The organism is Paenibacillus marinisediminis, from assembly GCF_054343325.1.
On the sequence record NZ_JBTGUH010000001.1, the window covers coordinates 920,704 to 1,151,389 of the forward strand.

A 230,686-nucleotide genomic window follows, 5' to 3' on the forward strand; every position below is an offset into this window, starting at 1 on the left:
TTGTTCATAGTTTGTAATGCCTTTGAAAATATCCGAATAAGGTATTTCATTTACACGACTACGAGTAGTAACTATCTTATATTCAGATTCAAGTATAATCTTATTCCCATCTTCGTCCTGATCTTCATTTAACTCCACATATCTGTCCTCATCCAGTTGAAACCCAGATAATATCTCATAAATATAGTTTGGGGTTGTGTTCCCAAACATAGGATCAACATCAATATTTGCATCTTTAATATACAAATAAATATCTTCGTCTTGTGAAAACACTGACTCAAATATTGAATTTACTCTATTGTTTACTTGGTTTATTCTCTCATCTGTACCATTCTCAAAAGGTTCACCTAGTTCAAAACGAACATTAATATCCATCCAAAATTCATTGAAATTATCAGCCATGAATTGAGATAGTTCATCCTTCATAGATAATCCCCTCACAATATATTTCATGATCTTTCATCTAACGTTTTGATACATATTTTCTGATATGGTATTATATATGTAATAAATACCAAGTGCAGCGAACACTTGGTCAATACAATTGGCTTGGATGGTTATTCCCTTCTTAGTCAGTTAAGAACGAAAACCCACCTTTGGCTCGAAACCTTGGGGTGGGTTTTTACTTTCTCTTGAAGGGAAACCATGCCCACCTAAGATTCAATTAACATGATAAGAAAACAAAAAAATTTTTGAAGTCATTTTACGATTTTCTTAAAATAGGTTTTAAGTATAATCTCGGCACATTCTTCTGGTGTATTCACACTGGTATTGACTGAGCAACTATAGTGAATGTTTTCCGCCATTATTTCATTTTGCCAATCTGACTGATCTTCTGTTCTGTCACCACGCTCTATATTACGTTTGCGGCATATTTCTAAAGGACAATATACCTCAACTATTTCCAATGGATATCCCTTAAAAATTCCTTTAACTTTATCATAATGCGGCTTTAGTTCAGGCCTTTCAACAACTATCCCATCAATCAAGATATTCTTTCCGCTATCTGAAAATAATCTTGCCGTATGATACATCTTAATAATTACTTCACTTAAATACTTCCAATAGTCTTCCTCCAGATGTTTATCCCCTATCATTTGTTCAAAAAGATCATTGGCAACAACATAAAAAAATGGTTCCGAATAAGATTGTATGGCATCTACTATGGAGGTTTTACCTGAGCTTGTCACTCCATTCAAAAAAATAATCTTCCCCTTATCCATGCTTCTCATCCTTTGTATAGGTCTATTCTATAATGGGTATATATACATCTACTTTCCTTGGCCATTCTGGATCTTCGAATTGATAGACTTCTAGAGCAATAGCCCTTGAATTGTTTTCAAGACCATTGTTTTTAAGGTAAGTATGTAGCACTTCATACGGGTCGTTTTCAGATCTAATCTTCGCATATGTATGCGCTGGAACCACAAAACCAATCATTCCCTCAGGTATATCCACAAGATCACTGACTTCCATGCAGAACAAATAAGTAAACAGTACTTCCGATGCGAAGTGTGGACACACATATTCATTTGGATTTATTACATTCTTGATTTCGTTTTTACGACTTAAGAACAATTCTTTTGTTTCTTCTATTCTCTTTGGACTATGAGCTTGGAAACTAGATGTTACTGGAATTCCGATAAACTTCTTTTCTTGGAAATGAATAATCTCAACTTGATCGTGGCTCATATTCACTTCTCCTTCAGGCAAAGTTCTATCACTTCTTTCTAGCAACTACAGTTAATACTTCTGTGTCTTCCTCATATTCTCTTCCAGTAACATCTGAATAATATTCGACATCTTCAAAGCCAATACTGCTTAGTATTGAAGAAATCTCATCAATTGTGTATGTCTTATCCCAAATATTATATATCTGCATGTCTTCAGGATCTTCTAACACGATTGTCTGTTGTAAATGTACTCTTTCCTCTGGGTACCAGTAATTTGCGTCTAAACACAAATGGGGCGTCGGTCTCCAAAATCCACTATTGTATGAACACCATGTTTTTGTATCGACATGATTTCTATATTTATGAGGTGTAAACACATCAAATACAAACGTTCCTCCTGCATTTAAATTCTTGTATATTTTATGTAGTAATGTATCCCGCTCATATTCGTTCAACACTCCAAAATCACAGTAAATAAGCAAAGCAACATCAAAATGATTCGTAAAATGATAAGTCAAATAATCATGATTTACATAATTCACTTCTACATCCAGCTCAGCGGCTTGATTTCTAGCATATTCGATCGATCTACTTGAAAAATCAACTCCTGTCACTTTATTAAAACCTTGTTTAGCCAACCGATTCGTATATAGTCCTGGCCCACAACCTAAATCTAGTATTTTATGTTCAACCTTATTACCACAGATATAATCCTTAATCCACTCCACAGAAGCATTGATTGTAGATGGTTTCCTACTTGCCGCATCTATATTAGGATCTAAGTGAGCTATAAGCATTTGTTGTGATATATACTCATCAACCCACATCTGTGAACTGCCCTTCTCAAATAATTCTGGTCTTTTTGTTTTCTCAATAATTTTTAGAATATTCATGTAAGACATCCTTTCACAGTGTTGTTCGCTAAGTCAGCTTCCCGTTTTTTTAGTAATTCTTTGATCAGAAATTATAAAGTCCTCTTTGCAATAATTCCGCCTAACTCCTTTGTATAGCAAGAAACCGCCCTTTTAAATGAGCGGTTCTATTTGAGTCATATTATTGCGCTGCTTCTCGCATTGCACCGAGAACAATATTATATTTATCTGGATCTTGAATATAGATATTTTTAAAATCCCAAATTCCGTGTGAGTCAATTACCGGTTCATATGGAATAAATCCACCCCTGCTCCGAATTTCTTCAACAATTCCGTCTATATCATCCCAACCTACATGAATAAATGTATCCCAACCATAGTCAGGCCCCTCCCAATCAGTCGGATAGTCGGATCGTTTCTTTGAAGGGGCATTTGGTCTAACATCTTCAGGAGACATCGCTTGTTGAAGAATAACAATCATTCCATCTCGTTCTGCATGGCCCCAGTCATCTACTTTGCATCCAAGAACATCACGGTAATATTCCTGCGATTTCTTTAAATCTGAAACTAATCGAACTTGAATTGTGGTTCCTAATTTAATCATTCAACATTCTCCTCTCTGAAATTAAAGGTTGAGTTTATATGTAATGAACTCTTTTTGTTTCTTTTATTTGTTCGATGTGGTGATAGGAATGATTGATATCGTGATTTAGTGCATCTCTTACCGTCGCCCTTCCATCTTGATGAACTAAGGTACGATCCAATGAGTCGGGGATGATCTCACATAAATATGAAATGTATTCCCGAATCGCGCTAAACAGCTGCACCTCAATTTTTATATCTCTCTGATTATGATTCATGGATTGATTCCATACATGTGCGTCGAATTCATTAAAGATATATTTCTCGCCTGTATTAGCAAGCGCATATCGATTGATTTGAAAATAATTTAGGTCGCATTCAACAATATGATGCACTATTTCTCTGATCGTCCACTTACCATCTCCTCTAGATAAATCCAGTTCTCTATCACTTAAACCGTTCAATACTTCCATGAGTATCTTTGGTGCATCTTTATATTTTTGAATTACTTTAAAGTCTTCTTCTTTCATAAAGTAGACTCCTTTTTTAAGTGAGGTGTTATAGGTTCTTATATCATTGTCCTTCAAGTGGATATTTCTTAAACAAATCCTTAATATATTCATAGTCTATCTTATTTTCATTTGCTGTATAGAAAAACCCATTATATCTTATTGTATCTGGAGAATTAATCGTTAATTTCTTAATTGGTTTTCCTTTTTGATTGTAAATAGTTGTTTTAAAACTATATCCCATATATCCAAACGACAATTTGCCTTTTTGAAATTTTACTTCTCTTAGATTATTAATCATATGTTGAATATCTATTGGATCTGTTATTTCAATTTGATAACCTGTATTACCATCAAAAACAGAGATTCTCGATACTTCAGTTGGCTTAAACTTTATTAATTCATGAGGTATGTAAGTTAGACCATAGAATAAAACTAGAAATAACGGAGCTAGTAAAAGAAACATTCTAATCCGTTTCTTATTTCTGTTCAATCGAATCATCCTAACAAATTAATGATCTCTTAGGTTTTATTGAGTTCACACTGATTTCACATAACGTTTCCGTGCTATATCTTCTTTACTGGACAATAAATCATAACTTCATTCTTCTCGTTATCATCATCTATGATTGTTTTCTCATCGTATCTCTCGAAGTAATAAGCTGTATCATCATAGGTATACCCGTTCTCGTTCATCCAATGTGAAGTATAATCATAGGCTGTTCCTGTCTGACTGGCTGGACCAACATAGTGTGTTAATGTATACGTTTGAGGTAATAAGTGAATGTGTACCATCCCATGCGGTAAATTGGAGATCGGCTCTACTTCATAGCAGCAATAGAAGTCCACAAGTCCTGTGTTTCCTTTGTAGTTCGGCGGGGTAATTCCATAAGTGACATTCGGGTTTTTAAGGTTAAGAATTTCGTCTTTTCTTCTCGTCAGTTCAATAAATGCATGATTAACACTCTCTCCAAGATTCGAAAAATGTGCTGTTGCTCTAATACCAACATAGGTCGTGATGTTTTGTGTTTCTGCGATTTCTACCTTCATAGACATCACCTCATCAATAATCTCAACCGATAGTTGTTAATTCAATATACATTCTTTTTATAATTTCATATGCTTTGTCCTCTAGGAGCATTAATTCTTTAATCGACTCTATGCTTTCATTCCGATCTGGATCTGGGATCAATTCACGCGGCTGCTCGTATGGGTATTTTTGTACTAAGGCTTTATAGATCTCAGCAATTTTGTTGTAAACTACAACGGCCTCATCTATAAGTGATGAAAGTTGTCCGCTTACTAGATCTTTTATCTCACTGAGGAAGGTACGGGCATAGCTTCTAGCATCTGCGATCGGTTCTAATGTGAGACTGAAACGGTACTTATCTACATTGTTTCGTTCTAAAGCACTTATCCATTCTACGTAGGCTTGCCTACCTACGAAATACTTATCATTGTTCCAATGAATAACTCCTTGATCATTTAAATCAATCACAAACTTTAGTGCATCTTTAAGTGCTGACAAATGATTTACACTAGGGATAGGTGCAGCCCAATGTAATGATATTAGTCCCTCTGTTTTCTCTTCATGGTTAAACATTTCCCTATTTCTCTTGCAATACGCACATGGACACAGAGACTGGCCTAGTTTGTCCCATGGGATTACATCATCTGCATGATCATGCCCATTTCCACCATGCCATGAATGCGTGTAGTAACCTACAGAGTCATATCCATATATGACTGACGTTTGGTTCTCGATATCGATATTCTTAGCAAATACAGGATACCCATTGTTAATGGCTTCTCTTGCATGAATCCACAGTTTTTCCTGCAGGTCTTTAAACATTCCATTCTCTGCATAGGTATGTACTCCTTCGATATTCAAACCGAAGTTGCGAGCTAGTTTGAACAATTGGGGTTCTGGCGGTCCTGCATTTGGTTTCTTGAAGTCTTTATCATGCACAATCAAAAAAGCCATTCCTGTCATTCCATATATCCATGATGAGGATACAGGTTTCTTATAGTAGTCTACAACTGATTTAAGGGCTCCAATCTGGGATGCTTCAATACCACTAAAATAATAATTAGTTAATTCTACTTTGTTTCTAGTGATTGGTTCCATCGTTACATCCTCCCCAATCATTTCATTTGTATGTACATATCGAATTCGCTATCCTCATCTTCTCCTTTAAATCTATCATCATACACTTCAAAACATACGATGTCATACTGCTCATGGTTCATCACAGATAGCCAACTAATGATCGTTTCAAATGTCTCATTAATCTTACTTAAAGGACCTTTGTGTGTCATGCTTGCATATCGACCTGCTGGAATAATATACGAAGACATTCCTTCTGGAACAGCGTTCAATTCTTCTACCTGCACTCCTGCCAAATAACCGTGCTCATTCCTCTTAATAACTCCAAGTGTTTCATGACTATTCTTCCGATCAGGTACTTCTTCAATTCTAGTAAACAAAACAGGCCACACATCAGCAGGATTTACCGGTTCTCCGATATTTCCGATTCCAATTATTTTAATCTCTTGGAATTCATAAATTATTGGTTCCATCTGAATTCCTCCACCATTTTAATTTACTTGCATATCATGATTACGTTTCCATCAGGATCTTTGATATTGAACCAGTGTCCGTTTTCAATACCCGTTACCAATTCTACATTCATTGATTTCATGTATTCATAAGATTCTTCAATATGATCTGTAGACAACTGAACAGCTGGAACTTTAAATACATGATCTGGAGAATATATCTTGCTGTCTAACACTATATTCGCTTCCCCCTGCATTGGAAGCACGTATATATGTCCAAAGAATATTTCTCCATCAGTCGGCAAACCAAGTAAATTACAATACCAATCCCTTGCATTCTCAATATTACTTACAGGAATAAAGAAGCCTTTAATTTGATTCTTAATTGGGTTTGTCATTAGCCTTGGTCCCCATTCTTGTTTAATTTGAACGTTAAGCACTTACAAATACTCACTTATCTAGGCTCTTCATGTACTACGATCATATTTCCAGTTGGATCAAAGAATCGAAAAAACTTTCGTCCTTCTTCATCGAGAGTTGGTGATCCATCCCCTTCATAATCTGTTCCTGACTCTATTATCGATTTAATTATATTATCGATGTTCTCCACTTCTACCCCTATTGTTGGGAATGGGTGTCCTTCCACCGTAAATGTGCTTGAAGTGCGATCATCTGTCTTCCATAGGTTGATATTTGGGCCTTCACTTAATTCAATAATGGCAAACTCTCCAAAATTGGCCGCAAGAGTGCCACCTAAGAACGTAACATACCAATCAATCGAATCCTCCAGATTGTTCGCTGGTACTTGAACATGACTAATATATTTCCGCATCGAAAGTCCCTCCTAAAGGTATTAATACCCTTTCACTGGTTTCCTTTCTATCCACCAAATGCAATCCGATATCCATCAGGATCTTGGATTGTAAATTCACTAAAAAAGTCATTTAGATCGGGACCTCTGACTATTTCTATCCCCTTTTCAGTAAATTCCTCTAATAACACTCGTACATCACAATAACAGAATGCATCAAAATACAATCCGCCTTTAACCGTTGAAGATGGTCTTACATCATCTGGATCTGAAGCAGGATGTAATATAAAGACAACAGAATCTCGTGTCATATGTACATGTTGAACCGTAGGTCCACCAACAAGTTCATAATGAAAACCAAGGTGTTTATAGTAATCAATTGACTGTTGTAAATCTCTTACCAGCAATACCATTGTCGGTCCCAACAATTTAATGTTCGACATATACTTTACCTCTCCTTTTTAAAATTCAATACTGCTCTAGATTCATATAACGTTGTTGTATGTCCGCGATTTTATTTATTCATAGTACCAATCATGTGCTTTGGTATATCCGCTCCAAGCAACTAACTTGTTGCCATTTATATCCCAGAATTCAAAAGTCCATCCGCATCCTTCTCCACCTTCTATTTCTCCAACAATTACTCCTGATTCTTTTAAATTTCTATGTAACTGGTAGATATCAGAAACCCTCAAACATACACGAACACGGTAATTTTCCTTTTCTTGAACATACCAATAACTATTTACGTCATCATAATCTGGTCTAAATAAACAAATCCTCAATCCCACGGGCGATATCAAATCAGCAATTCCCTTTATTGGAGGTACGACTTCAAAGCCCAAATGATTACTATACCATTCAGCTGATTGGTGAATATCTTTTACTGGTATTTCAAGTGTCATATCCTTTACAATCACGTTATTTGTATTCATTCACATCTTCCTTTCTTAATGATTTGGGTGAATGACTGTCTTATTCTTTGTCACAACAGTACGTATATCTATAGTCTTTCTTCCCCATCGCTGTACTCATGTAATTTTACATAATCAAAATTCGATGAACTTAGAAAATCAGTAAGGTAATTTTCTTGTTCCTCGATAGGAACATGATATGGTGGTGCTACATCTTTTAGATTCGCAAACAATACCCACCCAACGTTCTCATTTGAAAACTTACATTTCCCTTCTAAATCTTTATTTGGATAAACTTCAACATATACTTGCTTTTCTTTATTCAAATTCCAATAAAAATATTTATATACATATGGCAGCCTTGCGTCTAACATCCCTTTATTTTTTGATTTCGAGAAAGTTCTATTAAGCGGTTCTAAAAATTTGTAAAAAGCATTCATTAGTTCCTTTTCATCCTTACTTGTACATAGAAAACCATACTCAGTCATTTTATTCATTATTGATCCTCCACAAATTATCTGCCCCAGGGGTAAAGCCCGCAGCGTATATACAGTGTTATCAGATGTCATGCGTCTTCTTGGAACTACCCTATAAATGCTTCCACCAAATCCCTGCACACTCTGGAACAGTCGACCATTGATTATCTACGATTTTCTTCGTTAACTCTTCTCCAAAGAAAAACTCAGTGCATTTTTTTGCTTCTTCAACATCCGTGAATCTATAATCCAACCGTATCCATTTTTGATGGAAATCATAATCCTCTTCAAGTGCTTTATAATACTTGGTTAGAAATTCAGGAGGATTGGGGGTTTCTGTACCAGTTCCCATTGTCTCAAAAATGATTATCGTACCATTTGGTCTCAATACCCGATAAAGTTCTGAAATAATAAGCTTAAGATTATCCTCCCAATTCTCATTACCTGTATTAGCTAAATAACTGATACTCCAACCAGATACCACTAGATCAACTGATCCATCAGCAATAGGTAGTTTTCTGTGGTCTGCCACAACTGTTGTCCAATTACGAACATTTCTTTGTTCTATTAATTTATGTTCTAATAGTTCCAACATTGATGAAGAAATATCTGTGCATATAAGCGACTTTGCATCCTCAGCCAAAACACTTGATAATCTACCCGATCCTGCCCCTAAATCAAGAATATCCAATCCCTGAAAAGGACATATATCCTTAATTACCCCAGATAATTCAGGTTGTTTACTTATCATAAATTCATAGGTATCCGTTTGATTTTGATAGATCTGTTCATGCGTAGCCATTGATAATCACTCTTTTCTATCAATTATTATTCTGACCCTAATATACTTTTCACAAAATCAGTTTTCGCCTCTGTATAGGCTTCTCTATCATCTTTGTTCTCGTTAGCTAATTTCCTTTTAAGTTCAGCATATTGTCTTGCCAACAATGGACGTTCACGAAGTTTATCTCGGAATAATAGTTGTTTTTCCCACCGATCCCCATCCTCCAACATAAGATGAAGATGACATTCTCTTTTATCATCTTTAACTTTAACAAAGAATCTTCTCCATCCCTTTCCATCCAATTCTGGCGGAACGTAATTCCAATTATGAAAGCTTAATTTATCTACGATCTTATCCAGATCATCAAACGAATTAATCTTTGCCATCATATCAATAATTGGTTTTGCGGGTAAATTAGGAATTGACGTGCTGCCAATATGCTCGACCTCACTAATTCCGAAGGGAGAAAGAAGTTCTCTTAAAGTATCCACTTCGTGAGCACCTTTCTCTATCCATGAAGAATCAGGCATCTTTATCTCAACCGGTTCTGTAGCCCAAACAGGCCAGTTATTAGTATTGTTTTCCTTCATGAATAACTCTCCTCAACTTTAATTGCCATTCTTTTAAATAACGTTTTTGTGTTTACGAACCCAAGAGTCTTAAAGGATCTTGAGCGACTGGGGAAACTTACTTCGAAAGCATTTGCTTGAAGGGAAACCATGCCCACCCAAGATTCAATTGCAGTTATATTTTACCTTTATTCACATCTGCGCACAAGTGTTCTTATATTAAGAAATTCCTACCTTAATATTGATTTACACTGATTTCCGATAACGTTCCTGTATTCTCGAACCATCCTCACCTTAAGGTGAGGAATGAAAACAAATCATTTTCTTGCTAAATACAAATCGATCGTATCATAAACATATAACACATCACCAAAACGTAGAATCGCTTCCTTAATCTCATTTTCAAATAATACTCTTGTGTTTGATGGCATTGTTCTATGATCTGAATATGTATTTAATAAGGCAATATAGTCAGACGAAGAAAATGTTCTTGTCAAATGATATAATTTGAACACAATATCTCTAAATCCATATGCCTGAATTGTTTTCTTTCGACATTCATATTTTTCAGTATCATGCTCCACAATTTTGGTACTGGAAGGTCTATATTTTTGATAGATGCTTTGAATATTCTGATGTAACTCATCATTTCCTCGTGATACAAATGGACGGTTCCATAATAATGCTAGTGTTCCATTCGCTTTTAATAACTTAGAGACTTTCGGATAACCAATCTCATCTGGAATCCAATGAAATGCAGTAGCTGAATAAATTAAGTCAATACTGCTATCGGGACATTCATATTCTTCAAATGCTGTATTGCATACCGTGAAATTTTTATAGTCTATAAACTTCAATTTTGAATATTCCGCAAGGTCTTTTCCTAATTCAATGGCCGTTAAGTCACAGCCAGTTTCCAAAAAGGGTCTTGTTGCCTGACCTGTTCCAATACCTATTTCAACTGCTTTTTTGCCTTGCTCAATTTGAGAATACTCTATAATATCTTTGAATAATTCATCACAATAAGTCGGTCTCCATTTATCGTAGTTCTCTACATCCTCATTAAATGTTAGTCGTTTATCCATAATAATTTTCATCCTTTAGATAAGAGTGGTTACTGCGTGTCCACAATTACTTTCGTGTGAGGTAGATAATCTACAGTAATGATTTGATCCTCAAAAGAATCGAGTGGTACTAGAGAATTATAGAATTCTCCATCAATATAAGCATAATATGGGTAACCCCATGACTTACCTGACAAATCAACAGTTGTACTATTTGTTAAATAACCTGTCATCTCGGCATAGTTACCTGTAAGCACAACAGGTAGGTCTAACCAAGTCGGAACTGCAACGTAGAAACAGAAGACAGGTAGGCCAATAAATAAAACTAAAGCGAAAATAAAAGATAATCCAAGTCCGAGAACATGTTTCATTTTGCCGAAAAACGTCCTCTTGACAACCTTTTTGTTTCTCTTTCTTCGTTTTCTTATTTCTCGAGTTTTCCAAGATTCCCATACAATTTTGTAGAGGAAAATCCAGAGAATAAAACTTCCGAGTGAGGAGAATAACAATAAACTAAACCAGTACACAAACACTTAATTTCCAACCTTTCTAAGGTGTAAGTTTAACCACCAGTATCCATCTTACTTTTTCGAATTACCGTCAACTATCTTTCACAATCTATTTATTGAACTGGCAAAACATTAATTGATTTCCATCACAATCTCTAAAAGTAAAGCCTGCGTGGTCACTATATTCATTTAATGGAGATACTTCGACTCCTCTACCTCTTAACAACTTGTAGGTGTTTTGAATATCATTCGTTGAAAAGCTAAAAGTAGCACGTGCTACCCGGTCATTATCATCGGACTTAAACAAGTGCATTACATACTGCCCATCGATTGTCAGTTCAACAAAATCTTTGAAGTCATGATCACCCAGACTAAGACCAAGATTATCACAATACCACTTACTTGCTGCCTCTAAGTCTTGAGCATAATACATCGCACCTGAAATTTTTTTACTAATCAAAGGACTCATCTGGATCTTCTCCCTTTTAAGGTTTTGTGAAATAGACATCTTATAAAAATACCGCTTCACTCTGCTTAACTTCAGCAAACCATCTTAACAAATTATTATGATGATCAATGATTTGCGATGCTGTAAGATTACTAGAATCCCAAGTACTATGTGCATCACTAACAAGTTGAACCTTGTATCCCAAACTAAATGCTCTGCGACAAGTCGTATCTACACAGATTTCTGATTGAATTCCAGTAACTATTAATTCATTAATTGATCTTGTCTCGAGTTCTTGTTGAAGCCTTGTTTTATGGAATGAATCCGGGGTATTCTTCTGAATTATTACATCATGAGTATGTGGTGCGATATTAGGGTGAATGCCCCATCCAGGTGTTCCAGGTTCTAATGGCTGCCCTGCTCTTTCATTATGCTGAATATAGAAAATCGGAATATCTGCCGACCGAGCTCTACCTATTAAGTGATTGATCTTCTTAAGTAATATCTCTCCCTGAAAGACAGGATCTGATTCGTCAAACATACCAAGTTGAACGTCAATTATTAGTAACCCCTTTTTCATTTCCATAGTGCTTCTCCTCCAAAATGAGTTCCATTAGGTTCTAAAAATAATACGTCACTTTCAATTAACGTCTTCGTATCTACGAATCCGAGAGGCTTACGATGCTCCGCGCCGGGTCCGAAGGACTTAGCCTCGCAGGGTTGTACGATTCCTTCTAAAGCTTATGCAAATGCTTTTCATAAAAGACAATCGACATCTTATCGTTAATTGTTTTAGTAGTTCCAACTCTCTTATAACCTAACTTTTCATAGAGGTAACAATTACCCTGCTCTTGTAGAATTGTGTCTAGTTCCCACATTCTCGCGTCATCATGCATCTCCTCAATCTTAGCAAATACTTGCTGAGCAATTCCTCTTCCTTGGTGTTCAGGTAAAATAAATATTGGACTAACACGATAAATATCGTTTTCTTTCCTTACAATTCGAATTGCACCAACAATAATATCTGAACATCTTATAGTGAAATAATCGGAATATGGTTGATTCATTCTAGTCATTATTCGCTCAACTGACTCGTTTGCTGGACTTGTTTCATAGTCCTGATATTTCTCTAATAAAGGCATAAACGCTTTGATCTGCATTTCATGAATGATGGATGCTTCATCTAAACCTGATTTGATTAAAGATATCTCCATATCGTAGATCCTCCAGATCTTATTGTTCCCCAGCAATTTCGTATAATGTTAATTACCATGAACGTACATGCAAATGATTCATTTCAACTAGTTCTTTATATTTATCGTCCTGATAATACATCGGGAAACTCAAATCATAGTTCCCACTAATAATGACATTTTCATTATCAAAAATATAATCACAAAAATGTATCTCTTGGGTTGATAATTTCATAAAGAAATCTAGTTCATTTTCATTATCCGCAATAAGCAACTTCACTTTTTGACTTTGAACCATGTTATAAATTTCAATTTCATGTTCATTCAAACGATCTTGTTGGTGTTTATTTAATTTGCGCAATGGTTCTCTTAAATTTATTGTGCATTTATAATCAACGTTAAACAAGGATCTAAACAAATGAATAAACTTGATTTCATGCTCCCTATGATATTGATATGGTTTTATGATTTTTTTAGCCTCAACTTCTGAAAGACAGTAATCGAACACATCTAATATCCCTGAATATGCAAATCTGATTTCTATCGATTCTTCTTGAAGAAACTCTTCAAAATAAGTGACTAATTCATTATTGCTAATTAACTTCATAGTTTGCACCCACACTTCTTGATCGCAATCCAAACGGACATGAATAACTATTCGTATAACATTCTGTATCCGACTTTATATGGTAGTTGCCTGCTAGGAATTATCTCTCAAAAGTCTTTGATTTAATTCCCATAGCGCCGTTTTATTACTATCCCATTTGAGCATTTCTCTAGCCTCTTCATATGTAACCCACATAAATTCCTTATGTTCGTTTGATAAGAATATATCCTGAACTTCTAATTCAACCCCAAAGCAGTATTCTGGAATCACATAAATATCTGGTCCCCACAAAAAACTACCAACAACATCTATCACTGAATGCATTGAGCTCGAATTTAATTCGATATATTTGTTTATGTTTAATATTCCTGCCTCTTCATAGGCTTCTCGTTTTGCTGCTTCTAATATTGATTCTCCCTCTTCTCCTCCTCCGGCAATCCCTTGCCAATATCCTTCTCTTGATCTTCTGAAGATTGCGAATAAATATTCATCTGAGTCATTCTTCTTGATATATGGAAATACTAGTATTTGAAATGGAGAGCGCGCCATATTATAACTCCTTGTTTAGGTGTAATTATATTGATATTTATTGTTTATTATATGGTCCAGTTATCTCAAGCATATTTCCATCCGGATCTTCAAGCATGAAGCAATAATAGGGTTGAACTATATTTATGTACAAGATTTCTGTTACTTTACCTATATTCATGGACTTAATGCGTTCATATTCTACCTGAAGATCTGCTACATTTAAATTCAATATGACATTATTTCCGTAGTTAACTTTGTGACTATGCTTATATAATAGATACTCATTGTTAAAATGCTCATCTATATTATCATTGTTTCTTATTAGTTCAAGATCATATTCAGGATTCCATAGTGCTAAGGTATTCCCACAATCAAATTGAGCCCATCTCTTTATATTCATTGATTGTGCTTTAACACCCAAGACGGTTTCATAAAAGGATATTGATTTCTCCATATCTTTCACAATTATATAAGTACAAGTCAAATGTAGCATGATTCAACTCCTTCTCTAACTAGTCCTCCTTGATGATAGGAATGTCCTCTTTGAAATACTTTCAATATGCGTTAATATGTTTTCCCACAATGTTTTTATGTTCATTTATTTCTTTGATGCATCTTTTCAAATATGATAATATATATTTAATAAAGACCAAGTGCGCTAACACTTGGTCCATACAATTGGCTTGGATGGTTTATTCCCTTCAAGTCATTCAGGAACCAAACCCACCTTCCGCTTCTACTCTAGGGTGGGTTTTTACTTTCTCTTGTTGTTATGATTAATGTATGTTAAAAGAGCAAGAATGAATGTTCCAAAAAGGAGCATGATCGTTATTGCATCTTTTACTTCCATGGTCTCACCTCCTCCAAAGTTTCCGAAGGAAACTTACTTCGAAAGCATTTGCTTGAAGGGAAACCATGCCCACCCAGGATTCAATTGTAGTTATATTTTACCTTTATTTTCATTTGCGTACAAGTGTTCTTATCAGGGTTTAATTTATATTTTAAATGGAGTTTTAAATGCAGCTTGTATCCCTTTCACTTATTTAGTCTCTTCTTTAAATTCTCTTCGTCTTCGATTGATAATTGCTCTTCCAATATTGGTTTTGTTTCCGCGATTTTTTTAACTTTCAAAGGTCTTGAAATTAGCCATTCTTCTCCTGGGTTCATAGAAGTCTTTGGGTGAGGATAAACATCATTAGGTGTGATAGTATCGTCAATCACATATAAATAGCCATTAGCTTTGCCATTATGATATCTAGTCCCACTATCATCCACGACAACTAATGAAGGCTTATGCGAAAATATTCTAGCCAGATCTCTATCCTGAGATATCGTACTGCCTTCTAAGAGTTCGTTTAAAATTGATGGTGAACCGTGGAACCAAGGTTTGTTATAGTCCCAATTCTCCATGTAGCTTCCCACCTTATTTTTTTAGTTTATAATATTCTTTACAGTCTTTAAGGTGTTGAACATAACGTTCTTGCATTCACGAAACTTTCATTACCTTAAGGTCCATCGGGCCTGGCACGATCGAGCTTAGATGATGCAGAGTTGACTGCCTGATTTTCAAATTAATCTATACCTTTGTCGCTATTACCATCATTTCAATTTCATCTATTACTAGTATCTGCTCACGAAAGTTACCTGGCGAGCAACCATAAATTATTACATCTTTAAATCCTGCAAACTCAAATAGCATTTTGAGTTCCGATGGAATATACAGTCTTTGTTTTTCTTGTAAAATTTCATTCTCTTCTATGCTGCAGCTCCAATGAATGATGCCATTGATATAATCAAATTTTGGGTTGTTATCGCGTGAGTGAAGATATCTTCTAAGTCCATTGAAGTCTGTTAAGATAAATTTGCACCTAGGCTGTAATAATCGATAAACCGATCTTAAAAAATTGATATCTTCAGCAACTCCTCCAAGTACACCCAGGCCGGATTCACAAAGACATATCGCTCCATTAAAAATACTCTCTTCTGGAAATAACATGTGTAAATCCTTCAAATCCTGATTATAGAAATTTATATTTACATTAGCCTCAGCTGCGCGTTGGTGAGCTGCGGATAACATTGTTTCTGATATGTCCACCCCGTCCATAAGATAGCCCCTCGAAGCCATCTCAATCGAATGTCTCCCTGCACCACAGCCTAAATCTAACACCCTATCACCATTAATTATTCCTAACTTTCTTTCAATAAAATCCACTTCTTGTTTTGTTCCCGTTAAAAATTTATTATCTACACGCAGTAGACTCTCAGTAGCGAACTTGTTGTTCTTCCATGGATTATTCAAACTTCTCCACCTCCTGAGAATACTAAAGATAAACTTACATCATTTCAGCTAACGTTCCTATATTAACGTAACCAGAGAGGCTTAAGACACGCAGAGCCTTCTTGAATCACCAACAACTCACTACTTTGATTTATTATCTTTCTCATTGCCACGTTTAAAATTTCCTGTTATTTTAGCCATTACTAATTGGGTTTCCTTATGATCCTTACCTTCTATTGCTTTTAAAAACTTATCACTCGCCTTACCGGACAGAATAGTAACTTGCTTTCCCTTCCAGTAAATAAAGACTTTATTGTCTTTAGTTGTTTTATAACTAAAAACTTCTTCACTGAGTCTATCTCGCTTGTCAATGTTACTAATATGATCACCTCCATTCTCAAGCCGGATGTCTGTCCATCCTGATTCTCTAACATTTATTTTTTTCACTTTAATTTTAATCCTCTTAAAAATTTTTCCGTTATCTCAATGGTTATACTAATTGCTTCTATTCTACTACTGGCTGGAGCTGTTATCATTTGACCACTCTCAGAATTCCATCCATTACCGCTACTATCCTTTAATTGATTTTGATCTGAAACTAATATTGTTACCTTAGTGAAATCGTCATTTATCACTAGAGATCCATATTGATAATTATGAGAACTTTCTGTTGCATTATCCTCTTTTCTATATTTAAAATACGGATAGTTAATAGCACCCCAACCTTCATCTGTAATTAGTATATTTAGTTTTCTCTGATCTAATGGAACAGGTATTTCTTCACCCGCTATGTCAATAGTACCTTCAAATCTTCTTTCCCCGAAGATACTTTTGTATAGCTTTCCTTCAATATTTACATTTACAAGTTTTTCTGACCCTAAAAGCTCAGTTCCTAATCTATATTTTATGCCTTGAGCATTAATATTGACTTCCTTGGGATAAAAATTAATAAAAATATTGCTAAGGTTGTTGAAATTATTGCAATAACAAAGAAAATAAGTTTCTTCACTGTGTACTCCTTATTTTTGCAGTTTTCGATAACGTTTGTGTATCTACGAACCCGAGAAGCTTAAGTGCGAACGAACGCACCAGGTCCGACGAACTTAGTCTCGCAAGGTTGTTCGCTGATTCAATATCTTTATATTCCGCTTCATGCTAATCAAGGACGTAGCCCGCAGCGTAGATACGGTGTTATAAGAAGTTGCTGCCTTCATTGAATCAATTTGCGAGTTCATACCTATCTCTTATTTAACTTTGTAATAGTATGGGCCATACATCGATTCATGTGTATGCACATACGTCCAAGTAAAGTCTTTGTCAAAAATATATACATCTTGCTGAGAATCAAAATCTTTCGCGACTACTTCCTTTGCATTTTTGTATAGAAAGATATAAGGTGAGCTTTGATACATCACATATAATTCATCTTTCACTTCAGCATCAAATGCTGTTCTGGCCGCTTTTTTTTCTGAGCAGAGTTGCTTCCAATTACTAAAAATGTGCCATTTAAACTGGTCATAATATATTTTCTCTTTTACTTCTTCACTGATATCATGTGCAAACGTTTTATCCCATAAGGCTATTATATTTTCCGATTCCTCAAAGATAGTTTCTATAACTACGCCTTTGTCATTTAAACTACTCTTAAATCGATACTCCTTTTGTAGGTGCTCAGCATAAAAATATACTCTTATTAATTCTTCTTCTGGTAAGTTTTTTAATATTCTATCGATTTTTGATCTAATCATTCTTTCCTCCATATATAAAAGCATCTTTTTCGTATACTTTTATGGATTTTGAATAACTTCCACAATTTCCCATAACGTTCTTGCATCAACAAACCGAGGGGCTAAATGAGCTCAGTGCCGGGTCCAACGGACTCAGCCTCACAAGGTTGTTCGATGAATCTACTTCTCTACTTACATTATCTTGCCAACCAAGGGCAACGCCCCGCAGCGTAGTTATGGTGTTATCTGATGGGGATGTCTCTTCAAGACACTTTCATTTAGTATCGCTATGCCTTTTTATATATATTTAGTTCTTTGATGCATCTTTTCTAATATGATGAGATATATTTAACAACGACCAAGTGCGCTAACACTTGGTCCATACAATTGGCTTGGATGGTTTATTCCCTTCTAAGTCGTAGGAACAAAACCCACCTTCGGCAGCTAACCTTTGGGTGGGTTTTTACTTTCTCTTGTTGTTATGATTAATGTATGTTAAAAGAGCAAGAATGAATGTTCCAAAAAGGAGCATGATCGTTATTGCATCTTTTACTTCCATGGTCTCACCTCCTTCAAAGTTTCCGAAGGAAACTTACTTCGAAAGTATTTGCTTGAAGGGAAACCATGCCCACCCAAGATTCAATTGTAGTAATATTAATGTTATCGGATGTCTGTGCCTTCTTTGATTTGTTTAAGAAAAGCTTTACATTTCTTTATACATTCCATGTACTCCTTGGAGTTATATGTGTTGTAATAAGGATTCATAAATCCATGTTCGGCTTCTATAATTTCTACAGATGTGTTCTGCTTAGTTCTTAATTTTTCTTCTAATTCCAATACACAAAATGATTTCTCATGCCTTGCAAAAAATAATAAAGTAGCGCAACTTGGTTCTATCTCTACATGATTTCTAATTCTCGATCCATAAAATCCAACAATTCCATCAACCCCATACTCGCTACTCATCCACGCAATTGTCGCACCTATACTAAATCCAATAATAAAGATATGATCATACTTCTCCCTGTTTAGATTTACTATATTTAATACCTCATTTAAGGCTCTAGTAAATCCAATTTCATTCATAAAATAATGATATGCTTTATCTTCTTGATAATAAGAAAATGATTCTCGATTTATTAGATTTGGACAAAGTACATCAAAACCTTCCTTGATCATCTCATCACCAAAAAAGTTTATATGATCATTTAATCCATAGATTTCGTGAAGGATAATCACTAAAGATTTTCTAGAATTACCTTTATTCATAGGAATTCCTTCTTTCTTAATGTACTTTGCGCTTAATTACTTACTCTTAATCACGTGGGTTTCCCATCCATCATAATCCCCACCAACCTCAAGTGACTTCTGAATTAGCTCTGTTGTATATTGATAAATTGTTTCAAGTTCAGTAGTACTCTCGTGTGAAATTAAAAGTTGATATGGATTATCCGTTTCTTCTTCAAGTGCTCTTTCTTCAATAATCTTATAGACATCACGATCCAGTTTGTTTTTGAAGCTCTCCCTACTTGCAACATCACTAAAATAAAGCCAATGATTGATCTCCCGAGGGACTTGCTGATCATCGTTATTTGCCTTCAATTGTTCAACAACATGTCTATCTTGCATCCATTGGTATTCATAAATATCTGGATAGAGGGTTTCTAAATAAAAACTCCATTCAGGGTCATCTACAATTGTAATGTTACTAGTTTGTTTTTTATGTTTTGAAAGAATTCTTTCGACCGTATTGAATAAGTTCTTTTCTTGATTGGTATACATATAAAATGTTCTTGTCTCTGCTACTGTGATAACACCAATTAAAAAATCACTTTCTGTCAATGCACTATCAATTTCATCCTCAATTTTACTAAGTAGTTCAAAATCCAATTTCTTTGAAAATAAACTCTTGGTTTGTATACTAACTTGTACTAGCTTGTCCGCGCCGGAAATTGGCACACTATCCTTGATCCCTAAATCTAGTCTGACAAATACGTTGTTATTGTCTGATTGAGTTAAATAAATATCCCACTGGTCTGACATATTAACACTCCCTCATCTGTGTTTAGTATTTTATTATTTCAGTCATTTCTGATAACTTTCTTGTATATATAAATCCGAGAGGCCTAAGACGCGTACGCGCCGCCGGGTCCGACGGACTTATCTTCGCAGGGGTGTGAGCTGAATCCGCTTCTATGCTAACCTCTTCTTGCGAACCAAGGGCGTAGCCCGCAGCTTAAATATGATGTTATCTAATGCTGACGACTTCTTGAAATAACCAAAGCTTCTCTTGTTCAATAGTTATTAACTCTCTTAATTAAGAAAATAAAGACTTATTGATACAATTACAAAAGGAACTGAAATTAGTAATAATTTATCAGTCCATTTATTTTTTTGAATATTGTCTTCTTTCGAACTTGAATTATAATTTGCCCTCATTCGATCGCCACTTACAAATGAACCAGAAAAAATCATTGCTAGTATTAAAAGACCAGCACATATTCCAGAATTTATTTTTAAGGTAAGACCCAAACCACCAGTTAGAAATGTAATTAAACTGATAACCAAACAACTTACAACACTTGTTATAAATACCTTCATTGATTATCCCCCTTTTTTATAGATTGGAGTAAATCTTTGATATTGATACGCTTTGCATTACTTCCAGGTTTCCACAGTTTCAAATATCGTTCCTTGTATCTACGAACCCGAGAGGCTTAAAGCGCTCAGCGCTGGGTCCAACGAACTTAGTCTCGCAGGGTTGTTCGCTTAATCCACTTCTTGCGAACCTAGGGCAACGCCTGCAGCGAAGATACGGTGGTCTCTGATCGGGATGGCTGCTCTGAATCACTTACATTAGCTTTTTATATCTTTTAACGCTTTTAACATTACTTTGATACATGTTTTTACATGTGGTATTATATATGTAATAAAGACCAAGTGCTGTGAACACTTGGTCAATACAATTGGCTTGGATGGTTTTCCCCTTCTAAGTCATTTAGAGCGAAAGCCCACCTTAGGCGCTAATCTATGGGTGGGTTTTACTTTTTCTTGTTGTTATTATCAATGTAAGTTAAGAGTGCAAGAATGAACATTCCGAAAAGGAACATAATCGTTATTGCATCTTTTACTTCCATGGTTCACCTCCTTTCGAAGGGAACCATGCCCACCCAAGATTCAATTGTAGTTATATTTTACCTTTATTCACACCTGCGTACAAGCGTTCCTATATTGATTCTTGAATATGGTGTTATTAGGTTTTACCTCGCGGGATTGTGAGTAGAATACGCTTCTCTACCCATCTCTTCTTCCTTTAAGCCTACAAAACTATTTAAATTTCATTTCTAAAATCACTTTGTATTCCCCATATTTCCTTAATAGAAATTGCTTTTCTGTGGCTATTTTCAACATCATTGCCCTGTTCCGTCCACAAATATGGAAATATCGATATTCCTTGATCTCTAGTTAATACACTTACATCTTCTATCCAGTTACTCCATCTAAATGATTCGTAATATTTATTCAGATCACCATATAATACCCAATAAATAAAGTCAGTATATCCTTTACCAGTGTCTTCCCACTCCAATGTATCCGGCGCAAAATAATAAATATTACGAGTGCTATTATCAAATCCTCCAGTATTAATAGCAAAGATCCCTCCTACTACATCATGGGCCACAACAAACCCTTCTTCGAGGAGTGATTGATGTTTGTTATTAAGCAGTGAGCCAAATATTTCTGGGTTCCCTGAACCAAGTAAGTACAACCAACCGTGATCTACAACAATACCACCACACTCCAGTGCAATCGCTCCCATAGTAGATTTATTGGTTATTTGTAAATTAAAGAGCGCTTCCTCACCTTCAGCTTTTGTATTCTCAAGTATACGAATATTTACTTGTGAATCACGAATCCAATCTTGAATCATCGTCCATGCGTTATCTTCGAAAATAAGTTCTGATATATTTTTCACATTTACCACCCCTTAATTACTTTTCCATGTTCAAATCGATCAAATAAAAACATTAGAATTCTATCCGCTGCATAACTTGGATTGGCCAATTTCACTTTATTTGCATATTCATCTGTTATAATTGATTCTTCATACATTTGAGTATCTACTGCTCCTGGTCTTACCGCCATTATTTGCACTTCATTTTGTTCAATCCCTATTAACTTAGTAAATGTTTCGAGTCCTGCTTTAGAAGTAGAATAACAACTCATTCTTGGTTTTAAATTAAATGATAGACCTGAAGAGATATTCAAGATTCTCTTATCCACTTTAAAATGCTTCGAATACTTAATAAAGGACGAAGAAAGTATCATTGGAGCAGTCAAATTAATATTTATATGACTAATAATGTTATCCGGATCACTTTGATCTATGTATTCAACCGGCATAACAATCGCAGCATTATTAATCAAATATATTGACTCTACTATTGATTCATCAATCCTCCCAATAATTTCTTTCATTAGATCATCAATTTTTTGAACATGATTTAAATCGAATTCAAAATAATCTAAGGGAACATTTTCTGTATTTGCAATTGAAGTAAGATCGGTATTAAGTTGTCTTGAAACGCAGATCAAATGATGATCTTTGACCATTAATTTTTTTGTTATTGCTTCTCCAATCCCACGAGATGAACCTGTGATAATAAAATATTTCATTATTGTACCCTCCGTTTTTAACGGTCTAATGTGATTTCAGATTACGTTCTTCCATCTACGAATCCGAGAGGCCGCACTATTCATTATTTATTGTAATCTCACTATCAATATCAAGGTTAATTGTCTCAGAATGGAGTTCCCCATTATTATCATTCCATGTAATTGTTATAGTAGTACTTTCATAGTTTTGTTTATCTTTCTTTAGTTCGTCATAAGTATAATCGCCTGTAATAGAACCTAAATCATTAAGATTGATTAGAATGGCTACTGGTCCAGCTTCTGAACTTGCTTCATGAATATAAACTAAGTCATGATCACCATTGGGATCTATTTCCTTGATTTCATATTTATAATAAGTACTATCCTCGATATTTTTCGGATCACCTTTGTATGCTAATTTTCCATGACCTCGAAAAATCTTGCTGGGGGAGACTATTATTTTATAATCAGTAATACTCCACATTTCCCCTGTACCATTAAGATTGTAATATTGAACAACGGCTTTTGACGCTTTTTCAATGTTTTCAATATACAGATAACTCCAAATGACATTAGAAACAATAAGAATGCCTAATAATAGAAAGATTATTTTTTTCATATTTCGCTCCCTTTAACTATCACTCATTTATTGCAAGATTTTTAGCTAACGTTCTTTTATCTACGAATCCGAGAGGCTTAAGGCGGTCAGCGCCGAATTCAACGGACTTAGCACCACATTTACCTTAATAACCCTCCCCCTCATTATACCAGCATTTACCTACCCCACATATCAAAAAAGCCCGCATAACCACTTTCATTGAAAGTTCAATGACACCGTAGTAACATGAAGGTATCCACGACATAGACTCTCTATTCAAGATTACGAGGAAATCTTATCTGCAAGGTGGTTTAGCATGGAATACAAGACCAATGTCATGAGAATATTAGATAAAATGAAAATAACATACAAAAGTTATAGTTACGCCGATACAGACGCCATTAGTGGCGTTGAGGTGGCAGAGGTTTTAAAGCAGGATCCTGATCAAGTGTTTAAGACACTTGTAACGATAGGCAAGTCCAAGAAATATTATGTCTTTCTAATTCCTGTTGCACATGAACTGGATCTGAAGAAAGCGGCTCATAGCGTAAACGAAAAATCGATTGAAATGCTAAAAACGAAGGATTTGTTGGCTGTCACGGGGTATGTACACGGAGGATGTTCACCCATTGGTATGAAAAAGAGCTTCATGACTACCATTGATGATTCAGCGTCTAAGTTTGAAACAATCATATTCAGTGCGGGCAAGATTGGGTACCAGGTCGAGTTCAATCTTGAAGATTTGAAACAGGCGATTCCATTTAACTTGGCAAACATTGTCGTATAAGATACTTCATATATAACGGAACTGAACCCCTTATGAAGTTTTGATTCAGTAGGTGACGTTCCTCTCCTGATTCTCCAGTTCCTTTTCTCGCGATTGCTGTTCGAGCTGACGCACTTATCCGATGTGACTAAAGACACCAATTGAATCTCATAGCGGTATTGGGCTTTCCAACTCTGCAGAATTATCTATTTTCACTTAAAGGGTGTCCACTTTTTACCCCAGTTGCAGCTTTTCGTAAAGCGGTCTTGAGATGAGTGTGTGTTATACTTCATTTATGATTGCTTATGAAATATTGTACTATATGGGTAAAATGGTAGGGGGAGCATCATGAAGAATAAAGATCTAAGTCTGATTATAATTTTCACAACAATAATACTAAGGTATACTATTGGTCTGCCTGACTTCATTTACGGTTTGGGTCTTGGTTCTGGCGGTGCACTTACATTCGTTAAATTATATGAATTTAGAAATCATAAGAAGCAAGGGCATGAAAAAAGAGCTTAATGACTGCCATTGATGATTCTGCAGCTAATTGGGAGACGATCATATTCAGTGCAGGCAAGATTGGATACCAGGTCGAGATGAATCTTCAGGAAATGAAATAGGCGATTTCATTCAACTTAGCAAACATTGTCGTATAAGAGACTTCATATATAACGAACTGAACCCCTCAGAATGATCAATGAGACTAGACATCTCAGTACTGATCTATTCTAGGGGTGTTTTGATATGAACCTTTCATTGATTCCGCATATATGCAGTAACATTGCCTAAACAGCGGGATCCCTGCGGGTTATTGACCTCACATCTATATCCCTCGAATAACAAAGAACTCCCGCAGACCATTCCAGCCCGCAGGAGTTTGAAACTTCCATATTAGCACGACAGCATCATTAGAACCACATCATACCTGGTAAAATGAACATTACTCAAACTTGCCCTTGATAGCCTTCGCTATTTCAGCCATACAATCTTCTGCCTGCGGATAGAATCCGATCTTATCCATAAATGCATGATCCACGCCGTTATATCGAATCATCTGCGTCATAACACCCTCACGCTGCAGCTTTCTAGCATACGCTTCACATTCCAGCCGCAAGTAATCATACTCTGCCGTAATAATTAGCGCTTCGGGCATGCCGCTTAGATCTTCGGCTAATAGAGGTGAAGTATAGGCACTTGTCGCAGCTTCTCTACCTTGTAAATAAATGTTGTCTAACAAATTCGTCAAGCCGCTCATCCCTGTCAAGCTAGCTGTAATCAGCTCACGATGGTTGTTGATCGAATATTCATCGATATTCCATTCGAAATCATCCGTCATGACCCCTGCCATGTTCACCGTCGGATAGATCAGCGCTTGGAACTTAATCATTCCCGTTCCTAGATCTCGATCCTTCATCGCGCATACAGTCGCGAGATTGCCTCCTGCACTATCACCACACACAACGATCTGCTGCGAATTGACGTTCCATGCTTCCGCATTCTGATATACCCAGCGAACAGCATCGAAGCAGTCATTCAATCCAGCAGGATAAGCATGCTCAGGCGCAAGGCGATAGTCCACAGAGACCACGACAGCATTGGCTTTCTCCGCGATCGCTTTACAAGGATTCTCTACAACATCAACCGTGCCTCCAAAGAACCCCCCTCCGTGGAAAAATACGACCGCCGGCAGATTCGAGCCTTGAGCTGGCGAGTAGATACGTACTGGAATAGCGCCTTCCGAGCCCTCGATGGTGATTGCATCCGTACGAATAGCGGTTGTCGTCACATCGGTATTCGGCCACCCCATACTGGCTCGCAAGCCTTGCACCATGTTCATCAGATCGAATTCACCTTCAGCCGGTTTCTCCATCGCCGCCATCTTCTCAGCCATTTCGAGCGTCGTCTGAAGTACACGTGCATCCAACTCTCCCTCAGCATCCGAGTCCGGGAGCTTCTTGATCGTCATATCCATCCCTTTAACGTTCTGTACAACTGTACGTTGCTCAAGTGCTTCGAGCATGCTGCTATACGATTCCTTATTCATCCTTCCATTCATCTCCTCATCAATTATTCAATAGGCCTTGCTTATATGTGAGCTAACAGATCATCAAGCGACTCCAAAACGATGTGCGCTTTACCATAATGGCGTGCAGCGCCGATCGCAGCCACCGTCACTCCTGCGCGTAACGCCGCGTCTACTCCCGCTTCGGCATCCTCTACTACGACGCAGGAAGCAGCGTCAGCCCCTGCTTGCTCTGCAGCGCGTAGAAATACTTCGGGATGCGGCTTACTATTCGCTATCTGATTGCCATCTACAACGGCATCGAACATGTCATGGAGTCCTACTTGCCGCAGTATAATTGGCGTATTCTTGCTGGAAGAGCCCACCGCAATCTTGATATCCCGCTTCTTTAACTCTTGCAGCGTCTGCAGCACGCCTGGAAGCAGATCCTGCTCCGTTAATTGGTTCAAGTATTCGCGGTAGTACTCATTTTTGCGTTCCGCTAACTCTTGCTTCTCTTGCGCTGTGTACAGCTTCTTGGCTTGTTCGAGAATAATCTCCAAGCTCTCCATTCGGCTCACACCGCGAAGCCGATCATTGATCGTACGATCGAATGGAATGCCTTCTTGCTCCGCAATTCGCTTCCATGCAAGATAATGATACTCATCCGTAGATACTAATACCCCATCAAGATCAAATATAACCGCTTGAATTGAACTCATCCTCTTCCCCCGTCGATCTGGTTCTGGTTGCTCATTGGATATTTATGTTTATGGCTCTGGTTTCGATGCAAAAAATTATAGATGAGGAACATGAGGCTGATCGAAATCATAAATCCAACCGTAACATCGGATGCATAGTGCGCCGAATAATAGACTCGGCTAGTAGCGGTAGTAAACCACCATATAAATCCACCGATAAATACTAGCTGCTTCAGCTTCTTATACTGGGGCAATACAAATAATGAGATGGCTACAGCCATAAACGAATTAGCGCTGTGTCCTGAAGGGAACGAGGACCCTCCTTCACCTTGTATCTGATACCATGGTGAGAAGTTCGAGTAGTCCGGCATTAAATCACGGAATCTCACGCGCCCCCAGCCCATCTTAATTCCTTCAATGAGAAGCGCGATAACGAACAGATAGATGATCGATGTATAGGCAATCTTCAGCAAATACGAGCGATCCTCATCTGAGAACCGTACATACGCATATCTCTGCAGAACAAGAGTAATGACTAGCATAACGATAAGACTTACAACAGCAAAGACTGTAGTAGAAGCCTCTAGTTCAAGGCGATATGCAAGCATTGCTACATGCATGAAGATTGAGAATACAATCATAATGACTCCCAATCCGTAATGCAGCAGCTTTTTCCCCCGTGTCACTCCCTTCAGAGCGGACGCAAGAAACACATTTCCAGCCAAGAACATCAGGATCACTGTTGACATCTCTCCATAAATGAAGAAAAATTCACCAAACGACGTTTTGATCGTCGCGATTGCTTTCGATATCTCTAAGTCTGTAAATGAAAATAGGAGGAGCAATACTGCCGCGATAGCCATAATCATGCCATATGATTTCTTATTTAATAGCACATGATTCACTCCTTATAGATTTACAGTCTCGCTTCCCAATACCCGCAGAATGGGTCAACAGGGTTAGTTCCTGTAAATGATGATTTACCTTGCATCTTCTCAACGATTGCATCTAATGAATATTCATTGCCCGAATACGCATTGATAAATGTCTGGATGCGAGGCACATCTTGCAGATGAAATGGATTCGCTACCGAAATAAACATAGTCGGCACTTCCTTCATAAACCAAGGGATGTCTGCACCAAACGGCGGCGTATAGTTAATTCTCAGATCTGTCTTGTTGCTGGCTGTCGCATAGTTCGCGAAGTATATCGCAAGATCATATTGGCTCACAAATTCACGAACGGACATGAACATGGCTCGGAGATCCGACGGATCGTTCACCGTAACCTCAAAGCCTGCGGTTCGCAATTTATCCACGAACGGTTTATGACATCCTCCTACCGAGAAGCTGCCTTCTTCGTCACCTAGTACATAGACAATGACGCGTTTATGAGATTCCGGCGTAATCGGCAGCAGGTTCTGTGTGTCCTTCACCAACGTGACGGATTGATCCGCGCACTCTCTGGCCCATGATTGATGCTCTTCGGATCCAATGACGCAGAGCGCAGATTCGTCTGGTACCAACGTCCCCTTCTGCTTGTGTTCATGCAAGCGCAAGGATGCCTTCAAGCCAAGAATGCGTGTTACGGCTTGATTGACGCGTTCTTCATTCAACAGCCCGTTCCGAATTCCTTGAAGCATGTATTCGCGATCCTCTTCAATATTGCGGTTAAAGAGGAATATATCGCAGCCTGCCGCAATTGCCTTCGGCACTGCCAACTCACGTCGTTCCGCGATCGTAAATCCCGCCATGAGCGTGGCATCGCTTACGATAACACCGTTGAAGCTAAGCTTCTCACGCAGCAGATTATTCAAGATCTCAGGCGATAATGAACTCGGCAGCAGATCTACATCCTTCAAGCTGGGATTGAAGTGGCGTTGGTAGGCAGGCTGCATAATATGTCCGACCATTACGGTATTCGCACCTTCATCGATTAATGTCTGGTACACCTTGCCGAAGGTCGCATCCCATTCTTCAATAGAAAGAGAGTTAATACTCGTTAGCAGATGCTGATCCCGATCATCGACGCCGTCTCCAGGGAAATGCTTGATAGAAACCGCCATTTCATTCTCATGTGCTGCCCGCATATATGCGCGCCCCATGTCGAGGACAGTGTCAGGACGGTCGCCGAACGTACGCACATTTGTAATCGGATTGCGATAGTTCATGTTGATATCTACGATTGGACCAAAGGACCAATTCAGACCGACTGCCTTCCCCTCGCGGCAAGCTACAGTGCCTAACTTATAAGCCATCTCCGCATTATTAGTCGCTGCTACTTGAAGCTGTTTCCCGAAGTAGGTGCCTTCGGCAGCAATACCGTCACCGCCGTTTTCTAAGTTCGCGGCCAATAGCATTGGAATCTTACTGCTGTTCTGCATCGCCTCATGCGCAAGCCGAATCTCCTTAGCAGGACCAGGACGGTACATCAATCCACCAGGCTGATATTTCTTAACCATCTCCACCAGCATCGAACTGTCACCTATGCCTACAAGGCAGAACAACTGACCTACTTTCTCCTCTAATGTCATGCCATCCAATGTGCTCTTGACCCATGTAATATCCTGCTCACTAAGATGAAATGGTTTCTTCGATAAATCTACTTGATGCAACATACCAATACTCGCTCCTTCCAAAGCTTGATTTATTATCGTTTACATACGATGACGCTCTTCTAGATCGGCAAGCATTTGTGCTTCTTGTTTGTCTAATTTGTAGAACAACATCGCAATGCCCGCTAAGATGTAGCAAATAATCGGAATCCATATATAGTTCATTTCAATTGCAAACAATGCGGAACTAGATTGTACGGCTCCAGCTTGAGCCCTACGGAATCCGTATAGTAGAATAGCAGGTAGGTCGTAACTACTTGAAACACGAGGTTTGAAGCAGTATCTGTTAGCGAATAACTGATGCGCTCTTTCCAAGGCACTTGCTTCACTGACATCCTGGTTCCTCCTCTATAAAGGTATGATTCCATTATAGTAAGCGCAATCATTTACAACTTTCCGATATTTATCTCATCACTCGAATACATTTGCCCACTTCGAAAGTGCTTTCGCCTCGATACGAGCACAATTCAGGTCAACATTAAGCCCTCAAAAAGGCAAAAAAAGACCACTGATTCCACAATCAGCGGTCTAACTGGTCAAATATGATATACTTAGCAGCGCTCAAGATGATAAGAAGAGCGGCTTGATCTGGTATAGCTGCACTTCATGAGATGCAAGTTCAGCTTTCACATGAAACCGCGAATCAATGTACTGCTCGAATACTTCACGCTTAGGCTGGCTTATCGCCTGTAAATACGCTAGATCCTCAGGATACAGCTGCTCCGGATGCCCCATCGCTACCCAACTGTCAAATGAACTTCCCCACTGGCGATTCAGCGTTGTCTTCCGAATCTGATACTTGCCGGTGGGTACAGAGGTCAATTCCAATGTGAGCTGCAGCGGGTCCTGATGCTCAAATATTCCATAACGATCAACCATACTTATATGCGATACATCGTTCCGCCGATACAGCTGATCCGTATGTACATAATGATGCACGAGTATCTGAATCTCATGTCCCCGCTTCGTTATGCAGTAATTATCCCCTTTTCTAATCAAAACATCACCTAATTGACTGAGCAACTGGTAAGCATAATAAGCTGCTTTGGGGATACCGGTATTGGTTATGAGACCAAGCCCTCCGTGAAACAGATGATCCGACACTACGAATTCCTCAATGATATCCGTGCACGTCCAGTAGCACAGACTGTCTACAGCGTCCAAATTATCGATAATATTCTTGACAATATAAGCTGACTGATAGCACGTATCATGTATAAGATCACGATGATTGCCGCTCGAATTCCACTCGGTTACATGCACCTCGGTGCCCGTTAACTCTGCATCAGCCATGATCTGACGTGTCTTGGCAATGACTTGTCCTAGATAATCAGCCGCTTCGGACAACACCCAATACTTAGACATCTCTTCCGAAGTCCACTTAAAATTCTCATGGTGGTTAATATCCTGTTCCAGTACATCATAGAATATCTGATCAAAAGGATAACTATGAAGGGAAACGAAATCCGGTATACAGTTCTTCTCCCTGCAATATTGCAAAAAATCTTGCAGCCAATGATCAGCCATAATCGTCGGAGACAGCAGGCCTGGACCGCCAACCCGAAGCTTCGGATACTGTCTAATCGCTTGATACGTTGCTTCATAGAACGCAAAATACTGCTCCTTGGTTCCGCTCCAGAATGAGATAACGTCAGGTTCATTCCATACTTCAAAGTACCAACCAGCTACCTCTTCATGTCCATACCTCGTTATACAGTGCTCAACCAAAGCCTTCACCAAGCCCGTCCATCGCTCTAAAGAGCGAGGATAGCTGACATTGCTTTTCTTCACGAATATAGTTGTATCTTTAGACGCAAGCTTAGACGGCATAAACCCAAGCTCAAGAAACGGCTTCAGCCCGATACTTAGTAAAAAGTCAATTAACTGATCGACATACGAAAATTGATAATATGGATTTCCAGCCCCATCTTCATGGTAGACCATCATCTCATCGTCAAATATACCGTGAAATCGAATATGCGAATAGCCGATATCCCGTTGAATCTGGGTTAACTGCTTTTGCACGCTACCGAATAGCCCTTCTTTGGCTTTGCCAATCGATGTTAGCCTTCTCCACGTGTGGGTTAGCTTAGAGGTGGCGCTGCCTTTCATCGAGACTACCTCTTTTTTCTGAATCATGATGGCTTGTGATGAATAAGTGATATCCTTGTTTTCTTGCGGTATGTATTTGAATAGCTCCTTGAATGCTTCTTGTTGGTTCATTTCAAAGTAATTGGGTGCCATAGATGATCGTTGAACAGGTTGAATAAGCGCTGGCCCTTTGTGGTTTAAGCGATACTGCTTGGGAGATTGCGCATATGCTTCATTAAACACTTTATTGAACGCTTTGAGACTCGGAAAGCCATTGTTTAAAGCAATCTCTGTAATGCTAAGCTGACTGTACAGCAGATCAAACATGGCATGCTCCAGCCTAACTCCGTTCAAGTAGCTCGAGAATGTAGTTCCTAACTCTTTTTGAAAGAACCGAGAAAGATAGTGAACAGACAAAAATTCCTTCTCCGCAATCTTCGTTAGTGATATCTGCTCCGCATAGTTTTGCTGGATATATTCCGTAATCGCCATCAATCGATTCGTGTACTTCGCATCCGGCATATGATCCTTTGGAGACAGTTCCTTAGCAAAATGTTTAATTAGATAGGCGATTAACCGAAAGAGCAGCCCTTTGAGCTCTAACTCGTATCCTCTTTCTTGCTTCGTATAGATGAGCATCATGAAGGCAAGCACCTCGCGGATCGTATCGAACTCTGCCTGATGCTGCTTGTCATAAAGATAGGAATTGCACACGAATTGAATATCCTTCATGGAGGCATACTGCTGCTCTAAAAAAGAATGGGATACTTGCAATACGAGCAATAAGCTGTGATCATCGCCGCTTATGGAATGCACTTCCTTAGAGTTGATAACGGTTACATCTGATTCGTTGAGTACGAATCTTTCCTGCTTGCGAAACAACTCAACGCTCCCGCTCAGCACAAATATGATCTCCATGTCTTCATGCCAATGCATCAGGACATGATTCGGACTGTGCAGCAGAAGACGAAAAGGGATATAATCACTTGTCGCAATAACTTCAAAATTATATTTCATCATAATCTCCTTTAAGAAATTATTTCAGAAAACAGCAGCGATGTCGTTAGTATCACACATTTTAGCACACCTGAACGAGCGAAGCCAGAAATGCCGCCGTACCTGGCAGCCTTCGTATGACGAGAAGAACAGCAGCCAATGGACGTGCAGCCCTTAACTACTGTTCGCTCGACAACTATTTAATTTTAGCCCAAGAAGGCTATGGAATCTTTCGTTTTTCGCGCAAAAACAATAGGATTATCGATGGTATTACATATCATTTTTTTAAATAATATGATCTTGAAGAATTTAGATATTAAACATCGACCAAGCATATGTCTATATGTTAATATGGGGTAGTAGGTGAATAGCAATAACGCAGCTTACTCCGAATCTTTCTTGGAATGGAGCTTGTTCTGCTGCATACGTGCGAATATGAATTCATAGCTGTGATTCCCATGATTCAGGGAGCGCTTCACTCGAGAGATCGTAGCTGTACTTGCGCCTGCTTCGGCTTCAATCTTACTGTACGTATCGTGGTTGTGAAGCATCTTGGCAACTTGAAAGCGTTGAAGCAAAGTTTTGATCTCATTCACCGTACACAAATCATCAAAGAATGCGTAACACTCCTCAACCGATTCCAGTGATAATATACCTTCAAAAAATTCGTCCAAAGCTTTCCCTTTCAGCTCATCTATAAGCATAAGTTGTCCTCCTTGAGTCATAGCTGTATTCCGTATGAATTATGTATAACACACTATAACAATATTTTTTACATGAAATTAATTGAACAGATTACATAAAATAGTAATTTGCCTTTACAGAAAAAAAAGCTGGCACAAACCAACTTTTTTTCATTTTATCATAAAATTGTTCATCGTGCTGTTTTAGAGGCTGATGTCGACTTCCTACTCATAAATCCATACAAAATGTTCAATATCGGCGCTACGATACAGAATATGGCAAACGGCAGATAGTCTAATGTAGATACACCAAGTGTACCCGTAATAAACACACCACTTACGCCCCATGGTATCAAAGCGTTGAGCGCAGCTCCTGCATTGGCCAATATTCTTGACATTTCTTTGCGTTCCACGTTAATCGCATCATACTGCGACTTGAACGCTTCACCCGGTAAAATTATCGACAAATATTGCTCTCCGAGCAGCAGATTGATTCCGATCGAACTGAGTCCTGTCATCAAGATAAGTTTTCCTTTTGTACTTACAAGAGACGTAATGCGTGAAATAATGATTTTGATAACATTGGTTTCAACGAGCAATCCGCCTAGCGCCAGTGCCAACAAAATTAATGACACCGACCACATCATACTCTGAATTCCGCCGCGCGACAGCAGCTTGTCCACGCTGTCAACTCCTGTATGAGACACATAACCATTTTGCATCAGGCTCGAAATATCGATCAAGCTTGTATCTGGATGATAAATATACAATACACCGATGGAAAATACAATGCTTAGCAACAGGGTCGGAATAGCCGGTACTTTCTTCCATGCACATATAAAGAGTACCAATACCGGAATTAAGGTAACTGCAGAGATAGGAAAAGAGGCGTTCAAGGTATTAACAAGTTCATTAATTTGCTCCCCTGTCGTGAGAACTTCACCATGTCCCATAACTGCAAAGAACACGAGAGAGATTACAAATGCCGGAATGACAACGCGCATCATATACCGGATATGTTCAAACAAATCAATCTCAGCGATAGCGGAAGCCAGGTTTGTTGTATCTGACAGCGGGGAGACATTGTTCCCTAAGAAAGCGCCAGATATGATTGCACCTGTCGTAATGGCAGGAGGATAGCCCATAATCTGCCCCATACCGAAGAAGGCAATGCCGACGGTTGATATCGTCGTAAAGGAGCTGCCCACTGTAATCCCTACCAGTGCACAAATGACAAATACTGAAGGTAAAAAATATTTAGCGGAAAGTATACTGAAGCCATAATCCATTATCGTTGGGATCGTTCCTGCAGCAATCCAAACACTGATCAAAGCTCCAATAAGCATAAAGATAAGAATAGGTATTAACCCTGGAATAATTCCGTTCGAGATTCCCTTATGAATTCGATCCCAGGAGATACCTTTTGCTTTAGCGAAGACGATAATAACTCCCAAGGAAATTAATATCGGAATTTGCGGGTCCATGCCTACACCAATAATACACGCCCCAATAATCGCCAATAAAACGACTAAAAGAAACAGACTTTCTTTGAATGTCACCTCTTTATTCATTCACTGAACTCCTTATCATGTATTGACCATCTATTTGCAAGGAAGTTATTTGTACTTATCTTGAACATGTCAGGCACTCTTTATGAAAATATATAGAGGAATGCGTAACAGCCATTAAGCGTTACGCATTCCAGCTTATACAATTATTAATTCATTTCATACAGGTAGATTTTCTCAAGCTTGCTTTGGATCGCTTTTTCAATCTTCTCTGCGTACTCTTCGAATGTTGCTGCATCATGCGCATATGGAGACAGTGCGCAAGCGCGAAGGATTGTAACTTTTTCTGCACGGTTCCATTCTTCATCTGTAAAGCCTAGGCTCTTAACGAATTCCAGCGGGCTGTTGCCGTAATCCGGAATTGCAAAGTCCGTATGAGAAGTGATGAACTCGTTGCTGTACAATCCGCCCTTCACGTAGGAAGCATAATCGAAGAAGTCGTGGTTCAGCTTATTCATTTTCACCAAGTCTGTGTTGCCTTCTTCGTTGAATACATAGTCGACCATGTTGAAGTCAGGCTTTGTCAACGGATGAAGCTTGATGACTTTACCATTAACATTGAAAGTCTTTTCCTTCAAGAAGTTGTAGAAGCGATAAGCACCCTCGATGCTTGCACCCATCAGCTTACCGTAACCTGTTACGTTCAATGGCAATACTTTGTGCGCTGTCCATACAGCAGCAGCAGTTGCGCCTGCTTTGGAGCCTTCGAGAATGTATGCGCCGAGCAATGCTGGAATATCTGCACCTTTTTCAAATACATAAGTTGCAAAATAGGAGATCGCATCGCGCATTCTGCTGTCACGGATTGCAATTGCACCTGCAGAGTATGGAATGTAGCCCATCTTGTGCGGGTCAATCGTAACGGATTCTGCTTTGCTGATTGCTTTGAAAGCATTGTAAATATCTTCAGTCATCCACTCATCAAAGAGATTCATATCTGAGAAGATGTTGTGTTTTTTGTACACTTCACCAAGCTTGTTGTATTCGATAAATTCGTCATTTTCATCAAGGAAAATGGCACGAGCGTAACCGCCGTATGCAGCATCCACGTGAACGTAGTAGTAGATACCTTCTGCAGCCAATTTCTCGCGAAGTTCAATGATCTTGTCGATGTGGTCAACTTGACCTTCTTCTGTACTTCCCACTACACCGACAACGCCGAGTACTGGAGTACCTTCAGCAGCCAGTTCACGAATTCTTGCTTCGAGCTTCGTGATATCCATGCGATATTCGCTGTCTACATCGATAGCTTCAACTGCATCCAGACCAACGCCGATGATGTCAGCTGCTTTCAGCCAGGAATAGTGCTTCGTTTGCGGAATGAGCCATTTACCCAATTTGTCGAGATGACGGCCGCTGCGTGCGGAGTGTGCTTTCACTTCATCCATCTTGTCTGGAATTTGATCCATAATATCCAAGATTTCATCAGTGGACATATTCAGCAATTCCCATTCGGATTTGCCTTCCACATATTTAGGCGCAACTTCTTTAATTGCAAGCGGAAGCGACTTCATGTTACGCGCATACCAGAGGCCTTCCAAGTTCGCGATGGAACCATCGGCACAGATGTGACCCCAGCTTGCACCCTCTTTGTAGCTCATCATTTTCGCCAATTGATGACCTACTTCTTCTTCCATTTGAGATGTACCTGGAGAAGATTCGTATGCAACGTTGTTACCGTTCCAGAGCATAGCTGCGGAATAAGCAATGATAGAAGGCATCAGAGTTTCGGAGTTCATATGTCCCCAGAAACGTCCAGCTGTATGCCAAGGCAACGATTGTGAACGAAGCTTGGAGGACAACTCATTGAATACGCTGCGCATGTGGTCAGCTGTATTCTGGAAGCTTTGCGAGCTTTTATCGAAAGGAGTAATAACCGGCAAATCTTGTGGTTGATAGTTTTGACGCCAGCCGACATGCTCATCAACGACTTTCAATAGAACTTCCTTGAACAAGTCGACGTTTTCGCCTTTGCTGCCAAGGAACAATGCTTTGAGGTTAATATCAGGAATTGGATAGTTCATGTTGTGTACCTCCGTTATAGAAAAGTTTTATGATAAAAAGTGTGATTTGTGAAATTATTCACTCTTTTTCCAGCTTGGTTTCTTAAATTTATGAATAACAAGGGCAATACCTACCATGACAACAGTCGCTACTACTTGATAAATGATATAGCCTGTTGATTGGCTTGGATCCAGAATGGACGGTGGAATCAGGCTGACTACCAACGTAATAAATACGCTAAACAATGCTAGTAGTGCAACGAACCACATTAATCCATTCCCTTTGCTTCCGAGTCGGAACGGTCTTTCCATATTCGGATTTTTATAGCGCAAACGAATAGCTGAGATTGCAATCAATGCGTAAACGATACAGTACAGAATCGTCGTTGTAATCGTAATGATTAGGAATGCACTGTTAACATCAGGAACAACGAGATACAATAACGATACTAAAGAGATAACAATCGCTTGAATCAAGACAAACGTAATCGGAATACCTTTGCTGTTTCTCTTTTGGAAGAATGGAGGCAAGTTGCCATCGTCAGCTACTTTGATCATCGACTTACTTGGTCCAAGTACCCACGCACTAAGCTGTACCAAGACACCGATCAAGATCATTGCAGAAATAATGTTGACGAAAATAGTCGGGATGCCTAAATCCTGACAGAAAATCATATATGGCTGCGTAATATTAGCGAGTTGAAGCTGGCCTTCAGGAACTGCGTTGGATACAGTCAAACCTGCGATCAGGTTAAAGATAACGAGCAATATTACAGAAGCGATAACTGCAATCGGATAGTTGCGTTTTGGATTTTCAATGTTATTTGCATGTACGGAAGAGATCTCAACACCTGCAAAGATAAAGATGATACCAGACAAGTAAGCTATACTTCCCAAATCGCTTAGATCTGGCAGCAAGTCGCTTGCTTGGAAGTTCCCCAAGTAGCTTTCTGGCTGGATGCCGTTCTTAATAAAATAAGCGATACCCAGTACCACAAGAATGAGGAACGGGATATATACACCGATAATGGCACCCCAGTTACCCGCGATCTTGACCATATCGAACTTCAAGTTCAATAAGGTGACACCCCAGTATGAAATAAGGATGACTGCAAATATAAAGTAGTTATTCGTTGATAGATCTGGAACGTTAATTACATATCCCAGCAGTACGCCTACGGTTGAGGCGACCATAACCATCCCGAAGAACATTTGAACCCATAAGAGCCAAGAGGTAACGAAGCTCCATTTCTCACCTAGTGCATGTTTAACCCATACTTGCGGACCGCCCTCTTCAGGGAATCCTGTTGATAGTTCGGCGGACATCAACGCAATTGGAAGTGCAAATAAGACTGCTGCAACCAGCATGTAGAAGATTTGTGTCCAACCGGTAATGGCTAGCGTTGGCACACTGCGCACGGTACCGAAGAATGCCATCGTGATACCGATCAGCCCGAACAGCGTCAATTTTTTTGAATTGGCCATGTTGTAATTTCCCTCTTTCTATCTCTCTGTCATTTACTCCCTAATTCATCCATATCGTGAATAAGATATGAATTAATACTCTAGGAAAACAATTGAAATGCTTCGAGATCACCGCCTTGTGGTTATGACGAAATCTGATATTAAGTTGTTAATCGATTAACTTTCCACGCCAGTATACGCCTCCTTTTTTTGTTCTGTCAATTCGTCAAAACACCTTATCCCATAATGTTTTTTCGTTTTTTCCAAAATCTTATTAATATCTACTTTAATGTTTTTATTACTTTATCGATGAATGGCTCAAAGCTTTCATGCTTTTATAGGTTAAAGCATTTTCAGGGAAAAGTTATGAATTTTTATTTATTTTCGTTAATTTTCATACGCAAACTATCACATTGAAGATCACATGGAACTGCATTGACTCCATACCCTTTACGACTAAATAATGTGGTCACATACGTACTTTCTAAAGCGCTTTCACGGTTTGTGTAAGGGATTTTGATGTTTCTCTTAAACATGGTAGAGGGCTAAAGTGTAGCGAATCTGTTGATTGTATAAAAAGAATACTTATGCGTTCAGAGGAATATTTCGTGCTTGCTCAGGGGAAAAAATGGCTTTTACATAAATAGTAATATTATTAGGTGATTCCAATATCTTCATTTCCAGTTGAAGTTCCAAGCGTGAATCCACCGAGATTGTTAAGGATTAATTTGGCAAAAACTTTTTTCTCATATTTCGTTTGCACACGAAAAAAGACTGGTTATTAGCCTTCTGCACCGCTAAATAACCAATCTTATCGTGATTATTATCATACATAATTTGTGATTAATATCATAGACATGAGTTGCAGTGGAGTGGATGAATTTCTTGAACTCTTACTCCTGGACGCCATTGTGCCATAACATCAAAAGCACAATTGGCAACCGCATCGTCCGTATCATATTTATTCAAATTAAATTCAATGCCTGGATACAAGTTATCCATCTCTTCCTTTAATAATCTACTGTATCCTACAAGTCTGCGTGCAGCTAATTGCCCATCGCTTCCAGTTACGATCCGATCCGGTTCATTCAGCAGTCGATCTAAGCCTTGCTCCATCTTACTGATCATATCCTGCTGACTGCACTTACCATTCAACCCATTCACGCTCACCGATAAGTGGTTATAATCAGGGTTCAGATCAAGCGCCCTATGCCAGAGCGACAGCCATTCATCTTGCTTAATGTAGTATCGACCTTGGTAATAACTCTTAATCGTTGGCAGTAAAATGTGAATGGTCGGATGGTATACGTCACTTTCTTTCTCAATGTCCAGCATACGGAAATACCCCAGTGTTGCCTGCTTCACACTCTTATATTTAAACATTCGGTTGAATCCGATCAGCATTCGATCCAGCTCTTCGTTAATCTTCTCAAGCGCAACATGTCTCAGCCCTAGGTCAATGAGGAGCCAGTTGACCTGCTTCGTTTGGTTTACTCTCGATATTAAACGATGATTAAAATATGCGAGTTGAAGTGATCTTCTCCACGACCCAAGCACCTTTAATCCTCGCCCCCATTCTTATAAAGAGAATAGCTGATAATCAGCTATTCTCTGATATCAGCTATTCTCCCAATTTCACAAGGTTGTAAGTCTTTTTGCCTTTGCGTATAATGATAAATCGTCCGTCAAAGGAGTTGTCCAAAGTAACGTCCATTTCCAGATCCGTCACTTTCTCACCATTCATCGAGATCGCGCCGTTCGTGATATCTTCGCGCGCTTGACGCTTGGAAGGCTCAATTCCCAAGTCAACGAGCCAGTCTACAATATTTTTAACTTCCTTAGAAGCATGGAATGTAGGCATATCCTTGAAGCCTTGTTCGATTTCATCTGCTGTCAGCGACTTAATATCTCCGCTGAACAATGCTTCTGTAATCTTTTGCGCTTGGATCAGGGCCTCTTCACTGTGCACGAACTTCGTCATTTCCTCAGCAAGTACACGCTGTGCTTCGCGTTTATGAGGCTCTGTTTGTACCTTCACTTCCAAAGCATCGATTTCTTCTTTCGACAAGAACGTGAAGAATTTCAGGTATCTAATAACATCTCGGTCATCTTGGTTTGCCCAGAACTGGTAGAACTCGAATGGAGTTGTCTTTTTCGGATCAAGCCAGATCGCGCCGCCAGCTGTTTTACCGAACTTCGTGCCGTCTGCTTTCAGCATCAACGGAATAGTTAAGCCGAATGCATTAGCTTCTGATCCTTCTTTTTTACGAATCAAGTCTAGACCGCTTGTGATGTTGCCCCATTGATCGGCTCCGCCAATTTGCAATTGGACATCTTCGTTTTTGAACAGATGATGGAAGTCCATCGACTGCAGAATCTGGTACGAGAACTCAGTGAAGGAGATACCCGAATCCAGACGGCTTGCCACGATATCTTTAGCTAGCATCGTATTGACGCTGAAGTTTTTACCGAAATCACGAAGGAAATCCAAGATTGTTAGGTTATGCGTCCAATCGTAGTTGTTCACCATGCGAAGTCCTGTATCGCCGTCGTTAACGAACAGCTTCTTCATCTGCGCTGTCAGCGCATCTACATTATTCTGTACTTGTTCCATCGTTTGCAATGTACGTTCTGTTGTACGGCCGCTTGGGTCACCGATTGTGCCTGTTGCTCCGCCTATTAAGATAACGGGACGATGGCCAGCAAGCTGGAATCGTTTCAGCATCATAAATGGGATCAAGTGTCCAATATGCATGCTATCACCCGTTGGGTCAACTCCGCAGTACAATGAAATCGACTTTTCTTCTGTTAGTTTACGCAAACCTTCTGCATCTGTTTGTTGATTGATGGCGCCGCGCCATTCCAATTCATCGATAATGTTCATCATTGTTGTTCAGCTCCTTAGTGATTTCATTGTAAGTTGATTATAGGGATTAAAAACAAAAAAATCGTCTCCTAGTCTGTTACAGACATAGGGACGATTATTAACCGTGTTACCACCCAAATTGCACTAATAGCGCTGCAGCCGCCATTAATACCACTCTCGGCAATGATATCGATTGCCAACCCGCTTAGCGTTACCTAAGTGCCTCCGGAGTGTAATTCGCAATGTTGTGTGTACCAGGTCGCATCAACCCCTGGCTTTCTGAGAACAGGGACAAAATTGCTACTTCGCTCGTTCATCGTGCTATCCAATATTAGATTAGTGATAATCATAGTGCTAATAAATTTGTTTGTCAACACCCATTTTTAAAAGTTGAGAAAAACTCGTTGGTTACACCGATCCAAACATTTTTTGGCCGCGAGGCTGATCTCCCTTGTCGTCTGGCTCGAGCGTAATCCCGATCTGGTCGAATGTCAGCGTATCGGACTCCATTGGCATAGTCAGCACACCGACTCCGTCCCCTTCAGAGGGAACCCGAAATGTTCCCGCACTGGAACGCACACCATCCTTAATCAGCCAGACCTGATAAGCTTGATCACCGCTCGTTGGAGCGGCTCCGTAGACATTAACTACAAACTGCTTGCTCTTCCCGTTGCCGATGATGTATGCGATACCATAAGCCTTGGAATCTTCAGGGGATTGAGATTGCAGCGGAACGACCGATTCGATCTGCGATGAGTCTCCATGTTGAGTATCGGTGGACGATGCGATATTTATACGTTCACGGTACATCCAGTAATTCAATGCAGAACCTAAGAGGAATACGCCAATCAGCGCGGCGGCTGGAATGCTTCGCAACCAGCGCGGTCTGGCATTGCGCTTGTTGGTCTCAGCAGCAGGCTGGACTGCTTTCTTATCCTCAGCAGCAAATACCGCTTTCATCACTTGCTGCTTCAAATCTTCAGGCGGTTCGATATGTTCCATATCTGCGGACATCCCCTCCCATACGAGTTGTAGTTCAGCTATCTCCGTTTGGCAGGCCTCGCAGCCTGGCAGATGATGTTCGAAGGCAATACGCTCTTTCTCCGTGCATGAACCGGATAATACATCCAGACACAAGTCGCACACAGATTCTGATTTTTCGTTCAAGGTCGTCCCTCTCCTTCCACAATCATATGTCTGCGCAATATTTTCAAGGTCTGATGCAGCCTGTTCTTCACGGTGCCCAAGGGCTCCCTGTAATGCTCGGCCAATTCTCTCAGACTGTAACCTTGCCAATAAAAATCCTCTAAAAGCTCGATCTGCTGCTTAGACAAAAAGCGATAGGCGCCTCGAATCTGATTCTTGAGTGAGTCTCTCTCTAGATGCGCTTCAGGTGAAGCCGCCTGATCAGGGATCCTTTCCATTTCTTCGGGGAGATAGGCAACAATCTCATTGCTGCGCCTCCGCTGCTGTCGCAACCAGTCCATCGTCAGATTTCGGGTTATTGTAATCAGCCAACTTGTAAACTTGCCTTTGTCTGGATTGTACCCCGAATCCGTCGTCCACAGTCGAACGTAAACGGCTTGGACAATGTCCCTCGAGGCTTGTTCGTCTCGAATCGCCTTGAAGGCAAAGGAATAGATAAGGGACACATACCGATCGTACAATATGGACAAGGCTTCCTGTTCCTTCTGTTTCACGAGCAGCATTAATTCATAGTCAGAAAGATGGTGCATACGGATGAGGCCTCCTTGGTCGCACCGGTTCAGTATTTCAACCTGGTTTTATATGCACAATATTATGCGGGTAGAAACAAGAATACACCAGCAAGGAAACCAATTCTAAGGCTCCCCTGCTGATGCGGGTAATCATATTTCTATTTAGCTGGATCAACCACGAACCATACGTCCATCACATTCTGACCCGTCGTGTCACCATGCTTGACATCTTTCGCAAAGTAATATAGCGGATAGCCTTTATAAGTCGCTTGTTTGCTGCCGTCAGGACGTGTAATGGAACCGAAGTCTGCCTTATTCAGGGTTGATGGCACACTGCCGTCAACTACATCATACGCAGGCCACTTGGCGATACACTCGCCCGCGCAGTTGCTCGTTTCCGGCTTATCCTTAGCAAAATAGTATAAGGTTCGGCCTTGATCGTCTGTCAGATAAGTACCCAGCTCTGAGTTGGAACCAAGCATAATGCGGTAATCCGGCTTGGCCGCGAACCATACGCCTTGAACGCCTTCACCCAGGGTATCGCCAGCTTGTTTATCTTTGGCGAACGTGTAGAGAGGCCAACCTTTGTACATCCATTGTTTCGCTCCACTTGCATGTGTCACGAGGCTGAAATCCTTAGGATTCATCGTAGATGGAATCTGCAGTTGATCCGCGCTTAGGAATGGCCAATTCGCAAGGCATGGCCCCTGACAAGCATCCAAATTCTGAGCATCCTTGGAGAAGAAATAGAGTGTGCGGCCTTTGCCATCTACGAGAATAGTCCCTAGTTTAGCGTCCGTACGCAGGCCAATTCTCTCACCTTCGGGCAGCTTTGCGGAAGCAGCAATGATGCCGTCCTTCTGCAATTGATCAAAAAGCTTCTGTCCTTTTGGTGTCGATACGTACAGAGACTCAACAAGTGCTGTGGAAACATGAGCGTTTGTCAATTCGGAGACGCCAGCGATTTGGTTCATCCCCTTGCCAGCAGCAAATGATTCCGTATCTTGATAAGCGAAATCCTTGTTAGATTCATAGCCTTGTATCTCAAGCAGCACCTTATACAACTGCTGCGAGCTGACTGGTGCGAGCGGGTTGAAGCGATTCGCTCCCTCACCATTCCAGCCGTATTGCGGGTTGTTATGTAAGTAAGCAAGAATAGCTTGGTTGCTTGCCCCTACCTGATCCGCATCGGCAAAGTTTCCTTTGCCCGTATAGGCGCTCGCCTCATCGAGCTTACCCTGCATCCGCAGCGATATAATAGCCGCTTGAATACGAGTGGTATCCTTAGCCAAGTATTCGTCGTCAACTCCATTGCCATCTCCCACAAGTAAACCGAGCTCAGCCGAAGTCTGTGCATCAGTTTTGACGGCCGTGGTACTTTCCGTGACTTCTGCAGCCGAAGCGAGCCCCGGAACCAGCAGCATTACACTAAGCGATAGCACAAGAAGCAACTTCCCAATCTTCCTCATCCTTCAACAACCTCCAATAAAATTTGATGTTATTACAAGATAACGTCAAATTTAACCAAGAGGTTTGATGATGAATAAAAATTCTTTTTTGTGATAGAAATAATCGGCTGAGAGCGATCAAAAAAGAGCTAAACTTTACATGCAGCTTAGCTCCCTTGATGTGCAAATTAGTTAATAAAAAAGGCTGCAACTCCCAAAACAATACACAGGATTCCACCTAAAAATTGTCCTAGTCCTGAAGCTTCCCCGTGCAGTAATAAATTAAAAATATTTCTTCTTCTTTGGGTCTTTCCTACGAATGCTTTATCCGTTTTCATTCTATATCTGCCCCATAATACTAAGACTATTCCAAAGAGTATTATAAATAACTTTAATGCCATAAATGTGCCCCCGTCTGTCACTCTCATGTTGTAATTTTTCGAATAATTGTATTTTCATGTATTTCTCATGAACCGAACTTTATATTGCATGATCTTGATGGAGTTGTCAACTTTCAAATTGATCCAAACAACTTTTTTATATTTATTCAATAAAGCGGATACGGTACAACATTTCTATCAAGGTATTATTGCAGAGGTAAGAGAAGTAGATGCGAAAGTAGAAGGTAAGAAGATATTTTATAGCATAAGATTGCGAACATTCACCTATATGAAGTATATGATATGACCATAATAATGGCGGGCACTGAATGAGCCCGCCATGTTCGTTATTTTCGGATCAGGCCTGAACTTATTCCTCCATCTCTCGAATGGATTCAGCAACCTTCACCATCATGGAGCATTCGACCCTCTTGCGGAAGATGTCACAGCTAAAGTCATAGGTTCCGTTGAGGGAACCCGTCGCATGCAGTGCATTGGCAGGACAGCCGCCGCTGCAATAGAGCTTCGCCCAGCAGTCCTTGCATTCCGGCTTCGAGTAGCAGTTGCTCTCTTTAAATTGGCATTGCAGCTCAGGCTTGGTGATGCCATCCCAGATGTTCCCCATGCTGTACTCTTCATCCCCGACGAATTGGTGGCATGGGAACAGCTCGCCCCAAGGTGTGACAGCGAGATATTCAGTGCCTGAACCACAGCCCGTGATTCTCTTCTGGATACAAGGGCCTTCCGAAAGGTCAAGCATGTAATGATAGAAGGTAAACCCTTTGTCTTCTTCACCGCGCTTGATCATTTCCTTGGCGAGAATTTCGTATTGGTTATAAATCTCCGGGAGGTCCTTCTCTGTAAGCGCATAGGGTTCCCGCGGATCACAGATGACTGGTTCCATCGAGAGCTTGTCAAAGCCTAGATCTGCGATATGAAAGATATCATTGGTAAAATCGACATTGTTACCCGTGTAAGTTCCGCGTACGTAATACTCTTGGTCTCCACGCTTTTGGACGAATTCCTGGAACTTCGGAACAATATGATCATAGCTGCCTTTTCCAGTAACCGTTGTGCGAAGTCGGTCATGAACCTCTTTTCTTCCATCCAGGCTTAATACAACATTGTACATTTCCTGATTCAAAAACTCAGTGACCTCATCGTTCAGCAGCATACCGTTTGTCGTGAAGGTAAAGCGGAACTTTTTCTTGTATTCTTTTTCTCTGCTTCTTGCATATTCTACTATCTGCTTGACCACTTTCCAGGCCATAAGCGGTTCCCCGCCGAAGAAGTCGATGTCAAGGTTTCGGTGATGTCCCGAATTCTCAAGCAGGTAATCGATGGCGCGTTGTCCAACCTCATAGCTCATGATGGCTCGATCTCCGTTGTATTTCCCCTGGCTGGCGAAGCAATACTCGCAAGACAGATTGCAGGTATGCGCAACATTGAGGCAGAGCGCCTTAACATACGTTTTTCGATTTTTTAAATCAATGGAGAGACCCTCATACTCGTCCTTTGTGAAGAGCTGTCCATCATTTTTAAGCGCCTCGATATCTGCGATGGTTTCTCGAATATCCTTCTCGGAAATGCCGGAATCATGCTTATGCTTTTCCAGCATCAATGTTACGATTTCTTCCGCAGATGTATTCTCATACAGCTCAATGATTTCATATGCGAGATCATCGACAACATGCACCGAGCCACTATAGGTGTCGAGCACGATGTTATATCCGTTTAGTTTATATTGATGAATCATACTTGCGAATCAAGCTCCTTTGGTCCATATAAATAGCCGCCCATCTGCAGAGCAGTGGGCGGTTGAATTCCAATTCCTATCTGTTCATTGCATTTTCACACTTCTGGTTTGCAACTCCGCAGGAAGTTTTGCAAGCGGACTGGCAAGATGTCTGGCATGCGCCGCATCCGCCGTGCTTTGCAGTATCCATCAGTTTGCGAGTACTCAATGTTACGATTCTTTTCATCATAAATAACTCCTTCTGCCATCTCATTAGTTCAAAAATAAGAGATTAAAATTGTGAATAATTTCACTTTATTTCCATATGTCATTGTAGCAACACCTTGGATGTACGTCAATCATAAGCATTAGAGGTATAAATATGAGTGCACAGCCCACACTAAAACAACTGAAGTTTTCAGAGTGAATACAGATGTATCCATTTGACGCGAAACCAATAGGTGTTATAATAACAAAACAACACCAAATGGTGTTATATATAAATGGAGGTTTTACCATGCAAACTCAAGGAACATTACCTGATATTCGTAAAACAATCGTGCTTAATGCACCAATTGAAAAAGTATGGACCGCTGTCGCAACAGCAGAAGGTATCGCCTCTTGGTGGATGCCAAGTAAGTTTGAACCTATTTTAGGAAAAGAGTTTGTACTTCATGCAGGTGACTTCGGTGATTCGCCTTGTAAAGTAACGGAACTTGATCCACCTCACCGCGTCGGATTTGACTGGGGTAAGGATTGGCACCTAACTTTCGAGTTGAAAGATTTAAATGGCAAAACGGAATTTACGCTAATTCATTCTGGCTGGGATGCTAATAAAGCCACAGAATTCGGACAACCTCACACAATGGTTCGTGGATTTATGGACGGCGGGTGGGAGAAAATTGTCAAAGAAAAGCTCTCCTCCGTTATCGAAGGTTAATTCGGGTGCTGCCGAGCCTCAGCATGATGTGTTTCAAGCAATCGCCGATCCTACACGACGCAATTTGTTAAAATTGCTTGCTGAAGCGGATCAGGAAATGTCCATTGTTGCACTTACAGAACACTTTTCTATAAGCCGTACTGCTATCAATAAGCACCTGCAAGTTCTTTCTGAAGCAGGACTTGTCAGCAGTCGAAAGGTTGGACGGGAAACTCGGTACAAGTTTCAGCCAGATCCTCTAAGCGAATTACAGCAATGGCTCTCCTTCTTGGAACAATACTGGGAAAGCAAACTGCTGGCTCTCAAAGAATACCTCGAATCAGACGAAAGAGAGACGTAATAACGTCTCTCTTTCTTTATTCAAATATCCATTCGCATCCCATCATAAGCTACCGTAATGCCATGCGGCTCAAAAATTCGAATCAAATCTTCATGCAGTAGATGAGCATTATGAGAGAAATGAGTTACTACAATTTGCCCATCTGCTTTCATCACATGATTCTCGATTAACCAATCCCGTGTTTTTAGCGTATCCTCAACATTCATGTGAACCTCACATTGCGGGGCATTTCCAGTCGTACATTCTAGAATAGCAAGATCCAGTTGCTTTCCTTTCAACCATGTCCATGTCTGTTCGGGAAACCAGCCGCTGTCGTGACCATAGAAAATGGTTTTGCCATCCTTCTCTATATAGTACAATAAGCAAGTTTCTTTAGGATCATGCTTAGCAAGCAAAGGGGTAATGGCAGCAGTTTGCGTTTGTACCGTTTCAAAGGGCTTCAAGTTGTGGAGCTGAAATCGATGTGATTCTGTGGCAAGCAATTGACTGCAGTGCTTAATAGGCAAATCGTGACCATACAGATGGAGCTCTTCCTCTTCAATAAATTGGGCATAACCTAACGCACGAATCAGTAAATCTTCAGGATACATATGATCCGAATGTGAATGTGTAAATAAAAGATCACGAACCTTATCCATATCTACAGAATCACGAATCGAGTGATATAAGGTATCCGCTGGAAAGTCGATCTTAAGCACCTCATCAATCAAGACCGATGTCCGTGTGCGAATATTTTTCCCACCAAGTGCTTTGGCTTGCTTGCAAGTCTCGCAATGACAGAATAGTGAGGGAATACCTTCGAATGCAGCTGTTCCATGAAAATGAACCTTCATCAATATTGTCCCCCTTGTATAAAGAGAACAGCAGAACGTTAGTCCTGTTGTTCTCTCTTAGTAACTTTAGACCATTTTACTTAATGTTTGAGTCATCCAAATATTGCAACCATTGCTTTGAATATTCGGCTTGGATCTTATCTAGTCCTGCTTGTTTAGCCTTTTCCATAAATAACTTCAAGCCGCCCTCTACATCCTCAACCAAACCATCATTCAAAGGATATAAGTATTGCTTTTCAACTTGTAGAAGGGCAGCTCTTTCTGCCTGATAAGACGTCCAATCCTCTCCGAAGCCTTGGAAAATATTCGGCTTGGCTATCTTATCTAATTCAGTGAACATATCTAGCACAGCTTGATAGGTCTTATCAAACAACATGAACTCCGGATTTCTCCATGCCCATCCATTCATACCTTCTCTTGAGAAGCCGTTTGATTGGGCATCACCAAGCATTTTATAATATTTCCCATCTTCAACCTCAAAGTTTTTGCCCTCTATCCCATATTGCGTCAGCCAATTGTAGCGTTTATCCGTGACCAATTTCTCATAGAAAGCAAGTGCTCTTTCTGGATTTTTACTGCTGCGTGGGATAGCAAAGCCATTATGAATCGGGTGAACGGGTGAAGCGAACCCTTTTATATTTGGATATGGGGAGTAGCCTAGCTCCCAATCCGGGTGCAGTGATTTCACTTTGACAACGGCATCACCAAAGCGGTTTGGATTCTCTCCTCCTAAAATTGCTGCAGCTTTACCACTGGCAAATATATCATGACCACTATCTTTTATGTTCAGCATATTCTTCATAAAGTACCCTTTTTCTTGCCATCTCTTATACATTTTCAGATCTTCCAAATGTACCGGAGAGCCCCAATAGGAGGTTACGTCTCTTGGATTGTCATACATGATGTTAAGTCCATATGGAACGTTATCATTTGAGTTCACAGTCTGAGTTGTCATTTGACGAATGGCATCTGTATGACTAACCTCAGTATCCGCCAGAGGCAGCATATCCGGTTCATTCTTGCGTATGCCATCCAAATACTGCTCTAGAGTTTCGACTGATTCCGGCTTAGGCAAATTATACTTTTTGCGCAAATCTTCCCGATAGGCAATACCATCATTCACGTACTCTTTCCAGATAGCTGGAACTGTGTAAATTTTCTTATCAACCTTGACAGCTTCCCAGAAATCCTGCGGTACAAATGCTTGCAACTTAGGCGCAGCCTTCGGTAAGAGTTCATCTATCGGAAGGAAAGCCCCTTTCTTCGCATATGACTGGTAATCCGTCCATTCTGCCGTAAAGATTAGGTCAATCGGCTGCCCTGAGGACAACAGAAGCTTGTACTTCTGTTCCCAGTCTGTCCAGGTCGTAAAGTTGAATTTGACGGTTGCATTCAATTCTTCCAATGCCAGCTTGTTGATTTCCTCTTGAATAATCGACAAATCTTTTGGAGCGTCTCCCAGCATATAGAACTGAAGCTCCACTTTCTTGGATGTATCGATTCCAACCGGCTCCTGCGGTGCAGGAGTTGACGTGCTTTCAGATTTTTTTGTGTCTGTTGCTTGTGGTGTTGCCCCCGTTTCCTTCGCGTTGTTACTGCATCCAGTCATGACCATTGTGAGTAAGAATATCGAGGTTAAGATTAATGAGATGATCTTTTTCCCTTTTTTCATGTAAATCCTCCTCTTAAATTGCTATATGTCAGCCGATCGCATACGAGTTTCTTGCGTTTGCTTTCGGTACTAACCCTTCACCGCACCAATCGTTAATCCCTTCACAAAATATCGCTGCACGAACGGATATAGGAAAATAATGGGTCCTGTAACGACGATCGCCATCGCCATCTTAGTTGATTCTGTCGGAATTTCGCGCCCTAGAGTTACCCCAGTTCCAGAGGCCATTTGAGAAACGAACATCATGGTATTAATCGTGTTGTACAAGTAGTATTGAAGCTGAAACATGCTAGAGTCATTAATGAACAAGGAAGACATGAACCAGTCGTTCCAGTACGACAGAGCAAGGAACAGACCGACAGTAGCTATACCAGGCATAGCAAGCTTCAACACGATACTGTAGTAAATCTTAAAGTCGTTCGCACCATCGATTTTAGCTGATTCGATTAATTCTTCGGGAATCGCAGATTTGATAAAGTTTTTCATTAATATTATGAGAAAAGGCGTCATAAGACCAGGTAAGATCAGTACGGCATACGTGTCTGTCAGCTGAAAGTATGTGGTCAGCATGATGTACCAGGGCACGAGTCCTCCTCCAAACAGCGTTGTGAAATAAATGAAAAAGGACAATTTATTGCGATACTTGAAATCTTTCCTCTGCAGAACATAACCTGCCATCGTAATGAGAAACAGACCAAGCAGAGTTCCAACGACGGTCACGAAAATGGTTACGCCATAAGCCTTGATGAGTTGACTTGGAAACATAAATACCATTTGATAACCTTCCAGCGAGAATACTTTCGGAATCAAGTGATATCCGTCCCGAATAATAGATTCATTGGCCGTTAATGACCCTGAAATGATCAGAAGGAAAGGAAACAGACAAATCGCCGCAAAAATCGTAATAATCAGATAAGAAGAGAAACGAAAAACTTTAGTACTCAGAATGTTGTCAACCAATGTAATCCCTCCTTCCTAAAGTTAAAACAATGCATAATCCTCATTAATTTTTTTGATGATAGAATTCACAGTCATAATCAATGCAAATCCAAAGAAAGACTGATACAATCCTGCAGCGGTTGCCATGCCAATATCAAAGTTAATTTTCAAGGAACGATAAACGTAAGTATCGACAATATCCGTCACATTGAAGAGCGTTCCGTTGTTCCCGACAAGTTGATAGAACAGATCGAATTGGCCCTTCATAATGCTTCCGAGCGCAAATAGGAGCAGAATGATAAACGTTGGCTTCAGCATCGGTATGGTAATATGCCAGGTCCGCTGAAATATATTCGCACCGTCAATTTTGGCGGCTTCGTAATACTCATCACTGATTCCCGTAATGGTAGCCAGATAAATGACCATCGAATAACCTAGATTCTTCCAAATATAAAAGCCCGTAATCAGAATTGGCCAGAGCCATGGGGTATTGTAAACGTCTACGGGATCCACTCCGATCGATTTCAGAACCTGATTCACGAAGCCTGATTCAAAATTAAACATGTTATAAGCCAGTACACTGATCAGTACGAAGGAAACAAAATACGGCAGAAACATAATGGATTGAGTAAGTTTTTTGAATAGCTTCCCTCTAGTCTCGCTAAGCAGGATCGCTGCAAAGATCGCGACTGCATTGCCTAATACAATAAACACCAAATTATAACCAATCGTATTGATTGTCAGCCTCCACAGAATTCCAGATTGAGTTAGAAATTTAAAATTGTCCAGCCCGACAAAAGGACTGCCGAATAGCCCACCAGCAAAATCATAGCTTGTGAATGCGTAATAGATGCCGACCATTGGAAAATAAGAATTAATTAAGAAAAAAAGCAGTGTCGGTGCTATCATCAAAAACATGATTTTATTTTTATTTAATTCGTATAAAAAGCCTTTCTTCTTAAGCAAATCTGACCACCTCCTGAATAGAATCACTGTGGATCATTACATCCAAATCATAGAGGCAGCTGATTCGATAAGATACTGTACAATGTCGCACATAGCTGTAATCTAGGTACTTTCAGCATGTGAACTTTACGTACTTTCGTGAATATTTCCTACATTTAACCTGTTTTGGATTATTAAAGCACAAATTGAATTGAAAGGACACAACTGATCGGGTATACTCAAATCATTCATGAAAGGGGTTTCAAACATGTTGAAGCAGTGGACTAGAGAGCACAAAAAAGTGTATGTCCGAATTCTGTTTGGCTTAATCGCATGTGTTATTACTACACTCCTGATAACTTCAACTATTCTATATATGAACTTCGAAAGCATCGCACTTAAACAAGTTTATCGTTCCGATTCAAATAGTCTGGATCAAATTAAAGCAGAATTATCTAATATGACAGAGACTGTTACCTCACTATCGTCCCAGATTTACCGTGACTCTGCGGTATCCAAATTGTTGTATTATCCGAACTTGAATATCTATGACGTCATTTTTGCGCAGCAGCAGCTGGATAACTATCGCGCATCTTTGCCATTCATTGAATCCATTTATGTATATAATGCGAAATCCAATCAGTTCTATATTAGTTCCAATAATGCACGAAACGGACTTCAACCGAAGTCCGAACTTGATGATGATGGAATTCTAGACCTTTTTAAGAATTTCAAAGAACATCTCCCCTTCCAGCCGATTCCCAGAACTTATAACATCGGTTCGGTTGAGACCATTCCTGTGTCAAGCTACACTTACTTGTGTTACAGCATCATTGATGATAATAACGATTTAAATGCCGCGGTCGTTGTCAATATCTCAGCATCATGGTTAGGTCTGCGAATGGATCAATCGGAGAAAGAGGTATTGGAGAATAACACGTTTATCATTAATCAGGATGGAATATTGTACTCCGGTAATGACAAGCAAGCGATGCTAACGGACATGTCCGATAAACCCTATATACAGAAGATTATTCAGGATCCTTCACACTCTACCTTTTTTGTAGACACCGTAGATGAAGTTAAATCTTTAATAACGTACACTTCTCCCGACCCATTAGGTTGGAGATATGTTCGCATTACCCCTTATAACGATATTACTCAGGAAATAAGTCAAATGAGGTATCGGACACTCATTATCTGTCTTGCTCTTCTTTTCTTAGGCTTGTTGTTTTCGTTAACATTATCCCATCGTGTATATCGCCCGATTGACAAAGTCATACGCAAATTTAAGGATCTGGAAACAGAAAGACGTAATCATCTACATATTCTCAAGCAGGATTTCCTGAGAAATACGATCTTGGGGAGAGAAACGAATAATGCTGAGGTATTGCAACAAAAATTACAACACTTCAATTCAGGGCTTATGGTTAATAGTAAATCACGGATTGCTTTGATAAGGATTGATGAGTTCCCCTTCGTTCTCGAGAAATACAAAGATGATATCAAATTGCTCAAATACGGCATAATGAATGTTTGCACGGAAATTGCCTCGCCGATCTTTCAAATCGAAGCCATTGATATGGGGGATGACAGTCTTTTACTTATGCTCAACTTCCATGATCCGCTTTATAACATGGAACAGGATTCACTGATTGAGATGGCAAAGAATATGCAATTGTCAATCAGCAAACATTTAAAATTATCCGTCTCATTTACATTTAGTCCTGTGATGGAATCAATCGAGCAATGCATTTCAGTTTACAAGCAAGTACTTGAGGCTTCTTACCATCGATTATTCAAGGGACACGGCAGCATCCTCTTTTCGGATGACATTATGCGTTTAAAATCCAAGGAGTATGTGTTCCCCGTTCACAAGGAAAAACAGTTCATTGAATCCTTGATGTCAGGAAATGTGGAGAAGGCCCGCAGCATTTATATCGATATCGTAGGTGAAATATCAGAATATTCTTTTACCGTTGTTCAACTTGTCATATCGCATTTAGCCCTTACCGTTAATAACGTATTGCGAGCATTAAAAAAGAACAATGCAATCTTAACATTACCCGAATTCGATACAACGTTCTTACTGCCGAATCATGTTGAAACAATGGAAGAAATCAACACTCCATATTTCAAGATATTTGAAGAGATTAGTCAAAAGCTCGAAGAGAAGCGAAGCACCAAACAAGAAGATCTCATTAGAAAAATACATGAAATTATTGAGCGAGATTATAGCGATTCCAACCTGTGCTTAAATTCAATTGCAGAGGAGTTCTCCATGTCTCCCATTTATTTGAGCCGGTTATATAAACAATTAACTACCAATGCTCTTCCTGATATCATTAGCGAAATGCGGTTGAATAAAGCCAAAGAGCTGCTGAAGACTACTGACTCCACCATTGTTGATATTGCTGAAAAAACAGGCTTTACTAGCAGCTCGTATTTTTATCGTATATTTAAGAATAGTACGGGTATAACCCCAAGCGATTATAGGAAATTAAATGTTTGAGAATAAACAAGGCCCATGCGCAATTGCATGGGCCTCTTGCAAAAAGAGGATTCATCTATTCAGTACGGCTAATTAGCATTCCACAATAAACACAATATAAAATCAAGAAACACAATCGTATCAACGCTTCTATGACTTTTCACCCTTGTTCATGCCTATTCTAAGTTCTTCTTGTATTAAAACTTCACTTAATATCTTAAATATATTTTCTATCTCATCTATAAAAATATAGCATGCATTATCATCCAAAATAATTCCTTTTTTATTTTCAGATAAACTTATGCCTTTATCAAATAATTGATCTATCGCATTCAACACTTTTCTATCTGGTACTCCAAGCCAAGTAACATATCCCCTTTTGTGGGCAATACAATTCCTTATTATTCGATAATCAGAAAATTTCTCTGAAAAGTTATTAGGAATCTTATAATTCAAGGCTTCTTCAATACCTTCAAAATACTTAGTTATTATTGCCTTCTTTTTATTTCCATTTTTTAACTCAACATCTTTTTTCAATCGAGACTTACAAGTTTCAAAGAACCTGAAAAGCGTATCTTCTAAAAGACTATATAAACTAATGAATACTGAGTTTTTTAATAAATTCGGATATCTCAAATCAATGCGGTTTGCATACTCATAGTTATCCGATAACAATAAATTAAACACTTGTAAATCTTTTTTAAGCATTTCATTCTTAATTTTCTCAACACTTAGTTTCATATCATCTAAATAGCTTTTAAAGTCTTGTAGGTCTAAACCAATTAACAAATAATATAGTTCTTCTGGTTGATGAACATCATAATCTTTTGTACATATCAAACCATCTACTGTTATATCAACTCCATATCGAGTATACATTTTCCTCATAAATTTTCCGTCCTCTATTCAAATCAAATTAATCTTGATTCATTTCATAATTTCACCTTACCATGCTACTCGTTATTTTCAAATGAGTCTTGATTATTGTACGCTATATTCGCTAACACAAAAATCTCTAAAACATTAGCATCCTCATAACCAGATAAATTTTTTAATTGATTTAGCACTTGATTCCATTCTTTCTTTTCAATCATATCCAAAGCTTTCATATAGTTTTCCTGTTTCGTGTTTGCACAGGCTAAAATCAAAAAAACAATGCCGAATAACAATAATACAATATACTTCTTCATTATGTCTCCCTACTGTATTACTCTCAAACCGCACTTAGCATTCATTTTAGCCCTAAAACCATATTCCTCTCTTGATTCCCCACTGAGTGCCTCAGACCAGCACTGGAGAGCATCTAATATATCAGACGCTCTCCGCTCCTGCAACTCCGAAAAATTCGGATTTGATTCAATTCCTATACCACTAAAATTTATGGTTTTGAACAAACTTCTTCTGGCTTTACATACGTTCTAATTAATGGAACACCATGCAAACTACCTGAATATCCTCTATCTACTGACATTTCAGCAATCCTACTTTTGAAAGCATCTTTCTCAGGATTATTAAATAGAACCTTTATTTCTTCAAAATGGCTACTCGACTTTAATCTATGGAAGAGTTTAATAGTACTGCCAAACTCTCTTGCATAGATATATGTAGAAGGAAACCATATTCCTCCCCACACCTCTTCATTCGTGAGAAATTTTGATATGTTGTATAACACAATATCTGATTCAATTAACTCTTGTTTATATTTTGCATCTGCTCTTTGTACTAAAATATCTGCGTACAAGCTATATTTACGTAATCCTAATCTTCGATTTCTTTTTTCAAGAGAATCGGGGTAGAACTTAAACATAGCAAAACTGTCTAGAACATTATGATTCCTCTTAGAATTAATTACAAATTCAGCATTAGTTAGCCGTGATAATAGGTTATACTTTTTAGTTCTTAGCAAGATTAGTGTAGTATACATAAACAATTCAGTAACCAAGAATTTGTAGTGATCGCACTGATCTTCGTAATATGAACTGTTCCCTTGGAACTCAGTAAAACAGTATATCTTCTCAAAAAAATCTATAATATTATCTACCTCTAAAGAATCTGTTAATATCATCAGTTCTAACCCTTCGATGTAATCGTTACGCAAAGTAAGCATACTTGAGAGCTTTTCTAGAACGATTTCATCAATTTCATTTGGATTATCAACTGTTTCAATTGTAAAATCTTTTAGTGATTCCATATAGTTATCAACAAAACTCCCCCATAGATGCTTCAATCTTTTCGGGTATTTATCAACATTTGACTTCATTTGTCTCAAAATAGACGCTGTCTTACTATGGCTTGCTTCAGATTGGAACAAGTATGCAGGAGCCTTTCCCAACGCTGGTTTGTTATGTAGAGGTGCTTGATATATGTTACGTAAAAGCTTTTCATAACTCTCTTCAAAACTATCAAATGATGATAAGTCAATGTAAAGTCTAGATTCCATGAACGTTGGGATGTAATGCTGCCCCATTTCGTCTCTCTCTGCCACAATTGGTATGTATTTTTCTTGTCCTACATTCCCGTATATTTCTGGCGTTATTATCTGAGTCTCTGTTCCAACACCACCCTTTCGACCATTTGCTTTTTCTTTGTAACCTTGCTCACATATTATCAAAACTTTATCCGCTGCTCTCATACTCTCCATAAAGAAGGTTGTATCTTGCCCCTCTTTCAAATCCCACTTGTCTAGAATTACATCAATTCCATCTTCTCTCAATCTGGTACCTAATTCTACAACCCACACCTCATGTTCAGGAGTTGTCCAACTGTAGGATATAAATACTTTAGGATTCTCGATAATTCTCTGATTCATTTTTAGTCCACCTCGACATTAATTTTGTACATCATCTCTTCTAACTATCAGTTTAAATTGATGTTCATAATTATCTCTCTTCAAATGACTTTTTCTCATACATTATAGGCACTGTATCATAATCCTTCTTAATAAAAAGCCTGTCCCACTTTGCGAGAATCTTTGGAAATCGCTTTTTCATTACTTTCCTTGAGAAACTATCTTTTGAATTGGATGTTAAAGTAATGTACTGTATGTTAGGCATAATCAAAATTAGACTAGCCAATAAGCCTATGCCAAGAATCATCAAACTAACAAGCCAAAAGTCATTTGGGAAAAGTCCTAGACCTAGCAACTTGAAACAACCAGAAAAATAAACCAGTAGTGCAGAGATTACATTTATCCCCTTTACAGTCTCGTACAAAAACTTCATCGATTCGAAGTAAAATTTCAACCAGTATGGTTTAGTTTGAATATACTGTTGCCAATTAAAATCACGATATAATAAATTTGTTGAGTTTCTAAATCCTTCTTTTACTTTATAAAAGAGGTTATTCTCAAACTCCCACCAAATATCTTTCCATAATCCTTCATCACGAGATTGTTTAAATTGCTCATACTTGTTGCTCAACTCATAAAATGTATCCAATAACTCTAAGCTCCCTAGCTTATATATAGAAGTATCTGTACTGGCATATCTTTTAAAGAATGTATCCAGCATCAATTCCCTATCTTTAGGTGTTACTGTATCTGAAATTATCTTTTTCATCTCATGGTACATGGGACTAAATACTTCTTTAAGATTTTCCTGTGTAAAATGAAACAATCTATCATTCTTTTTTGTTCTAATACCAAACATATAACCAAGACTAGCTGATAGAATAGCCGCTACTAAAGGGAGATATTTCATGAAGTCTATATCCATAGCGTAAATTCACCTTTCCCTTAACTACATCTAATTCTTTAAACCTATTTCTAAAAATCAATATAGTTAAATGCTACCATGTTCCTTCAAATCTTGACAGTAATTTATAGTAAATTAACAAAATAAGAAAATGAGGTAGCCATTTATGCTACCCCATAACCTAATTGTACGTATAAGCTATCCAAAGATAGCAACTGTATTAAGACCTGAAACAGTCGCTCCACTAAAATTCCAATCTCCAAGCGGATGACTTTTTCCTGTATAACTAGAAAACCTTGAATGGTCTCTTCCTCTATGTTTAAAGGTCACACTATCAATATCATTGTAAACAGCAAAATAGTTATTACCCTGATAAAAAACTGTAAATCACCATGCTGTCCGCCAATGACAGCATAGTTCCCTGGATAATCTTTCTGGTATACTTTCTGAGCAGACAAATTGGTCGTATCAATAAACGATGCACTAATCAATCCAGATTTAATATAAAAACATTTATATAAAGATTGCCATTGCTCAAGTAAAGCACTTGGCTTGTTCCATTGTTCGTCAATGTGTTGAACACTGCTGTCTGGTTATTGTATACTGCCCCAACCACTGCTGCTGTGTAGCTGGGTTTAGTCACATTCGACCAACTAATGCTACCGCCTGTCATAGTGATATTACCGCTAATATTAGCGTTAGTAAGTGTAGCGTTGTTTGCCTTCAAGTTGCCTCGCTGAGTAACGTGAAATGGTGCAGTACCAAAGTATGAACTACCTAAGTAAATACCATTGCTGTCAGCTTTAAAAATGTTGCTTCCAGACCCAATCGTCAACGTACCACCAACAATATTAGAATTGTTCATTGTAGAACTGTTGATCGTGCCACTCAAAGTTATCTGAGCTGGATTATTCTTGATGACTTCACACTCTACCATGTAATTTAAAAATGCTCTTATTCTCAACAGTTTAGTATTAATAGTGCCAGCTTGATTCCCTTTGTCCTGACAAAACATCAAATAATCTCTCACATGACCTTGTGAAATGTCCTCAACATTTACTACCTCATTTTCAGTGCAATAATTAATAAATTCACCCAGAAGAGTTTGATAATTTCGAACATTCTTCTTTGTAGTATTCTTAAACTTGCGGTCATCAAGAAAATCCTTAAATGCAAACTTTAGTAACACAAAAAACCACTCCCCAATAAAATTATTAGGAAGTGGTCATTGCAACATTTATTATTTATAACTGTGACTGCTTCTTAAATCAAGGTCAAAACAACCTCAATTTAAGAAGCTAGTTTGTCTGGCTGGGTAAAGCTGACAGGCTGAAATGCCTTGTCAGTCTTACATCATGCCGCCCATTTCATACAGACCGTATGTTCTATATTTTTGAGTCCGACTAGTGCTTTTTAGTCCACTAGTGTAAGAGCAAACGTTCGATAAGTACTATCTTTTATCGATCAGTTTAATAATTCCGTGAGCAAAATGTGAGCACCAGATTCATTATGTTCCTGTACGCTGTTATATCTTTTAAACTTTCGAGCTTTCTACGTTGTCTGAAACAGCAAGTCCCCCTCTTCCACCGCAGAAAGAGGGGGGCTTTTCATAATCCGTACGCATAAACATTTAGCTTATACTCAGTCTGTCGCATTTCAATATACGTCAGTTCCAATGACTGCTCGTTCAGTTTTGCTCTAAACGTAACGGATGCTTCTTTAAACCATGACCATACATATCCACTTCAAAGAACGAGCGTAAGATAAAGGACATCGAACTTAAAGCCTCAAATCAAAAGGAAAGATTAGTAAATAGTCTATTCCTCCATTACGACTAAGGGTTTCTTGACGAGTATGTCTCACCCCAAATCTATTATGGTTAGTACGCTTGTAAATCCGTGCTCTAATTAAGTAGGGTACATCACTCTAGTTGCACGAAAACTTACTCAAACCAGACCGAGACTAGTGTGCTAGGGTCTTCCAGTAGTAGACTAGTGGTTGTCTCCATCATGAGGTAGTGAATCATACCCTCAATTACCAAGCCTCTTCGAGATCTCGTCTTCAGAATCATTCCGTATTGCATCACGTTCATAAAACTCAGCTATGTCTTCCAGAACTCCCCCTACATATGGATATTCAAAGTTCACCTGCTCAGCCATGGCATGGTATTTCGCAGCAAGTTCACGCTCCTGTTTACCACCTACATCACGCCAATGCGCACCACGTGAATTATAAACACCTATACAGAATCCCTTTCCTATTTCTGAAGAAGCTATCCTTTCCATTGCCTCACAGACCTCTTCGCACGGCCATATGCCATTATCACCCTCAGGAGCCTTAGCAAGTAACTGACCAAGACATTGATCGCCAACCTCAGCACGAGCACATTCGCTTAATAAACGACGAACCTCGGTGAGCCATTCAGTAAGTACTGTTGTATCAATTCGCCCATTTTCGTCTGTCCCTGGAATTTTTTCTACCTGGTCTAGAAAGCAATGAGCTGCTGATGCAACTGCCGCCCGACGTTCAGGATCCTCGATCTTCCATTCTTCTGGATCTTCTCCTTCACCTCTCCGCTTGTAAGCAAGAGCCACAGCTTGTACAAATAAAACAGGTGACTCCGCTAATTGACGTTCAAGATTAGGAATTCCGTGGTCGCTGTCATCTAGCACCTCAATGAAAAGAAACTCCAATTGAGCCATCTCATAACGAGTAACATCTGGTCTTCTATCTAGCGCATCTAAAGCCTTGGAGATATGGTAGCTATCAAGCTTATAGTGGTCAGCAGGTTCATTTTCAACTGAGACAACATCGTGCAATAACCGCTTGAGAATGGATGTCTCAATATCTATGAATTGCATGCGGGCTACATAAAAAGCAGCACGGGGACGCTTTGCTTCCAAAAGGCATTCGATTAGCTCTGTAAGTTCAGTAGGTGCGTACCTGCCTAAGGAAGGAAATACACTTTTCCAATACTCAGTTCTAATACCCTTGCCATAATTATTTAGAAGACGCCAACTGGATTCTTGGAAAGGCGCACACGCAAACAAGCGTATACGTTCTTCAGAACACAACTCTTCAGCCGCTGCCTGCAATAATTCAGCTCGGGTGTCATCCTCTACCGAAGAAAGGAAACCCTGCAAACACCACTCAAATTTATTTCGAATGCCTTCATCAATTAAGAGACATTGACGAATGAAATCTACTCGATACTTTTCGCACTGCAAGCATAATGCTGTGTAACGACCAATAACACTAGCTGCATCGCTATTTTCGATCAATTGTTTAATCCCCTCGAAACCACGCCCGGCCCAAATTTCAATCATCGCATCGTATCGTAGCTTATCGACCCGCGCTTCACTCTCCAGATAGTCGTAATCCTCCTCTTCGAGTTCATCAATTGATTCCTCCACCCAATGATTAGCGAATAGCCAACCATGCCGAGTGACAAAATCTTGAGGCTGTAGATAATCGTAGGCTTCACGAGCACGATCTCGAATCCCTTTCCCCAATTTATTGTGACGACTTCGCCGCGATAAAGCAAATTGACGGATAACCTCACGCAACTCTGCTCTAGATGACTCAGAAGCTTTCTTTGACCATTCATCAATCAGATCCCAGATATGAATTTGATTCTCCTCAGGCATGCCCTGAAGACACTTAACCAGATCTCCAAGAGTTTTTTCATTATGAGAAGGCCAAGCAACCAACAGTTCAAGAGCCTTTCGATTAAAGTCATACATTTCCTTACGCAAGACAACCTGCCCTGCGCCTGAGGCATCACCACGCCAATTAGGTCTATAACTATAATCACCTATTCGAGAGCCTGGCTTAATTTGCTCAATACAAATCTCCCATCCGATAACTGGGAAACGCTTAGCGATCATATCCAGCACCTTAATCCTCTGCTCCAAAGAGGCTGCCGTCTGCGGCATCCAAGATCTAAAGATAGCTTGAAGGCTGGCAATTGGCTTGTTTGCCCAATTATCGACTATTTCAAACTGAGAAAGATTAGCAAGTATCACTGATACGCGCGCGAGGTTTTTAGGTTTCCATGATATACATTCCAATGCCCAAAGAAGACCCGATCGGGATGGTCCACCGAACCTGCTACTATCAACTGGCTTGAGAAGATCGAAAACTTTGGGAGTATCTTTTTGTAAATCATCTTCAATAATCTTTAGAAATTCATCGGGCGCAGCCTCTGCGTAGTATGGTAAATCACGGCCATGGGAAAGTAACTTTTCGATTGAAAACGGTGTAAGAAGTTTTCTAATTAACAATGTAACCCGACTTTCGAAATCAATGCCAAGACGACTCAGAAACAAGTTGTTCCCGTGTACCGACAATATGACAAGGGTCTCGCAAATACCCGTTCGCAACTCACTAGAATGATTGCGTGACTTGTCGTAGAGCGCAGCTGCCCATCTGTGATTTTCAGGTAGTTCGAGAGCTGGATCAGTTTCAGATAGAACATATTCAGCGGCAGCAAAGAAACGATCAAGGTCCACTTGAGTCACAAAACTAGCAGTTGCAAACAGTGCATCAATCTTCGAAGCCACACCACGATATTGTCCAACTGACCACACTGGGCTATCATCGAGTCGAAGCAAGCCTGTAATATCTTCTTCAATCATCTCATAGTTTCGATTTGCCACATCGGAGACTATCTTGCGATCAGCGTCTGACGCTACGTGCCAGGCGCCGATCAACACCATCGGCACTAGAGCTCTTGCTCTGTCGTCACTTGCCCATATAGGCAATCTGATGGCTGAGTTCTGAGAGAGACGGCGACGCAGTATCGTACGAGAGCGACCAGACTCTCTTGCAAATCTATCAATTTCGCCTTTTTCGATCCCCATAGAGGTAAGCGCTGTATTAAATGATTCATGACTAAGAAGGTCGAGCTTTATATCTACTTCATTGTCGACCGTAAACGCATTACGAGGGCGATAAATAATACAGTGAAGCCGACGATGTGCATCGATGAGTTCACGTTCTACATCTTCTGAATAAACTATCGGAATGAATTGCACCAATGAGGTAACGAGTGACCTGAGAACATTGGGTGATGTAAAGACAGCCGTTAGGTCTTTGAATTGACAAAGTTCCATATCATCGAACAAACATGCTAAAAATGCAAGCGCCTCATCGTGCGAGTCAGCCACTATTACAAATGACTTACTACTCGGCTTATTCAGCCAATCCTTGAATTTATCACGGTATTCAACGATCGAAGATGCAAAAATATCTGGTGTAAGACGGGGCTCACTAGCATTCGACCAGCGACTCCATGCCTGTTCTAGTGTTTCATACCCGCTCACTGTAAGATTAAGATGTTCTGAAAGCCATATCTGTGCTGGAACTGACTGATCTAACCACTGTTCTAGATCACTTGCATCGAGAGCTCTAACAGCCTTCCAATCACCAATCTCGTTCATCCGTTTCTCCCATTCAGTCTTAGCAGGCCAATTACGAGGTGTGACAAAGACAAACGTGCTTTCTGCTCGTACAACGGGATCGACGGAGATCAAACGCGCTGCATAATCACCCTCGGCTTTTGCAGCTGGTCTCTGATCAGTCCCGAATTCCCAATAAGAGTTTCCCTCAGGGGTCCATGGTGTAGCGACACCAGCCTGGACGAAGCCGTCGGAACCTTTTCGCTGCGCATTATCATATCCAGGAAAGTCTACTTGTCGGAGATCGTTACAAGTCGAATAAATCAACTTCCGTAGTAACACGGGAAGATGGTTACGAGCATCAATCCGACTATCAGCCCAATCCTCGATTTGCCATGCTTTAATAGTTAAAAAATTTGGAATATAAGAATTCACCACGTTCACCTCCATAGAAGACACCTGCACATTTGGGATGTATGAGACTTAACTTTCGACAGTTGCTTTCATTCAACACTATGAACCTTCATCTACCTGACCAGTATTTTTAGGGAAAGAAACATTTATTTCCGATATATTTTAGAGGGAATAATAGTCCGTCGGACATAATTAGCGGGATGTTCAGGCACATATCGCGAGTTCTCCATTCCACGTCCCCCTATAAAATGACATATCATATAATATAGCTATTATTGTATCGTGTTACGCTATACTTTTGAAGGTGAGTTTCCAGCATTTTTCGCCCGAGATGACCCTATCAGTAAAAAAGACGCAAGGAGAACCAGCTAAATATATTCTGCTGCTAATGCACTTCTTCATTCTATTACTTTCAAACGCGATACTATCTCCTGAGAATAAAAACCATAATCCACTAGGCATGCCTCTCCATTTGCATGCTAGTAAATACAATACTAGAAAACTATCTATATAGAAGAAGCACCCGAATCCTATATCTAGGCTCGAGTGCTTCTTCATTTCTTTATCTCTTCAAATACTTTTGCTTAAAGGAAAACAACTTCCCTTTCCCGTATCTTCCCGAGCAAGTCCTCTGCCTTCTCCCATAAATGATGGATCTTCTGTGTTATTTCTGCATATTCCTCAAAATCCGCTTCATTTGCGATCACAATATCCAATTCGGAGATCAAATGCTTCGCTGTTCTAAAATCTTGTATCCGCATGCTGTGATCACATCCCTTTACCTCCGTATCCAGTTCAAACAAGCTCTTCTGGAGCTTCTCACCCAACTTATAAAGCATACTGCTCTCAGACAGATGTTGATTAATTGCCTCAACTTGCGCTTGCTCATTTTGTGAAGTCTTCACGACTTGATCTGCTGGAAACTCCACATCCCATTCAGAACCGTACAACATTACTTTGCCGATAAACATCAGACCTCTGTCCTCTTCCCTAACAGATTCAACCTTCATATATCTACCTTCAAATAAACCTCTTTCCCACGCATTGTCGCAGTGGATCTTGCCAATTTTCCCAATCACCTTTGTCATCTTGAACACGCCTCCTAAGTTACTATTCGTTGATGTTCCAAGCGTAATAAAAGATAAAATTAATTTTCAAGAAAAATCTGCAATATCACAACACATCACTCCATAGTAAGTTCAAATCAAATATGTGTAATAATTAGAAACATTTTGAATCCATCAGAAGTATAATCGAATTGAGAAGATCGAATTTCAAGCCATTTGGAGAGGATAAAATGAAAAACTTCAGAATATTAGCAGGTACTCTATGCTTAAGTTTAGTCCTCACAGCATGTACTAGCAATACAAACACAGGGACAGCAGTAAGTAACACAAGCCCTGAATCTAAGCCAGCAGAAAATGTTGGTTCGTTAATTATTGCCGATGTCACATTAGAAAAAGTCATACGTGAAGCCATCAACAAGCCTTCTGGAGATATTACAAAAGAAGATATGGAGGCACTGACAAAGCTAAACATTGATGGCAATGAGGAAAGTGCAAAGATCGCTAATTTTTCTGGTCTGCAGGCAGCTAAAAACCTTCAGGAGTTCTCTTTTAAGGGGGAAAGAAAAGAAGTTGCGAATATAGATGAGCTTGGAGAATTGACTCAACTTCATAAACTAGGTTTGAATCATGTGAAACTATCGGATCTTAATTTCTTGTCGAACCTAACTGAGCTTACCGATCTCAGCTTATATGGAAATGAAATAGGAAAAGATTCATCGAGCCTAGCAGCATTGAAGAATCTGACAAATCTCACTACTTTAGATTTGAGCTATAATGAAATTTCAGATATAAGTGATGTTGCTTCATTAGCAAACCTAAAAACGTTAGCGATCGCGACCAATCGAATTACTGATCTAACCCCGTTACAGGGTTTGCAGCAACTCGAACTTCTAGATATTGAAGGTAACGATCTAAAGGATTTGGGTGGGCTGTCAGAACTAAAGAGTCTGAAACATTTGAATGCAATGAGTAATCGGATCTCCGATCTTAAGCTGCTGCAGTCATTCACCAAACTCGAAAGTCTAAATCTTCGATATAACGAAATCACCAATATAGATGGAATTAAACCGTTATCCGCCTTAAAAGAAGTCAATTTTGAGTTCAATGATGTTACGGATTTATCAGTCTTGAAGAGCATGCCCCAACTAGAAGGTGCATATTTTCGAGGAAATGAACATTTGAGCGAAGATTCGGATCAAGTGGCCATGGATCTGAATAAGAATTCACTCCGAATATATACAAATACAGTATTAGACCAACTTCAAAAATAAATCAAAGTTAACCAATGGCAAGAGCTTTTTTCCAATTGATGATATACTCCTTAAAATACTGTATCTCGCGGCGATGGATGTCATGATATGGCTCATTATTAGAGGCAGGCAACCTGTACCAATCTTTTTTTGCCTGCTCTCGTTCATTTCTTTTCTGATGTATCCAAGCTTCCCAATACTCGCCCGTGATGCCATTCTTTCGATTCTTCATAATCTGATCTGCAATGAAGTCAGTAGGCTCATAACTATCTAAGAGGTCAATCGCACATTATATTCCAAATAAGCTTCCAACGCCGCTTCTTCCGTTAATCCGTGTTCATTAATCAAATCTCGAATGATTCCTTTTTCATATGGATCTCAATGAAACCTATGTCGCACATCGCCACTCCTCCTATGCAATTCGAGACTTCAAAGCTTAATTCTATTATACAACCATTATCAACAAGCCTTTAGTGAGCTAAAAACGAACCTAAGATAAAAAATCCAATCATGTTTCGGACCTTTTTGTTGACACATGAGTGCTGCAATATTTGCGGCGATATTCATCATTACTGTTACAATACAATGCATGAATTACTGCTGCATAATTCCGTACAATTCGTCTCACCGCCGTACTCATTTTCCAGCTCAGCATTAGCTAATTTATAAACAAAAAGTCTTTATTTTCCGCTGTTTTTGTCGTTCTAAAACAGCAAGTTTGATTCCATCAATAATCAAAACAAGTCAATCATCGGATCACTAATTCCAATTATCTCATATAATACTTATTTCATTCAGTTATATCCTGATTATCCCCTTATATCTTCCCTTGTACTTAAAAAGAACAAGAAATGAACTTAGCATGCCCCACTTTAATTTGAGAAAGTAAAAAAAGTAGTACGTGAGCAAGAGGTAAAGCTAAAGGAATGAGTCATTGTTCTTAATCAAGATCTACGTACAGATGAATTCGAATATATTTATGAGGTCGCAAGAGAATACTCATTGCCACACGAAGATTTTTTTTCGGGAGACCTATCTGGAGAAAGTAGCGAAGAATACGCGAGGGTATCCAGAAGGGCTGAGCTCGCAAGGCATGAGCAGAAGAACAATTCACGTAAGAAGTATATTTCAAATGATGGAGCAGTTGCTGTCACGGGAAAACCTGCTATCCGCACTAAACATCCAGCAGGCGATTACACAAGTATTGACACCGATGTTTAACCCTACATTTTCCGAGCATAGTTATGGTTTTCGTCCAAACAGACGAGGTCATGATGCAGTAAGGAATGCGAAGCAATTCATCCGAGAAGGACACCGAATTGTGGTGGATATTGATCTAGAGAAGTTCTTTGATCGAGTTAACCATGATCGACTCATGGCAAAATTGGTAGAGCGAATAACAGACAGAGCACTATTGAAGCTGATGACTAAGAGCGCGGTAAGCCGACCTTGGAAACTGAAGTTTCTTGGATTTAGCTTTAGTGTGGATAAGGTAAATCCACAGGTGAGAATATCCAAGGAATCGATGCAGCGAGTGAAAGCAAAGATTAGCGAAATGACCTCTCGGAAAAGTCCAGTCTCGATGGAAAAGCGAATACGAGAACTAAACCAATACCTGACAGAATGGTGTGGGTACTACGCTCTGGCAGATACACCAGCCCCATTTATTGAACTTGATTCGTGGATCCGAAGAAGGAACGCATGTGTGTCTGGAAACAATGGAAGCTGCCAAGAACCAAAGTGAGGAACCTGCAAGGATTAGGTGTTTCGAAGCAAAAAGCTAAAGAATGGGGAAATACACGGAAGAAATACTGGCGAATTGCTCAAAGTCCGATTCTTAGTCAGGTGCTGAGCAATGAATATTGTGCAGAGCAAGGACAAAGAAGCTTAACGGAAAGATATAATGCCTTTGGCAGTAAGGACTTTAGCTTGTATTGCAGCCTCATCCAACATACGCTAGCCTTATATGAAGTTCGTGTTCCTCAGACCAGAGATTTGCCGCCTACTTCCTTTAGATTCCACCTCACGGAGGACACCCTTGTCTTTAGCTACAGCTACTACTGCCTTCGCTGTCCGGGACTTGAACCCTAGAGATAGCGCCCATACTGGGCGCACAATAAAGAGCTACTGGATTTATCCGGTAGCTCTTTATTGCTTAAAAATTACTTTTTAAAAATGTGAATTAAAGAAATTATTCTTTTCTTATTATTTTTAGTATTTTTGACTGTTCATTTTTAAGCGACTGAATTTCATTGCGATATTCATCAATTATGTGTAAAAAAAGATTCCCTAGAAGTATCAATGAGACTCCTACAATCGGAAATGTTATTCTTATAGATGCTAGTGTCATGATTACATAACTAGGGGTATTAGATTTGTAACCTTGTAGTATAAAGCTCAGCAAACCTACAAATAAAAAAATTATACCAATAAAAATAACCATATAAGATAATGATTTCACACGATTAGAATACAAAAAAAAACCTCCTATACATTTTTTACAAGTTTGATTATTGTATTGCATTAAGATATGTTAAGTTAAAATTATCACCCCAAATCAGAATTTGTAAAGTATTAAAAATAAATAACGAACAGCGACTAGTGATGGTGTCCTGTTCGTTATTTATGATGAAGTAATTATTTAAGAAGCGTTGGATTTATATGTCGTAGATGGTCCAAAATCTGTGAAACTAGCAATAGGATTGTTTTCAGTAGAATAGTATATACCAAACGTCCATCCAAACTTTGCAGTAGTCGAATAGTCTTTCGTTTCACTAGAGTCAATTGTTGATATTGTAGCAACTAAATTATAAAAGTCACCGTTATCTTTTAAAAATGTTTTATCGGTCTTTTTAACTTTAACCATAGCTGTCTTCGGATAGTTACCATTTGATGCGTAAAAAGAGACACTATTTTCGTCTTTAACTTTTGTATCAACATAACTAAATGACAATGGTAATGTTGCACTTAATAATTTACCTGCTAATCCAATGCCAAAGTCCAGGGATATATCACCAGTTAATATTCCATATTTATAATACGTTCCTGACCACACTGATTTGTTAACAGTTGTATTGTACCCTAAGGCCACTTTTCCGATCATATCATTTAAGGATACTGCTCCATTATGAATTTGAAAATTCGAAGAATTGCTATGAAGTTTTCCGTCTATATAAGTGCTTTCAGCTAGTACAATTTTCGAATACGCTGTTGAAGTACCAGAACTACCCACATCAACGATTTGCCCCCAAACTTCTCCTCGTACATTTTCTTGAATTACTTGTCCTGCATAATTTTGAGTTCTCGAATATACGTTTGTTGAAAGATAGACTGAAGAATTTGAAAGTGGAGTAGTAGGAGCTGGATTAACTGTTATTGGGGCATCAACTAATCTTGTAAACCATAGAAAGTCATTTCCAGGATCAGCTTCTTTAGTGATATTTTTAAGATCACCAATGGTAATGTTTTCTAATTTAGTTTCAAATGCAAGTAGATTGTTATATTTATCTTTAAGATAGATTTGAATAATTTGTGAATCAAGAAGTTCTTTATTAATAGTAGGCTTATATTCATATGTATTATCTTTAATAAAGAACAACATAACTTCGAAGTTACTTTGCAAATCGATTAATTTACCTGAATAAGAATTACTAACATTCTTTTGAGTGTTACTTTTAAACATTTCACCACTCAAATGAAATGGTGTTTTAACCCTATCTCTTTCATAAGTAACTTCACCTTTAATATCCACACCACTATCGGATATTGAATAATTTATCATATTCATTTCAACTTCATCTTCATTGCCGGAAAATTTAAGATTTGATAGAAATTGTTCAATATTATCATTTCTTATTTCTGTACCTTTTAAAGTTACAGTAGAATCGGCATAGGAAGTACCTCCAAATACTGTAAACAACATACTAATCACTACTAGTAACGATGATATTTTTTTCAAAGTATTATCCCCCTAAATTCAGTTTTTGTTTTGTTCATAAATTGGTACGATTATCGTATTAACATACACTCTAATCTACTTACTTCTAATACCAACACTTACGAATCTCTTCTTCGCTTCGCAAAGCCAGTATATCTGTGACTGATTTAGTGAAAGGCTCTGTCAAATCAAATTAACTAGTAATTCAACTTTTTCATCCCTCCTACCATTTGTATTTCATCTACAATCATACAATGCATTACCAATATATACCACGAATTGTTATGTAGTAAAATCCACAAAATGTTTGCGTTGTCGACATAAAATAACACATTGTAATATAAACCTTCAATTTAAAACAGTGGGTTTCATTTATCAAATAGTTAAAATAATCATTATTAATTAAAATCATGAGAGAGCTCTCATTTCATAAGTATGGCATCTATTGACCAAGGTATGAATTTTCTATTTGTAATATCATGCACGTAGAGGAAATAGGTTTCTAGAAGTTGACTGAAAGCATAGTGAAAAATTATTATGGACCGCTTCGCTTCTACACAAGAATGGGATTTAAGATCTTATCACTAGATGGTCGGACAGTTATTGAATAAGATATAAGTATAATTAGGTTGACTATTTCTCGTATAATCAATACAGATAAGGATCTATTTGCCGTTGCTATATCACAGGCAGAGGTTGAGACATGGTTAGAAGATGGTACAGGGGAATTTCAAAAGGAAGGATGTGGAGTAGTTGAGCGGATTGTTAGCCTGCAATGAGAGCCGAATAATACTCACATTTCGATAACTATTATTTATGAACGTATCGTATTTCATGACAACGCTCATCCCCTAAGTATTTTTTCAAAAGCATTATTCCCACCTGCACTCCATTCTATTCTTTAGTATCCGTTCTTCCCAATCCCCACATGTAATTCCATTCTTGCGATTCTCCATAATCTGATCCGCATAGAAATCCGTGGGCTCATAACCATCCAGGAGGTTAATCGTACGTTTATTTCCCACATAAACTTCCAACGTTTCTTTTTCTGTTAACCTATGTTCATTAATCAAATCTCGAACGATTCCTCTTTCATATGGGTCTAAATTAGATGTTGGCACGACGCCACTCCTCCCTGGCAATATGGTACCTCATCTAATAATCCAATCATGCATTGAACTTTTTCCAGTTGAATCAATAGTGCCGCAATAATTGCGGCACTATTCAGTGATAAATGATGTAATACAATGCATCAATTATAGCCGCCTATACACACACAATATCTCACACTGTATTCATTCCCTATCTATAATCGTTTGTTCAAAACAAAAGGCTTCACTTTCCGCTGTTTTTGTCGTTCTAAAACAGTATGCTTAGTTCCGTGTGTACTCAAACAGGCTTATCTCAGTTTTGTAAACAAATTCCCTCTCTCATTGGAATGTTAGTCATACAGGATAAAGGACGTCCCCATTCGCTACGTCGGTTACTAACACAAATAAAACTGGGATTTCGCAAGCATACCATGCTCTCTCAGTGCCTATAACCCCCCTTTATCCTTATTGTGTACTTCGTGAAAATTTCGGATAAAAAGTAAGTTGTCAAATGCGACCACAAATGGTGTTGTAAGCCCCCCTCTCTGCTCCCTCTCTCTGTTATATATTATTAGTATTGATAGATGGGTTTTAGAGAACTCCCATGCCCAAAAAACCTTATCATTACAGTGATTTATAAATCCACCTCGATATTGATAGATGGGTTTTAGAGACACAAAAAAATAAGGAGGAAGTCCCTCCTTAGAAGAATAAAATGTATTCGCAATAACTTATAAACCCGATTAATCTAGTTCTCTTCTTAATGTATCTCTTTTCATGCAGACTGTCCGTCATTTGGGAAATGCTGCATTGTTTCTTTCCAATACGCTCTGCCAGATATGCTTGACTTGCAGTACACTCCCTATTAGGTGAAGCACCAATCATACTTTCAATATAAGTATACAATTTAAGTTCACCTCCAGTTAGCGAGGAAAGCATGTCTTTAAGCGTCCCCCGTTCGAAAAGTGTAAATCCCTTGTACTGACATGGATACTGATTGAGATAGTACTGATATTTCTTTCCCGTTTTACGATCACTTCGCTTCTTATCAACAAACTTGTTTTGAATGAGATCCAAGAGATTTCGCTGAACTGAATTTTTGCTAATATTTGCTGCAGCGCATATCTCATCAACTGTCCAGTAGTCCTTATCTCGTGTCCTTTCTTCAATCTTCATGGCAAGATATATTTTCACTGCTGTATCACTAAGCTCGGAGTAACTTTCAAAGAATCGATTCTGTACTAAAATTTTATTCTGGCGAAAAAACCTATCTGCTGCCATTGGATGCCCAAATTCTTTTTCCATGTCCTCCGTATAACTTCCCCAGAGGCCTTTTGCTCCATATGCATAGATTCGTTCTACCTCAGCTTGCACAAACACTTCATCAAGTGCAGGAACACATCGTAATGCCCACTTAGCCATAACTGTTTTAATCTGGTTTAAATCCAGCTTTAGCGAATTCCTTAAGTACGGAATCAGATACATCAATACTGAATTTCGAAAGCCATTTTTCGTCTGTGATAGCATCCTTTGAATATGAATCGGAAGGGCATCCCACTTGATGATCTCCTGGTAATCGCTCTCTGCATTGGTGAATTTGTATTGGTTCACTACGCTGTTCGTCTGCTTCTTGGGTGTCTCAATTTTCTCCTTTAATTTCCTGTGTTTTTTGAGTTTTCCCTCAACTGCCTGAATCGAATTATCTGGAAGACTCTGTAGAGCATTCATAATAAAATCCAATGAATACCGCTTATCTGTTGTTGTAATTAAGTCAGTAGGCACAGCTTGAGGATCGGTAGTATGATATTTGTTATGCGGATCAAACGCTTTGCAATTGTTGGTATATGGCAATCTCATAACCCTTGCAGCATCAGAGATTGCTAGATCAACTGGGAATCCTTTTTGCCTTAACAAACCAGTCATATCCTTTAGTAAAGATTTATTGGAACAAGGCTTGTCGAGCATAATATGACTCTGATAACCGTGTCCCGAAAATACGGAAATCACCTCTATCCCTAAGGTTGCAAGTCGGTTAACTTGCTGCTGGTACTCTTCCATTGTAATGCCATCAAAGTCCATTGGGATGATTTGTGTAAATCTAGCATTCTGATTGTTGATGTATCCTCGAGTATATGATTTCCCCTCTTCTGTATAGGTACTTTTATCGTAGTCTAAGCAAAAAACAGAGAAATAAGCATCAAATGGTTCCCCATTTATCATTGCTAGAAACTCTTCCAACTGTCTTAGTGACCGTTTAACTTGCCACATGCTCGTAGATCTGATGAACTTTTTTTCTGGCCGATATAAAGGTCTTAGTTCCATGCAGACCCGTTGGGAAGAACCACTTTCTAAAAAGGGATGAGTTAACTGTAAAAAGTCCATGATTTTCTTAGCTCGAGACTTGATTTCATTGTCACTCCATATTTGAATATTCATTTTTTCCAGCTCCTTTAGAGCTGATGACCCAAATCGTGGTACTTGATTTATCGATGCATCATTTTTAATCATTTAACTTGGAATGTTATATTGATGCAGCGGCTACTCAGAGTTTGGGTAGCTCTTTTTTTGATTTTTCAACAACACAAAAAAGCCTCGAAATACAGGCACATTATTCCCTGCTTTCTGGCTTCTTGGCTTATTTGTATAGACCAAATACTTAACTTTCTAAAGCTTGTTCCATGAAGTACGTATATGCTAATCGTCTGTAAAACCCAGAAATACTCTTTACATCGTGCTTTCTCATCAAAGCAATCACTTTCCGATCCAATTCTTCAGAGACTTCAAACGCCAGATCGTGTCGCGCATATGAACGATACGTTGGATCATCAACTAAGTTTTTTGGCTCATACGTCGCTACTAAATACCTAAGGAACTTTGGTGCTGTGGCTCCGACACACATCCGATTGTACAATTCATGCGAAACCCCAGCGTAATGCTTCTTCATTTTACTCAACCCCTTTCTAAGCCAAACGATAAGCAAAGATCTTTTAGATTTTCAAGTATTTTTCACGTAAAAAAGCAGGACAGAAAAAACGATTCTGCCTTATTTGTTTAAATCTAGGCATAGCGTAGCTTAGATGGGATTACAAATCTATTAGCAGGTGGCGTGTCAGACAAGATAAGCGAAATTGAAAAAACTTACTACTATTCCCTCTCACAACTTGATCAGAATGAAACAGGAGGGTAACTTAAAACGAGAAATTACCATCATTAAATCCAAAGAATGCTTAATAGCTGTTCGTTCCTTAAAGACCTCTACTTTCTAAGATTTTTACCACTCTAAACTTACTTTTCCGAGGTTTTACTCGTTCAAATTATAAAATTTCCGCTTTATTTGCCGCTCTAAAACAGCAAGTATTTTATTTTTCCGCTGTTTTTATCGTGCTATGTTCTATTTCTCCCTCTTCAGATGTGTCATGATCATTTTTCCGCTGTTTACATCGTGCTGTGCAAGGGATGATTTTTAGAAAAATTATTATCCACAACTCTCATTGTCCTACAAGGGCTAAGGGTATTCTCAGACGTCCTATTTACGTTCATATTATTTGGTCCAATTCTATAACACGGTACGATGGGCAACTATGGATTTAGCAATCGTTTTAAGGCTTTCTACTCCAATTTGATAACGAATGACAGCTTGTCTTTTTCTATCTGCACCTAATTTGGCCATAGAAAAAACTGCACCTCCAATTGTTAGTTCGTGTCTAACAACTGGGGTGCAGTTCAAAGCAATAGGTGGTTAATTTATAATATCGTATCCCTTTACTTCAATTCCTAGAAGCGTTACCAAATATAATACCCTGAGTGTTTTTTGTTGTTTATGAAAATTATGGTCAACGAAACAGCACCCAGTATAATATATATCCCTAGAAAAACGGGCATTGGGAGGATACCCTCACTTTCAACAATTGCCATTATAATAAAGGTCATTCCTAATAAGATATATGGGAAAACCAATCCTTTTTGGAATGCGGCTAGCTCATCCTCATTCAAAGTATTCATTATGGATTTTCTAAGAAGAAATTTAAGCTTAAAAAAATGACAAGTCCCCATTACAAGCATCCAAATACCAAGAAAAATCTGTGCAATCATTACCACCTACCTCCTTCACTTTATATTTTACCATAATTTACCCTAATATTGGTAAGTAAATCTGCCCGTTACCTCATTAGAAAATCAACAACAAAAGCTTACAAAGCCAAGAGAATAAATTTCTCTTTCCGACCTTTTAAACCGTAATTTTCAAGTACCAAGCTATTAATGAAACATCGTTAATCAAAAACAACAATCCTTACGAAAACAGCCATGCAAAAATTAAGGGAAGATAACCATTCCAGTACATGTTCACTTGTAGTAGGTGCATCACACGATGTGGTCGGCTACAATTATGCATACGGAAGATGGATCGTTCCTTGTGACGATAAATTAAGCGTTCTATTTTCATTACCCCTTGATTTTTCTCACCTCACATTAAACCCAGTAATTCCAATATTCTTTTATCCATAAACCACACTTCGTTTGCGTAATTACGAAGTCTAATTATTGAAATCAAAGTGTTCGATTTTAGCACTTTCTATATACGCTTGACGAATTTCCTATACGTTTTTTCTCAAACGATTCCACGATATATTCGAAATCAAGATTGGTCTCTCTAATTCGGGATAACAGTCTTATCCTAAACACCATCCCCCCCGTTTAAATACTGCCTTCCTGTCTCCCGAGGTCTTCTAAGCTGTTTTCACATTCTCTTTAGGTATCCACTCTGATTGATGACAAACCCCATCACAACGCTTCCAGGGCTTACCCATCATAAATAGAGAAATGAAGAAGAAACTAAACCCATCAATAACTCTCCTTTAAAACCAGGATGCTCTTACAGCTATTAGAAAGTTATTATGAACACTTATTCCTATCTGTGATACGCAAAATTACTTTTACTAAAACAATCGTATATGGCTCTTCTGGCCGCCTCAGACATCGTTATCAGAAACAAGTCCCACTGTTACTTACGAGCACCTAAAAATAAATCATTGTCTCTTTTCCTGGGCTCTATTGAGTCAGTCAACTTGGTCAACCCAGTCAACCTTGGAGCTTGCTTAATGGAACATGTCTTCCTGAAACACATGCATCTTTTGCAATAAACAGCAGGTTCAACCAAACGCTTGATATGGCTGCTTTGACTGCAAGTTAACAGCGAGCGTGAATCCTTCGTCTGTCGATCGTCTATTAGTCGTTGGGTGATCTTTTAAGACTCGGGTTCACGCTGCATATTGATCGTGTGAATGTCGTTTTTAGCCCCATCTTTACCAAAATGATTTATACCCGCAGAAGGAGAACAAAGCTTGCTCTCACCCAATTAGAACAATTTTTCTTATCAATTACTGCTGTTTACAACTTACCCAATAACATTATCAATAAGTTGATCGTCAGTTTCCTAAAGAGTATTTGGATTTCAAATTCCTCAACTCAAGAAAAAGGCGTTTTCACCAATCCCTAATACATGACAATGCTTCTAGATCGGCATGTTTTAAACAAGACTTTGTTAACGTCTGATGTTGATATTAAGCAAAAAACCTCTCAAACAAAGAGTAGTTATTTGAACTATTGTGTTCCGTCAGCGTAATAACCGGTCGCACAGTATAAAATACTGATTTGGTGTATATATAACTATATACATATGAAGCGTTGGATATTTAAATTTCTGTGTAACTATTAACTATGAAGGGCCCTTTCACCGTGGTGGTTTTATATCCTGGTATCGGCCCCCGCCTCAAGTACCCTATCTTGTTCACCTTGGCAGGTCATTAAGTTGTATCATGATCATGCTACTAGCAAACAGTTTCATAGTGAACTCAAGACCGACTTGAACTTGGAGCGATTGACTTCTGGCAAATTGGGGCGAACGATCTGGTGTTGTGTGCAGGCTTGTTTGCCTATAACCTGCTGCGAGCCATCGGGCAAATCTCGATGCAAGGTAAGCGCAAATCACCGGCCAAGAAGAATACGAGCTGATGTTCATTAAACCAATGTTATTGGATACAGCTAAGAAGATATTCGATTCTTCTGAATACATCTACGAACCTAAGAGCAACGGCGTACGCTTAGAACTTGTTGCAGCTGCTGACGGTATCAGACTGTTTACGCGGCATGGTAACGACATTACAACCAACCTTCCAGAGATCACACAATTGGATATCACCAAAGGCACGATTCTTGATGGAGAGCTCGTCTGCTACAGTGATACGATGATTGAGGATTTTGAGGGAGTTATGTCGCGGATCATGGCAAAGTCAGAGCGGAAGATTGCGGAACTGTCAGAGCAATACACTTGTACCTTTGTCGTGTTCGACATACTTCAGCTTAAGGGTGAACTGGTCACACGGCAGCCGTTAAACGATCGCATTCACCTACTCGACCAGCACGTTGATAATCAACAGCATGTGCATAAAGTAGTACGTTCGGCATATGGTCCTGCGTTATACGAATTGGTAAAGCAGCACAAACTTGAGGGAGTTGTCGCTAAGAAGCTCTCTTCTACATATCACGTTGGCAAACGCCCCAAGGATTTATGGTTGAAGGTAATCAATTGGAGATATTCTGATTGCTACATTACAGGCTATTCGAAAGACAAGTTTGGATGGTACATCGCAGATCAAGAAGGAAACTATGTGGGGACAGTCGAAGTCGGAGCATTAAAGAGGCATAAGCAGCTATTCTACAGCGTTGTTAAGACAGTCAAGGAAAGTGAGACTGCAGTTTATATCGAACCAATAAAATGCGTGGTTAAACATCGTGGATATTTGAAAAGTGGAAAGCTATTTACCCCTGTGTTCGTATCGTTCATCATACAATAGTGAACCGAGGAATTATTCCTACGGCTCTTTGTCTTTACATCGATTATTATTCTCACAACAAATATCAATTAAAGTGATATTCGGGCTAGTCATTGATAAACTAAATAAATAGCCTCCTCGCTACTCGAAGTGGGTTAATAGAACAGCGATTTTATATGGAGTGGCGGGCATGATAAGCTAATCAGCAAAGCGAAGTCCTTACCTTTCGCGGTTTTAACGAGTACTCATGCCCGCAGAGGCTCCATGTCAAATCGCTCTATTAGCCCTAGCTAAAGTAACATTAACCACGCAGTTTAGCGAGGAGCCAATAAATATATTAATATGAAACTTCCTTCTTATAGATACTAAATGCTCTTTGAGCGAGATAAGTAGCATTCCATTCAGAAGGCTTTACAGTTACATGACCTGCTAATTTAGCGGCTGCAAATGCTGTGAAGTTGTTCGAATACCCTTTACTTTCATAAGCTCTACCAGCTTCATTATTATTGAAGTCCATAAAGTTAGAGTTAACAAAGTACGTTTTAAAAGTAGCAATGTCGCTTGAAGCATCAACTTCATTCTTAATTTTATTCGTGTAGTAAATTCCTTGCGCAACTTGGTAAGAGTTAGCTGCATTCGGCCAGTTATTATAACCATATCGTGCGCCGTGTGCTGAGAATTCATGGTTATCTGCAATCCAATTTGCTTTTGAACGTGTAATTAGTATATTATCGGTCATATGATAGTTCCAAGAAAAGTGTCTAAATGCATCAACTTCATTTTCTTGGGTAGTCGTAAATCCGTGTTGGTTCATATAAACTTTTTGTTCGTCATTAGCTTGATTAGTTGAATATAAAACACCTGAAGCTACTGCTGCGCCATAAATTGTAGTTGTCATAGTCGCCTCTATACCCTGCTGAATATTATTATAGATGTCAGTTAATGACCTAGTAGAAACTTGGTTTGAACTTACAGGGGCCATAACTGTTTGCAAAGTATTATAGAGCTTATTCCATTGATCTTGCTCTTGCTTTGTATATTGATCTATTGGCTTTACTAGCATGGTGTTATTAACAAAATTTTTAAGTTCTCCTTCAAAAGCATTGATGCTAGTATACTCAGTGTATTGAATTTGATTGTTTACTTTCCTAGCAATCTCAATTCCAATATTTTCTTCCGCACTAATATTCTGTTGATTACTGGAAGCCGATGCGATTGCAGAAAAAATTGAGAATACTGTTACAATTGCAGTGAAAGATAAGATGATTTTCTTTTTCATAAAATAACCCCCGTTGATATATTTTGTTATTTACATATATAATCTATCATATATACCAATTATAACCATAATACGTTTGGAGGAATTATGAAAAAGCATACTCAGTTCTTATTTACTATTTTACTATTTATTTTAATAGGTACTTTCGCCCTCCCTTGGTCTTATCTTCTTATTTATGGGTATTTCACCGATTTTATTATTGCGAAAGTTATAGGTGTGGGTATATTGGTGGCTTATTTATGGCTATTCATCAAAACAATTCCCTATAAAATGAGTTGGCCTGTAGTAGTTCTTATAGTACTTTTAGCATTAGCTTTAGTTGTCATTGCAGCACTAGTACTACCTTCTGGAAACGGATTCATGGAAAATTAGTAAAAATGAGCCGAGGAATTCTTCCTACGGCTCTTTCTCATTATCTGATATATTTTTCACCAAGTCAGCTACTCTGTTTAAAATGAGCAACTATATCATCATGTTATATATGTACCTCAATGTATAATTTTTATCGCAATGCATGATTTAAAACAACGTAACCGTCACATAACCTGGAACTAGGCTGCTCATAGCGAGCTTTGTGGTTATTAATTTTTTACTTCTATTTCTAGAAGCGTTACCAAATATAATAGCCTAAGTGTTTTTTGTTGTTTACTAAAATTATGGTTAATGAAACAGCACCCAATATTATATATATCCCTAGAAAAACTGGAATTGGGAGGATACCCTCACTTTCAACAATTCCCATTATAAAAAAGTCATACCTAATAAGATATATGGGAAGACCAATCCTTTTTGGAATGAGGTTAGCTCATCCTTACTCAAAATATCCATTACGGATTTTCTAAGAAGAAATTTAAGTTTTAAAAAATGACAAGCCCCATTTACAAGCATCAAAATACCTAGAAAAATCTGTACAAACATTACCACCTACCTCCTTCACTTACCACTTTACCATATACTACCTGCCTTGCTGTTGAGCAAATCTGCTAGTTAGCTTAATAAACAAAAATTATCACTAAGAATTATCAAAAATAGCACACCAGTGCAACGACCAATGTGCTTTGTGTTATGGCTTTATAGTATTTCAAATGATTTTTTACCGAATCCACATTCTCAATACGAAGTCTTTCGATCGACTACTGAGAGAAATGAAGAATGCTTCTCAAGAATTGAAATCATCAGTCACTTAAATTAAACAGAATGATGCATCATGTTGAGATCTCCTTCATTTACGATGGATATAGCTGTTCGCTGCAACTTTTCCAATTATCTGGTTTCGGTGTAGCAAACAAGTCGGCCTAAGCGTTATTAAAGCGCCACCCTAACGGATGACGCTATCTCTATGAGTAAACCTTTCTCTACGGTATATAATGACCAAAGATTTGTACAACGGCACCATTTTGAACAATGAAATCATAATATGTTTGTGTAAAATCATCGGTGAAAGATGCGTACTCACCAGTCAATTGTCCTTTATCATCAATCCAACTCTCAAGACTTGGTATAGAGTAGAGTCCATAACCTACATGGTCGATGAGTGGCGCTACCTGACAGCCAGGCTGCACATCCACGGTGCGAATCTCGTTCAAATTCTCAATCCTGAATCCATTAGGATTCTTATTAATCGTCGCATCCGTATCGGGTATGAACTTCATCAAATCAATATTGACTGATACAGGTTTACCATCCTGCATATTAAAGCCTTTGATCATGCCAAACAATTTCTCTGCCCCCATCTGCACATAAAGCGCAGCATGCGACTGCATATCAATGACCGAGTGTGCACCCCCACGGAATTCAAAGCTTGCAACAATCTGCTTGAATGTATTTTGGCCAACTAAACTTGGATTCACATCGACACTTGCTTTGGTATAGTCCGTAATCATGGATTGATAACTCGTATGTTCATTCTCAACTAAGGCTGTCTTTCCATCCCAGACTTTAAAACGAATCTTACCTACATGTTCATCATCCTGCATTAAGCTCCAACTCAAATCATTGTCTGATCGAATAACTGTCCATCTCTCAGGAATTTCTGCTTTGAAGTATCCCGTTCCAATGACTTTAAAGCCCTGAGTATGCGCAACAGGTTGTTCATCGCCTACAGGTTGAAATGACTTTAACAGCTCATCCACCCCGCGATACATCTCTCGATATTCGCGAATGGCTTCTTCCCCTTTTTCCACAGGGACTTGAACATCTCCTGACATATAAGCTACATAAGTATAACCATTTCCTTGCATAACAATCTTCATTGGCGGGATTGCTGGCAGTTCTTCTTGCCGAATGTGTTCCCCTTCGATTCTCTCGATTGAAAATAATACGAACCCTCCATTGTAGCTAAATTGGACTATGTTCTCATCGTTGTTCGGATTAGAACCGGCTGTAAATTTGTCCTGCCAGTTCGGAGGTATGGCAAGCTCAAAACCGAGTTCTTGATTAACATATTGACGCTCCGTTTCGATCTGCTCTGGAGAATTCGTGCTAACAACAGGAATAGGACGATCCTTGCAGCCTACCATGAATCCAACCATTAACATACACAAGATTAAAATGATAAATCCCCAGATGCCACGTCTTTTTCGTTTGGTATTCAAGATATGGAAGAAACGCTCCTTTAGCATTTTGGCTCCGCCATCAAAATCAGTTGAAAGAACAGTATGACGGCGCTTCACTTGTTCGTTGACACCGTTCAAGATGACTTCTGTATATTGCTTACGATCCCTATAATCTGCTGTCTTCAGAACTTCATCATCGCAGGAGATTTCTAGATCCTTGCTCGCTTCACGGAACATGAGATAAACAAATGGATTAAACCAATGGAAGGCGTTAGCGATGAGTAGCAATAGTTTATACCACATATCCCGCCGTTGATAATGAATGAGCTCGTGCTTCAAAATGTAATAAAGATCCGTTTCTGAGTAACGAGTATTGGGTATGAGCAGAATCGGCCTTAGAAATCCCATCATCATGGGACTGTATATACTCTCACTAATCATGATAGTTATCTGCTTTTTGATCTTTAGCTCGTCTGCTAAGTGTTGGTATATGAGGTTGAGTTGATCTTGTTGATTGAGATAGCTCCAACGTAAGACTCGCTTCTTATAAACTTGGTAGCCGGTCAAATGATAAAATAGAAATAAGATAATTCCTATAAGCCAGAGTAGCGCCGCAATTTGGGGTATAGTAATTGAATCTACTGTTGTGATCTCTGGGATAGGAGTATTAATAGGTTGAATAGGTAGAGTATCTGGCAAATCAGGTAGAATGGGTACAACGTCAATAGTTTCAGCGGGAGCAGCAGGCGGAGTAGGTGTTGGTGCTTGCGGGAATATGACCTGCGATTGAGGTATCGCAATCTGCACAGGTGCCTGCGGTAAAGTAAAATTAAACGGAAATAACAAGCGAACAGCGATCACCAACCAGATCCAATATTTCCATTTGGCGATGAACCTTTTGTTAATTCTTGAGGAGATCAACAGTAGAATGAATATGACAATTGAAATGGATAAGGAAATTTCGAGAATCGTTAAAAAAAGATCTGTAAGCACGACTAATCCTCCTTCTCCATCTGATCGAGGAATTTGCGTAAATCAGCAAGATCATTCTTATCAATTGCTTTACTGCTATAGAGAGAGTTGACAAGACTCTTGAAGGAATTGTCGTATAACCTCTCCAGAAAGGTCGAGCTCTCTTTGTTCTTATAATCGCTTTCGTCAATTAACGATGAATATAGATTCGTACCTGTAGAACGATCACAGATAACAAATTTTTTCTTCTCTAGTCTTGTAAGGGATGTCATCAGTGTGGATAAAGCCCATTTACGCCTACCTTGCAGTTTATCTAATATGAAATTTGAAGTCACAGGCCGATCACTATGCCATATCGCCAACATGATTTCGAGTTCTGCATCTCCGAGTCGTCCGATAGTACCATCCATTATCATTTACCTCCTTATACGCCAGTATTATACGACTGTATAATACCTTTTGTTTCCATTATACAAATGTATAACGACAATGTCTACAATTATTTCCAATTACAAGTTAGCCTCAACAGCGGATGTTGGGGTATTAGAAAGCACACCAGTACAATAACCAGTGTGCTCAATGTTACGACTTTATTGTGTTTTCATTGGATGGCTGTTCTTCCTGTTTTCTTTTCCTTCTCACATTATTACCATCTTGTTTATTCTCTTGAATGCTTTCAGATACTCCCAATCCGATCTCAATGCCATCATCTTTACCAAGTGAATTATTCCCTTCACCTTCAGACTTAGGGAAGATGATTCCTGTAGCCTTAGTGCATTCTGCTTTGGTTTGATACACATCATATTCCCCTTCAAGCTTACCACCTGAATCATTACGTTTCGGTACCCGTATCTCCCACGTAGTCTTTTCTAAGTCACTCACGGTCATGTCGATTACAGTTCGGATCATTTTTTCTGATAAACTCCGATAGCTCACCTTAAGTTTATGATTCTTTAGCATCTCCAACGGGAAATAGAACTTAGCAACATTCTTTAATCCAGCATCGCTCGTATCCATGCGTTTCGAAAAACTGAACTTTCGATATGGAGCAGAAAATAAACGATCCAAATCAGCTTCAAGAATTTCATTCTCATCGATCTCTACCGCTAAGCGCCAATAGTTTCTGGCTATTACCACTAAGCCACTCTTAGCCCAAGCTCTTTTTTGAATAATTTCAGTAACCAGAGGCACTTGTCTTTCGTTTTTTCGCTTCGAATCGTTCCTCATGCCATTTTTAAAGTAGTCGCGTTTCATTGGCAGTCCTCCTCCTTTCGAGATGCGATCATTCATTATTGATTCTACTCACAAATATATTTGAATATCATCTATCGGCATCTCTATATTGAAAAAGTAACGAATGATTCTCGCATTTTTCAAGTCGGATATTTGATTTTCGATAACGGAACTACCAATTTGAAATACTGGATGTTCCTTATTCTTTTACGATTTTTAGATAACGACTTCCATATGTGGCTACTTGAAGAGTGTGTTGAACAAATGAGAATGGCTCCCTACTTTAAAATGTAGGAAGCCATATCACCCCGTATTTTTATTCAATTTTACTGATAGACATTGGAACTGTTGTTGTGGGATTGTAAGATCAACGAGGTCAATGTCCTTGTTCCCCTAGGTCCTATTCGAATTTTTCTGCCTACGTGGTGTAATTACTTTGGAAAAAAGGGGGTCCTTACGCCGTTCCTCTATTGTGGTCGGAACAATACCTATTTTGGCAAATCCCTTTATGATTTCCTCGATCTCACGCTCACGTGCACTTTTCAATTTTTTTCGACGCACAAACATCACCTATTTACATTAATATTTGGCTGGCACATTTTTTTGGTTTTCGTTATTCAAGCGGTCGAATCACTTCCGAGAAAAGTGGACCTTTCAACTTCTCTTCCCTTATCATCCGTACGATCCCGATCTTGGCGAATTCTGCTTTTACAACCTTTCTTCTATTTTTCAATGACTGTACTGTATTTCTCCACTTGATTTCCTCCACTTTCTGTTTTCCATGCTTTGAACTTGTTAATAATCAAACTAACCTTCTTCAATAATGTTCCGACGAACCATCAGTTCAGCTAAATCCACATCGAAAGAATCCTTTTGATCCCACGGCAACGTCTTCACATAATTATAAATCTCATCTACCAATTGGTACTTTTCTGAAGCTATTTGTAATGCTTGATCAAATCCAATAGTCCCCAATAAATGCCCGTATACATTCGAATAAGTAGGATGTTTCTCTTTTTTCTCAATCTCAAAAATTCGATCTAATTCTTCCTTAAAGGTATTTAAAAAAGCATCGGTCAACAATGCTCTTTTCTCACTTGATATTGATTCGAAGATTTGACTCAATGCCCTCATTCCTTTTTTACAAAAACTTTGTATTACGTCCACTTGGATTGAATTGTAGCAAACCATCATACGTAGGTCAAAAAAGAACCAGCCTATTCTATGATCATCATTAAAAGACTAAAACTATACACATCGACCGCTAATTCTAATCAAAATGAAATCCCCTATTTTACAAATAGAATTAACTTAATGTAGTATGAAAATAATGGAATAACAGGAGCGTCATAGGGGGAGTAAAAAAGTGAACATATCCAAAAAACTTGTTTTTATTCTTATCAGCTTACTAAGCATCTCTGTCATAGCTGCATTAATTCAATTCAATAATAAAAAAGCTACTTTATTCTCTGAACTGCTTAATGATGCCATGAGAGGGACTGAGATCGTGTCCATCAATATTAATGAATACAAAATAGTAGAACCTTTTCATGATCATCATTTGTTTGAAACAGATAAAGAGAAAATAAAGGTAATTTATGATATGCTTGCGGATTTGCGCATAAAGGAAGATCCCGATGCGAAAACAAACATCAAGAGGACTGCCTATAATATTGCTTTCTCAAATTCTGATCGTCTGATGTTTGCTATCGTAATTACAGATGGTGGAAGTCTAGATTCCTATGATTATGTAAAAGGCAAATCAGCTGTAGAGTATCGTATCTTGAGTGAATTTGACTATGATAAGATTGAGCGATTGTTTGATCAAGTGAATGAATGACATATTTAAAAGATATTAACTCAAATTATTCTGATCAAGAAGGCTATTTCTTATGAGAAGAGAGCATCCTCTACCCTTTTCTCTTTTGTCATTCTTATGATTCCGATCTTAGCGAACTGGCTTTTAATTATTAGTGAACTTCTCATGATTCATACCCAGCCTCGTACTCCGAAACACGTCTGTAGAAAGTGGCCGAACTGATTCCCAGTTCTTTCATTGCAGCTACGGCGGTGATTCGTCCTGCTCGACATTCTGCATAAGACCTGCGAAACTCTTCATTGATTTCTGTCTTTGGTCGGCCAAAACGTACACCCCGATTCTGAGCAGAAGCAATCCCTTCGGCCTGTTTTTCACGGATTGATTCGCGTTCTAATTCATACAGCGCACCAAACACTGTCATGGCAAACTTTCCTTGTGGGGTTGACGTGTCAATCAACTCTTTAAGGCTGACAACACTAATTCCTCGTTGTTCAAGATCCTGGACAATCGTCAAAAACTCTAGCACATTACGTGCAAGCCTGGAGATGGATTCAACAACAATAACGTCTCCTTCTCTGGCAAACTCCAATAGAGCTTGAAGCTGCTCGCGGTTCTTGATCGATTTTCCACTGACCTTCTCCTCGTAAATCTTCTCAACCTCATGTTTCTTAAGCAAGTCATGTTGTCTGGCTGTATTCTGATCCTTAGATGAAACCCGAATATACCCAATTCGCACTGAAGCCACCTCCGCTTGTTGTTGGCTACAGTATAGCTCCAGAAACACTACTTCAAAAGGCCCTTTTCCCATTTATGATGCATCAAAAGTAAAACTAGACATTTTGAGACACCAACAGGCCTTAATATAGGTACATCAGATTGTGCTTCAAGAAAGTGTACAATATTAAGCACTCAAACTATTCATTGCTGAGATCTTTTACTTTCTCTTTGCCCGTCTCTTCTTTAAAAAGATCTTGTTGAGATCAACATTTTGGGGCACGTGATCTAGTTGAATTTTTGGACGTTGATTTCGATGAATAGGATTCCCAGCTTTACTTTGTCTAAAGCATTTAAGTTTAGTTGTATTTTTCTTTAAAAGTTCTTCGAACCAACTGCCAAACGCAACAACACTATCTTCTCCCTTATCTCCCCAAGCTAAAAAGACAACGTCCGACCAATTAATTGCTTCCACTATCGTAGATTGATCATTTTTATCACCTGTAAACTTTGAAGATGCTAGCTTTTGTGAATCAGGCTCTATAAAGGAACTCATATTGACTATCCAGACGCTCCCAGCGTTAAAGTAACGAATTGCATACTGTATCATAAATCTCACAGTTTCATCGCTGTATAATTCGGTTGCATGACTTGGATTCATCATCAAAATAGTTACTTTGGCTTTTTGAATGTCCCAGTCAATGCGTAAAGTATAACGGTTTGTTTTATCTTCATTGAAAACAGCTAGATGTTGAGATCTTTGCATTACCAGATTAGGTAACAAATCTATAGAATCTCTTATATACTTACCACCACATCCTTCAATCCATCTCTTTAGATCTAGATAAAATTGAGTGTCAGTCATATCACTAGGAATCTTTATGAAACCTTCTAACAGTTTATAGTCAGTAGACACTGTGATCCCATCTTTCTGATTATTTTATTTGATTTTCATCCCCACATTTTGACCTGCTTTATCAGTAAGCATGAAACTAGATATTCCTATTTTAGAAGATATGGGAGTAAAACTGGATTTATTTTTTTCATTTTCATATACTTGCCTCAAGATCAAGCAAGATCAGATGATTTTAAGAGCAAGGTAGTAAAAGTGGACATGCTTTTTTCAATTTTCTATACTTGCCTCAAGATCAGTACTGAGTGGTATAGCTCCCGATCAAAAGATGACAAAGTGCACGGTCAGCCTTCGGATTCTATAACATCAGTAATTACTTCTCATTTTTGAGAAACAGTAGCGCTACTCCTTGATCAACAATAATCTTTGGAAACCTAAAATGACATCATGGCAACACCTAGATCAAACTTCAAGGAGGGAACACCTATGTTCGACACAATTCGCATGACAGCAGACCATATTGAACTTGATATAGAAAAAATTAAAAAAAGCGGTACGAAGGTCGAGTGGAATAGATATACGTACACCATAATGAATCCGAGAGTTCCTTTTTTTGAGTACAATCCAGAGCAGCAGAAGCTGACCATTCAACTTTCTATTCCTAAATTCCTTTATGGAAACAATGTCACGCTTCTCAAACCAGAACACATCAACATGTTTTGGGAGCAATTGCATGATGAATTGCTAGGAACTCTTCTTGTATCCATTCAAAGGGAAGAGTGGATTGCATCTCGTATCGACGTCTGTCATAACTTCGATGTCGGGAACCAAGTAAGCCGATTCATCGTGCAGATCGCGAAAAAGAGTCTGCCTAGGAAGGCTACCTGTTTATATAACCAAAATCAATCTGTTGTGTTCAAAAATAAATCCTCTCGAGTCACTGTTTATGATAAGTACAAACAAATGAAAGCGAAAGGAAAAAATCCACAACTCACACATCAAGCATTTGGAATTTTGCGATTAGAGATAAAATGCTGTAAACAACAATTGCGTCAATACTCAAGCAAGAGAATCGCATCATATTTCTTGAATATTGAATTCTGTAACCGAACGCTAAAGCTGGCTGAACCTTTATTCACTTTTATTGATATAGATTACGATGATTTTATAAGTCCTGATTTGCTCAACTCACATTCAATAACGATGATTGAGAGAATGTTGGGCTTTGGGCTAATACTTGAAAAGCTAGGTGAACAAGCAACAAAAGAACTCTATAGCCAATCCACTTTCTATAAAAAAATAAAAGCACTCCAACCTTTTTTAGATCAAAGAAGGAGTGCACTAACGATGTTATCGATTCCATATTATAAGGCCTCATAAAAAACGCGCACAATTGTAACATTATTGGCTTATCATTACAGATACAATTAATGTGTCTAATCACATCGAGGAGAGTGAAACCATGAATAAGACAGACTATCCAATAATTCTTCAAAAGAAGCACGTTCAAGAAATACTTGGTTTCAGCAAATCTACAGTGTATGAAATTTTCAAAGATCCCAGCTTCCCTCTACTGGAGATCAACTCAAGAAAAGTTGTATACCGTGATGAATTCTTCGCATGGCTCAATACAAAGCAAAGGAATCATATCAAAGCTGGATAGGTATTCAAGAGAATTCCTCTTGATTAACTATATATCATCAAACATATCAAATCATCAGGAGGTTTTAAAATGCGTATTCATAAACGCGGCAGTACCTGGTATTACGCTGTAGATGTTGGAAATGACCCTCTAACTGGAAAGAGAAAACAAAAAACGCAAGGAGGTTTTAGAACGAAGAAGGAAGCTGAAGCAGCCTGCGCAAGTCTACTTGCCGAACTTAACAAAGGTACTTATATTGAAGAAAAAAATACTTTATTCAAGGATTTTTCAACAACTTGGCTAGAAGGATATAAACAACTAGTGAAGATCAGCACTGTTCGAGTTAGAGAACATGAGCTAGGACACCTTCTAACTTATTTTTCACAGAAAAAAATCAAATCGATCACCAAGAAAATGTATCAGGACGCATTCAATGATTTGAAAGTGCAGAACTTGGCGGACAGTACACTTGAAGGCATTCACTCCACTGGCAGAATGATATTTAAGAAAGCTGTAGAACTTGGTGTCATTGCAAAAGATCCAACAGAATTTTTTAAGCTTCCAAAAACTCAGAAGACTGTTGATGATCTTGAAAATGAAGAACTCAATGTAAAATATCTCGAAAAGGAAGAACTAGCTAAGTTTCTAAAGACTGCACAAGAAAAAGGATTGTTTGGTGACATTGCAATGTTTGTGACATTGGCATATAGTGGGATGCGCGCTGGCGAATTATGCGCTCTCAAATGGAAAGACATCAATTTTGACGAACAAACAATCCGTATCACTAAAACTTACTATAATCCAAAAAACAAAGTAAAGGAATTTATACTCCTTACACCAAAAACATCAACCTCTATTCGCACTATTGATGTTGCTCCTATTGTTTTAGATGAGTTAAGGAAACATAAAGCAAGACAGAATGAGCTAAGGCTCCAATTAGGAACAGAATTCTATTATGATGACTTTGTATTCACAAAAACCGATAAAAACGCTGGTTATCCTGAAATCACCAAGACTTTAGGGAATCGTATGCGGAGACTTCTTAGAATAGCAGGTCTTAATCAAAATCTTACTCCCCATTCCCTCCGTCATACACATACGTCTTTACTTGCTGAAGCTGGAGTGAGTCTTGAGACTATAATGGAGCGGTTGGGACATAAGGATGATGAGATCACAAGAACTATTTATATGCACATCACAAAACCAATGAAAAAAGAAGCTTCCCACAAGTTCAGTGAACTGATGAGAAGCTTCCTATAATCAATGTGAGCAAATTGTGAGCATTTAGCGTTCCCTACTCAGGAAAACCTTGCTGCATAAGGGATCTAACCCCTTATTACATCATACCGCCCATTCCACCCATGCCGCCCATGTCAGGCATAACAGGAGCGTTCTTCTCTGGCTTATCAGCGATTACCGCTTCAGTCGTCAGGAACATTGCTGCAACGGATGCTGCATTTTGCAATGCGGAACGAGTAACCTTAGCTGGGTCAACGATACCAGCTTCGATCATGTTCACCCACTCGCCAGTAGCAGCGTTGTAGCCTACGCCAACTTTTTCGCCTTTCAAGCGCTCAACGATAACGGAGCCTTCTTGGCCAGCATTGTCAGCGATTGTGCGGATTGGAGCTTCAAGAGCCTTCAGCACGATGTTCACGCCTGTTTGCTCATCTGAGGAAGCTGCAGATACAGCTTTAACCGCACCGTATACGTTAATAAGAGCTGTACCGCCGCCTGCAACGATACCTTCTTCAACTGCTGCGCGAGTTGCGTTCAGAGCATCTTCGATGCGCAGTTTGCGCTCTTTCAATTCAGTTTCAGTAGCCGCGCCAACTTTGATTACTGCTACGCCGCCTGCCAATTTAGCAAGACGCTCTTGCAGCTTCTCTTTGTCGAACTCGGAAGTTGTTTCATCGAGTTGTGTACGGATTTGCTTGATGCGAGCATCGATATCTTGCTTAGCGCCAGCGCCGTCAACGATGATTGTGTTTTCTTTTGTAACGCGGATCTGACGAGCAGTACCCAATTGATCGATCGTAGTCGATTTCAATTCAAGGCCGAGCTCTTCAGTGATCACTTGACCGCCAGTCAATGCAGCGATATCTTGCAGCATTGCTTTGCGGCGATCGCCGAAGCCTGGAGCTTTAACAGCTACGCAAGTGAATGTGCCGCGAAGCTTGTTCACGATCAATGTAGCTTGTGCTTCACCTTCAACATCTTCAGCAATGATCAGCAATTGCTTGCCTTGTTGAACGACTTTCTCAAGTACAGGAAGGATTTCTTGAATGTTGGAAACCTTCTTGTCTGTGATCAAGATATAAGCGTTGTCGAGAACAGCTTCCATCTTGTCAGTGTCCGTGATCATGTATGGAGATACATAACCGCGGTCGAATTGCATACCTTCAACCACTTCAAGCTCAGTGTTGAACCCTTTGGATTCTTCGACAGTGATAACGCCATCCTTGCCGACTTTCTCCATTGCTTCTGCGATCAATGCGCCAACTTCTTCATCAGCAGCAGAGATGGAAGCAACTTGAGCGATGCTTTGGGAATCTTCCACATGCTTAGCGATCTCTTGAAGTTCAGCTACAGCAGCGCGAACAGCTTTGTCGATACCTTTGCGAACAACCATAGGGTTAGCGCCTGCAGTTACGTTCTTCAAGCCTTCGCGAATCATCGCTTGAGCCAGAACTGTAGCAGTAGTTGTACCGTCACCAGCTACATCGTTAGTCTTTGTAGCAACTTCTTTAACCAGTTGAGCACCCATGTTCTCAAATGCATCTTCCAGTTCGATTTCCTTTGCAATAGTTACACCGTCGTTTGTGATGAGCGGAGATCCGAACTTCTTCTCCAATACCACGTTGCGGCCCTTAGGTCCAAGTGTTACTTTAACTGCGTTCGCAAGAGCGTCCACACCGCGAAGCATGGAACGGCGAGCTTCTTCAGAGAACAAAATTTCTTTTGCCATTGAAAAATACCTCCTTGATTCGATTCGTTATAATGTTCGTACCTATATGTCCTGCGTTCCTATGTAGGAACCTCTAATGTGCGGAAAGATTCATTCCGCGTCATCCGCCTATTAGCCGATTACCGCGTGAATATCGCTTTCTTTCATAATCAAATATTCTTTTCCATCGTATTTGATCTCTGTGCCAGCATATTTGGAGAAGATTACAACGTCGCCTTCTTTAACTTCCAAAGGTACACGTTGACCATCCTTCCATACACCGTTACCTACAGCTACTACTTTACCTTCTTGCGGCTTTTCCTTCGCTGTATCCGGCAATACGATACCGAAAGCGGTCTTTTCTTCCTTCGCGATTGCTTCGATCAATACGCGCTCTCCTAAAGGTTTGATCATGAAAAATAGCCTCCTTTGACCAAATGAAATTATAAGTTGGAACACATCGCCTTATGGCGGTCATGTTCATAAACACTTGTTAGCCATATTATTAGCACTCGAAAGTGTCTAGTGCTAATAACAATTATTATGATACTGATTTTGCACCCGGTTTGCAAGTGGTTTAATGTAAATTTGTACTGACGCTCCTGCCTTCACCATTTTATCCTATGGTCATACAAATAATGCAAACCCTGCTCTCACATCCTCACTGGATTCAAGAGCAGAGCTTGCATGCTAGTATCATAACGACTTCGCTAAATAAGCTGGACAGCAGGAATGATAAGTGAAGCATTACGCTTGTCTATGTATTTCTCAAGAGGCAGTTGTTGCACCGCTATCGAATTCTTCTTCCCATTCCCGCTGCTTCTTCAACTGCTTCCGATAGATGAAGGATGAGAGAATCACACTGAGCTCATACAGAATGATCAGCGGAATCGAGACTAGGAAGTCAGATATAAAGTCCGGCGGCGATAAAGTAACCCCGAGCACAATGAGGCCAAAATATGCGAATCTCCGCATCTTGCGCAATCGGATCGGGTTCAATATTCGAATAGCCGTCAGAAACATAATGACAAGCGGAAGCTCAAATAGAATCCCCAAAGGGAGAATAATATTAAACATGAAGTTGAAATACTGTGTAATCCCGTACGTTTCTTCGAGATTCAAGCCTTGATTGATTCCAGCAGTAAACTGATATGCCATCGGCAGCACGACAGTATAGGCGAAAGTGACACCTAATAAGAAAAGTACAAACACGAATGGAATATACTTAAGCGTTTCTCTGCGTTCATTCGGCTTCAATCCAGGACTTACGAATGCCCATAGCTGATACATCGCAAATGGCAGCGATATGGCAAACGCGACGATCAAGGCAAATTTCATATAGATGCCAATTCCATCCCACAGCGAGAAGCTGTGAAACTGGAAACCATTCGCCGGCGGTCTTGATATGACGAATTGGTATAAAGGATCCGCTGCAACCAATCCACCCACCAGACCGACAACCAGCATAATCAGCACATAAATGACCCGCTTGCGCAGTTCAGTAATATGATCAATGATAGACATCTGATCGTCATCAATGAGAGGCATACCAACACCAACCTGTTCCTTGCTAAATGTGAGGTCAGACTAAATCAGCACTAATTAGATACAGTCTGAATCCAAGATGCATCACCTGATTATTCTGGCAGGCGGCGGGATGTCTCGTTAGCTTGTGCCTGTTGAGGTATTTGAGTGACAACTGGAGCAGATGCTGATTCAGTTGCATGAACTTCTTTTCGCGAAGAACTGCTGGAATTATCATCGCCCATAATGTCGCTAGCACCTGCCTTGAACTCTTTCAATGTACGGCCAAAGGCGCGTCCCAATTCTGGAAGCTTGTTCGGACCAAACAAGAGTAGGGCAAGAATGAGAAGTAAGATAATGCCTGGGATTCCAATAGTGCTCATATCGAATCTTCTCCTTTCATTGGACATAATTTCCTGTAATGTAGATCATATCATATCCAAGTGCCATAAAATACCTAAACTATCAAAAATTTTTGAAGATCAGATCAATCCGTCATGGTCATGAAAGCGTCCGCTTGCTACATCCAATGCGTGAGGGAGCTGATCAATGACCGCCATCAGATTATCATGCACGCCCTTCGGGCTGCCTGGAAGGTTAATAATAAGCGTCCGGTTGCGAATACCGCACACACCGCGCGAGAGCATCGCGCTTCTCGTCTTCAACATGGATGCGGCGCGCATAGCCTCCGCTATTCCAGGAACGACGCGATCAATAACCTTGAGCGTCGCTTCAGGAGTAACATCGCGCGGCGCGAGTCCTGTACCGCCAGTCGTCAAAATAAGATCCGCCCTGAAATAATCCGCCATCTCGATGAGAGAAGCCGAGATGTCATTCATTTCATCCGGGACGATTCGATATTCAATGATTTCCCCGCCTATCTCTTCCTCCACTAATTCGCGAATGACTTGTGCACTTGTATCTTCACGTTCTCCGCGCGAGCCTTTGTCGCTTGCAGTCAAGATCGCCACTTTCCAATTCATCTCTGTTCCTCCCTTCGAATTGAGTCCTTATCATCAATCGGCTGCTAAGGAGTAATCTCCATTCTTGCCGCCAGATTTGCTAATCAATTGAGTTGGGCCTATAACCATGTCCTTCTGCATCGCCTTGCACATATCATACACGGTCAATGCCGCGGCAGTCACAGCCGTGAGCGCCTCCATCTCAACGCCGGTCTTGCCCGTTGTCTTTACTTCAGCCTCTATCGTTAATACCTCTGCGTCATCATCTTGAAAAGTAATGTTGATGCCCGTTAGCATAAGCGGGTGACACATCGGAATAAACTGTGAAGTATTTTTGGCCGCCATAATCCCTGCTACTTGCGAAACGGCGAGCACATTTCCCTTAGCAATCTGACCCTGCTTAATTCTAGCTAAAGTATCCCGGTGCATTTGGACTGTTGTTCGCGCAACGGCTGTACGGCTTGTTTCATTCTTATCTGTCACATCCACCATACGAGCTCGTCCTTGTTCATTAAAATGAGTCAATCGTTCGTTCGTATCCATTAATCGTCATGATCCCCCTTTAGCTATCAAGATTCGTCTATCCGGGTTCGGATGAGCTCGTTTTCCGTAACGATAACGTTAATCGGGACATCATGCGGCTCCATCGGAATCTCATCCAACAGCTGCCATTTATATATAAGACTCCATAAAATCGGTATTGTTGCAGATGCTGTCGCATCTCGTGAATCCGTATTCAAGCTGAACCATCTGGATAAAAAGCGGTCATAATACCCTGCCCCCATGCCGAGACGCCCTCCTCTTCGATCGAAGGCTAGTCCTGGAACGAATACGATATCTGCCAGCTCACATTCCTGCTCTGATATAGGCAATGCATGCTCAGAAGGCTCCATAATTCCAAATACGCCCTGAGCAAGGGGCAATTGATCTGTCCATGCATACCATGACAAATGATGCTCCTTTACTTGAGTACGCGGAATATAGATGATATGTCCTTCCGCTCGAAGTCTTAGCAGGAGCGGCACAATATCCAATTCCGAACCGAACGGCATATATCCAAACACTCTTAACGGTCCGTCTGCTTTCTGCAGGATAGGCTGCAGGCCTCTCCATGCCAGCTCACAAGCACTCTCGCTCCATCTTAGGCGATCATGAGCGGCCATCTCCCCGCGCAACTGCTTGCATCGAGCTCGAATATCTACTTTCCGTAAAGCATCGGACTGCTGATAAGCATCATTCATGCCTCGATATCCTCCTTGGCGGGTGGCTAGGTCATTATCGTGAATATCAGGTGATAGAAAGCCATATATGAGCATAATTCGAACGTTAACATATGCTGTACATCATTTTTCACGAATTTTCTGCAATTTCAAGTCTAGTTTACCACCCTTAACACTTTCCTGCCAGCTACAAGGACTAATTTGCTTGACAACATCGCGTTAACTCCACTTTTCATGTAAACTAAGGATAGTTTGTCCATACGGAGGAGATATCAATGCTGCTTCAAATTAATAACATTTCCAAACATTACGGAATTACTCCCGTGTTAAACAATATATCGTTTCATCTGCAAGATCGCGAGCGTATTGGTCTTGTTGGAGTCAATGGCGCAGGCAAGTCAACACTGCTGCAGATCATCGCAGGCGAGCTTCAAGCAGATGAGGGCAGTGTCTTCAAGGCGAAAGAAACGCGGGTCGGCTATCTAGCGCAGAACAGCGGTCTGAACTCGGATCGCTCAATTTGGGCTGTGATGATCGAGGTATTTACTCATTTGATTGAGGCGGAGCAGGAGCTGAGAGATCTGGAGCATCAGATTGCGGATCCAGCTCTTGCGGATAATGCTGCCTTATATGAAGAAACGATGCATCGATATGCGGAAAAGTCTGACTGGTTCCGTGAGCAGGGCGGCTATGCAATGGAAGCGAAGGTACGCGGCATCTTGAACGGTATGGGATTCGGTGATACGGATCCCGAGACGCCCGTTCATACCCTGAGCGGCGGTCAGAAGACTCGCCTCGCTCTTGCACGCATGCTGCTGCAGCAGCCTGATCTGCTGCTGTTGGACGAGCCTACCAACCATTTGGATATCGATACATTGACTTGGCTCGAACAGTACTTGCGTTCATATCCAGGCGCTGTGCTAGTCGTATCCCATGACCGATATTTCCTCGATGCGATGGTTACGTCCATTGTAGAGATTGAGCGTCATCAGGCGAAACGTTATACAGGGAACTACACACGCTATATGGAGCTCAAGGCTGCGGAGTATGAGCAGGCGATGAAGCAGTACGAGAAACAGCAGGACGAGATCGCTAAGCTGGAGGATTTCGTACGGCGCAATATCGTGCGAGCTTCGACCACAAAGCGCGCGCAGAGCCGCCGCAAGGCACTCAAGAAGATGGATCGTATCGATCGTCCTCTGGGCGATTTGAAGCGAGCCAACTTCTCATTCGACATTCAGCGCCAGAGCGGCAAGGACGTGCTGCGAGTGAAGGAGGCTTCATTTGCCTATGAACAAGGGCAGCCGTTGTTCCGTCACGCCAATCTGAACCTGGATCGCGGCGAGATCGTCGCGCTGATAGGTCCTAACGGCGTTGGCAAATCGACGCTTCTTAAAGCCTTAATCGGCAGCCATGAGCTGTCGGAGGGCTCGTATCAATGGGGCACCCATGTGAAGCTTGGCTACTACGATCAAGAACAAACGAATCTTAATCCTAATGTAACGGTACTCGAAGAGCTGTGGGGCACTTATCCTCATATGGATGAGGTTAGAATCCGCACCGTGCTGGGCAATTTCTTGTTCAGCGGAGACGATGTGCAGAAGAAGGTCGGCAGCTTAAGCGGCGGCGAGAAGGCTCGTGTCGCCCTTGCCAAGCTCATGCTGCTGGAGGCCAATGTCCTGATTCTCGATGAGCCGACCAACCATTTGGACCTGTTCAGTAAAGAGGTGCTGGAATCCGCACTGATTGATTACGAGGGCACGCTGCTATTCATTTCCCATGACCGCTACTTCTTGAACAAGATGGCAGAACGCATCGTGGAGCTCGGCCCTGAAGGAACAGAGTCCTATTTAGGCAACTATGATGATTATGTGGAGAAGAAGCGTGAGCTTGATGAGGAACAGGCAATGCGGGCTTTAGCTGCATCTTCGTCAACAGCAAGCAAAGCAGGTGTCAGCTCGCCTTCTGCTGCTAGTGACAATCGTTCCGGCTTATCACAATATGAGCAGGACAAGCAAGCAAAGCGTGAGGAGCGCGCACGTCAGCGCCGCGCCGAGCAGCTGGAGCAGCAGATTGCCGAATATGAGCAGATATTGGAGGAACAAGAAGCGCTGCTTACGCAGCCTGACGTATACAACGATTATTTGCGTGTGCAAGAGATCCAACAGCAAGTCGATAATGTGCGCACCAAGCTAGAAACAGCTTATGCAGAATGGGAAACTTGTATGGAATGATGTAAATGAGCTAGGCTCTGTTTGCTGCAGAGTCTGGCTCTTTTTTGTTTCAGTTTCTTCGATTATTCTGGAAAAGTTACACACAACCACGACGCAGAAACTGTGAACAAACATCATCATTTTTACGACCACTTATTCCTGTAATTATGGGCTCACCACGTCCTAAACCAACATTATCCACCGTTTTATCCACACTATCCACATTATCCACAGACTATCTTGAAAAACATATCCCCTTTTTCGCAAAAATGAAACCCCACCCCCATCAGGCATCGCGCCCCATTATTCACAACATCCATTGAATATGTGGATAAATATTACCCACAACCCATATCTTACAAACATTGCAACATCTTCATACCGCTGCAACCTTGTACTGGTAGCCCAACCTCCACCTAACCTTCGCCTAACTTCCAGCTAACCTCTGCTTAACCCCCCGCACTGTACCCTTTTACACATGCACCTCTATTCCTCCCATCGTTGCGCTCTCGTTAGACGGTTTTTCCCCGTTATCTCCCCCCTCCGCGCTCGCACTCTATCCTGTAACGGGGAAAAAACCTGTTACCTCTTGCGCGAAGACCTCTTCGCTCTATGCCGCGCACTCGTAAAACGGTTTTTCCCCGTTATCTCACTCCTCCGTGCTCGCCCTCTACCCTGTAACGGGGAAAACCCCTGTTACCTCTTGCACAGACTATCTGCTCGCAAGACCAAATCTAATAATGCGTACCTTTCCAGCACGAGTACAAACTATCTCTTTTTATCTTCATTTGACCACTATCCCCCACGCTCAGGCTGATCCCGTGCTGAGGTAATGGGATAATGGGCAAACGCTGGTTGAGACACATATGCGCTTACTCAATCATTCGATTCACCGATAGACAAATAAACTAATACGCCACACAACCTACTAGCTAGACCAAATCTAAAAATGCGCACCCTTTCCAGCGCGATGAAACACACTGCCTCTTTTTCTTCTTTCGCCCAATATCCCTCTTACTCAGGCTGATCCCGTCCTGAGGAATGGGATAATGGGCAAACACTGTTGAGAGACATATGTGCTTCCTCAATCATTTGATCCACCGTTATCCTTTCCTGCACGATGAGACACACTGCCTCTTTTTCTTCTTTTGCCCAATATCCCTATTGCTCAGGCAGATCCCGTTCTGAGGTAATGGGATAATGGTCAAATGCTGTTGAGATACATTTGTGCTTCCTCAATCATTTGATCCACCGTTAGCCTTTCCTGTACGATGAAATACACTACTTCTTTTATCTTCGTTTGCCTAATATCCCTTTCGCTCAGGCTGATCCCGTCCTGAGGTAATGGGATAATGGGCAAATGCTGTTGAGATACATTTGTGCTTCCTCAATCATTTGATCCACCGTTAGCCTTTCCTGTACGATGAAATACACTACTTCTTTTATCTTCGTTTGCCTAATATCCCTTTCGCTCAGGCTGATCCCGTCCTGAGGTAATGGGATAATGGGCAAATGCTGTTGAGATACATTTGTGCTTACTCAATCATTTGATCCACCGTTAGCTTTTCCAGCATAACGATACACACTACCTCTTTATCTCCATTAGCTCATTATCCCTCTCGCTTAGGCTGATCACGTTCTGAGGTAATGGGATAATGGGCAAATGCTGGTTGAGAGATACATAGGCTTCCTTACTATCCCATTCTGAGCGAAAGGGATAATGAATAGAGAATGCCTTAAGGAACTTTATTGCTTGAGCGCGCATTACAAAAAAAGCCCGTCATCTCCATAAATAGAGATGACGGGCTTACAAATTATTGGTGGTTCGTAACGGACCAGCCTTCTAATGTGAAGAGCGGGGCCACCTTGAAGTCAAGCTCGGCGAATTGGCCGTGCTTCCACTTTAGATGTGCCGCCGCGCCGATCATAGCGGCATTATCTGTGCAGTATTCAAACGGCGGGATGAGCAGCGGCAGCTGTGAAGCCTCGCACCGTGCGGCAAGCGCCGCGCGAAGGCCGCGGTTTGCCGCTACACCGCCGCACAGCAGCAGCTGCTTCGCGCCATACTGCTGCACCGCGCGCATCGACTTCTCAACGAGGACGTCGATGACGGATTCCTGGAAGCCGCGCGCTATCGCTGCATACATCGGCGGTTCACCGCGCATCTTCGATTGGTTCACGACGTTGAGCACCGCCGACTTCAACCCGCTAAAGCTGAAATCATAGGAATCCGGCTCCAGCCACGCGCGGGGCAGATCAACAGACTCATCCGCCTCCATCGCCAAGCGATCAATATGCGGGCCGCCCGGATACGGGAAGCCTACCGCACGCGCAACCTTATCGTACGCTTCGCCAACCGCGTCATCGCGCGTGCGCCCGATTACTTCAAACTGCCCTTCGCTCGCGATATATACGAGCTCCGTATGTCCGCCGGATACGACCAGTGCCATGCATGGATACTGGATCTCCGCTACCAAGCGATTCGCGTATATATGTCCTGCAATATGATGAGTGCCGATCAACGGAAGCTCCGTTGCCATAGCTAATGCCTTCGCCGCCACAATACCTACCAGCAGCGAACCCACGAGCCCAGGTCCTTGTGTAACCGCGATTGCATTAACGTCTCTCAGCGTTAATTTTGCTTCTTCCAATGCCTGTTCCAGCATGACCGTTATCGTCTCCACATGCTTGCGCGAAGCGATCTCTGGCACTACGCCTCCAAAACGGCGATGCACATCGATCTGACTGGATACCATATTGGAGAGTACTTCCTTACCATTTTTCACAATAGCTACAGATGTCTCGTCACAGCTCGTCTCAATCGCCATAATAATACTATCGTTACCTGTCAATTCCGATCCCTCTACGCGTTCCTTCTGTTGTTCACCGTCCACTTGTATTCACCCGCTTTGATTCTCGTTATTGTCATATAAAGAAGTCAGATCCGACCACATAATGAGCGCATCTTCGTTATTATCCGTGTAGTACTTCTTGCGCACACCGCTTGGTTCAAAGCCAAATTTACGGTATAAATGTTGAGCTGTCGTATTCGAGACCCGAACCTCCAGCGTCATCTTCACCATGCCGAGCGCAAGCCCGCGCGCAATCAATTCACGCAGCAGCCAAGTTCCCCAGCCTCGACCTCGAAAGTTAGGATGGACCGCAATGTTCGTCACATGCGCCTCATCCACGATGGTCCACATGCCAGCATATCCCGCAATTCTGCCCTCATGCTCGATTACGAGATATCGAGCAAATAGATTATTAGTCAGCTCATTTTGAAATGCATTGTTCGTCCACGGCACAGTAAACGATGCATGCTCGACTTCGAGCACACCATCGAGATCCGCCACTTCCATTCCGCGTATGTACGTAACTGCCGCACATCTATTTGATTCTGCGGTATTCTGGTCTCCATTATGCTGCACGCTGCCATCCCTTCTCCCTTCGCAGCCTATAGGCTTAAGGCTGTTGATTGTGCTGTGCTGCCGCCTTTTCCTTGGCGTTCAGCTTCACTTCTGCTTCCGCAAGCTGCGTATAATTCGGCTCCAAGCGATGTACGTCATCCGCTTGTCCGTTTGCAAGCGCAGCAGCGCCCAGCTTCGCGATCCATGCTGCGTCTACCTCGCATGGAACAACATGCACGCGCTGCCCGAACCGCTGAACGAGCGCTTCAACCTGCTCCTGCTGGATTCCAGTCTCACCGACCAGCAGCACCTGCAGCGCCTTATCGATCTCCAGCTCCTCTGCAAGCTCAGCCGCCACATCGCTGAACAAACGAATCGCGTCCTGCTTGATTCGCTCACAAACGCCGCTAGGCATGTTCACGCCGCTTGATGCCTGCGCAAGCGTGGAGCCCGTAGCGAATCGCCCGCGAAAACAACCTGTAAACACCTGTCCGCGGCGCGCATCTGTCATCGGATAGACCAAATACTCGGCGCCACCAAGAATGCTTGATACGTCATCCGAATCAGATGACGATTCTGCAGCCGCTAACCCGCTCCAAGCAAGCGCCTCTACAGAAGAAACGCCGACAATAGGCTTGTTCCACGCCCATGCGATCGTCTTCGCCGCCGTAACCGCAATCCGCACGCCTGTATAGGAGCCTGGTCCAATACCAACTGCAATGCCGTCCACCTGCTCAGCAGTCCAATGATGCTCCTTAAGCAACTGCTGGATCGCAGGCACCAGCTTAATCGAATGATTGCGTTCCGCATCATACCGTTCTGACGCCAAGATACGCCCCTGCTCTAACAGCGCAGTTGTCATAACCGCTGTTGACGTATCGATGCCTATTACGTTCTGCAATCCTTCCTCGTTTCCTGCCATTTTACAATCCACTCCATTTCAGTTCATTCAACCAAGTTGCATAAGGCTCGCTATAAGCGGTCATGCGAATAATTCGCTCCTGTTCCCCTTCCACCTGCAGATACAAGTGCAGATGCTTAGGCGGGAGCAACGGAGTAATAATGCTGGACCACTCTACAAGAGACACGCCATCCCCGTAAAAATACTCGTCCAACCCCAGCTCATCCGCTTCGGCCATCGATATGCGGTATACATCCATATGATAAAGAGGCATGCTCTCGCCTTCATATTCCTTAATGATCGTGAAAGTCGGACTATTTACCACTCCGACAACTCCTAATGCTTTCGCTATCGCCTGGGAGAATCTTGTCTTACCCGCGCCTAAATCTCCATCCAGAGCAATGACCGTACCAGGTACGCAGTGACGTGCGATGCGCTCCGCCAGCCGTTCCGTATCTGCTTCACTCATGGAGCGAACAGCATAATTAGCCGTTTGCATCCTAATCCCCTCCTGGGCTGTAATCAATGATTATCGCTTCATTAAGCCTTCAACCAGAATTTACTCTCGATGAAGCCAGCTAACAATCTATTATATCACAAATGAATTTCCGCAAGCATCTCCACGTACCACACTGGTCAAGCTTTCTCCTAGCGCTCTTACACTTTCCAAATAATGAATTGTTCCTTATTATCGAAAAAAGCCGCTCATCCATGCTCATTAAGCAGAATTAGCGGCCATTATGGATTAAGGTGATTCAACTAACCGATCCACGTTTACGGTGCGCGTATTTACTGGATTGGTGCCTACCTGAACAGTTGCCATACCGTTTGCTTCGTCTACATTTTCAATCCATACCGATTGCTCGCCGTCCAGCCGCACTTCCACCGTATCCTTCATCTCATATATCTGCTTCGCACGCTCTGCATCCATCTCTACTACCTCCTGCAATGTTATCCTTCTATAACTTGGCTTAATCCCGCTTAATTCATGCATCATCTCGCATCAATCGCAAGCACGTGTACATTAGGCCCCAAGGAGCAACACTCATCTCATAGCAGCGGCGACAGCAATCGTGACAGCACCTCCAGCAGCTTCTGACCTCGCCCGCGTTGAATGAACTCTTCGTACAGAATAGGCGTGCAGTTCTCATAATCCATCAAAAAATCCCTCTCTACACGCTCGATCGTCTTATCATCAAACAACACAGCATTCAGTTCAAAGTTCGAGAAGAAACTGCGCATATCCATATTGGCTGTCCCCACGCAGGCCAATGCGCGATCCATTACAACGGTCTTGGCATGAATGAACCCATGCTGATAAGCGTAAAACTTTACGCCAGCCTGCATAAGCTCCTCCAGATAGGACCTAGAGGCCCAGTCTACTACCTTGGAATCTGATTGCTCTGGAATGATAATTCGCACATCGATCCCGCTAAGCGCCGCGGACTTAATCGCTAACAGGTTGCCTGGATCGGGGATAAAATAAGGAGTCGCAATCCACACTCGCTCCTTCGCATAATTTAGCGTCCCAAAATACAATTCCTGTATCGCATCCCTGCTCGTATCCGGGCCGCTCGGCACTAGCTTTAACTGTTCTTTCCCCCTGCAGGTATGCTTCGGAAACAATTCCGGCTCATCCAATCGCTGGCTGGACGCAAGCGCCCAATCGTGAAGAAAGATCGCCTGCAAGCTGTAAACCGAGTCTCCCTCGATCTGCAGATGAGTGTCTCGCCAGAAGCCTGTCTTCTCATTGCGGCCGACATATTCATCGCCAATGTTCATCCCGCCCAAGAACCCGACTATACCGTCAACGACAAGAATTTTACGATGATTGCGATAATTAAGGCGACGCCTAAAGAAGGACACCCAAACAGGCAAAAACCAATGGAATTCCACTCCCGCTTCCTTGAAACGAGTGATGTACCTCTGTCTAAGTTCAATACTTCCCACTCCGTCCGTCATCACGCGCACCTTAACGCCTTCGCGCACCTTTTCGATCAGCAAATTCTGAAAGAGGGTGCCAATCGCATCATCTCGCAATATATAAAATTCAAAATGGATATGGTGCTTCGCACCGCGAATTGCCGCAATCATCGCCTCAAAGGTGTCATGCCCGTTCGTGAGCACTTTCGTCTGGTTGCATCCGGTGATCTGACTATCCGACATCGCTTCAATGAGCTTGAACAAACGCTGCTGCTGCCTCATCTCTGCGTTCGTCATCTGAGAAGGCTCCTTCACTTCCAAGAGCTTGTCCGTCTGCTGCATCACCTGCTCCATATACCAACGCTTTTTTACGCGTCGCCGCGCGGAATAATCCTGAGCCAGAAAGTAATACATGATGAAGCCGATACAGGGAATACAGAGCGAGATAAGGAGCCAGGCCACCGTCTTAGAAGGATGCTTATATTCAAATGCAATAATCGCAAGCAATTGCGCCATATAGATGATGACTATTCCGATAAGCCATATCATGACCTGTGTCCTCCTAATTATGTGAGCGAGCCTGCCAACAACTACTCTTGAGCCTATTTTATCCATTCGAATACAGGTTAATGAACAGCTTCTTATGCCAACTCCTTAAGCAGTAATCGACTAGCTTGTTGATTGGTGGTCATGTTTTGTCTACATGAGGAATAAAGTGCAATAGGGAGCCATGCATGACCATATATGAAAATGGTGAGGTGATGGTATGAAACGGCGATGGTGGAGCGATTCTCTAACCCTGCTCGTCATCCGCGATCCGGAACGGGCTGTGCGTCAAGTTAGTGTTCCCAAAATATTGATCGTATCCGTACCGATAGCAGCTCTGCTGTCCCTTTCCGGTCTTATCTTGAGCATGCAGCTGAAATCCGCCAGCGAGATTCGTGACCTGGAAGGCAAGCTGAGCAGTCAGAGCTTGGCACTTGATATTACGGTGAAGGATAAAGATAAAGCGATTCATCTCCTTCAAAATGAAATCATTCGTCTGTCAGCCGAAGCGGAAACGGTTAAGAGCAAGGTGTCCGAAATGAGCGGTCTTGAATCACAGTTAGAGCAATTCATTCATACATATCTAGGTCAAGACGGAACCGAGCCTATTACGTCTCTTTCAAACGATGGCTGGAACAATGTCAGCAACGTGGGTGGTGAAGCTATCGGCGTCACTAACGAACAACTGATATCATTGGCCCAAAAGTCCAGCTATGAGTTAGAAACTGTCCATGACATGCTAAGGTCTATGGAAGCTTCCATGCCTGTGACGCTAAACGAAGCTCGCAATGCACAAACGTTAATTGCCGGCACGCCGTCCATCTGGCCGACGACTTCGCGCCTCATCACATCAAGCTTTGGCTATCGGCAGGATCCGATAACGAAGCGGGCTGCATTCCATGCCGGTATCGACATCGGCGGCGAGGTGGGCGATCCCGTGTATGCCGCAGCAGACGGCAAGGTGGTCACTGCTGAATTCAATGCCTCTAGAGGCAATTACATCGTCATCCGCCATGCCAGCGGCCTTGATACTTGGTACATGCATTTAAGCAAGATTGTAGTTAAAGAGGGCCAAGAAGTAACGAAAGGTGATCTCATCGGCAAGGTAGGCACAAGCGGGCGGAGCACGGGAGCTCATTTGCATTTTGAAGTGATCCAGGATGGAAAGACGATCAACCCGCTGCCTTATATGAAGGCAGAGCGCACTCCCGCTCAAGAGAAGATTCGTTCGTAGAATGCAGTAACAGGGCTCCCTATCCCTTATAAAAGAGAAGGTGGAGGATGTATGTTTAGACGAAAGAAAAAGGTGAAATCTGTACGAGCCAGCGGAACGATTGATACATTGATCAGCCACGGAACTGAGATAGAAGGAACGATACACAGCCCTGCCAATCTTCGAATCGACGGTGTATTTAAAGGCGAAATCATTACTCAAGGCGTTATCGTTATCGGGGAAAAGGGAGAAGCCCACTCCAACATGACCGCTGAGCAGATTATTGTCGCAGGTAAAGCGGTCGGAGATTTAAAGAGCAGAGGCAGGCTGACCATCACCTCTTCCGGCGTCGTGTGCGGCAATTGTGAATGCGAATATCTGATCGTAGATGAAGGCGGAATATTGAATGGCAGCAGCATTATCGAACGCAAGGAAGACCTAGTGCCGATCCAATCCCCTAAACCTGGTAAAACCAAAAGGAATGATAAAGCCGAAGAACGGAAAGGAAAGCGAGAGGAAAAGGCGAACGAGAAGCAAGCGGGATAACCACTTGCTTCTCGTTCTTTATGTGGAGGAGGAGGGATACCTATTCAAATGAACAATCGGTAAATGTTACAATTCGTATCATAACTGTACGTCAAATCGATCGTACTGTCAAGTATTCCCTTGCTCAGCAAGGACAATTAGGCTTGCGGCTTCAGCTCCGACATGCAATCCGCAAGCGCTTCGCGCCAATGTCGCAGCGCGGGAAAGCCGTTCAATCGCAGCGCTCTTCCCTCGAGCGCTGAATAGGCGGGGCGCCGCGCCGGACGCGGGAATTGAGACGTTGGTACGGATCGTACCATTACGTTAAATCCCGCTTCTTCCATAATCGCGCAGGCGAGCTCATGCCACGAACATACACCCTGGTTCGTGATGTGGTAAGTTCCGTAGCGATCCGTGCCAAGCAGCCTTATAATAGCTGCAGCTAAATCTGCAGTATAGGTCGGGCTCCCCACTTGATCGTGCACGACCTTAAGCTCCCGCTGCTCTTTGCCTTGCTTGAGCATCGTCTTTACGAAATTGTCGCCGTTCTTGGAGAATAACCAAGAGGTTCGAACGATAAACGAACGCAGCTGGAACTGGCGCACCATCTGCTCCCCTTCCCACTTCGAACGGCCGTAAACGTTGATGGGATGCGGTCTTGCAAACTCATCGTATGCCTTCCCTGTCCGGCCATCAAATACATAGTCCGTGCTTACGTACACCATTTTCGCGCCGATCTGCTGGGACGCGACCGCCACATTGCGTGTGCCGTATACGTTCACACGATACACTTCGTCGCGCTCGGTCTCTGCCAGATCCACCTTCGTGTACGCGCTCGCGTGTATCACCGCCGCAGGCCGTTCTCTGTCCATTACCTCCATGACTTCATCCATGTCGGTAACGTCCATCTCTTTGCGGCTGCAAGCTATGACCGCATAGCCCTTGGCTTCTAGCGCTTGCACCATATCAAGGCCAAGCTGTCCTTGGGCTCCGGTTACTAGAACTCGCTCTTGTTGCTTCATTTCACTAATCACCTGTCTTTCGCCGCGTCCTGTCACGCGACACGTCTGTCTCAGACCAGAACGGAAGCTGTCTGTCCTTATCCGATAACACGGCTTCACGTGTCGGCCAATCGATGTTCAGCTCCGGATCATCCCACCGAATGCCTCGATCATGCTCTGGCGAGTAATAACTGTCTACCTTATACAACACTTCCGTATTCGCTGCCAGCGTGCAGAAGCCATGTGCATATCCCTTCGGAATCAACAGCTGCCTCCTATTCGATTCACTCAGGATGACTCCGGCCCATTGTCCGCACTGTGGAGACTCCGGTCGAATATCGACCGCAACATCCCAGATCGCACCGCGAAGCACTCGAATCAGCTTGGTCTGCGCATGCGGTTCCAATTGATAATGAAGGCCGCGAACCGTACCGCTCTCCACGGACAAGGAGTGGTTATCCTGCACATATTCGTACGGAAGTCCGAGAGCATGTAATCTATCTTTATGAAAGCTCTCCATAAAGAATCCTCGATGATCTGAATATGCCTTCGGTTCCAGTACATAGACTCCGCATAAGGATGTTTCTCGCACCAGCACATTGCTCAGCTCCGTTCTGCATAGCCATTAAGAATTCAGTATATTCCGCTGTACTTCAATTGGTTCTCCTAGTACTTCTTACTCTAGCAGTACATAGAATAGATATTATTTGAGAGTGAGGTGAATCAAAATATGAGTTTATCCATTTTGGATATACGAGATTATGGGGCGGTCGGCGACGGCGCTACAGACTGTTCGAACGCGATTCAACAAGCTGTGAACAATGCGAACGGCGATACCGTCTATATTCCTACCGGCGTATTCATGCTATCCAAGCCTATTCAGCTTCCCGCAGGCAGAACAGTGCTGCATGGTGTAGGTACCTTAAAGAAGCGCAGCAACTTTCAAGGAACTGGATTGCTCCTTGATATGAAAGGTGCCGTGAAAGGCCTCACGGTCAGCGGCATCGCCATCGACGGCAATGAACAGAATCAACCCCTGCAATCCAGCAACTATCATGTTGGGGTAAGACTCGACTCATCGCAGAACGTAACCTTCGACCAAGTCCGCTTCTACTATACAGGCTACCGCTCCATTGATACGAGATATTGCGACGGGGTGCTCATCACGAACTGCTTGTTCGAAAATTGCGGTATTGATATTGCAAAGCAGGGCGGTGCGAACAGCGTCAGCGGCAACGCGATCAGCTACGATTACTGCAAGAACTATGTCGTATGCAACAATATGTTTCGCCGTTGGGGAGATGGCGGCTGCGATGGTATCGAAGGAAGCAACATCACCATCCAGAACAACATCTTTCTAGGCGCAGGCTATTTCGGCCAAAAGCCGATTGCGGAAGAGACCGCGATCGGGGCTGCCAGCACTTCTGATGTCATTATCTCAGGCAATATCGTGTACGCGCGCAAAGCAATTGGCATTGAGCCTTTAACGATTAGCGGCAGCGATATTCTTATTTCCAACAATGTGATTAATACAAATACGATCTGCGGAATTTTTATAACGGGACGAGCTGATCTAAAGGCGAGCATCTCGAATGTGCGCGTCCACAATAATACAATAGAAATGAAATTCCCAGGAGATGAATCGACTGGGGGAATCTATGTCGGAGCAAATGTAAGTGATATCTCGATCACAGGCAACACCATTTACGGCAACGGTGATAAGTCATCAAATATAGATGGCATTAATGGCATTACAGTTCGAGGCGATCAACAATCGCACGTTGTCCGAGTATTGATCAGCGATAACAGTGTGACAGGCTTCCGAGGATATGGAATATATGCTAGATATGCCGATACAATCGATATCTCGCACAATCTGTGCCGAGATAATTCCAAGCAGCATACTCCGGTCGGCTATCGCGGCGACATCTATATGCTGGAATGCTCAGATGCATTCTGCGATCGGAACAATGTGATCTCGGACCCTCGTCATTCGCTTAATGCGATCTTTATCAATACAAGCGTCTGCACGCTTGGCGCCAATTCGACAACAGCACCGAATGTCTATGAAGAGGTAGACTCTGTGATCCTGCCGATCGCTTACGATACGATTAAGATCGAAGGCTCGCGTATTAGCTTCGTGTCCGATCTGCCGCAAGAAGGTGCATACAGTCAAGGTGATATTCTCTATCGCAGCAACCCTTCCCCAGGAGCTTACATCGGTTGGGTATGCACCGCTACGGGAATAGTAAACCGCAACAACTGGGCGGCTCGCAAGGCCTATGCGGAGGGTACAGAAGTTAATGCCAACGGTAATGTATATCGCGCGACGAAAGCAGGAACTTCAGGTTCATCCGCTCCTTCTCGCACCAACGGTACCATCGTAGACGGCACGGTGCATTGGGAGTATGCGTACCCGCTGGCCGTATTCAAAACTTTTGGGGTCATCAGCACCTAATGGCGGTGCTCATACAGGAAGCGTCGAGCAAGAGTTCCCCAACCTATGATGTTAGTAAGACATGCCATACAAGGAACTCTCACTGCTCTGCTTCAAGACAACTGCTCCGCTATCTGCTGATGAACCCGTTCGATCTCTTCTTGATCAACCTTTAAATAGTAGATATGATCAATCATTTGACCTTCTCCATGGATGGATTCATGGATAAAAGAATAGTGCTGCGGTTTATATTCCATGAATAAGGTCTTCATTTCGTCCCAAGTCAGATTCGTCTTTACCACTTGCTTCATGATGTCCAACACACCTGGTAATTCGGCAATATTGCTAATATCCTTAACGGATTCGAACAGAGAGACAAGCACATCCTGCTGGCGCATCGTACGCCCTAGGTCGCCGTTCGGATCTTCTTTTCGCATTCGAACGTAGGCTAGAGCCTCCTGACCATTTAGTACTTGCTCCCCCTGCTCGAAGACAAAGCCATCTAGATCAAAGCGAAACTCGTTATTCACCTTCACGCCGCCGAACTTATCTACGATTCGGGTGAAGCCTTCCATATTGGTCTTGACATAGTATTGAATCGGCACACCTAAGAAATCTTCAACCGTCTCTACAGCCATCGCCGTGCCGCCGAATGCATAGGAATGATTGATCTTATCGATCTTGTCCTTACCGGCAATCTTCACACGCGTGTCACGCGGTATACTGGTCATCAATACCTTCTGTTGTTGAGGATTGATCGTGATCAGCATCAGCGTATCCGCTCGCCCCTTGTCATGCTCTGACTCATCTACTCCCATAACGAGCAGCGAGATCGGCTTTAGATCGGTGGTGCTGACATCCACAGACTCTTTATTCGCTTCATCCTTGCTAGTCGGCTCCTTGTTACTGAGGTTAGGCCGCTGGCTGGGGTTAAGCACTATTTCCTTGCGCTTAGGTAAAGGCTCATACATGGAATTCACCGTTTCTTTGACGCTGATATATCCATATATCCCAATCCCTATTCCGATCAGCAAAATGACGGTTACCACCGCTAACGCTATCTTTACCCATTTACCCATATCGATCAGTACGATTGCCGCTCTTCATCGTACCCCTCCTCAATCCGCATCATACGCATGCTGACATCCACTAGACTGTACATGGACGGTATCGCTAGATCTTCAGGGATCATAACTACTATTGCTCTTCTCGGATCCAATTGCCGCAAGCCTGCTATAAGATCATCATCATATAGCGCGTCGATTTCGCTAATCCGATAATAGTCCGTACCGATTCTACCTATCCTGTACGTGCCGCTAGGCGTAGTCATACACAATGAAGAGAAATGATAGTTGTTGTGCATTTGCTCTGACTGATCATGATTAATCAGGCTATATACGGGTTCAGCTCCACTCTCAACGGATCTTACATCAGCTTGTACATACCATGCCGTCTTCTCTCGCGGTACGAAGCCAAGCCGCTCATACCAGCTCAACGCCCTTGCATTCGAGACGAATACATCCAATGATAGCCCTGGTAGATGCCGCTCCTTAGCATACGACGTCCCCCATAGCATAAGTATTTTCCCGATTCCTTTGCCTCGGTAAATAGGATGGATGAGCAGCTGATTCAGATGAAGAATATCATCTATCAAGCGCCATTCCGCATAACCAGCTAGAAGACCTTCATTCATGATGCCGATGAACCACGTATTGCGGTGCTCTTGCTTCTCTTCCAATAGATTGCGGACATAGCGCTCGTATCCGATACAGGATGTGATGAAGTACGAATATGTTGGAACATGATCTTCATTTCGCTGCAATTCCGCTATTAGGCTCGCATGTTCAGCTCCCAGCTCTACACAGTCGGCTATCTCAAACTCCTTATTCATGCGATCTTTCACTCACTTTACGGCCATGGATAAGCACTGCAGCAAGTGTTCGATGACAAAGGCTTGATTATCCAGCGTCAGATTAGAAGCAGAAGGCAAGCAGATCCCGCTCGCAAATAGTTCATCACACACGCTATGGTGCTCCTCGTGAGGATAGTATGGACAGGACTCAAACAGCGGCTGAAGGTGCATCGGCTTCCATACTTGCCTAGCTTCGATATGATAGTCCGATAGAGTCTTCACTACATCGGATGGTTCCAACTCAAGCACGCTCTGATCCAGCGTGATCGCGGTCAACCACCGCGTCGAGCGACCGAAGTCCGCCTCGGGCATGAAGGATATGCCCTTCACGGAGGACAGCGCTTCTGCATAGCGCTCATACACCGCCCGACGAGCGGATACCCGTTCCTGCAGCACCGCCAATTGACCTCTGCCAATCGCTGCCGAGATATTGCTCATTCGATAATTGAAGCCCATCTCACGGTGCTCATAATAAGGTACCTTCTCCCTAGCTTGCGTAGCCCAGAAGCGCGCCTTTTCGAGCGCCTCCAGATTGTTTGATACGAGCATTCCGCCTCCAGAGGTAGTAATGATCTTATTGCCATTAAAGGAGTAGATGCCGTAAGTTCCCAATGTGCCGCTGCACTTATTACCGTAAGTTGCGCCTAAGGATTCAGCCGCATCTTCAATCACAGGCACGCCGTAGCTGTCACAGATGTTGATGATGGGCTCCATGTCCGCGCTCTGACCGTACAAGTTCACCACGATTACCGCTTTCGGTAGCTTGCCCTTCTGTTCTGCATCAAGAAAGGCACGCAGCAAGGCTTGCGGAGACATATTCCACGTATCCGGCTCGGAATCGATGAATACCGGCTCTCCGCCTTCATATAGTATCGGATTGGCGCTTGCAACGAAGGTGAACGAGGAGCAGAACACCACGTCCCCCTTCCCCACTCCGACAAGACGCAGCGCAAGATGAAGAGCGGCCGTTCCCGAGCTCAACGCAACAGCGCCCGCCGAACCGACTGAGTTCGCCAGCTCCTGCTCAAAGGCGTCTACGTGCGGACCAAGCGGTGCGATCCAATTCGTATCGAATGCTTCTTGGACGAGCTTCTGCTCCAGCTCGCCCATATGCGGATTAGACAAATAAATGCGCTTGCTAGTCGCTAATGCCACAACCTTAACCTCCCATAGACTCTCCCATTAGAGAGTTGGTGTTCACATTCACAGTGAAGCTATCTTTTCAGCAGGTGTTAGATTGGCACGATAGATGGGAAAGTATGCTGAACTAGTGTCGTATCCATTATCATGCATAATTTGGCGAAGCTGTTCATATACCTGCTGATTATGCGTTTTCTTGCCGATATAGAACTGATTCTGATTGTTAGGGGCAAAGGAGCGCTTATATTGGAATATGCCATCATTCTCCTCATAGCCTCCGCCCAAGAGATAGTATTGAATCCCCTTCTGCTGCGCCCACAAGTTGGCATAATGCTTCAATAGATTTTCCGGACAGAGATGGAAGGAGTCCTGCAGTGTACCGCCGAGCAAGGAATATAAGTAGGTATCATCATAGAAGGTAAGCTCGGACGAAATAATTCGGCCCTCATGCCACGCGTGGAACAAGACAAAGTCGCCCTTCATCCGCTTCACAATATCCTTGAAGTAGGATTCAGAGAAATAATAGTAATCCGAGGCATTTCTGCGATCCATCGTATGCTTGTAGATGCCCATGAACGCGTCTAGATGTTCACCTGTTTCGTCAGCTGTGACATGAACGCCAGAGCGCATGGCCTTTTTGACTTTGTTGCGGCAGTTAGGGCGATATGAACTAAGAAAATCTTGTTCCGTCCACTCCGGGTGCATATGTACATAGACATTAAGCTTCTTCGCTTCTACCTCCATCAAGTCCTTAAGCCATTGAGAGCCTGGCATATGCGGCTGAAAGCGAATGAATTCTGCTATGATATGATGACTGGCGCAATACTCATCGAAATGCCGGCGAAATTCGATCATCAGTCGCTCTTGATGTTCTGGCGGAGCGAGTACGACAGGCTCTCCAAAGCCATAGGCCGTCGTGATGTCATAGTATTGGGAATTCAGCGAAGCCGGAAGCCAATCCAGATGAATAGCCCGCTTAAGGTAAGGATAGAACACGAGGCCATCGTTAGTTTCATATACGGCTGCCTCTGGCATCCCTTCATTCATGTACAACTTATAGTATTCCAGCTTCCACAGCACGGTATCTCGAAATCGACTCACACACCTGTCCCATTCTTCCTCTTGCAGATGGCTAATGATGCGCAGCATCGGCTTTATTCCCCCTTATATCATTCATTTTGGATCCGAATCTATCACTCTTAAGTACAGCGACTATATATACAAACTCATAAAATGTCTGACGTATCCGCTGTTAGAAGTTGAATTTCGCAAGGAGACGTTGACCCACGGCAATATGAGCTCGATATCCACCAGCCGCTGTTCTGCCGCAGACAACGATATCGTTTCGACCGTCGAGTATGCATTCGATGCGTCCACGCCTTGGCGAATCACTAGTTCTCCAGCATGCTCAAGCTTAACTACACCCCGCAGGCGCCGATAAGGAGACGGCTTGAACCAGCCGTAATTCCTCATTTCTCCTGGGCTGATCGTGCTGTAATCAGATATCCATTTCTCATCGATCATGGGATAAGCCGGAACCGGCAGCGCCGAGAGCGTAGTCCAAGCCATACCTGTCAGCTGCGTTCCACCAGCCTTATCTCCTCCGCTGACGAAGAGCAGCAAGCGATCGCCATGAGGAACCGGACATGATTTATAGATTCGCCATGCCAACTCAGGACATATATCCTTCGGAACACAAGGCATCTCATCCAGTATCCAGTTGTCTCCATCCAGACTCGTACCGTAATACAACTGTGTCGTTTGAAGCGTGTTGTATCCGCTCGTGCCCGCGCTTGCCAGCACATGGTACAGCCCGCCATCCCGCCACACCTCACAATGCCAAATCGTCAAATTCAACCTTACATTTGTGCGGCACTTTCGTCCTGATCCCCAATGAATACCGTCGTCAGATTCATAGACGTAGAGCCCGCCGCCTTGATCCTGCTGCCCAGCCCACATATACCATCTGCCATTCATATAGAGAACGGACGGCGATACGACGACCTCGTTCGATGTGCACAGCTCGCGCGGAGTCCAAGTTGAACCGTCTGTAGTCGAACGACGGAGTAATGTGGAACCGTCACGATAGTACACATACAGCACTCCGCTCTTATATAGGAGGTATGGATCGGACTCATAATCACCGAGCACCGCTACATCAAGCGGGTTCGTAAACGATGGCGGAGCGCTCCAAGTGGTCAAATCATTGGATACGAATATATGCGTGTTCTCATAAGTTGCGATTCCATTCTTATAGCCGGATACCGCCATCCAGTATTTATAGCCGTTCCATCCTTCAGGAAAATAACGAACAGAAGGATGAACCGTTTGCCCAGAACCATCCGCTGTTGGCAGGGCGGGAAAGGTGAAATCAGAGTCTAATCGTAAGCGGGTTAGATTAGTCATATCATAGCCTCCTCAGATTCATCCCGAGATTAATTGGTTTGGAGCAGCCGCGCTCTTTCCTTATCCAGATCCTGCATGACAGTGTTAGGGTTCACGACCGTTCCTTCACGCAGGATTACTTTCTTGGCGGTTAAGATCAAGATGATCAAGTCATTCGCTATACTCTGCTTCTCCACGTATTGCACATCCAACTCCAGCCGCTCCTCCCAGGAGAGCAGATTGCGCCCATTGATCTGCGACAATCCGGTAATTCCCGGTCGAACGGCATGCCGCTTGCGTTCGCGTGCCGTATAATACGGCAGGTATTGTACGAGGAGGGGCCTTGGTCCAACCAAGCTCATATCTCCCTTCAGCACGTTAAACAGCTGCGGAAGCTCATCCAGACTCGACTTGCGCAGGAAGCTGCCGAAGGGGGTTAGACGCTGCTCATCTGGCAGCAGTCTCCCGTCATCTCCCCGTTCGTTGGTCATACTTCGAAATTTATAGATGGAGAACGTATGCTGATATTGACCGATGCGCTCCTGCGTAAACAACACAGGAGCGCCCAATTTCCAGCGCACGAGCAGCCAGAGCACGATCAATAGCGGTGATAGAACCAGCAGCAACAGGACGACAGCAGCGATATCAATAGACCGCTTGAGCATGTGAATCGCGCTGCTGCCAATGCTGCTGATACCAAGTGACGGCGCGCTGCAGCCCTTCGCTGAAAGTAACCTGCGGTTCATATCCTAAGCATTGCTTGGCGAGTTGAATATCGGCCAAGCTATGCTGCACATCGCCTTGACGAGCATCGCGATACTGCGGCTGCAAGCTGCTGCCCAGCAGCTTGCTAAGCTGGCGATACAGCTCGTTGATCGAGATCTGTTCCCCGCAAGCGATGTTGAACACTTTGCCGGACGCCTCTGAATCAGCATGGCACGCCAGCAGATTTGCTTGAACGACATTATCGATATAAGTAAAGTCTCGCGACTGCATGCCGTTCCCATAGATATCAGGCGATCGATTCTCCAGCATCGCCTTCACAAACCGCGGAATGACCGCCGCGTACTGAGAATAAGGATCTTGGCGAGCGCCAAATACGTTGAAGTAGCGTAAACAGATCGTCTCTAATCCGTATACGCTGTGAAACACCGCCGCATAATACTCCGTCGCTACTTTAGATACCGCATACGGCGATAATGGCGCAGGTGGAAGCGACTCCGACTTAGCCGTTGTCATCGCATTTCCGTATGCGGATGAAGATGATGCCATCACTACCTTCTGTACACCGGCATCCTTCGCCGCCACCAGCATATTCAGCGTGCCGTCCACATTATGCTGATGCGTCGCGATCGGGTCCTCTATAGATCGCGGCACCGATCCAAGCGCAGCCTGATGAAGCACGTAGTCCGCTCCCTTGACAGCCTCTACACAGGTGTCCAGATCGCGAATGTCTCCTTCGATCAGCTCGATATGCTCTAGGAGATGCGCTAGATTCTCACGTTTTCCTGTTGAGAAGTTGTCCAACACCTTCACATCATGACCTAGCAGCAGTAAGGCCTCGACCAGATTCGAGCCGATGAACCCGGCTCCTCCAGTCACCACATAATTAGACATAAGCAACCTCCGTCCGCACAGCGGAGCTGTTATCCGACGCTCGCTGTCCGCCTAGTAGATAAATATGGTCTCCTCGTATTCCCTTCGTGGCGTGGCGCGTATCGTAGACAAGCGCAGCCTGCTCCGCCACCCAGCCGTAATCTATACAGCGGTGATCCGTCGTAATGATGATCAGATCCGCCTGCTGCAGCGTCGATTCCTCTAGTGGGGCCGACAGCACCTCTTCGCCGTTCTTGTCTCTAAAACGTTCGACATACGGATCGTGGTAGCTGACACTTGCCCCCTTGCCGCGCAGCAGATGGAATATTTCCATGGCAGGCGATTCTCGAACATCATCGATGTCGCGCTTATAGGCCATGCCTAACAGAATGATGTTAGCGCCGTTCACCGACTTCCGGTGATCGTTCAACAGATCGCTTACCTCCTGCAGAACGAAACGCGGCATATTCCCGTTCACATCGCTTGCCAGTTCTATGAACTTCGTGTAGAAATCATAGGTCTTCGCTTTCCACGACAAATAAGCCGGATCAAGCGGAATACAGTGTCCGCCGATACCCGGTCCCGGATAGAATGGCATATAACCGAACGGCTTACTGGCAGCCGCGTCTATGACTTCCCATACATTTATCTTCATCCGTTCGCACATGAGCGCCATCTCGTTCACGAGCGCGATATTGACGCTGCGGAACGTATTCTCTAGCAGCTTCACCATCTCAGCTACACGGGTCGAGCTTACCGGAACGATCGTTTCGATAAAGCTGCCGTACAGCTCGATCCCCAGTTCCAAGCACTGCGGTGTTATGCCTCCGATCACCTTCGGGGTATTATGCGTGTGATAGACCGGATTGCCGGGATCCACCCGCTCAGGGGAGAAGCATACGAAGAAGTCCTCGCCAACCTTGTACCCGAGCTTGGCTTCAATTTCATGAGCGATTAATTCTTCAGATGTTCCCGGATACGTCGTGCTCTCCAATACGATCAGCGTCTCTTTGCGCATGACGCTAACAATCTGCTCCACAGCCGCTGTCACATAGGATATGTCTGGATCCTTCGTCTTTCGCAGCGGAGTCGGCACACAGATGCTGATCGAGTCGGCATCTTGAAGGATCGCATATTGCGTGCTTACGTGAAAACGACCGCTGACCATGCAATCACGAACCTGCTCATCCGACACATCCTTCACATAGGATCGACCTTCCATCAGCTGTTGAATCTTCTCCGGTGAGGTGTCAATACCGTATACCTGATAACCGGCATTCACCATTTCCACCGCCAGCGGCAGTCCAACATATCCTAGACCTACAACCGCTGTAACCGCTGATCGATCCACGAGCTTGCGCTTAAGTTCCATAACGGATCTCCTCTCTATTTGCCTGATGAGTATGGCGATGCAGCGCTTGGTAGAATTCACATCTCCGCTTCGTCAACGCTTGTGTGGAATAAGATAATGACTTCTCATAATTGCGCTCGCCCATCTCCTGCATGAGCCGCGGATCTCTGAGGACGGTGAGAATCTTATCCGCCAATGCCGCGGCATCCTTCGGCCTCACCATATCCTCGTCACGCAGCAGCTCTGGAATCCCCCCCACATTCGTCGCGATGCAAGGCAGGCTTCGCGCCATCGCCTCGATCAAAGCTCGCGGCAGTCCTTCGACCAATGACGGCAGCACAAACAGGTCGCACTGATCCAACTGAGCGGCGACCTGACGTGAACCGTGCAGCATACCGAGAAACCGCACGCGTTCGCTGATATGAAGCTGTTGCGCTAATGCTTCGAATTGCGCTCTGCAGCGGCCATCGCCCACAAGCTGCAATTCAATGTCTAAACCCTGATCGACACAGCGTTTTACCGCTTCAATCAGAACATCCTGGGCTTTATAGGTCGTTTCCATACTGCCTACATGCGCGATCTTATATGGCTTCTTGCAGCTTATCTTCCTTGCTCGATACATTCCGTCATCCATCTCAATGGATGAATAATGGGAGGTCACCGCATCGATGCGCGCTGGATAGCGGCGCTGCAGCGTTCGCTCGGTTACATAGGAGACACCGAAGGCTTGGCGGCACTGCCGTTTTAGCTCCCATGTGGACATGAGCCTGATCCATGGCCTCACAACGCTCTTAACCGTTCCAGGCGCCAGCGCCTCCCACGCATCGCTGCATACCTCAAGGCTGTATCTCTTACGCTGCTTCTTTAACTCTTTCCATGCGATCGTCCCGATCGTCCCCGGCACGCGAAGAATCGCGCAATCGCACGTCGTTATCGCCAGCTTCGTTTCTCGGACTAGACGACTCCGCACACGGGCGTACTGCCACGGGCCAATGTAGTACGGAAGATCGTGAAATTGCACCTTCTCCGAATCCGCGCGAATCCATTTTTCAGGAACAGACGAAACGGACTTCACCCGCGCCAGCACCACAATCTCATCAAATACTTGCAAGTACCGCTCCCAGAAGCTTGCGCCATTCTGCGCTTCTGTCCATACACTGCCATCGCTCGCGCGATAGAACCTCGTCTCTACAGCAACCAAGCATTTCATAGGCTCACATCCGCCCCGACAGGATCTATTCGTTTATGCAATAATTGATCGTACAGCCGCTCATGCCCCCGCCAGATGTCCAACGGTTGAAAGTCACGCTCCACTCGCTCCCGTCCTCGTTGCCCCATAAGTCGCACTTCCTCAGGATGGCGCAGCATATATTCCATCGCCTCGCGAATGCTGTTCACATCTCCGATAGGCACAAGGATACCTGTAACCCCGTCTTGAACCCCATCCACGCAGCCAGTCGCCATCGATGTGATGACCGGCAGACCTGAAGCGCAAGCTTCCAGATTAGCGCTGCTCATCCCTTCTCGATAAGAAGGGAACACAAATACATCCATACTCAGATAATATGGAAGTACAGGACTGACGTATCCAGGTGCTAAGATTCGCGGATGACCTTCGATGAGCTCCTTCGTCGACGGACTGATCGGATCACCCGCTTCATATTCACCGCACAGCAGCAGATAGCATTCTTCTTGATTGGCACATATGCTGTCAAAGGCGGCGACTAATTCTTCAACGCCTTTGTCCTTCGTCAACCGTCCTACAAAGCCAAACACCTTCGCCTTATCAGGTATTCCAAGTGTCGAGCGAATCTTCTTCGCGTCCATCAGCCTCGATTCATTCAGCGTATAGTCCTCTATCCTCACACCGGAACAGCTTCCATGATGAATGACTGTAGATTTGGTGCGCCTAGCAATCCCGAATGCTGCCGCCTGCTCTCTCAAGCTGTGACTCACACACAGGACTTGATGGACGCAAGCGACCGCGACGCGTTCCATCTGAATCATCAGGCGCCGCTTGAACCCGCGCAGCGTCTCATGACGCAAGCCGTGCATCGTATAGATCCGAACCGGTATCCGCGTGAGAAAGGCAGCGATGCTGCACAGCAGCCCCGCCTTCGGGGTCCCCGCATTAATCACATCCGGCCGAATACGGCGAAATAGCAGAATCAGTCTCCATAAGCTCACGATATCCTTGAGCACAGAGATTTCTCGCTCCATCGGCACCTCATATCGTTCCGCGTCCATCGTTCCGATGTCACCGGGTGAACACACGATACCGACCCGATAGCCTTGCTGCCGCAAATATTGGATCTGCCCTCTATAGAATCCCGCACTGGCAGCTATAGTAACAGCGAACACGATAAATGGCGCCCGTTCTTCCTTCCGGCTCATGGCCCGTCTCACTCCTCAGATCTGGCCCTTCTCGAAACCAGCCATAGAAATAGAAATGGCATAAATCCAGACTTCACTATAAAGAAAACGAGATTGTCTGAATCTCCTACTAGCATCACAAAACAGAAATTAATAAGCAGCGGCAGCAGCAGGATCCGAATATCCCGATCTCGCCAACGCTGCAGCAGCCTGCGAATCGCTCCAACGACGAAGCCCCATACCGTAAAGGCCGCGGGAATCGCGATCAAACCGAAGTTCAATGCGCTCTCACCCAATAAGCCATATACACGCGAGGACTGAAACTGTTCCCCCGCATATGTTCCAGCTCCGAACAGCACCTCAGTTCCCGCCTTTTCCTTCGTAGGCGGCTTATCGGACCAGAGAAAGCTCGGTATAAGCAAGGACGCCGCGCCCAGATAAGTCTCACCAAGAGCATAATCGTAATCATCGCCATGCTGTAGCAAACGATACAGCACATAAGACTGAATATCGGTCCTCGCCAGATCGCCAAGCAGCGTCATCTTCAGGGAAGATCGATCATTCGTTGAAGAAGCTTGCTGTGTCTTGCCCTGCAGCATATCCGTTATTCCGTCAATGCCTTTATCCTTGTAGAAGCCATATAGATACATAAAGGCAATCACGAAACACAATCCGACTAGAATAACCTTCTTCGTGATCGGGCGTATGTAGAGATGAAGAATGCCAACTGCCCAAAACAAGGACCATAATGTGTTGCTGCGACTGCCGCGCAAGCCGCCGAACAGCAGCTGCAGCATCAGAAATCCCGCTAGCACAAGCATCAATTTTCCCCAGGAAGGAACCTTATCGCTCTGACTTCGATACCACAAGGCGCCGCCCATCATCAGCAGAATGGGAAAGCTCTCGGAGAACATGAAGATAATCCCCATTCCAGTAAAAGCGTCGTCATTGGAAGCGTAGGATTGGATGTACCCCATAATGCCACCAAATCGTGAATAAACGATCATCTGCAGACCGCATGTTAATACCAGCAGGGTAATCCATATCGGCAGCAGCTGTCCTAGCTGAAGCTTCCAAGCTTGGACATGACGCTTGCTGCCGCTCCTCTTCCACGTCAGCGAGCGGGCCCAGCGATACGCGATGATGCCCATTAGATTAAAGATCGATAAATACCCAACCCAAGTCCGCCAGTCCTCTGGAGGCTGAACCTCGCCCATCCACAGATCCCATTTTATATGCAGAAGCGGAGCTAGAAAGAAATAATGCATGCCCAGAAGACCAAGTATTCCTGCTAAGTCAAACGGATCGACCTTCCCTCGCATCCAGTCAACCGCATCCGGCAGAATGATGATGCCGCAGAAGATGATCGGAATGAGGCTCCAATGCCATAAGGCCGAATTCGTGGCTAAAAAGCCCATAGCTATTAATAAAGACACATATACGGAAATGAGCAGGCTAAGCAAATCATAGGAGCGGATGGCTTGTATCGAACCTGTAGGGTATGATCGATCCTTCTCAGCGCTAGCTGATCCGTTCCATCGACCGTTCCACCGATGATTCATCAAGCGAAATCCCCCCTTCAAGAACGTCTAACCGCAATACATGGCTTGCAGCTTCTGACTGAGACCGCCTATCTCCAGATTGCGCGCTACGATGCTCTGTTCGATTGTTTCCCAGGAAGCTGGTTTCACATTTAACGCTCGCTGCATCGCCGCTACCCATTCATTCGGTCCATGCTGGATACTGACCATTTCGATTAAACCAACACCCAGATCCACCTCCGCTGACAGCGAATCTGAGATCATACACGGCAAGCCAGCCGCCTGGGCTTCCATGATCGACAGACCAAACCCTTCGTAGAGGGATGGAAATAAGAACATGTCCAACGCCCTCAATACGTCTGGCACATCCTCGCGCACACCCAGAAAATATACGCTCTCCCCAATACCCTGCTCCTGAACCCAAGCCTCCGACTCTGGACGCAGAGGCCCATCACCTGCAAGAATGAGCTTGGCGGTCGGCTGTTGACGCAGAAACTCGCGAAACACCTGCAGTAGAAAGCGATGGTTCTTCGGCGGATTGAACCGTCCGACATGCCCAACCAATATGTCCTCAACAGGCAATCCAAGACTGCGACGCAGTTCTGCCTTGTCATAAGGCGGTTCTCTGAACCGCTTTAGATTCAAGGCGTTATGCACGATCTCGATATTGTCCCGCTCCATGCAACCTGGTCCGAATAAGGCTTCACACGCCTCAGTTGAGACCCCTAACAAGTGAGTGGCGTGCCGCAATATTTTCTTCCTCATCGAAGCGCGGTAGCGATTGCGCAGCCATGAATTCTTATAGCCATCCTGTGTGCTGTTGCTATTCGCGATCCGCATGCTGATGCCGCAGGAATGAGCAATTTGCAGGATAACTCCTGAAAAATAGAGCACCTGACTATGCACGCCGCGAAATGGACCTTCCTCCCGCAATATGCGAGTCAGCGCTTGGCGATACTGGCCAAGACGCTGCAAACGCGGCGGCTGAATCCTGAATATTCTGCCACCGAGACTGAGAATCTCTCGGTCGTAATGACCTTCCTGCTCGGAGTGAACGACGAAATCAAATTGGACCTTATCTCGGTCCAGATGACGGTACACATCCATCACGAAGGTCTCTGCGCCTCCGCGATTCATTACGCCAAATACATGCAATATTCTATACGGCTGTTGCGGCATATGCTTTCTTCTCAACCTCCCGATTACGGCGAACCGCGGCGATAATCACGATACCGCTGGCCAATGTCTGAACCCCTGCTACAATCATCAGCGCGTACACTGCCCCTTCTATCCCTAGCTTAGGGATCAGCAGCCATTGTGAGATCAGGCTAACCGCGAAAGTAAGGGCAAAAAGATACGGCTGTATTCGAAATTTTCTGGCGGCTGACATCCCATAGCCCGTGGTCGAAGCCATATACAATACAGCCCCATACCCCATCAGCAGCACCAGCAGCGGGGAGTATGCTGCGAATTGCGGTGTATACAAGAGCGCAAGCAGCGGACTGCCGAGCCACATAGCGGCGCATATTCCCGCGACTCCTAAACCAAGCGCGAGAAGACCCATGTAGGATAGCAGCCGAAAGTATTGGCGGTATTCCCCTTGCGCATAGTATTTGGCTAATCTAGGACTCGCCGATTGTCCTATAGCGCTCAGCACGGTGCTTCCAGCCACGATAAAGTAGGCTAGAGAGGAATAGATCCCCAGCATCTCGACGCCGAGATAATGCTCGATAAAATAACGCGGCAAGGCGTCATTCAAGGAGATAATCATCATGACGATACCGAGCGGCAAGCTTAGCTTCAGCAGCGCGCGAACGTTAAACGCCGCGCGCGACCAGCGCAAGATATGATGCTGGGCCGCGTATCGCATATCAACAAGAAGCAAGAGGAGCAGCCAAGCGATACACATGCCAGCAACTCCCGCAATCAAGCTTCCCGTACTCCAGAATAGTGAGGCCATAACCAGCAAAGTGATGGGCCCCCTGAGCAGCAGCGACTTCGAGATGAGATCCAACCGTTCGCGCTGCTGCAGCAGCCCATAGATGACATCGCTTATCGCTTCAATCCCTTTCGATAGGCTGACAAGCAGTATAATGATTGCTGCTTCCCTGCTATATGGATTAACGATAAGGATGCCGCCCATGATCAGCATCGCTAGAACCAGCATCATAAGCCGCAGCGCCACATAATTCTCGAAGCTGAATTGACGCGCGGCATCCGTTGCTTGAATGGTGCGAAGCTGAAGATTCGTAAACATGAATATAGGGGCGGATACAGCAAGCGCCAGCGCATAGAGGCCGACTGTCTCTGCTCCGCCCCATTTAGCCATAACGGCAATCGTAGCCCACTGGCAGGCCGCGTAAACGACATTGCCCATGAATGTCCATGCGATGTTCACCCGCAGTGAGCGTACGCTCTCTCCTCCCATAACTGCGCGCCTTCCTCTCTAAGTCCCTGTTAACGCATATGCGCCCTGTTGATTCTCTAGCATGACGGAATCATCCATCGGCTGCAGCTGATAGCTTGGAACCATCTGCTGGAGCGCTCCGCGAATCTTGGCGCCGTCTGGCAGAAGGCTCACTTGCCTCAGCATCTCCAAGCCAAACAACAGTCCCTCTGTGTTGATCTCCACTAATTTGCCGATAAAGATACGTTCATGCTTCGTGGACGTTATTCCTTCCTCACTTGTCAGAAGCTCCTCGTACAGCTTCTCTCCACGGCGCATGCCGGTATACGTGATGGATATATCTTGCTCAGGCTCGAATCCCGATAGACGAATAACATCTCTCGCCAGATCCGCGATCTTCATCGGGTTGCCCATATCCAGAATGAATACTTCCCCGCCCTTCGCCAACGCCCCCGCTTGCAGCACTAATTGCACAGCCTCGGGAATCGTCATAAAGTAGCGAATCATTTCCGGGTGTGTGACCGTGACCGGTCCGCCTTGCTTGATCTGCTCTTGGAATCTAAGAATGACACTGCCTCTGCTGCCAAGCACGTTGCCGAAACGGACAGCGGCGAATATCGTCTCACTGCGCTGATTCATGTTCTGCACGATCATCTCGGCAATTCGCTTCGTCGCCCCCATGACGCTTGTCGGATTAACCGCCTTATCGGATGAGATAAGGACGAATCGCTCCGCCTTATATTCATGAGCGCATTCTGCTACATGCTTCGTCCCGAACACATTGTTCTTGATCGCTTCCGCTGGATTGCACTCCATGAGCGGTACATGCTTATGCGCCGCCGCGTGAAATACCACCTGCGGCAGATGCTGGCGAAACACAGCTGCTATACGCTCGCTGTCCTGCACGTCGGCGATAATCGTTTCCAGCGCAAGTTGTGGGAACTTTCGCTGAAGCTCCATCTCCATCTGATAGATGCTGTTCTCTCCATGTCCGAGAAGCAGCAGCTTAGCGGGCTTTGCCATCGCAATCTGCCGGCATAATTCAGAGCCGATCGAGCCTCCTGCTCCCGTAACTAGAACAGTCTTGCTGTTCACATAGGAGCTTATGCTTGCCAAATCAGTATGAACAGGCTCTCTTCCAAGCAGATCTTCCACCTGCACATCCCGAATCTCCTTTATACTGACCCGGCCCTCTATGAGATCATTAAGTGCAGGAATGATCTTCAGCTTCGCTCTAATGCCTTGGCAGCACTCAATGATCTCTTTAATCTGTTCTCGCGACGCGGATGGAATCGCGATAATAATATCTTCGATCGCCATGTCCGAAACCACTGTTTCAATGCTATGCCGGTTGCCCACTACGGGAATGCCATGAATCTGGCATTTGTGCTTTCTCAAGTCATCATCGATAAACGCCACTGGCACAATATGAGTGGAAGGATGCTGCTTCAACTCCTTCGCGATCATACTGCCGCATTCTCCCGCTCCGATGATCAGCGCCCTTCTCTTGCCGTGCTTATGAACGTGGACCTTGTCTTGAAACATTCGTCTAGCGAAGCGAATGCCGCCAAGTCCGAGCAGCGTGGCCTCAAACGACTCTAACGCTGATATAACAGGAATCGTCACCGACAATAAACCCAGACTGAGAATATAAGAAGCAAAGCTGCTAATAAATACAGCCTTTACAAGCAAGTAAGCTTCATGAATACTCGCGAACCTCCATATTCGCTGATACAGCTTAAGGCCATACATGACTGCAACCTGAATTGTCGCTGTTATGATGGCGTACAGTAAATACGGGATCCACCCTTCTGAATCACCCCCTGCGGATGTTTGCAATAGGCAGGTCAAAAATACACACATGGAGACGATCATGTAATCCAGCCCGAGAAAACCTGCCATTCGCTTTTGCATGTTCATAAACTACCTCCGTCAACAATTGATGTAATGAGCAAATCTAAATAAGTGCCTTATCAAAGTCACAATCATACCGTGATGCCTGATCCATTCACGTTCGGCATCACAGCATACATCTGACTTCTTATTACAGGGCATCTAACCCCTCCTCACGTTACACCCTTGACGATCTACGTCTAAGGTCGTTACACCCACAGCGCAACCGAGTGCCTCCCGTGATATAGGTTCAGTAGGCATGACCTTTGGTACGCTCCAAGCGACCGCAAGTATAAAATTAATTGCGCCAACTAGACGCTCTACTCGTATTTGTACAGCTTATTGTGCTTATGAGGCTTAACTTGATTGAGAACGACACCTAGTATATTGGCCTTCACCATCTCTAGATTCAGCTTCGTCTTCTGTACAAGCCCCCGCTTCACTTTGCCTGCCCGCACGACGAGCACAACACCATCCACAGCAGTTGATAGGATTAAAGCATCCGTCAGGATATGAGCTGGCGGGGTATCGAAGATGATCAAGTCGTACTCCTGCTTCCATTCCTGAAGCAGCTCATTGAGCCGCGGTGAAGCTAATATTTCCGCTGGATTCGGCGGCACTGGACCAGAAGGAAGAATCGATAAATTTACTAAAAACGTCTCCTTCACCGCATCAGCTTGAACCGCCGGCGACATCGGCAGCGTTAATAAGTTCGAAAGCCCGAAATGATTGGTTAGCCCGAAGAATGTATGAAGAGCTGGCTTGCGCATATCCGCGTCGACAATCAACACCTTCTTACCTTCCTGCGCATAAGAGACAGCTAGATTCGCTGTGATAGTAGACTTCCCTTCGCTTGGCAGAGTTGACGTGATGATCAGGGTTTGTATGGGACGATCCCAGCCTGCAAAATTAATGTTCGTGCGTATCGTGCGAAATGATTCTGATATGAAGGACTGTGGATTAATGACGGTAATTAATTCTCTGTTATGCGCTTGTCTTGGCATTTAGTTCACCTGCTTGCTTCTTGTTTACACGCACTGCTTTCTCTTTAAGGTCACTTTGCTTCACTCTCATCACCGCTCCTAAAGCGGGCAGACCGAGCAGACCCTCCACTTCCGCCTCCGTCTTGATCGTGTCATCCAGCTTCTCGAGCATGAGCGAGATCGCTAGCATGAACATAGAAGAAAGAACGAAAGCGATCATTAAGTTCAAGATGTGATTCGGGCTGATTGGAGCAGCATGATCATCCAGCTTCGCTAGATCTAGCACCGACACATTATCCACTTTCATCAGCTGCGGAATATCCTCTTTGAAGACGGTCGCCATTGCGTTCACGATCTCAGCCGCTCTCTGATACGAGGTATCTACTAGAGTTAATGTCATCACCTGAGATTCGCGCCCCGAAATAATTCGCACCTGCTGCAGGAGCCCTGCGTGCGGCTGTAAGTCAGGGTATCGCTCCAGCACTTTATCCTTTATGCGGGCGGACTGCAGTATCTCCTTATAAGAGTTGATCAGCATAATGTTCATGTTGATCGTGTTCACATCCACAGGCGCTGGGTTATTGTCGGAAAGATTGTTCACAAGCAGCTTGCTTGCAGCTTCATACTTCGGCGTGATCCAATTGAAACTGATGTACCCGACTGACACGCTTATAAGGAGAACGAACACAGTCATGAACCAGAAACGTTTCTTAATAACATGTAGTAAGTCTTGTAATTCCACTGCAACCAGTCCTTTATCGTTATTGCAGGAATTTACCGCGCGGCAACAGCGCATAATTCCCTGCTTCGATCTGTTTGCCTGCTATAACTAATTCCGCATTCCGCTTTACCTCTTCCATATACTCAACACTCACATGCTTTGCGATCGCTGCGTAAGCCTCTTTCAGATGAAACTGTCTGGTATGAATATGGTGGGCATCCGAGCCCAATAAGTGAGCCCATCGCTGCTTGCATATCCACATTGCGGTCTTCTGAATCTTGCGGCCATACTCTCCAATCAGAGAGGGCGCTGTCACTTGAAGCAGAATGCCTTTGGCGATCCAGCTTTCTAGAATGGATGGCTGACTTACTATCGAGAGATGTCTCTCAGGGTGAGCAATAACGATGTTCACGCCTGCCGCCGTCATATCCGCTATGAAACGATGGAAGTACACAGGGATACTCGATTGCGGCAGCTCCACTAGTAAATAACAGCTGTCAGCGAGTGTCTGCATATGACCTGCTGCGAGATCCTGCATATAGGCTGCGTTTAATCTATACTCTTGTCCTGTTAATAAACGTATTGGCAGCCTTGCCTGCGCAAGCTGATTCTGAACCTGTTGAAGCGCCTCACGTATCTTGTCCGAAGGATTGTCATGATGTCTCGTCCGATGATGAGGTGTCGCGACGATCGTATGAATACCCTGTTTCACGGCATACGCAGCCATTCGCAGCGTCTCTCCCATGTCGCTAGCTCCGTCATCTAATCCGGGTAAAATATGACAATGAAGATCGATCACTCTTTGATCACCTGACTTTCGCGTGTGGTATGCTGGAGAAAAGCGTGCTTATATATATAAATGAAACATGTAGCGACTTTATTACTACTATTTATTGATTCTTTGTAAGTCTTCTGGCATATTTCACATTTAGCGCGGCATCAAAAAAAGCCATTCCCGCTCGGTCGTATCCGAGAGAAATGGCTGCATGAACTTTATGAAATCTATATTCGTCAAAAATGCTCTATGATAGAATAGATTCGCAAGGAGTTATATGATACCGATGAATCATGACACTGTAAGCTGCATCTCTGAGCTAGAACGCGATAGAGTCTGCTTGATAGGAGGTTTAATGTAAGAATGGATTACGGCACCCGAATAGCGGAGCTAAGAGAGCATAAGGGATGGACCCAAGAGGAATTAGCTTCATCGCTGGGCATTACACGAGCCTCCCTCTCCCACTATGAGAAGAATAGACGCAAGCCTGACTTTGACATACTCAACCAATTGGCGGATATATTCGAGGTATCCATCGACTACATTATCGGCCGTACCCATCGTATACAGCCGGCATTGTCCGAGGATGTTCGGGGTTTTGTGGACAAGCTGGAGCTCTCAGATGAAGATCTATTGAAGAGCTACAAGCTGATGGTAGACGGCCGTGAACTAACTGACGAGGAAGCAAGACGGTTTATCGCCTTTGTGCGAGCTGAGCGGCTTATGAGAACCTAAACATAATGAGGCTCGTTCCTTAAGCTGATTCATTAGCCTCAGGAACGAGCCTCTTCTAATTCGTATTGAGCTCAACTATAACCAATTCTAGTGATCGAAACAACTTCGCTAGTTAGCCTCATTTATCGAAAGGATCTGAATGATGCCCTCTGTATAACGTTCCGTCTCAATGCCCATTTCATGCAGAACCTGAGCCACATCCAATACGATTCGAGAGTCCTCTTGATGCTCGTTCAGGCTGTCGGAATACCGATGTTCGTTCATACCTGTCCTAACCCCGCTTCATCATTATTCTGTGAAATGTCCATCATTGCATGTATGCTTAGGACAACTTTAAGTATAGCGAAATCGTTCAAGGTAAACTGTCGGACAGTGGAGACAAACTTATAACATTCCAGTTCTATTTTTGTCGAAAACATTGTAATGCGACGGCTAGGTGTCAAAAGTATGGATGTACTCTTTCGCGTGAGATTCACGATGAAGATAAGCATGCACAGCAAAGCTGATAACGGACATCGCTCCGATTATGATCGAGACGATGACCACTGCATCCAAGCCGCCTCCATCGTAGGCTATTCCCAATACATAAGGTCCAATCATTCTGCCGACCGAGCTGATTCCACCCGCGACGCCCATATAGAATGGAGCTTGTCTTCCTGTCCGTGCCGCTAGGAACGCCGGAACCGCCGGCGATACCAGCATTTCTCCAAGCGTTGCGATGAGCATGCCAAACACGAAGCCGGGATAGGAAGGGATGATCCATATGATCCCATACGCGATGCAGTAGAACACGGCGCTCCATGTCAATTGTGAGGTTATCGGTCGAGCTATCGTTCGTTTGATCCAATTCGTAATCGGCTGTCCGAGGAAAATGATGATTCCGTTGATCGTCCACAGCCAGCTGTACATCTTCATTTCCATGCCCTGATCTGTTAGATGAGGCGCAACTCCTGAGCCCCACATCGAATTCGCAAGCCAGATCAGCATCGCCCCCACAGACAGGAACAAGTACAACCGCACGCTCTTGAGCTGATCCCACATCGTTAGAGCAGGAATTGCGCCTGTTTCAGGCACATGAGCAGGCTGCTTATATACTTTGGAAGCAGTAGATGAAGCAGCACGATCTTGCGATTGTCCTCTGCTGCTGTTGTCTGGCCCCTTTATCTCCATCCTACGTAAATAATAATAGAAAAAGACCGCAAACCCCACCGATGAAGCTGCATTAATCAAGAAGGTCAGATTAAACGAAATGTCCGCCAGCACACCGCTAATCGCTGTTCCAAGTGCAACACCGATATTGTTCGCCACATAGACGGAATTGAACAGCTCGTCCCTGCGTTCTGGCCACTGAAATCCGATAAAGGATTGAATCGCCGGCATCGACATATTCGTGGTGAATCCGATCAACGCCATCGTGATGATGTAGCTCCACCAGTCATTGTAAGCCGTAAAGACCAGCGATGCCTGCAGCAATCCCGCTAGAGCCAACGAGCCGATCAGCAGCTTGCGAATACCGAGCTTGTAGTACATAGAACCGCCTGCGAATTGACCGAGCATCCCGCCCAGCATCTGCATCATAATGACAAAGCCCGCATCAGCCAGCGATCTTCCCAACTGTTGATGAACGAAGATCGTTGTCAGCGGCCACATGAGCGCCGCTCCTGTTGAATTAATCATACTCGCCCAAATGAAAGAGTTCATCGCACGAGAATTACCGCGAAACATAGCCCATGGAGAATGATTCATGAATGTAATCACCATCTGTTCTGAAAATGAAAAACCCTTACCATCAATCTACTAGTACTCACTTGTACTATCGTAGACGATGAATAAGGGTTATTCAAGAACTTCTAATACTTATTATGGAAGCTTCCGTGGCATTAATTACCTGCCGCGCGGTTCAAGTCACGCATATTCGCGTCAAATGCCGCTAACAGCGCAGCTTCGCCAGTCAAGCCTTTCGCTTCAACCTTCGCGATCTGCTCCATCATCCGCTTATAATCCTTCGGAATAACGCGAACGAATTGCGGCAGCGTCTCATTCCAATGGTCAAGAACGCGCTGACCGAGCTCACTGCCCGTATAACGAACATGCTGCTCAATCATCTGCTTCACAGCCGTCTCTTCCTCTTCGTCCTCGATGCGCTCCAGCAGCACCATCTCCAGATTGCAGCGGTTAACGAAGGTATTGTCGGGATCGAGCACATAGGCGATACCGCCCGACATCCCCGCTGCAAAGTTGCGGCCTGTCGTTCCCAGAACGACGACACGTCCACCTGTCATATATTCGCAGCCATGATCACCGACACCTTCTACGACCGCGTGTACGCCCGAGTTCCGCACCGCGAAGCGCTCACCCGCGATACCGCGAATATACGCTTCGCCGCTCGTCGCGCCATAGAATGCCGTGTTGCCGATTATAATGTTATCCTCGGCTTTATAGGTCGCGCGCGGCGACGGCTTCACGATCAGCTTGCCGCCGGACAGCCCTTTGCCGACGTAGTCGTTGCTGTCGCCGACGACCGTGAGCGTCATGCCGCGCGGCACGAACGCGCCGAAGCTCTGGCCTGCCGATCCTTCAAATGTGAAGCGGATCGTATCCTCAGGCAGGCCTTGCGCGCCATACTTGCGCGTCACTTCGCTGCCGAGGATCGTGCCCGTTGCCCGATTCACATTCGTAATCGGGAACGTGCCTTCCACGGCATCGCCCTGCGCGAGCGCAGCCTGCGCGGCTGGTACAAGACGCTGCATATCCAGCGTCTCTTCGATGCCGTGGTTCTGCTCGCGCGTCTTGATGCGCGACGAGCCTTCAGGCAGCTCCGGCTGGTACAGGAGCGTCGTCAAATCCAGATGCTTCGCCTTCCAGTGGCTGACGGCTTCTTTCATATTCAGGCAGCCGGTCTGACCAATCATCTCGTCTAGTGTACGGAAGCCGAGCTCTGCCATAATCTCGCGCAGTTCTTCAGCTACGAACATCATGAAGTTGACGAGATGATCCGGGTCGCCCTTGAAGTTCTTCCGCAGCTCCGGATTCTGCGTCGCGACACCGACCGGGCATGTGTCCAGCTGGCACACACGCATCATGACGCAGCCTACGACGACGAGCGGCGCAGTGGCGAAGCCGTACTCCTCGGCTCCGAGCAGCGCGGCAATCGCCAGATCGCGGCCGGTCATCATCTTGCCGTCCGTCTCCAGCTTCACGCGGTCGCGAAGATTGTTCAGGATGAGCGTCTGGTGCGTTTCCGCAAGCCCAAGCTCCCATGGCAATCCTGCGTGGCGAATCGAGCCTTGCGGTGACGCGCCGGTACCGCCGTCATAGCCGCTGACGAGGATCACGTCTGCGCGCCCCTTCGCCACACCCGCCGCAATCGTGCCAACTCCCACTTCAGATACGAGCTTCACGTTGATAGCCGCGCGCGGGTTTGCATTTTTCAAGTCATAGATTAATTCCGCCAGATCTTCAATCGAATAAATATCATGATGCGGCGGCGGTGAGATCAAGCCGACACCCGGTGTGGAGCCGCGTACCTCAGCTACCCATGGGTACACCTTGCGTCCCGGAAGCTGGCCGCCTTCACCAGGCTTAGCGCCCTGTGCCATCTTGATCTGGATCTCCTCCGCATTAACGAGATAGTTGGACGTTACGCCGAAGCGTCCAGATGCGACCTGCTTGATCGCACTGCGGCGCCAGTCGCCGTTCGCATCCTTCACGTACCGTGCCGGATTCTCTCCGCCCTCGCCGGAGTTCGACTTGCCGCCGATGCGGTTCATCGCGATCGCGAGCGTCTCGTGCGCTTCCTTCGAGATGGAGCCGAATGACATCGCTCCCGTCTTGAAACGCTTCACGATACTCTCTACCGGCTCAACCTCATCGATCGACACCGGCTCGCCCGCCGGCTTCAGATCTAACAGCGAACGAAGCGTACCGTTCTGGCTGTATTCGCCCTGCACAAGCTTGGTATATTTCTTGTACAGCTTATAGTCGCCTTTGCGGCAAGCTTCCTGCAGTGTGTGGATCGTCTGCGGATGGAACAGATGCTCCTCGCCGTGCTTGCGCCATTGATATTCGCCGCCGGTATCCAGCTCTCGATCGCGTCCTTCCTGGCTCGCAAATGCTCGATAATGCTGAGACAGCGCCTCCTCCGCGATCTCCTCGAGACCGATGCCGCCAATGCGGGATGCCGTCCACGTAAAGTATTCATCTATGAAATCGGACTTCAATCCGATAGCTTCAAATATCTGTGCGCCGCGGTACGATTGCACCGTCGAGATGCCCATCTTCGACAGAATCTTAACGACGCCTTTCGTTGCGGCTTTAATATAGTTCTTGACTGCCTTCTCGTGCGAAACACCGCGAAGCAGTCCTTGCTTGATCATGTCATCCAGCGTTTCGAATGCCAGATACGGGTTCACCGCATTCACGCCGTATCCGAGCAGCAGCGCATAATGATGCACCTCACGCGGCTCGCCCGATTCCAGCATAATGCCGACCTTCGTCCGAGTTCCTTGACGGATCAGGTGGTGATGCAAGCTGGATACCGCGAGCAATGCCGGTATCGCTGCGTTCTCCGCATCCACTCCGCGGTCCGACAGGATGATTATATTATGACCCTTCCCAATAAGCCGATCTGCCGCTTCGCACATGAGCTTAATCGCTGCACGCAGACCCTCCGCGCCTTGATCAGCCGTGAACAGGGTTGGAATCGTAATCGACTTGAAGCCTGGGCGGCGAATATGACGCAGCTTCGCAAACTCTTCATTCGAGAGCACCGGCGTCGGCAGCTTAATGTGGCGGCAGCTCTCCGGCTCAGGCTTGAGCAGATTGCGCTCCGGTCCAATCGTGGTACCCGTCGCCGTTACAATCTCCTCGCGAATCGCATCGATCGGCGGGTTCGTGACTTGAGCAAACAATTGCTTAAAGTAATTGTATAAACGCTGCGGCCGATCGGACAGCACCGCGAGCGGCGCGTCGTAGCCCATCGAGCCGATAGGCTCTGCACCGCTCAAAGCCATCGGTTCCAGCGTCTTGCGCAGCTCTTCAAATGTATAGCCAAACGCCTGCTGCAGCTGAGTCACATTGTCGTGATTCGGCTCTAATGCTTCCGGCGCGTCCGGCAGACCGTCAAGGTCGACGAGATGCTCATCGAGCCACTCCTGATATGGATTCTCGGCAGCAATCTGCGCTTTAACCTCTTCGTCGGATATGATGCGGCCTTGCGCTGTATCCACAAGCAGGATGCGGCCTGGACGCAGGCGATCCTTATAGAGCACATTCTCAGGCGGGATATCAAGTACGCCTGCTTCCGAGCCCATAACGATCAGATCGTCCTTTGTGACGTAATATCGAGCTGGACGCAAGCCGTTGCGGTCCAGTATAGCGCCGATCTGAATACCATCGGTAAATGCCATCGCCGCCGGTCCATCCCACGGCTCCATCAAGCAGCTGTGATATTCATAGAAGGCGCGTTTAGCTGGGTCCATGTTCTCATTGTTCGACCATGGCTCCGGTACCATCATCATCGCCACATGCGGCAAGGAGCGGCCTGCCAGATACATGAATTCAAACGTGTTGTCGAACATCGCTGTATCTGAGCCATCGGGATTGATGATCGGCTTGATCTGCTCCAGCTCGTCACCAAATGCATCCGATTGGAACAAGGTTTGGCGAGCGTGCATCCAGTTCACATTGCCGCGCAAGGTATTGATCTCGCCGTTATGAATCATGAAGCGATATGGATGAGCCCGCTCCCAGCTGGGAAACGTATTCGTGCTGAATCGAGAGTGGACAAGCGCAATGGCAGAATCGAGTGTTTCTTGCTGAAGATCGAGGTAGAATTGACCTACTTGCTCGGTGGTCAACATGCCCTTGTAGACGATCTTGCGGAAGGACATGCTCGGGATGTAGAACGTATCGGCGCCTTCCGCATCTGTATAGCGAATCGCAAGCTCTGCCCGCTTGCGGATCATGTACAGCTTGCGCTCGAAGGCAAGATCATCTGCGAGGTCGCTGCTGCGTCCGATAAACACCTGACGAACATAAGGCTTAACCGCCTTCGCGGATTGACCGAGCATCTCGTCGTAAGTCGGCACAGTCCGATATCCGATACATGTCTGGCCGGCTTCTTCAATAATCTCTCGCAGCACTGCTTCATGCTGCTCCCGAATACGCTCATCTTGCGACATAAACAACATTCCGACACCATATTGTCCGGCTTCTGGAAGCTCAATTCCTAGCTTCATCATCTCATTCGAGAAGAAACGGTGCGGAATCTGCAGCATAATGCCCGCTCCATCGCCAGTATTCGGTTCACTGCCTTGACCTCCGCGATGCTCCATACTGACCAATACGGCCAAGGCTTGGCGGACGATGTCATGGGACCTCTGGCCTTTAATATGAGCGACGAACCCCATACCGCATGCGTCTTTCTCAAACTGCGGGTCGTACAAACCCTGCTTTAATGGTAAACCGTATCGATTCATAGAAAGCAACCTCTCTGTCTGCATTTTATTTAGAAGCGTTGCATACTTATAATTATTCATTCAAATTGTTTTACTATTTTATCATCGCGCTCCAAGGCTGACAATTTAAATATTTTATGATTGCGATAAGATTTGTTTTTGTGCGGCAGCCATCACTATACCTATTCTTGCTGCACCTTACCATATATGACTAGTTATATGTTGTGCATAGTTAAACATGCTTTTGGCTTATGACGGAGTCTATACATCGACACGATAAACCTGAACACTAAGGAAAGGTTCTGCAGGCATGAATAATTGTATTTTTATTCATTTTTATGAATACCATTATCGTTCTACAACCATCCTCAACTATCCTCATGCCATGCTCCTCACACTCATCAACTGTCTCGTCAAACCTTATTTCAGTCCAAATTTTATGTCGAATAATGCAAAGACCGCAGCCCTCTTTAACAGAGAAACTGCGGTCTTGAACCATCGATTATTTATTTGACTGTAACACGCAGCGTTGTCGTTTTGCCATCAAATGTGATTTTGATCGACCCGCTGCCAGCAGACACACCTTGCACGTTGCCTGGTGATACCTTGATCTTCGTACTTGAAGGAACTGCGACTACCTTCGAAGTGACATCAACCACTTCACCTGTATCATAGATCGCGCTTACCTTCCATGTTGCACTCTGACCTACCCCCAGCTTAATACTGGAAGGATTTGCTTCAATCTTGAGGAGCTTCGGCTTGACGTATACCGGTATTTCGAGCTTCGTTCCTTGGTATTCCCCAACGAGCTTGGTGTTGCCGATACTTACGCCCTTCACGGAGCTGCCTTTTACAGTTGCGATCTTCTCATTTTCCACTTTCCAATCAATCTTGGAGCCGAGCGAGACCGTCTTGCCGTTCTTATACTTGCCTGTTACTTTAATCGTTTCAGACTTGCCTACATTCGTATAGATACTCTGCGGTGCAATCTCATAGCTCACGACCGCTTCTTCAATCGTAACTTTAAGCGACAGCTTTACATTGGAAAATGTACCATTCAACGTCATTTTGCCAGCAACCAGCGCCTTCAGTTTGTCATCGAGCACGAGCAAATTCGGAGAGGTGGATTCCCAATCCACTTCCTTCGTTACATCCTGCTCTTCTCCATCCGTATATATAACGGTGACGGTAGGAAGCTCTGATTCTTTACCGGTAACGAGCTTAAGCTCATCGACGTTCGCCTGCATAATGAGCGCCTTGCGGTTTACTTTCACATTCAGAATCATCGTCTTGCCGTCAAGCACACCTACCAACTGCGCTTCGCCGCGCTTAAGTGCTTTGATCTTGCCATCGTCGATCGTTACCACATCTTCATCGCTGGATGTCCACTTCATAATCTTGCTGACATCGACTTTGTCGCCGCCGAGTGTCACACCCATCACGACAGGGATATCCACGATATCATCGACGTACACGCCGAGCTCACGAATTCCAGACTCGTTCTTGTCCGTCTTCTCGTCTTTCCATTCAATGTCTTTAATTATTGGGTATACCGTTACTTCAATTGATTTCGTCAGGCCTTTGTACGAAGCAGTAATCGTCGAGGTTCCCGCTCCCTTAAAACGGACAATGCCCTTATCCACAGTCACGGCCATCACGTTGCTGGACGTCCATTCTGCTTCTTGGCTGACATCGATCGTCTCAAGCTGGCCTGTAGCTTCATTTTTCTTAATTACATATGTAGATATCTTCTCTTCTGGATCGCCGATCATTCTATTCAGCTTCTCACTTGGCTCCATGCGCATCGCTTGGAACGATGAACGAACGACAGCGGTTATGGAATCGGTGCGGCCTAGATAGGATACCGTAATGGTAGCAGTACCTACATTAATAGGCTTCACTTTACCGTTCTTCACTTCTACAACATTATTATCGCTTGATGACCACTCGGCTTTGTCCGCTACATCGAACATGGCACCGTCTGGTTGCTTAACCAACGCAGCCAGCTGTTGTTCCGCGCCGCCGTATTCAAACTCCAACAGTTTATTGGGAGTAATTTTAATCTCATCATACGGAATGCCTACCGTTAACTTAATCGTCTTCGACATTCCTTTATACTTAACTGTAATATCCGCTTTACCTTTGCTCTTTAGCGTGACTTTACCTTTGGATACATCCGCGACTTCCGTATTGGAAGACGTCCAGGTTGCCAGAGCCGTTACATCGTCTTCTGTAACAGGGTTGGTATCTTTAGCAATTGCTTTCCATTCTGGTTTCATACCTAGTTGCAACGTTTGCTCAGCCGCAACTTCAAGGTTGGATTCCGCATTCTGTACAACTAGGGTGTCGTACATGTACTTCGAGACAACCGTTTTCTTCAACGTGAAGGACTGATACTTAGCGGTAATTTCCGCTTTTCCTTCTCCTACACCTTTAACCCAGCCATTCTCTACGGTTACAACATTCGGATTAGAAGAGGTCCAGGTTGCTGCGCCTGTTACGTCTCTCTTACCGCTCTCTTCTTTAATAGTAGCCCACAATTTAAGCTGTACGGACTGATCCTCTACAACAACATCAACCTGCGGCGATTGGTTCTCAAACTCGACGTTGATCACGGTTTCTGCCGCCTGAGCGACTCCGTTGAATGGTAATACGCCAACAATCAGCGTTATAACTAGCAGTAAGGCAAACCATGATGCCGTCTTGCGTCTTACATTCACTCGAACTTCCCCTTTCCACATGACGGTAATGTCACAAAGATTCATATACATACTATAACGGTTCTTTCGCTATAAAATGTTATGAGGAATCGACAAATTCCATTATTTTTGTATAAAATGAGTCATTCATCCTAGTTCCTGCTTACAGCTATCTTCCATAAAAAAACACCTCTACCTGCGGCCAAATGAATGGTCTACAGATAGAGGTGTTTTTCAAAAATTAATTAAGCTATAGTTGGGTTCTGCTGCGCCTCATTCTTGCTTTGGCGAGCTTTGACCGTAAAGAATGCGAATGTAATCGCTGCGAATACAACCATATATATTGCGAGTATGCCAACTTGATGCCACATCGCGCTTATATCTCCGGTTGAGATTACAGCTTTGAAGCCCATTACGGTGTAAGTCATTGGCACCCACGGTCCAACGGCTTGCATAAAGCCAGGCGTCAACTCAACTGGGAATGTACCACCACAGGATACCAGTTGCAGAATGAGCAGAACGATTACGATGAATCGGCCTGGGTTGCCAAGCGTCGTCACAAGGGATTGAACGATCAGCATAAAGGTTACGCTGGTTATAATCGTGAATAATATGAACATGCCGGTATCTTTCACTTCAAGTCCAAGACCTTGTATCATGACCAAGTCTGCGATCAGCGCTTGAACAACACCTACGGACAGGAAGAGCATTGTCTTACTGAAGAATCGGCTCCAGCCGTTTGCGAACGGATCAGGCGATTCTACCAATGGTATGATGATCGTCAAGATTAACGCACCTACGTACAAGCCTAAGGACAAGAAGTATGGTGAGAAGCCAGTACCGTAGTTAGGTACTTCATGGACACTGGATTCTACAAGCTTGACTGGTTTAGCGTACATTTCAACACGTTCGTCTGTTGATTTAATTTTCGAAGCACCGTCTGCAGCCTCGTTCAGCTTAGTCGAAAGCTCATTAGAGCCGTCTCCTAATTGAACTGTACCTTCATGCAGCGCCGCGCTGCCTGCTGCCAGCTTGCTTGCTCCGTCTGCCAGCTGATTGATTGCGTCTTCTGCTTGCGTTACTCCGCCTTGCAGGCCGGAAACGCCTGTTGCGAGCTTATCTGCTCCTGCTGCAAGCTGCTTGCTGCCCGCAGAAGCTTCATTCAGCTTCGTATCGAACTGCTTCATTCCTGCTGTCAGTTGATCCTGACCAGCACTGAGTTGCTTCGCTCCTGCAGACAATTGCTGCTGACCTTGATTCAACTGTTCTGCGCCTTGAAGAACCGACTTGCTGGCAGCGACCAGTTGTTTCACCGCCGGGTTCTCTGCCAACTCTGGACTCATCTTCGTCAGCTGCTCTAAGCCGCCGGATAACGCAGCCGCGCCCTCTTTCAGCTTAGCACTGCCTTCTACCGATGCTTCCAAGCCCTGCTCCAAGCCTGCAGCTCCTTGCTGCGCTTGCTGAGCACCATCCAGCAGCTGCTTATGTGCTGCGGACAGTTGACCAAGTCCGCTGCTCAACGAAGCTGCACCGCTGTTTAATCCGTTAACGCCATCCGTCAACTGCTTGACGCCGCTGTTGAGTGGAGCTACGCCTTGTTTCAACTGAATAGCGCCGTCTGCCAGCTTATTCAAGTTCTCATTCAACGTTTGAGCTCCATCTGCCAGCTCAACTGTTCCATCATGCAGCTTGCCAGCACCGTCGCCGGCTTCCTTCAAGCCGTCAGCAGCCTTTCCTGCTACATCAAACATAAGAGTTGTATAAGCCTCTGTTATATTACTGGATATCTCTGAATTGATTTCATTTATAGCAGCGTCTCCGATCTGAGCCGCTAAGAAGTTATGACCTTCATTTGTTTCAAAAATGAGCTCTGCAGGCTTCGGCTCATCATCCAACAGCGTTGTCGCCTGCTTCGAGAAATCTTGCGGGATGGTTATCGACATATAATAGCGATCATTAATCAGACCATCTTTCGCTTCATCCGCTCCTACAAAGTTATACTGAAAATCATTGCTTTTCTTCAGTTCATCCGTAAGCTCTTGACCTACGGCGAAGGTTTTCCCTTCAAAAGTGACACCCTCATCCAGGTTTACAATTGCGATAGGGAGATCTCCCAATCTCGCATACGGGTCCCAAAAGGTCCCGACAAACAAGCCACCGTACATAACTGGGATTAACATGACTGCAATAACTGGTATGAGAAGCTTCGGACTCTTAAATATTTGCTTCCATTCTTTGCCGAACAATCTTAAACCTTTCATAGTGTTGTTCCTCTCTTTTATTTAGAATACTTCTTCTGGAGATGTGATATTTCACACTGACATCATTTGCCAAAACCATCTGACTATTTGGCTCATTTGGTCATTCAAGGCAAAAGGAAACGACTCGTCTTCCGGCCAACAATTCGCTTTAATCCACGAATCGTAAACCAATGTGTTGCGGAAGTCGTGACCTTTGGCGCTCTTCTTATGAATCAGATATCGAGATTGCTTTGAAAATATGATGGTAGAACAGTTCTTTAATCGTCTGCTCTTCCAGCGGCTCATACATCTTGTTCCACTCGGTCGTAAGCGACTTGTACAACTGGTACATGATGAAACTAGTCAACTTAGGATCAAGCTGTTTTATCTCTTTCTTATCCATAGCCGTCTGCAGCTGACGCTCCATATAATGAAGGAGTTCATGCTCAAGCCTGTCGAGCGCCTCCTGCGCCATCGGTGTTCCAAAGTCGCGCAGCTCTTGAGACAGCTTCATAGCCAACTCATGCTTGCTGCGGAAGTGGAGCACTTGATCCAACACCTTGTACATACTCTCAAAGAAAGGGCGCTTCACTTCGATCTCGCGATCTGCAATCTCCTTCATTTCCAATATCACGGACTGTATGATCTGATCAAAGAGCTCTTCCTTAGTTGCAAAAAAGGTGTAGATCGTGCCTTTCCCAACCTTCGCAATCTTCGCGACTTGATCCATCGTCGTTGCCTTATAGCCGAATAAGGCGAATGACTGAGCAGCTGCTTCTATAATTTGTTTGCGTCGATCTACGGACATTGGTGTCACTCCTTTCCAGCTAACCGAATAACACTCATGTATCACAATCTAAACCCCAGTGACTGAATGACCAGTTTACTTATTTGGTCACCAAGTCAATGGAATCACTTTATCACACTCGAATGTAAAATGCAACAGTCTTTTTCAGAAAATTTCACTTTAAATTATGTATATGGTTCTGGATGATTCTGTACTGATTAAAGGTTATAATATTGTTTGGGTGAAATAGATGAAAAAAACAAGAATCCTTCTCTTATCTGAAGGTTTCGGTACTGGACATACACAAGCCGCGCATGCGTTGGCAAATGGATTGAAGCGTCTCGACCCCGATATCCATCCTCGAGTGATGGAATTAGGCAAGTTTCTTAATCCAACTGTAGCGCCGCTTGTCATTGAAGCTTATCGGAAGACAGTCAGCACGAGGCCGAGGCTCGTTGGTTTATTGTACCGTAAACAATATCAAAAGCCGCTTAATCGCATTACACAGCTTGCCTTACATCGGATTTTTTATTCTCATGCATCTCTAGTTGTGCAGCAGCTTAGACCTGACGCAATCGTGTGTACGCACCCATTTCCGAACATCATCATGTCCCGTCTGAAGCGAGCAGGACTCCAAGTTCCTCTCTATACGCTCATTACGGATTATGATGCCCATGGATCTTGGGTTGATGATAAAGTTAACACTTATCTCGTGTCCGCCGAAGTTGTAAAGCGCAAGCTGCTAGATCGCGGGGTATCACCGGATCGAGTTATCGTGTCTGGAATTCCTGTACATCCGAAATTCTGGGAACGCTCCGCTCAAGAAGATGCGCGTGCTGCGCTTGGGCTCCGTTCAATGCCTACTGTGATGTTTATGGGCGGCGGTTGGGGGCTGTCGCTTAATGATGTAAGGTTGGATGAAGTCACTCAAAGATGGCGTGACCGTGTTCAGTTCCTGTACTGTATGGGGAGCAATCATAAGATGATCGATCGAATGAAGCAGGCGCCTGCCTTTCAGCATCCGAATGTACATATTTACGAGTTTACGAAAGAGATTCCCGTCATGATGGACGCTTCTAACCTGCTCGTAACGAAGCCGGGGGGCATGACCTGTACCGAAGGTATGTTGAAAGGAATTCCTATGCTGTTCGATTCGCCCATACCAGGTCAGGAAGAGGAGAACTGTCAGTATTTCATCGAACGAGGCTTCGCTCAGATGATGGACAATCATTCGATCTTGGAGGAGTGGTTAGAAGCGATATCGTCCGACTCCGACAGCCAGATCAAGGACAAGTTCAGTAGACCGATCTCCAGAGAGTACATGGAGCAATGTCCAAGGGAATTGCTTCAACTCATTGAAGATATCCGATTGAAACCGGATCATATCCGAAATTAATCACGATACCCGCTAATTGCGAGCAAAGATTATCATCACGGAGGAGAATTGTATGCTGTATAAGCCGTTTGGTATAGCTGGATTCATCTTGATTGTTGGCACGATGGCAATGAGATCGTTAGACGTCACCCATAATCTGACCATTCTTGGCATTATCGCACTTGCTGGACTTTTCTGCTTCGGCATTGCGGAGAATCAATTCGGCAAACGTCATTGGCTTGTCAAGTACATTGACTATGCTCCACTAGTTGTGTTCGGATTTTTATTTGCCGTTCAGATGAGAGACCACATGACGTCGATCTGGTATGCTGCAGCCATCATTCCGTTAAGTGCGCTTTCCGGCTGGGAAGCGAATCGTATGGCGCGCAAGGAGAAGTACCGCACGATGAAGAGGATCGAGGAGATGCTGCCTAAGCAGCCGACAGAGCATAAGCATCATTAATGAAAAGGGAGCGTACCTGTAGGGTGATTACAGGTACGCTCCCTTGTTTAGTTGCCGGAGGTATCGATGGATACCTCCGGCAAGGCCGCGGCCGGCGCTTGCGCGGGGCTGAGATGCACTTTTTCGACGTCTCAGCTCATTTTCGTGCCCTTTTCAGGGCTGAGACGTCGGTTTTCGACGTCTCGGACCCCTGAAGGGGCTTGGATGGCACCTTTTGGAGGCTGAGATGCACTTTTCCGACGTCTCAGCTCATTTTCGTGCCCTTTTCAGGGCTGAGACGTTGATTTTCGACGTCTCAGACCCCTGAAGGGGCTTGAATGACACCTTTTGGGAGCTGAGATGCACTTTTTCGACGTCTCAGCTCATTTTTGCGCCCTTTTCGGGGCTGAGACGTTGATTTTCTGCGTCTCGGGTCCGATGGGCGCTTCGCCAGCGTCTATTAAGCCTGCACCGGCTCCGTCAGATTCGGAGCGGTCGATACCTTCACCACGCCTCCGCCTGATCGAATCGATTCCGTCGCCGCACAGCCTACGGCTACGCTCATACGACCCGCAAGCGGTGTCGCAATAGGCTCCTTGCCGTCCAATATCATATCAACGAAATCCTTACAGATGACAGGGTCAGCTCCCCCGTGTGAACCATGGGCTTCCTTCACCTCGTACACCCGATCCGCAAGCTCTCGCTCCGTGTTCGAGCGGCGCGTCCAGACGTATACCTTATTGTCCAGCTCGCTGTTCTCCATGCGTCCCTCAGTACCGATGAATGTATAATTGCGCTGATAATCCGGTGTAAAGTGACACTGTAGATAAGAAGCTTTAATTCCGCCCTCGAGCTCCATAATCACCATGTTATTATCTTCAACATTTACTTCTTCACGGAAAGCGCAATGGATCAAACTGCCAGAGCTTGCTTCAGTACATGTCTCCCGCTCCTTGCAGGTTGGGCATGTCAGATCATTCGGCTTATCGCCGCCGAAGAAGTCCAGACTTCCAAATGCCGACACCTTAGTCGCATAACTTCCGGTAATCCAATGAATAATATCAATGTCATGGGAGCCCTTCTGCAGCAGCAGTCCTGTCGTATTATTCGAATTGGCATGCCAATCGTGGTAATAGTAGTAACCGCCAAATCCAACAAAATGACGCACCCACACAGCTTTTATCTTCCCAATCGCACCAGAATCGACGATCTCCTTCATCGTACGGTACATATTCATGTAGCGCATATTGAAGCCTACCATCAATCGTTTGCCGGATTCCTTCCACGCCTGCAAGATGTTGTCGCAACCTTCCACCGTGATCGCTAATGGCTTTTCACAGAACACATGCTTGCCAGCTCGAAGCGCTGCCACCGCATGCTCTTCATGAACATAGTCAGGTGAAGTAACGGCAATCGCATCGATATCATCACGAGCAATCAACTCACGGTAATCCGTCGTTACGAAGGCATCTGGATTAACATCGTTCTTGAATTCCTCCAGTCGTTCCGGAAATATATCCGCCGCTCCTACAACGATGGATCGCCCTTCGGGATTGTGCCAGTACTTGGCGATACCGCCTCTCCCTCTCGCTCCAATGATACCGATTCTAACTTGTTTCATGTGATCTCTCCTCCTACTCGCTACTTGTTTAGAGTCTGAAATAGCTCACCTTAACACTGCATAACGCTTTCAAATCTTCATGTATCAATCATATGCGGCCTGATGAATTTCCAGATAACGCTTACATTTATCTGCTCAAATTGCTGAACATAGCATGACGGCCACACCAGATACTCGTACTCGCCTTGGCTATTCAATCTGTATCCTGCACTGTAAACGTTTACTTATCCAGCAATCCATCCTTATATAGCTTCGTCACATACTCAACCAATTCCTTGTATTTCTTCGTAGCATGGACGTGAAGGATATTTCACCAAGTGCTTCATTTGGGTAGAGACGGATATGGTGATTAAGAAGCCTGATGCTGCTATCCAAAATATTGCGCAAAAAAAAGAATTTTTGGGTACTGCATCATGAAGATATTCAGAAGAAATGTACTTTCCTCAGAAAAATATCAAGGTATTTTGTGCCATTATAGTACGCTAACAACTATATAGTCAACCCTTAATTTTCCATAAATTTATTATCTCTCATCTAATTTTTGGGTGCAAATTTCACGATTTATTTCTTCAGCGCCAAGCGTTCCTGCTCTTGAAATCGTAAGACGCAACAAAACCGCCGGAGCACAAGCCCCGGCGGTTATTGAACTAAGAACATATAGGATTTAGCCTTGCAGCAACAGCTCTTCTGGATCCTCCAGCAGTTCCTTCACCGTACGCAGGAAGCTGACCGCTTCAGAGCCGTCAACGATTCGATGATCGTATGAGAGCGCGATGTACATCATCGGGCGGTTCTCCATACGCTCTTCATCAATCGCGACCGGACGGAGCTGGATCGTATGCATGCCGAGGATACCTACCTGCGGCGTGTTCAATATCGGTGTGGACAGCAAGGAGCCGAATATGCCGCCATTGGTAATCGTAAAGGTACCTCCCTGCAGTTCATTGAGCGAAAGCGTATTGGAACGCGCTTTCTCAGCCAGGTGCACGATCTCTTTCTCGATTCCCGCAAAGCCAAGCTTGTCGGCATCTCGAACGACAGGCACAACCAAGCCTTCCTTCGCGGATACAGCGATACCGATGTCGTAGTGCTTCTTCACGATGATGTCCTCGCCGTCAATCTCGGCATTCAACAACGGGTATTTCTTCAGCGCGCCGACAACCGCCTTCGTGAAGAAGGACATAAAGCCTAGGCCTACATCGTTCTTCTCCTTGAACGAGTTCTTGCGACGCTTGCGGACGTCCATAATCGCGGTCATGTCCACTTCATTGAAGGTCGTCAGCATAGCTGCCGTTTGCTGCGCTTGCACGAGGCGCTTCGCAATCGTCTGGCGGCGGCGCGACATGCGGACGCGCTCTTCGTGCGGAGCTAATTCAGCCGACTGCGGCGCACTAGCAGGTTGAGCAACAGCTCGCTCAGCAGGGCGCTCAGCCCCGCTTGCTGCGCCAACGCCAGCGCCTACGCGCACATCTCCCGCGTGCACGCGTCCAATCGGATCGCGCGGACGAATATCGTCCAGCGCGACGCCTTGCTCACGCGCTAGCTTGCGCGCTGCCGGCGTAGCGTGTACCGCTTCGCCATTGCTCTGCGGCGCTTCGGCAGCAGCCTTGACCGGCTCAGCCGCCGGAGCTGGCGCCGCTGCAGCAGCCGCCTCTTGAGCAGCCGCAGTGCTGCTCACCGGCTCCGCACCTGCCGCGCCGATCGTTCCGATCACTTCACCGACGCTTACCACGTCGCCCGCTTTGCGGATGATGCTCTCCATCACTCCGTCTGCTTCCGCACTAATTTCCAAATTAACCTTATCCGTTTCCAGCTCAGCCAACACGTCTCCGTACTTAACCGCATCGCCTTCCTTCACATGCCAACGATGAAGCGTTCCTTCTAGAATTGATTCTCCCAAGTCAGGAATAATGATATCTGCCATCTCGGTACCCTCCCATAAGTAACCTGTGTCATCTGCTACGCAGTCTATATCAATCAAAACTAATTCCGCTTAATACACATCATGAATCTATCAAATTCTATCTAATGACATCGTGCTCGTTCACGCTCCGAGGCTTATCTCACTAGAGCTTCAACAAGGCGAGTGTCCATCAGCGCCTCTGTCAAGAACAGATTCTGCTCATACGCATGCACATCCGCATACCCTGTTGCTGTGGATGAACGCTCACCGCGTCCTACATAACGAAGCTGCTTGTCGCCAGCCAGTTCCAGCAATCGCGGATGCATGTAGGACCAAGCGCCCATATTGCGCGGTTCTTCCTGCACCCAGACGATCTCTTTCAATGCTGGCATACGGCCGATCAGATCTTTCAATTCCGCTTCAGGCATCGGATACAGCTGCTCGACTCTAGCAATATGGAGCCAACTCCAATCGCGATCAGCATCGTTTGCGACTCGATCAGCGAGTTCTAATGACACCTTGCCGGAGCATAGCACCAAGCGTTCTACCTTCTCAGGTGCGCTGCCAAGCAACGGTTCTTCGAGAATTGGGCGGAACCGGCCCTCCGTGATCTCCTGAATCGAGGACACTGCACGCGGATTGCGAAGCAGGCTCTTCGGCGCCATCAGCACGATTGGTCTTGCATCCATCGTTCCGCTCAGCGCCGCTTGACGGCGAAGCATATGGAAGTATTGCGCCGCGCTGCTCAGGTTGGCGACCATCCAGTTCTCTTCTGCCGAAAGCTGCAGGAAGCGCTCTAGACGCGCACTTGAATGCTCTGGTCCCTGTCCTTCATAGCCATGAGGCAGAAGCATGATCAAGCTTGAATATTGGCGCCACTTGGCAAGACCGGCAGAGATAAATTGATCGATAATGACCTGGGCCGCATTCGTGAAGTCTCCGAACTGCCCTTCCCAGAGGACTAACGTTTCTGGCGCAAACACATTGTAGCCGTACTCGAAGCCGAGTACTGACGCTTCAGACAACGGGCTGTTGTAAACCGCGAACGATGCTTTCGCTTGGGACAAGCCGTGTAAGCTGCAGTAAGTGCTGCCATTGTGCTCATCGTGCAGCACCAGATGGCGCTGCGCAAACGTGCCGCGCTCTGAATCCTGACCGCTAAGTCGAATCGGCTGTCCGTCTTCCAGGATACTGCCGAAGGCCAGCGCTTCCGCCAACGACCAGTCAACCATGCCGTTCTCCTCTAACGCTGCCGAACGGCGCTGCAGGATGCGGTTCAGCTTCGGATAGACGCTGAACCCTTCAGGCGTCTGCAGCAATTCACTGTTTATCCGGCGCGCACGCTCCGCTGTGATCGCTGTTGTGAGCTGCTCAGGCGCTACCTCACGACTCAACTGCTTCGTTCCCATCGGTGCCGGAATCGACTTCACCGGCTCTGCCTTGATCTTGTCATAAGCCTGCTGCAGCTTATCTTGTACAGCCTGAATCATCGTTTCGAATTGCTTCTCCGCAATCACGCCTTCCTTCATCAGATGCTCGGCGTACAGGTTAGCAACCGTAGCATGCTTCGCAATTCGATCGTATATAATCGGCTGTGTCGCTGCGGCGTCATCCATCTCGTTATGTCCGTGACGGCGATATCCGACTAAGTCGATCAGGAAGTCCTTATTAAACGTCTCGCGGTATTCAACCGCCATCCGAATAGCTGCGATACATGCTTCCGGATCGTCCGCATTGACATGGACGATCGGAATTTCATAGCCCTTGGCAGGGTCACTTGCGTACATCGTCGAACGCGAATCATGACGATCCGTCGTAAATCCGATCCGGTTGTTCACGATGATGTGAACGGTACCGCCGTTCTGATAGCCGCGCAATTTATTAAAGTTCAGCGTTTCCGCAACTATGCCCTCTCCAGGGAAAGCCGCATCGCCGTGCATCAGCAGCATCGCCGCACGCTTCGTATCCTGTACTGGATATCCCGCCGCTTGACGATCATCCTGTGCCGCGCGAGTAAAGCCTTCTACGACCGGATTGACGAATTCCAGATGGCTCGGGTTATGGGAAAGAGTTACGCGCGTTTGCACACGGCCTTCCTGCTCGAGCGCAAGATTCGCTCCAAGGTGATATTTTACGTCGCCGGACCAGCCATAATTGATGCCCATTGACCCCTCGGAAGGCACTTGGTCCTTATTCGGCGAATGGTGGAACTCAGAGAAGATCAGCTCATATGACTTACCAAGCACATGCGCAAGCACATTCAAGCGTCCGCGATGGGCCATACCCATCATGACATGCTCAACCCCATCGAGCGTGAACTCGCGGACTGCCGCCTCCAGCATCGGAACGAGAACATCTACGCCCTCAATCGAGAAACGCTTCTGTCCGACGAAGATCCGATGCAAGAACGTCTCGAACTGCTCTACCTGCAACAGGCTGTGCAGAAGCGCGATTCGCTCTACTTTCGTCATCGGCGTCTTAACGCCGGACTCCACCTTTTTCCGCAGCCATTTGCGTTCATTGCGATCATGAACATGCCCAAAGTCAAATGCGATCGGCCCTGTATACAGCTCGCGCAGCCGCTTTATCGCATCATAGGCTGTTGATATATCTTCCGGTGCGTCCTGCCATACCAAACGAGATGGAAGCGCTCGCAATTCTTCGTCTGAAACATCGAATATTTCCGCTTCTAGACGTTTGATATCAGATACACCGTCAAATCCAAGCGGATCGATATCAGCTGCCAGATGCCCATACACACGAATGCCGTCTGCCAGTCGAACTGCGGAGCCTACAGCCTCCATATGCGGAAGATTACCGGATACGGCCGCATCATCCGTAACTTGCTTATATTCAACCCCCGCTGTCGGCGGGCCGTAACGCTCAAACATTTCGCGATAATTTGCATCAACAGCATTGGCATCTTCAACGTAACGCTCATACACCTGTTGAATATACCCCTCGTTAGGACCGATGAAAGACTTCCACACCTGCTGCGGCTCGAAATGTCCCTTTGCCATGAATCCTTACCTCCTCAGCCTCACTATTCCTTTTCTAGATGAAACAAGAATGCTCAACCACTTGAACCTATGTCATTGTGGAGATACTGGAATGATTGATGACGATAAGAGCTTATATTCATCTCGTTTCGGCATTGAATCATTGGCGGAGAGTTGAACTAAGATGTGTTTCCACAACGCACTATTTTTTTGAATCCCCTTAATAAATACCATTTATTTCAATTAAAATATTTAATTTTAAATTAAATATAATTAAAGTAGGGAAGAGTAACAATATCATTATTAGAACGATCTACCCCCAATAATTAGAACAATCAGGAAATTACCTTCTCTTTTCGAAGGATATGGATTACGCTGTTGTCAGGAAAGTCAGGAAATATCGCATGACTAGAGGAGAATGGAATTGAAAATAGACCGACTGCTATCCATCGTCATCTTGCTTATTAACCGAAAAATAGTGCAAGCCAAAGATCTTGCCGATACATTCGAGGTTTCCGTTCGAACGATCTATCGCGATATAGAGGCCATTAATCAAGCTGGGATTCCAATTGTCACCTATCAAGGCGCTAATGGGGGCATTTCACTCGCGGAGGGGTATAGACTGGATCGGAATCTGCTGACCAACGATGAGCTTGCGGCGATCGTTACCGCCTTGCAGAGCATAGCCTCGTCACATCAAAGCCCGGATAATCAGATGCTGCTAGAGAAGATCACCAGCATTATTCCGCCATCAGAATCTGAGCGATTCAACATGAAGACACAGCAGATGATCGTTGATTTCTCGCCTTGGGGCAGCCATGGACGACTGGAAGAGAAGCTAGTGAAAATGAAGCAAGCGATTGAGGAGCAGCATCCGGTTACCCTTACATACTGCAGCGCGGATGGGTCGGTAACCACCCGAAGCATAGAGCCATATACGCTCGTCTTAAAGCGCCAGCACTGGTACGTGTATGCATACTGTCGACTCCGTGAGCAATTTCGCTTCTTTAAGATGTTTCGTATCCGGGAAATGCATATCGAGAATGTCGCCTTTGCACGACAGCCTATCGAGATCAATGAGTTGCCTTGGGATCGGGATTGGAGCAGGCCAGCACAGTCAGAAACGATCGTGCTGCGCTTTGAGCGAAGCGCGAAGCATCTGGCGGAGGAATGGTTTGGGATTGAAGAGCTGGAGGAAGACGAACATGGCAAATATGTCGTGTCGATCGCATTTCCAGAGGATAACTGGCTATACGGCTTCATTCTTAGCTTCGGAGCGAATGTCGAGGTTGTGCAGCCAGAGCGTGTCCGACGCATCATTCAATCCATCGCTGCTCAGATTGCCGATAAAAATAATTAAGCGTCGCCTCAGAAACCTGACAAATAGATGTCAAGTTCGTACTTGTATACTGGAATCAAACCGATACAGGAGGGATTGCCATGATACAATCGACGCAACCAATTCAATTCGCATGTCAAAGCTGCGGTATGCCGCTGCAATCAGAGGAGCAGTGTGGGACAGAGCAAGACCATAACAAGACACAGGAGTATTGCATCTACTGCTACGAACATGGGGCTTTCAAACAGCCAGATCTGACGATGGAGGAAATGGTCGAGGTATGCGTGCCATTCTTAGTGGAGGAAGGAATGGAAGAGCAAGCCGCGCGAAGCATGATGCAAGCGTGCTTGCCGCATCTAAAGCGCTGGTCAAGCAGCGATAGCATCAATGGCTCGTATGGCGCCGAAGCGCAAGCAGGACTCACTCAACCCATGGCCATCGTTGAGCGAGAAGCCTTCACACTCGTCGGCATCACGACGCGCACAACGAACAGCCGCGAGTTTACTGCTGATGCAACTATACCCGCGCTGTGGAATCGCTTCTGGCAGGAACAGACGCTGCAAGCTCTAGCTCAATCTGTGGACTCCCCGGAACCCGGCATCCTCTATGCCTGCTACTACAATTACGAGAACCAAGCCAACGGAGAATACACGATGATGATCGGCACGAGCGTCAATTCTGAACAGTCCGCTCTAGCGGATATGGAAACCGTGCAAGTACCTTCAGCGAAATATGCAGTGTTCACCACTGAACGCGGACCGATTAGCAAGGTTGTAGTGGATGCATGGCAAGCTGTGTGGGCATTGACAGCAGCTTCCGGCATCGAGCGCACCTATACAGGCGACTTCGAACGGTATGACGAGCGCAGCCAAGACCCTGAGAATGCTGTGGTAGAGCTGTATATCGCGATCAAGTAGCCGCTTGCGGGTTGCATGCTGTTGCTTACTCAGCACACGAATGAGTAAAGGGTCCCCTCGTTCAAAATGTTCCTTCTAGATGAAGCGGACACAGGTGACGCTATTCCTTAAAAATATCAGCATATTTGAATCTTGGTGGACACAGAGACCTTTATTTGCATCAAAACGATCATTTTCCGGACGAAAATGTTCAAATAGCGGATCTACGGTCCGCTTAGCTGGTGATACAGTGGCAAATGTCACAAATAACGGCTCATGTGTCCGGATCGCACGCACACTGCGTCTCCCTGCACACAACAAAGGAGGGGATCTCCCCCTCCTTCACTTCGAGCTTGTATTTATAAAACTTGCATTTCGAAGTACCTCATACATCGCAATCCAAGCCGCATCACTCTACCGATTTTAACGATTCGATCATATGGATCTTTTTCAGCTTCCGGGACATAACCAAGTTGACGAATAATGCAAATAGGATCGTGATCACGACACTCAACAAGTAGCTGATCCAATGAATCTCTTTGGAAGGCAGTACTCCATCTAATGCTAAGGTGCTTAATATAAAATGATGAAGCGTAACTCCGAGCACCAATCCGACTCCCGCTCCAATAATCGTCAGCAGAATGTTTTCTCGATACACGTACTTGGATACCTCATTATCGTAGAAGCCCAGCACTTTAATCGTCGCAATCTCTCGAATCCGCTCACTAATGTTCACATTGGTCAGATTATACAGCACTACAAATGCAAGCGCGCCTGCAGACAAAATGATCAGGACGAGGACATAGTCAATACTCCCGAATGACTTCTCGAATAGGTCCACTGTCGTCGAATTAAAGGCGACGGAAGCTATATTCGGATCCTCTACCATCTCTTGGGTCAACTGTTCCTCGACTTGCGCAGATGGCTCCTTCAACTTGGCTATCCAGTTGCTGCTGACCGCTTCCTTGTCAAATACCTGTTTGTAATAGCTAGGCGACATATACACATAATGACTCAAGTAGTTCTCCGTTATCCCGCTAACTACTACGCTGCTTCGCTTTCCATCTCCATTGTCGAGCTGAAGGGTATCTCCCTCCTTAAGGCCTAGATCGAGAGCAAGCTGATCGCTGATGATAACTCCATCATCCGATAACGCCAGCTCTTTCTTGCTGCTGCCGTCTCGTAGTGTGATATACGTCTTGAACTGCTCCACATCCGTCGGTACAACGAGCGCTGCCTTCTTCTCCTCGCCATCAGCGGTTACGAGTTTTGCATTACTCTGGCTCACATTCATCATGGATGAGAAACGATTATCTGCTTGCAGCTTAGCCAAAGTTTGATCTTTCTGATCAGCAGAGAGACCCGCTTCATACCGACCGGAGACATCATATTTGATAATTTCCCCGAATTGGGTTTTCACAACGTCCCCCATCGAATCTTTAATGCCGTAGCCCGTGAGCAGCAGCGCCGTACATCCCGAGATTCCGATCACGGTCATATAGAAGCGCTTCTTGTAGCGAAATAGATTTCTCGCTGTCACCTTCTGCGTGAACGACATTCGTTTCCATAGGAATCGAACTCGCTCCAACAGAATCTTCTTGCCCTGCTTAGGAGCTTTAGGTCTCATCAGCAGCGCCGGCGTCTCCATCAATTCATTGTAGCAGGCGAGGAATGCCGCTAAAGTGGTAATGATAACCGCCGCTAATGTTGTTACTAGCACTAACGGAATATCAAAGATGAGCTGCACATCCGGCAGCGAGTACATCGTGTTCCACGCATTAAAGATCACTGTCGGGAACACTGTGAGTCCAATGATCAATCCTACAACACTACCTGCAATGCTGGCTGCAGCCGCATACGCAATATATTTCGAGGCAATGGAGAATTTGCTATATCCCAACGCCTTCAACGTACCAATCATTTGCCGCTGCTCATCTACCATTCGCGTCATCGTCGTCAGACATACAAGCGCCGCAACCAAGAAGAAGAACACGGGAAATACTTTGGCAATCGCATCCATCGTAGCTGCCGACTGTTTATAATCGGCGTAGCCATATAAGGTGTTGCGGTCCAGCACGTACCACTCCGGCTCTTGAATAGCATCCACTTGCTGCTGCATCGCGGTCAACTGCGCCTGTACTTCTGGAGTGTCTTCTGCCCCAGGAGGGAGCTGTCTCCGGAACATATCAATCTGCTGCTCCGCATCATGCTTAACCTCATCATAACGCACAGCGCTGCGCGCGATCCCCAGTTTCTCCAATTCTGACTTGACGCCGTTGATCGTCTCGTCATAACGATCAGAATACGTCTCCTCTTGCATCGCATTCTCAACCGTCAGCACAGCTTCCGTATAGGCATCCAGCTTGAAGTCGTCTTCAGGCACCATCATAAACTGATTAATCGTGCCATTCCCGAGCTTCGTCGTCTCTCCCTTTTCATACGAAATATAACGCGGAGATACTGCGGTTCCTACCACCGTATATTCTGTCGTCTTCAACGAATCCGTCAGTTCCTGATCCGTTCCCGTCGTTAATGTTATCTTAGACCCGATGGTTAAGCCTAATTTGTTCAACTCGCTCTGTTCAATCAGGCATTCTCCAGAATTTTCAGGATATCTGCCCTCAATCAGTCGCGGTCTATTGATGAACTGCGGATCATCTTCGCCATTTAGGTCAGTCGGGATACCGAACACCTTCAAGACGACCTCCGACGATCCTGCCTTCGTCATCACATCCATGGAATGCGTGGGATAAACACTGCGCACACCGGATATCTTCTCCATCTCCGCGATATCATCATCAGTCAATCCCAGCGTTGATACCACTCTCATATCCATCAGATTGAAATCGTCATAATAGTGGTCCGCCGTATGCTCCATGACAGGGGCAGATACTTTAACTCCCGCAAAAAATGCAACCCCAATCGCTATAATCGCGAATATGGACAGGAACCGACCGAACGATCTTTTGATCTCGCGCAGGGTATCCTTCGTTAAGGCATGCTTCATCACCATTCAATCCTTTCAACTGGCGTAGGATTGTCATTCACCGTGACAGAGCTTACCTTCCCGTTTTTCACCTGAATCACTTTATCCCCCATCGGAGCCAACGCAAGGTTGTGGGTAATAATGACCACCGTCATCCCTCGATTGCGACATGTATCCTGTAGCAGCTTCAAGATCGCTTTACCCGTATTGTAATCCAGCGCTCCAGTCGGTTCATCGCATAACAGCAGCTTCGGATTCTTCGCTAACGCTCTCGCTATCGCAACACGCTGCTGCTCACCGCCTGACAACTGTGCGGGAAAGTTGTCTTTGCGAGCTTCCAGCCCTACAGCCCGTATCGTTTCGCCGACATCCAACGGATTTTTGCATATTTGCGTGGCTAACTCGACATTTTCATATGCCGTCAGATTCTGTACGAGATTATAGAACTGGAACACAAACCCGATCTCATACCTTCTATAGGTAGTGAGCTCTTTCGCGTTATAATGGCTGATCTCTTCATGATCGACATATATTTCACCGCCGGTGAGCTTGTCCATTCCGCCCAATATATTAAGGATCGTACTCTTGCCCGCGCCGCTTGCGCCTGCCACAATGACAAACTCGCCTTTATCAATCGTAAAATTTACTCCGCTTAACGCCTCTATCTTGACCTCGCCCATCTGATAGACTTTTGTAACATCCTTAAACTCGATATAGCTGCTCATAAGAAATACCTCGCATGATTTATAATGTTGACCTGTTATCGTTTAAGCATCTCTATTCTCTACGCTTCTTAAACCAACCGCTATTATCATTTTCACATGGTAAATTAAACTTATAATGTATGACCGCTGTGGTCAATGAGAATATATGTAAGTTTGAACACAAAAAAACGCCCCTCAAGACGAGGCGAGCGAATGACAACCTTCTCTTAAAGTAGGTCGTAGTATACGTATTTATGATAGTCATGGAATGTTAACCGTCTTCAAATGATTCAGATTCCAGCTTACCTTATCCCCAGTCGCATTAATAAGCTCAATCGCCTGGTTATTTACCTTGTTCAGTAAGCCAATCTTATCCGGATGATCACCGTGATCAAACATCACTAGATTCCCTTCCAGACGCTTGCACAATTCTTCAAATGTGCGTGACAGCGAGATGTGAACAGGATTGAAAGGCATCGATTGATGGCTGAGTGAATAAGGCGTTATGTCTGATCGGTAGGGAATTAACCATTTTAGATGATTCATAGATACAAATACTGCTTTATAGACAGGTGAATAGAAGACAAAATAGTCGTTCATGATGCTGGTCAAATAGCCGTGAATAGGCTTATCTCCTGTTACGGCAATCTCGACAAACTGCCCTTTTGCATAGTTCAATATTTTTCGGAAAGAGAGGCTGTCTGATCCATAATCGATCGGCCGTTCACTTGGAACCATACCTGCCCCTTCTTCACCAGTCGGTGTGACTGCTTTGAACCGCTGTACATGAACCAGAGGGATATAGAAAAACTGCTGTTCATGGAATAGAACCATCATATCTAGTCCTACGTCGATTAATACACCCTTTCGAATGTGTTTCCCGGATATCTCTACCTCTACTTGTGTATTCATATATTGAGATAGACTGCTCATTGCGGATACCTCCGTCTTCTAGGCCAGTAAAATAATAGATCCAAGTCACCCCATATACGTGTAAACCACCATACCCTGCGTTATCTTTACCCTCCCCTTATATATATCTTGCAAGATTAATTGCACTATATATACATATATACGTTTCTGAGAAACAGCTCGTACTGAGCGACTCCCCAATTCTATTATTTTCAACTCTTTCATTACATAAATGTTCTCCTGTCCAATATTGACGGCTCATAGTCCCAAGCGTGAATTGTCGATTCCAGCCGCACAAAAAAAGCTGCCCCCAGAGAGAGACAGCTTCTTCCCTTATATGCACGATAGTATCTTGAACTGTTCTTGGTCTTAGATCAGTCCGAATTCACGGCCCGCCTTCTGCAAAGCTTGCAGGGCAAATGCTAGATCCTGCTCCGTATGCTGGGCTGTAACGATAAGGCGAACTCTGCCTTTATCCATCGCAACCGTCGGGAATACGATCCCCTGTGCGCAGATGCCTGCTTCCAGCAATCGCTTCGAGAACTCCAGACTTCGCGCCGCATCGCCAACTATGATCGGGATGATCGGCGTCTCACTTCCACCGGTATCGAAGCCGGATGCTTGCAATGCGGCGCGGAAGCTGTTCGCATTCCGCCACAGCGTCTCGGTCAGCTCAGGCTCCGTTTGCAGCACTTCGATCGCAGCGATGCATGAAGCGGCTACAGCAGGCGGCAGAGACGTACTGAATAAGAAGGATCGCGAGGTGTTGATCATATAATCCTTTACAACCTGCCCTGTCGCCACATATCCACCGACAACACCGACGGCCTTCGATAAGGTGCCGATCTGAAAGTGCACGCGGCCATGCAGACCAAAGTGGTCTGTCGAGCCCTTGCCATGCTTGCCAAGCACTCCGCTTGCATGCGCGTCGTCAACATAGACGAGCGCGTCATACTTTTCCGCCAGCTCGACGATCTCTGTCAGTGGAGCGATGTCACCATCCATGCTGAACACACCGTCCGTTACAACGACGCGTTGGCGATAGGAGCCACATTCCTTAAGCACATCCTCCAGCTGATTCATATCCTTATGCGCGTATATCTTCCGCGCCGCCTTCGTCAATCGAATGCCGTCAATGATGCTGGCATGATTCAACTCATCGCTGATCACCACATCATCTGATCCAAGAATCGCACCCAGTACACCTTGATTCGTCGTGAAGCCCGATTGGAACACGAGCGCCGCTTCCGTACCTTTGAACGCTGCAAGCTTCTGTTCCAGCTCATCATGAATCGCTAAAGTACCTGTAATCGTACGCACAGAGCCAGCCCCCACCCCGTATTGCTCGGTTGCAGCAATAGCAGCCTGCTTCAGCTTTGGATGGTGCGTTAATCCCAGATAGTTATTCGATGACATCTGCAGCACGCGCTGACCGCTTTCAAGCGTCATCCACGCGTCCGATCCGTCCTGCCATACGGTCAATGGACGGTATCGACCCGCCGCCTTCAGGTCCGCGAGCTGCTTCGCAATTGCTTCATATCCTGCCATGATTGCCCCTCCTTCGTATCTCTAGCTCTGCAGTATAAGATCTGCTTCTGTTTCCGATCTGCGCTGTACAGGCACCTGGTCGTGCCAGAATACAATCTTCCCGCAATTGCCGGAAGCCATTAAGTTAAATGCCTCTTCATATTGGTCCAACGTAAAATGATGGGTGACTAACGGAGAAAGGTCCAGTCTGCCTCGTTCCAACAGCCCTTTGATCTGGTACCACGTGTCATACATCCGTCTTCCTGTGATGCCTTCTATTCGCAGGCCTTTAAAGATGATGTCCTCCGCTAGATCCAGCGCTACCTCCTTCGTCGGAATGCCCAACAGCGAGATGCGCGCAGCTTGAGCAGCAGCTCGCAGCGAATCGCGAATTGCTGCAGGGTGGCCGGACATCTCGAGGACGATCTCCGCGCCTTCGCCGCCTGTCGCTTCATGAATTGCTTCCACCATCGAAACTTCCTTGCTGTTGATCACGACATCCGCCCCCATCGTCTTCGCCATCGCCAAGCGATAAGGGTTAATATCAACCGCAATGATCTTGCCGCTGCCGCACGCTTTAGCAACCGCGATCGCCATTAAGCCGATCGGTCCGGTGCCGATAACAGCGATACTCTTGCCGACCACGTCGCTGACCAGCGTCGCTTGTACTGCATTGCCAAGCGGGTCCTGCAAGCACGCGATCTCGAACGGCAGGCTCGGATCGTTATGAATGATGTTGCTCGCCTTCACGAGCGCGAACTCCGCGAAGCAGCCTGGAATCGTAATCCCGAAGCTCTTCGTATGCTTGCATACATGCGCATTTCCGGTTCGGCACGCCTTGCACACGCCGCATACGACATGACCTTCGCCTGATACATGCTCGCCGACCTTCACATTCGTCACTTCCGAACCGACAGCCTCTACAATTCCAGCGAACTCATGTCCGAACACGTTCGGCGTGACCACCGTTTTCTCCGCCCAAGCATCCCAATTATATATGTGCATATCAGTCCCGCATATTGAAGTTGTCTTCACCCGTATGAGCACGTCATGCGGACCGCATGTTGGAATGGGCACCTCTTTTAGAACAGCGCCGGGCTTGCGTTCTTCTTTCACTAAACCAATCATCGTTCCCTTCAACATGTCATTGCCCCTTTTCGAGTTTTCTCCTAAAATAGAGGTAACATCAACAGACTGACAAATGTTGGTATCTGTATACTATATTACACATTTGTGTGCTATATTGCACATGGATAATTGTTGTTTTTTACCAGTAAATAGAGAGAAGGCGAGAGGGGATTTACCATGCAAGAAATGATTCATCAGAAGATCGGACGGAACCTGCAAGAAATTCGCAAATCACGCGGACTAAGCCTGGATGCGGTATCTGAACTAAGCGGTGTCAGCAAGGGAATGCTCGGTCAGATTGAGCGAGGAGAGTCCAATCCTACGATATCCGTATTATGGAAAATTGTGAATGGGCTTCGCATATCCTTCGCCACATTGATGGAGGAGTCCTCTCCGACCGTTACGCTAGTCAAGATGGAAGATACGACGCCGCTAATCGAAGAGGACGGCGCCTATCGCGCATATCCCATCTTTCCATTTCAACAAGATAAAGGATTTGAAGTATACAGTGTTGTGCTAGAGCCTGGCAGCAGCTATACCTCTGAGCCTCACTATGAGGGTGTGGAAGAATTCATCGTGGTGATGGAGGGCACGCTTCGCTTCGAACTCAATGGAGAGCAATATATGCTTGAGCCAAGCCTTGCGCTGAGATTCTCTGCGGACCAGACTCATACGTATCGCAATGATACTGACAAGCCGATTCGCTATATGTCACTTATTCACTATCCATCTGCTAATAAACCGATCTAGATCATAGGAGCATCAACGCCTCGCATGCGAGGTCAGGATGCTCCATCTTCATGTTTAGGCTTGCTGCTTGATGCTCTAACCATGATCTCGAAAGGCAGCAGCATCCGATAAGGAAACGGATACGGATCCTTCAAGCTGTCGAGCAGCGTCTTGGCGGCCGCATAGCCCATCTCATACTTCGGAATATGAACGGATGACAGCGGCGGGGAGCTATATTTTGCTACATCGATATTATCAATCCCGATAAAGGCAACATCCTCCGGTATGCGCAATCCTCTTTCCGTCACTGCGCGCATAGCCGCGATCGCCATCATATCGCTGGCACAGAACATCGCTGTCGGGAGCTGATCCGTCTCAAGCAGCCGTCTCATCTCGTTGTAGCTGGTGTCTGCATCCCACTCTGCATTAATGGTCCATTCCGGGTGATAGACAAGGTTCATTTCCTCCAGCGCATGGCGATAGCCCCGATACCGCTTCTCTCGCTCGAGATGACCAAACAAGCCGGTACCGCCGATAAACCCGATTCGCTCGTGACCATTTGCGGCCAAATGACGTACAGCAGCCCTTGCCGCATTCATTCGGTCATAAGAAATGACCGGGATATCCGGATCGCCTACATCAATTCCGACGATTCTCGTTCCGTTCCGCTTCAGCCACTTATATGTAGACGGCTCAAGTCCTTCAATCACGATAATTCCGCTTAATGGCCGCGCCTTCTCGATAGATTCCCGCACTGCGGCATTTTTAAGCTCAGCCTGCGTATGTAGAAAAGATAGCAGCACCCCTTCTTCCTGCAGTTTCGCTTCGATCCCTTGCAGAATAGGAGAAAAGTAAGGATGGTTATATTTATTGTCCGGCATCGACAAGATGCAGCCAATCGAATAAGCAGTCGATGGCTTAGCGATGCTCGACTGCTTCATATGACGCTTCGCCTTCCCTTCATGCGGCGAGTGATAATTGAACTCTTTCGCTGCCTCTAGTATCTTCTGCTTCGTTTCTTTGCTGATTCGTCTGCTTTCATCATAGCTTAGAACTCGTGACACGGTAGATATGGATACACCGACATGCGCGGCGATATCTTTTAACTTAGCCATCAGTAGTCCACCTCGATATCATAGATGCTCACCATATGTATATGGCAAATTATAGAATAAAACAAGAACCGCGGCAATCGGCCTTTCCCGATGCTCGCGGTTCTTGTTGCTGAATCCTTATTATGAAATAGAATGAGTTCTGGTCTTGATGCTATTGGATTACACTGCCGCCAAAGAGGAATCGGTATTCCCAGGTCTTGCCCTTCACCGTATCTACTCGCACACCGCCGGACTCTTTCGAATACGTGTGAAGAATCTTGCCGTCGCCGAGATAAACACCTACATGAGTGATTCTCTCCGTATTCTTATTTACATTCTTATAGTCAGACTTGCTGGAGCCGCGATACTTGCCGAAGAACATCAGATCGCCGCGTTTCAGAGAGTCGATATTCTTTTTGACAGTCGAGTGCGACTTGATATAGCTTCCTTGCGAGCGTGAATCTGACGGCAAGGTAATGCCAGCGCCGGTCTTATAGATATGTCTCACAAAGTCAGAGCAATCGAACGTTGTCGTCGTATTGCGGTTTGAACCGTATTCATATGGTGTTCCTAGGTACTTATAGCCCGTCTGGATAACCTTCTCTATTTTTGCAGACGCAGAGCTCGAAGTATAGTTGTTGTCACTGCCGCTAGAGCTGGAGCCATTGACATTTATATACTTGCTGCTTGAGCTCATGTAGCCGATGGTGCCCTTGCTGTCTTTCACTTTATACCAGCCTGAGCTTGGCTGATCCAGAATCGTAACCTTTTCCCCTTTGTTAAGCTTGCGAATGACGCTGCTCGAAGTGGAAGCGCCTTTGCGCAGATTAACGGACGATACGATCGTTCCGGTCTTCGTAGAAGCCATTAACGTAGGCACTGGCGCGTCAGACGTGCTGTTGTTCATCTCTTCTATCGCTACGGCAAGCTTAGCCATTTCGGGATCGCTCACATTAAACGATTCATCCCCAGACACAGTAGGGCTCGTTATCATATAGTCAGGCTCCGCCAGTGGAGCTGCTGCTGCAGCATGTACACCCGTCACCATCATTTGCGACGTCATTGTCACCATCATTAATCCTAGCAATAGTTTCTTCATCATTTTCATATCTAAGTAGCCTCCTTATTGTTCCAGCCTGTCCATTACACGACTGTGATTGGTTGCACGCAGGTTCATTCATGAGTCGATGATCACATTTTCAATCTGTAATCTACTATGCAATTGTTATACCCTTTACTAGAAATGTTAGCTCGTACCAAATGACTATTTAACTATAACAAGGCCAGGTTTCGACATCTATGGGACCCAGGTTGTAAATATTAATAATTTGTAACCTTTTTATAGGTCTAATTACCTACGTAAAGGTTACAAATTGAAACTTTATACTGTAGAAAATGATGTTAATGTGCTCATATACCTATGTATTTTGGATGATATTTACAAAATTCGTGTGTGTATTCGGTAGGTTTTTTTGAGGGGCTCGGTGGGGGCGATTGTGCGGATGAGGAGGATTCGCGACCGCTAGGCGGGGGCGATCGCCTGGCTGAGGCGTCAATTTTGGGCGTCTCAGCCTCGGACCGAGCCGGTTTCGAGCCTGAGACGTCGCTTTTCTACGTCTCGGGCTTGCCCGGCCGTGGCTGAGACGTAAATTTTAGACGTCTCAGCCACGAAACGAGCCGATTTCGAGCCTGAGACGTCGCTTTTCTACGTCTCGGACCTGCGCGGCCGCTAGCCGGGGGCGATCTCGTGGCTGAGACGTCAATTTTGGGCGTCTCAGCCTCGGACCGAGCCGGTTTTGAGCCTGAGACGTCGCTTTTCGACGTCTCGGGCCTGTGCGGCCGCTCGGCGGGGGCGATCGCAAGGCTGAGACGTCAATTTTGGGCGTCTCAGCCACGAAACGAGCCGGTTTTGAGCCTGAGACGTCGCTTTTCGACGTCTCGGGCCTGTGCGGCCGCTCGGCGGGGGCGATCGCAAGGCTGAGACGTCAATTTTGGGCGTCTCAGCCTCGAATTGAGCCGGTTTCGAGCCTGAGACGTCGTTTTTCGACGTCTCGGGCTTGCGCGGCAGCTCGCCGAGGGCGATCTCGTGGCTGAGACGTAAATTTTGGGCGTCTCAGCCTCGAATTGAGCCGATTTCAAGCCTGAGACGTCGCTTTTCGACGTCTCGGGCTTGCGCGGCCGCTCGGCGGGGGCGATAGCGAGGCTGAGACGTCAATTTTGAGCGTCTCAGCCTCGGAACGAGCCGATTTCGCGCCTGAGACGTCGCTTTTCGACGTCTCAGGCTTGCCCCGCAGACACCAACACAAACAAAAAAGAGCAGCCCCTCCCGCGGAGAAAAACTGCTCTTTCAGCGTATTTCATATCTACTCTAAATTTCCCTTATGCCTCACTCTGTTTGTCTGACTCCAACGGCTCCACATGTACCTGCACATGCGCAATATTGTGCTTCTTCATCATTCGCTGCTCAACTTCATCGCAGATGCAATGGGACTCAATCAAAGAAAGGTGCGGATTCACCTGAACAACAACATCCACCAGCACATGATTGCCGTGAAGCCTCGCTTTAATATCCTTTATGGACTGAACACCTTTCGTATTCGCAATCGTCTTGCTTAGCGACTGAAGCTGGGACTCATCAAATCCGTCCGTCAGCGCATACGTGGCATCACGGAATATTTGCCAGGCTGTCTTCAAGATGATGCCGCCAACCGCTAAAGCCGCCAATGGGTCCAGCCACTTTAAGCCCAGCTGCGCTCCAAAAATGCCTATTGCAGCTCCGATACTGACGAGCGCGTCAGAACGGTTATCCTGTGCCGCCGCCATGAGCGCTTGATTGCGAATGCGCTTAGCCAATCTGCTATTGTACGCATATACCCCGAACATCACTGCGGCACAGCCCAAGGCCACCCATGCCGTTATCATATCTGGCGTTTCGGAATTCCCTTTATAAAGAGAAGTAATCGTGTTAAATACCACCTGAATGCCCACGGTCGCCATAATAAATGATGCAATTAACGCCGACACGGTCTCTGCTCGAAAATGTCCATAAGGATGATCATTATCCGGGGGCTTCTGCGAAATTTTCAATCCGATCAATACCGCCACGGAAGCGACGATATCCGTTAAGTTGTTCCACCCATCTGCCTGCAGGGCAGCCGAATGGAAGGAGAAACCGATGAAGAGCTTGGTCATTGACAGCACAATGTACGCCGCAATACTCAGCCAGGCACCTTTTTCCCCTTGTTTAATATCTGCGTATGTGTCCACAGCCGCTCCTCCCTGCATGTTGCACAATCGAAGATCGCGCTTGTTACTATTATGTTAGCAAACCAGACACGAGTGGGTCTACAGCAACAGTTTTGTTCCTTAGACCAACTGTTTCTTCGGCTTAAAGAAGTTGGCACGCGTTTGTTTTGTTGAATCGGAATACAAATGTTGACCCCGATCAACTTTGGTAAATTTATGTACATGCTGTACGGCAGTCCACCTTCTAGATTGCGCCAATCGCAGCCATTTTATACAAGAAACCGCACTGAACTATACTATGTACATACTAAAAAAGCCTCCAATCACCGCTAGATAGCAGCAATAGAGGCTTAGCCTTCATCCTATGGAACCAATATAAACGCAAGAGTCCGCCCTTAGTCTGCGTGTTGATGCGGATACTCTTGCACAAATCCATTATATTAATACATCTTATCAGAAGTCGATTTAGCAGATAACTCTCTATACTTAAGCGCTTGTTCTTTCGTATGCAGCGAGACTGCCACGTTCAGGACGTCAATAATAGCAAGCTGTGATATTTTAGCGGCAAGCGAGCTGCCCTGCAGCGGATTCTCACGCGCAACGATCAATAGAACAATGTCCGCCACCTTCGTGATCGGAGAACGCGCGTTGCTCGTAATCGCAATGATGCGAGCGCCCGCCTTCTTCGCAATCGTTAGATTCTCGATCGTATCCTTCGTGCTGCCTGAGTTCGAGATGCCTACCGCCACATCCCCCGGCATCATGAAAGCAGCATGCATCGCTTGAAAATGAGTATCCGTAACCGCGTTGCTGACCTTGCCAATCCGAGAGAAGGAGTGAGCGGCCTGCAAAGCTGTCAACCCTGATGAGCCTACCCCGAAAAAAAGAATGCTGCGCGCATCAATAATAGCTTGAATAGCCTTCTCCAGTTGATGGTCATCCACAAGTTCACTTGTCTGCTGCAAGGTCTGAAGATGTGTCGCGAACACTTTACTGCTCAACGTATGCGCATCATCCTGCTCCGTAACCTCATGATGCAAATGCTCAACAGGCTTAACGAGATCCTGGGCAAGCGACAGCTTAAAGTCTTGAAAGCCCTGAAACTTCAGCTTGCGACAGAGACGAAGCACGGTCGTTTCCCCTACATCCGCTTTCTCAGCAAGCTCTGTTACAGAATGATAAATAATGTCCTGCGCATTCTCTAAAATGTACTTGGCTACCTTCTGCTCCATCTTCGTTAAGCCGTTTAGATGACTGCGAATATTCAGGAGCGTCTTTCCCGCTTCATTTCCATTAATCAACGTGTCCCCTCCTTATGATACAACCACACAGGAGAATAATTCCTCTTAATACTGCGCTGTGGAATAATTTTACCGAATAAAATAATTTTAGCCTCTAGCATCTGAAAATGCAAACAAGCGTCGAATACATGGCATATCGCAGCATGCCCACACAAATAAAAAGAGCTCAAACCACCTGATGAAGGGGTTCAAGCTCTCTATTTCTAGCGTTAAGGTAGGCTTTCCTACGAGTACATCTTCTCGCGAAGCGCCTTGATCTCTTCGCTCTCAAGGTACTCGTCGTACGATGTGATACGGTCGATTATACCGTTAGGTGTAATCTCGATGATACGATTCGCGATCGTCTGCATGAACTGATGGTCATGCGAGGTGAAGATCATCGTGCCGTCGAAGTCGATGAGACCGTTATTGAGCGCTGTGATGGATTCCAGATCCAAGTGGTTCGTCGGTTCATCCAGCAGCAATACGTTTGCTCCCAGCATCATCATGCGGGACAACATGCAGCGAACCTTCTCTCCCCCGGACAGAACAGAAGCCTTCTTCAACGCTTCTTCACCGGAGAACAGCATGCGGCCCAGGAAGCCGCGCAGGAATGTCTCATCTTGCTCCTTCGAATATGGACGCAGCCAGTCAACAAGTGATGAATCTACGCCTTCGAAGTATGCGGAGTTGTCTTTAGGGAAGTAAGCCTGAGAAGTTGTAACTCCCCAGCTAAATGTCCCTGCATCCGGTTCAAGCTCGCCCATCAGAATCTGCATCAACGTCGTTTTAGCAAGACCGTTAGGTCCCACGAGTGCGATCTTGTCGCCTTTATTAACAACTAGGTGCATATTTTCAAACAGCTTTTCACCGTCAACAGACTTCGTCATACCTTCGATCTGAAGCAATTGCTTGCCCGCCTCGCGCTCTGACTTGAAGTTGATGAACGGATATTTGCGGTTAGAAGGACGGATATCATCAAGCGTAATCTTTTCGAGCATCTTCTTACGAGAAGTTGCTTGCTTGGACTTAGACGCATTCGCGCTAAAGCGCTGGATAAACGCCTGCAGTTCCTTGATCTTCTCTTCCTTCTTCTTGTTCTGGTCGCGCATCATATTTTGCGCCAATTGGCTAGACTCGTACCAGAAGTCATAGTTACCCGAATACAGCTGAATCTTACCGAAATCGATATCCGCAATGTGCGTACACACCTTGTTCAGGAAGTGACGGTCATGGGATACGACGATAACTGTGCCTTCATAATCCATCAGGAAGTTCTCCAGCCATTTGATGGACTCGAGATCCAAATGGTTGGTAGGTTCGTCTAAGAGCAAGATGCTCGGACGACCGAACAACGCTTGCGCCAAGAGCACGCGAATCTTCTGATTGCCGTCAAGCTCAGACATGAGCTTGTCATGCAGATCGCGCGGAATACCCAATCCGATCAGCATAGCAGCTGCGTCGGATTCTGCTTCCCAGCCGTCAAGCTCTGCGAATTCGCCTTCTAATTCGCCTGCACGCATGCCGTCTTCTTCAGAGAAGTCAGCCTTGGCGTAGAGTGCATCTTTTTCTTTCATAATGTCAAACAAGCGCTCATGGCCCATGATTACAGTGTCTAACACTTTATACTGATCATATGCATAATGATCCTGCTTCAACACCGAGAGGCGATCCCCAGGAGTAATGTGTACTTCACCGTTGGTTTGTTCTACTTCACCAGATAATATTTTCAGAAATGTTGACTTGCCCGCTCCATTCGCACCGATCAGACCGTAGCAGTTCCCGGGCGTAAACTTGATGTTAACGTCCTCGAACAGCGCACGTTTGCCGTAGCGGAGCGTGACGCCCGTAGTACTAATCATGGCATTCCCGTCCTTTAGAGTTTTATAGTTTCCAAGCAATTATTATAACATATGTATTGAAGTCTTGCATGACTCATTATTGACCGAAAATATTGAAAAGCGATCATGCATGTCTATAGCGATTGATATTTTTACACGTTAGCCCACTCTGGCGAGGGCCGCTCGCACTCTGTAACGGGGAAATACCCCGGTATCTTCCTCTGGGTGCTCCGCTTTCTCGCCGCCGGGCCGCTGTAAGCGGGTATTTACCCGTTATCTCACTCTGGCGAGGGCCGCTCGCTCTCTGTAACGGGGAAATACCCCGGTATCTTCCTCTGGGTACTCCGCTTTCTCTCCGCCGGGCCGCTGTAAGCGGGTATTTACCCGTTATCTCACTCTGGCGAGGGCCACTCGCCCTCTGTAACGGGGAAATACCCCGGTATCTTCCTCTCGGCGTTCTGCTTTCTCGCCAGCGGGCCACTGTAAGCGGGTATTTACCCGTTAGCCCACTCTGGCGAGGGCCGCCCGCCCTCTGTAACGGGGATATCCCCGGTATCTTCCTCTGGGTGCTCCGCAATCTCGCCGCCGGGCTGCTGTAAACGGGTTTTTACCCGTTACATCACTCTGGCGAGGGCCGCTCTCCCTCTGTAACGGGGATATTCCCCGGTATCTTCCTCTCGGCGCTCTGCTTTCTCACCGCCGGGCCGCTGTAAGCGGGTTTTTACCCGTTACATCACTCTGGCGAGGGCCACTCGCTCTCTGTTACGGGGAAATACCCCGGTATCTTCCTCTTGGTGCTCCGCTTCCTCGCCGCCGGGCTGCTGTAAACGGGTATTTACCCGTTAGCCCACTCTGGCGAGGGCCGCTCGCACTCTGTAACGGGGAAATACCCCGGTATCTTCCTCTCAGCTGATTATGTAAATATGTGCTAGGGCTTGCTCGTAATAACAGGATGCGGGAGAGGTCCTCCGACACACACGACAGCAATAGGCTTCGTGCGGTTGCCCAACAAGGCTTATATTCGAAAAATGAGTGGTTGCTTGAAGATACGACGCGGACACACGAGCCGTTATTTACTCAAAATACCACTATTGAACGATCTTAACGGACCGTGGTTCCGTTATTCATACCAATTCAACCGAAAATGGCACATGATGCGCCAAATAACGGCTTCTGTGTCCGCCAAATTAAAAATATGCTTCATTTTTCTTAAATAGCGGCTCTGGTGTCCGCTTCTACGAGGTTCAGCAGTTTATAGTGTGCAAGCTTATAGCAGTTTTACATATTTTCCTATATAATATCGATGTTGAGGCAAAATTCCATGATTAGCCATTCAACACATATGCCGAGAAAGCGAGGGATGTAATATGTCAGAGTTCACACATATCATTCGGGAGGTACGGTCTACCCGCTGATCCCGGCCGTAGACGCTATTAGAGCATTAAGATTGCTTACAATACAGCGTAATACAGCCTGAGACGAACACAAGGCTTCAGTCGGGCTTATATCCGTCCTCTTCCGATTTCACAGTCGTCATGTCGCTACAGTTTAATCGGATACGCGGCGCGCAAAGCGCGTCAGCCAAGAGGAGAAGACACGAATTGAATAATACGAACCATTCATTGAACGATATCGTTCAAGATCACATTCACCAACAAGACCAAGGTCTTATGGATGAGCTTAACCAAGATGCCGTTCAAGCGGCTTACCATATGGAAGAAGTAGTAGAGGCGCAGCACGAGCTTGAACCTATACAGCTGCCGCTTAGGCAGCTGGGCTGGGATGAGCGATGGGAGCAGGCTTGGAGCGACTGGCTCGCGGATCTAAACGAGAGCGCCGCGCGACGTTACGGCGGCGCCCTCGTCCCAGCCCGTGTGGCGTTAGCCCACAAAGGGCTGTACCGGGTATGGGGCGAGGGAGGCGAATGGCTCGCCGAGCCATCCGGCCAGGCGCGCGCGATGTGGCAAGCGCCGAGCGATTACCCGGCCGTGGGCGACTGGGTTGCCGTCGCCCCGCGAGCCGCTGAAGGCCGCGCGACGATCGCGGGCGTGCTGCCGCGGCGCGGACTGATTGCCCGCAAGGTGGCGGGCAATCGGCGCGACGCACAGGTGATCGCGGCGAACGCGGACATCGCGCTGCTCGTCTCGTCGCTCGGCCTCGACTTCGAGCCGCGGCGCATGGAGCGCTACGCCACACTCGCCTACGACAGCGGCGCAATGCCGGTCGTCGTTCTAACAAAGGCCGACACGCTCTCGGACGCGAATGCTATCGCCGATTACACCGCGCAAGCGATGAGCGTCGTGCCCGGCGCTCCGGTCTACCCAGTCTCATCCGTGACCGGAGACGGCTTGGATGCCCTGCACGAGCTGCTCGCGCCCGGTGTCACCTGCGTGCTCGTCGGCTCGTCCGGCGTCGGCAAGTCAACGCTCGTCAACGCGCTCACCGGCAAGCAGGTCATGGCTACGAAGGCGATCCGGGAAGATGACGGCAAAGGCCGTCATACAACGACGCACCGCGAGCTCGTGCCGCTCTCGAACGGAGCATGGCTCCTCGATACGCCTGGTATGCGCGAAGTTGGCCTTGTCGCGAGCGATGAGGCAAGCGGAGACGGCCTCCAGCACGCATTCGAGGATATTGAACAGTTCGCGGAAGCTTGCCGCTTCGGGGACTGCAAGCACAAGAGCGAGCCAGGCTGCGCCGTTCAAGCGGCTATCACGACCGGCGAGCTGGAGCCTTCACGCCTGAAAGCGTACTTCAAGCTTCAGCGAGAGCTGGCGCATATGCAGCGGACTGAAACCAAGCACGCCATCCGCGCGCACGGCAAGCAGCTTAACAAGCAATACACCGCCGTTCAACGCTCGAATCACAAGAGCAAGCAGCGTTAACGCTTCTACTAACGATAAAGGCGCCTTCTCTGTCACTATGACGGAGAAGGCGCCTTTCCAGTGTAAATACGCTACTTACGAAGCAAACTTAAATCCAGCACCTCGCCAAGCGCAGCCATCCGAATGCGCTCAGGATCAATGCCGCGCTTATCGCGCGCGGCGATCAATCGATCCACCGCTTCCTTCGGTGTATCATCCGCAAGCTTAAACGTGCCGTAATGCATCGGGATCATGATCTCGGCCTTTACATCGAGGAATGCCTGCACCGCCTGCTCCGGCGATACGTGCTGCGCCCCCATGATCCATTCCGGCTCATACGCGCCTATCGGCATCAAACAGACATCGATGTCAAACCTCTCCCCAATCTTCTTGAAGCCGCGAAAATAACCGCTGTCCCCAGCAAAATAAATCGTCTCAATCGGCTTAACCTGTAAGCCGTCAATATGCTCCAGAACGAATCCGCCCCAGTGCGAGCGATTCGTATCGATTAACGTCCGTCGGGTCCAATGCTGTGCCGGAACGAACGTGATTCGAACCTTCCCAACATCCTTGGCTTCCCACCAATGCATTTCCTCCGTGTTCAAAAAGCCTTTCCGCTTCATCTTGCTGCTTAGTCCAGCAGGCACAATCAACCGAGTGTGCTCACTAGCAAGCTGGCGTATCGATTTAAGATGCAGATGATCATAGTGCGAATGGGACAGCAATATGATATCGACCGGCGGCATTTCCTGTATCGCTATACCCGGATCTGTCAGTCGTTTCTCGAAGGCCATAGAACTTGCCCATACGGGGTCTGTTACTATATTCAGCCCGCCTATCTGAATTAAGAATGTAGAATGACCAATCCATGTCATGGTTGTATGTTCACGATTCGTATGAAGACGATTTAGATCTGGCGGCTTTCGCGAAATCTTAAACGAGTAGTCCTTGTAATGCGCGCGAATATGCCGTTTCTGCGTCCAACGCGAAAACTGCTTCCAGGGCTTCTCCGTCGCAACATTGTCCATATTGCCAAATACCGGTCTATGCTTCTTATTCCGGCTGTAGTCACGACTCTTATTCTGTATGTTTCTCATCTCATCATCCACCTCACAATCAAAGCCGCAACTTTACGGCAAATGACGATTACCTATTCCCTTAGCATTTACAATCATTTTCGACAGTATTACTCATGATCTCAACTATGAACCAGTTTAACTAAGATCATACAGACTATATACATGCTTACCCTTATTTTTGTGTATCGATGAATTTGTGAGAACCAGTATCATCATGTAAAATAAGAACTGGTAATACTTGCATCACATAAGGAGGGATCAAGATGCAATTACAGCGAATTGAACCGACGCCTAGTCCTAACTCCATGAAGCTTCAATTGGACGTTAAGCTGCCGGACGGCGTCCGCAGAACCTATACGCCGCAGCATAAAGAGAACGCACCTGCTCTAATTCGGCAACTACTCGACATCGAAGGTGTCAGAAGTATATTTCATACCGCTGATTTTATCGCTCTTGACCGAAAGCCGCAAGCGGACTGGGCGACTATTCTTACCCAGGTTCAAGCCGCCTTCGGCTGGTCAGCGAATTCAGCTGTTGATCAGGATGATGCTGATCATCCATATAACTATGGCGAAGCACATGTCTATGTGCAATTATTCCGCTCTATCCCTATGCAGATTCGTGTACAAGCAGGCGGCAAAGAAGAACGCATCGGTCTATCCGAGCGGTTCTCCAACGCTGTCCATCAAGTGGCAAGCGCCACGTTCGTTAAAGAGCGCAAGCTGAAGGATTACGGCACACGCTATGGCGAGCTTGCGGATATTGCGCGCGAGGTCGAACAGGAGCTGGAGGCCACTTATGATGACAGCCGTTTGGCATCGCTCGTTCAGCAAGCCATTAAGCTGGGGCAGCAGGATACGCCATTAGAAGAAGAGCTTATAACTTGGGATGAAGCGACATTGCAGAGCATGCTGCAGGATCCGGATTGGCATCAGCGCTATGCCGCACTGGATCGAATCGAGCCCACGTCGGAGCGTTTGGAGCTGTATACCCAATTGCTGCATGATCCACAGAGTCAGATCAGACGTCTAGTCATCGTACACCTTGGCGCTATGGACTCCCCTCGCGAAGCCATTCCATTGCTGATTGAAGCGCTACAAGACAGCTCTGTCAGCGTTCAGCGCACTGCCGGGGACACATTATCCGATATTGGCGACCCTGCAGCTATAGAGCCTATGATGCTTGCCTTGAAGGACAGGAACAAGATTGTGCGTTGGAGAGCAGCGCGCTATCTGTATGAAGTTGGCGACGAACGAGCACTAGGCGCCTTAACCGAAGCCATGGAAGATTCTGAGTTCGAGGTTGCTCTGCAAGCCCGTATGGCGATGGAGCGCATTGAATCCGGCGAAGAGGCCGCAGGTACGGTATGGCAGCAGATGGCGCGTTCACGACAATCCTAGCGTAATCTTGTATAGATAGCCTTATCAAACTTTCGCAAGCTCCTTAAGCAATTCAGCTTAAGGGGCTTGTTTGTTATTGCGGCTTTTCGCATTTGCTATTTTTTTCCGATTGAATTGTAATATATCATTACTTATACTTTTGTCTATATCAACTTCATAATAGTGCAAGCATAAATCCTCATTCTATTCCATGGTGAGGTAGAGGTCGCGGTTCTCATGAGTACCGCTGCAGAGACAGAAGAAGCGTCGATGAAGCAGCGTGAAAGGGTTGACCGCCGAAATGCGCAGTACCTGCTTCCGGTGCGCGTGTTGGGGCTGTTGCCGATAAGGCGCAGCACTGCCATGTAAGGATGCCCGTCCTTGCATGGTGCGCTATCTTTTGGAAGGGGCGATGGGGACGCGTATATAACCGTTCAAGCATCTTTCGCTTCGAACGGTTTTTTGGTGTAACCAATTCCTTTCCAGCTCATACTACGATTAGCATCTTAAGGAGTGAACTGGACATTATGAGTCAGGATAATCAACAATTGAAGCGCAATCTGAAGACAAGACATCTATCGATGATCGCACTTGGCGGCTCGATCGGAACAGGCTTGTTCCTCGCAAGCGGCGGCGCGATTGCGCAAGCAGGTCCAGGCGGGGCACTACTCGCCTACACGGCTGTAGGGATTATGGTCTATTTCTTGATGACAAGCTTAGGAGAACTTGCAACATACATGCCAGAGTCCGGATCGTTTAGTACGTATGCTACACGCTTTGTCGATCCAGCCTTGGGCTTCGCGCTCGGATGGAACTTCTGGTTTAACTGGGCGATCACGATCGCATCGGAACTCGTAGCTGCAACTTTGATCGTTAAGTATTGGTTCCCAGACAGCAACTCTTTCTTATGGAGCCTCCTGTTCTTGGCAATTATTTTCTTCCTTAATGTTCTGTCCGTCAAAGGATATGGGGAATCTGAATACTGGTTCGCAATTATAAAAGTCTCGACTGTCTTGATATTCTTAGCAGTTGGTTTTCTGATGATCTTCGGTATCATTGGCGGTGAGAAGGTCGGCTTTATCGGTTTTGACAACTTTACAGTTGGTGATGGACCGTTTCACGGAGGATTCTTCGCCATTCTCGGTGTATTCATGGCAGCAGGGTACTCGTTCCAAGGGACTGAACTTATCGCTGTAGCTGCTGGTGAAAGCGAGAATCCTAGCGAAAGTGTGCCTCGTGCCATTCGTCAGGTCTTCTGGCGCATCCTTTTATTCTATATCTTAGCGATCTTCGTCATCGCGATGCTGATCCCTTATACACATCCAAGCTTGCTTTCAAGTGATGTTACGGATATCGGCGTCAGCCCGTTCACGCTTGTATTCGAGAAAGCAGGCATTCTCTTTGCGGCATCTGTCATGAACGCCGTCATCTTGACTTCGGTATTGTCAGCCGGCAACTCCGGAATGTATGCATCTTCGCGGATATTGTGGGTGCTTGCTAAGGAAGGCAAAGCTCCGCGCTTCTTGGGACGACTGAACAGCCGTGGTGTTCCCGTCAATGCGATTATTATGACCAGCTTGGTCGGTATGCTGGCATTTCTCGCTTCCTTCTTTGGAGACGGAGAAGTTTACTTCTGGCTGTTGAATGCATCCGGTATGTGCGGGTTCATCGCATGGCTAGGTATCGCGATCAGCCATTATCGCTTCCGCCACGCGTTTGTCAAACAGGGTCGCAGCTTAGATGAATTGCCATACAGAGCGCGCTGGTTCCCGTTCGGACCGCTGTTTGCTTTTGGACTGTGCATGATTGTCATCATTGGTCAAGCAATCCCAATTATTCAAAGCGGAAATTACAGCTGGATGGATCTGCTCATGCCGTACATCGGTCTGCCGATATTCATAGCTGTATGGCTTGGCTATAAGCTAAAGCATAAGACAAAGGTTATTCCGCTTGAAGAATGTCAACTATAAGAATTCCAATAGAAAGGGGCTGTCTCAAAATGGGACAGCCCCTTTTTTCAGCTCACTAATGCGGTTGCGGAGCGGACACACGAGCCGCTATTTGCAGCAAACACTACTAATTCGCCATACTAGCAGACCGTAGATCCGTTATTTGACCCGAATAAGCCGTTTAGTGCTAGTTTTGAAGCAAATAGCGTCATCTGTGTCCGCAAGCCCTCAAAAAATACCCCAAAATCATGAAATAGCGACCCCTGTGTCCGTTCAAGCGCGGGTCATCCGGCCTTACTGTCACCGTATGTGTGAAAATGACTTTTGGGACAGACTCTTTCATAGTCTTATAGCGCCTTGACAGCACGTTCAATCTGCTCCAGCGCTTCAGCAATAACACTGCGCGCAGAAGCCAGATTCATACGATTAAAGCCGCTCCCGCCGCTGCCAAATGAATACCCGTCATTAAACCACACCTTGGCTTCCTGCAGCGACCACTCATGAAGCTGTTGATCATCCATGCCTAACGCGCGGAAATCCAACCATTTTAAATAAGTACCTTCAAGGTCGAATGTCTTGATCTGCGGAATACGCTCCGCCATGAACGAATTGACAAACTCATTGTTGCGCTCCACATATTGCAGCACCTCAGCAAGCCACTGCTCCCCCTGTGTATAAGCCGCAATCGATGCCTCTATGGCGCCAAGATCCAGATGATCGCCTGAAGTACGCTGCACGCATGTGCGGAAAGCTTCTCTAAGCTGCTCATTCTCAATCCATATATTGCCCATCTTAAAGCCCGCTAGGCTGAACGTCTTGCTCGGTGATGTCGCTGTAATCGTGATGTTGGATATGTCGGCGGACAAAGAAGCTATCGGAGTATACGTCATTCCACTAAGCACGATATCATGATGAATATCATCCGAGAATATCTTGACATCATGTGCAAGACATATCTCTGCCAGCCTCTGCAGTTCTTCCCGCGTCCATACACGTCCAACTGGATTATGCGGATTGCATAGGAAAAACAGCTTCACTTGCGGATCCTTGGCTTTCTGCTCGAAGTCCTCGAAGTCAATCTCATAACACCCATTCACCAATTGAAGCGGATTGCTCACCACTTCAGCGTCATTAATCTTAATCATCTTAGAGAACATCGGGTATACAGGAGGTTGAATGATTACTTTCTCCCCAGGCTTCAATACAGCCTGCACAGCATATGCCATCGCTGGGACAACACCGGCTGTCGTTACGAGCCACTCACGTTCTACCTTCCAGCTATGGCGGCGATCCATCCAATCGATTGCCGCCTGATCATACCGCTCCGTTCGATTGGTATAGCCGTAATTCGGCACACGAATGCGGTTGACCAATGCTTCCTGTATCTTTTGGGCGGCAGGGAAATCCATATCCGCAATCCATAATGGAATGCACCCTTGCTGCGCATCCTGCTGCGGCAGCATCTTAGTGGCCGATAACGCCGAACGATCTAACACTTCATCGAAATTATACATGGTTCCCTCCTTGAACATTTGCAGTTTGCATTTGTACATCTGTAAGGAATATTTTAACTCATATGAATACCATGGGGAAAGTGTACGGAAGTAAAGTATGCTGGGACATCTATTTATAATTCAGACGAATGCCATCAAGACAAATGAACAAGCATAGAGGCACATCTACACGTAAGCTATAGTACTTCAGATAAAGGAGTTGTGATTAATGAAACGTAATTGTGGTATGAATCCTTGCGGAGGAGGCCATCCTACTCCATATGGAATGGGATCAGCAAAACCTAATATGGTTAGCCCTAGTATGGTTAGTCCTAATATGGTCAGCCCTAGCATGGTTAGCCCTAATATGGTCAGTCCTAGTATGGTTAGTCCTAATATGGTGAGTCCTAGTATGGTTAGCCCAGCCGCAACAGGTCCACTGCCTGCAATCGTTGCACCTGAACAAACAGTTGTTAAAAACTTCTTCCACACAGCAACGCAGCCAATCGTACATCCAGTTAACATCGTGAATCAACATCATACGATCCCAGTTCCTCAGCATTTCTGTTCGTATAATGTTAAAGATGTAAACTGCGGCGTACGCAGCAGCACACGCAGCAGCAAACGTAAAGGCCGTCGATAAATCTACCTCTAGCCACACCTTAGTTTCATAAGCACAGCAACACATGCCTTCTCCGCCAAGGGGAAGGCATGTGTCTTATGAATCATCATTAGACATCATAATCCTCTTAAGCTTGTCCATTGCACGGCGTTGAATACGCGAGACACTCATCTGTGACACGCCCAGCCTCTCCGCTGCGGTTCGCTGAGACAACCCTTGTTCAAATACTAACAGCAGCACTTTCATTTCTTCCGGCTTCAGCTGCTTCATAGCTTCCATCAGATCCATCTTGCGCTCAACTGTGTCGTAATCATCAACATCCGTGCTAATCAATTCACCCAATGTAGCCGCACTTTCTTCTTGTGATAATGGGGTATCCAAGGAAACATAATGATAGCATTCTCTGCCTGCGAGCACTTCCAACGTTTCTTCAACCGAGAGATCGAGATCAGCTGCGATTTCTTCAACGGAAGGCGATCGTTCCAATCGCACAGTCAATTCATCTATCGTTTGCTGCAGTATAGCCCCCTTTTCTTTTATTCGCCTGGGCACCTGTATGTACCAAGACTTATCGCGCAAATAATTTTTCATATGGCCAATCATGCTCTTCATTGCATAGGCTTCAAACGGTACTCCGAGCGTATGGTCAAAGTGTTGAAGCAAGCGAATGAGCGCCATGTTGCCGACTTGTATCAAATCTTCATATAGATCCGGACGGTTCCGTGATACTTTCCCCGCAGCCATCCTCACCATAGGCTCATACTTTTGAATTAACTCGGCAGCTATTTCATTATCATTCTCCATCTGGTACTGTCGAATGGTATCGTTCACATTGCCCGATGCTTGATGTGGTAGTTGACTCATCGCGTTTCCTCGCATAAGGAGACACTTTTTCTCATGCGAACCTCTGTGCCGCGCCCTTCAAGGCTAACAACCTCCACTTCATCCATTAGAGCCTGCATCAGATAGAATCCAAGTCCTCCTGCCTGTACATCTTCCAGCGGCTTATCATGCCATGCTTCCGGGTCTTTCGCCTTCATCTCAGCATGAAAGCTCACTCCGTGATCACGAACAACCATTCCTAGCTCCCGTTCTCCTGCTTCAAACACGATCTCTACCGTTCCGCCATCGTTGCCGTACGCATATAGCACTGCATTATTGCAAGCCTCTGATATCGCTACCTTCATATCTTCAATATCTTCATAGTTGAACCCAATCTTCGTTGCGAGTCCATATAGAGTAAGTCTAACAAGATCAACATATTCAGCTTGAGCAGGTATTGTCAACTTTACCTCTCGATCAGAATGTAGTCCTCTCATGGGTCATTTCCTTTCAATGTTCATATTTACATCATTCGACTTCGAAAAATTGGGATATTCCGGTCATATCCAGCAATCTCTGAATATGTGCGGGAACATGCTCAACACGAAGCAACGCGTTAGCTGAGTTTCTTACTTTCAATATCGAAATTAGAATTCCGATCCCTGTACTATCGATATAAGAGAGCTTCTCCAGATTCAGAGTCAATGGGACGCTTATATCTCTAGCAATCGGCTCTATTAACGCACGAAAATCGCTTGCCGCAGCCAAGTCCAATTCACCTTGCAGGAGTATCCTGACCTGAGTTTCTTCCTTTACTGTTACAGCTGAGAATGTATTCGTATCCATAAAGTCCCTCTCCCATATTAACCGTATTTTTAGTATTTATAACGATCGCTAAGCCGTGATTAACCGATTATTATATAAATGAAACAGTCAACTTTCACACTCCGTACCACCATATTTCTTCAACACAACTGTGAATCTAAACAAGGTCCCCTTTTCTAGCGATTCCACAGCTATATCTCCATCCATCAACTGAATAATTGATTTACATATAGCTAGACCTAAGCCACTGCCGCCGTAGCGGCGATTCATGGAAGACTCCAATTGTGTAAACGGATGGAACATCATCTTCGTCTTTTCCTTTGCTATGCCGATTCCAGTGTCCTCTACTTCGAATTCGATGGTACAAGTGTTGTCGTTGTGGCGATCTGACTCCAGCATGCGGCAGCGGACAACAATACTTCCTTCATCAGTAAATTTAACAGCATTGCCAATCACATTAATGAGCACTTGCCGCAGACGCAGCATGTCCCCGATTAGACATGACGGCACATTGTCGTCGATCTCCACCTTCATCAGTAAATCGCGTTTTTCCAGATCCAGCGCAAATAAATAATCGATTTCAGCAATGAGCTCCTTTATATCAAAGGGATATTCCTCTAGCTCCATCTTGCCGGATTCCATCTTCGTGAAATCCAGAATGTTGTTAATCGTCTTGATGAGCGCGTCTGCACTCTTATGAATCATCTCAGCATAGCTGTGCTGTTCCGGCGTTAATTCGGTATAAAGCAGCAGATCAACCATACCCAGTACACCATTCATAGGGGTACGAATCTCATGACTTATAACAGCAAGAAACTGTGCTCGCGCCATCGCTGCCAGTTCCGCTTCTTCTTTCGCCGCTTCCAGCTGACGATTAATCTGTTCCAGCTCCATCGTCTTCTGATGAAGAAGCATCTTCTGCGATCGTAAACGCTTCTTCGCCTTAAACATTTCGACATAGTTGTAAATCTTCGATTTCAGAATGTGTGGAGTAATGGGTTTGATTATGTAATCTACGCCGCCGGTAACATGCCCGGTAAACAGATGCTCAGTCTCCTTATAGTCAGCTGATATACATAGGAGTGGAATGTCCTTCGTTTTCTCTCTAGCCTTGATCCACTTAGCGATTTCAATTCCATCAACTCCAGGCATTTGGAGATCAAGCAAGATGACAGCGAACTCTTCTCTCATAAGGTGACGAAGTGCCTCATCGCGGGAAGTCGTTTGAATTAACCGGTAATTCTCCTCAGAGAATACGGCTTCTAGAGTCCGTAGATTCTCTAGACTATCATCCACCAACAATATATGAATAGGTTCCAACATAGACATAAGTGCTCCCTCATGATATTCCGACAAAGGACCGCATTTCATTCGATACATCCTATCTATACGCTAACTTGCGCCCAAACTAAACAGATGTCGTCTTCACGCGCGCTCGGTCTGCGAAATAACTCCTGCCAAGCTTGCGAATCAACGGAGGTTTCTTGCTTAATGTAGGCTGACAACAGTGCTACCGCTTGGTCCAGCTCTCCTTCAACCGCTTCTAATAACCCATCTGTATACAGCCCTAATCGATAATTCGTTGAACAGGTGATCGTACGAGCTTCAATCGCTAATTGCGGAAACATCCCTACAGGATACCCCGTAGAATCTAAGCGGACAACTTCTCCGTCATCCATCATCACGATTCCGGGAGGATGGCCGGCATTGGCATAACAGATCGTGTTATTTTCCGTATCCACAACAGCATAGATGGCCGTCATGTAATACGTCATAAACGTATCGTTCAGATGAATATACTGAAACTTACTGTTCAGATCCTGCAAGACACGATCCGGACTTCTCTCATTGAACACCGAATCTCGCAGCGCAGAAGCAATAAACATACTTAATAATGCTGAAGAAACACCGTGGCCCATCATGTCCATTATAAAGATACCATACTTATGATCTTCTAATTGGAACCAAGCGTATAGGTCTCCTGCCAGTTCTTCAGAGGGCTGATATACGGCACGGATCTTTATATGTTCATCTTCATAAGGCTCAGTCAGGACGGATGCCTGCACACTCGCCGCTAATCGCAATTCCTCACGTATATGGCGATCACGCTCTTTGTGCCAGTCCTTCTCCTGCTTGAATCGAAGCGCCAGGCGTATACGGGCCAGCAATTCAATGCGATTGATCGGCTTCGTCACATAATCGACTGCGCCTGCATCCAACGCTTTCGCTAATATAATTGGATCACTGATCGCCGTTACCATAATAATCGGAATATCCCGCAATTGAGAGTATCGCTGCAGATCACGGCACGCGTCTAGACCGTCAATCTCAGGCATCATCATATCAAGCAAGATTAAATCAACATCCAGCTCATTCGCCTTTACAGCGCACTCTCCCGTGCTGGTTATTCCCAGCATCCTATACATCTCTCTTGCTGACGAAGCAGTCAAGACGCCGGGATATTCCGCTTTTCGCAATATTTCGCGTATGAGCATGACATTAGTCGGGTTATCATCGACCACCAGAATGTTCAACGGTAATACCTCTCCTTTGTCAGGTGTTTACTTTCGTATATGTTCACTATAGCAAAAGTTGATCTAGCAATAATATGACACATCGTATCTTTTTTCACATACAAGTGATTGAATTTAATAAGCCACGCCTGCAAGCATTCTAAGCAAATAAAAACAAGCGCGTCCTAAAGCGGGCGCGCTTGTGATCTGCATCGTCCGACTACGCATCCGCGCAATCCGATACCATACTATCTAAATTATCATTGACTTGATTGCATACAAGCAGAAACTGTCGAACCTGCTCATCTTCTACTTGGTCGAAGAAACGCTCAAATAGTTCTGCACGCTGCTCTATGGTTTCATTGTAAGCTTGTTTGCCAAGCTCAGTCATTTCCAGATATACCGTTCTGCGGTCAACCTCGTCTCTGCGACGCTCAACATATCCTAACTCGATCAGCTTGTCCGTAATACCTGTTACCGCTCCTGCTGTTAAGCAGAGCAGCTTCGCAACTTCAGTAACCTTCAGCGGCCCCTCGGTGTGAAGCTTCTCCAGCACGCTAAACTGAGTCGGATTCAGACCGAGCTCAGTTTGCTCACTCCATACTTTGCGCATACGTCGCATGATAGTGCGGAATATCATTTGTAATTGGTGAAGTTCTTGTTTATTAGGCAATGCGTTCTCTCCTCTTTATTTATTGAAGTACTCTCAATCCCAGCCTCACAATCCATTTCTCATCTTGCATCTGTAAATCCGTCACGTAAACCCAATCAGGCAGCACTGGTCTCAAGGGGATCGTCAGAACGCCTCCGGGAATCGGCAGCCATTGGACCGGAAGTGGTATATCCTTAAGGCGAAAGGCTGTCGGCACAACTTTAATCTGCTGTGCAGCTGCATCCCAGGTCAGGCTTGCATCTACATTGATCTCAGCGCTTATCCCCCATCCCGGCTCAACCTGCAAACGTGTCAACACCTGATTGGGTTCTAATTCTATATGCATGCCGGTTATATTCCAGCGACTTACTTTCGCATTCGTAGCAAGCAGCGACCGTACCTTTTCAGAAGCATATCCATTCATCTCTGCTTCAGAGATGGTGAATTCGATGGCATGACGTTCAATTATTTCTTCGATCCGATCATGAAGCGGCACTTGTATAGGCTCTGCAAATCCAATTGGCTCACTCGGCCTTACATATACACACAGACCAACCACCAATATGAGAATGAGTACAACGATTACGATCACAGCACGAATCCATCTTTTACGCGATCTTCGGCTCATGCAGTCTCCTCCTTTACATGTCCGATTTAGCCTTGCTTATGTAAGTATTCATCATGATACTAGCTGATTACATTCAATAAGGTATATCACTTGAGAATAGCATCTATTGTGGAGTGGTATACATTTTAAACCTGTTCTATTGTATAACTGCACAGCAGGTTGAACAAGAATGTAAATTATACCTTTTTTTCTCACACACCCAATTAGCAGATGCATGGTATGTTATTGGAACATGACCTTTCCAATAACTTCATACATCGGCCTCTCCCCTAAGCGGGTGCGATACAGAACAATTTGATCCGCCGACCAACTCGGAGGTGCTTCCGTCAGCGCTTGCCGAACAGCCTGCAGATCAAAGGCGGCGCTGCCTGTATATTGCCGGGCAGTTGTAATGTGCGGATGATACGGTCTATCTTCCGGTATGAACCCGATCGTACTCATCTGCTTCAGCACATACCTCTGCATTTCATGGAGTCGAGCAAGCTCTCCCTCTACTCCCATCCACAGCACACGCGGTGAAAGGCTGCGTCCGAAAATGTCCCATGTCCCGAGCCGAAGAGAGAATGCTGTCTGGTCCTTTACCGCCGCATTCAATTGTTCCTGCTTCACATCCCCTAGAAATTGAACCGTGATATGATAGTCCCGATGATCAGACAAACGTTTAAAGGCACGGTCTGCATATGGTAAATGCTCCTCGACCTGGTGCCTTATCCACTCCTTAGCTTCATCTGGAAGCGGAAGAGCGATAAATACCCGCCAATCAGACATCATAAACAAGCCTCCTTCTTCATTGAAATACAATCTTATAACTAATTAATTTGCAACTACTAGGAGCCTATTCACACCTTAGAAAAAAACTTGAATCTTATCGCAAACACGACCCATACTGCAAATGAGATCAGCAGCATATCAAACGTCGCATTAAACAGAAACAAATGCTTTCCCAGATCCGCTTCACCGTCGCCGACTAGCGGAATGGCGATAGCCAATAAACTAATGATAATTAGAAGAAGGATGATCTCAAGGATATGACGCTTAACGCGCCCTCTTCGCCATTCATACCCGATCAGCAATCCAAATATCGTGTAAGCCACCACATAGAATAGAAGTGTATCCGGCAGCCACTTCTTCTTGCCTTCGCTCCAAGTGCTGTAAGTAAACGACATCGCTCCCCGTTGCTTCCCTTCCCTTTTCTCATAGTTTCCTAAGTAGTAGGGTCGTATCGTTGCGGCATTCTTGGCTGCCGCCTGCAGCTTGTCCACGATGCGAGCAGGATGGGTCGCATAATATTTCACAACATCGCTGTGACCCAGACGGGAGTATAGATCTCGAGTTAGTTCCGGTGAATCCTGCTTGATCGGCACATCCTTCATAAAGTAATGTGTACCCGCCAGCACCTTATAGTCAGTAGGGAGGCCCAGCTCCTGCAGATCATGCTCGGGATGAGGAGAGTCTTTCAATATGCCATAAAATATCGTCTGGTACAGATTGATATCCTTAAGCTCTTTCGGCGCGAAGCCATACATCAGGGCAGAAGATAGCAGCAAGCCTGTCACGCCGCCGATAATCATTCGTTTCCATCGTCTATCATGATTATACTTGGTATACAGTCGCACTAGATATACTGCAAATGCCAGACCTATTACCGCATTTTGAAGCTTAGAGGTCGTGAGCATCCATGAACTGATCAGGAAAGCAGCTAACAGCCATAGAGACGGCTTCTTCCGAATCGCCAACAGAATGGCGCAAGCTGTTGCCATTAGCAGAGATAGCAGCGAGACAGGCTCTCCATAGAAGGATTGAAAATATGCCGTGTAGCCAATATCGAAGAATACAAATAGAATGGAAGCCGCAAGTGTAATTTGCAGCCACGGCCGCTTGCGTCCTACCGCTCCGACGAATAAGTAGAGCACAAGCAGCAGAAGGAAGCTGTAGATCGTACCCAACACATGCATATCGAACAGATTACGATTCCAGAGCCGAGCCAACAGTCCTGCGGTAAATATCACGATTGCTTGTGAGGAAGCATAGTCTATTCCAAACGGAGCGTATTCATATTGACTGTACGCATACCCGAAGTACTTCTCCTCATAGGAAAATGAATCATTCAAGACCGAGATGCCCCCGCTCGAAAGTATTCGCGCGAAGTCTCCATTGTCAGCCATGCCGATGTATGGCGGCAGCAGCAATATGACGGACAGAATCATCACACCTGTCAGTATCGATATAGCAGGCACGATACGTTCTCGAAGCATATGCTGCCCCTCCTTTATTTTAACTCAGCATGTCCTTCTACTACCGTTGGTTCGCTTGATGGCTCGCCCTGCTTATGGAAGGTATATATTCGATGCAGAAGAAATGATGTAATCGTATAGATCACAGCCTCCGCCAACACGGTGGCATCCTCCAGCCATACTCGCTTCTCTACAGGAAGCCATGAACTGATCACACTGCTAATGGGCTGATGCAAGACGACATATGCGAATGCATAACAGATCAAGCTCACACCTATAAATCGCAGAAGGCCAGCACCCGGATTCACCTGTGATTTAAAAGTAAAGGATCGATTCATCGCATAGCTGAACAGAATGCCCACGGCATTGCCGCAGAAGGCAGCAGCACCGTGAGTCCAATGAAGAACATGCATCAATATCGCCACGAGTCCCAAGCCGACAAGGGAATTGCACACCCCAACCAGCCCATAACGCAGCCACATCATCTTTCTCCTCCCGCTTCTTTCCCATACCATTCCACCGTTGATGACTCGTGAAGGATCTCATCGATCTGATACAACGGTCTCCGCTTGACTTCGTTATAAACCTTGCCGACATACTCTCCGATGACACCCACGGCAAGTAATTGCACACTGCTAATAAACCATAAAGACACCATGATAGAAGTCCATCCGGATACCGTGTGACCTGACCATTTGGACAGAATTGCATACATAGTGGCTATCAAGCTTGCCCCAAGTCCGAGTACTCCGCATACGGTTACGATCCTCATCGGCCTGATGCTGAACGAAGTAACACCTTCCCAGGCAAATGACAGCATCTTTCGCATCGGGTACTTGGTCTGGCCCGCCGCTCGCTCCTTGCGGTCATAGCTGACTTCGCTCGTTCTCAGACCCAGCAGCGGCACAACTCCTCGCAGAAACATATTCACTTCGCGATACTCAGCCAGCTGGTCCAGTGCACGCTTGCTCATTAAGCGATAATCCGCATGATTGTATACAAGCGGCACTCCCATCCTCTGCATCAGCTTATAGAACTGCTCCGCACTCTTGCGTTTAAACCAGGTATCTCGTGAGCGATCTCGCCGGACACCATAAACGATGTCATCTCCTTCAAGATAATGCAGAACAAATTGTCGCACGGCATCTACATCGTCCTGAAGATCGGCATCCATGGATACAACACAATCGGAGAAGCTGCGAGCATACATCAGCCCTGCTAGCAGCGCTTTTTGATGTCCTGCATTGCGTGTCAGCTTAAGGCCTGTGACCAATGGATTTCGAGCGCTCTCAAGAGCGATAAGCAGCCATGTCGAGTCACGGCTTCCGTCATCTACGAAGAGCAGTTTGCTGCGTCCTGATATCAGTCCTTCCTCAATCATGGATTGCAGCATATCACTTAGCGTTCTTACCGTAATCGTTATTACTTCCTGTTCGTTATAGCAAGGAACCGTGATATACAGAATCGGCCGAATATCACGCGAGACATGAGATCTAGTGCTGTCTGAATGATCGTGATGAAGCATCCCTAACTCCTCTTTCGTCTGAATAGTGGCATATCATGATGAAACTCCTGTTACAGTTATAGACCTAAAACTTGTATTTCTATAACATGAGAAGGCAAAAAGAAAACCATGATCGGCACAACTAACCGACACATGGTCTTCTCTTACGTTTATTAGATGCTTCCGATTCAACAACGTTCAACTGCTGGTGACACTCTTGTGCAATGCCTGCATCTGCAGCTTGCCGAATCATATGTATAAGTGACTGATTCACGATCCGCCATATACAAGTGTCCAATCCCTTTTAGCGATCTCAGAACCCAGCTTTAGAGCCTATTCAGCATACACAGCATCATTACCCATGCATGAGTCTGCATATACTATTCAGATGAATCCCTCTCCCTTGTAAATGATGCCCGTGTACGATTAGTCAAAGTTAATATGTAGGATATGCTTGTTGGAAATGGATTGGAGGAGGCTCACAATTTCATATCAATTCGATAGGATCTGGGGTAAGGGGTCGAAATGTCTATTGGGACAGGTGCATGAAGTGCGATGCGTAGCTGTAATATCGATATATGGGCGGAGTATAAAATGAGGTTAGTAAGAAGTTAATATACGTGAAGATGTGTGCATGTCGTGTATCGAAGGTTTACCTAGAAGGTTGGCCATGTTGTAGTTCGTTTCAAACCATGTGCTGACGAGCAGCGTATCTTGCTTCAGTGTAAAGTCAAATACGATCTCGCCGTGAGTCCAATGCTTCTTCCGTTTAAGTGCTTCCATAGCCATTAATCGAAAAGATGTAACATGTCGTTTCTGCAAACCGCAGCGTAGCGGAACTAATACACCGTCGCGGCTCTCCATCGCGTCATGCTTGACACCAAACTTGCCAATCTCATCATTGCGGATACAGACAACCAGTGTTCCTCCTGTCAAACCTACCAATTCAGTCTCTAGCTTCTCAAATACTAGGCTTAGTTGTCTAGTCAGGCTCATTTCATTCAATCTTGCCATAGACGCTCTCCTTTCATCAGTAAACTAGTTGGATATTATTGACTAGTTCTTAAACCCTATTATAAGATTAAAATTTTCTTTTTACAACAATATTTTACAGTACATCCAGGAATAATTATCTATTGCGACATTGATCGACCATATGAAAAAGACCGTCAAGCTGGCAGCCTGACGGTCTTATGTCTCATCACAATATATTTTCTATAGATGTAAATGATCCAGCGCCTAAAATGATTCCATTCGCACTAATCCAAGCTGCTTCGCCTCTACAATGGCCTCCGAACGAGATCGCACACCTAATTTCTCGAAGATTCGAGTCAGGTTGTATTCGACGGTTCGTTGGCTCATATGCATCTTAGTCGCGATATCGCGGTTACTCTTGCCATCCGCTACTTCCTGCAGGATCTCCTGCTCTCGTTCATTAATCGATGTTTCTTCGATTGCGTTAGGACCACGCTTAATCTTCACTTCACTTCGACGAAGCTGTTTCAATAGAGAGATTGGGACGGTCGCTTCCCCCCTCATCGCACAATGAATGGCATTATGCAGCTGCTCCCGCGATACCGTCTTGGATATAAAGCCTGAGGCTCCAGATTCCATGAGCAGGTTGAAGTGTGAGCTTATCTCGTAGCCTGTATAGATAATAACACGCCGTTCTGGATTCTCTTGAATGAGCCGTCTCGTCAGCTCCAATCCGCTAATCGTCGGCATATTCAAGTCACACATTATAATATCAAAGCACTCTTCATTAACGATTTCCAGTGCGTCAACAGCTGAGAGCACAACCTTGACGCTCATGTTAGGATCTTGCTCTATCATGGTCTTAGTACCTTCACCAACAGAAGGGTGATCATCAACTAATAAGATACGAATCAACGTTATCGTCCCTTTCTCCTCGGCCTTGCGTCCATACTACGGGGATGACCATCTTCACTTCGAAGCCGCTTCCGACTTCTGAATAGAATTCGATCTCGCCTTCCAAGCTGGAGACTCGTTCCTTGACACCAGACAAGCCCATATGGCTGAACGATGATGTCAGCTTTACGAGATCCATCCCGATTCCATCATCCTTGTAGCTCACATAGATGTGGTTGCCTTCCTGCCGCAAGTCAATGAATACCAGATTAGCTCGAGCGTGCTTGGCCGTATTGCGCAACAGCTCCTGAATGATCCGATAGATGGAAGTAAGCTGTTCCTCATTCAGAGCAGATTTCAACGGTTGCGACTGAAAGCGAACGGCAAAGTTGACCTGCAATTGGATATGCTCAATTAGCGATTCAAGCGCTTCGATTAATCCTAACTCTTTAAGCAGCGGAGGCCGAAGTTCATTGCACGTTTCACGAATCTGGTAAATGACATCCAGCAGTCCTTCTCTTACATGTCCCAGCTCATCGAGCAGCTCACTCGACATCTTATAATCTATCATGGCCGATTCAAGTCTACGAAACCATAGCAATTGATCCTGCAGCGCAGAATCATGCAGATCTGACGCCAGTCTGCGGCGTTCATTCTCAGATAGACAGAACAGCAGACGCAGTACCCACGGCGTTGTACTTTTTTCCTTGCTCATCTCCGATTCCAGATCAACCAGCAGATTCTCAATCAAGTATAGATTCTCTTGAACGATGCTTGTGTAATGCGTAATCGTCTTTAACCATCGAAGCTCATCCACGTTAAAATGGGTTTGGTTGCTCTTCGCGCTTATCCACATCACATGGAAGCCCTCTTTGTGCTTGCCGACTACTGATACCAGCCCATCTTCCAGTGTGTACATACACGAGACCTGGAAAGTGTCCGCCATTCGCAGCAGAGCCTGGGCAGTCTCCGGAAGCAAGGTGAAGCCGTCATTTGAATTTATCGTCCCTGCTCCAATGTCTATGCGCAGGAAGCCTAATGTGCTGAGCGGTATCATCGTGCCAACCTCTTGCTTAAGCACTTCTTCTAGATCGCTCCGCTTCATCACTCTTGTCATCCGAGAAGATAAACGATCAATGCTGTCCTGAAAGCTGTACATCTGCTTCAGCAGCTTCGGTCTAAAACGATGATCAATCATTTCCTTAAAGTACAGAAACACAGCCATTCCGGCATATATGACAAAAAATACCTGAAACCACTTCACCCAGGTCTTATCATAGTTTACAGTTTCAATAATCGTTAAAAAGAACATGACCCCAACAGCGGGCACTAGGGCAAGCAAAGTATAGTACTTGAATCTCGTAAATATAAAGTCTATATCAAACAATGTATTCGATGTAAATAAGTACATATAGCTAAAGGGCAGCGCAAAAATAAATAATGTCGTGAAGGTTGAAGGAAGCAATTCAACATTCAGAATCATAAGTGGCAGCAGATTCATCGTTACAAACGGAGTGAACGCTGCAATATGCGCTGCCAGCATAATCTTGAATAAGGCGTTAAGTCGTGTCTTACGATAATTCATGTACACCTTGACCAAGCTGATTAGGCATATTGAATACCCGATGAATATTAGGGTCGACATTAAGACCCTATACTTATAAGTAAAGTCTGGAATAGTATAATCTATTAAGATGAAGATAGAATATATGAACCCTATCAGTAAATTCAAACCCATCATTGCGTAAAAGAATCTTATATTAATGAACTGAACATTGAATCGCTTCAGATAAATGTTCATGAAATGCATGAATATGTAAGGAATCATCGGAAGCAACACGAATAACGTAATCTTCCCCAAAGGATCGCTTCGATAAGAAGCAGTAGAGCTATAGTAGGTAAGTCCTACTGTTAGAAAGAACATGATAAGCGTTAACGTTTCACGGTCTCTCTTCCCTTTGCGATACAAGAAGATAGACATCGACACAAACACGAGCAGGAACATCGCCGGAACAATGAACTGAAATACTAACTCATCGCTCGAAATATTCCTCGTCCAATTCCAATCAAAGCTGACCGTAGTGACAGTACCATCTGGTTGCCTAATGGTGATCTCCTTCGCTTGTTCAACCGCCCCAAAATTGCGTACAGAATAATTATCCTGCACAGGCTTGCCGTCAATTAGAAGAACGATATCGCCCTGCGTAATTCCTGCGTTATCCGCTCGACCAGCCGGATCAGCAACCTCGACAACATAGTTGCCGTCTTCGTCCGGAGCTACAATGATACCTAGATGCGGAATCGCTACTGTTATGTAAAAAAAATAAACGATTAAACAGCACAAGAGAGTAATAAAAAGGGAGGCTTTGATCTGTGACTTATATCCCATAAAGATTGTTATTCCTCCCTTAACATTACTCTTATTGTCTTAGATCCAAGGTACAAAGGAGTAGTTGTCCTTCGCTTCCTTATTAACCAATGAATTCTTCAATGCGAGCTGCTGCATTTGCGGTACTCCTTCTAACTGCAAACGACCTTGCATAAAGGACTCCATCATATTGCGGTCTTTCAACAACGATTGAATTGCTTCTTTCAACATTGAAATCTCCTCCGCTTCAGCGTATTATTGTTCAACCTAAAGTATAGTACATGTTGTAACTATACTCTATCAAGATAGTATATTACATCAAACGCAATGACCATTGCGGAATTCCACAATTATTTTGCGTTCTTTGGAAAAAACGGTCGAAATGCCTATTGTCACCTCATATTTTAGATACCTATACTCTCAAAAAACGTCTCAAATCGAGCTTTCCATTCATGAGCCTGCGGAAGCAAATCAAAATGGTCCATGCAGCCGTAATAGTGAGTTTTAATCAAGACTTGCATATAAAGTATAGTTCCATTCTCTTGAAATAGCTGCAGTCGCTCAGCCGGATCCAGATTCGCCAAGCTTGACAGTTCTTCCTTGTTATAGAGCATAGGCAATGTGTGCTTGTCCGCCATAACATCCGACTTCTCGTCCGATCTCAAGCAGTCACGCAAATCATTCGTTAACTGCGCCATCATGCCCATGTCGCGTGCGTAGCTCTCCACATTTTCATTCCACTTGCCATCAGCCAGTATAACTCCAACCATGCATGACATCACGACAAGCGACGCTGACTTAAGATTCACCATGTCCATATAATCATCGGTATTGGAAGCATCATTCATCAAGTCGCGCATCTGCCCATTGAGTGAACGTAATACATTTCGATTCACCGTTTCAACAGCCAGCTTAAGACGGCTCGATTCGAATTGAGCCTCCTGCATAAGCTGCTGACCTAGCATCAGCAGGCTAAAGGCGACATTTAAAGCTAGCGGTGCAGGCGTCTGCATCCACGGCTTCGAAGGAGCGTCTTGATCTTGAATATCGTCTAATATGTCCGAGCTTAGAATAAGAAGCTCCAGCGCGGCAGCCACTCTGTGGATGTCTTCATTCGGTTCACCATCAAACATCTCATAATGGAACAAGCACAAATTGCCGAAGTGAAAGGCTTCCTTCAACTTGTCGTCTACATATGTATGTGCATACTGCCGCATCGCATCAACCGAAAAGTATCGATCAATAGCTTCTCTCATGTGCAGTTCCAACGCATTCGCGGTCAGTTTCATCACATCCTCCCCATTCTGTCTTAACCTAATAGTATATGATCACAGAAAAAAAAGGCAACCGCCAGCTTCGTTCCTGGTAGAAACGATGCGACGAAAGCCTAGGGAGAGAGCTATATTCATAAGACCGCCAAGCGGCTCATACTAACGCCGAAACGACGTTGTAGCGCGGAACATGAAAATATTTACGTTGTTCCAACACACTATCCATTCGTTCCAAGCTGCGGATCAATAAATATTCCATCATATGCTGCTGTCTCAGATCTAATTGGAACAATGGCATAAGCGCCTGCATACTCGTATTCATGATCTGATAGGCCGTAGATTGAGCGCAGAATAACCCTAATTGCGAGTCCTTCTTCGGTATTAATCCTTTTTCGACCAAAGTGCTAATCGCTCTAAATAATTCGTAACGAGCAGAGCTCCACAATCGCAGCAGCTTATCATCGCCTTCATACTGTCCATCTATATTCATATGCGCATGGAGATCATACAGTGCGCTGTCTATCGTCAATCCATACTGGTCATTTGCATCTTCAAATTGCTTTTTTACAAACTCACGCTCTCTTAAGCTCTGCAGGTAGCTTTCGACCCTTCTACGAGGAGAGGTGTAACCTGATAACAACGAGTTTTGCAGATCATATCCTCCGTACAAGGCCATCATACGTATTAATCGATAGCAGCGAGTCAGACTATTCTCTCGACAGCGATCTACTTCATGAATTATGATTTCGTACGTATAGGCATAAAAGCTATGAAGCATTTCAAACAGTACATGATCTTCATGCAGCCCATGAGGCAGCGTGAGTTTGCTGAGGGTTATGCTATTATTTTGATGAATTTCTGAGCAATCTTCTGCTGCTGTTCCCCAACGATTAGCTAATACCCGCTGTTCCTGCTTGGAAAGTATACGCTTTGAAGGAAACGCTCGAAGATAGTTCCCGACCTTCAGTTTGAAAAATTCGAAAGCCTTTTGAAAGGAAGCCTCGTGCTCCGTTTCGATATGAACGACCATAGTCGGGGCTGGATTCCATATCCGAAAGGAATACGCTCGAAGAATGGAACCATCATGCTGCAGTTGGCTTATGACTGGTTTAATACCGTCCAGCAACAGCCTGTCATGCTCATCATCATAATAAGCGATATGGATCGCTTTCCACATCATACTCACCCCTCTTTACTTCTAATTTGATTTGAACAATCTATGTTAACCATCTAGTTTGACAATCTATCTTACAAAAACTGTTATCGCTAACTAACTAATTAACTAACTTGTTTGTAAACAGCTATATTCCCCTATACATCCAACATTCGCCCTTATATAACAAAGACGATGCTGCGCGCATGGGGGAAGGAGGCTGCACACAACATCGTGATCTAATCAGAGGATATTGACTCAATAATGAAGCAAATAAGGGGGGAGGCTAATCGCTTCGGTTTATTGAGGGAAGTTTCACTGACGTAAACTGCAACCTTGTCTTAATTGCATCATACCTTAGTCTGCTTCAGCTTTCACCGATATGTTGTACCGTAATTCCCACAAACTTTTTGCGGTCTGCGGAGTTCCGCAAATAATCCCTTTACAAAACTAATATCATTAGTTAATATACTATTATGATTAGTTTGATGGAGGGACAGTTCAATGCGAATGACTAAAGCCGGATATGTAACACAATTATCGTTTATGCCTAACCTATTCCCTGTAAATTGTTATCTCGTAGAAGAAGAATCGGATCTAACCTTGATAGATGCAGCCCTTCCTTATAGCTGGAAGGGCATTATCCGAGCGGCTGCCCGGATAGGCAAGCCAATCGGACGTATCGTACTTACACATGCGCACAGCGATCATATAGGAGCGCTGTCAAAGCTCAAGCAAGAGCTTCCGCATGTGGAAGTCATCATCTCCGAGCGAGATGCACGCTTGCTTCGCGGTGATACGACGCTGTTGCCTGGAGAGCCTGAGACTCCGATTCGAGGAGGAGTTCCGAAGGTCGATATGGCGAAAGCCGACCGTCTTATCTCCCATGGCGAGCGAATCGGGTCATTGGAAGCTATTCAGGCTCCAGGGCATACACCAGGCTCTTTCGCTTTCCTTGATACCCGCAACCGCGCGCTTATCGCAGGTGATGCATTCCAGATACGAGGAGGAATTGCGGTGTCAGGTTATAAGAACTGGTCATTTCCCTTCCCTGCTCTCGCCACTTGGCATTACGAGACAGCTATCGCCAGTGCGAAGCGCTTGATCCGTTATCGGCCTTCACTCTTAGCTGTTGGACATGGTATTATGCAGGAAAGACCGGAAGGATTAATGGAGAAGGCTATTATTCAGGCCGAACACGACCTAGAGAAGAGGATGAAGCATGCGACAAAAAATTGATCAAAGCGTCATAGTAGCAATTGCGGCAAAGCTAGCAGATGAAGAAGGCTATGAGCAAGTCTCGCTCGCCGCAGTAGCGAAGCAGCTCCAGATCCGTACGCCTTCTCTATATAACCATGTTAACGGCTTGCCTGAGCTGCGCAAACAGCTTGCCATATACGCGTTAGGCAAGCTGTTGGAAGAGATGGTGGATGCCGCGCTTGGCCGTGCAGGCGATGAAGCTGTTCATGCTGTAGCACTGGCTTACTTCAACTTCGCCCGCCAGCATCCCGGTCTATATGAAGCGTCATTAAGCGCTCCAGATCCGCTTGATCCGGATATCCATATCATTGGAGATAAGATTGTTGATCTCATATTAAGGGTGATGGAGCCCTACCAGCTCGAGGGCGACGACAAAATTCACGCGGTCCGAGGCTTGCGCAGCATCGTACATGGCTTCGCTGCACTTGAGATCAAGCAGCAATTCAATATGTCGATCGACCGAAGTGAATCCCTCTCCGCCATCATGTCAGCTTATATTAGGGGAATTCGCAGCTAATATAGGCTTATTAAATGGGGCTGGGAGCGGACACACGAGCCGCTATTTGCGGCAAACACTACTAATTCGCCATACTAGCGGACCGTAGAGCCGTTATTTGACCCTAATAGGCAGTTTAGAGTTAGTTTTGAAGCAAATAGCGTCATCTGTGTCCGCAAGCCCTCAAAAAACACCCCGAAATCATGAAATAGCGGCCCCTGTGTCCGTTCAAACGCGGGTCATACGACCTTACTGTCACCATATGTGCTATCGGACAAAAAACCGCTGATCCAGTCTCATCGACTTGGTAAGCGGTTTTGTATTGATGTAGAAACAAAGAAGGGTTGTCCCAAAAAAAATGAGAAAAATGACTTTTGGGACAGCCCCTTTATCTCGATATTCCTGTTTAAGAAGCGACCCCAGAAGCGTTCACAGCCGCATCAGGCTTTACGGTCTTCTTGCGTCCCATAGGACCGGTCAACCATATGCCAAACGGCAGCTTGTCCAGCGCCCAAGAGATGCAGATCGATATTGACGCCACGACTATCCAAGTCAGCACAGCCGCTAGAAGATGATACCCTTCGAGCGGTATGCCTCGTGTCCAGAACGCGAAGAAGGACAGGACCAGCGCATGAACTAGATATCCTCCGAATGAATAGGTCCCGATCTTCTGCAGCGTTCTTGCCAGCCAGCCGCCTTGCTCCAATATATATAAGGCTGCGGCATACATGAAGAGCATCTGCGCGGTAATCACGATGAAGAGTGAAGGCTTAAGATAAGTCGATATGTTCAAGTTAATCGGCTCCACTCCGCCTTCCAAGAGACGATATCCGATGTAGATATACCCGACCACGAACACAGCTAAGCTCCAGCCTGCGAACTTCTTCACACCTTGCCGCCACTCTTTTAGATAGAGGGAACATACGATACCCATCGCGATATAGAAGAAATACATGCCGACAAACATCGTACGGTGTGATAAGAGCCCCTTTCCCACAGGATTCAGATGCTCATACAGATGCGGCGCAAGTCGATAGGACCAATCCATCAGCAGCGCGTATAAGCCTCCTAAGCCGATCATCAGCACGATCAACGGCTTGCGCAAATCTTCGCCAAAACGCCGTTTAGCCCACGCATGGCACCTCTCCACCCAGCGAGCCAGCAGCGGAAACACCAGATACAGCTGAAATATCATTAAGATAAACCACATGTGATATCCATATGTCGGATCAATAAACTGACGAAGAAGTTTGATCCAACCATCAGCAGTTAAGAGTTCAGTATTCAATGAGCATAGCCCATAGATAAGCGTCCATACGACATAAGGAACGAGTACTGCCTGCGCTCTTCGCTTCAAGAACGGCCTGTAGGCTACAGTTGAATCATAATTATAGAACAAGATAACAGTGGATAGGAATACAAAGGTCAACGTCCCATATCTCGTAAAGTGATACAGCATGCCGAGCATAATAGAATCCTGTACCAATATATCTTCACGATAGATATACTCTCCTATGCTGTGCTGGAGCACAATGGCGAAGAAGGCGAGCGCCCGCAGAACCGTGATCTCATCGATGCGCGGCTTGCTCATCCGCCGACCACCATCTTGTGTTCCCATAACAATCCCCCTCTCGTCATAAGGTAATAAAAGATGATTGTATCTTCTAAAGCTGAAAAAGAGATTAGTCCTACATAAAATTATCACGATTTCAATGAGTTCCAGACTCTACATGATAATACCATATATTTACTAGTTTATTGGAATCCTATATATTTTATTTAGCTAGACTTTCACCTCTAAGCTAGATGTTGGAATTGGAAATAGTACAATAGAATGGAGAAAACGAGTATGCAGTGGTATCAATCTCATATAGATGAAATACGTACAATTTTTGCGGAAGCAGAAGCTTACATTCATACGTTTCCCGCACCTTTGAATCAACGAGGAGCCGCTTATTTGCACAAATTCAATCCGATACATAAAGACAGCACGAACAATTATATATGTTACCTTCTCCCTTACTGGATTAAGGAAATTAGTGGTATCTCTCAGCAGCATTGTCGGCAGCTTGCAGTAGCGAACATATTTGTTATGCTATACTTTTTCATTCAAGACGATCTGATGGATGAAAGGCCAACCGCATCTCATGAAGAGCTTGCGCTCGCGAACATGTGCTACCTGCAGTTTTTGAACACCTATCAGAAGTTGTTTCCGTTAGATTCTCCATTCTGGAGCAGCTATCGACAATATATCGCGGATTGGGCTGAATCAGTGTCAAATGAACCCTGCTCGGATTACTTTCACCATAACCGACAAGCTATCGCTGATAAGGCTGGCCCTGTGAAATTGGCAAGTACAGGCGCTCTCTGTCTAGGCGGAAAATTGGATCTGATCGAAAAAATGTCTGCTGCAGTAGATTGCGCGATTCTGATTCTACAGATGTCGGATGATTGGTCAGACTGGAAGGACGATCTTGCGGAAGGAAGCTATAACTGCCTAATCGCTTGGACAAGGTCAGAGCTAGGGCTTCCAGATCAGTACATTATGACTGAGGATGAGGTATGGCACGCTATTACCGTGCGTGATGTGTTTAACGGATATGCCGAACAGGCGAAAGTATACGAGTATACGATACGAGAATATGGCATTGAGGTACCCGAGTTATTTCAATTTCAGCAGTCGATGATCGACAGCATCTGCGCAGAGGCCGCCCGCTTGCAACAGGCCAAAGAATTGTTGATGCATGGAGGTTTATTCTATTTCGCACCCCAATATAGGTAAGGCTGATTATGTAACAATTTAGGTAAAATTAACTAGAATACATTGGAATATCGTGGTAGACTTTAGGTGTATCTATACCTAATGTGGAAGGTGTAACCATGACTAACAAACTACAATTGAAAGAGCAAATTATTCAGAAGGCTTGGGAAGATCCTGCGTTTAAGCAGAAGCTTCTGTCAGATCCCAAGGCAGCGCTTCAAGATGAATTCAACATCATCGTGCCTGAAGATATCAATCTTGTAGTCATCGAAGAGACTTCATCGACTTTCGGGCTTGTTATTCCACAGAGCCCTGCACAAGTGTTGAGCTTGAATGAAAGTGATGAGCAGCTAGGCAGATGGTAATGGTGAACGAGAAGAAGGAGGAGCGAACACGTCGCTTCTCCTTCTTTATGAGTAAACATACTATTCTGTAGCTTGGGGAAAGTCTATGACCGCCTCAGTACCGACACCCTTTTCACTATTAAAATGAAGTCTGCCGCACATAACTTCTACAATTCGATAAGTTACGATCAGCCCTAATCCTGTCCCCTTTATCTTATTCGTATAATAAGGTTCTCCGAGACGTTTCAATTCCTGTTCAGTCATGCCAATACCATTGTCCTGAATATGAATATATACTCGATTCTCTTGCTCATATCCCCAGATCCGGATTTCTCCGGCATCATCCAAAGCTTCAATGCTATTCTTAATTAAATTAATAAACGCTTGCTTGAACTTGGACGAATTCCCTCGAATAGCTAAGCTGCTCGGTACATCGACGTTAATAGTAGCTCCTGACATATTGGCAAGCGGCATCAGAATTCCTTCAATATGCTTCATTTCTTCAGCAATCTTTAATACCTTAAGATCCTGCAATTCCGGCTTCGCAAACGTCAGGAAGTCTGTAATGATGGACGATGCACGATCCAGCTCGTTTACCGCAAGATCTAGGTAATCCCGCTCTTTAGGGTCTGCCTTGCTGGCAATGATCTGCAAGAATCCTCGTGTTACCTGAAGAGGATTACGTACTTCATGGGCAACTGATGCTGCTAGCTCGCTAATCATCTCCATCTTCTCCGCATGCTGCAGCTCATTATTATACATCTCGAGATCCTTTGAATATCTGATCACTCGTTCATGATTAAGCGCGATCGTCCTGCCTAATATGATAATTAACGAGAGTACAAAGCCTAACACTCCCCATTTCCACAACCAAAGCTCGTATTCTGTAGATTGGATAAAAAACCATACTAATTCCCCAATGGATACAAAGGCGAAGATTGCAAAGCCGCTCGTAAATAACATGGCGTCCGTATTGCCTTTGAGCGCGTACCTGATAGAATAGCACATCAGTATAACGAACTCGGCAATAATGATAAATCCGTAAATCGTGACACTAAAGAAGTAATATATATTAAAGAAGCTGGCTCCTACCGCTAAATAAATAAACAACAGCGCAAAGCAGAATAGAGAATACCAGATTAAGCAGCACCTAAATATGCTGACAAAGGATCTTTTTTTAAGCTCCATTATTTTTTCAAAGTAGAAGCACAATGCTGGAAACAAGATTAATAGGGCCATGTCAAAGCCTATGGTTGCTGCTTTTCCAATCTCAGAGAAAAATGTATAGGTGAAGGGTGAGTACGTTAGCATCAGAACTCCGATTGACAATATCACTACACCTAGCGACAGCCAGCTAGGAATATAGATGCTGCGCAGTAACAATCCGCAAACCAGCATAACTAACGCCATAAATAAGAAGGCGCTGCCCATCAATATATCTGCTAGCCCTTTTTCTACATAGACCGGTAACAGCGACTGATATTCTTTAACGATTCCCGCGTCTTTAATTCCTAATCGATCACTTGGCGACTCCAAATGAATAAATATCGTTTCTCCTTGCGGCTTAGACTGCAAAGGTATTAAGATTTGATTGACTTCATTCGTATAGCCTCTAGAGAAATTAAAAAGTGTTCGACTATCATCTGCGTACACCTTTACATCTAGAGCATAAACAACAGGAAGCAGAAGCCCCGCTTGTTCCCATTGCGTAGGTGGGATTGATATTCGATACCATACTCCTGCCACCCCATCCGGCTTTACGGGAACACCATCATTTGAGGATACGGTCTTCCACCATCCATCTTCTTTGACCATAATATCCGACAAAGAAAGGTGCTCCGTTTCCCAGTGCATCTGCCACTCAGATATCTTTATCTCATCGCTGTCAGCTGCATAACTGACCGAGGGCAGTATGAGCCCTAACATGAGCAGAATTACCCCTATTGAAAAAAAGGTACGAACAGTTCTCATACAGCACCCCTATATATCTATAAATTAGGTAAATGATTCCATTCGTTTAGATTCGACAAAATACGGTCTTATCCTGCTTAAATTCAAATAAAAAACATATATTTTGAATGTGAATTATCGTACTAACGAATTATGCGTTTCCATTGTAGAATCAAGCCTTTTTCCACCCTATAAGATGGATTAACATGCATCGTTGTACCTATTTAAGCACATAACCTCACATTCACTTTTAGAAGAAAATACTCCATATTTCGACATTATCCTAGAAAAACCCGAGCATTCGATATGAAATGACATTCAAGCCCTATCCCTATTATAACTTGATTAAGGATCATATCTATAATTATTCTAAAAAAAGCCTTATATTAAATTGGACTAACCAAAAGTACTAGGTGCCTCTATGGTTAATTGAATATATCATTCGGCTTGCAACTAGCGTAATGATCGCATATGATAAGATCAAATCCCATGGAGGTGCATGTAGATGAGCAGTAAAGCACAACGTAACCGCCGCAAGCGTGAACGCGAGCATAAACTGAATCCCGAAATCAGCAGACAACAATGGATTCGTAAACCCCAGACCCAAGTCGTTATGAATAAGAAAGCAGAACAGCGCCGATCGATGTGCCGCAAGAACTGGCATGACGATAGCGCTGTTTTGTTATATCCGGCATAATCTGCAATTACTGATTGTAGATTAGAAGCGCATTGCTGATCTCCCGGCCTGGTTCAGTCAAATATTTTCCGTTATAGTAAAGGCAGCTTGATGCCCCTCCATCCAGATTCATTGCTTGATAAGCCCCTGCTTGCTTCATAACTTGAGCTAACTCAGGAATAGTTGCACTAGATGTGGTTAGAAGAATCAGCTTGTGATCCTTCGTGATTCCAACAGCACTGCGCGCTCCGCTGTTCGTTAATATTTTCGGGTCTTTAAAGCCTTCATTTACAGGATCAACTGTTATATTCCCATTAGTCACTAACCGCGGACCCGCTTGCAGAGCTCCCTGCACCTTCTCATCACGAATAAGCTGTGGAAAATCAGCGCCAGACACAATCTCCACTATATTCGCTCGATCAAAATATAATACAGATCGAGTATCCCCCGAGCTTTTATGCACGACTTTGCCATTCTGCACAATGTAGCCGTAAGGCGCCTTATAGCTTGTCTCGGAATAAGCATTGAAGAAAGTGCCGTTTATCGCTGCAATCGCTTTGCTGCTAACGGCCATGTCCTTCAGGGAGTCAACTGTTCCAGGTTGATTGTTGGCTACTGCAATGCCTAGTTTGATGTTAGGGTTAAGCAGATCAACCTGCAGAATGGTTGCGGGTATACGTTTCTTACCGACCATAAACGTTTGCTGCTTCTGCTCGATCGGATTGGATTGAATGACACGATTCAGCGGAACGATCGGAAGCCTATTGGTGTTCCCATTAGATTGGAACTCCATGACTGACGCAGTATTATCCCACTTGATGTCCAGCTTCATCACATCGCTAATGAATCGAATGGGAACATACGTCGTTCCCCCTTGAATAAATGGCGCAGCATCCAACGTGATCGTACGATCGTTAACAGTCGCCGTGTTCTTGCCGACCGTGAATGTGGCGGCTTGTTCCCCGTTGCTGACCGTTACTCGCTGATTAGGCTGATCCCACTTTACCTCATACTTAAGATGTTCGCTTAGATATCGGATTGGGACAAAGGTCCGATTAGCCTTCGTATCCATATATCCATAGCTCTTCATTGCAGCTGCTTCAACAGTTGAGTACTGAAACAATCCTGACATCATCAAAGCGCACCCAAGAACCGCTGCCACTCTTCTTAACTTCATCTCGCAATCCCCACAGTCTGATTAATTAGATAATATATGAAGATATGAAGATACTATCATATTAATAATCGAGTTAACAATACAAGATTCGACAATAATCCCCTTAAACCACTATAATCTTCGTTTTTTCTGTATATTTTATAGTCATCGTGGATAAGGCTTGTACTAGAAAGGAGCATTGCACATGTCAGATCAACGACTATTTGGTAAGGTTGCAGTCATCACTGGGGGCGGTTCCGGAATCGGGCGGGCCTCTGCTCTGCTGTGCGCCAAGCACGGAGCGCGCGTGGCTCTGTTGGATAAGGACCGTGAGCATACGGAGGAAACGAAGCGCTGGATTGAACAAGCAGGCGGAGAAGCGATCGTATTCGAATGCGATATTGCGATGCCGGAGCAAGTTGAACTTTGCTATGCGCAGACCGTAAAGCAATGGGGGCGATTGGATATCGTATTCGCCAATGCTGGCATCAACGGCACGCTGGCACCCATTGAAACGATGGGGATGGCGGATTGGGATGAGACGATGAATGTGAATTTACGAGGCACATTTGCGACGATCAAGTATGCGATTCCCCACCTCAAAGATAAAGGCGGAAGTATTATTATAACAAGCTCGATCAACGGCAACCGCGTATTCTCTGGTGCTGGCTATTCGGTTTACTCCACGACAAAGGCTGGAGAAGTTGCGCTCATGAAGATGGCTGCGCTCGAGTTAGCGCAGTACAAGATTCGCGTCAACGCGATCTGCCCTGGCGCTATCAAGACCAATATCGGCGAGAGCAGCCATCCGACTGCAGACCTGAAAGAGGTAGAGGTTCCAATTAAATTCCCGGAAGGGAGCCATCCGTTGGAAGGCCGTGCGGGTGAACCGGAGCAGGTAGCGAATGTGATGCTGTTCCTCGCATCCGATGATGCATCGCATGTAACGGGCACGAAGATATATGTGGATGGCGCGGAGTCTTTGCTTAGAGGATAAAAGGATAAGAGGGGCTGTCCGTCATGTACGAGGACAAGCCCCATTTTTTTCTGCTGCCGAGGCCGTCGGGATGGCTGAGACGTCATTTTTCTGCATCTCAGCCCTCGCGGGAGCTGATTTTGGACCTGAGATGCATTTTTTTGACGTCTCAGCCTTGTTTTTCAGCGTGACGAGGCCGTTCGGACGGCTGAGACGTCATTTTTTTGCATCTCAGCCTTCTCAGGAGCTTATTTTGGAGCTGAGATGCATTTTTTTGACGTCTCAGCCTTGCCGATAAGGCCGGGACGACTGAGATGCAAAGAAGGGGTTGCCTCATAAGTCATAAGAAAAATGACTTATTGGACAACCCCGTTTGTTTAAGCCGTCCCGCTTTCGAGCGAGGCGGCTCACCTATTGTCGATCTTGAATACTCAATCTAAAGTAATATGCTTGGCAAAACGCATACGCAGCACGGAGCTATATTGGAAGAAGGCATTGATGTTCGCCTCTGTGCCTGCCGCAACAATGAGAACTCCACTGTCCGAACGATCGGTAGCCCTCACGATCAGCTGTGCTGCTTCACGTTCGGATATACCTCCGCCATTTCCTGCACCAAAATCATGCAGATCGAATAGCAGAACTCCGCCTTGCGCTTGAGCAAACTTAGCTTGCAAAGGAGTGGTACCGCTAAGACTCGAGGACGAAGACGACTCATAGTCCTGAGGCACGTTCTGGACAACATGACCTCTGCTTAAGACCCCATATCGCTGGTACAGCTCTCCCAATAAGACGGAAACGGACATTCTTGTACGGCTGTCTCCTTCTTTCACAAGGACGCACATCGGAACGGATTCCGCATACATGCCTTGAGATTTTCTCTTCTGATAGACTTCCAACTGTTTGGACCATTCTCGAATCTGCTCCTTCTGATGTTCCGGCATCGGAATCTGGAGCAGCTTTGCTTCTAAATCAAACGATTCGGTCGGACTCGATTCCGAACCTGCGTCACTGTGCATGATTGTATCAGATGAGTGCATAATAGCTTCTTCCACTATCGGTTTCGGATGCGGCGGCTGCACATCCATTCGCAACGGCTGACTTGCTGCTGCAGTTGCTCCAACTGCAGTTTTCATTTCCTGTCGAACAGGTTGAGGTTGCATTGGTTGTACTGGCTGCGACGCAAACGGTATCACATGGGGGAAATAGGCTCGTACGTGAATATTCTGATCGATGAAATCTCTCATCCTATCTGCGGAGCCCGTCAGAATAACAACAAGGTCATCGCTGTAATCATCCAGTAGGCTCAACAAGACAAATATCGCTTCTTGGCCTTGATCGGCGTGTTCCCCTTCCAACAGTTGATATGGATTGTGAATAACGAGCACTCCTCCATGAGCCTCATCCAACAGTGCTTCTGTCTTCTCCTCCGTCTCATATCTCAAAGGATCAATGAAATCCTCACTCACTGCTTCTGTAACGATGCCTTCCGAGAGCACTTGAAGATTAGTAAGCATCTGGGCGGTCAGTTCAACAACCTTCCTCATATCCTCCGTATACTCTCCCGTAAACACCATATGCTTTCCGAAAGAGTGTATAGGCTGTCCCTCGTTCTCTCGCTGCTCCTGAAGCATAATCAGTTCTGCCATCTGTTGAACATGCCTCTTGGCAGCTGCTGAGCCTGGGACCTGTTGAAGCTCTTGAACAATATCCTGCAGTTCACGCTCCAGCTCCTCATCTGTGACATGTTCCTTGTGATCCTCCTCAAGCTTATCATCCTTGACCCACTCACTAAGCAAGTTCGTGACCTCTTCAGGTGTCAGCAGCACGTCCCGATGGCGAATCGAATCTTCAGGGCCAACTACACCCAGCTCCTCCATCTGCTCTAGTATCGTACATGCTCTCGCATATTCGATGAACATCTTCTCTTGCAGGAGCAGCGGTGAAGCATATGTCGCCTTGCTGACTACAGCGATCGCCGTTTTGATTGAATCATCATACCTATCCGCATTTGAATCAATGGGAGCCCTTCCCCTATGAGCATATTGCCAATTATATCCCCCATCTCCTTCACGCTGTTCATCTCGTTTGACCGTTTGATTTACGAAGTACCAGAGCCCGGCAATTGCTCCGAACAGCAGTATTATTCCACCCGATGAAGATGGATTGATGACGATTATAAACACCACAATTAAAGCCAAATATACGCCAGCCTGCTTCAAGGTTCACGCCTCCGCAACTTCCTCATATTTCCTATTATGATAACATAGGAAACCCGGTGATTGAAGCATGCTTTGCTCCAACGCTAAGAAACCGGACGCAAGGTCGCGTCCGGCTGTTTAATCAGTATGCATGTTATCGATGTGGCATGTGTCAGTGCAAGCTAACGCAGGCCTCGAAGAATCTTGTGCCTTCCTCTGACGTGCCGCTGATGAAGCAGTCGCCTATACCCGTTGCAGAGCGGAATACGCTATACTTCTGTCCCAGCATCGCTTCTTGATGGTACGTAATATGAAAGCGTGCTACGCTCCCCTCGAGCTGCTCTGGAGTCAACGCATCCAGACAAACGTCCGCAAAGCGCGCATTGTTCATGTGGCCGTTCATATCCAGGCTGCTCTGACGCACAGTCATATCATAAACGCGCTCTAGTATAACATCTGCCGGAAGCTCCACCCTGTTAGGCACATCTCCGACAGAGTCATGACTGCTCTCAGGCACTTCGTATGGAAACGCGGATGAGCGCAGAATTCTTCGCTTATGAATATCAACCAAGACCCATACGGTTCTAGCCTGTGCCAACAATTCCTGCTCTGAGCCATAGATCCGGTAATCCCGGAACCATTGCACCCCTTTGGAGCCTTTGTGCCAAGTCTCAATGACTAACGTGTCGCCATACCGCGGTTGATGAATCAGCTCCAAGTCCACTGTGACCAGCATCCAAGCCAGTCCTTGTCGAATCATATCGTCAAGGAGAATGCCATTTTCAGCTAAATGAGTGTCTCCAGCACGCTGCATCCATTCCAATAATGTGGACAATCTGCACATTTTCTTGTAATCGCAATTATCAGATTGGATAACATGCTGCTCGCTCCAACGATCCTTCATCTTTTGTTATCCCCCTGCAACCATGATGTGTTATAACGATATTCATGCTTAGCTCGAAACTACATATTCACGATATTTCTCCATATCGCTTCGTTTGCAGTCCAAGGTGAGCTTCGTGCCTTCATTTTCATAATCAGTCGACATTACGGTCGCATGCTCATTCAGATACGAGATAAGTTGACCCTTATCATAAGGGATTAACATCTCACACCGAACATAATCTTTGAAAATATGCGCTCGCGTAAGCTCGATCAGCTCCTCCAGCCCTATCCGCTGTTTAGCAGACAGGTATACGGCTTGATCTTCCGTTCTAGGAAGCTCAGTCTCTGTCAGGTCCGACTTGTTATAAGCAAATATGACCGGAATATTCTCAATTCCAATCTCCTTCAACGTATCGTTGGTGATCTGAATCAACTGCTCATAATTCGGGTTCGAATAATCCACTACATGAATAAGCAGATCCGCTTCCGCGACCTCTTCCAATGTAGAGCGAAACGCCTTAATCAAATGATGAGGAAGCTTGCTGACAAAGCCGACCGTGTCTGTCAGGAGAAACGACTTATTGTCTTGCAGCTGAATATTGCGCACCGAGGTTTCCAGCGTCGCAAACAACATGTCCTTCTCAAATACTTGCTTGACTGCAGTCGGATTCGTATGCTCCATCAACGCATTCATGATCGTGGATTTACCAGCGTTCGTGTACCCTACAAGCGAGACGACTGGAATCTCATTCTTCTTGCGCTTCTTGCGCTGTGTCTGGCGCTGGAATACGAGCTGCTCCAGCTCTTTATTAAGCGCGGTGATCTTCTCTTCGATCTTCCGGCGATCGAGCTCGAGCTTCTTCTCGCCGACACCTTTGTTCTTGGTGCCGACACCGCCGGTCTGACGGCCAAGTGATGCGCGAAGGCCGATCAACCGCGGCAGCATATACTGCAGCTCCGCCACCTCAACCTGAAGCTGCGCTTCTCGCGTCTTGGCGCGCTCGCCGAAGATGTCGAGGATCAGAATCGTACGGTCGATAACCTTGCACTCCAAGTCCGCTTCCAGATTCCGAATCTGGGACGGAGACAGCTCATCGTTGAAGATGACCATGTGCGCATCCAACTGGTTGACCAATATGCGCAATTCTTGTATCTTGCCTGTTCCAATATAATGAGACGAATTGACCCTCTGCAGATTCTGGGTCATCGTGCCGACGACCTCAATGTCACAAGCTTCGGCCAAGTTGCCGAGCTCTTCCATCGAATATTCAAAGTCGTGCTGCTGCCCGAGATTCACGCCTACTAATATCGCTCTTTGCTGTTGTTCCATATGATATGGACCTCCTTTAATTTAACGGTTCAGATGGAGGTCGGTTCATTAGCGATAGTAGCGGTAGCATCGGCAGCGAGTCACGATTACTCTACGGCCTATCATACCTGCTCACTCCTTACGATTCCGAACTCATGATGTCATAACCGCTAACATCATATTCAAATCATATCATAGTTCGATCCAAACCGTCATACAAAGGAGCGCGCACCCTATGGAAAAAATGGTTATAACTTCGATCCGTATTTAAAATATCTCCCAGCAGCCGCTCCCTGATGTTTCCCAGGCCCAAATTCACGCCATATATGGAATGTGATAAAATGAAATCACGATTTGCGTATGGGAGAGAACGAATATGGATCGAGTTAGAAATGAAGCTGATCACGCGAGTCACGCGCGCAATGGCCGCGTGCTCGTCATGACATCAGTTGCAGCCGAGCGGGATGCTGTGCTCCGCGGGCTGCAGGGCGATGCCCGCTTCGACGTGCTGATCGGCGGCGTCGGCTCTGCCGCGGCGGCGATCAGCACCGCGAAGGCGCTGAACCAAGCCGATACCGTGTACGGCTTGGTTGTGTGCGCGGGCATCGCAGGCGGCTTCACGGAACGTGCCGCCGTCGGCTCTGTTGTGGTGGCGAGCGAGATGATCGCCGCCGATCTGGGCGCTGAGACGCCGGATGGCTTTCTCAGCGTGGACGAGCTTGGCTTCGGCTCGGCGCGAGTCGCCGTAGACGCGGAGCTTGCGGCGAAGCTTGTCGTCGCGTTGCAGGCAGCCGGCCAGCCTGTGCAAGCTGGCCCCGTGCTTACACTGTCGACGACGACCGGCACCGCCGCCACCGCGCAAGCCTTGGCAGCGCGCATACCAGGCGCTGCCGCCGAAGCAATGGAAGGCTACGGCGTAGGACTCGCCGCGCAGGACAGAGATGTACCCGCGCTCGAATTTCGCGCGATCTCAAATGCGGTAGGACCGCGCGATCGCGCGGCATGGCGCATCAAGGACGCGCTCGATGCGTTGGAAGCTGCATGCGCTGCATTACGGGAGGTGCTTTAATTGAATAAGCTGAAGATTGCCTTTTCTCCATGCCCGAACGATACTTTCGTATTCCATGCATGGGTACACGGCTTGCTTCCAGATGCTCCGCAGTTGGAAGTTACATATGCCGATATCGATATTACGAACGGCCTTGCCGCAAGCGGTCAGGGGCTCGATGTCATGAAGATTTCGTTCGCCGCGCTGCCGTGGGTGCTGTCAGAATACGCGCTGCTGCCATGCGGAGGCGCGCTCGGTAGAGGCTGCGGCCCGCTCGTCTTGACGAACAACGGCAGCAACGACCCTGCTGCGCTATCGGGTCGCAAAGTAGCCGTGCCTAGTGAACGCTCAACTGCGTACTTGTTGTTCCGACTGTGGGCAGCTCAGCACGTACCTGGAGGCATAGGCGAGATCGTCGTCATGCCGTTCCACGAGATTATGCCCGCTGTGCGAGACGGACTGATTGATGCAGGGCTCGTGATTCATGAAGCCCGTTTCACCTATCCAAACTATGGACTCACCTTGCTGGCTGACATGGGAAGCTGGTGGGAATCAGATACGGGGCTGCCCATTCCGCTCGGCGCGATTATTGCTAAGCGTACGCTCGATCTAGAAGCGCTCGCGAATTGGACACGAGCTTCGGTTCGTTACGCTTGGGCGCATCCTGAAGCATCTCGTGACTACATCATGTGCCATGCGCAAGAAATGGACGAGCAGGTAACGAACGCGCATATTGACCTCTATGTGAACGAGTTTACAGGGGATCTCGGTGAAGATGGCTACGCCGCCATCACAGCCTTGCTTGATCGAGCCGCGCAAGAAGGGCTCGTTCCGAAGATCGATCCAGCAGCACTTCGCTGGTAGTCTGCCGAACCTTCAATAGAAGCTTTGTTATCGTGAGTCTATTTGCATGAGCAGCGTATAACAGACGATTATTGGAGCATAGCTAAGCTAGAGTTCATTTTTATATCCTATTTAACAATGGAGGATCTGACCATGGAGCCTGTTACAGTACCTGACCTTTCAGCAAGACCGTTCAATCTAACAGTTGAACGTATGATGGCTGCGTCTCCCGACTTGATCTTCCAAGCTTGGACGATGCGGCTTGATCACTGGTTTGCGGCACCTGGGAGCGTCATCATGCAAGGTGAAGTCAACACAGCCTTCTTCTTTGAGACTTCTTTTGAGGGGAACCGTCATCCTCATTACGGACGATTCTTGCGCTTGGAGCAGGATCGCCATATCGAACTTACGTGGGTTAATGGGGCCGAAGGAACAAAGGGAGCCGAAACGGTTGTGACGATCGAACTGGAGTCGATTGACACGGGAACACGATTGCGTCTCACCCATGCTGGATTTCCAGATCAGGAGTCAAAGGATCGGCATGAGCAAGCTTGGCCGTATGTACTGGAGCAGCTGGACAATAAACTGACAGCACTTTCGGAATAGCAGCATAATTTAGCAAACAAAAATAAGGATAGAGATTCGGATATGCTCTGAAATCTCTATCCTTATTTATTGGCTGGTTCTAACGTCCAGCCTGTTCTATCATGGCTTGAATTCGCTCAGGCAGCGCAGCGATGTCCTCCTTGGACAAGCCTTCTGTTGGAACTGGCGGAAGAATGGTGACCTCAACCTCGGCAGGTCCTATCCAATTGCCGTTCGCTTCCATCAGCTTATAGGATCCACTGATCCGAATTGGCACAATCGGCGCCCCCGTCTTCACTGCGATCCGAAAGGCGCCGCTCTTGAATTCGCCAAGCTGATCTCCCTTGCTGCGAGTTCCCTCAGGGAATACCACGATCGAATAGCCATTCTCAACTAGCTCGGTCGCTTGCTTCAAGCTGTTCATCGACTGGCGCACATTTTTCCGATCAATAAATATGCAGCGCAAATGCTTCATCCAATCACGAATAAACGGCAGCTTCTCAAGCTCAATCTTAGCCAGCAGCGGTTTCGGAGCACCGATATGGCCAAGCATAATCGGCACGTCAAAATTACCCTGATGGTTCGATACATATACCGCCGCGCTATCCAGCAGATTCTCTTGGCCACGTACAGTAACCTTAGCACCTGCTACCTTCAGCAGCGAGCGCGCCCACCGACCGACTACTTTTCTAGTATAAGCATCCAACTCTTCGATTCGTCCTTCACGCTGCAGCTTATTGACTTTCATCAATCCAGGAACTTTAACGATCAGATATAGCCAAAAATAAATAAACCACACAAGAGTCCTTAATACTTTCATTTCCTGCTCCATTCCCTTTTTTCTATTCGGTATTGTAAACCAAGTATAGCATGGATGAATTGTTTAGCATGCTTGGGAATTCGTTACAAACACTATTCTTCTGACAAGTTTCAGCAGCACTCCGTTTTAATTGACTTCAACTAATCGACTTGTCATACTTAGTTGAGTACGATTGAAACTTTGACATTGTGAGGACTTCATAACTATGAACAGTAAACGAACCGACATTGTGACTTTTATTATTCTGCTTGCAACTATTATCTTCATGGTTGATTTCAAGGATTTAGGAGTATTGGACTATGCGATTCTAGCACTTGGTGTTCTATGGTCCGCTCTTACCATCGTAAAGTGGCGGAAACACAAATAATCACTCCCCAATAAAAATTGGAAACCATTGTATAAAAAATAACCATCTTTCACACAATAAACCTGATATTGGTAAATGTTGAAAGGTTGGTTGATGTTAGCATGGATTCCGTAACTATGGCCCGCGCCCTGTTTGGCACTTCAATGGCTTTCCATATTATATTTGCTACACTTGGCGTAGGTCTCCCCTTAATGATTCTCGTTGCAGAGATCATGTATTGGCGGCGCAAAGACCGTGACTATGCGATACTGGCTCGGCGCTGGACGAAAGCGCTCGGTATTCTGCTCGGCGTCGCTATTCCTTCCGGTACGATTGTCGGAGTTATGCTCGCCCTTCTATGGCCTGGATTCATGGAAATTGTCGGACAGGTCATCGCTCTGCCATTTCAGATCGAGCTCTGGGCCTTCTTCTTTGAAGCGCTCTTCATGGCGATCTATCTGTACGGCGCCGACCGCCTGACTTCGGGCATGCGGATTCTCAGTGTATTTTTCGTTATGGTAGGAGCGAGCGCATCCGCTGTGCTCATAACCGATGCGCAGGCATGGATGAACACGCCTGCAGGCTTCAACATCGTCAATGGTCAGATCACGGATGTTGATCCGTGGGCAGCCTTTTTTAACCCTGCTTTCTTTACTTCTGCAGTGCATGTGCTATCCACTGCTTACATGACAGGCGCATTCTTTATCGTGACTGCGGCAGCATACAATCTGCTTCGCAAGCGCAATGATGAGCGGGTTCGCGCTTATCATAGGAAGAGCCTTATGCTTGGTCTCGTCATGGGCTTGGTTATGTCCGTATTGACTGGGATCGATGGTCATGCAACAGCGCAAGAGCTGCATCACAACAATCCTGAGAAGCTCGCTGCCGCAGAAGGGCTGTTCGTAACTCAAACCAATGCACCGCTCACATTCGGCGGCATTCCCGATCCAGAAACGCAGTCGATTCGCTATGGGATCGAAATTCCAGGAGCTCTTAGCTTTCTCGCCGGCAACTCGTTCAAGACAGAAGTAATGGGATTAAATGATGTACCGCGAGATGAATGGCCGCCGCTGTTCGTTCACACCTTGTTCGACCTGATGGTGGCAATCGGCATGGGCTTGCTCGGCTTAAGCGGGTTCGCTGTCATATGGTATATGATGTATCGCAAGACCAAGCGTCCCTTCCCGCGTTGGGTCACGCATATCTTCGCTTGGACAGGACCGATATCTCTGATTGGCATCGAGACCGGATGGATATTCAGCTGCTCGGCGCGCCAGCCTTGGACGATCTATAAGGTTCAACGCACAACTGAAGCTGCGCTGAAGAGTGACAGCATGGGAGCTATGTTCCTGCTGTTCGTTTCGATCTATGTCGTCCTGCTCGTACTGACGGTGCTTGTCATGAGCTATTACTTTAAGCGCCATCCTGTTTCTAAGGAGCTTCCTGAAGCGAGGGAGGCGGTATCATGAACGAATCTACGATTGCGGCAACCTTGATCTGGGTGTTCCTGTTTATCTATTGCCTAGTCGGATCAGTCGACTTCGGCGCTGGGTTCTGGGCCATGTTCTACGCCAGTGAACCAGATAATAACGATTCCCGAGCTTCTGTACTCGCGAATCGCTTCTTGTCGCCTGCTTGGAAGGTAACCAACACGTTTCTCGTGTTGTTCGTCGTAGCGTTCGTTGGATTCTTCCCACGCGCTACTTATTCTATAGCTTCCATGCTGCTGGTACCGGTCTGTCTCGTGCTGGCGCTGCTCATCATTCGCAGCGCCTTTATGGTGTACAGCTACTCCGTATCCAAATATGGACGGACACTGCGAATTATATCCGGAATCACCGGACTGCTAATTCCGGGCTTGCTTGTAAGTGTGCTTGCGGTAACGCTGGGCGGATTTACGACGACACGCCCTGACGGCTCATTAGCCATCGCATACAGTAAGCTGCTGGTGAGCCCGACATTGTACGCTCATCTAGCCTTCGGCTATGCGACTGAACTGTTCTTCTCGGCTCTATTTCTAGCGGATTACGCACGTGAAGCTCGAGATATATCCACCTATCGAGTATACCGTCGGCTCGCCGTTATCTTTGGCCCGCTCAGCATGCTGACAGCGGTGATCGTGGTGTTCACTCTCCCAGCGGAAGCCAGTTGGTTCGTTAATAATATGAAGCAAGAGGGATTATGGTTTCTTATCTCCGCTGTCGTGTTCGTCATCGCGTATGCCTTCTTATTCGTGAAGCGACCCGATGGCTGGACAGGCTATACGCGGATTACGGTCTTCGGTGTAACCGTGCAGTATGCCATCGCGATCTTCGCTTATGGCCACGCGCATCTGCCGTATATTGTATACCCGTTCCTCACGTTAGAGCAGGGCTTTACGAATTCAGCGATGTTTCGTTCGCTGTTCATCGGCTATATCGTCAGCACGGTTCTGCTCATACCGGTGTTTATCTTATTCTGGCGCATGTTCCTCAAGGATAAGCAATATATTGAGCATGAATGAGAAGAAGGCTGAATCCACCGCATTACCTAACGGTGGATTCAGCCTTTATCTTATAACACGCTTATGGGATATAGATCTGATCAGCTGGCGGCGTCTTTAACATATCCCATTCATGATCGATCTTCATCTCGAGATCAGACAGCATAAAGTAAGAATGACGAACCTCATTAGGCTTGTTAGGCACAGGATCATCCCAAGTTGCATCCACATGATACCATTGGTCATCGACTTGTACCATATTCCATGCGTGCAGCACTCCTCCTGCCTGCCCTTCAACAACTATGCTGGGAATGCCCGCTTCCTCCAACAGCATCTGCAGCAGAAGCGCATATCCTTGACATACAGTCGTCCCTTTCACCAACGCGTCATAGGTCGTGAAGGAGTTCATGCTTTCATCGTATGCCACGTGCTTAACTACATAGTCATGAAGCCATTTTACTGTATCTACCTCATTCATTTTCGCAGGCATCAGATCCTTAACAATACGTTTCGCTTCTTGACGGACATATTGATACTGTTCGTACGTTTCACGATAGCTCACATATACCGTCACCAACGCGTAATCATCAGCGCCTTTCCAGTGCAAGGAATAACGACTCACATTATATCGAATGAACGGATCCGAATATACGGCTTGCTCCAATGCCTGTGATAATTGCTTCGTTAACGTTTCCGTCTCACCATTATATCGAAATGTAAACATATCTTCACGCATACCCAATCTATCGGTTAACCACTCTCTTATCCCATCTTCATCATACATAATCGTATCCGAGTGCAGGGGCTCCGCTTCGACGATCGACCAAGTTCCCCCTTGGAGCATAATCGAAGCTAACAGCACCGCACTGAATACCCAGCGTAAAAAGTTCGACCTTCCGTTCTTTCGCTCTATCCGACTTGGACTGTATCGACTCCTATCATCTGCGTCTACCCAAGTGCACATCTTAGCGTGTTCCATTTCCTGCCCCAGCTTCTGCTTTGCTGCTTCTAACCTTTCTTCGCCTTTCCAGCTTCCTGCACTGCTCCTTCTCTTGCACAACTCGTCCAATACGTCTCACCTCCGGTTCTGGTCTACAACTGCTCTTGTGAGTGATTCGTATCGTACCATATGGAAATAGAGAAGACTGTCTAGTTATGGAAGCGCTGTAGATTTGCCCATTCTATGTTGTTCGAAGCACATCGACAATGACTGCCAAGCAGTCTCTTTCTGTTCCCATAAAAAACGCCTATTCCAGAAGGAACAGGCGTTGCGGGCAACCGATAATTGGCGAATAGAGCCGCATCATGACTAAAAATTATTATTTCGCGATGAGATAAACCCCGAACAAGATCACCAACACTCCAACGATCTTAGAAAGCGTCAAAGTTTCGCCAAAGAGCCATACTGCAGCAAACATCGCTAATACATAGGCGAGACTCTGCATCGGATAGGCCACACCAAGCGGCAGCCTCGATAAGACGATGAACCACAGGACGGTTCCGATCCCATATAGTGCAAAGCCTACCCATATAGAAGGTGAAACAATCAGCTTTATCCAATTCAGGCCGCCGCTCTGCTGTAAGCCAAACTTGAACATAATCTGGCCTATAACAAGCAAAATGATATTGCTGAACAAGATACCATAGCTAAGCATTTTACTCATCCGTCTGTGTACGCCCCTTCACTATACTCGGCCTAGGCCTGTGTGCTGGAAGCAGTGCTCACTCTATGCCACATGCTGTACCGCATGCCATGCCCTGTAATTGCTTCCATCCTATCATATGCAAACGGCACTCCGAGTTTCTTAAAAAGCCTCACCCTTCGTAGTCACTGGACTATTTGCGCTGGATGTCTTATGTCGGACAATTCTCTTCATTATGCTAGCAATCCAATCTAATGCCACCGCGGCATACATCAATAGAAATACGACATTCGGGTAGCCATATCGCGAGAAAGCGACGAAAGGAATATATATCGCTGTAAAATACGCAATGGTCAGCAAGATCGGCAGTTGATTGCCTAGCTTACCGGCTCGTTTGAATAGAATCAAGCCTAATACGGCAAGTCCCATTAAGATAGCTTGTATCACATACATTAGTTCTTTCGTGACAGGCCAGATTGGTTTCCAATAGTATGCATTAAGGTAGAGCCCCTCTAATTTACCTACTGTATACCAATATAGATAGGTAAGCGGCTCGTGAGTAAACCCGTATTTTAATATATCCAACCCTTTCTGGACCGCACTAGCATCAGAGCCTTTAAAATCTGGGTCGTACTCTGGATATGCATCGAAGAAACCTGCAGGAGGCAGTTCATAATTAATGCGCGTTCCTAACAAGAACGGACTGCCGCCCGAATTCGTAAATAAGATAAAGCGGTCGAACGTTACCATATTCCGAATCCACCAAGGCGATAGGAGAATCAGATATACGACTCCAATCAAGCATGTATATCGCAGGATGTCCTTCCACGAGTATCTTTCTTTCCACCACAGAATGAGCAATATGGCGGGAAATAGTGAAGCATGGGGTTTAAAATAAGCTGCTGCCGCTGTCAGCACACCAACCCAGACGTACCATGTCCATCGCTTTGATTTCACGGCGCTAATCATTACGCACACGAGCAGCAGAATCAAGGTTCGAAATATCGTTTCCGATAGGATAACACCTGACGAAAAATAATCGGGAATATACAATGCGCTCAAAAAGCAAGCAATCATCGCTATTCGAGAGTTGAATGCATATCTAGCAATAATGTACACAAGGTATAGAGAACCAGCTTGAAGCATGCATTGAAATATTCGAAATGCGATGACTCCCCCGCCATCCTGACCAAATATGGCCATAAAGCCCGCGAGAATAATAGGGAATCCTGGCATAATAAATGCCGATGGTTCATTTCCGCTGTTGTATACTAAGGTTCCTTCGTTTAACAGCACCTGAGCGGACCGAATATATTTCACATCATCGTTATTAGGGTTATGAAGATCCCCTAGCAAAAAGTAATTACCATAGTACAGAACGATAGAAACAGAGACGATGAACACACAAGCTATTAGTATTGTCAGCATCCGCCTAGCCTTGTGGTCTGATATTCGATAAGAAAACAAATGAATCCTCCTATTCCAGCGACTTACGCGATCTATCATTTCCTAACATAATACATGTATATATTAACCATACCGACATCATCTAGCAACCTATTTAATTGCACACTTGGTGCGGCATGTTATAACTCCCGGTCACTATGGCACATATATACTAGCGGCTCTCTCTACCCTAAGACGGTTTTTCCCTGTTATCTCTCTGGCGTCTGCTCGTTCCGCGTACTGTAACGGGGTTTAACCCGCTTACCGTGTCCGAGCCACTAAAAAAGGAGCCTGCCCCGAAGCGGATGTTCACGGCTTAAGGGCAGGCTCCTGTAAAAAAGTGATTGTCAGCTTAATCTAACTGTACATGGTGGACATGCTCCTGATAGAACGGCAGCACTGCTTTCCAAAAGCGTTCATCTTGCTCGGAACTGCTGTGACCCGGTGTATCTACAAGAACATGCGGCTGGGAATAATTCAGCTTATCCAGCGTGCTCGTTAGCTCACTTGGCGGAATAAAGGTATCTCCGCGTGAATGAGACATGAGCACAGGGATCTTGGCATCGCCGCGCTGCTCGTTACGCATGAGCGTAACAGCCAAGTCCAGCTCATCATAAGCTGACTTTGGAATGTGAGCGCGCAGCAGCCATATTCGCGGAATGAGCCAGGCCAGCGGAAATACCGGCATCTTGCGCCGCTTCAATTCGGCGGAGATCATCGTGAACGGCTTCGATGGCATCGAATCCGTCACGATTGCGCGCACTGGAATGCCCTCATCGAGCGCAAGCAGTGCCCCGAAGCCGCCAAGCGAGTGGCCTAGAACACCAATCTTCTCTGCGTCGATGTCTGCTCGTGATCGCAGATAGGCGACAGCGGCCTGCAGATCATCGCGAAACATCAGCGCAGATGCCGCTTTGATCGCTTCGCTCTCTCCATGATTCGATACATCATAGACGAGCACAGCATAGCCCGCTTCATTCAGGCGATCTGCATAACGCAGGACACGGGAGCGATTCGAGCTCCAGCCATGTGAGACCACAATGGCTGGACTTGGCTTGCCCTCCATCGTTGCCGGCCAGATCAGCCAGCCTTGCAGATTCACCCTGCCTTTAAACGTCACGGCTTCATACTTATGCTTAGGCTCACCCACAATCGGTTTCCTTGAGGGAGACTGACTCTTTACCGCAAGCACCCAGATCGCCAGCATGACTAGAACGACGAGCATGATCAGGGCATCTATACCAACAGCGAGCAGGTTCATGCTCGGACATCCTCCTTATTCCACATTTCGTGACAGTTCATGAGCGATCCTTACCCAATGCCGCGCATGCTGCTCCAACTTATCATATGCACCGGCCTTAATCAGATCCGCTCGCACCAGCTTAGAGCCAAGCCCAAAAGCCGAAGCTCCCGCTTGCCAATACATCTCTGCATTCGCCAAATCTACGCCGCCGGTTGCCATGATCGGGATATGATCCAGTGGTCCGCGCACTTCACGAATATAATCCGGTCCTAGTGCACCTAGCGGAAACAGCTTCAGCGCCTTAGCTCCTGCCTTCCAGGCCTTCACCATTTCCGTCGGTGTGAATACGCCTGGCCACACATCGATCCCCTGCGCAGCAGCATATTGTATAACTTCCTCATCTAAATTAGGAGTTATCAAATATTGAGCTCCTGCCGCTATTGCCTCTTGCGCCATGCTCACATCGAGCACAGTACCTGCGCCAATATAAGCCTCAGAGCCAAACAACTCGCGCCAACGTGCAATAATAGCAGGCGCGCCTTCCGTATTCATCGTCACTTCCATTAGTCGGATACCGCCGCGAACGAGCGCGCTCGCCGCTTCATCCGCCTGCTGACCAGAATACCCGCGGAAGATCGCAACAATGCGCTCCTGCAGCAGCAAAGCCGTCATATCCTGAATTGGAACGGATCTATCCATGTTATCCCAGCCCCCCGTTAACACCCTATTTTACTTAACGGCTGCCAGCTTCTCCACACGACTCTTAGCAAAGGCCGCGCTTCCAATGACACCGCCGTCATCTACTAATTCACCTTGCTTGATGGTCAACCGCTCTAAGTAACCGTGATACACGGAATTCTTCAACGTTTCCCGCACACTGCCGAACAATCGCTCGCCAGCGAGAGAACCGCCGCCGCCGATCACGATGACATCAGGGCTCAACAAGGAAATCGAATAGGCCAAGCCCTTGCCCAGCACTTTGCCGGTGTAATGCATAATCTCAATCGCTAAGGCATCTCCTTGATCATACGCTGCGGAGACATGGGCTGAGCTAAGCTCGCCTTTATCGTATGCTTCACGGAGCACGCTCTCTCTGCCTGCCTCTAATGCTTCACGCGCTTGTCTCGTGATACCCGTTGCGGAGACAACCGTCTCCAGACATCCAGTTAGACCGCAACCGCAAGGCGTGCTCTCGCCATCAATCGTGACATGGCCAAGCTCACCCGCCATGAATCCGCTGCCATAATACAGCTCGCCGTTCACGACGGTTGCTGCTGCTAACCCTGTGCCGATCGTCACGCCGTGTACGACACCCGCTCCGCGTCCCGCGCCGCTCATAGCTTCACCAAAAACGTACATTTTAACATCATTATCTATAAATACAGGAAGCCCGGTCTTTTCACCGAGTATACGTGATACTTCTACATTATTCCATTTTAAGTTTGAAGCGAATATCGTCACTCCTCGTTCTGGATCAACGAAGCCTGGACAACCAGCACCGACTCCAATGACATCTTCACGAGAAATACCTGCCTTCTTCAGAATCTCATCGATCAATTTTGCCATTTTGCTTAATACATAATCACTGCCAAGATGAGCTTCAGTAGGCGCTTTCAATTTGTCGATTAATTTATAATCTTCAGTTACTAAGCCGCATACAAGGTTCGTACCTCCCAAGTCCATCCCAATCATATAACGCATGGTTTCTCCTCCTGATTACATTATGTAATTTAACAATACAGCTTATTATAGCACTCCAAGGCAAAAAATTGATCTAAAACCTAGTTTTATGAGCAATCTGAGACGAGACCTAACTTCCGCCTTAAAATTGACAAATAAACATGAAATTTTTACCAAGACTTCGACCTATTGAGAGGATATAATAATTACTATGATTCTTGTCACACTTACAATCTATTGCCTATTTCGTCACTCATTCTCAACTCAATCGAAGAGGTGGATATCATGACCTATGTTGATATTAGCGAAATTAGTCCTCAGCTATTTGTAACCGTTTTATTCTTTTTGATGATTGTATGTCCGCTCGTCAGTCTAGGCATCGTTCGTTTATTCCAGCAGAAAGTGAAGAGCGGTATCTCGTACATTGCATCCGCTGTCGTTTCCTATGTCATTTTCTTAATTGTAGCCGACATGGTTGCGAAGACGTGGGGATAGTTTCTGAAAAAAAAGATGCACTCGAAGTTCTCTGCAACTTCAAGTGCATCCATATAATATTCTAATTATCCTTGATTCGGATCGTTTGACTGTTCATCGGAAGTGACCACTTTATCAACTTGGATTCCAGCAGCCTGATAGAAGGCTTTCTTCTCTTCATTGAATTGAGTCGTGTAATCATTGAACTGCTGCTTCAATTCTTCTACCTGCAGGAACGCTTGATTACGCGATGCTACAGCATTTTGAATCGATTTGAGATTCGTCTCCTGCGCCTGCAGCTCTTCATAAACGGCTTGCTCCGCCTTAATCCACTCGGAATAGCGTTGATGCAAGGTCTGGAAAGTATCATATCGTTTCGTATAAGCCGTAACGACTTGCTCCGCTTTCTGCTTCAATTGATCATCCTTCAACTTATCGATCTGTCCTGTCAACTCGCCGAACTGAGTCTTTCCTTCATCCATTTGCTGCTTAACGGAATCCAGCGTTTGCTGGCGCTCCTGCAAGGAAGCTATAGAATTCGTGATAAGCGTCTGCACATTAGCACTGTCGCTTTCACCTTTATTAATAATAGTTTCGTACTGTTTCTGATCCTTCTCTTCCAACTGCTTCAAATGTTCAAAGTCAGCTGGCACCTGAGTCTCTACTGCTGAAGCCTTCTCAAATGATAGGAATAATTGCTCTTGAGCAGGCGTTCCGCAGCCCGTCAATACGATTGACAATGAAAGTACGGCAACTGCTGCTGCCACCGCCTTCTTTATAGTTAACACTTGACTTCACTCCTCTTACAAACGCTCATCGTGTTGGAAATTGCACACGAAATGAGCATTTGGGTCATACACTTCGAATTCATAGCCTTGCGAACGAATATAGTCGATGACAGGCTGCAGCATATCTACTGTCTGTTTGCGGTCATGCATAAGTATAACTTCAACGTCTTCTGTTAGAGTCGATTTGACCTGATCTAATATCCCACTTGGATTATTGGCATATTGCCAGTCATTCGTATCCAGTGTCCAGTCCCACATCTTAAAGCCCGCATCTGCAATATCCTTGCGGAAAGCTTCATCAATTTGCGGGGCACTGCCGTAAGGCGCTCGAATGAGCGTTGGTTTGAACCCTGTTAATTCCTCTACGATGGACTGAGCCTCAAGGAATTGATTCACAAAATTTTGTGAGCTTCCGCTCTTATACAATTCCTTATATTCATGGTTCATGCTATGCAGTCCAGGATAATGGCCATTGTCGTAAATTTGCTTCACCATGTCTGGATATTGACGCATATTGTCGCCAAGCATGAAGAAAGTCGCTTTAATATCGTTCTTATCTAATAATTTTAATAGTTCAGTAGTATGTTTGTTGGGTCCATCATCAAACGTTAAGTATGCGATCTTGCGTTTAACACCATTGTATAATGTCGGAGCTTGCTTCTCTTTTGCTGCAGATGCAATGGTTGCAACCTCCGTAACGACTATTGAGTCATTCTCCGTCGAAGCTGCCGAAGCGGTATTATCGAACAAGCTTTGACCAAGGCTATAAATACCTGCTCCCACCATCAGCATCAATGCAAACAGAACGGTGCGGCCAATCCATTTCTTCTTATTCCGGCGCCGCTGGTTCAGCGGCCCAGCACTTCGTTCTATCATTTTACTCTTCACTTCCTTTAATAATAAGTACTACATTACTATAAACCTATTTTAGCACGATAAAATGACAGATTCATTACAATTCTTGTAAGAATAGGGCGAAAAACAATACATTGTTGTTACTTCTCATGATTGTAGAGTGAATCTGTCGAATTGGTTCATATATTATATTCACAATGCTAGAAATGGTACTAGTACTAGGATATTGAGGATAAGGCTCCCTATTATTGAGTTATAGATTTTCCTTTGCTACAATCAAGAACATAAACACTGGTCATGGAATCCATCGAAAAAGTGAGAGATGAACATGTTAAATGTACACACGGAACGTAGAGGCACTCATGCGGTAAAATGGCAGATCGGGGAAGAAGATATTATTCCTATGTGCATAGCGGATATGGATTTTCGGATTGCAGAGCCGATCATTCAAGCTGTTTCTGCTAAAGCAGCCCACGGAATTTACGGTTACTCCATTGCATGCGAGGAATATGAAGACGCCATATGCGGATGGTGGAATCATCAGTACGGATGGAAAATAAATAAGGAATGGCTGTGCTTTAGTCCTGGTGTTGTGCCTGGTTTGCATATGTTGCTTCAAGTGCTGACTAAGCCAGGGGACCGCGTAATTGTGCAGACTCCTGTATACCCGCCATTCTTCGATGTCATTACTCACAACGGCTGTGAAATAGCTGCCAATCCTTTGCGTCAAGGTGTTAACGGTTATGAGATGGACTATGATGATCTTGAACGTCAAGCAGCTCATCCTTTGACGAAAGCAATCATCCTATGCAGTCCGCATAATCCTGTCGGACGCGTGTGGACGCGTGAAGAACTGACACGAGTCGCGGATATTTGCATGAGACATGGGGTGACGATTCTCTCGGATGAAATTCACGGTGATCTGACGTTGTTTGGACATCGTCTCATCCCATTTGCTTCATTAAGCGATCAGATTGCGGAGCATTCCGTCGTCTTGTCGGCTCCAAGCAAAACCTTCAATATTGCAGGACTTCAGACCTCGGTTGTATTTATCCCTAACGAAAGCCTGCGAGCCGCATATAGAGACACTTTGAACCGCATCGGACTGATGCGCCCTAACGCATTTGGCGTTGAAGCTACGAAAGCGGCATATCGTGATGGTCGAGAATGGCTCAATGAAGCTCTCACATATATCGAAAATAATATGACATTCGCATTGGACTATCTGAAGCAGCATATGCCAGAGATCCGCTGTGTGCAACCGGAAGCGACTCATCTGCTCTGGATGGATTGCCGCGATCTGGGTATGACGTCAGATGAACTATGTCACTACTTCCTTCATGAAGCGAAGGTGCGGCTCGGCAACGGCCAGACCTATGGCCAAGGCGGAGAAGGCTTCTTGCGCATGAATGTCGCCTGCCCGCGCGAAGCGCTAAGTGAAGCGTTGACGCGAATCGAGCGAGCGCTGCGACAGCTTCGTCTTGAGTCTAAACAATAGGACCTGCTGTGCTTGTGCTGCCAATATTAAGAAGCGGCATTCCATTGTATTGCGCCGTACTTGTCCATTATGCATAAGCGAACATAAAAAGGATCGTTCCGAGTCAGGTTGGTTGGACTCAGAACGATCCTTTTGTGTTTAGAATCGGGAGCGGACACACAGGCCCTTATTTGCAGTCGAAACTGCTAATTCGATATGCTAGCGGACCGTAGAGCCGCTATTTGACCAAAACTTAGCCGATATTGGCTAAATGTTAAGAAATAACGGCTTCTGTGTCCGTTAAACTCAAAATAGGCCATAATATCACAAAATAGCGGCTCCTGTGTCCACTAAGTCTCCCTGCCATTTCGGGAACGGACACACAGGCCCTTATTTACTGTTAAAACCGCTAATTCGATATACTGGCGGACCGTAGAGCCGCTATTTGACCAAAACATTGCCGATTATGGCTAAATGTTAAGAAATAACGGCCCCTGTGTCCGCTCACAAGTAAAGAAGTCTCCCTACCATTACGGGAGCGGACACACAGGCCCTTATTTGCAGTCGAAACTGCTAATTCGATATGCTGGCGGACTGTAGAGCCGCTATTTGACCAAAACTTAGCCGATATTGGCTAAATCTTAAGAAATAACGGCCCCTGTGTCCGCCAAACTCAAAATTAGCCGTAAAACCACTAAATAGCGGCTCCTGTGTCCGCTCATAAGTAAAGAAGTCGCCCTGCCATTTCGGGAGCGGACACACTGGCCGTTTATTGATCGCCCTGCTGCTTCTCCAGCGCCGCCTTCAAGAGGTCGCCCAGATTCGAACCGATCGACTCCTGCCGACTGTATTGCTGCACGAGCTTGCGCTCCTCGTGCTTCTTGACCTTGCCGCCTGACGCTTCCAGCTTCTCGACAATGTTGCACGGCAGGCATTGGAAGTACTTGCCCGCCTTCCCGTCCTTCAGCTCCATCTTCTTGTGACAGCGCGGACAGCGCTTGTTCGACAGTTGCTTCTCAGCTGAACGCTTGTAATCACATTCCTTGTTCGAGCAGAGCAGCATCTTGCCGCGCTTCGTCTTGCGTTCCATCATGCGCGAACCGCATGTAGGGCAGTGGCTGTGCGTCAGATTGTGCGGCTTATACTCCGCCTCACTGCGCTTCACGCTGCTGACCAGCTCCTGCGTCATGGTGCGAATGCCGGACATAAACTCTGCCGACCGGCCTTCGCCGCGAGCGATGCGCTCCAGCTCGCGCTCCCACTTCGCAGTCAGCTCTGGTGTGCGCAGCTCAGGCGCTACAAGCTCGATCAGCTGCTTGCCCTTGCCAGTCGGCTTCAGATGAGCGCCCTCCCGCTCGATCGTATCGGACGAGACGAGCTTTTCAATAATGTCCGCGCGTGTCGCCGGCGTGCCTAGACCGTGCTTCTCCATCTGCGTGAGCAGCGTCGCTTCCGTATGGCGCGCAGGCGGCTTCGTGCGATCACGATGCACGTAGAGGCGCTTAACCGGAAGCTTGTCGTTCACGGCGAGGCGAGGAATCCGTTCGTGTTCACGCTCGGAGGACGCTTGATCCTGCTCGTCCTCGTCGTCCCGCCAGTCGTTGTCGTACGCCTGCCGCCAGCCGCTCTCCAGCATCGTGCGGCCCTTCGCGTTAAACGACTCGCCTTCGATCGCGAGCGTCAGTGCTACCTGCTCATATTCAGCAGCAGGCATAAACAGCGCCAGGAAGCGGCGCGCGATCAGATCGTACAGCTTGCGCTCCTCCGGCGAGAGCTGTGCCAGACGCAGTGCTTCATCCGTAGGGATAATCGCGTGATGGTCTGTCACCTTGCTGTCGTCCACAATCCGCTTCGTGATCGGAAGCGGCCGCTTAGCAAGCGTCTTCGCGAGCTGCGCGTAAGGTCCGACAGCCATCGCTTCCAGACGCTCCTTCAACGTGCCTGTCATATCCGATGACAGGTAACGGCTGTCTGTCCGCGGGTAGGTCACGACCTTATGCTGCTCATACAGCCGCTGCAGCACATTGGAAGTCTGCTTCGCAGAGAAGCCGTACTTCCGGTTCGCGTCACGCTGCAATTCCGTCAGATCGTAAGCGAGCGGATGCGGCTCCTGCTTCTTCGTCTTCTTCAATTCCTTCACAACCGCCGCTTTACCAGACAAGCGCGCAAGCTTCGTCTGCGCTTCTTCCAGATCAAACAAGCGCGCATCGCCATTCGCGCCTCTCCAGCTCGCTTCAAAGCTGCCGAAGTCGGCAATAAGCCGATCATATTCCTGCGAGCGGAAGTTCGCGATCTCCTGTTCGCGCGTCATCAGCATACCAAGCGTCGGCGTCTGAACGCGTCCAGCCGACAGCGGCGTCTCGAACTTGCACGTCAAGGCGCGCGTCACATTGAGCCCGATCAGCCAATCGGCCTCCGCGCGGCAGCGTGCGGATTCATACAGACGGTCGAACTGGGCTCCCGGCTTCAGTGCCTTGAACCCTTCGCGGATCGCCTTGTCCGTCTGCGACGAGATCCATAGCCGCTTGAACGGCTTGTTCCACTTCACCATCTGCATGATCCAGCGAGCGAGTAGTTCACCTTCGCGCGCCGCGTCTGTCGCTACGATCAGCTCCTTGAAGTCGTTTCGCTTCGCGAGCTGCTGTACAGCCTTAAACTGGTGCGACGATTCCCGCAGCACCATCAACCTCATCTTCTCCGGCAGCATCGGCAGATCTTCCAGCTTCCACTGCTGATACTTCTTGTCATAATCATCCGGCTCCGCCAATCCGACCAGATGCCCAAGGGCCCATGTAACCACGTAGTTCGGACCTTCAATATATTGCTTATGCTTCTCGGTGCAGCCGAGCACGCGCGCGATTTCACGCGCGACGGACGGCTTCTCCGCTAATACGAGCGATTTCATAGCTTCATCCTTCCATCAATCCTTTAGGGCTTTCTCTAGCAAGATGCCGCACCGTCAATCCCCGACGAATGCGCAATGGGCATCAAGCAGCCGCAACTATTATACCATGCGAGCTTCCAGCTTACTTATGACGTATTACAGCGAGCGCACCGCACCGCCATCGGCAAGCAGAGCTTGTCCCGTCACATAGCTGTTCACCGGCGATGCCAAGAACGCGATCAGCTGCCCCATTTCCTCCGGTGTTCCGTAGCGTCCGATTGGAATGCCCGCGATTTCCTTCGCCGTTACTTCCTCCAAACTGATTCCTTGTCGCTCAGAAGTCAAGCGATCAAGCTGGATAATTCGATCCGTGCTGAATCTTCCCGGGCCGATCGTATTAATCAGTATGCCTTGCGACGTAAGCTCTGGAGCCAGCGTCTTCGCGAGACCGAGCACGCCGACTCGGAATGTGGACGACAACGTTAATTCTTCGATCGGCTGCTTATGCGACGAAGACGTCAAATTAATGATTCGTCCATATTGCTGTTCCCGCATATAGGGCAGCACCGCGCGAATCGCGCGCACATAGCTGAGCAGGGTTAACTCAAAGCCCGCCTGCCACATCTCATCACTCAGTTTATCAAATGTTCCTGGAGCCGGCCCGCCGCAGTTGTTGACCAAGATGTGCACTGTGCCATACGCCGCTGCGGTTTCAGCCGCAATCCGTTCGATATCAGCCGCCTTTGTAATGTCAGCCTGCACCGTCAACGGTCGCTTGCCTGTCTGCTGCTCCAAGCGCTCTGCCGCTGCTGTCAGCGAATCCGCATGACGGCCTACCAAAGTCACGTTGGCGCCTTCCTTAGCTAGAGCCTCTGCCGCTCCATATCCAAGTCCTTTAGTCGATGCCAGAACGATTGCCGTCTGATTAGCTAATCTCAAATCCATTTGCCTGCACCCCATTTTCGAAATGATAAGACTATATCCTCATTATACCAAATGTCCGCTCCCCAACTCCTCACGTAACCATACAGCTTTGTACCTTAGCAGACATCTACTTGTTCTCCTGAATCGTCCATTCTATGATAAGAGATAATAAAGTATTGCAGGAGGAGAATGTGACTCTATCATCAATGGCTAAGCTTCGACTGAACGGATTACAACTCAAAACATTCGCGCTCGTGTTAATGGTGCTCGACCATATTCATCAGTACATTCCGGATATGCCCATCGTCTTGAACTGGGCAGGGCGTATCGTTGCGCCAATATTCTTCTACCTCATGGTTGAAGGCTTCCGCAAGACAAGAAACAGAAGACGGTACATTACGAGAATGTGGATTGCCGCTGTTGTTATGGATCTCGGCAGTTTAACGCTCATGAGTCTATTTCCGGGCGGTCCAGTACCCATCACGAACAATATCTTCATCTCGCTCGGATGCGGCCTGCTGCTGCTGCAGGCTTGGGAATGGATGACGCGCAGAGAGTATCTCTACCCGTCGATCTTATTCTTCTTCGTTGCCATGATGGGCGGAATGCTGGCAGAGGCGGGGATACTCGGTATCGTCATGACCATCATCTTCTATTCGTTGAGCCACTCGCCGCGGAGGATGAGCGCTGCTTACATTGTCTCGATGCTGCTGCTCACGATCGGCATGGATGCACTAGCATCCACCGCGCCGCTTAACTGGCACACCATATTCTTCGAAAGCTATCAATGGATGATGATCGGAGCGATTGTGCCCATTCTGATGTATAACGGCAAACGAGGCCATAGCGCCCCTTGGATCAAATACGCGTTCTACATCATTTATCCGCTGCACATCTGGGTGCTCTACTTGATCTCGCTTCAATGGCGTTAAACCATATCATCAATTGATCAAGATCAGCACGCTTGACAGTCAGTTATCTCATGGCTACATAATAGGTTGTAAACCGTATGTTTCCATAGTCATGCACATGTATTGCATATGGTATAAGGACACGAAAGGAGTGAATTGCCCATGCCTTCTCTCTATGAGCTTCATGTTAAGCAGCCTTCCGGAAATATGCTTCCTATGAGCGATTATGAAGGAAAAGTGCTGCTGATCGTCAACACTGCCAGCAAATGCGGCTTCACGCCGCAATTTGAGGAGCTTCAAGCGCTTTATGAACAATACAAGGAGCAGGGGCTCGTCGTGCTCGGATTTCCATGCAGTCAATTTAATGACCAGGAATTTAGCGATATGCAGGAAACGCTTGATTTTTGCCAGATGAATTATGGGGTAACGTTCCCGATGTTTGCAAAAGTGGATGTTAAGGGCGCTCAAGCTTCTCCGCTGTTTCGTCATTTGACCAGTGAGAAGAAGGGCTTGTTCGGCTCGGAGGACATCAAGTGGAACTTCACGAAGTTCCTCATTGATCGCTCAGGACAGGTCGTTAACCGCTATGCGCCGCAAACCAAGCCTTCCAAGATCGCTAAGGATATCGAGGAACTGCTCTAAGGTGACAAAAGGGACCGCGCTCTCACCGAGACGGTCCCTTCATAATTTATAGGATTAGGATACGGAAAATGTATTCAGATCCCGCAACGTGTTAAGCGTAATAATTCCCTTCCACTCTTCCTTCGCCTGCTGCCAAGCCTCTTCGAATTGACCCCAGCTCCATACAGGATGCCAAGCTCCATCTTCCTGCTGTTGAGCCAGCAGATGCTTGATGTTCGCTGTGATACTATCCTTATATTTCTCATAGTATGGAGAGTTAGTGCCCTTAACGACTTCCAACGGAGTCAACGAATACTGCAGCCACTCAGCAGGATCGGTCTTCACGCAGCGGTGAACCATATCATCGAGCTGTGCACGCATCTGCTCCAGCACTTCTGAAGGGACGCGCTTCGCCATCCGCAGCGCACAAAGCAATTCGTGAAAATCATCGAGCGGAGATTCCTCCGTCATATAGCTGACAGCATGCTCGGTAATCTTCTCCCGAAACTCGAGCGGACCGTATGGAAATTCATATAGATAGCCCACAAGCTCCAGATTAGGATTCCCCCAGCCGTTATGCAGTTCTCGGTAAGTCCACCACGGAGCGTGCGGCGCACTGCTCACAGCATGAGGAACGATCTCCCATCCCTGACGCCCCGTATCATACTGGTCCAGTACATAGGTCATCGCGTCTTGTATGAGCTTGTGTTCAGCGGACAATTTCATGTAAGACATGATCTGCAACGCAACCGTAGTCGCAATAATGGAGGAGGACGCCATGCGGATATCCGGCTCGAGGCCGTGACCGAAGCCTCCATCACGGTTCTGAAACTTCGCTAATTCCTCGACAACCCTCTCAGCTGAACCAGATTCATATTCCCATTCATACAGCGCTCGTTCCAACGGTCTCGCCTTCGTCTTCATATACTGGACCGCACGTTCGATCTGCTCAGTCCGCGACATTTCCGCCATGGTTTATTCCTCCTTTAAATCCTTTGAATAAAGCATATGTAACCATTCGCCCCAGGGCGGCTCCATTCCTGCTAATGGCAGGTCCTTTGTGATTTCTAGGTTTTCTGTACACTTTATCATATAATAATATGAAATCCAGGCACTTGATACTCTGCATTATACTGTTGAAGGAACGATACATACATGAGTTCGCATCATCCTAAGAAACCTAGATTCAGTCATACTCGCGAAGTTCTGCGCGTGTGGAAGTATGCTTGGCGACCCTTTCTCTCATTTGAAATTGGTTATAAGCTGCTGACAATAGGCGTTTTCTTACCCATTATCAACATTATCTTTAATAAAATACTCGATTGGAGCGGATTATCAGCCGCCGCCAATCATGAGCTGCTGCGCTTCGTATTCAGCCGCTATGGTCTGTTCTGCTTGGTCACGCTGGCTCCGATTGTCTTCCTGCTCATCTATATCGAATACGCAGTGCTCATCTATATCGCTTATTACGGCATGCACGGCCAACGCGCCCGAGTCTTTGCCGTGCTGCAGCACGTGATCTCGCAATTGCCGAGCCTGCTCAGATTCGGTTCCTTCGGCATCGCGGTCTATATGATGCTGCTGTTGCCGCTGCTTGACGCCGGCTTCGGCGCCTCTCTGCTGCCAGGGTTCAGCCTGCCGAACTTTGTAACTGGGGAACTGGTAAAGACCAGCATCGGCTTATTCAGCTTGATTGGCGCTACGGTTGTCATCATTGTCTTGAACGCGCTGGCTATCTACGCGCTCCCGATCATGGTGCTCGAACGGACGAACCGCTTCTGGCCTGCGTTTCGCAAGAGCAGACAACTGTTGGCGCGCAGCAAGTGGATGCTGCTGAAAGCCTTGCTGGAATGGCTTGCCATCGCTGTTCTAAGTACCATCGTGCTCATTATTCTTGCAATTGGCGCTATACTGCTGATCACGATGAACGCCGAGGAAGAACAAGCCCTAACTTTGACTCTCGGCTTTATCATCAGCTTCGGCGTTTATATCGTTTCGCTCTTTGTGACGCCCTTATTTATTTCGTTTATCACCTTATTGTATAATCGGTACACCGATCCAGCTGACATTGATCTGGAGATTAGAGAATGGCAGTTGACGCAGTGGAATCCACGATCCCTCATAGCCCGCGGTTTCAGTTGGCGCAAGCTCAGCGCAACGATAGGTATTCTGCTGATGCTGGGCATCGGTTGGATCCTCACTGCTGAATCCAGCCCATGGGGGGAAGCTAGA

Annotated in this window: 216 protein-coding genes, 3 pseudogenes, 1 riboswitch and 1 other annotated feature (2 of these 221 running past the window's edge); of the genes and pseudogenes, 45 read left to right on the forward strand and 174 right to left on the reverse strand. The window is 45.0% G+C overall.

The genetic code is table 11. The annotated features are described in order from the left end of the window. The 39 genes from ACXX53_RS04300 to ACXX53_RS04490 form a co-directional block, all read right to left on the reverse strand. A protein-coding gene (locus tag ACXX53_RS04300; RefSeq protein WP_458567346.1) for a DUF3885 domain-containing protein crosses the window boundary here: on the reverse strand, nt 1-426 show its 5' portion. It extends 198 nt beyond the left edge of the window; only the first 426 of its 624 coding nucleotides appear in the window; it begins with the start codon at nt 424-426; its stop codon lies off the left edge, out of view. Between the two features lie 272 nt (nt 427-698). Continuing rightward, nucleotides 699-1,223 (reverse strand): phosphotransferase-like protein, encoded by a 525-nt coding sequence (locus ACXX53_RS04305; RefSeq protein ID WP_458567347.1) that lies wholly within the window; start codon nt 1,221-1,223, stop codon nt 699-701. Between the two features lie 22 nt (nt 1,224-1,245). Next, nucleotides 1,246-1,692, reverse strand: coding sequence for a GyrI-like domain-containing protein (locus tag ACXX53_RS04310; RefSeq protein ID WP_458567348.1), 447 nt, complete (start codon nt 1,690-1,692; stop codon nt 1,246-1,248). Between the two features lie 28 nt (nt 1,693-1,720). Next, nucleotides 1,721-2,566, reverse strand: coding sequence for a class I SAM-dependent methyltransferase (locus ACXX53_RS04315; protein WP_458567349.1), 846 nt, complete (start codon nt 2,564-2,566; stop codon nt 1,721-1,723). A gap of 160 nt (nt 2,567-2,726) precedes the next feature. Continuing rightward, nucleotides 2,727-3,149 (reverse strand): VOC family protein, encoded by a 423-nt coding sequence (locus ACXX53_RS04320; RefSeq protein ID WP_458567350.1) that lies wholly within the window; start codon nt 3,147-3,149, stop codon nt 2,727-2,729. 34 nt (nt 3,150-3,183) lie between these two features. Beyond that, nucleotides 3,184-3,657, reverse strand: coding sequence for a DinB family protein (locus ACXX53_RS04325; protein WP_458567351.1), 474 nt, complete (start codon nt 3,655-3,657; stop codon nt 3,184-3,186). A 43-nt stretch (nt 3,658-3,700) separates the two neighbouring features. Then, nucleotides 3,701-4,138: a hypothetical protein gene (locus ACXX53_RS04330; protein ID WP_458567352.1), complete on the reverse strand. Its 438-nt coding sequence runs from the start codon at nt 4,136-4,138 to the stop codon at nt 3,701-3,703. Nucleotides 4,139-4,203: 65 nt separating this feature from the next. Beyond that, a complete protein-coding gene (locus ACXX53_RS04335) occupies nt 4,204-4,686 on the reverse strand; it encodes a GyrI-like domain-containing protein (protein WP_458567353.1) in 483 nt (160 codons plus the stop codon). A 22-nt stretch (nt 4,687-4,708) separates the two neighbouring features. Then, complete coding sequence (locus ACXX53_RS04340; protein ID WP_458567354.1) at nt 4,709-5,764, reverse strand: hypothetical protein; 1,056 nt, start codon at nt 5,762-5,764, stop codon at nt 4,709-4,711. 17 nt (nt 5,765-5,781) lie between these two features. Beyond that, a complete protein-coding gene (locus tag ACXX53_RS04345; protein WP_458567355.1) occupies nt 5,782-6,216 on the reverse strand; it encodes a GyrI-like domain-containing protein in 435 nt (144 codons plus the stop codon). 23 nt (nt 6,217-6,239) lie between these two features. Continuing rightward, the gene (locus ACXX53_RS04350; RefSeq protein ID WP_458567356.1) at nt 6,240-6,593 is read right to left on the reverse strand and encodes a VOC family protein; all 354 of its coding nucleotides are present in this window, start codon (nt 6,591-6,593) and stop codon (nt 6,240-6,242) included. 56 nt (nt 6,594-6,649) lie between these two features. Beyond that, on the reverse strand, nt 6,650-7,027 hold the full coding sequence (locus tag ACXX53_RS04355; protein WP_458567357.1) for a VOC family protein: 378 nt from the start codon (nt 7,025-7,027) through the stop codon (nt 6,650-6,652). Between the two features lie 47 nt (nt 7,028-7,074). Next, on the reverse strand, nt 7,075-7,449 hold the full coding sequence (locus ACXX53_RS04360; protein ID WP_458567358.1) for a VOC family protein: 375 nt from the start codon (nt 7,447-7,449) through the stop codon (nt 7,075-7,077). Nucleotides 7,450-7,524: 75 nt separating this feature from the next. Then, the gene (locus ACXX53_RS04365; protein ID WP_458567359.1) at nt 7,525-7,941 is read right to left on the reverse strand and encodes a VOC family protein; all 417 of its coding nucleotides are present in this window, start codon (nt 7,939-7,941) and stop codon (nt 7,525-7,527) included. Between the two features lie 68 nt (nt 7,942-8,009). Then, nucleotides 8,010-8,417, reverse strand: a complete 408-nt coding sequence (locus tag ACXX53_RS04370) for a hypothetical protein (RefSeq protein WP_458567360.1) — start codon at nt 8,415-8,417, stop codon at nt 8,010-8,012. Nucleotides 8,418-8,508: 91 nt separating this feature from the next. After that, the gene (locus ACXX53_RS04375) at nt 8,509-9,198 is read right to left on the reverse strand and encodes a class I SAM-dependent methyltransferase (RefSeq protein ID WP_458567361.1); all 690 of its coding nucleotides are present in this window, start codon (nt 9,196-9,198) and stop codon (nt 8,509-8,511) included. Nucleotides 9,199-9,224: 26 nt separating this feature from the next. Beyond that, nucleotides 9,225-9,770: a GrpB family protein gene (locus ACXX53_RS04380; protein ID WP_458567362.1), complete on the reverse strand. Its 546-nt coding sequence runs from the start codon at nt 9,768-9,770 to the stop codon at nt 9,225-9,227. 296 nt (nt 9,771-10,066) lie between these two features. Beyond that, nucleotides 10,067-10,834 (reverse strand): class I SAM-dependent methyltransferase, encoded by a 768-nt coding sequence (locus tag ACXX53_RS04385; protein ID WP_458567363.1) that lies wholly within the window; start codon nt 10,832-10,834, stop codon nt 10,067-10,069. 29 nt (nt 10,835-10,863) lie between these two features. Then, nucleotides 10,864-11,184 carry a hypothetical protein gene (locus ACXX53_RS04390; RefSeq protein WP_458567364.1) on the reverse strand — a complete coding sequence of 107 codons (321 nt, stop codon included), beginning with the start codon at nt 11,182-11,184 and terminating at the stop codon, nt 10,864-10,866. 247 nt (nt 11,185-11,431) lie between these two features. Continuing rightward, entirely contained in the window at nt 11,432-11,791 is a 360-nt protein-coding gene (locus ACXX53_RS04395) for a VOC family protein (protein ID WP_458567365.1), read from the reverse strand. A gap of 40 nt (nt 11,792-11,831) precedes the next feature. Continuing rightward, on the reverse strand, nt 11,832-12,350 hold the full coding sequence (locus ACXX53_RS04400) for a cysteine hydrolase family protein (protein WP_458567678.1): 519 nt from the start codon (nt 12,348-12,350) through the stop codon (nt 11,832-11,834). A 154-nt stretch (nt 12,351-12,504) separates the two neighbouring features. After that, entirely contained in the window at nt 12,505-12,984 is a 480-nt protein-coding gene (locus ACXX53_RS04405; protein WP_458567366.1) for a GNAT family N-acetyltransferase, read from the reverse strand. Between the two features lie 52 nt (nt 12,985-13,036). After that, on the reverse strand, nt 13,037-13,570 hold the full coding sequence (locus ACXX53_RS04410; RefSeq protein WP_458567367.1) for a hypothetical protein: 534 nt from the start codon (nt 13,568-13,570) through the stop codon (nt 13,037-13,039). Nucleotides 13,571-13,663: 93 nt separating this feature from the next. Further along, complete coding sequence (locus ACXX53_RS04415; protein WP_458567368.1) at nt 13,664-14,119, reverse strand: NUDIX hydrolase; 456 nt, start codon at nt 14,117-14,119, stop codon at nt 13,664-13,666. Between the two features lie 37 nt (nt 14,120-14,156). Then, complete coding sequence (locus ACXX53_RS04420; RefSeq protein WP_458567369.1) at nt 14,157-14,594, reverse strand: VOC family protein; 438 nt, start codon at nt 14,592-14,594, stop codon at nt 14,157-14,159. Between the two features lie 261 nt (nt 14,595-14,855). Next, nucleotides 14,856-14,951, reverse strand: coding sequence for a competence inhibitor ComI (gene comI, locus ACXX53_RS04425; RefSeq protein ID WP_021255831.1), 96 nt, complete (start codon nt 14,949-14,951; stop codon nt 14,856-14,858). Nucleotides 14,952-15,136: 185 nt separating this feature from the next. Beyond that, nucleotides 15,137-15,511: a hypothetical protein gene (locus tag ACXX53_RS04430; protein ID WP_458567370.1), complete on the reverse strand. Its 375-nt coding sequence runs from the start codon at nt 15,509-15,511 to the stop codon at nt 15,137-15,139. A gap of 166 nt (nt 15,512-15,677) precedes the next feature. Continuing rightward, a complete protein-coding gene (locus ACXX53_RS04435) occupies nt 15,678-16,400 on the reverse strand; it encodes a class I SAM-dependent methyltransferase (protein WP_458567371.1) in 723 nt (240 codons plus the stop codon). Nucleotides 16,401-16,520: 120 nt separating this feature from the next. Further along, nucleotides 16,521-16,826: a hypothetical protein gene (locus ACXX53_RS04440; protein ID WP_458567372.1), complete on the reverse strand. Its 306-nt coding sequence runs from the start codon at nt 16,824-16,826 to the stop codon at nt 16,521-16,523. Further along, entirely contained in the window at nt 16,823-17,014 is a 192-nt protein-coding gene (locus ACXX53_RS04445; protein WP_458567373.1) for a hypothetical protein, read from the reverse strand. Before ACXX53_RS04445 ends, ACXX53_RS04440 begins: the two co-directional genes overlap by 4 nt. A 609-nt stretch (nt 17,015-17,623) precedes the next feature. Next, a complete protein-coding gene (locus ACXX53_RS04450; RefSeq protein ID WP_458567374.1) occupies nt 17,624-18,127 on the reverse strand; it encodes a DUF4275 family protein in 504 nt (167 codons plus the stop codon). Nucleotides 18,128-18,569: 442 nt separating this feature from the next. Next, nucleotides 18,570-18,665 (reverse strand): competence inhibitor ComI, encoded by a 96-nt coding sequence (gene comI / locus ACXX53_RS04455; RefSeq protein ID WP_021255831.1) that lies wholly within the window; start codon nt 18,663-18,665, stop codon nt 18,570-18,572. A gap of 101 nt (nt 18,666-18,766) precedes the next feature. After that, nucleotides 18,767-19,375 carry a dienelactone hydrolase family protein gene (locus ACXX53_RS04460; protein WP_458567375.1) on the reverse strand — a complete coding sequence of 203 codons (609 nt, stop codon included), beginning with the start codon at nt 19,373-19,375 and terminating at the stop codon, nt 18,767-18,769. Nucleotides 19,376-19,411: 36 nt separating this feature from the next. Continuing rightward, nucleotides 19,412-20,149 (reverse strand): DUF695 domain-containing protein, encoded by a 738-nt coding sequence (locus ACXX53_RS04465; protein ID WP_458567376.1) that lies wholly within the window; start codon nt 20,147-20,149, stop codon nt 19,412-19,414. Between the two features lie 270 nt (nt 20,150-20,419). Continuing rightward, nucleotides 20,420-20,707, reverse strand: a complete 288-nt coding sequence (locus ACXX53_RS04470) for a DUF5316 domain-containing protein (protein WP_458567377.1) — start codon at nt 20,705-20,707, stop codon at nt 20,420-20,422. 440 nt (nt 20,708-21,147) lie between these two features. Beyond that, the gene (gene comI, locus ACXX53_RS04475) at nt 21,148-21,243 is read right to left on the reverse strand and encodes a competence inhibitor ComI (RefSeq protein WP_458567378.1); all 96 of its coding nucleotides are present in this window, start codon (nt 21,241-21,243) and stop codon (nt 21,148-21,150) included. A gap of 194 nt (nt 21,244-21,437) precedes the next feature. Further along, on the reverse strand, nt 21,438-22,082 hold the full coding sequence (locus tag ACXX53_RS04480) for a DUF2625 family protein (RefSeq protein WP_458567379.1): 645 nt from the start codon (nt 22,080-22,082) through the stop codon (nt 21,438-21,440). Between the two features lie 2 nt (nt 22,083-22,084). Continuing rightward, nucleotides 22,085-22,783 (reverse strand): SDR family NAD(P)-dependent oxidoreductase, encoded by a 699-nt coding sequence (locus ACXX53_RS04485; protein ID WP_458567380.1) that lies wholly within the window; start codon nt 22,781-22,783, stop codon nt 22,085-22,087. Nucleotides 22,784-22,859: 76 nt separating this feature from the next. After that, nucleotides 22,860-23,381, reverse strand: a complete 522-nt coding sequence (locus ACXX53_RS04490) for a hypothetical protein (RefSeq protein WP_458567381.1) — start codon at nt 23,379-23,381, stop codon at nt 22,860-22,862. Between the two features lie 295 nt (nt 23,382-23,676). Here ACXX53_RS04490 and ybaK point away from each other — a divergent pair, with 295 nt between their 5' ends. Continuing rightward, on the forward strand, nt 23,677-24,147 hold the full coding sequence (gene ybaK, locus ACXX53_RS04495) for a Cys-tRNA(Pro) deacylase (RefSeq protein WP_458567382.1): 471 nt from the start codon (nt 23,677-23,679) through the stop codon (nt 24,145-24,147). A gap of 327 nt (nt 24,148-24,474) precedes the next feature. Beyond that, nucleotides 24,475-24,651, forward strand: a complete 177-nt coding sequence (locus ACXX53_RS04500) for a hypothetical protein (protein ID WP_458567383.1) — start codon at nt 24,475-24,477, stop codon at nt 24,649-24,651. A gap of 421 nt (nt 24,652-25,072) precedes the next feature. Here the strand turns inward: ACXX53_RS04500 and ACXX53_RS04505 are convergent, their stop codons facing one another. The 19 genes and pseudogenes from ACXX53_RS04505 to scfA all read right to left on the reverse strand — a co-directional run bounded on the left by ACXX53_RS04505 (nt 25,073) and on the right by scfA (nt 46,648). Next, nucleotides 25,073-26,176: an alpha/beta hydrolase gene (locus tag ACXX53_RS04505; protein WP_458567384.1), complete on the reverse strand. Its 1,104-nt coding sequence runs from the start codon at nt 26,174-26,176 to the stop codon at nt 25,073-25,075. 41 nt (nt 26,177-26,217) lie between these two features. Continuing rightward, entirely contained in the window at nt 26,218-26,856 is a 639-nt protein-coding gene (gene pgmB, locus ACXX53_RS04510; protein WP_458567385.1) for a beta-phosphoglucomutase, read from the reverse strand. Further along, nucleotides 26,853-27,704 (reverse strand): phosphatase PAP2 family protein, encoded by an 852-nt coding sequence (locus ACXX53_RS04515; protein WP_458567386.1) that lies wholly within the window; start codon nt 27,702-27,704, stop codon nt 26,853-26,855. Before ACXX53_RS04515 ends, pgmB begins: the two co-directional genes overlap by 4 nt. A gap of 47 nt (nt 27,705-27,751) precedes the next feature. After that, on the reverse strand, nt 27,752-29,452 hold the full coding sequence (locus ACXX53_RS04520) for a glycoside hydrolase family 3 protein (RefSeq protein ID WP_458567387.1): 1,701 nt from the start codon (nt 29,450-29,452) through the stop codon (nt 27,752-27,754). Between the two features lie 39 nt (nt 29,453-29,491). Further along, on the reverse strand, nt 29,492-29,614 hold the full coding sequence (locus ACXX53_RS04525; protein WP_458567388.1) for a hypothetical protein: 123 nt from the start codon (nt 29,612-29,614) through the stop codon (nt 29,492-29,494). 44 nt (nt 29,615-29,658) lie between these two features. Further along, a pseudogene (locus tag ACXX53_RS04530) lies at nt 29,659-29,784 on the reverse strand (MFS transporter); the annotation flags it as partial. A gap of 226 nt (nt 29,785-30,010) precedes the next feature. Further along, nucleotides 30,011-32,557: a GH39 family glycosyl hydrolase gene (locus ACXX53_RS04535; protein WP_458567389.1), complete on the reverse strand. Its 2,547-nt coding sequence runs from the start codon at nt 32,555-32,557 to the stop codon at nt 30,011-30,013. A 362-nt stretch (nt 32,558-32,919) separates the two neighbouring features. Then, complete coding sequence (locus tag ACXX53_RS04540) at nt 32,920-33,240, reverse strand: YerC/YecD family TrpR-related protein (protein ID WP_458567390.1); 321 nt, start codon at nt 33,238-33,240, stop codon at nt 32,920-32,922. Nucleotides 33,241-33,410: 170 nt separating this feature from the next. Then, nucleotides 33,411-34,790 carry a Na+/H+ antiporter NhaC gene (gene nhaC, locus ACXX53_RS04545; RefSeq protein WP_458567391.1) on the reverse strand — a complete coding sequence of 460 codons (1,380 nt, stop codon included), beginning with the start codon at nt 34,788-34,790 and terminating at the stop codon, nt 33,411-33,413. 146 nt (nt 34,791-34,936) lie between these two features. Beyond that, nucleotides 34,937-36,811 carry a tyrosine decarboxylase gene (tdc, locus tag ACXX53_RS04550; protein WP_458567392.1) on the reverse strand — a complete coding sequence of 625 codons (1,875 nt, stop codon included), beginning with the start codon at nt 36,809-36,811 and terminating at the stop codon, nt 34,937-34,939. A 54-nt stretch (nt 36,812-36,865) separates the two neighbouring features. Continuing rightward, nucleotides 36,866-38,275: a tyrosine-tyramine antiporter gene (gene tyrP, locus ACXX53_RS04555; protein WP_458567393.1), complete on the reverse strand. Its 1,410-nt coding sequence runs from the start codon at nt 38,273-38,275 to the stop codon at nt 36,866-36,868. Between the two features lie 828 nt (nt 38,276-39,103). Further along, nucleotides 39,104-39,811: a protein rep gene (locus ACXX53_RS04560; RefSeq protein WP_458567394.1), complete on the reverse strand. Its 708-nt coding sequence runs from the start codon at nt 39,809-39,811 to the stop codon at nt 39,104-39,106. A 64-nt stretch (nt 39,812-39,875) separates the two neighbouring features. Beyond that, a complete protein-coding gene (gene tyrS / locus ACXX53_RS04565; protein ID WP_458567679.1) occupies nt 39,876-41,138 on the reverse strand; it encodes a tyrosine--tRNA ligase in 1,263 nt (420 codons plus the stop codon). 86 nt (nt 41,139-41,224) lie between these two features. Further along, nucleotides 41,225-41,446 (reverse strand) — a binding site (T-box leader). An 82-nt stretch (nt 41,447-41,528) separates the two neighbouring features. After that, nucleotides 41,529-42,287 carry an anti-sigma factor gene (locus ACXX53_RS04570; RefSeq protein ID WP_458567395.1) on the reverse strand — a complete coding sequence of 253 codons (759 nt, stop codon included), beginning with the start codon at nt 42,285-42,287 and terminating at the stop codon, nt 41,529-41,531. Further along, on the reverse strand, nt 42,284-42,856 hold the full coding sequence (locus ACXX53_RS04575; protein WP_458567396.1) for an RNA polymerase sigma factor: 573 nt from the start codon (nt 42,854-42,856) through the stop codon (nt 42,284-42,286). Before ACXX53_RS04575 ends, ACXX53_RS04570 begins: the two co-directional genes overlap by 4 nt. Before the next feature lie 140 nt (nt 42,857-42,996). Continuing rightward, on the reverse strand, nt 42,997-44,307 hold the full coding sequence (locus ACXX53_RS04580) for a hypothetical protein (RefSeq protein ID WP_458567397.1): 1,311 nt from the start codon (nt 44,305-44,307) through the stop codon (nt 42,997-42,999). Nucleotides 44,308-44,474: 167 nt separating this feature from the next. After that, a complete protein-coding gene (locus ACXX53_RS04585; protein ID WP_458567398.1) occupies nt 44,475-44,687 on the reverse strand; it encodes a hypothetical protein in 213 nt (70 codons plus the stop codon). A gap of 349 nt (nt 44,688-45,036) precedes the next feature. Next, nucleotides 45,037-46,422: a thioether cross-link-forming SCIFF peptide maturase gene (gene scfB, locus ACXX53_RS04590; RefSeq protein WP_458567399.1), complete on the reverse strand. Its 1,386-nt coding sequence runs from the start codon at nt 46,420-46,422 to the stop codon at nt 45,037-45,039. Between the two features lie 76 nt (nt 46,423-46,498). Beyond that, a complete protein-coding gene (gene scfA / locus ACXX53_RS04595; RefSeq protein WP_076098734.1) occupies nt 46,499-46,648 on the reverse strand; it encodes a six-cysteine ranthipeptide SCIFF in 150 nt (49 codons plus the stop codon). A gap of 270 nt (nt 46,649-46,918) precedes the next feature. Here scfA and ACXX53_RS04600 point away from each other — a divergent pair, with 270 nt between their 5' ends. Together ACXX53_RS04600 and ACXX53_RS04605 are read left to right on the forward strand one after the other, a co-directional pair. Beyond that, nucleotides 46,919-47,341, forward strand: a complete 423-nt coding sequence (locus tag ACXX53_RS04600; RefSeq protein ID WP_458567400.1) for an SRPBCC family protein — start codon at nt 46,919-46,921, stop codon at nt 47,339-47,341. Continuing rightward, nucleotides 47,304-47,681, forward strand: a complete 378-nt coding sequence (locus tag ACXX53_RS04605) for an ArsR/SmtB family transcription factor (RefSeq protein WP_458567401.1) — start codon at nt 47,304-47,306, stop codon at nt 47,679-47,681. The genes ACXX53_RS04600 and ACXX53_RS04605 overlap by 38 nt, the downstream gene beginning before the upstream one ends. Before the next feature lie 20 nt (nt 47,682-47,701). Here the strand turns inward: ACXX53_RS04605 and ACXX53_RS04610 are convergent, their stop codons facing one another. The 4 genes from ACXX53_RS04610 to ACXX53_RS04625 all read right to left on the reverse strand — a co-directional run bounded on the left by ACXX53_RS04610 (nt 47,702) and on the right by ACXX53_RS04625 (nt 52,043). Continuing rightward, on the reverse strand, nt 47,702-48,514 hold the full coding sequence (locus tag ACXX53_RS04610) for an MBL fold metallo-hydrolase (RefSeq protein ID WP_458567402.1): 813 nt from the start codon (nt 48,512-48,514) through the stop codon (nt 47,702-47,704). A gap of 76 nt (nt 48,515-48,590) precedes the next feature. Next, on the reverse strand, nt 48,591-50,186 hold the full coding sequence (locus ACXX53_RS04615; RefSeq protein WP_458567403.1) for an extracellular solute-binding protein: 1,596 nt from the start codon (nt 50,184-50,186) through the stop codon (nt 48,591-48,593). A gap of 69 nt (nt 50,187-50,255) precedes the next feature. After that, complete coding sequence (locus ACXX53_RS04620) at nt 50,256-51,131, reverse strand: carbohydrate ABC transporter permease (RefSeq protein WP_458567680.1); 876 nt, start codon at nt 51,129-51,131, stop codon at nt 50,256-50,258. Between the two features lie 36 nt (nt 51,132-51,167). After that, nucleotides 51,168-52,043, reverse strand: a complete 876-nt coding sequence (locus ACXX53_RS04625; protein ID WP_458567681.1) for an ABC transporter permease — start codon at nt 52,041-52,043, stop codon at nt 51,168-51,170. 295 nt (nt 52,044-52,338) lie between these two features. Between ACXX53_RS04625 and ACXX53_RS04630 the strand changes: the two genes are divergently transcribed. Continuing rightward, the gene (locus tag ACXX53_RS04630; RefSeq protein WP_458567404.1) at nt 52,339-54,582 is read left to right on the forward strand and encodes an AraC family transcriptional regulator; all 2,244 of its coding nucleotides are present in this window, start codon (nt 52,339-52,341) and stop codon (nt 54,580-54,582) included. Between the two features lie 129 nt (nt 54,583-54,711). Here the strand turns inward: ACXX53_RS04630 and ACXX53_RS04635 are convergent, their stop codons facing one another. The 7 genes from ACXX53_RS04635 to ACXX53_RS04665 all read right to left on the reverse strand — a co-directional run bounded on the left by ACXX53_RS04635 (nt 54,712) and on the right by ACXX53_RS04665 (nt 65,154). Further along, a complete protein-coding gene (locus tag ACXX53_RS04635; RefSeq protein ID WP_458567405.1) occupies nt 54,712-55,449 on the reverse strand; it encodes a hypothetical protein in 738 nt (245 codons plus the stop codon). Between the two features lie 65 nt (nt 55,450-55,514). After that, nucleotides 55,515-55,751 carry a hypothetical protein gene (locus ACXX53_RS04640; RefSeq protein ID WP_458567406.1) on the reverse strand — a complete coding sequence of 79 codons (237 nt, stop codon included), beginning with the start codon at nt 55,749-55,751 and terminating at the stop codon, nt 55,515-55,517. 188 nt (nt 55,752-55,939) lie between these two features. Continuing rightward, entirely contained in the window at nt 55,940-57,370 is a 1,431-nt protein-coding gene (locus tag ACXX53_RS04645; protein WP_458567407.1) for an SEFIR domain-containing protein, read from the reverse strand. A 70-nt stretch (nt 57,371-57,440) separates the two neighbouring features. Continuing rightward, the gene (locus tag ACXX53_RS04650) at nt 57,441-58,274 is read right to left on the reverse strand and encodes a hypothetical protein (RefSeq protein ID WP_458567408.1); all 834 of its coding nucleotides are present in this window, start codon (nt 58,272-58,274) and stop codon (nt 57,441-57,443) included. Between the two features lie 466 nt (nt 58,275-58,740). Beyond that, nucleotides 58,741-59,442, reverse strand: coding sequence for a phage integrase SAM-like domain-containing protein (locus ACXX53_RS04655; RefSeq protein WP_458567409.1), 702 nt, complete (start codon nt 59,440-59,442; stop codon nt 58,741-58,743). An 841-nt stretch (nt 59,443-60,283) separates the two neighbouring features. Next, nucleotides 60,284-64,087: a hypothetical protein gene (locus tag ACXX53_RS04660; protein ID WP_458567410.1), complete on the reverse strand. Its 3,804-nt coding sequence runs from the start codon at nt 64,085-64,087 to the stop codon at nt 60,284-60,286. A 563-nt stretch (nt 64,088-64,650) separates the two neighbouring features. Continuing rightward, complete coding sequence (locus ACXX53_RS04665; RefSeq protein ID WP_458567411.1) at nt 64,651-65,154, reverse strand: hypothetical protein; 504 nt, start codon at nt 65,152-65,154, stop codon at nt 64,651-64,653. A 209-nt stretch (nt 65,155-65,363) separates the two neighbouring features. Between ACXX53_RS04665 and ACXX53_RS04670 the strand changes: the two genes are divergently transcribed. Beyond that, nucleotides 65,364-66,404, forward strand: coding sequence for a leucine-rich repeat domain-containing protein (locus tag ACXX53_RS04670; RefSeq protein ID WP_458567412.1), 1,041 nt, complete (start codon nt 65,364-65,366; stop codon nt 66,402-66,404). A 7-nt stretch (nt 66,405-66,411) separates the two neighbouring features. Here ACXX53_RS04670 and ACXX53_RS04675 read toward each other — a convergent pair whose 3' ends face one another. Next, nucleotides 66,412-66,615 carry a hypothetical protein gene (locus ACXX53_RS04675; protein WP_458567413.1) on the reverse strand — a complete coding sequence of 68 codons (204 nt, stop codon included), beginning with the start codon at nt 66,613-66,615 and terminating at the stop codon, nt 66,412-66,414. Between the two features lie 948 nt (nt 66,616-67,563). On the opposite strand from ACXX53_RS04675, the pseudogene ACXX53_RS04680 reads away from it, so the two are divergent. Then, nucleotides 67,564-68,285, forward strand: a pseudogene (locus ACXX53_RS04680) (group II intron maturase-specific domain-containing protein); the annotation flags it as partial. A gap of 289 nt (nt 68,286-68,574) precedes the next feature. On the opposite strand, the gene ACXX53_RS04685 reads toward ACXX53_RS04680, so the two are convergent. From ACXX53_RS04685 to ACXX53_RS04710, 6 genes are all read right to left on the reverse strand, one after another. Beyond that, nucleotides 68,575-68,859 carry a hypothetical protein gene (locus tag ACXX53_RS04685; RefSeq protein WP_458567414.1) on the reverse strand — a complete coding sequence of 95 codons (285 nt, stop codon included), beginning with the start codon at nt 68,857-68,859 and terminating at the stop codon, nt 68,575-68,577. Between the two features lie 165 nt (nt 68,860-69,024). Further along, entirely contained in the window at nt 69,025-70,341 is a 1,317-nt protein-coding gene (locus ACXX53_RS04690; RefSeq protein WP_458567415.1) for a hypothetical protein, read from the reverse strand. Nucleotides 70,342-71,192: 851 nt separating this feature from the next. Beyond that, the gene (locus tag ACXX53_RS04695) at nt 71,193-71,441 is read right to left on the reverse strand and encodes a hypothetical protein (RefSeq protein ID WP_458567416.1); all 249 of its coding nucleotides are present in this window, start codon (nt 71,439-71,441) and stop codon (nt 71,193-71,195) included. A gap of 672 nt (nt 71,442-72,113) precedes the next feature. Continuing rightward, complete coding sequence (locus tag ACXX53_RS04700) at nt 72,114-73,847, reverse strand: hypothetical protein (RefSeq protein WP_458567417.1); 1,734 nt, start codon at nt 73,845-73,847, stop codon at nt 72,114-72,116. 220 nt (nt 73,848-74,067) lie between these two features. Further along, nucleotides 74,068-74,355 (reverse strand): hypothetical protein, encoded by a 288-nt coding sequence (locus tag ACXX53_RS04705; RefSeq protein ID WP_458567418.1) that lies wholly within the window; start codon nt 74,353-74,355, stop codon nt 74,068-74,070. Between the two features lie 839 nt (nt 74,356-75,194). Continuing rightward, the gene (locus ACXX53_RS04710; protein ID WP_458567419.1) at nt 75,195-75,503 is read right to left on the reverse strand and encodes a hypothetical protein; all 309 of its coding nucleotides are present in this window, start codon (nt 75,501-75,503) and stop codon (nt 75,195-75,197) included. 1,708 nt (nt 75,504-77,211) lie between these two features. Between ACXX53_RS04710 and ACXX53_RS04715 the strand changes: the two are divergent. Both ACXX53_RS04715 and ACXX53_RS04720 read left to right on the forward strand, forming a co-directional pair. Further along, a pseudogene (locus ACXX53_RS04715) lies at nt 77,212-77,372 on the forward strand (IS1380 family transposase); the annotation flags it as partial. A gap of 50 nt (nt 77,373-77,422) precedes the next feature. Further along, on the forward strand, nt 77,423-78,265 hold the full coding sequence (locus tag ACXX53_RS04720; protein WP_458567420.1) for an ATP-dependent DNA ligase: 843 nt from the start codon (nt 77,423-77,425) through the stop codon (nt 78,263-78,265). Between the two features lie 316 nt (nt 78,266-78,581). Here ACXX53_RS04720 and ACXX53_RS04725 read toward each other — a convergent pair whose 3' ends face one another. After that, entirely contained in the window at nt 78,582-79,523 is a 942-nt protein-coding gene (locus ACXX53_RS04725; protein WP_458567421.1) for a DUF6973 domain-containing protein, read from the reverse strand. An 87-nt stretch (nt 79,524-79,610) separates the two neighbouring features. Between ACXX53_RS04725 and ACXX53_RS04730 the strand changes: the two genes are divergently transcribed. After that, entirely contained in the window at nt 79,611-79,895 is a 285-nt protein-coding gene (locus ACXX53_RS04730; protein ID WP_458567422.1) for a hypothetical protein, read from the forward strand. 369 nt (nt 79,896-80,264) lie between these two features. Here ACXX53_RS04730 and ACXX53_RS04735 read toward each other — a convergent pair whose 3' ends face one another. From ACXX53_RS04735 to ACXX53_RS04755, 5 genes are all read right to left on the reverse strand, one after another. Further along, nucleotides 80,265-80,441, reverse strand: coding sequence for a hypothetical protein (locus ACXX53_RS04735; RefSeq protein WP_458567423.1), 177 nt, complete (start codon nt 80,439-80,441; stop codon nt 80,265-80,267). Nucleotides 80,442-80,878: 437 nt separating this feature from the next. Then, complete coding sequence (locus ACXX53_RS04740; protein ID WP_458567424.1) at nt 80,879-83,071, reverse strand: M56 family metallopeptidase; 2,193 nt, start codon at nt 83,069-83,071, stop codon at nt 80,879-80,881. Between the two features lie 2 nt (nt 83,072-83,073). Continuing rightward, nucleotides 83,074-83,460: a BlaI/MecI/CopY family transcriptional regulator gene (locus tag ACXX53_RS04745; RefSeq protein ID WP_458567425.1), complete on the reverse strand. Its 387-nt coding sequence runs from the start codon at nt 83,458-83,460 to the stop codon at nt 83,074-83,076. 172 nt (nt 83,461-83,632) lie between these two features. Beyond that, nucleotides 83,633-84,304 (reverse strand): hypothetical protein, encoded by a 672-nt coding sequence (locus ACXX53_RS04750; RefSeq protein ID WP_458567426.1) that lies wholly within the window; start codon nt 84,302-84,304, stop codon nt 83,633-83,635. 786 nt (nt 84,305-85,090) lie between these two features. Next, nucleotides 85,091-85,417, reverse strand: coding sequence for a hypothetical protein (locus tag ACXX53_RS04755; protein ID WP_458567427.1), 327 nt, complete (start codon nt 85,415-85,417; stop codon nt 85,091-85,093). Between the two features lie 232 nt (nt 85,418-85,649). On the opposite strand from ACXX53_RS04755, the gene ACXX53_RS04760 reads away from it, so the two are divergent. Next, complete coding sequence (locus tag ACXX53_RS04760; protein WP_458567428.1) at nt 85,650-86,123, forward strand: hypothetical protein; 474 nt, start codon at nt 85,650-85,652, stop codon at nt 86,121-86,123. A gap of 142 nt (nt 86,124-86,265) precedes the next feature. On the opposite strand, the gene ACXX53_RS04765 is transcribed toward ACXX53_RS04760, so the two are convergent. Further along, entirely contained in the window at nt 86,266-86,910 is a 645-nt protein-coding gene (locus ACXX53_RS04765) for a recombinase family protein (RefSeq protein ID WP_458567429.1), read from the reverse strand. A 126-nt stretch (nt 86,911-87,036) separates the two neighbouring features. After that, a complete protein-coding gene (locus tag ACXX53_RS04770; RefSeq protein ID WP_458567430.1) occupies nt 87,037-87,732 on the reverse strand; it encodes a DUF1643 domain-containing protein in 696 nt (231 codons plus the stop codon). A 423-nt stretch (nt 87,733-88,155) separates the two neighbouring features. Here ACXX53_RS04770 and ACXX53_RS04775 point away from each other — a divergent pair, with 423 nt between their 5' ends. The 3 genes from ACXX53_RS04775 to ACXX53_RS04785 all read left to right on the forward strand — a co-directional run bounded on the left by ACXX53_RS04775 (nt 88,156) and on the right by ACXX53_RS04785 (nt 90,571). Next, nucleotides 88,156-89,049, forward strand: coding sequence for a phage/plasmid replication domain-containing protein (locus ACXX53_RS04775; protein ID WP_458567431.1), 894 nt, complete (start codon nt 88,156-88,158; stop codon nt 89,047-89,049). An 82-nt stretch (nt 89,050-89,131) separates the two neighbouring features. Further along, nucleotides 89,132-89,332, forward strand: a complete 201-nt coding sequence (locus tag ACXX53_RS04780; protein ID WP_458567432.1) for a helix-turn-helix transcriptional regulator — start codon at nt 89,132-89,134, stop codon at nt 89,330-89,332. Nucleotides 89,333-89,401: 69 nt separating this feature from the next. After that, nucleotides 89,402-90,571: a site-specific integrase gene (locus ACXX53_RS04785; protein WP_458567433.1), complete on the forward strand. Its 1,170-nt coding sequence runs from the start codon at nt 89,402-89,404 to the stop codon at nt 90,569-90,571. A 76-nt stretch (nt 90,572-90,647) separates the two neighbouring features. On the opposite strand, the gene groL is transcribed toward ACXX53_RS04785, so the two are convergent. The 7 genes from groL to ACXX53_RS04820 form a co-directional block, all read right to left on the reverse strand. Next, a complete protein-coding gene (gene groL / locus ACXX53_RS04790; RefSeq protein WP_458567434.1) occupies nt 90,648-92,279 on the reverse strand; it encodes a chaperonin GroEL in 1,632 nt (543 codons plus the stop codon). Nucleotides 92,280-92,390: 111 nt separating this feature from the next. Further along, nucleotides 92,391-92,672 (reverse strand): co-chaperone GroES, encoded by a 282-nt coding sequence (gene groES, locus ACXX53_RS04795; protein ID WP_458567435.1) that lies wholly within the window; start codon nt 92,670-92,672, stop codon nt 92,391-92,393. Nucleotides 92,673-93,026: 354 nt separating this feature from the next. After that, a complete protein-coding gene (gene tatC, locus ACXX53_RS04800) occupies nt 93,027-93,806 on the reverse strand; it encodes a twin-arginine translocase subunit TatC (protein WP_458567436.1) in 780 nt (259 codons plus the stop codon). Between the two features lie 89 nt (nt 93,807-93,895). Continuing rightward, on the reverse strand, nt 93,896-94,165 hold the full coding sequence (gene tatA, locus ACXX53_RS04805) for a twin-arginine translocase TatA/TatE family subunit (protein ID WP_458567437.1): 270 nt from the start codon (nt 94,163-94,165) through the stop codon (nt 93,896-93,898). A gap of 99 nt (nt 94,166-94,264) precedes the next feature. Then, the gene (locus ACXX53_RS04810) at nt 94,265-94,765 is read right to left on the reverse strand and encodes a MogA/MoaB family molybdenum cofactor biosynthesis protein (RefSeq protein WP_458567438.1); all 501 of its coding nucleotides are present in this window, start codon (nt 94,763-94,765) and stop codon (nt 94,265-94,267) included. Nucleotides 94,766-94,798: 33 nt separating this feature from the next. Continuing rightward, nucleotides 94,799-95,287, reverse strand: a complete 489-nt coding sequence (gene moaC / locus ACXX53_RS04815; protein WP_458567439.1) for a cyclic pyranopterin monophosphate synthase MoaC — start codon at nt 95,285-95,287, stop codon at nt 94,799-94,801. Between the two features lie 26 nt (nt 95,288-95,313). Beyond that, complete coding sequence (locus ACXX53_RS04820; RefSeq protein WP_458567440.1) at nt 95,314-95,985, reverse strand: 5-formyltetrahydrofolate cyclo-ligase; 672 nt, start codon at nt 95,983-95,985, stop codon at nt 95,314-95,316. 254 nt (nt 95,986-96,239) lie between these two features. Between ACXX53_RS04820 and ACXX53_RS04825 the strand changes: the two genes are divergently transcribed. Continuing rightward, a complete protein-coding gene (locus ACXX53_RS04825) occupies nt 96,240-98,198 on the forward strand; it encodes an ABC-F family ATP-binding cassette domain-containing protein (RefSeq protein WP_458567441.1) in 1,959 nt (652 codons plus the stop codon). Nucleotides 98,199-98,274: 76 nt separating this feature from the next. Here the strand turns inward: ACXX53_RS04825 and ACXX53_RS04830 are convergent, their stop codons facing one another. From ACXX53_RS04830 to cls, 7 genes are all read right to left on the reverse strand, one after another. Beyond that, a complete protein-coding gene (locus tag ACXX53_RS04830; RefSeq protein WP_458567442.1) occupies nt 98,275-98,409 on the reverse strand; it encodes a hypothetical protein in 135 nt (44 codons plus the stop codon). Nucleotides 98,410-99,991: 1,582 nt separating this feature from the next. Then, nucleotides 99,992-101,005: a tRNA (adenosine(37)-N6)-threonylcarbamoyltransferase complex transferase subunit TsaD gene (tsaD, locus tag ACXX53_RS04835; protein WP_458567682.1), complete on the reverse strand. Its 1,014-nt coding sequence runs from the start codon at nt 101,003-101,005 to the stop codon at nt 99,992-99,994. 72 nt (nt 101,006-101,077) lie between these two features. Then, on the reverse strand, nt 101,078-101,536 hold the full coding sequence (gene rimI / locus ACXX53_RS04840) for a ribosomal protein S18-alanine N-acetyltransferase (RefSeq protein WP_458567683.1): 459 nt from the start codon (nt 101,534-101,536) through the stop codon (nt 101,078-101,080). Between the two features lie 103 nt (nt 101,537-101,639). After that, nucleotides 101,640-102,506, reverse strand: a complete 867-nt coding sequence (gene tsaB / locus ACXX53_RS04845; RefSeq protein WP_458567443.1) for a tRNA (adenosine(37)-N6)-threonylcarbamoyltransferase complex dimerization subunit type 1 TsaB — start codon at nt 102,504-102,506, stop codon at nt 101,640-101,642. Between the two features lies 1 nt (nt 102,507). Further along, nucleotides 102,508-102,984 (reverse strand): tRNA (adenosine(37)-N6)-threonylcarbamoyltransferase complex ATPase subunit type 1 TsaE, encoded by a 477-nt coding sequence (gene tsaE / locus ACXX53_RS04850; RefSeq protein WP_458567444.1) that lies wholly within the window; start codon nt 102,982-102,984, stop codon nt 102,508-102,510. A 246-nt stretch (nt 102,985-103,230) separates the two neighbouring features. Next, nucleotides 103,231-103,416: an H-type small acid-soluble spore protein gene (locus ACXX53_RS04855; RefSeq protein ID WP_458567445.1), complete on the reverse strand. Its 186-nt coding sequence runs from the start codon at nt 103,414-103,416 to the stop codon at nt 103,231-103,233. A 119-nt stretch (nt 103,417-103,535) separates the two neighbouring features. Continuing rightward, nucleotides 103,536-104,957, reverse strand: coding sequence for a cardiolipin synthase (gene cls, locus ACXX53_RS04860; protein WP_458567446.1), 1,422 nt, complete (start codon nt 104,955-104,957; stop codon nt 103,536-103,538). Nucleotides 104,958-105,174: 217 nt separating this feature from the next. On the opposite strand from cls, the gene ACXX53_RS04865 reads away from it, so the two are divergent. Together ACXX53_RS04865 and ACXX53_RS04870 are read left to right on the forward strand one after the other, a co-directional pair. Continuing rightward, a complete protein-coding gene (locus tag ACXX53_RS04865) occupies nt 105,175-106,188 on the forward strand; it encodes a M23 family metallopeptidase (RefSeq protein WP_458567447.1) in 1,014 nt (337 codons plus the stop codon). A 51-nt stretch (nt 106,189-106,239) separates the two neighbouring features. Then, complete coding sequence (locus ACXX53_RS04870) at nt 106,240-106,713, forward strand: bactofilin family protein (protein WP_458567448.1); 474 nt, start codon at nt 106,240-106,242, stop codon at nt 106,711-106,713. A 137-nt stretch (nt 106,714-106,850) separates the two neighbouring features. Here the strand turns inward: ACXX53_RS04870 and rfbD are convergent, their stop codons facing one another. Both rfbD and rfbC read right to left on the reverse strand, forming a co-directional pair. Next, the gene (gene rfbD, locus ACXX53_RS04875) at nt 106,851-107,714 is read right to left on the reverse strand and encodes a dTDP-4-dehydrorhamnose reductase (protein ID WP_458567449.1); all 864 of its coding nucleotides are present in this window, start codon (nt 107,712-107,714) and stop codon (nt 106,851-106,853) included. Between the two features lie 4 nt (nt 107,715-107,718). Beyond that, nucleotides 107,719-108,291 carry a dTDP-4-dehydrorhamnose 3,5-epimerase gene (gene rfbC, locus ACXX53_RS04880; RefSeq protein WP_458567450.1) on the reverse strand — a complete coding sequence of 191 codons (573 nt, stop codon included), beginning with the start codon at nt 108,289-108,291 and terminating at the stop codon, nt 107,719-107,721. Nucleotides 108,292-108,423: 132 nt separating this feature from the next. Here rfbC and ACXX53_RS04885 point away from each other — a divergent pair, with 132 nt between their 5' ends. Continuing rightward, nucleotides 108,424-110,151, forward strand: coding sequence for a right-handed parallel beta-helix repeat-containing protein (locus ACXX53_RS04885; RefSeq protein WP_458567451.1), 1,728 nt, complete (start codon nt 108,424-108,426; stop codon nt 110,149-110,151). 92 nt (nt 110,152-110,243) lie between these two features. Here the strand turns inward: ACXX53_RS04885 and ACXX53_RS04890 are convergent, their stop codons facing one another. The 17 genes from ACXX53_RS04890 to ACXX53_RS04970 all read right to left on the reverse strand — a co-directional run bounded on the left by ACXX53_RS04890 (nt 110,244) and on the right by ACXX53_RS04970 (nt 129,231). Continuing rightward, nucleotides 110,244-111,209 carry an LCP family glycopolymer transferase gene (locus tag ACXX53_RS04890; RefSeq protein WP_458567452.1) on the reverse strand — a complete coding sequence of 322 codons (966 nt, stop codon included), beginning with the start codon at nt 111,207-111,209 and terminating at the stop codon, nt 110,244-110,246. Between the two features lie 5 nt (nt 111,210-111,214). Next, nucleotides 111,215-112,033, reverse strand: a complete 819-nt coding sequence (locus ACXX53_RS04895; RefSeq protein ID WP_458567453.1) for a GNAT family N-acetyltransferase — start codon at nt 112,031-112,033, stop codon at nt 111,215-111,217. Further along, complete coding sequence (locus ACXX53_RS04900) at nt 112,034-113,152, reverse strand: DegT/DnrJ/EryC1/StrS family aminotransferase (protein WP_458567684.1); 1,119 nt, start codon at nt 113,150-113,152, stop codon at nt 112,034-112,036. A 93-nt stretch (nt 113,153-113,245) separates the two neighbouring features. Further along, on the reverse strand, nt 113,246-114,331 hold the full coding sequence (locus ACXX53_RS04905) for a GNAT family N-acetyltransferase (RefSeq protein WP_458567454.1): 1,086 nt from the start codon (nt 114,329-114,331) through the stop codon (nt 113,246-113,248). Between the two features lie 63 nt (nt 114,332-114,394). Then, on the reverse strand, nt 114,395-115,588 hold the full coding sequence (locus tag ACXX53_RS04910; RefSeq protein ID WP_458567455.1) for a hypothetical protein: 1,194 nt from the start codon (nt 115,586-115,588) through the stop codon (nt 114,395-114,397). Nucleotides 115,589-115,617: 29 nt separating this feature from the next. Beyond that, nucleotides 115,618-116,232 (reverse strand): sugar transferase, encoded by a 615-nt coding sequence (locus ACXX53_RS04915; protein WP_458567456.1) that lies wholly within the window; start codon nt 116,230-116,232, stop codon nt 115,618-115,620. Then, complete coding sequence (locus ACXX53_RS04920; protein ID WP_458567457.1) at nt 116,213-117,184, reverse strand: SDR family oxidoreductase; 972 nt, start codon at nt 117,182-117,184, stop codon at nt 116,213-116,215. Before ACXX53_RS04920 ends, ACXX53_RS04915 begins: the two co-directional genes overlap by 20 nt. Beyond that, nucleotides 117,177-118,535, reverse strand: coding sequence for a nucleotide sugar dehydrogenase (locus ACXX53_RS04925; RefSeq protein ID WP_458567458.1), 1,359 nt, complete (start codon nt 118,533-118,535; stop codon nt 117,177-117,179). The genes ACXX53_RS04920 and ACXX53_RS04925 overlap by 8 nt, the downstream gene beginning before the upstream one ends. Further along, a complete protein-coding gene (locus ACXX53_RS04930) occupies nt 118,525-119,724 on the reverse strand; it encodes a glycosyltransferase family 4 protein (protein WP_458567459.1) in 1,200 nt (399 codons plus the stop codon). The genes ACXX53_RS04925 and ACXX53_RS04930 overlap by 11 nt, the downstream gene beginning before the upstream one ends. After that, nucleotides 119,721-120,908: a glycosyltransferase family 4 protein gene (locus tag ACXX53_RS04935; protein ID WP_458567460.1), complete on the reverse strand. Its 1,188-nt coding sequence runs from the start codon at nt 120,906-120,908 to the stop codon at nt 119,721-119,723. The genes ACXX53_RS04930 and ACXX53_RS04935 overlap by 4 nt, the downstream gene beginning before the upstream one ends. 8 nt (nt 120,909-120,916) lie before the next feature. Next, a complete protein-coding gene (locus ACXX53_RS04940) occupies nt 120,917-122,452 on the reverse strand; it encodes a hypothetical protein (RefSeq protein WP_458567461.1) in 1,536 nt (511 codons plus the stop codon). A gap of 24 nt (nt 122,453-122,476) precedes the next feature. Then, on the reverse strand, nt 122,477-123,607 hold the full coding sequence (locus ACXX53_RS04945; protein WP_458567462.1) for a glycosyltransferase family 1 protein: 1,131 nt from the start codon (nt 123,605-123,607) through the stop codon (nt 122,477-122,479). Then, nucleotides 123,588-124,856 (reverse strand): lipopolysaccharide biosynthesis protein, encoded by a 1,269-nt coding sequence (locus tag ACXX53_RS04950; RefSeq protein WP_458567463.1) that lies wholly within the window; start codon nt 124,854-124,856, stop codon nt 123,588-123,590. Before ACXX53_RS04950 ends, ACXX53_RS04945 begins: the two co-directional genes overlap by 20 nt. 18 nt (nt 124,857-124,874) lie before the next feature. Next, nucleotides 124,875-126,755 carry a polysaccharide biosynthesis protein gene (locus ACXX53_RS04955; protein ID WP_458567464.1) on the reverse strand — a complete coding sequence of 627 codons (1,881 nt, stop codon included), beginning with the start codon at nt 126,753-126,755 and terminating at the stop codon, nt 124,875-124,877. A gap of 293 nt (nt 126,756-127,048) precedes the next feature. Next, nucleotides 127,049-127,732 (reverse strand): CpsD/CapB family tyrosine-protein kinase, encoded by a 684-nt coding sequence (locus tag ACXX53_RS04960; protein WP_458567465.1) that lies wholly within the window; start codon nt 127,730-127,732, stop codon nt 127,049-127,051. Then, nucleotides 127,713-128,453 carry a YveK family protein gene (locus ACXX53_RS04965; protein ID WP_458567466.1) on the reverse strand — a complete coding sequence of 247 codons (741 nt, stop codon included), beginning with the start codon at nt 128,451-128,453 and terminating at the stop codon, nt 127,713-127,715. The genes ACXX53_RS04960 and ACXX53_RS04965 overlap by 20 nt, the downstream gene beginning before the upstream one ends. A 19-nt stretch (nt 128,454-128,472) precedes the next feature. Then, on the reverse strand, nt 128,473-129,231 hold the full coding sequence (locus ACXX53_RS04970; RefSeq protein WP_458567467.1) for a tyrosine-protein phosphatase: 759 nt from the start codon (nt 129,229-129,231) through the stop codon (nt 128,473-128,475). Nucleotides 129,232-129,570: 339 nt separating this feature from the next. Between ACXX53_RS04970 and ACXX53_RS04975 the strand changes: the two genes are divergently transcribed. Next, complete coding sequence (locus tag ACXX53_RS04975) at nt 129,571-129,942, forward strand: helix-turn-helix domain-containing protein (protein WP_458567468.1); 372 nt, start codon at nt 129,571-129,573, stop codon at nt 129,940-129,942. Nucleotides 129,943-130,050: 108 nt separating this feature from the next. Here the strand turns inward: ACXX53_RS04975 and ACXX53_RS04980 are convergent, their stop codons facing one another. The 6 genes from ACXX53_RS04980 to ACXX53_RS05005 all read right to left on the reverse strand — a co-directional run bounded on the left by ACXX53_RS04980 (nt 130,051) and on the right by ACXX53_RS05005 (nt 142,147). Then, nucleotides 130,051-130,206, reverse strand: a complete 156-nt coding sequence (locus ACXX53_RS04980; RefSeq protein ID WP_458567469.1) for a hypothetical protein — start codon at nt 130,204-130,206, stop codon at nt 130,051-130,053. A 168-nt stretch (nt 130,207-130,374) separates the two neighbouring features. After that, nucleotides 130,375-131,619 carry an MFS transporter gene (locus tag ACXX53_RS04985; RefSeq protein WP_458567470.1) on the reverse strand — a complete coding sequence of 415 codons (1,245 nt, stop codon included), beginning with the start codon at nt 131,617-131,619 and terminating at the stop codon, nt 130,375-130,377. A 203-nt stretch (nt 131,620-131,822) separates the two neighbouring features. Further along, nucleotides 131,823-136,421: a glutamate synthase large subunit gene (gene gltB, locus ACXX53_RS04990; protein WP_458567471.1), complete on the reverse strand. Its 4,599-nt coding sequence runs from the start codon at nt 136,419-136,421 to the stop codon at nt 131,823-131,825. A gap of 485 nt (nt 136,422-136,906) precedes the next feature. Beyond that, a complete protein-coding gene (locus tag ACXX53_RS04995; RefSeq protein WP_458567472.1) occupies nt 136,907-139,120 on the reverse strand; it encodes an Ig-like domain-containing protein in 2,214 nt (737 codons plus the stop codon). A gap of 224 nt (nt 139,121-139,344) precedes the next feature. Further along, nucleotides 139,345-141,360, reverse strand: a complete 2,016-nt coding sequence (locus ACXX53_RS05000) for a YhgE/Pip family protein (RefSeq protein ID WP_458567473.1) — start codon at nt 141,358-141,360, stop codon at nt 139,345-139,347. A gap of 205 nt (nt 141,361-141,565) precedes the next feature. Further along, complete coding sequence (locus ACXX53_RS05005; protein ID WP_458567474.1) at nt 141,566-142,147, reverse strand: TetR/AcrR family transcriptional regulator; 582 nt, start codon at nt 142,145-142,147, stop codon at nt 141,566-141,568. Nucleotides 142,148-142,376: 229 nt separating this feature from the next. Here ACXX53_RS05005 and ACXX53_RS05010 point away from each other — a divergent pair, with 229 nt between their 5' ends. Continuing rightward, nucleotides 142,377-143,522 (forward strand): MGDG synthase family glycosyltransferase, encoded by a 1,146-nt coding sequence (locus ACXX53_RS05010; RefSeq protein ID WP_458567475.1) that lies wholly within the window; start codon nt 142,377-142,379, stop codon nt 143,520-143,522. A gap of 52 nt (nt 143,523-143,574) precedes the next feature. Continuing rightward, the gene (locus tag ACXX53_RS05015; protein WP_458567476.1) at nt 143,575-143,964 is read left to right on the forward strand and encodes a permease; all 390 of its coding nucleotides are present in this window, start codon (nt 143,575-143,577) and stop codon (nt 143,962-143,964) included. Between the two features lie 439 nt (nt 143,965-144,403). On the opposite strand, the gene ACXX53_RS05020 is transcribed toward ACXX53_RS05015, so the two are convergent. From ACXX53_RS05020 to ACXX53_RS05030, 3 genes are all read right to left on the reverse strand, one after another. Further along, nucleotides 144,404-145,564, reverse strand: coding sequence for a Gfo/Idh/MocA family protein (locus ACXX53_RS05020; protein ID WP_458567477.1), 1,161 nt, complete (start codon nt 145,562-145,564; stop codon nt 144,404-144,406). 664 nt (nt 145,565-146,228) lie between these two features. Further along, the gene (gene odhB, locus ACXX53_RS05025) at nt 146,229-147,488 is read right to left on the reverse strand and encodes a 2-oxoglutarate dehydrogenase complex dihydrolipoyllysine-residue succinyltransferase (protein WP_458567478.1); all 1,260 of its coding nucleotides are present in this window, start codon (nt 147,486-147,488) and stop codon (nt 146,229-146,231) included. Between the two features lie 134 nt (nt 147,489-147,622). Continuing rightward, nucleotides 147,623-150,487: a 2-oxoglutarate dehydrogenase E1 component gene (locus tag ACXX53_RS05030; protein ID WP_458567479.1), complete on the reverse strand. Its 2,865-nt coding sequence runs from the start codon at nt 150,485-150,487 to the stop codon at nt 147,623-147,625. A gap of 403 nt (nt 150,488-150,890) precedes the next feature. Here ACXX53_RS05030 and ACXX53_RS05035 point away from each other — a divergent pair, with 403 nt between their 5' ends. Continuing rightward, a complete protein-coding gene (locus ACXX53_RS05035) occupies nt 150,891-151,826 on the forward strand; it encodes a helix-turn-helix transcriptional regulator (RefSeq protein ID WP_458567480.1) in 936 nt (311 codons plus the stop codon). Between the two features lie 80 nt (nt 151,827-151,906). Beyond that, the gene (locus tag ACXX53_RS05040; RefSeq protein ID WP_458567481.1) at nt 151,907-152,722 is read left to right on the forward strand and encodes an effector binding domain-containing protein; all 816 of its coding nucleotides are present in this window, start codon (nt 151,907-151,909) and stop codon (nt 152,720-152,722) included. 388 nt (nt 152,723-153,110) lie between these two features. On the opposite strand, the gene ACXX53_RS05045 is transcribed toward ACXX53_RS05040, so the two are convergent. From ACXX53_RS05045 to tdh, 5 genes are all read right to left on the reverse strand, one after another. Beyond that, nucleotides 153,111-155,714 (reverse strand): ABC transporter permease, encoded by a 2,604-nt coding sequence (locus ACXX53_RS05045; RefSeq protein WP_458567482.1) that lies wholly within the window; start codon nt 155,712-155,714, stop codon nt 153,111-153,113. After that, a complete protein-coding gene (locus tag ACXX53_RS05050) occupies nt 155,708-156,412 on the reverse strand; it encodes an ABC transporter ATP-binding protein (protein WP_458567483.1) in 705 nt (234 codons plus the stop codon). Before ACXX53_RS05050 ends, ACXX53_RS05045 begins: the two co-directional genes overlap by 7 nt. Nucleotides 156,413-156,652: 240 nt before the next feature. Then, nucleotides 156,653-157,324, reverse strand: coding sequence for a DUF2642 domain-containing protein (locus ACXX53_RS05055; protein ID WP_458567484.1), 672 nt, complete (start codon nt 157,322-157,324; stop codon nt 156,653-156,655). 348 nt (nt 157,325-157,672) lie between these two features. Beyond that, nucleotides 157,673-158,851, reverse strand: coding sequence for a glycine C-acetyltransferase (locus tag ACXX53_RS05060; RefSeq protein ID WP_458567485.1), 1,179 nt, complete (start codon nt 158,849-158,851; stop codon nt 157,673-157,675). Between the two features lie 21 nt (nt 158,852-158,872). Continuing rightward, nucleotides 158,873-159,970, reverse strand: coding sequence for an L-threonine 3-dehydrogenase (tdh, locus tag ACXX53_RS05065; RefSeq protein WP_458567685.1), 1,098 nt, complete (start codon nt 159,968-159,970; stop codon nt 158,873-158,875). 165 nt (nt 159,971-160,135) lie between these two features. On the opposite strand from tdh, the gene ACXX53_RS05070 reads away from it, so the two are divergent. Next, nucleotides 160,136-160,708: a helix-turn-helix domain-containing protein gene (locus ACXX53_RS05070; RefSeq protein WP_458567486.1), complete on the forward strand. Its 573-nt coding sequence runs from the start codon at nt 160,136-160,138 to the stop codon at nt 160,706-160,708. Between the two features lie 32 nt (nt 160,709-160,740). Here the strand turns inward: ACXX53_RS05070 and ACXX53_RS05075 are convergent, their stop codons facing one another. The 5 genes from ACXX53_RS05075 to ACXX53_RS05095 form a co-directional block, all read right to left on the reverse strand. Next, the gene (locus ACXX53_RS05075) at nt 160,741-161,802 is read right to left on the reverse strand and encodes a LacI family DNA-binding transcriptional regulator (RefSeq protein ID WP_458567487.1); all 1,062 of its coding nucleotides are present in this window, start codon (nt 161,800-161,802) and stop codon (nt 160,741-160,743) included. Between the two features lie 151 nt (nt 161,803-161,953). Then, nucleotides 161,954-162,889 carry a C40 family peptidase gene (locus ACXX53_RS05080; protein ID WP_458567488.1) on the reverse strand — a complete coding sequence of 312 codons (936 nt, stop codon included), beginning with the start codon at nt 162,887-162,889 and terminating at the stop codon, nt 161,954-161,956. Between the two features lie 1,271 nt (nt 162,890-164,160). Further along, nucleotides 164,161-165,066, reverse strand: a complete 906-nt coding sequence (locus ACXX53_RS05085) for a cation diffusion facilitator family transporter (protein ID WP_458567489.1) — start codon at nt 165,064-165,066, stop codon at nt 164,161-164,163. Nucleotides 165,067-165,467: 401 nt separating this feature from the next. Next, nucleotides 165,468-166,328, reverse strand: a complete 861-nt coding sequence (locus tag ACXX53_RS05090; protein WP_458567490.1) for a MurR/RpiR family transcriptional regulator — start codon at nt 166,326-166,328, stop codon at nt 165,468-165,470. Between the two features lie 224 nt (nt 166,329-166,552). Continuing rightward, nucleotides 166,553-168,169, reverse strand: coding sequence for an ABC-F family ATP-binding cassette domain-containing protein (locus ACXX53_RS05095; protein ID WP_458567491.1), 1,617 nt, complete (start codon nt 168,167-168,169; stop codon nt 166,553-166,555). A gap of 1,580 nt (nt 168,170-169,749) precedes the next feature. On the opposite strand from ACXX53_RS05095, the gene rsgA reads away from it, so the two are divergent. Beyond that, nucleotides 169,750-171,033 (forward strand): ribosome small subunit-dependent GTPase A, encoded by a 1,284-nt coding sequence (rsgA, locus tag ACXX53_RS05100; RefSeq protein ID WP_458567492.1) that lies wholly within the window; start codon nt 169,750-169,752, stop codon nt 171,031-171,033. Nucleotides 171,034-171,104: 71 nt separating this feature from the next. On the opposite strand, the gene ACXX53_RS05105 is transcribed toward rsgA, so the two are convergent. After that, nucleotides 171,105-172,109 (reverse strand): MBL fold metallo-hydrolase, encoded by a 1,005-nt coding sequence (locus ACXX53_RS05105; protein ID WP_458567493.1) that lies wholly within the window; start codon nt 172,107-172,109, stop codon nt 171,105-171,107. Between the two features lie 245 nt (nt 172,110-172,354). Between ACXX53_RS05105 and ACXX53_RS05110 the strand changes: the two genes are divergently transcribed. Together ACXX53_RS05110 and ACXX53_RS05115 are read left to right on the forward strand one after the other, a co-directional pair. Next, nucleotides 172,355-173,491: a virulence factor gene (locus ACXX53_RS05110; RefSeq protein WP_458567494.1), complete on the forward strand. Its 1,137-nt coding sequence runs from the start codon at nt 172,355-172,357 to the stop codon at nt 173,489-173,491. Nucleotides 173,492-173,682: 191 nt separating this feature from the next. Continuing rightward, a riboswitch (Lysine riboswitch) is annotated at nt 173,683-173,874 on the forward strand. 123 nt (nt 173,875-173,997) lie between these two features. After that, nucleotides 173,998-175,440, forward strand: a complete 1,443-nt coding sequence (locus ACXX53_RS05115) for an amino acid permease (protein ID WP_458567495.1) — start codon at nt 173,998-174,000, stop codon at nt 175,438-175,440. A gap of 326 nt (nt 175,441-175,766) precedes the next feature. Here ACXX53_RS05115 and ACXX53_RS05120 read toward each other — a convergent pair whose 3' ends face one another. After that, nucleotides 175,767-176,933: a MalY/PatB family protein gene (locus ACXX53_RS05120; RefSeq protein ID WP_458567496.1), complete on the reverse strand. Its 1,167-nt coding sequence runs from the start codon at nt 176,931-176,933 to the stop codon at nt 175,767-175,769. 208 nt (nt 176,934-177,141) lie between these two features. On the opposite strand from ACXX53_RS05120, the gene ACXX53_RS05125 reads away from it, so the two are divergent. Next, the gene (locus ACXX53_RS05125; RefSeq protein WP_458567497.1) at nt 177,142-177,555 is read left to right on the forward strand and encodes a hypothetical protein; all 414 of its coding nucleotides are present in this window, start codon (nt 177,142-177,144) and stop codon (nt 177,553-177,555) included. Between the two features lie 75 nt (nt 177,556-177,630). Here the strand turns inward: ACXX53_RS05125 and ACXX53_RS05130 are convergent, their stop codons facing one another. The 18 genes from ACXX53_RS05130 to ACXX53_RS05215 all read right to left on the reverse strand — a co-directional run bounded on the left by ACXX53_RS05130 (nt 177,631) and on the right by ACXX53_RS05215 (nt 193,400). Continuing rightward, complete coding sequence (locus ACXX53_RS05130) at nt 177,631-178,398, reverse strand: sigma-70 family RNA polymerase sigma factor (RefSeq protein WP_458567498.1); 768 nt, start codon at nt 178,396-178,398, stop codon at nt 177,631-177,633. Then, entirely contained in the window at nt 178,395-178,853 is a 459-nt protein-coding gene (gene rsbW, locus ACXX53_RS05135; protein ID WP_458567499.1) for an anti-sigma B factor RsbW, read from the reverse strand. The genes ACXX53_RS05130 and rsbW overlap by 4 nt, the downstream gene beginning before the upstream one ends. A 31-nt stretch (nt 178,854-178,884) precedes the next feature. Beyond that, nucleotides 178,885-179,202 carry an STAS domain-containing protein gene (locus ACXX53_RS05140; protein ID WP_458567500.1) on the reverse strand — a complete coding sequence of 106 codons (318 nt, stop codon included), beginning with the start codon at nt 179,200-179,202 and terminating at the stop codon, nt 178,885-178,887. Between the two features lie 87 nt (nt 179,203-179,289). Continuing rightward, on the reverse strand, nt 179,290-180,510 hold the full coding sequence (locus tag ACXX53_RS05145; RefSeq protein WP_458567501.1) for an ATP-binding protein: 1,221 nt from the start codon (nt 180,508-180,510) through the stop codon (nt 179,290-179,292). A 56-nt stretch (nt 180,511-180,566) separates the two neighbouring features. Then, complete coding sequence (locus tag ACXX53_RS05150; protein ID WP_458567502.1) at nt 180,567-181,715, reverse strand: PP2C family protein-serine/threonine phosphatase; 1,149 nt, start codon at nt 181,713-181,715, stop codon at nt 180,567-180,569. A 199-nt stretch (nt 181,716-181,914) separates the two neighbouring features. After that, entirely contained in the window at nt 181,915-182,367 is a 453-nt protein-coding gene (locus tag ACXX53_RS05155) for a MarR family winged helix-turn-helix transcriptional regulator (protein ID WP_458567503.1), read from the reverse strand. 19 nt (nt 182,368-182,386) lie between these two features. Continuing rightward, nucleotides 182,387-182,974: a hypothetical protein gene (locus ACXX53_RS05160; RefSeq protein WP_458567504.1), complete on the reverse strand. Its 588-nt coding sequence runs from the start codon at nt 182,972-182,974 to the stop codon at nt 182,387-182,389. 222 nt (nt 182,975-183,196) lie between these two features. Next, nucleotides 183,197-183,742, reverse strand: coding sequence for an RNA 2',3'-cyclic phosphodiesterase (gene thpR / locus ACXX53_RS05165; protein WP_458567505.1), 546 nt, complete (start codon nt 183,740-183,742; stop codon nt 183,197-183,199). Nucleotides 183,743-183,813: 71 nt separating this feature from the next. After that, nucleotides 183,814-185,229 (reverse strand): glycan biosynthesis hexose transferase WsfD, encoded by a 1,416-nt coding sequence (wsfD, locus tag ACXX53_RS05170; protein WP_458567506.1) that lies wholly within the window; start codon nt 185,227-185,229, stop codon nt 183,814-183,816. A gap of 14 nt (nt 185,230-185,243) precedes the next feature. Then, nucleotides 185,244-185,693, reverse strand: coding sequence for a GtrA family protein (locus ACXX53_RS05175; protein WP_458567507.1), 450 nt, complete (start codon nt 185,691-185,693; stop codon nt 185,244-185,246). After that, complete coding sequence (locus ACXX53_RS05180) at nt 185,690-186,733, reverse strand: glycosyltransferase family 2 protein (RefSeq protein WP_458567508.1); 1,044 nt, start codon at nt 186,731-186,733, stop codon at nt 185,690-185,692. The genes ACXX53_RS05175 and ACXX53_RS05180 overlap by 4 nt, the downstream gene beginning before the upstream one ends. 121 nt (nt 186,734-186,854) lie before the next feature. Beyond that, nucleotides 186,855-186,986 carry a hypothetical protein gene (locus ACXX53_RS05185; protein WP_458567509.1) on the reverse strand — a complete coding sequence of 44 codons (132 nt, stop codon included), beginning with the start codon at nt 186,984-186,986 and terminating at the stop codon, nt 186,855-186,857. 326 nt (nt 186,987-187,312) lie between these two features. After that, nucleotides 187,313-187,726 carry an O-methyltransferase gene (locus ACXX53_RS05190; protein WP_458567510.1) on the reverse strand — a complete coding sequence of 138 codons (414 nt, stop codon included), beginning with the start codon at nt 187,724-187,726 and terminating at the stop codon, nt 187,313-187,315. A gap of 225 nt (nt 187,727-187,951) precedes the next feature. Continuing rightward, nucleotides 187,952-188,602, reverse strand: coding sequence for a response regulator transcription factor (locus ACXX53_RS05195; RefSeq protein WP_458567511.1), 651 nt, complete (start codon nt 188,600-188,602; stop codon nt 187,952-187,954). Then, on the reverse strand, nt 188,580-190,970 hold the full coding sequence (locus tag ACXX53_RS05200; protein WP_458567512.1) for an ATP-binding protein: 2,391 nt from the start codon (nt 190,968-190,970) through the stop codon (nt 188,580-188,582). The genes ACXX53_RS05195 and ACXX53_RS05200 overlap by 23 nt, the downstream gene beginning before the upstream one ends. A 39-nt stretch (nt 190,971-191,009) precedes the next feature. Beyond that, nucleotides 191,010-191,180 carry a hypothetical protein gene (locus tag ACXX53_RS05205; protein ID WP_458567513.1) on the reverse strand — a complete coding sequence of 57 codons (171 nt, stop codon included), beginning with the start codon at nt 191,178-191,180 and terminating at the stop codon, nt 191,010-191,012. Nucleotides 191,181-191,353: 173 nt separating this feature from the next. Beyond that, nucleotides 191,354-192,238, reverse strand: a complete 885-nt coding sequence (locus tag ACXX53_RS05210; protein WP_458567514.1) for a polyprenyl synthetase family protein — start codon at nt 192,236-192,238, stop codon at nt 191,354-191,356. 136 nt (nt 192,239-192,374) lie between these two features. Beyond that, entirely contained in the window at nt 192,375-193,400 is a 1,026-nt protein-coding gene (locus tag ACXX53_RS05215; RefSeq protein ID WP_458567515.1) for a hypothetical protein, read from the reverse strand. Between the two features lie 477 nt (nt 193,401-193,877). Between ACXX53_RS05215 and ACXX53_RS05220 the strand changes: the two genes are divergently transcribed. Both ACXX53_RS05220 and ACXX53_RS05225 read left to right on the forward strand, forming a co-directional pair. After that, nucleotides 193,878-194,612 carry an MBL fold metallo-hydrolase gene (locus ACXX53_RS05220; protein WP_458567516.1) on the forward strand — a complete coding sequence of 245 codons (735 nt, stop codon included), beginning with the start codon at nt 193,878-193,880 and terminating at the stop codon, nt 194,610-194,612. Next, a complete protein-coding gene (locus ACXX53_RS05225) occupies nt 194,596-195,150 on the forward strand; it encodes a TetR-like C-terminal domain-containing protein (protein WP_458567517.1) in 555 nt (184 codons plus the stop codon). The genes ACXX53_RS05220 and ACXX53_RS05225 overlap by 17 nt, the downstream gene beginning before the upstream one ends. Before the next feature lie 385 nt (nt 195,151-195,535). Here ACXX53_RS05225 and ACXX53_RS05230 read toward each other — a convergent pair whose 3' ends face one another. Then, a complete protein-coding gene (locus ACXX53_RS05230) occupies nt 195,536-196,747 on the reverse strand; it encodes an acyltransferase (RefSeq protein WP_458567518.1) in 1,212 nt (403 codons plus the stop codon). 231 nt (nt 196,748-196,978) lie between these two features. Here ACXX53_RS05230 and ACXX53_RS05235 point away from each other — a divergent pair, with 231 nt between their 5' ends. Further along, nucleotides 196,979-197,911 (forward strand): hypothetical protein, encoded by a 933-nt coding sequence (locus tag ACXX53_RS05235; protein WP_458567519.1) that lies wholly within the window; start codon nt 196,979-196,981, stop codon nt 197,909-197,911. 98 nt (nt 197,912-198,009) lie between these two features. Continuing rightward, nucleotides 198,010-198,255 carry an NHLP leader peptide family RiPP precursor gene (locus ACXX53_RS05240; protein ID WP_458567520.1) on the forward strand — a complete coding sequence of 82 codons (246 nt, stop codon included), beginning with the start codon at nt 198,010-198,012 and terminating at the stop codon, nt 198,253-198,255. Nucleotides 198,256-198,315: 60 nt separating this feature from the next. Here ACXX53_RS05240 and ACXX53_RS05245 read toward each other — a convergent pair whose 3' ends face one another. Then, nucleotides 198,316-200,205 (reverse strand): ATP-binding protein, encoded by a 1,890-nt coding sequence (locus ACXX53_RS05245; RefSeq protein WP_458567521.1) that lies wholly within the window; start codon nt 200,203-200,205, stop codon nt 198,316-198,318. A gap of 484 nt (nt 200,206-200,689) precedes the next feature. On the opposite strand from ACXX53_RS05245, the gene ACXX53_RS05250 reads away from it, so the two are divergent. Then, nucleotides 200,690-200,881, forward strand: coding sequence for a hypothetical protein (locus ACXX53_RS05250; RefSeq protein ID WP_458567522.1), 192 nt, complete (start codon nt 200,690-200,692; stop codon nt 200,879-200,881). A 7-nt stretch (nt 200,882-200,888) separates the two neighbouring features. Here the strand turns inward: ACXX53_RS05250 and ACXX53_RS05255 are convergent, their stop codons facing one another. Then, on the reverse strand, nt 200,889-202,037 hold the full coding sequence (locus tag ACXX53_RS05255; protein WP_458567523.1) for a phosphodiester glycosidase family protein: 1,149 nt from the start codon (nt 202,035-202,037) through the stop codon (nt 200,889-200,891). Nucleotides 202,038-202,221: 184 nt separating this feature from the next. Between ACXX53_RS05255 and ACXX53_RS05260 the strand changes: the two genes are divergently transcribed. Further along, nucleotides 202,222-203,013, forward strand: a complete 792-nt coding sequence (locus ACXX53_RS05260) for an SDR family oxidoreductase (protein ID WP_458567524.1) — start codon at nt 202,222-202,224, stop codon at nt 203,011-203,013. A 410-nt stretch (nt 203,014-203,423) separates the two neighbouring features. Here the strand turns inward: ACXX53_RS05260 and ACXX53_RS05265 are convergent, their stop codons facing one another. The 3 genes from ACXX53_RS05265 to hflX form a co-directional block, all read right to left on the reverse strand. Next, nucleotides 203,424-205,211, reverse strand: coding sequence for a DNA translocase FtsK (locus ACXX53_RS05265; RefSeq protein ID WP_458567525.1), 1,788 nt, complete (start codon nt 205,209-205,211; stop codon nt 203,424-203,426). A gap of 151 nt (nt 205,212-205,362) precedes the next feature. After that, nucleotides 205,363-206,094, reverse strand: a complete 732-nt coding sequence (locus ACXX53_RS05270) for an acyl-[acyl-carrier-protein] thioesterase (protein WP_458567526.1) — start codon at nt 206,092-206,094, stop codon at nt 205,363-205,365. Between the two features lie 48 nt (nt 206,095-206,142). Beyond that, nucleotides 206,143-207,405 carry a GTPase HflX gene (hflX, locus tag ACXX53_RS05275; RefSeq protein ID WP_458567527.1) on the reverse strand — a complete coding sequence of 421 codons (1,263 nt, stop codon included), beginning with the start codon at nt 207,403-207,405 and terminating at the stop codon, nt 206,143-206,145. A gap of 355 nt (nt 207,406-207,760) precedes the next feature. Here hflX and ACXX53_RS05280 point away from each other — a divergent pair, with 355 nt between their 5' ends. From ACXX53_RS05280 to ACXX53_RS05290, 3 genes are all read left to right on the forward strand, one after another. Next, complete coding sequence (locus ACXX53_RS05280; RefSeq protein WP_458567528.1) at nt 207,761-208,453, forward strand: futalosine hydrolase; 693 nt, start codon at nt 207,761-207,763, stop codon at nt 208,451-208,453. A gap of 9 nt (nt 208,454-208,462) precedes the next feature. Further along, nucleotides 208,463-209,296, forward strand: a complete 834-nt coding sequence (locus ACXX53_RS05285; protein WP_458567686.1) for a 1,4-dihydroxy-6-naphthoate synthase — start codon at nt 208,463-208,465, stop codon at nt 209,294-209,296. Between the two features lie 132 nt (nt 209,297-209,428). Further along, the gene (locus tag ACXX53_RS05290; RefSeq protein WP_458567529.1) at nt 209,429-209,881 is read left to right on the forward strand and encodes an SRPBCC family protein; all 453 of its coding nucleotides are present in this window, start codon (nt 209,429-209,431) and stop codon (nt 209,879-209,881) included. A gap of 79 nt (nt 209,882-209,960) precedes the next feature. Here ACXX53_RS05290 and ACXX53_RS05295 read toward each other — a convergent pair whose 3' ends face one another. After that, nucleotides 209,961-210,680: a lysophospholipid acyltransferase family protein gene (locus tag ACXX53_RS05295; protein ID WP_458567530.1), complete on the reverse strand. Its 720-nt coding sequence runs from the start codon at nt 210,678-210,680 to the stop codon at nt 209,961-209,963. Between the two features lie 205 nt (nt 210,681-210,885). Between ACXX53_RS05295 and ACXX53_RS05300 the strand changes: the two genes are divergently transcribed. The 3 genes from ACXX53_RS05300 to ACXX53_RS05310 all read left to right on the forward strand — a co-directional run bounded on the left by ACXX53_RS05300 (nt 210,886) and on the right by ACXX53_RS05310 (nt 213,529). Next, a complete protein-coding gene (locus tag ACXX53_RS05300; RefSeq protein WP_458567531.1) occupies nt 210,886-211,047 on the forward strand; it encodes a hypothetical protein in 162 nt (53 codons plus the stop codon). Nucleotides 211,048-211,148: 101 nt separating this feature from the next. Further along, nucleotides 211,149-212,495: a cytochrome ubiquinol oxidase subunit I gene (locus tag ACXX53_RS05305; protein ID WP_458567532.1), complete on the forward strand. Its 1,347-nt coding sequence runs from the start codon at nt 211,149-211,151 to the stop codon at nt 212,493-212,495. Beyond that, nucleotides 212,492-213,529, forward strand: coding sequence for a cytochrome d ubiquinol oxidase subunit II (locus ACXX53_RS05310; RefSeq protein WP_458567533.1), 1,038 nt, complete (start codon nt 212,492-212,494; stop codon nt 213,527-213,529). The genes ACXX53_RS05305 and ACXX53_RS05310 overlap by 4 nt, the downstream gene beginning before the upstream one ends. 61 nt (nt 213,530-213,590) lie before the next feature. On the opposite strand, the gene ACXX53_RS05315 is transcribed toward ACXX53_RS05310, so the two are convergent. The 6 genes from ACXX53_RS05315 to ACXX53_RS05340 form a co-directional block, all read right to left on the reverse strand. Further along, nucleotides 213,591-214,577 carry a transglutaminase domain-containing protein gene (locus ACXX53_RS05315; RefSeq protein ID WP_458567534.1) on the reverse strand — a complete coding sequence of 329 codons (987 nt, stop codon included), beginning with the start codon at nt 214,575-214,577 and terminating at the stop codon, nt 213,591-213,593. A 250-nt stretch (nt 214,578-214,827) separates the two neighbouring features. Next, nucleotides 214,828-215,172, reverse strand: coding sequence for an EamA family transporter (locus ACXX53_RS05320; RefSeq protein WP_458567535.1), 345 nt, complete (start codon nt 215,170-215,172; stop codon nt 214,828-214,830). Nucleotides 215,173-215,313: 141 nt separating this feature from the next. Then, nucleotides 215,314-216,618 carry an ArnT family glycosyltransferase gene (locus ACXX53_RS05325; protein ID WP_458567536.1) on the reverse strand — a complete coding sequence of 435 codons (1,305 nt, stop codon included), beginning with the start codon at nt 216,616-216,618 and terminating at the stop codon, nt 215,314-215,316. 331 nt (nt 216,619-216,949) lie between these two features. Further along, nucleotides 216,950-217,858, reverse strand: coding sequence for an alpha/beta hydrolase (locus ACXX53_RS05330; protein ID WP_458567537.1), 909 nt, complete (start codon nt 217,856-217,858; stop codon nt 216,950-216,952). 15 nt (nt 217,859-217,873) lie between these two features. Beyond that, a complete protein-coding gene (locus ACXX53_RS05335) occupies nt 217,874-218,539 on the reverse strand; it encodes a bifunctional 4-hydroxy-2-oxoglutarate aldolase/2-dehydro-3-deoxy-phosphogluconate aldolase (RefSeq protein WP_458567538.1) in 666 nt (221 codons plus the stop codon). A gap of 30 nt (nt 218,540-218,569) precedes the next feature. After that, the gene (locus ACXX53_RS05340; protein WP_458567539.1) at nt 218,570-219,541 is read right to left on the reverse strand and encodes an ROK family protein; all 972 of its coding nucleotides are present in this window, start codon (nt 219,539-219,541) and stop codon (nt 218,570-218,572) included. A gap of 264 nt (nt 219,542-219,805) precedes the next feature. On the opposite strand from ACXX53_RS05340, the gene ACXX53_RS05345 reads away from it, so the two are divergent. Further along, complete coding sequence (locus ACXX53_RS05345; RefSeq protein WP_458567540.1) at nt 219,806-220,015, forward strand: hypothetical protein; 210 nt, start codon at nt 219,806-219,808, stop codon at nt 220,013-220,015. A gap of 65 nt (nt 220,016-220,080) precedes the next feature. Here the strand turns inward: ACXX53_RS05345 and ACXX53_RS05350 are convergent, their stop codons facing one another. After that, complete coding sequence (locus ACXX53_RS05350; protein WP_458567541.1) at nt 220,081-220,782, reverse strand: YkyA family protein; 702 nt, start codon at nt 220,780-220,782, stop codon at nt 220,081-220,083. 15 nt (nt 220,783-220,797) lie between these two features. Continuing rightward, nucleotides 220,798-221,658, reverse strand: coding sequence for a polysaccharide deacetylase family protein (locus ACXX53_RS05355; protein ID WP_458567542.1), 861 nt, complete (start codon nt 221,656-221,658; stop codon nt 220,798-220,800). 301 nt (nt 221,659-221,959) lie between these two features. On the opposite strand from ACXX53_RS05355, the gene ACXX53_RS05360 reads away from it, so the two are divergent. Further along, nucleotides 221,960-223,135 carry a MalY/PatB family protein gene (locus ACXX53_RS05360; RefSeq protein WP_458567543.1) on the forward strand — a complete coding sequence of 392 codons (1,176 nt, stop codon included), beginning with the start codon at nt 221,960-221,962 and terminating at the stop codon, nt 223,133-223,135. Nucleotides 223,136-223,883: 748 nt separating this feature from the next. Here the strand turns inward: ACXX53_RS05360 and ACXX53_RS05365 are convergent. Continuing rightward, on the reverse strand, nt 223,884-226,019 hold the full coding sequence (locus ACXX53_RS05365; RefSeq protein ID WP_458567544.1) for a DNA topoisomerase III: 2,136 nt from the start codon (nt 226,017-226,019) through the stop codon (nt 223,884-223,886). A 135-nt stretch (nt 226,020-226,154) separates the two neighbouring features. Continuing rightward, nucleotides 226,155-226,943, reverse strand: a complete 789-nt coding sequence (locus tag ACXX53_RS05370; protein ID WP_458567545.1) for an SDR family oxidoreductase — start codon at nt 226,941-226,943, stop codon at nt 226,155-226,157. A 170-nt stretch (nt 226,944-227,113) separates the two neighbouring features. On the opposite strand from ACXX53_RS05370, the gene ACXX53_RS05375 reads away from it, so the two are divergent. Further along, nucleotides 227,114-227,854 carry a TraX family protein gene (locus ACXX53_RS05375; protein ID WP_458567546.1) on the forward strand — a complete coding sequence of 247 codons (741 nt, stop codon included), beginning with the start codon at nt 227,114-227,116 and terminating at the stop codon, nt 227,852-227,854. 141 nt (nt 227,855-227,995) lie between these two features. Next, entirely contained in the window at nt 227,996-228,475 is a 480-nt protein-coding gene (locus tag ACXX53_RS05380; protein WP_458567547.1) for a glutathione peroxidase, read from the forward strand. Nucleotides 228,476-228,529: 54 nt separating this feature from the next. On the opposite strand, the gene ACXX53_RS05385 is transcribed toward ACXX53_RS05380, so the two are convergent. Beyond that, complete coding sequence (locus tag ACXX53_RS05385) at nt 228,530-229,426, reverse strand: hypothetical protein (protein WP_458567548.1); 897 nt, start codon at nt 229,424-229,426, stop codon at nt 228,530-228,532. A 183-nt stretch (nt 229,427-229,609) separates the two neighbouring features. Between ACXX53_RS05385 and ACXX53_RS05390 the strand changes: the two genes are divergently transcribed. Next, nucleotides 229,610-230,686: the 5' portion of a glycerophosphoryl diester phosphodiesterase membrane domain-containing protein gene (locus tag ACXX53_RS05390; RefSeq protein WP_458567549.1), read on the forward strand. The gene runs 735 nt beyond the window's last position; the window shows 1,077 of its 1,812 coding nt (coding positions 1-1,077); the start codon lies at nt 229,610-229,612; its stop codon lies off the right edge, out of view.

Excerpts from the sequence above, each read along its gene's own strand:
- ACXX53_RS04370 (WP_458567360.1), bottom strand. The coding sequence starts at position 8,417 with ATGAATAAAATGACTGAGTATGGTTTTCTATGTACAAGTAAGGATGAA.
- nhaC (WP_458567391.1), bottom strand. The coding sequence starts at position 34,790 with ATGAATAAAGAGGTGACATTCAAAGAAAGTCTGTTTCTTTTAGTCGTT.
- ACXX53_RS04585 (WP_458567398.1), bottom strand. The coding sequence starts at position 44,687 with ATGGCATTAAAGTTATTTATAATACTCTTTGGAATAGTCTTAGTATTA.
- ACXX53_RS05120 (WP_458567496.1), bottom strand. The coding sequence starts at position 176,933 with ATGTATAATTTCGATGAAGTGTTAGATCGTTCGGCGTTATCGGCCACT.
- ACXX53_RS04375 (WP_458567361.1), bottom strand. The coding sequence starts at position 9,198 with ATGGCTACGCATGAACAGATCTATCAAAATCAAACGGATACCTATGAA.
- ACXX53_RS04335 (WP_458567353.1), bottom strand. The coding sequence starts at position 4,686 with ATGAAGGTAGAAATCGCAGAAACACAAAACATCACGACCTATGTTGGT.
- ACXX53_RS04365 (WP_458567359.1), bottom strand. The coding sequence starts at position 7,941 with ATGAATACAAATAACGTGATTGTAAAGGATATGACACTTGAAATACCA.
- comI (WP_021255831.1), bottom strand. The coding sequence starts at position 18,665 with ATGGAAGTAAAAGATGCAATAACGATCATGCTCCTTTTTGGAACATTC.
- ACXX53_RS04670 (WP_458567412.1), top strand. The coding sequence starts at position 65,364 with ATGAAAAACTTCAGAATATTAGCAGGTACTCTATGCTTAAGTTTAGTC.
- hflX (WP_458567527.1), bottom strand. The coding sequence starts at position 207,405 with ATGGAACAACAGCAAAGAGCGATATTAGTAGGCGTGAATCTCGGGCAG.
- ACXX53_RS04885 (WP_458567451.1), top strand. The coding sequence starts at position 108,424 with ATGAGTTTATCCATTTTGGATATACGAGATTATGGGGCGGTCGGCGAC.
- ACXX53_RS05250 (WP_458567522.1), top strand. The coding sequence starts at position 200,690 with ATGAGCAGTAAAGCACAACGTAACCGCCGCAAGCGTGAACGCGAGCAT.
- tsaB (WP_458567443.1), bottom strand. The coding sequence starts at position 102,506 with ATGGCAGGAAACGAGGAAGGATTGCAGAACGTAATAGGCATCGATACG.
- ACXX53_RS04640 (WP_458567406.1), bottom strand. The coding sequence starts at position 55,751 with ATGAAGAAGTATATTGTATTATTGTTATTCGGCATTGTTTTTTTGATT.
- ACXX53_RS05190 (WP_458567510.1), bottom strand. The coding sequence starts at position 187,726 with ATGGCAAGATTGAATGAAATGAGCCTGACTAGACAACTAAGCCTAGTA.
- ACXX53_RS04500 (WP_458567383.1), top strand. The coding sequence starts at position 24,475 with ATGAAGAATAAAGATCTAAGTCTGATTATAATTTTCACAACAATAATA.
- ACXX53_RS05370 (WP_458567545.1), bottom strand. The coding sequence starts at position 226,943 with ATGGATTTGAGATTAGCTAATCAGACGGCAATCGTTCTGGCATCGACT.
- tyrS (WP_458567679.1), bottom strand. The coding sequence starts at position 41,138 with ATGAACATTATCGATGAATTGGAATGGCGCGGCGCCATCAATCAACAA.
- ACXX53_RS04870 (WP_458567448.1), top strand. The coding sequence starts at position 106,240 with ATGTTTAGACGAAAGAAAAAGGTGAAATCTGTACGAGCCAGCGGAACG.
- ACXX53_RS04580 (WP_458567397.1), bottom strand. The coding sequence starts at position 44,307 with ATGAGGAAGATTGGGAAGTTGCTTCTTGTGCTATCGCTTAGTGTAATG.
- ACXX53_RS05220 (WP_458567516.1), top strand. The coding sequence starts at position 193,878 with ATGCGAATGACTAAAGCCGGATATGTAACACAATTATCGTTTATGCCT.
- tatC (WP_458567436.1), bottom strand. The coding sequence starts at position 93,806 with ATGCCTCTCATTGATGACGATCAGATGTCTATCATTGATCATATTACT.
- ACXX53_RS04780 (WP_458567432.1), top strand. The coding sequence starts at position 89,132 with ATGAATAAGACAGACTATCCAATAATTCTTCAAAAGAAGCACGTTCAA.
- tsaD (WP_458567682.1), bottom strand. The coding sequence starts at position 101,005 with ATGGCGATTGAGACGAGCTGTGACGAGACATCTGTAGCTATTGTGAAA.
- cls (WP_458567446.1), bottom strand. The coding sequence starts at position 104,957 with ATGATATGGCTTATCGGAATAGTCATCATCTATATGGCGCAATTGCTT.
- ACXX53_RS04675 (WP_458567413.1), bottom strand. The coding sequence starts at position 66,615 with ATGAAGAATCGAAAGAATGGCATCACGGGCGAGTATTGGGAAGCTTGG.
- ACXX53_RS04985 (WP_458567470.1), bottom strand. The coding sequence starts at position 131,619 with ATGATTAATTCAACAGGAGCGGCGCTCATGTGGCCGCTGACAACGATC.
- ACXX53_RS04930 (WP_458567459.1), bottom strand. The coding sequence starts at position 119,724 with ATGAAATGCTTGGTTGCTGTAGAGACGAGGTTCTATCGCGCGAGCGAT.
- ACXX53_RS05260 (WP_458567524.1), top strand. The coding sequence starts at position 202,222 with ATGTCAGATCAACGACTATTTGGTAAGGTTGCAGTCATCACTGGGGGC.
- ACXX53_RS04610 (WP_458567402.1), bottom strand. The coding sequence starts at position 48,514 with ATGAAGGTTCATTTTCATGGAACAGCTGCATTCGAAGGTATTCCCTCA.
- ACXX53_RS04520 (WP_458567387.1), bottom strand. The coding sequence starts at position 29,452 with ATGTTGCATCAAGTAGATTTATCGAAGAAACCATTTCATCTTAGTGAG.
- ACXX53_RS04465 (WP_458567376.1), bottom strand. The coding sequence starts at position 20,149 with ATGTCAGACCAGTGGGATATTTATTTAACTCAATCAGACAATAACAAC.
- ACXX53_RS05160 (WP_458567504.1), bottom strand. The coding sequence starts at position 182,974 with ATGAGCCGAAGATCGCGTAAAAGATGGATTCGTGCTGTGATCGTAATC.
- ACXX53_RS05005 (WP_458567474.1), bottom strand. The coding sequence starts at position 142,147 with ATGTCCGTAGATCGACGCAAACAAATTATAGAAGCAGCTGCTCAGTCA.
- ACXX53_RS05075 (WP_458567487.1), bottom strand. The coding sequence starts at position 161,802 with ATGGCTAAGTTAAAAGATATCGCCGCGCATGTCGGTGTATCCATATCT.
- ACXX53_RS04535 (WP_458567389.1), bottom strand. The coding sequence starts at position 32,557 with ATGAAATATAATTTTGAAGTTATTGCGACAAGTGATTATATCCCTTTT.
- ACXX53_RS04340 (WP_458567354.1), bottom strand. The coding sequence starts at position 5,764 with ATGGAACCAATCACTAGAAACAAAGTAGAATTAACTAATTATTATTTT.
- ACXX53_RS04920 (WP_458567457.1), bottom strand. The coding sequence starts at position 117,184 with ATGTCTAATTATGTGGTGACTGGAGGAGCCGGGTTCATCGGCTCGAAT.
- ACXX53_RS04485 (WP_458567380.1), bottom strand. The coding sequence starts at position 22,783 with ATGAAATATTTTATTATCACAGGTTCATCTCGTGGGATTGGAGAAGCA.
- ACXX53_RS05180 (WP_458567508.1), bottom strand. The coding sequence starts at position 186,733 with ATGCTTCATCACGATCATTCAGACAGCACTAGATCTCATGTCTCGCGT.
- ACXX53_RS05355 (WP_458567542.1), bottom strand. The coding sequence starts at position 221,658 with ATGATAGAACGAAGTGCTGGGCCGCTGAACCAGCGGCGCCGGAATAAG.
- ACXX53_RS04420 (WP_458567369.1), bottom strand. The coding sequence starts at position 14,594 with ATGCTACATTTGACTTGTACTTATATAATTGTGAAAGATATGGAGAAA.
- ACXX53_RS04975 (WP_458567468.1), top strand. The coding sequence starts at position 129,571 with ATGGATTACGGCACCCGAATAGCGGAGCTAAGAGAGCATAAGGGATGG.
- ACXX53_RS05205 (WP_458567513.1), bottom strand. The coding sequence starts at position 191,180 with ATGTTGAAAGAAGCAATTCAATCGTTGTTGAAAGACCGCAATATGATG.
- scfA (WP_076098734.1), bottom strand. The coding sequence starts at position 46,648 with ATGAAAAGAATCGTAACATTGAGTACTCGCAAACTGATGGATACTGCA.
- ACXX53_RS05295 (WP_458567530.1), bottom strand. The coding sequence starts at position 210,680 with ATGAAAGTATTAAGGACTCTTGTGTGGTTTATTTATTTTTGGCTATAT.
- ACXX53_RS04540 (WP_458567390.1), bottom strand. The coding sequence starts at position 33,240 with ATGCTTATAGATGAGCTGAAAGGGAAAGCTTTGGACGAATTTTTTGAA.
- ACXX53_RS04785 (WP_458567433.1), top strand. The coding sequence starts at position 89,402 with ATGCGTATTCATAAACGCGGCAGTACCTGGTATTACGCTGTAGATGTT.
- ACXX53_RS05140 (WP_458567500.1), bottom strand. The coding sequence starts at position 179,202 with ATGGATACGAATACATTCTCAGCTGTAACAGTAAAGGAAGAAACTCAG.
- ACXX53_RS05270 (WP_458567526.1), bottom strand. The coding sequence starts at position 206,094 with ATGAAGGATCGTTGGAGCGAGCAGCATGTTATCCAATCTGATAATTGC.
- comI (WP_021255831.1), bottom strand. The coding sequence starts at position 14,951 with ATGGAAGTAAAAGATGCAATAACGATCATGCTCCTTTTTGGAACATTC.
- ACXX53_RS04810 (WP_458567438.1), bottom strand. The coding sequence starts at position 94,765 with ATGAATTGGAAAGTGGCGATCTTGACTGCAAGCGACAAAGGCTCGCGC.
- ACXX53_RS04360 (WP_458567358.1), bottom strand. The coding sequence starts at position 7,449 with ATGTCGAACATTAAATTGTTGGGACCGACAATGGTATTGCTGGTAAGA.
- ACXX53_RS05380 (WP_458567547.1), top strand. The coding sequence starts at position 227,996 with ATGCCTTCTCTCTATGAGCTTCATGTTAAGCAGCCTTCCGGAAATATG.
- ACXX53_RS04865 (WP_458567447.1), top strand. The coding sequence starts at position 105,175 with ATGAAACGGCGATGGTGGAGCGATTCTCTAACCCTGCTCGTCATCCGC.
- ACXX53_RS05360 (WP_458567543.1), top strand. The coding sequence starts at position 221,960 with ATGAACATGTTAAATGTACACACGGAACGTAGAGGCACTCATGCGGTA.
- ACXX53_RS05340 (WP_458567539.1), bottom strand. The coding sequence starts at position 219,541 with ATGCGTTATATGATTGGGATGGACTTGGGAGGTACGAACCTTGTATGC.
- gltB (WP_458567471.1), bottom strand. The coding sequence starts at position 136,421 with ATGAATCGATACGGTTTACCATTAAAGCAGGGTTTGTACGACCCGCAG.
- scfB (WP_458567399.1), bottom strand. The coding sequence starts at position 46,422 with ATGATTCATCAATATAAACTAAACGGATATAACATCGTGCTCGACACC.
- ACXX53_RS04630 (WP_458567404.1), top strand. The coding sequence starts at position 52,339 with ATGTTGAAGCAGTGGACTAGAGAGCACAAAAAAGTGTATGTCCGAATT.
- ACXX53_RS04765 (WP_458567429.1), bottom strand. The coding sequence starts at position 86,910 with ATGGGAAAAGGGCCTTTTGAAGTAGTGTTTCTGGAGCTATACTGTAGC.
- ACXX53_RS04950 (WP_458567463.1), bottom strand. The coding sequence starts at position 124,856 with ATGGGAGGAGAGAGCGTACGCTCACTGCGGGTGAACATCGCATGGACA.
- ACXX53_RS04430 (WP_458567370.1), bottom strand. The coding sequence starts at position 15,511 with ATGGAGAATTGGGACTATAACAAACCTTGGTTCCACGGTTCACCATCA.
- ACXX53_RS05235 (WP_458567519.1), top strand. The coding sequence starts at position 196,979 with ATGCAGTGGTATCAATCTCATATAGATGAAATACGTACAATTTTTGCG.
- ACXX53_RS04935 (WP_458567460.1), bottom strand. The coding sequence starts at position 120,908 with ATGAGCCGGAAGGAAGAACGGGCGCCATTTATCGTGTTCGCTGTTACT.
- ACXX53_RS04625 (WP_458567681.1), bottom strand. The coding sequence starts at position 52,043 with ATGTTTTTGATGATAGCACCGACACTGCTTTTTTTCTTAATTAATTCT.
- ACXX53_RS04905 (WP_458567454.1), bottom strand. The coding sequence starts at position 114,331 with ATGCTGCGCATCATTAGCCATCTGCAAGAGGAAGAATGGGACAGGTGT.
- ACXX53_RS05280 (WP_458567528.1), top strand. The coding sequence starts at position 207,761 with ATGGATCGAGTTAGAAATGAAGCTGATCACGCGAGTCACGCGCGCAAT.
- ACXX53_RS05215 (WP_458567515.1), bottom strand. The coding sequence starts at position 193,400 with ATGATGTGGAAAGCGATCCATATCGCTTATTATGATGATGAGCATGAC.
- ACXX53_RS05030 (WP_458567479.1), bottom strand. The coding sequence starts at position 150,487 with ATGGCAAAGGGACATTTCGAGCCGCAGCAGGTGTGGAAGTCTTTCATC.
- ACXX53_RS05070 (WP_458567486.1), top strand. The coding sequence starts at position 160,136 with ATGCAAGAAATGATTCATCAGAAGATCGGACGGAACCTGCAAGAAATT.
- ACXX53_RS05095 (WP_458567491.1), bottom strand. The coding sequence starts at position 168,169 with ATGATTAGTACTACGGGCGTCACGCTCCGCTACGGCAAACGTGCGCTG.
- ACXX53_RS04320 (WP_458567350.1), bottom strand. The coding sequence starts at position 3,149 with ATGATTAAATTAGGAACCACAATTCAAGTTCGATTAGTTTCAGATTTA.
- ACXX53_RS04980 (WP_458567469.1), bottom strand. The coding sequence starts at position 130,206 with ATGAACGAACATCGGTATTCCGACAGCCTGAACGAGCATCAAGAGGAC.
- tyrP (WP_458567393.1), bottom strand. The coding sequence starts at position 38,275 with ATGGCCAATTCAAAAAAATTGACGCTGTTCGGGCTGATCGGTATCACG.
- ACXX53_RS04470 (WP_458567377.1), bottom strand. The coding sequence starts at position 20,707 with ATGAAGGTATTTATAACAAGTGTTGTAAGTTGTTTGGTTATCAGTTTA.
- ACXX53_RS04650 (WP_458567408.1), bottom strand. The coding sequence starts at position 58,274 with ATGGATATAGACTTCATGAAATATCTCCCTTTAGTAGCGGCTATTCTA.
- ACXX53_RS04400 (WP_458567678.1), bottom strand. The coding sequence starts at position 12,350 with ATGAAAAAGGGGTTACTAATAATTGACGTTCAACTTGGTATGTTTGAC.
- comI (WP_458567378.1), bottom strand. The coding sequence starts at position 21,243 with ATGGAAGTAAAAGATGCAATAACGATTATGTTCCTTTTCGGAATGTTC.
- ACXX53_RS05225 (WP_458567517.1), top strand. The coding sequence starts at position 194,596 with ATGCGACAAAAAATTGATCAAAGCGTCATAGTAGCAATTGCGGCAAAG.
- ACXX53_RS05020 (WP_458567477.1), bottom strand. The coding sequence starts at position 145,564 with ATGAAACAAGTTAGAATCGGTATCATTGGAGCGAGAGGGAGAGGCGGT.
- ACXX53_RS04635 (WP_458567405.1), bottom strand. The coding sequence starts at position 55,449 with ATGAGGAAAATGTATACTCGATATGGAGTTGATATAACAGTAGATGGT.
- ACXX53_RS04450 (WP_458567374.1), bottom strand. The coding sequence starts at position 18,127 with ATGATTAGATCAAAAATCGATAGAATATTAAAAAACTTACCAGAAGAA.
- ACXX53_RS04380 (WP_458567362.1), bottom strand. The coding sequence starts at position 9,770 with ATGAAGGAAAACAATACTAATAACTGGCCTGTTTGGGCTACAGAACCG.
- ACXX53_RS04945 (WP_458567462.1), bottom strand. The coding sequence starts at position 123,607 with ATGCCGCAACAGCCGTATAGAATATTGCATGTATTTGGCGTAATGAAT.
- ACXX53_RS04705 (WP_458567418.1), bottom strand. The coding sequence starts at position 74,355 with ATGAAGAAGCATTACGCTGGGGTTTCGCATGAATTGTACAATCGGATG.
- ACXX53_RS04405 (WP_458567366.1), bottom strand. The coding sequence starts at position 12,984 with ATGGAGATATCTTTAATCAAATCAGGTTTAGATGAAGCATCCATCATT.
- ACXX53_RS05200 (WP_458567512.1), bottom strand. The coding sequence starts at position 190,970 with ATGGGATATAAGTCACAGATCAAAGCCTCCCTTTTTATTACTCTCTTG.
- ACXX53_RS04490 (WP_458567381.1), bottom strand. The coding sequence starts at position 23,381 with ATGAAAAAAATAATCTTTCTATTATTAGGCATTCTTATTGTTTCTAAT.
- ACXX53_RS05015 (WP_458567476.1), top strand. The coding sequence starts at position 143,575 with ATGCTGTATAAGCCGTTTGGTATAGCTGGATTCATCTTGATTGTTGGC.
- ACXX53_RS05245 (WP_458567521.1), bottom strand. The coding sequence starts at position 200,205 with ATGAGAACTGTTCGTACCTTTTTTTCAATAGGGGTAATTCTGCTCATG.
- ACXX53_RS04345 (WP_458567355.1), bottom strand. The coding sequence starts at position 6,216 with ATGGAACCAATAATTTATGAATTCCAAGAGATTAAAATAATTGGAATC.
- ACXX53_RS04745 (WP_458567425.1), bottom strand. The coding sequence starts at position 83,460 with ATGGATGGTACTATCGGACGACTCGGAGATGCAGAACTCGAAATCATG.
- ACXX53_RS05230 (WP_458567518.1), bottom strand. The coding sequence starts at position 196,747 with ATGGGAACACAAGATGGTGGTCGGCGGATGAGCAAGCCGCGCATCGAT.
- ACXX53_RS04735 (WP_458567423.1), bottom strand. The coding sequence starts at position 80,441 with ATGTTTGTACAGATTTTTCTAGGTATTTTGATGCTTGTAAATGGGGCT.
- ACXX53_RS05010 (WP_458567475.1), top strand. The coding sequence starts at position 142,377 with ATGAAAAAAACAAGAATCCTTCTCTTATCTGAAGGTTTCGGTACTGGA.
- ybaK (WP_458567382.1), top strand. The coding sequence starts at position 23,677 with ATGGAATACAAGACCAATGTCATGAGAATATTAGATAAAATGAAAATA.
- ACXX53_RS05055 (WP_458567484.1), bottom strand. The coding sequence starts at position 157,324 with ATGAGCAGTCTATCTCAATATATGAATACACAAGTAGAGGTAGAGATA.
- ACXX53_RS05000 (WP_458567473.1), bottom strand. The coding sequence starts at position 141,360 with ATGAAAGGTTTAAGATTGTTCGGCAAAGAATGGAAGCAAATATTTAAG.
- ACXX53_RS04915 (WP_458567456.1), bottom strand. The coding sequence starts at position 116,232 with ATGCTCAAGCGGTCTATTGATATCGCTGCTGTCGTCCTGTTGCTGCTG.
- rfbD (WP_458567449.1), bottom strand. The coding sequence starts at position 107,714 with ATGAAGCAACAAGAGCGAGTTCTAGTAACCGGAGCCCAAGGACAGCTT.
- ACXX53_RS04925 (WP_458567458.1), bottom strand. The coding sequence starts at position 118,535 with ATGGAACTTAAGCGCAAGCTCGTGGATCGATCAGCGGTTACAGCGGTT.
- ACXX53_RS05085 (WP_458567489.1), bottom strand. The coding sequence starts at position 165,066 with ATGCAGGGAGGAGCGGCTGTGGACACATACGCAGATATTAAACAAGGG.
- ACXX53_RS04775 (WP_458567431.1), top strand. The coding sequence starts at position 88,156 with ATGTTCGACACAATTCGCATGACAGCAGACCATATTGAACTTGATATA.
- ACXX53_RS05345 (WP_458567540.1), top strand. The coding sequence starts at position 219,806 with ATGACCTATGTTGATATTAGCGAAATTAGTCCTCAGCTATTTGTAACC.
- ACXX53_RS05145 (WP_458567501.1), bottom strand. The coding sequence starts at position 180,510 with ATGTCTATGTTGGAACCTATTCATATATTGTTGGTGGATGATAGTCTA.
- ACXX53_RS04720 (WP_458567420.1), top strand. The coding sequence starts at position 77,423 with ATGTTCATTAAACCAATGTTATTGGATACAGCTAAGAAGATATTCGAT.
- ACXX53_RS04890 (WP_458567452.1), bottom strand. The coding sequence starts at position 111,209 with ATGGGTAAATGGGTAAAGATAGCGTTAGCGGTGGTAACCGTCATTTTG.
- ACXX53_RS04385 (WP_458567363.1), bottom strand. The coding sequence starts at position 10,834 with ATGGATAAACGACTAACATTTAATGAGGATGTAGAGAACTACGATAAA.
- ACXX53_RS05305 (WP_458567532.1), top strand. The coding sequence starts at position 211,149 with ATGGATTCCGTAACTATGGCCCGCGCCCTGTTTGGCACTTCAATGGCT.
- ACXX53_RS04825 (WP_458567441.1), top strand. The coding sequence starts at position 96,240 with ATGCTGCTTCAAATTAATAACATTTCCAAACATTACGGAATTACTCCC.
- ACXX53_RS05300 (WP_458567531.1), top strand. The coding sequence starts at position 210,886 with ATGAACAGTAAACGAACCGACATTGTGACTTTTATTATTCTGCTTGCA.
- ACXX53_RS05385 (WP_458567548.1), bottom strand. The coding sequence starts at position 229,426 with ATGGCGGAAATGTCGCGGACTGAGCAGATCGAACGTGCGGTCCAGTAT.
- ACXX53_RS04505 (WP_458567384.1), bottom strand. The coding sequence starts at position 26,176 with ATGAATAAGGAATCGTATAGCAGCATGCTCGAAGCACTTGAGCAACGT.
- ACXX53_RS04615 (WP_458567403.1), bottom strand. The coding sequence starts at position 50,186 with ATGAAAAAAGGGAAAAAGATCATCTCATTAATCTTAACCTCGATATTC.
- ACXX53_RS05125 (WP_458567497.1), top strand. The coding sequence starts at position 177,142 with ATGAAACGTAATTGTGGTATGAATCCTTGCGGAGGAGGCCATCCTACT.
- ACXX53_RS04645 (WP_458567407.1), bottom strand. The coding sequence starts at position 57,370 with ATGAATCAGAGAATTATCGAGAATCCTAAAGTATTTATATCCTACAGT.
- ACXX53_RS04955 (WP_458567464.1), bottom strand. The coding sequence starts at position 126,755 with ATGAACATGCAAAAGCGAATGGCAGGTTTTCTCGGGCTGGATTACATG.
- ACXX53_RS05175 (WP_458567507.1), bottom strand. The coding sequence starts at position 185,693 with ATGATGTGGCTGCGTTATGGGCTGGTTGGGGTGTGCAATTCCCTTGTC.
- tsaE (WP_458567444.1), bottom strand. The coding sequence starts at position 102,984 with ATGCAAACGGCTAATTATGCTGTTCGCTCCATGAGTGAAGCAGATACG.
- ACXX53_RS04325 (WP_458567351.1), bottom strand. The coding sequence starts at position 3,657 with ATGAAAGAAGAAGACTTTAAAGTAATTCAAAAATATAAAGATGCACCA.
- ACXX53_RS05105 (WP_458567493.1), bottom strand. The coding sequence starts at position 172,109 with ATGAGAAACATACAGAATAAGAGTCGTGACTACAGCCGGAATAAGAAG.
- ACXX53_RS04305 (WP_458567347.1), bottom strand. The coding sequence starts at position 1,223 with ATGGATAAGGGGAAGATTATTTTTTTGAATGGAGTGACAAGCTCAGGT.
- ACXX53_RS05365 (WP_458567544.1), bottom strand. The coding sequence starts at position 226,019 with ATGAAATCGCTCGTATTAGCGGAGAAGCCGTCCGTCGCGCGTGAAATC.
- ACXX53_RS04395 (WP_458567365.1), bottom strand. The coding sequence starts at position 11,791 with ATGAGTCCTTTGATTAGTAAAAAAATTTCAGGTGCGATGTATTATGCT.
- ACXX53_RS04710 (WP_458567419.1), bottom strand. The coding sequence starts at position 75,503 with ATGATTGCACAGATTTTTCTTGGTATTTGGATGCTTGTAATGGGGACT.
- ACXX53_RS04730 (WP_458567422.1), top strand. The coding sequence starts at position 79,611 with ATGAAAAAGCATACTCAGTTCTTATTTACTATTTTACTATTTATTTTA.
- ACXX53_RS04855 (WP_458567445.1), bottom strand. The coding sequence starts at position 103,416 with ATGGATGCAGAGCGTGCGAAGCAGATATATGAGATGAAGGATACGGTG.
- ACXX53_RS05050 (WP_458567483.1), bottom strand. The coding sequence starts at position 156,412 with ATGAGCAGCTATATCGAGTTTAAGGATGTTACAAAAGTCTATCAGATG.
- ACXX53_RS05110 (WP_458567494.1), top strand. The coding sequence starts at position 172,355 with ATGCAATTACAGCGAATTGAACCGACGCCTAGTCCTAACTCCATGAAG.
- ACXX53_RS05310 (WP_458567533.1), top strand. The coding sequence starts at position 212,492 with ATGAACGAATCTACGATTGCGGCAACCTTGATCTGGGTGTTCCTGTTT.
- ACXX53_RS05330 (WP_458567537.1), bottom strand. The coding sequence starts at position 217,858 with ATGAACCTGCTCGCTGTTGGTATAGATGCCCTGATCATGCTCGTCGTT.
- ACXX53_RS04410 (WP_458567367.1), bottom strand. The coding sequence starts at position 13,570 with ATGAAGTTAATTAGCAATAATGAATTAGTCACTTATTTTGAAGAGTTT.
- pgmB (WP_458567385.1), bottom strand. The coding sequence starts at position 26,856 with ATGAGTTCAATTCAAGCGGTTATATTTGATCTTGATGGGGTATTAGTA.
- ACXX53_RS05255 (WP_458567523.1), bottom strand. The coding sequence starts at position 202,037 with ATGAAGTTAAGAAGAGTGGCAGCGGTTCTTGGGTGCGCTTTGATGATG.
- rimI (WP_458567683.1), bottom strand. The coding sequence starts at position 101,536 with ATGGAAGTGGCGGATCTCGATGGTGTGCTCGAAGTCGAGCATGCATCG.
- ACXX53_RS04415 (WP_458567368.1), bottom strand. The coding sequence starts at position 14,119 with ATGGCGCGCTCTCCATTTCAAATACTAGTATTTCCATATATCAAGAAG.
- ACXX53_RS04330 (WP_458567352.1), bottom strand. The coding sequence starts at position 4,138 with ATGATTCGATTGAACAGAAATAAGAAACGGATTAGAATGTTTCTTTTA.
- ACXX53_RS05045 (WP_458567482.1), bottom strand. The coding sequence starts at position 155,714 with ATGGTGATGAAGCATGCCTTAACGAAGGATACCCTGCGCGAGATCAAA.
- ACXX53_RS05320 (WP_458567535.1), bottom strand. The coding sequence starts at position 215,172 with ATGAGTAAAATGCTTAGCTATGGTATCTTGTTCAGCAATATCATTTTG.
- ACXX53_RS05240 (WP_458567520.1), top strand. The coding sequence starts at position 198,010 with ATGACTAACAAACTACAATTGAAAGAGCAAATTATTCAGAAGGCTTGG.
- ACXX53_RS05060 (WP_458567485.1), bottom strand. The coding sequence starts at position 158,851 with ATGGCAGGATATGAAGCAATTGCGAAGCAGCTCGCGGACCTGAAGGCG.
- ACXX53_RS04910 (WP_458567455.1), bottom strand. The coding sequence starts at position 115,588 with ATGACTAATCTAACCCGCTTACGATTAGACTCTGATTTCACCTTTCCC.
- ACXX53_RS04755 (WP_458567427.1), bottom strand. The coding sequence starts at position 85,417 with ATGAGGGCATTGAGTCAAATCTTCGAATCAATATCAAGTGAGAAAAGA.
- ACXX53_RS04315 (WP_458567349.1), bottom strand. The coding sequence starts at position 2,566 with ATGAATATTCTAAAAATTATTGAGAAAACAAAAAGACCAGAATTATTT.
- ACXX53_RS05080 (WP_458567488.1), bottom strand. The coding sequence starts at position 162,889 with ATGAAAATGATGAAGAAACTATTGCTAGGATTAATGATGGTGACAATG.
- ACXX53_RS05040 (WP_458567481.1), top strand. The coding sequence starts at position 151,907 with ATGATACAATCGACGCAACCAATTCAATTCGCATGTCAAAGCTGCGGT.
- ACXX53_RS04575 (WP_458567396.1), bottom strand. The coding sequence starts at position 42,856 with ATGCACCATCTTTCTGACTATGAATTAATGCTGCTCGTGAAACAGAAG.
- ACXX53_RS05115 (WP_458567495.1), top strand. The coding sequence starts at position 173,998 with ATGAGTCAGGATAATCAACAATTGAAGCGCAATCTGAAGACAAGACAT.
- rsbW (WP_458567499.1), bottom strand. The coding sequence starts at position 178,853 with ATGAGAGGACTACATTCTGATCGAGAGGTAAAGTTGACAATACCTGCT.
- tdc (WP_458567392.1), bottom strand. The coding sequence starts at position 36,811 with ATGAACTATCCAATTCCTGATATTAACCTCAAAGCATTGTTCCTTGGC.
- ACXX53_RS05130 (WP_458567498.1), bottom strand. The coding sequence starts at position 178,398 with ATGAGTCAACTACCACATCAAGCATCGGGCAATGTGAACGATACCATT.
- groL (WP_458567434.1), bottom strand. The coding sequence starts at position 92,279 with ATGGCAAAAGAAATTTTGTTCTCTGAAGAAGCTCGCCGTTCCATGCTT.
- ACXX53_RS04600 (WP_458567400.1), top strand. The coding sequence starts at position 46,919 with ATGCAAACTCAAGGAACATTACCTGATATTCGTAAAACAATCGTGCTT.
- ACXX53_RS04515 (WP_458567386.1), bottom strand. The coding sequence starts at position 27,704 with ATGATTATGGCTATCGCGGCAGTATTGCTCCTCCTATTTTCATTTACA.
- ACXX53_RS04665 (WP_458567411.1), bottom strand. The coding sequence starts at position 65,154 with ATGACAAAGGTGATTGGGAAAATTGGCAAGATCCACTGCGACAATGCG.
- wsfD (WP_458567506.1), bottom strand. The coding sequence starts at position 185,229 with ATGCTTCGAGAACGTATCGTGCCTGCTATATCGATACTGACAGGTGTG.
- ACXX53_RS04960 (WP_458567465.1), bottom strand. The coding sequence starts at position 127,732 with ATGCCAAGACAAGCGCATAACAGAGAATTAATTACCGTCATTAATCCA.
- ACXX53_RS04350 (WP_458567356.1), bottom strand. The coding sequence starts at position 6,593 with ATGACAAACCCAATTAAGAATCAAATTAAAGGCTTCTTTATTCCTGTA.
- ACXX53_RS05210 (WP_458567514.1), bottom strand. The coding sequence starts at position 192,238 with ATGAAACTGACCGCGAATGCGTTGGAACTGCACATGAGAGAAGCTATT.
- groES (WP_458567435.1), bottom strand. The coding sequence starts at position 92,672 with ATGATCAAACCTTTAGGAGAGCGCGTATTGATCGAAGCAATCGCGAAG.
- ACXX53_RS05335 (WP_458567538.1), bottom strand. The coding sequence starts at position 218,539 with ATGGATAGATCCGTTCCAATTCAGGATATGACGGCTTTGCTGCTGCAG.
- odhB (WP_458567478.1), bottom strand. The coding sequence starts at position 147,488 with ATGGCAGATATCATTATTCCTGACTTGGGAGAATCAATTCTAGAAGGA.
- ACXX53_RS05290 (WP_458567529.1), top strand. The coding sequence starts at position 209,429 with ATGGAGCCTGTTACAGTACCTGACCTTTCAGCAAGACCGTTCAATCTA.
- tatA (WP_458567437.1), bottom strand. The coding sequence starts at position 94,165 with ATGAGCACTATTGGAATCCCAGGCATTATCTTACTTCTCATTCTTGCC.
- ACXX53_RS04900 (WP_458567684.1), bottom strand. The coding sequence starts at position 113,152 with ATGGGCGAGCTGGAGCAGAAGCTCGTCCAAGAAGCATTCGATACGAAT.
- ACXX53_RS04460 (WP_458567375.1), bottom strand. The coding sequence starts at position 19,375 with ATGAATAAAGGTAATTCTAGAAAATCTTTAGTGATTATCCTTCACGAA.
- ACXX53_RS04355 (WP_458567357.1), bottom strand. The coding sequence starts at position 7,027 with ATGCGGAAATATATTAGTCATGTTCAAGTACCAGCGAACAATCTGGAG.
- ACXX53_RS04750 (WP_458567426.1), bottom strand. The coding sequence starts at position 84,304 with ATGAAACGCGACTACTTTAAAAATGGCATGAGGAACGATTCGAAGCGA.
- moaC (WP_458567439.1), bottom strand. The coding sequence starts at position 95,287 with ATGGATACGAACGAACGATTGACTCATTTTAATGAACAAGGACGAGCT.
- thpR (WP_458567505.1), bottom strand. The coding sequence starts at position 183,742 with ATGTCTGATTGGCGGGTATTTATCGCTCTTCCGCTTCCAGATGAAGCT.
- ACXX53_RS04725 (WP_458567421.1), bottom strand. The coding sequence starts at position 79,523 with ATGAAAAAGAAAATCATCTTATCTTTCACTGCAATTGTAACAGTATTC.
- ACXX53_RS04820 (WP_458567440.1), bottom strand. The coding sequence starts at position 95,985 with ATGAATGATGCTTATCAGCAGTCCGATGCTTTACGGAAAGTAGATATT.
- ACXX53_RS04525 (WP_458567388.1), bottom strand. The coding sequence starts at position 29,614 with ATGAACTATATATGGATTCCGATTATTTGCTACATCTTAGCGGGCATT.
- ACXX53_RS04390 (WP_458567364.1), bottom strand. The coding sequence starts at position 11,184 with ATGAAACATGTTCTCGGACTTGGATTATCTTTTATTTTCGCTTTAGTT.
- ACXX53_RS04700 (WP_458567417.1), bottom strand. The coding sequence starts at position 73,847 with ATGAATATTCAAATATGGAGTGACAATGAAATCAAGTCTCGAGCTAAG.
- ACXX53_RS04310 (WP_458567348.1), bottom strand. The coding sequence starts at position 1,692 with ATGAGCCACGATCAAGTTGAGATTATTCATTTCCAAGAAAAGAAGTTT.